213 protein-coding genes, 5 tRNA genes, 6 pseudogenes and 2 riboswitches (2 of these 226 cut by a window edge) are annotated in these 230686 nt (G+C 58.3%); of the genes and pseudogenes, 121 read left to right on the forward strand and 103 right to left on the reverse strand.

The window, feature by feature from the left end; translation table 11 throughout:
* Positions 1 to 1071, reverse strand: the 5' portion of a protein-coding gene (locus FCH38_RS00270; protein ID WP_174372512.1) for a DUF2865 domain-containing protein. Its footprint begins 33 nt before the window's first position; the window shows 1071 of its 1104 coding nt (coding positions 1–1071); the start codon lies at positions 1069 to 1071; the stop codon falls past the left edge of the window.
* Positions 1072 to 1203: 132 nt separating this feature from the next.
* Positions 1204 to 3519, reverse strand: coding sequence for an NADP-dependent malic enzyme (locus FCH38_RS00275; protein ID WP_153513825.1), 2316 nt, complete (start codon positions 3517 to 3519; stop codon positions 1204 to 1206).
* Positions 3520 to 3748: 229 nt separating this feature from the next.
* On the opposite strand from FCH38_RS00275, the gene FCH38_RS00280 reads away from it, so the two are divergent.
* Positions 3749 to 4588, forward strand: coding sequence for a UDP-2,3-diacylglucosamine diphosphatase (locus tag FCH38_RS00280; RefSeq protein ID WP_174372513.1), 840 nt, complete (start codon positions 3749 to 3751; stop codon positions 4586 to 4588).
* Between the two features lie 151 nt (positions 4589 to 4739).
* Here FCH38_RS00280 and dgcA read toward each other — a convergent pair whose 3' ends face one another.
* Entirely contained in the window at positions 4740 to 5723 is a 984-nt protein-coding gene (dgcA, locus tag FCH38_RS00285) for an N-acetyl-D-Glu racemase DgcA (protein ID WP_174372514.1), read from the reverse strand.
* Between the two features lie 143 nt (positions 5724 to 5866).
* Between dgcA and FCH38_RS00290 the strand changes: the two genes are divergently transcribed.
* From FCH38_RS00290 to FCH38_RS00310, 5 genes are all read left to right on the forward strand, one after another.
* A complete protein-coding gene (locus FCH38_RS00290) occupies positions 5867 to 7027 on the forward strand; it encodes an ABC transporter permease (protein WP_153513822.1) in 1161 nt (386 codons plus the stop codon).
* A gap of 10 nt (positions 7028 to 7037) precedes the next feature.
* On the forward strand, positions 7038 to 7874 hold the full coding sequence (locus tag FCH38_RS00295; protein WP_174372515.1) for an ABC transporter ATP-binding protein: 837 nt from the start codon (positions 7038 to 7040) through the stop codon (positions 7872 to 7874).
* A 7-nt stretch (positions 7875 to 7881) separates the two neighbouring features.
* Complete coding sequence (locus tag FCH38_RS00300; RefSeq protein ID WP_149897510.1) at positions 7882 to 9252, forward strand: MlaD family protein; 1371 nt, start codon at positions 7882 to 7884, stop codon at positions 9250 to 9252.
* A gap of 15 nt (positions 9253 to 9267) precedes the next feature.
* Positions 9268 to 9873, forward strand: coding sequence for an ABC-type transport auxiliary lipoprotein family protein (locus tag FCH38_RS00305; protein ID WP_149897511.1), 606 nt, complete (start codon positions 9268 to 9270; stop codon positions 9871 to 9873).
* A gap of 104 nt (positions 9874 to 9977) precedes the next feature.
* Positions 9978 to 10946, forward strand: coding sequence for an alpha/beta hydrolase family protein (locus tag FCH38_RS00310; RefSeq protein WP_153513821.1), 969 nt, complete (start codon positions 9978 to 9980; stop codon positions 10944 to 10946).
* A 32-nt stretch (positions 10947 to 10978) separates the two neighbouring features.
* Here the strand turns inward: FCH38_RS00310 and FCH38_RS00315 are convergent, their stop codons facing one another.
* Positions 10979 to 11413: a PACE efflux transporter gene (locus tag FCH38_RS00315; RefSeq protein ID WP_153513820.1), complete on the reverse strand. Its 435-nt coding sequence runs from the start codon at positions 11411 to 11413 to the stop codon at positions 10979 to 10981.
* A 671-nt stretch (positions 11414 to 12084) separates the two neighbouring features.
* On the opposite strand from FCH38_RS00315, the gene FCH38_RS00320 reads away from it, so the two are divergent.
* The gene (locus FCH38_RS00320; protein WP_046798386.1) at positions 12085 to 12336 is read left to right on the forward strand and encodes a hypothetical protein; all 252 of its coding nucleotides are present in this window, start codon (positions 12085 to 12087) and stop codon (positions 12334 to 12336) included.
* A 194-nt stretch (positions 12337 to 12530) separates the two neighbouring features.
* Here the strand turns inward: FCH38_RS00320 and FCH38_RS00325 are convergent, their stop codons facing one another.
* The 4 genes from FCH38_RS00325 to FCH38_RS00340 form a co-directional block, all read right to left on the reverse strand.
* Entirely contained in the window at positions 12531 to 12719 is a 189-nt protein-coding gene (locus FCH38_RS00325; protein ID WP_020012681.1) for a hypothetical protein, read from the reverse strand.
* A gap of 294 nt (positions 12720 to 13013) precedes the next feature.
* Entirely contained in the window at positions 13014 to 13244 is a 231-nt protein-coding gene (locus tag FCH38_RS00330) for a hypothetical protein (RefSeq protein ID WP_149897513.1), read from the reverse strand.
* A gap of 201 nt (positions 13245 to 13445) precedes the next feature.
* Positions 13446 to 13697, reverse strand: a complete 252-nt coding sequence (locus tag FCH38_RS00335; protein ID WP_046798389.1) for a hypothetical protein — start codon at positions 13695 to 13697, stop codon at positions 13446 to 13448.
* Positions 13698 to 13864: 167 nt separating this feature from the next.
* Positions 13865 to 14200 (reverse strand): hypothetical protein, encoded by a 336-nt coding sequence (locus tag FCH38_RS00340; protein ID WP_153513819.1) that lies wholly within the window; start codon positions 14198 to 14200, stop codon positions 13865 to 13867.
* Between the two features lie 446 nt (positions 14201 to 14646).
* Here FCH38_RS00340 and FCH38_RS00345 point away from each other — a divergent pair, with 446 nt between their 5' ends.
* Positions 14647 to 15087 (forward strand): hypothetical protein, encoded by a 441-nt coding sequence (locus FCH38_RS00345; RefSeq protein ID WP_174372516.1) that lies wholly within the window; start codon positions 14647 to 14649, stop codon positions 15085 to 15087.
* Positions 15088 to 15251: 164 nt separating this feature from the next.
* Here FCH38_RS00345 and FCH38_RS00350 read toward each other — a convergent pair.
* Both FCH38_RS00350 and FCH38_RS00355 read right to left on the reverse strand, forming a co-directional pair.
* Positions 15252 to 15327, reverse strand: a tRNA-Lys gene (locus FCH38_RS00350).
* Between the two features lie 154 nt (positions 15328 to 15481).
* A complete protein-coding gene (locus FCH38_RS00355; protein WP_149897515.1) occupies positions 15482 to 15736 on the reverse strand; it encodes a GlsB/YeaQ/YmgE family stress response membrane protein in 255 nt (84 codons plus the stop codon).
* Positions 15737 to 15883: 147 nt separating this feature from the next.
* Here FCH38_RS00355 and FCH38_RS00360 point away from each other — a divergent pair, with 147 nt between their 5' ends.
* The 5 genes from FCH38_RS00360 (at position 15884) to FCH38_RS00380 (ending at position 24118) form a co-directional block, all read left to right on the forward strand.
* The gene (locus FCH38_RS00360) at positions 15884 to 18544 is read left to right on the forward strand and encodes a mechanosensitive ion channel family protein (RefSeq protein ID WP_174372517.1); all 2661 of its coding nucleotides are present in this window, start codon (positions 15884 to 15886) and stop codon (positions 18542 to 18544) included.
* Between the two features lie 388 nt (positions 18545 to 18932).
* Positions 18933 to 20036, forward strand: coding sequence for a hypothetical protein (locus FCH38_RS00365; protein WP_236776528.1), 1104 nt, complete (start codon positions 18933 to 18935; stop codon positions 20034 to 20036).
* The gene (locus tag FCH38_RS00370; protein WP_174372518.1) at positions 20033 to 20359 is read left to right on the forward strand and encodes a hypothetical protein; all 327 of its coding nucleotides are present in this window, start codon (positions 20033 to 20035) and stop codon (positions 20357 to 20359) included. The genes FCH38_RS00365 and FCH38_RS00370 overlap by 4 nt, the downstream gene beginning before the upstream one ends.
* Positions 20360 to 20611: 252 nt before the next feature.
* A complete protein-coding gene (locus tag FCH38_RS00375) occupies positions 20612 to 23125 on the forward strand; it encodes a GcvT family protein (protein ID WP_174372519.1) in 2514 nt (837 codons plus the stop codon).
* Between the two features lie 159 nt (positions 23126 to 23284).
* Positions 23285 to 24118, forward strand: coding sequence for a response regulator (locus FCH38_RS00380; protein ID WP_153513814.1), 834 nt, complete (start codon positions 23285 to 23287; stop codon positions 24116 to 24118).
* Between the two features lie 15 nt (positions 24119 to 24133).
* On the opposite strand, the gene FCH38_RS00385 is transcribed toward FCH38_RS00380, so the two are convergent.
* On the reverse strand, positions 24134 to 25690 hold the full coding sequence (locus tag FCH38_RS00385; protein ID WP_174372520.1) for a phospholipase D-like domain-containing protein: 1557 nt from the start codon (positions 25688 to 25690) through the stop codon (positions 24134 to 24136).
* 167 nt (positions 25691 to 25857) lie between these two features.
* Here FCH38_RS00385 and FCH38_RS00390 point away from each other — a divergent pair, with 167 nt between their 5' ends.
* The 3 genes from FCH38_RS00390 to FCH38_RS00400 are packed head-to-tail and all read left to right on the forward strand — an operon-like array spanning position 25858 to position 27178.
* Positions 25858 to 26172, forward strand: a complete 315-nt coding sequence (locus FCH38_RS00390; protein ID WP_153513813.1) for an ArsR/SmtB family transcription factor — start codon at positions 25858 to 25860, stop codon at positions 26170 to 26172.
* Positions 26169 to 26528: an SRPBCC family protein gene (locus FCH38_RS00395; protein ID WP_174372521.1), complete on the forward strand. Its 360-nt coding sequence runs from the start codon at positions 26169 to 26171 to the stop codon at positions 26526 to 26528. Before FCH38_RS00390 ends, FCH38_RS00395 begins: the two co-directional genes overlap by 4 nt.
* Positions 26529 to 26566: 38 nt before the next feature.
* Positions 26567 to 27178: an ATP-dependent Clp protease proteolytic subunit gene (locus FCH38_RS00400; protein WP_174372522.1), complete on the forward strand. Its 612-nt coding sequence runs from the start codon at positions 26567 to 26569 to the stop codon at positions 27176 to 27178.
* 43 nt (positions 27179 to 27221) lie between these two features.
* Here FCH38_RS00400 and parE read toward each other — a convergent pair whose 3' ends face one another.
* Positions 27222 to 29342 (reverse strand): DNA topoisomerase IV subunit B, encoded by a 2121-nt coding sequence (gene parE, locus FCH38_RS00405; protein WP_174372523.1) that lies wholly within the window; start codon positions 29340 to 29342, stop codon positions 27222 to 27224.
* Between the two features lie 208 nt (positions 29343 to 29550).
* Here parE and FCH38_RS00410 point away from each other — a divergent pair, with 208 nt between their 5' ends.
* From FCH38_RS00410 to FCH38_RS00425, 4 genes are all read left to right on the forward strand, one after another.
* Entirely contained in the window at positions 29551 to 30432 is an 882-nt protein-coding gene (locus FCH38_RS00410) for an alpha/beta fold hydrolase (protein ID WP_174372524.1), read from the forward strand.
* A 214-nt stretch (positions 30433 to 30646) separates the two neighbouring features.
* On the forward strand, positions 30647 to 31417 hold the full coding sequence (gene tpiA / locus FCH38_RS00415; RefSeq protein WP_174372525.1) for a triose-phosphate isomerase: 771 nt from the start codon (positions 30647 to 30649) through the stop codon (positions 31415 to 31417).
* A 115-nt stretch (positions 31418 to 31532) separates the two neighbouring features.
* A complete protein-coding gene (secG, locus tag FCH38_RS00420; RefSeq protein WP_174008530.1) occupies positions 31533 to 31985 on the forward strand; it encodes a preprotein translocase subunit SecG in 453 nt (150 codons plus the stop codon).
* 150 nt (positions 31986 to 32135) lie between these two features.
* Positions 32136 to 33773: a CTP synthase gene (locus FCH38_RS00425; protein WP_336510784.1), complete on the forward strand. Its 1638-nt coding sequence runs from the start codon at positions 32136 to 32138 to the stop codon at positions 33771 to 33773.
* A gap of 224 nt (positions 33774 to 33997) precedes the next feature.
* Here FCH38_RS00425 and fumC read toward each other — a convergent pair whose 3' ends face one another.
* Positions 33998 to 35389: a class II fumarate hydratase gene (gene fumC, locus FCH38_RS00430; protein WP_174372527.1), complete on the reverse strand. Its 1392-nt coding sequence runs from the start codon at positions 35387 to 35389 to the stop codon at positions 33998 to 34000.
* A 500-nt stretch (positions 35390 to 35889) separates the two neighbouring features.
* On the opposite strand from fumC, the gene FCH38_RS00435 reads away from it, so the two are divergent.
* Positions 35890 to 37746, forward strand: coding sequence for a L,D-transpeptidase family protein (locus FCH38_RS00435; RefSeq protein WP_174373101.1), 1857 nt, complete (start codon positions 35890 to 35892; stop codon positions 37744 to 37746).
* Between the two features lie 74 nt (positions 37747 to 37820).
* Here the strand turns inward: FCH38_RS00435 and FCH38_RS00440 are convergent, their stop codons facing one another.
* Positions 37821 to 38522: an HAD-IA family hydrolase gene (locus tag FCH38_RS00440; protein WP_174372528.1), complete on the reverse strand. Its 702-nt coding sequence runs from the start codon at positions 38520 to 38522 to the stop codon at positions 37821 to 37823.
* A gap of 190 nt (positions 38523 to 38712) precedes the next feature.
* Between FCH38_RS00440 and rpiA the strand changes: the two genes are divergently transcribed.
* From rpiA to FCH38_RS00460, 4 genes are all read left to right on the forward strand, one after another.
* Positions 38713 to 39408, forward strand: a complete 696-nt coding sequence (rpiA, locus tag FCH38_RS00445; protein WP_153513781.1) for a ribose-5-phosphate isomerase RpiA — start codon at positions 38713 to 38715, stop codon at positions 39406 to 39408.
* A 16-nt stretch (positions 39409 to 39424) separates the two neighbouring features.
* The gene (locus tag FCH38_RS00450; protein WP_149897529.1) at positions 39425 to 39994 is read left to right on the forward strand and encodes a DUF2059 domain-containing protein; all 570 of its coding nucleotides are present in this window, start codon (positions 39425 to 39427) and stop codon (positions 39992 to 39994) included.
* Between the two features lie 147 nt (positions 39995 to 40141).
* Complete coding sequence (gene gor, locus FCH38_RS00455) at positions 40142 to 41530, forward strand: glutathione-disulfide reductase (RefSeq protein ID WP_153513780.1); 1389 nt, start codon at positions 40142 to 40144, stop codon at positions 41528 to 41530.
* A gap of 250 nt (positions 41531 to 41780) precedes the next feature.
* On the forward strand, positions 41781 to 43157 hold the full coding sequence (locus tag FCH38_RS00460) for a class II 3-deoxy-7-phosphoheptulonate synthase (RefSeq protein ID WP_149897531.1): 1377 nt from the start codon (positions 41781 to 41783) through the stop codon (positions 43155 to 43157).
* Between the two features lie 67 nt (positions 43158 to 43224).
* On the opposite strand, the gene FCH38_RS00465 is transcribed toward FCH38_RS00460, so the two are convergent.
* The 6 genes from FCH38_RS00465 to FCH38_RS00490 form a co-directional block, all read right to left on the reverse strand.
* The gene (locus FCH38_RS00465; protein ID WP_149897532.1) at positions 43225 to 44964 is read right to left on the reverse strand and encodes a TadG family pilus assembly protein; all 1740 of its coding nucleotides are present in this window, start codon (positions 44962 to 44964) and stop codon (positions 43225 to 43227) included.
* Position 44965: 1 nt separating this feature from the next.
* On the reverse strand, positions 44966 to 45388 hold the full coding sequence (locus tag FCH38_RS00470) for a TadE/TadG family type IV pilus assembly protein (protein ID WP_149897533.1): 423 nt from the start codon (positions 45386 to 45388) through the stop codon (positions 44966 to 44968).
* Positions 45389 to 45536: 148 nt separating this feature from the next.
* Positions 45537 to 46373: a RadC family protein gene (radC, locus tag FCH38_RS00475; RefSeq protein ID WP_174372529.1), complete on the reverse strand. Its 837-nt coding sequence runs from the start codon at positions 46371 to 46373 to the stop codon at positions 45537 to 45539.
* 13 nt (positions 46374 to 46386) lie between these two features.
* Positions 46387 to 47220 carry a type I methionyl aminopeptidase gene (map, locus tag FCH38_RS00480; protein WP_142839829.1) on the reverse strand — a complete coding sequence of 278 codons (834 nt, stop codon included), beginning with the start codon at positions 47218 to 47220 and terminating at the stop codon, positions 46387 to 46389.
* Positions 47221 to 47251: 31 nt separating this feature from the next.
* Positions 47252 to 47971, reverse strand: coding sequence for a DNA/RNA nuclease SfsA (sfsA, locus tag FCH38_RS00485; protein WP_174372530.1), 720 nt, complete (start codon positions 47969 to 47971; stop codon positions 47252 to 47254).
* 33 nt (positions 47972 to 48004) lie between these two features.
* Positions 48005 to 49864: a class I poly(R)-hydroxyalkanoic acid synthase gene (locus tag FCH38_RS00490; protein ID WP_174372531.1), complete on the reverse strand. Its 1860-nt coding sequence runs from the start codon at positions 49862 to 49864 to the stop codon at positions 48005 to 48007.
* A 139-nt stretch (positions 49865 to 50003) separates the two neighbouring features.
* Between FCH38_RS00490 and FCH38_RS00495 the strand changes: the two genes are divergently transcribed.
* Together FCH38_RS00495 and FCH38_RS00500 are read left to right on the forward strand one after the other, a co-directional pair.
* On the forward strand, positions 50004 to 50429 hold the full coding sequence (locus tag FCH38_RS00495; protein ID WP_236776530.1) for a hypothetical protein: 426 nt from the start codon (positions 50004 to 50006) through the stop codon (positions 50427 to 50429).
* Between the two features lie 81 nt (positions 50430 to 50510).
* A complete protein-coding gene (locus FCH38_RS00500; protein ID WP_174372532.1) occupies positions 50511 to 50780 on the forward strand; it encodes a hypothetical protein in 270 nt (89 codons plus the stop codon).
* Positions 50781 to 51078: 298 nt separating this feature from the next.
* Here FCH38_RS00500 and fnrN read toward each other — a convergent pair whose 3' ends face one another.
* Positions 51079 to 51804: a transcriptional regulator FnrN gene (fnrN, locus tag FCH38_RS00505; protein WP_174372533.1), complete on the reverse strand. Its 726-nt coding sequence runs from the start codon at positions 51802 to 51804 to the stop codon at positions 51079 to 51081.
* 213 nt (positions 51805 to 52017) lie between these two features.
* Between fnrN and hemN the strand changes: the two genes are divergently transcribed.
* The 8 genes from hemN to FCH38_RS00545 all read left to right on the forward strand — a co-directional run bounded on the left by hemN (position 52018) and on the right by FCH38_RS00545 (position 60196).
* Entirely contained in the window at positions 52018 to 53367 is a 1350-nt protein-coding gene (hemN, locus tag FCH38_RS00510; protein ID WP_174372534.1) for an oxygen-independent coproporphyrinogen III oxidase, read from the forward strand.
* A gap of 114 nt (positions 53368 to 53481) precedes the next feature.
* A complete protein-coding gene (locus FCH38_RS00515; RefSeq protein WP_003495848.1) occupies positions 53482 to 53766 on the forward strand; it encodes an acyl carrier protein in 285 nt (94 codons plus the stop codon).
* Between the two features lie 153 nt (positions 53767 to 53919).
* On the forward strand, positions 53920 to 54399 hold the full coding sequence (locus FCH38_RS00520) for a 3-hydroxyacyl-ACP dehydratase FabZ family protein (RefSeq protein ID WP_080790685.1): 480 nt from the start codon (positions 53920 to 53922) through the stop codon (positions 54397 to 54399).
* 209 nt (positions 54400 to 54608) lie between these two features.
* Complete coding sequence (locus tag FCH38_RS00525; protein WP_174372535.1) at positions 54609 to 55805, forward strand: beta-ketoacyl-ACP synthase; 1197 nt, start codon at positions 54609 to 54611, stop codon at positions 55803 to 55805.
* Positions 55806 to 55817: 12 nt separating this feature from the next.
* Complete coding sequence (locus FCH38_RS00530; protein WP_153513771.1) at positions 55818 to 57101, forward strand: beta-ketoacyl-ACP synthase; 1284 nt, start codon at positions 55818 to 55820, stop codon at positions 57099 to 57101.
* 152 nt (positions 57102 to 57253) lie between these two features.
* Positions 57254 to 58282, forward strand: coding sequence for a zinc-binding dehydrogenase (locus FCH38_RS00535; RefSeq protein WP_149897544.1), 1029 nt, complete (start codon positions 57254 to 57256; stop codon positions 58280 to 58282).
* Positions 58283 to 58287: 5 nt separating this feature from the next.
* Positions 58288 to 59217, forward strand: a complete 930-nt coding sequence (locus FCH38_RS00540; RefSeq protein ID WP_423753162.1) for a lipid A biosynthesis lauroyl acyltransferase — start codon at positions 58288 to 58290, stop codon at positions 59215 to 59217.
* A gap of 280 nt (positions 59218 to 59497) precedes the next feature.
* Positions 59498 to 60196 carry a hypothetical protein gene (locus tag FCH38_RS00545; RefSeq protein ID WP_149897546.1) on the forward strand — a complete coding sequence of 233 codons (699 nt, stop codon included), beginning with the start codon at positions 59498 to 59500 and terminating at the stop codon, positions 60194 to 60196.
* A gap of 56 nt (positions 60197 to 60252) precedes the next feature.
* Here FCH38_RS00545 and FCH38_RS00550 read toward each other — a convergent pair whose 3' ends face one another.
* On the reverse strand, positions 60253 to 61056 hold the full coding sequence (locus FCH38_RS00550; protein WP_174372536.1) for a TSUP family transporter: 804 nt from the start codon (positions 61054 to 61056) through the stop codon (positions 60253 to 60255).
* A gap of 184 nt (positions 61057 to 61240) precedes the next feature.
* Between FCH38_RS00550 and FCH38_RS00555 the strand changes: the two genes are divergently transcribed.
* From FCH38_RS00555 to recJ, 5 genes are all read left to right on the forward strand, one after another.
* Positions 61241 to 62200: a nucleoside hydrolase gene (locus tag FCH38_RS00555; RefSeq protein ID WP_153514209.1), complete on the forward strand. Its 960-nt coding sequence runs from the start codon at positions 61241 to 61243 to the stop codon at positions 62198 to 62200.
* A 303-nt stretch (positions 62201 to 62503) separates the two neighbouring features.
* A complete protein-coding gene (locus FCH38_RS00560) occupies positions 62504 to 63724 on the forward strand; it encodes an LL-diaminopimelate aminotransferase (RefSeq protein WP_153513768.1) in 1221 nt (406 codons plus the stop codon).
* A 61-nt stretch (positions 63725 to 63785) separates the two neighbouring features.
* Positions 63786 to 65096: a homoserine dehydrogenase gene (locus FCH38_RS00565; protein ID WP_149897549.1), complete on the forward strand. Its 1311-nt coding sequence runs from the start codon at positions 63786 to 63788 to the stop codon at positions 65094 to 65096.
* A 211-nt stretch (positions 65097 to 65307) separates the two neighbouring features.
* On the forward strand, positions 65308 to 65532 hold the full coding sequence (locus tag FCH38_RS00570; protein ID WP_174372537.1) for a hypothetical protein: 225 nt from the start codon (positions 65308 to 65310) through the stop codon (positions 65530 to 65532).
* 103 nt (positions 65533 to 65635) lie between these two features.
* On the forward strand, positions 65636 to 67444 hold the full coding sequence (gene recJ / locus FCH38_RS00575; protein ID WP_236776552.1) for a single-stranded-DNA-specific exonuclease RecJ: 1809 nt from the start codon (positions 65636 to 65638) through the stop codon (positions 67442 to 67444).
* Between the two features lie 128 nt (positions 67445 to 67572).
* On the opposite strand, the gene FCH38_RS00580 is transcribed toward recJ, so the two are convergent.
* From FCH38_RS00580 to FCH38_RS00605, 6 genes are all read right to left on the reverse strand, one after another.
* Positions 67573 to 67647: transfer RNA gene (locus FCH38_RS00580), tRNA-Glu, on the reverse strand.
* 449 nt (positions 67648 to 68096) lie between these two features.
* A tRNA-Glu gene (locus FCH38_RS00585) sits at positions 68097 to 68171 on the reverse strand.
* A gap of 328 nt (positions 68172 to 68499) precedes the next feature.
* Complete coding sequence (locus FCH38_RS00590) at positions 68500 to 69273, reverse strand: amino acid ABC transporter ATP-binding protein (RefSeq protein ID WP_046800084.1); 774 nt, start codon at positions 69271 to 69273, stop codon at positions 68500 to 68502.
* A gap of 11 nt (positions 69274 to 69284) precedes the next feature.
* Positions 69285 to 70442 carry an amino acid ABC transporter permease gene (locus FCH38_RS00595; protein ID WP_153513765.1) on the reverse strand — a complete coding sequence of 386 codons (1158 nt, stop codon included), beginning with the start codon at positions 70440 to 70442 and terminating at the stop codon, positions 69285 to 69287.
* A 3-nt stretch (positions 70443 to 70445) separates the two neighbouring features.
* Positions 70446 to 71642 (reverse strand): amino acid ABC transporter permease, encoded by a 1197-nt coding sequence (locus FCH38_RS00600; RefSeq protein WP_174372538.1) that lies wholly within the window; start codon positions 71640 to 71642, stop codon positions 70446 to 70448.
* Positions 71643 to 71750: 108 nt separating this feature from the next.
* Positions 71751 to 72773, reverse strand: coding sequence for an amino acid ABC transporter substrate-binding protein (locus tag FCH38_RS00605; protein WP_174372539.1), 1023 nt, complete (start codon positions 72771 to 72773; stop codon positions 71751 to 71753).
* Positions 72774 to 73148: 375 nt separating this feature from the next.
* Here FCH38_RS00605 and FCH38_RS00610 point away from each other — a divergent pair, with 375 nt between their 5' ends.
* Positions 73149 to 74336: a cystathionine beta-lyase gene (locus FCH38_RS00610; protein ID WP_174372540.1), complete on the forward strand. Its 1188-nt coding sequence runs from the start codon at positions 73149 to 73151 to the stop codon at positions 74334 to 74336.
* On the opposite strand, the gene FCH38_RS00615 is transcribed toward FCH38_RS00610, so the two are convergent.
* Together FCH38_RS00615 and FCH38_RS00620 are read right to left on the reverse strand one after the other, a co-directional pair.
* Complete coding sequence (locus tag FCH38_RS00615) at positions 74337 to 75518, reverse strand: FAD-dependent monooxygenase (RefSeq protein ID WP_174372541.1); 1182 nt, start codon at positions 75516 to 75518, stop codon at positions 74337 to 74339.
* A gap of 28 nt (positions 75519 to 75546) precedes the next feature.
* Positions 75547 to 75792: a zinc-finger domain-containing protein gene (locus FCH38_RS00620; RefSeq protein ID WP_045016369.1), complete on the reverse strand. Its 246-nt coding sequence runs from the start codon at positions 75790 to 75792 to the stop codon at positions 75547 to 75549.
* Between the two features lie 170 nt (positions 75793 to 75962).
* Here FCH38_RS00620 and FCH38_RS00625 point away from each other — a divergent pair, with 170 nt between their 5' ends.
* The 3 genes from FCH38_RS00625 (at position 75963) to FCH38_RS00635 (ending at position 78088) form a co-directional block, all read left to right on the forward strand.
* Complete coding sequence (locus FCH38_RS00625) at positions 75963 to 76739, forward strand: alpha/beta fold hydrolase (protein ID WP_174372542.1); 777 nt, start codon at positions 75963 to 75965, stop codon at positions 76737 to 76739.
* Between the two features lie 200 nt (positions 76740 to 76939).
* A complete protein-coding gene (cysE, locus tag FCH38_RS00630; protein WP_174372543.1) occupies positions 76940 to 77764 on the forward strand; it encodes a serine O-acetyltransferase in 825 nt (274 codons plus the stop codon).
* 120 nt (positions 77765 to 77884) lie between these two features.
* Positions 77885 to 78088 carry a DUF3126 family protein gene (locus tag FCH38_RS00635; RefSeq protein ID WP_003502851.1) on the forward strand — a complete coding sequence of 68 codons (204 nt, stop codon included), beginning with the start codon at positions 77885 to 77887 and terminating at the stop codon, positions 78086 to 78088.
* 69 nt (positions 78089 to 78157) lie between these two features.
* Here FCH38_RS00635 and FCH38_RS00640 read toward each other — a convergent pair whose 3' ends face one another.
* On the reverse strand, positions 78158 to 79531 hold the full coding sequence (locus FCH38_RS00640; RefSeq protein WP_174372544.1) for a cytochrome P450: 1374 nt from the start codon (positions 79529 to 79531) through the stop codon (positions 78158 to 78160).
* Between the two features lie 111 nt (positions 79532 to 79642).
* Here FCH38_RS00640 and FCH38_RS00645 point away from each other — a divergent pair, with 111 nt between their 5' ends.
* Positions 79643 to 80302 (forward strand): TetR/AcrR family transcriptional regulator, encoded by a 660-nt coding sequence (locus FCH38_RS00645; RefSeq protein WP_174372545.1) that lies wholly within the window; start codon positions 79643 to 79645, stop codon positions 80300 to 80302.
* 94 nt (positions 80303 to 80396) lie between these two features.
* Here the strand turns inward: FCH38_RS00645 and fdhA are convergent, their stop codons facing one another.
* Both fdhA and FCH38_RS00655 read right to left on the reverse strand, forming a co-directional pair.
* A complete protein-coding gene (fdhA, locus tag FCH38_RS00650; RefSeq protein ID WP_174372546.1) occupies positions 80397 to 81587 on the reverse strand; it encodes a formaldehyde dehydrogenase, glutathione-independent in 1191 nt (396 codons plus the stop codon).
* Between the two features lie 165 nt (positions 81588 to 81752).
* Positions 81753 to 82625, reverse strand: coding sequence for an ATP-binding protein (locus FCH38_RS00655; RefSeq protein ID WP_153513756.1), 873 nt, complete (start codon positions 82623 to 82625; stop codon positions 81753 to 81755).
* Between the two features lie 207 nt (positions 82626 to 82832).
* On the opposite strand from FCH38_RS00655, the gene yajC reads away from it, so the two are divergent.
* From yajC to FCH38_RS00680, 5 genes are all read left to right on the forward strand, one after another.
* A complete protein-coding gene (gene yajC / locus FCH38_RS00660) occupies positions 82833 to 83180 on the forward strand; it encodes a preprotein translocase subunit YajC (protein WP_149897560.1) in 348 nt (115 codons plus the stop codon).
* 83 nt (positions 83181 to 83263) lie between these two features.
* A complete protein-coding gene (secDF, locus tag FCH38_RS00665; RefSeq protein ID WP_149897561.1) occupies positions 83264 to 85828 on the forward strand; it encodes a protein translocase subunit SecDF in 2565 nt (854 codons plus the stop codon).
* Complete coding sequence (locus FCH38_RS00670) at positions 85828 to 86220, forward strand: Mth938-like domain-containing protein (protein WP_149897562.1); 393 nt, start codon at positions 85828 to 85830, stop codon at positions 86218 to 86220. The genes secDF and FCH38_RS00670 overlap by 1 nt, the downstream gene beginning before the upstream one ends.
* 23 nt (positions 86221 to 86243) lie before the next feature.
* The gene (locus FCH38_RS00675) at positions 86244 to 87089 is read left to right on the forward strand and encodes a phytoene/squalene synthase family protein (RefSeq protein ID WP_174372547.1); all 846 of its coding nucleotides are present in this window, start codon (positions 86244 to 86246) and stop codon (positions 87087 to 87089) included.
* Between the two features lie 129 nt (positions 87090 to 87218).
* The gene (locus FCH38_RS00680) at positions 87219 to 87677 is read left to right on the forward strand and encodes a hypothetical protein (RefSeq protein WP_153513753.1); all 459 of its coding nucleotides are present in this window, start codon (positions 87219 to 87221) and stop codon (positions 87675 to 87677) included.
* Between the two features lie 19 nt (positions 87678 to 87696).
* Here the strand turns inward: FCH38_RS00680 and FCH38_RS00685 are convergent, their stop codons facing one another.
* From FCH38_RS00685 to lipB, 3 genes are all read right to left on the reverse strand, one after another.
* Complete coding sequence (locus tag FCH38_RS00685) at positions 87697 to 88632, reverse strand: DMT family transporter (protein WP_174372548.1); 936 nt, start codon at positions 88630 to 88632, stop codon at positions 87697 to 87699.
* A 71-nt stretch (positions 88633 to 88703) separates the two neighbouring features.
* Positions 88704 to 89771 carry an NAD(P)-dependent alcohol dehydrogenase gene (locus FCH38_RS00690; protein WP_174372549.1) on the reverse strand — a complete coding sequence of 356 codons (1068 nt, stop codon included), beginning with the start codon at positions 89769 to 89771 and terminating at the stop codon, positions 88704 to 88706.
* 66 nt (positions 89772 to 89837) lie between these two features.
* Positions 89838 to 90569 carry a lipoyl(octanoyl) transferase LipB gene (lipB, locus tag FCH38_RS00695; RefSeq protein ID WP_174372550.1) on the reverse strand — a complete coding sequence of 244 codons (732 nt, stop codon included), beginning with the start codon at positions 90567 to 90569 and terminating at the stop codon, positions 89838 to 89840.
* A gap of 189 nt (positions 90570 to 90758) precedes the next feature.
* Here lipB and FCH38_RS00700 point away from each other — a divergent pair.
* A tRNA-Leu gene (locus FCH38_RS00700) sits at positions 90759 to 90843 on the forward strand.
* A gap of 198 nt (positions 90844 to 91041) precedes the next feature.
* Here the strand turns inward: FCH38_RS00700 and FCH38_RS00705 are convergent.
* Complete coding sequence (locus tag FCH38_RS00705; protein WP_149897567.1) at positions 91042 to 91203, reverse strand: hypothetical protein; 162 nt, start codon at positions 91201 to 91203, stop codon at positions 91042 to 91044.
* 196 nt (positions 91204 to 91399) lie between these two features.
* Between FCH38_RS00705 and FCH38_RS00710 the strand changes: the two genes are divergently transcribed.
* Positions 91400 to 91825 (forward strand): PAS domain-containing protein, encoded by a 426-nt coding sequence (locus FCH38_RS00710; RefSeq protein ID WP_149898122.1) that lies wholly within the window; start codon positions 91400 to 91402, stop codon positions 91823 to 91825.
* Between the two features lie 67 nt (positions 91826 to 91892).
* On the opposite strand, the gene FCH38_RS00715 is transcribed toward FCH38_RS00710, so the two are convergent.
* Positions 91893 to 92060 (reverse strand): Thivi_2564 family membrane protein, encoded by a 168-nt coding sequence (locus FCH38_RS00715; protein ID WP_003495928.1) that lies wholly within the window; start codon positions 92058 to 92060, stop codon positions 91893 to 91895.
* A gap of 123 nt (positions 92061 to 92183) precedes the next feature.
* Here FCH38_RS00715 and FCH38_RS00720 point away from each other — a divergent pair, with 123 nt between their 5' ends.
* Positions 92184 to 92612 (forward strand): OsmC family protein, encoded by a 429-nt coding sequence (locus tag FCH38_RS00720; RefSeq protein WP_149897568.1) that lies wholly within the window; start codon positions 92184 to 92186, stop codon positions 92610 to 92612.
* A gap of 3 nt (positions 92613 to 92615) precedes the next feature.
* Here FCH38_RS00720 and FCH38_RS00725 read toward each other — a convergent pair whose 3' ends face one another.
* The 3 genes from FCH38_RS00725 to FCH38_RS00735 are packed head-to-tail and all read right to left on the reverse strand — an operon-like array spanning position 92616 to position 95730.
* Complete coding sequence (locus FCH38_RS00725) at positions 92616 to 93110, reverse strand: peptide deformylase (protein WP_174372551.1); 495 nt, start codon at positions 93108 to 93110, stop codon at positions 92616 to 92618.
* A 17-nt stretch (positions 93111 to 93127) separates the two neighbouring features.
* On the reverse strand, positions 93128 to 93430 hold the full coding sequence (locus tag FCH38_RS00730; protein ID WP_174372552.1) for a hypothetical protein: 303 nt from the start codon (positions 93428 to 93430) through the stop codon (positions 93128 to 93130).
* Entirely contained in the window at positions 93430 to 95730 is a 2301-nt protein-coding gene (locus FCH38_RS00735) for an FdhF/YdeP family oxidoreductase (RefSeq protein WP_174372553.1), read from the reverse strand. Before FCH38_RS00735 ends, FCH38_RS00730 begins: the two co-directional genes overlap by 1 nt.
* A gap of 362 nt (positions 95731 to 96092) precedes the next feature.
* Here FCH38_RS00735 and mgtE point away from each other — a divergent pair, with 362 nt between their 5' ends.
* Positions 96093 to 97520: a magnesium transporter gene (gene mgtE / locus FCH38_RS00740; RefSeq protein ID WP_149897572.1), complete on the forward strand. Its 1428-nt coding sequence runs from the start codon at positions 96093 to 96095 to the stop codon at positions 97518 to 97520.
* Between the two features lie 74 nt (positions 97521 to 97594).
* On the forward strand, positions 97595 to 97981 hold the full coding sequence (locus FCH38_RS00745) for a MerR family transcriptional regulator (RefSeq protein WP_149897573.1): 387 nt from the start codon (positions 97595 to 97597) through the stop codon (positions 97979 to 97981).
* 236 nt (positions 97982 to 98217) lie between these two features.
* On the opposite strand, the gene FCH38_RS00750 is transcribed toward FCH38_RS00745, so the two are convergent.
* Together FCH38_RS00750 and FCH38_RS00755 are read right to left on the reverse strand one after the other, a co-directional pair.
* A complete protein-coding gene (locus FCH38_RS00750; protein ID WP_174372554.1) occupies positions 98218 to 99183 on the reverse strand; it encodes a heparan-alpha-glucosaminide N-acetyltransferase in 966 nt (321 codons plus the stop codon).
* Between the two features lie 60 nt (positions 99184 to 99243).
* Positions 99244 to 99936 (reverse strand): DUF599 domain-containing protein, encoded by a 693-nt coding sequence (locus FCH38_RS00755; RefSeq protein WP_149898123.1) that lies wholly within the window; start codon positions 99934 to 99936, stop codon positions 99244 to 99246.
* 505 nt (positions 99937 to 100441) lie between these two features.
* On the opposite strand from FCH38_RS00755, the gene cobU reads away from it, so the two are divergent.
* The 5 genes from cobU (at position 100442) to ccoP (ending at position 104600) form a co-directional block, all read left to right on the forward strand.
* Positions 100442 to 100963 (forward strand): bifunctional adenosylcobinamide kinase/adenosylcobinamide-phosphate guanylyltransferase, encoded by a 522-nt coding sequence (cobU, locus tag FCH38_RS00760; protein WP_174372555.1) that lies wholly within the window; start codon positions 100442 to 100444, stop codon positions 100961 to 100963.
* 240 nt (positions 100964 to 101203) lie between these two features.
* On the forward strand, positions 101204 to 102826 hold the full coding sequence (gene ccoN / locus FCH38_RS00765) for a cytochrome-c oxidase, cbb3-type subunit I (protein WP_153513743.1): 1623 nt from the start codon (positions 101204 to 101206) through the stop codon (positions 102824 to 102826).
* 10 nt (positions 102827 to 102836) lie between these two features.
* Positions 102837 to 103568, forward strand: coding sequence for a cytochrome-c oxidase, cbb3-type subunit II (gene ccoO / locus FCH38_RS00770; RefSeq protein WP_052818411.1), 732 nt, complete (start codon positions 102837 to 102839; stop codon positions 103566 to 103568).
* Positions 103569 to 103580: 12 nt separating this feature from the next.
* Entirely contained in the window at positions 103581 to 103733 is a 153-nt protein-coding gene (locus FCH38_RS00775) for a CcoQ/FixQ family Cbb3-type cytochrome c oxidase assembly chaperone (protein ID WP_006316283.1), read from the forward strand.
* A 3-nt stretch (positions 103734 to 103736) separates the two neighbouring features.
* Complete coding sequence (ccoP, locus tag FCH38_RS00780; RefSeq protein ID WP_174372556.1) at positions 103737 to 104600, forward strand: cytochrome-c oxidase, cbb3-type subunit III; 864 nt, start codon at positions 103737 to 103739, stop codon at positions 104598 to 104600.
* Between the two features lie 52 nt (positions 104601 to 104652).
* Here the strand turns inward: ccoP and FCH38_RS00785 are convergent, their stop codons facing one another.
* From FCH38_RS00785 to FCH38_RS00795, 3 genes are read right to left on the reverse strand one after another with little or no spacing between them, the layout of a single operon-like run.
* Positions 104653 to 105099, reverse strand: a complete 447-nt coding sequence (locus FCH38_RS00785) for a VOC family protein (RefSeq protein WP_174372557.1) — start codon at positions 105097 to 105099, stop codon at positions 104653 to 104655.
* A 16-nt stretch (positions 105100 to 105115) separates the two neighbouring features.
* Positions 105116 to 105472 (reverse strand): VOC family protein, encoded by a 357-nt coding sequence (locus tag FCH38_RS00790; protein WP_149897581.1) that lies wholly within the window; start codon positions 105470 to 105472, stop codon positions 105116 to 105118.
* Between the two features lie 11 nt (positions 105473 to 105483).
* Entirely contained in the window at positions 105484 to 105888 is a 405-nt protein-coding gene (locus FCH38_RS00795) for an SRPBCC family protein (protein WP_174372558.1), read from the reverse strand.
* A 119-nt stretch (positions 105889 to 106007) separates the two neighbouring features.
* Here FCH38_RS00795 and ccoG point away from each other — a divergent pair, with 119 nt between their 5' ends.
* From ccoG to gndA, 5 genes are all read left to right on the forward strand, one after another.
* Positions 106008 to 107591 carry a cytochrome c oxidase accessory protein CcoG gene (gene ccoG / locus FCH38_RS00800; RefSeq protein ID WP_174372559.1) on the forward strand — a complete coding sequence of 528 codons (1584 nt, stop codon included), beginning with the start codon at positions 106008 to 106010 and terminating at the stop codon, positions 107589 to 107591.
* The gene (locus FCH38_RS00805) at positions 107588 to 108088 is read left to right on the forward strand and encodes a FixH family protein (protein ID WP_153513736.1); all 501 of its coding nucleotides are present in this window, start codon (positions 107588 to 107590) and stop codon (positions 108086 to 108088) included. Before ccoG ends, FCH38_RS00805 begins: the two co-directional genes overlap by 4 nt.
* Positions 108085 to 110373, forward strand: a complete 2289-nt coding sequence (locus tag FCH38_RS00810; protein ID WP_174372560.1) for a cation-translocating P-type ATPase — start codon at positions 108085 to 108087, stop codon at positions 110371 to 110373. Before FCH38_RS00805 ends, FCH38_RS00810 begins: the two co-directional genes overlap by 4 nt.
* Positions 110370 to 110528 (forward strand): cbb3-type cytochrome oxidase assembly protein CcoS, encoded by a 159-nt coding sequence (gene ccoS, locus FCH38_RS00815; RefSeq protein ID WP_149897586.1) that lies wholly within the window; start codon positions 110370 to 110372, stop codon positions 110526 to 110528. The genes FCH38_RS00810 and ccoS overlap by 4 nt, the downstream gene beginning before the upstream one ends.
* A 164-nt stretch (positions 110529 to 110692) precedes the next feature.
* Complete coding sequence (gene gndA, locus FCH38_RS00820; RefSeq protein ID WP_174372561.1) at positions 110693 to 112123, forward strand: NADP-dependent phosphogluconate dehydrogenase; 1431 nt, start codon at positions 110693 to 110695, stop codon at positions 112121 to 112123.
* A 69-nt stretch (positions 112124 to 112192) separates the two neighbouring features.
* Here gndA and FCH38_RS00825 read toward each other — a convergent pair whose 3' ends face one another.
* The 3 genes from FCH38_RS00825 to FCH38_RS00835 form a co-directional block, all read right to left on the reverse strand.
* Positions 112193 to 112519, reverse strand: coding sequence for an RcnB family protein (locus tag FCH38_RS00825; protein WP_174372562.1), 327 nt, complete (start codon positions 112517 to 112519; stop codon positions 112193 to 112195).
* 190 nt (positions 112520 to 112709) lie between these two features.
* A complete protein-coding gene (mgrA, locus tag FCH38_RS00830; protein ID WP_174372563.1) occupies positions 112710 to 113741 on the reverse strand; it encodes an L-glyceraldehyde 3-phosphate reductase in 1032 nt (343 codons plus the stop codon).
* Positions 113742 to 113844: 103 nt separating this feature from the next.
* On the reverse strand, positions 113845 to 116343 hold the full coding sequence (locus FCH38_RS00835) for a beta-mannosidase (protein WP_174372564.1): 2499 nt from the start codon (positions 116341 to 116343) through the stop codon (positions 113845 to 113847).
* A 488-nt stretch (positions 116344 to 116831) separates the two neighbouring features.
* On the opposite strand from FCH38_RS00835, the gene FCH38_RS00840 reads away from it, so the two are divergent.
* Positions 116832 to 117884 carry a LacI family transcriptional regulator gene (locus FCH38_RS00840; protein ID WP_153513732.1) on the forward strand — a complete coding sequence of 351 codons (1053 nt, stop codon included), beginning with the start codon at positions 116832 to 116834 and terminating at the stop codon, positions 117882 to 117884.
* Between the two features lie 21 nt (positions 117885 to 117905).
* Here the strand turns inward: FCH38_RS00840 and znuA are convergent, their stop codons facing one another.
* A complete protein-coding gene (znuA, locus tag FCH38_RS00845) occupies positions 117906 to 118883 on the reverse strand; it encodes a zinc ABC transporter substrate-binding protein ZnuA (RefSeq protein ID WP_174372565.1) in 978 nt (325 codons plus the stop codon).
* 104 nt (positions 118884 to 118987) lie between these two features.
* Between znuA and znuC the strand changes: the two genes are divergently transcribed.
* Genes znuC through zur form a run of 3 tightly spaced genes read left to right on the forward strand, consistent with a single transcriptional unit; the run spans position 118988 to position 121123 of the window.
* Positions 118988 to 119902 carry a zinc ABC transporter ATP-binding protein ZnuC gene (znuC, locus tag FCH38_RS00850; protein ID WP_174372566.1) on the forward strand — a complete coding sequence of 305 codons (915 nt, stop codon included), beginning with the start codon at positions 118988 to 118990 and terminating at the stop codon, positions 119900 to 119902.
* Positions 119895 to 120713, forward strand: a complete 819-nt coding sequence (gene znuB / locus FCH38_RS00855) for a zinc ABC transporter permease subunit ZnuB (RefSeq protein WP_174372567.1) — start codon at positions 119895 to 119897, stop codon at positions 120711 to 120713. Before znuC ends, znuB begins: the two co-directional genes overlap by 8 nt.
* Positions 120710 to 121123 carry a zinc uptake transcriptional repressor Zur gene (gene zur / locus FCH38_RS00860; protein ID WP_174372568.1) on the forward strand — a complete coding sequence of 138 codons (414 nt, stop codon included), beginning with the start codon at positions 120710 to 120712 and terminating at the stop codon, positions 121121 to 121123. The genes znuB and zur overlap by 4 nt, the downstream gene beginning before the upstream one ends.
* A gap of 38 nt (positions 121124 to 121161) precedes the next feature.
* On the opposite strand, the gene FCH38_RS00865 is transcribed toward zur, so the two are convergent.
* Entirely contained in the window at positions 121162 to 121695 is a 534-nt protein-coding gene (locus FCH38_RS00865; RefSeq protein ID WP_174372569.1) for a gamma carbonic anhydrase family protein, read from the reverse strand.
* 35 nt (positions 121696 to 121730) lie between these two features.
* A complete protein-coding gene (locus tag FCH38_RS00870) occupies positions 121731 to 122420 on the reverse strand; it encodes a fumarylacetoacetate hydrolase family protein (RefSeq protein WP_174372570.1) in 690 nt (229 codons plus the stop codon).
* Between the two features lie 101 nt (positions 122421 to 122521).
* On the opposite strand from FCH38_RS00870, the pseudogene FCH38_RS23415 reads away from it, so the two are divergent.
* Positions 122522 to 122956 (forward strand): annotated as a pseudogene (locus tag FCH38_RS23415) (sensor histidine kinase); the annotation flags it as partial.
* A gap of 173 nt (positions 122957 to 123129) precedes the next feature.
* Here FCH38_RS23415 and FCH38_RS00880 read toward each other — a convergent pair.
* The 7 genes from FCH38_RS00880 to FCH38_RS00910 all read right to left on the reverse strand — a co-directional run bounded on the left by FCH38_RS00880 (position 123130) and on the right by FCH38_RS00910 (position 128849).
* Positions 123130 to 123840, reverse strand: coding sequence for an anti-sigma factor (locus FCH38_RS00880; RefSeq protein WP_153513727.1), 711 nt, complete (start codon positions 123838 to 123840; stop codon positions 123130 to 123132).
* Positions 123837 to 124379, reverse strand: a complete 543-nt coding sequence (locus FCH38_RS00885) for a sigma-70 family RNA polymerase sigma factor (RefSeq protein WP_149898502.1) — start codon at positions 124377 to 124379, stop codon at positions 123837 to 123839. Before FCH38_RS00885 ends, FCH38_RS00880 begins: the two co-directional genes overlap by 4 nt.
* A 131-nt stretch (positions 124380 to 124510) precedes the next feature.
* A complete protein-coding gene (locus FCH38_RS00890; protein ID WP_174372571.1) occupies positions 124511 to 124942 on the reverse strand; it encodes a DUF2177 family protein in 432 nt (143 codons plus the stop codon).
* Positions 124943 to 125036: 94 nt separating this feature from the next.
* Positions 125037 to 125414, reverse strand: a complete 378-nt coding sequence (locus FCH38_RS00895) for a DUF2147 domain-containing protein (protein WP_174372572.1) — start codon at positions 125412 to 125414, stop codon at positions 125037 to 125039.
* Positions 125415 to 125441: 27 nt separating this feature from the next.
* Complete coding sequence (locus FCH38_RS00900) at positions 125442 to 126674, reverse strand: class I SAM-dependent methyltransferase (protein WP_174372573.1); 1233 nt, start codon at positions 126672 to 126674, stop codon at positions 125442 to 125444.
* Positions 126661 to 127479, reverse strand: coding sequence for a DUF1365 domain-containing protein (locus FCH38_RS00905; RefSeq protein ID WP_174372574.1), 819 nt, complete (start codon positions 127477 to 127479; stop codon positions 126661 to 126663). Before FCH38_RS00905 ends, FCH38_RS00900 begins: the two co-directional genes overlap by 14 nt.
* The gene (locus tag FCH38_RS00910) at positions 127476 to 128849 is read right to left on the reverse strand and encodes an NAD(P)/FAD-dependent oxidoreductase (protein WP_174372575.1); all 1374 of its coding nucleotides are present in this window, start codon (positions 128847 to 128849) and stop codon (positions 127476 to 127478) included. Before FCH38_RS00910 ends, FCH38_RS00905 begins: the two co-directional genes overlap by 4 nt.
* A gap of 189 nt (positions 128850 to 129038) precedes the next feature.
* Between FCH38_RS00910 and FCH38_RS00915 the strand changes: the two genes are divergently transcribed.
* From FCH38_RS00915 to FCH38_RS00925, 3 genes are all read left to right on the forward strand, one after another.
* Entirely contained in the window at positions 129039 to 129827 is a 789-nt protein-coding gene (locus tag FCH38_RS00915; protein ID WP_153513722.1) for a DUF1295 domain-containing protein, read from the forward strand.
* Positions 129824 to 130849, forward strand: coding sequence for an SAM-dependent methyltransferase (locus FCH38_RS00920; protein WP_153513721.1), 1026 nt, complete (start codon positions 129824 to 129826; stop codon positions 130847 to 130849). The genes FCH38_RS00915 and FCH38_RS00920 overlap by 4 nt, the downstream gene beginning before the upstream one ends.
* Before the next feature lie 143 nt (positions 130850 to 130992).
* The gene (locus tag FCH38_RS00925) at positions 130993 to 131454 is read left to right on the forward strand and encodes a hypothetical protein (RefSeq protein WP_174372576.1); all 462 of its coding nucleotides are present in this window, start codon (positions 130993 to 130995) and stop codon (positions 131452 to 131454) included.
* 370 nt (positions 131455 to 131824) lie between these two features.
* On the opposite strand, the gene FCH38_RS23615 is transcribed toward FCH38_RS00925, so the two are convergent.
* The 4 genes and pseudogenes from FCH38_RS23615 to FCH38_RS00940 form a co-directional block, all read right to left on the reverse strand.
* Positions 131825 to 132259: a transposase gene (locus FCH38_RS23615; RefSeq protein ID WP_371418811.1), complete on the reverse strand. Its 435-nt coding sequence runs from the start codon at positions 132257 to 132259 to the stop codon at positions 131825 to 131827.
* A pseudogene (locus FCH38_RS23620) lies at positions 132168 to 132494 on the reverse strand (transposase); the annotation flags it as partial. The gene FCH38_RS23615 and the pseudogene FCH38_RS23620, both read right to left, overlap by 92 nt.
* Before the next feature lie 116 nt (positions 132495 to 132610).
* The gene (locus FCH38_RS23625) at positions 132611 to 132934 is read right to left on the reverse strand and encodes a transposase (RefSeq protein ID WP_174373105.1); all 324 of its coding nucleotides are present in this window, start codon (positions 132932 to 132934) and stop codon (positions 132611 to 132613) included.
* A gap of 643 nt (positions 132935 to 133577) precedes the next feature.
* Positions 133578 to 134623 (reverse strand): annotated as a pseudogene (locus FCH38_RS00940) (tyrosine-type recombinase/integrase).
* Between the two features lie 123 nt (positions 134624 to 134746).
* Here FCH38_RS00940 and dusA point away from each other — a divergent pair.
* A complete protein-coding gene (gene dusA / locus FCH38_RS00945; protein ID WP_153513719.1) occupies positions 134747 to 135763 on the forward strand; it encodes a tRNA dihydrouridine(20/20a) synthase DusA in 1017 nt (338 codons plus the stop codon).
* A gap of 87 nt (positions 135764 to 135850) precedes the next feature.
* Here the strand turns inward: dusA and FCH38_RS00950 are convergent, their stop codons facing one another.
* The 3 genes from FCH38_RS00950 to uvrA form a co-directional block, all read right to left on the reverse strand.
* Complete coding sequence (locus FCH38_RS00950) at positions 135851 to 136375, reverse strand: GNAT family N-acetyltransferase (protein WP_174372578.1); 525 nt, start codon at positions 136373 to 136375, stop codon at positions 135851 to 135853.
* A 190-nt stretch (positions 136376 to 136565) separates the two neighbouring features.
* On the reverse strand, positions 136566 to 137366 hold the full coding sequence (locus tag FCH38_RS00955) for a DUF72 domain-containing protein (protein ID WP_153513717.1): 801 nt from the start codon (positions 137364 to 137366) through the stop codon (positions 136566 to 136568).
* Positions 137367 to 137423: 57 nt separating this feature from the next.
* Positions 137424 to 140345, reverse strand: a complete 2922-nt coding sequence (gene uvrA, locus FCH38_RS00960; RefSeq protein ID WP_153513716.1) for an excinuclease ABC subunit UvrA — start codon at positions 140343 to 140345, stop codon at positions 137424 to 137426.
* A gap of 265 nt (positions 140346 to 140610) precedes the next feature.
* Between uvrA and FCH38_RS00965 the strand changes: the two genes are divergently transcribed.
* The 9 genes from FCH38_RS00965 to FCH38_RS01005 all read left to right on the forward strand — a co-directional run bounded on the left by FCH38_RS00965 (position 140611) and on the right by FCH38_RS01005 (position 150481).
* Positions 140611 to 141183 carry a single-stranded DNA-binding protein gene (locus FCH38_RS00965; RefSeq protein ID WP_174372579.1) on the forward strand — a complete coding sequence of 191 codons (573 nt, stop codon included), beginning with the start codon at positions 140611 to 140613 and terminating at the stop codon, positions 141181 to 141183.
* Positions 141184 to 141533: 350 nt separating this feature from the next.
* Complete coding sequence (locus tag FCH38_RS00970; RefSeq protein ID WP_174372580.1) at positions 141534 to 142763, forward strand: tyrosine-type recombinase/integrase; 1230 nt, start codon at positions 141534 to 141536, stop codon at positions 142761 to 142763.
* Positions 142760 to 144280 (forward strand): site-specific integrase, encoded by a 1521-nt coding sequence (locus tag FCH38_RS00975; RefSeq protein ID WP_174372581.1) that lies wholly within the window; start codon positions 142760 to 142762, stop codon positions 144278 to 144280. Before FCH38_RS00970 ends, FCH38_RS00975 begins: the two co-directional genes overlap by 4 nt.
* Positions 144277 to 146394, forward strand: a complete 2118-nt coding sequence (locus FCH38_RS00980) for a hypothetical protein (protein WP_174372582.1) — start codon at positions 144277 to 144279, stop codon at positions 146392 to 146394. Before FCH38_RS00975 ends, FCH38_RS00980 begins: the two co-directional genes overlap by 4 nt.
* The gene (locus tag FCH38_RS00985; protein WP_174372583.1) at positions 146394 to 146816 is read left to right on the forward strand and encodes a hypothetical protein; all 423 of its coding nucleotides are present in this window, start codon (positions 146394 to 146396) and stop codon (positions 146814 to 146816) included. The genes FCH38_RS00980 and FCH38_RS00985 overlap by 1 nt, the downstream gene beginning before the upstream one ends.
* Positions 146813 to 147199: a hypothetical protein gene (locus tag FCH38_RS00990; RefSeq protein WP_174372584.1), complete on the forward strand. Its 387-nt coding sequence runs from the start codon at positions 146813 to 146815 to the stop codon at positions 147197 to 147199. Before FCH38_RS00985 ends, FCH38_RS00990 begins: the two co-directional genes overlap by 4 nt.
* Positions 147196 to 149082, forward strand: a complete 1887-nt coding sequence (locus FCH38_RS00995; protein WP_174372585.1) for an AAA family ATPase — start codon at positions 147196 to 147198, stop codon at positions 149080 to 149082. The genes FCH38_RS00990 and FCH38_RS00995 overlap by 4 nt, the downstream gene beginning before the upstream one ends.
* Before the next feature lie 78 nt (positions 149083 to 149160).
* Entirely contained in the window at positions 149161 to 149472 is a 312-nt protein-coding gene (locus tag FCH38_RS01000) for a hypothetical protein (protein WP_174372586.1), read from the forward strand.
* 709 nt (positions 149473 to 150181) lie between these two features.
* Entirely contained in the window at positions 150182 to 150481 is a 300-nt protein-coding gene (locus tag FCH38_RS01005; protein ID WP_174372587.1) for a DUF6634 family protein, read from the forward strand.
* A gap of 479 nt (positions 150482 to 150960) precedes the next feature.
* Here FCH38_RS01005 and FCH38_RS01010 read toward each other — a convergent pair whose 3' ends face one another.
* Together FCH38_RS01010 and FCH38_RS01015 are read right to left on the reverse strand one after the other, a co-directional pair.
* Complete coding sequence (locus FCH38_RS01010) at positions 150961 to 152247, reverse strand: 5-methylcytosine restriction system specificity protein McrC (RefSeq protein ID WP_174372588.1); 1287 nt, start codon at positions 152245 to 152247, stop codon at positions 150961 to 150963.
* A 6-nt stretch (positions 152248 to 152253) separates the two neighbouring features.
* Complete coding sequence (locus FCH38_RS01015; RefSeq protein WP_174372589.1) at positions 152254 to 154050, reverse strand: McrB family protein; 1797 nt, start codon at positions 154048 to 154050, stop codon at positions 152254 to 152256.
* A gap of 54 nt (positions 154051 to 154104) precedes the next feature.
* Here FCH38_RS01015 and FCH38_RS01020 point away from each other — a divergent pair, with 54 nt between their 5' ends.
* The gene (locus FCH38_RS01020) at positions 154105 to 156333 is read left to right on the forward strand and encodes a DNA (cytosine-5-)-methyltransferase (RefSeq protein ID WP_174372590.1); all 2229 of its coding nucleotides are present in this window, start codon (positions 154105 to 154107) and stop codon (positions 156331 to 156333) included.
* A gap of 53 nt (positions 156334 to 156386) precedes the next feature.
* On the opposite strand, the gene FCH38_RS01025 is transcribed toward FCH38_RS01020, so the two are convergent.
* The 4 genes from FCH38_RS01025 to FCH38_RS01040 form a co-directional block, all read right to left on the reverse strand.
* Entirely contained in the window at positions 156387 to 156782 is a 396-nt protein-coding gene (locus tag FCH38_RS01025) for a very short patch repair endonuclease (protein WP_174373106.1), read from the reverse strand.
* Between the two features lie 87 nt (positions 156783 to 156869).
* Positions 156870 to 157253, reverse strand: a complete 384-nt coding sequence (locus FCH38_RS01030) for a hypothetical protein (protein ID WP_174372591.1) — start codon at positions 157251 to 157253, stop codon at positions 156870 to 156872.
* A gap of 232 nt (positions 157254 to 157485) precedes the next feature.
* Positions 157486 to 158634, reverse strand: a complete 1149-nt coding sequence (locus FCH38_RS01035; RefSeq protein ID WP_174372592.1) for an HPP family protein — start codon at positions 158632 to 158634, stop codon at positions 157486 to 157488.
* A 132-nt stretch (positions 158635 to 158766) separates the two neighbouring features.
* A complete protein-coding gene (locus tag FCH38_RS01040; RefSeq protein ID WP_174372593.1) occupies positions 158767 to 159396 on the reverse strand; it encodes a MarC family protein in 630 nt (209 codons plus the stop codon).
* Between the two features lie 217 nt (positions 159397 to 159613).
* On the opposite strand from FCH38_RS01040, the gene gyrA reads away from it, so the two are divergent.
* Positions 159614 to 162406: a DNA gyrase subunit A gene (gene gyrA / locus FCH38_RS01045; RefSeq protein ID WP_174372594.1), complete on the forward strand. Its 2793-nt coding sequence runs from the start codon at positions 159614 to 159616 to the stop codon at positions 162404 to 162406.
* Positions 162407 to 162500: 94 nt separating this feature from the next.
* On the opposite strand, the gene FCH38_RS01050 is transcribed toward gyrA, so the two are convergent.
* The 3 genes from FCH38_RS01050 to FCH38_RS01060 form a co-directional block, all read right to left on the reverse strand.
* A complete protein-coding gene (locus tag FCH38_RS01050) occupies positions 162501 to 162761 on the reverse strand; it encodes a hypothetical protein (RefSeq protein WP_174372595.1) in 261 nt (86 codons plus the stop codon).
* An 82-nt stretch (positions 162762 to 162843) separates the two neighbouring features.
* Positions 162844 to 164325 (reverse strand): D-alanyl-D-alanine carboxypeptidase, encoded by a 1482-nt coding sequence (locus FCH38_RS01055; protein WP_153513712.1) that lies wholly within the window; start codon positions 164323 to 164325, stop codon positions 162844 to 162846.
* A gap of 139 nt (positions 164326 to 164464) precedes the next feature.
* Positions 164465 to 165184, reverse strand: coding sequence for a hypothetical protein (locus FCH38_RS01060; protein ID WP_174372596.1), 720 nt, complete (start codon positions 165182 to 165184; stop codon positions 164465 to 164467).
* Between the two features lie 137 nt (positions 165185 to 165321).
* Here FCH38_RS01060 and FCH38_RS23425 point away from each other — a divergent pair, with 137 nt between their 5' ends.
* The 4 genes from FCH38_RS23425 (at position 165322) to FCH38_RS01080 (ending at position 166525) form a co-directional block, all read left to right on the forward strand.
* Positions 165322 to 165585: a hypothetical protein gene (locus FCH38_RS23425; RefSeq protein WP_149897607.1), complete on the forward strand. Its 264-nt coding sequence runs from the start codon at positions 165322 to 165324 to the stop codon at positions 165583 to 165585.
* A 20-nt stretch (positions 165586 to 165605) separates the two neighbouring features.
* Complete coding sequence (locus FCH38_RS01070) at positions 165606 to 165827, forward strand: hypothetical protein (RefSeq protein WP_236776532.1); 222 nt, start codon at positions 165606 to 165608, stop codon at positions 165825 to 165827.
* A gap of 355 nt (positions 165828 to 166182) precedes the next feature.
* Positions 166183 to 166335 carry a hypothetical protein gene (locus FCH38_RS01075; protein ID WP_174372599.1) on the forward strand — a complete coding sequence of 51 codons (153 nt, stop codon included), beginning with the start codon at positions 166183 to 166185 and terminating at the stop codon, positions 166333 to 166335.
* A gap of 100 nt (positions 166336 to 166435) precedes the next feature.
* Positions 166436 to 166525: transfer RNA gene (locus FCH38_RS01080), tRNA-Ser, on the forward strand.
* Positions 166526 to 166657: 132 nt separating this feature from the next.
* Here FCH38_RS01080 and FCH38_RS01085 read toward each other — a convergent pair.
* Positions 166658 to 167002: a hypothetical protein gene (locus tag FCH38_RS01085; RefSeq protein WP_174372600.1), complete on the reverse strand. Its 345-nt coding sequence runs from the start codon at positions 167000 to 167002 to the stop codon at positions 166658 to 166660.
* Between the two features lie 320 nt (positions 167003 to 167322).
* Between FCH38_RS01085 and FCH38_RS01090 the strand changes: the two genes are divergently transcribed.
* The 9 genes from FCH38_RS01090 (at position 167323) to FCH38_RS01130 (ending at position 177197) form a co-directional block, all read left to right on the forward strand.
* On the forward strand, positions 167323 to 168411 hold the full coding sequence (locus FCH38_RS01090) for a septal ring lytic transglycosylase RlpA family protein (RefSeq protein ID WP_174372601.1): 1089 nt from the start codon (positions 167323 to 167325) through the stop codon (positions 168409 to 168411).
* 67 nt (positions 168412 to 168478) lie between these two features.
* A complete protein-coding gene (locus FCH38_RS01095; RefSeq protein WP_174372602.1) occupies positions 168479 to 169645 on the forward strand; it encodes a D-alanyl-D-alanine carboxypeptidase family protein in 1167 nt (388 codons plus the stop codon).
* A gap of 137 nt (positions 169646 to 169782) precedes the next feature.
* On the forward strand, positions 169783 to 170457 hold the full coding sequence (gene tmk, locus FCH38_RS01100; RefSeq protein WP_174372603.1) for a dTMP kinase: 675 nt from the start codon (positions 169783 to 169785) through the stop codon (positions 170455 to 170457).
* Complete coding sequence (locus FCH38_RS01105) at positions 170450 to 171475, forward strand: DNA polymerase III subunit delta' (RefSeq protein ID WP_149897614.1); 1026 nt, start codon at positions 170450 to 170452, stop codon at positions 171473 to 171475. Before tmk ends, FCH38_RS01105 begins: the two co-directional genes overlap by 8 nt.
* A 103-nt stretch (positions 171476 to 171578) precedes the next feature.
* The gene (gene metG, locus FCH38_RS01110; RefSeq protein ID WP_174372604.1) at positions 171579 to 173129 is read left to right on the forward strand and encodes a methionine--tRNA ligase; all 1551 of its coding nucleotides are present in this window, start codon (positions 171579 to 171581) and stop codon (positions 173127 to 173129) included.
* Between the two features lie 11 nt (positions 173130 to 173140).
* On the forward strand, positions 173141 to 173923 hold the full coding sequence (locus tag FCH38_RS01115; RefSeq protein ID WP_174372605.1) for a TatD family hydrolase: 783 nt from the start codon (positions 173141 to 173143) through the stop codon (positions 173921 to 173923).
* A gap of 1 nt (position 173924) precedes the next feature.
* Positions 173925 to 174749, forward strand: coding sequence for an MBL fold metallo-hydrolase (locus FCH38_RS01120; protein WP_174372606.1), 825 nt, complete (start codon positions 173925 to 173927; stop codon positions 174747 to 174749).
* A 100-nt stretch (positions 174750 to 174849) separates the two neighbouring features.
* Entirely contained in the window at positions 174850 to 176631 is a 1782-nt protein-coding gene (locus FCH38_RS01125) for a chloride channel protein (protein ID WP_174372607.1), read from the forward strand.
* Between the two features lie 248 nt (positions 176632 to 176879).
* Positions 176880 to 177197: a hypothetical protein gene (locus FCH38_RS01130; protein WP_174372608.1), complete on the forward strand. Its 318-nt coding sequence runs from the start codon at positions 176880 to 176882 to the stop codon at positions 177195 to 177197.
* 136 nt (positions 177198 to 177333) lie between these two features.
* Here the strand turns inward: FCH38_RS01130 and FCH38_RS01135 are convergent, their stop codons facing one another.
* Genes FCH38_RS01135 through FCH38_RS01145 form a run of 3 tightly spaced genes read right to left on the reverse strand, consistent with a single transcriptional unit; the run spans position 177334 to position 182291 of the window.
* Positions 177334 to 180489 carry a multidrug efflux RND transporter permease subunit gene (locus tag FCH38_RS01135; RefSeq protein ID WP_174372609.1) on the reverse strand — a complete coding sequence of 1052 codons (3156 nt, stop codon included), beginning with the start codon at positions 180487 to 180489 and terminating at the stop codon, positions 177334 to 177336.
* A 4-nt stretch (positions 180490 to 180493) separates the two neighbouring features.
* Complete coding sequence (locus tag FCH38_RS01140) at positions 180494 to 181693, reverse strand: efflux RND transporter periplasmic adaptor subunit (protein ID WP_174372610.1); 1200 nt, start codon at positions 181691 to 181693, stop codon at positions 180494 to 180496.
* A gap of 43 nt (positions 181694 to 181736) precedes the next feature.
* A complete protein-coding gene (locus FCH38_RS01145) occupies positions 181737 to 182291 on the reverse strand; it encodes a TetR family transcriptional regulator (protein ID WP_174372611.1) in 555 nt (184 codons plus the stop codon).
* Positions 182292 to 182394: 103 nt separating this feature from the next.
* On the opposite strand from FCH38_RS01145, the gene FCH38_RS01150 reads away from it, so the two are divergent.
* From FCH38_RS01150 to arsH, 9 genes are all read left to right on the forward strand, one after another.
* Positions 182395 to 183888, forward strand: a complete 1494-nt coding sequence (locus FCH38_RS01150; protein WP_153513698.1) for an MFS transporter — start codon at positions 182395 to 182397, stop codon at positions 183886 to 183888.
* A 152-nt stretch (positions 183889 to 184040) separates the two neighbouring features.
* Positions 184041 to 184514 (forward strand): RNase H family protein, encoded by a 474-nt coding sequence (locus tag FCH38_RS01155; RefSeq protein WP_153513697.1) that lies wholly within the window; start codon positions 184041 to 184043, stop codon positions 184512 to 184514.
* A 707-nt stretch (positions 184515 to 185221) separates the two neighbouring features.
* Positions 185222 to 185404 (forward strand): hypothetical protein, encoded by a 183-nt coding sequence (locus FCH38_RS01160; protein WP_153513696.1) that lies wholly within the window; start codon positions 185222 to 185224, stop codon positions 185402 to 185404.
* Between the two features lie 58 nt (positions 185405 to 185462).
* On the forward strand, positions 185463 to 185816 hold the full coding sequence (locus FCH38_RS01165) for an ArsR/SmtB family transcription factor (RefSeq protein ID WP_153513695.1): 354 nt from the start codon (positions 185463 to 185465) through the stop codon (positions 185814 to 185816).
* Complete coding sequence (arsN2, locus tag FCH38_RS01170; protein WP_153513694.1) at positions 185810 to 186253, forward strand: arsenic resistance N-acetyltransferase ArsN2; 444 nt, start codon at positions 185810 to 185812, stop codon at positions 186251 to 186253. The genes FCH38_RS01165 and arsN2 overlap by 7 nt, the downstream gene beginning before the upstream one ends.
* Positions 186254 to 186268: 15 nt before the next feature.
* Positions 186269 to 186796, forward strand: coding sequence for an arsenate reductase ArsC (locus FCH38_RS01175; RefSeq protein WP_153513693.1), 528 nt, complete (start codon positions 186269 to 186271; stop codon positions 186794 to 186796).
* Positions 186796 to 187854: an ACR3 family arsenite efflux transporter gene (gene arsB, locus FCH38_RS01180; RefSeq protein ID WP_174372612.1), complete on the forward strand. Its 1059-nt coding sequence runs from the start codon at positions 186796 to 186798 to the stop codon at positions 187852 to 187854. The genes FCH38_RS01175 and arsB overlap by 1 nt, the downstream gene beginning before the upstream one ends.
* A complete protein-coding gene (arsC, locus tag FCH38_RS01185) occupies positions 187851 to 188282 on the forward strand; it encodes an arsenate reductase (glutaredoxin) (protein WP_153514199.1) in 432 nt (143 codons plus the stop codon). Before arsB ends, arsC begins: the two co-directional genes overlap by 4 nt.
* Positions 188209 to 188985, forward strand: coding sequence for an arsenical resistance protein ArsH (gene arsH, locus FCH38_RS01190; protein WP_236776533.1), 777 nt, complete (start codon positions 188209 to 188211; stop codon positions 188983 to 188985). The genes arsC and arsH overlap by 74 nt, the downstream gene beginning before the upstream one ends.
* Positions 188986 to 188989: 4 nt before the next feature.
* Here arsH and arsK read toward each other — a convergent pair whose 3' ends face one another.
* The 4 genes and pseudogenes from arsK to FCH38_RS01210 all read right to left on the reverse strand — a co-directional run.
* Entirely contained in the window at positions 188990 to 190198 is a 1209-nt protein-coding gene (gene arsK, locus FCH38_RS01195; protein WP_153513690.1) for an arsenite efflux MFS transporter ArsK, read from the reverse strand.
* A complete protein-coding gene (locus FCH38_RS01200; RefSeq protein WP_174372613.1) occupies positions 190191 to 190562 on the reverse strand; it encodes an ArsR/SmtB family transcription factor in 372 nt (123 codons plus the stop codon). The genes arsK and FCH38_RS01200 overlap by 8 nt, the downstream gene beginning before the upstream one ends.
* Before the next feature lie 769 nt (positions 190563 to 191331).
* A pseudogene (locus tag FCH38_RS23430) lies at positions 191332 to 191991 on the reverse strand (PAS domain-containing protein); the annotation flags it as partial.
* Between the two features lie 225 nt (positions 191992 to 192216).
* Positions 192217 to 192585, reverse strand: a pseudogene (locus FCH38_RS01210) (ATPase domain-containing protein); the annotation flags it as partial.
* A 374-nt stretch (positions 192586 to 192959) separates the two neighbouring features.
* Between FCH38_RS01210 and FCH38_RS01215 the strand changes: the two are divergent.
* The 4 genes from FCH38_RS01215 to ggt all read left to right on the forward strand — a co-directional run bounded on the left by FCH38_RS01215 (position 192960) and on the right by ggt (position 197665).
* Positions 192960 to 194408, forward strand: coding sequence for a metal-dependent hydrolase family protein (locus FCH38_RS01215; protein WP_236776534.1), 1449 nt, complete (start codon positions 192960 to 192962; stop codon positions 194406 to 194408).
* Between the two features lie 88 nt (positions 194409 to 194496).
* Positions 194497 to 195276 carry an opacity family porin gene (locus FCH38_RS01220; RefSeq protein WP_236776557.1) on the forward strand — a complete coding sequence of 260 codons (780 nt, stop codon included), beginning with the start codon at positions 194497 to 194499 and terminating at the stop codon, positions 195274 to 195276.
* 173 nt (positions 195277 to 195449) lie between these two features.
* Positions 195450 to 195653, forward strand: a complete 204-nt coding sequence (locus FCH38_RS01225) for a cold-shock protein (protein WP_149901364.1) — start codon at positions 195450 to 195452, stop codon at positions 195651 to 195653.
* A gap of 254 nt (positions 195654 to 195907) precedes the next feature.
* Positions 195908 to 197665: a gamma-glutamyltransferase gene (ggt, locus tag FCH38_RS01230; protein WP_174372615.1), complete on the forward strand. Its 1758-nt coding sequence runs from the start codon at positions 195908 to 195910 to the stop codon at positions 197663 to 197665.
* A gap of 26 nt (positions 197666 to 197691) precedes the next feature.
* Here the strand turns inward: ggt and FCH38_RS01235 are convergent, their stop codons facing one another.
* The 4 genes from FCH38_RS01235 to FCH38_RS01250 all read right to left on the reverse strand — a co-directional run bounded on the left by FCH38_RS01235 (position 197692) and on the right by FCH38_RS01250 (position 201165).
* Positions 197692 to 198372, reverse strand: coding sequence for a DUF2161 domain-containing phosphodiesterase (locus tag FCH38_RS01235; protein WP_174372616.1), 681 nt, complete (start codon positions 198370 to 198372; stop codon positions 197692 to 197694).
* 226 nt (positions 198373 to 198598) lie between these two features.
* Positions 198599 to 199099, reverse strand: coding sequence for a flavin reductase (locus tag FCH38_RS01240; RefSeq protein WP_174372617.1), 501 nt, complete (start codon positions 199097 to 199099; stop codon positions 198599 to 198601).
* A gap of 26 nt (positions 199100 to 199125) precedes the next feature.
* Positions 199126 to 200154: a methionine synthase gene (locus FCH38_RS01245; RefSeq protein WP_174372618.1), complete on the reverse strand. Its 1029-nt coding sequence runs from the start codon at positions 200152 to 200154 to the stop codon at positions 199126 to 199128.
* Between the two features lie 27 nt (positions 200155 to 200181).
* On the reverse strand, positions 200182 to 201165 hold the full coding sequence (locus FCH38_RS01250; RefSeq protein WP_174372619.1) for a DUF1852 domain-containing protein: 984 nt from the start codon (positions 201163 to 201165) through the stop codon (positions 200182 to 200184).
* A 354-nt stretch (positions 201166 to 201519) separates the two neighbouring features.
* Positions 201520 to 201726, forward strand: a riboswitch (cobalamin riboswitch).
* Positions 201727 to 201824: 98 nt separating this feature from the next.
* Here FCH38_RS01250 and FCH38_RS01255 point away from each other — a divergent pair.
* Both FCH38_RS01255 and FCH38_RS01260 read left to right on the forward strand, forming a co-directional pair.
* Positions 201825 to 202661 carry an acyl-CoA thioesterase gene (locus FCH38_RS01255; protein ID WP_174372620.1) on the forward strand — a complete coding sequence of 279 codons (837 nt, stop codon included), beginning with the start codon at positions 201825 to 201827 and terminating at the stop codon, positions 202659 to 202661.
* Positions 202662 to 202663: 2 nt separating this feature from the next.
* A complete protein-coding gene (locus tag FCH38_RS01260; RefSeq protein ID WP_174372621.1) occupies positions 202664 to 203545 on the forward strand; it encodes a LysR family transcriptional regulator in 882 nt (293 codons plus the stop codon).
* Positions 203546 to 203626: 81 nt separating this feature from the next.
* On the opposite strand, the gene FCH38_RS01265 is transcribed toward FCH38_RS01260, so the two are convergent.
* The 4 genes from FCH38_RS01265 to FCH38_RS01280 form a co-directional block, all read right to left on the reverse strand.
* On the reverse strand, positions 203627 to 204862 hold the full coding sequence (locus tag FCH38_RS01265; RefSeq protein WP_309574448.1) for an HlyD family type I secretion periplasmic adaptor subunit: 1236 nt from the start codon (positions 204860 to 204862) through the stop codon (positions 203627 to 203629).
* Between the two features lie 92 nt (positions 204863 to 204954).
* Positions 204955 to 207036, reverse strand: a complete 2082-nt coding sequence (locus FCH38_RS01270) for a calcium-binding protein (RefSeq protein WP_174372623.1) — start codon at positions 207034 to 207036, stop codon at positions 204955 to 204957.
* A gap of 12 nt (positions 207037 to 207048) precedes the next feature.
* Positions 207049 to 208770, reverse strand: coding sequence for a type I secretion system permease/ATPase (locus FCH38_RS01275; RefSeq protein ID WP_149901374.1), 1722 nt, complete (start codon positions 208768 to 208770; stop codon positions 207049 to 207051).
* A 70-nt stretch (positions 208771 to 208840) separates the two neighbouring features.
* Positions 208841 to 215425 carry a peroxidase family protein gene (locus FCH38_RS01280; protein ID WP_174372624.1) on the reverse strand — a complete coding sequence of 2195 codons (6585 nt, stop codon included), beginning with the start codon at positions 215423 to 215425 and terminating at the stop codon, positions 208841 to 208843.
* A 308-nt stretch (positions 215426 to 215733) separates the two neighbouring features.
* Here FCH38_RS01280 and FCH38_RS01285 point away from each other — a divergent pair, with 308 nt between their 5' ends.
* Entirely contained in the window at positions 215734 to 217167 is a 1434-nt protein-coding gene (locus FCH38_RS01285; RefSeq protein WP_236776535.1) for a sensor histidine kinase, read from the forward strand.
* 8 nt (positions 217168 to 217175) lie between these two features.
* Here the strand turns inward: FCH38_RS01285 and FCH38_RS01290 are convergent, their stop codons facing one another.
* The 3 genes and pseudogenes from FCH38_RS01290 to FCH38_RS01300 form a co-directional block, all read right to left on the reverse strand.
* On the reverse strand, positions 217176 to 217847 hold the full coding sequence (locus FCH38_RS01290; RefSeq protein WP_174372625.1) for a LuxR C-terminal-related transcriptional regulator: 672 nt from the start codon (positions 217845 to 217847) through the stop codon (positions 217176 to 217178).
* Positions 217848 to 218258: 411 nt separating this feature from the next.
* Positions 218259 to 218330 (reverse strand): annotated as a pseudogene (locus tag FCH38_RS01295) (LysE family translocator); the annotation flags it as partial.
* A gap of 46 nt (positions 218331 to 218376) precedes the next feature.
* On the reverse strand, positions 218377 to 219027 hold the full coding sequence (locus tag FCH38_RS01300; protein ID WP_174372626.1) for a glutathione S-transferase family protein: 651 nt from the start codon (positions 219025 to 219027) through the stop codon (positions 218377 to 218379).
* Between the two features lie 501 nt (positions 219028 to 219528).
* Between FCH38_RS01300 and FCH38_RS01305 the strand changes: the two genes are divergently transcribed.
* Positions 219529 to 220185, forward strand: coding sequence for a peroxiredoxin (locus tag FCH38_RS01305; protein WP_065115576.1), 657 nt, complete (start codon positions 219529 to 219531; stop codon positions 220183 to 220185).
* 77 nt (positions 220186 to 220262) lie between these two features.
* Here the strand turns inward: FCH38_RS01305 and FCH38_RS01310 are convergent, their stop codons facing one another.
* Positions 220263 to 220715, reverse strand: coding sequence for a DUF5680 domain-containing protein (locus FCH38_RS01310; protein WP_174372627.1), 453 nt, complete (start codon positions 220713 to 220715; stop codon positions 220263 to 220265).
* A gap of 165 nt (positions 220716 to 220880) precedes the next feature.
* On the opposite strand from FCH38_RS01310, the gene FCH38_RS01315 reads away from it, so the two are divergent.
* The 3 genes from FCH38_RS01315 to fghA are packed head-to-tail and all read left to right on the forward strand — an operon-like array spanning position 220881 to position 222904.
* The gene (locus tag FCH38_RS01315) at positions 220881 to 221336 is read left to right on the forward strand and encodes a YaiI/YqxD family protein (protein WP_174372628.1); all 456 of its coding nucleotides are present in this window, start codon (positions 220881 to 220883) and stop codon (positions 221334 to 221336) included.
* Positions 221337 to 221361: 25 nt separating this feature from the next.
* Positions 221362 to 222039, forward strand: a complete 678-nt coding sequence (locus FCH38_RS01320; RefSeq protein ID WP_174372629.1) for a DUF1345 domain-containing protein — start codon at positions 221362 to 221364, stop codon at positions 222037 to 222039.
* Between the two features lie 31 nt (positions 222040 to 222070).
* Positions 222071 to 222904 carry an S-formylglutathione hydrolase gene (gene fghA, locus FCH38_RS01325; protein WP_149897627.1) on the forward strand — a complete coding sequence of 278 codons (834 nt, stop codon included), beginning with the start codon at positions 222071 to 222073 and terminating at the stop codon, positions 222902 to 222904.
* A gap of 59 nt (positions 222905 to 222963) precedes the next feature.
* On the opposite strand, the gene FCH38_RS01330 is transcribed toward fghA, so the two are convergent.
* The 6 genes from FCH38_RS01330 to crcB form a co-directional block, all read right to left on the reverse strand.
* Complete coding sequence (locus FCH38_RS01330; protein WP_149897628.1) at positions 222964 to 223353, reverse strand: RidA family protein; 390 nt, start codon at positions 223351 to 223353, stop codon at positions 222964 to 222966.
* Positions 223354 to 223581: 228 nt separating this feature from the next.
* Positions 223582 to 224070 (reverse strand): hypothetical protein, encoded by a 489-nt coding sequence (locus FCH38_RS01335; protein WP_149897629.1) that lies wholly within the window; start codon positions 224068 to 224070, stop codon positions 223582 to 223584.
* A 60-nt stretch (positions 224071 to 224130) separates the two neighbouring features.
* Positions 224131 to 224925: an ATP12 family chaperone protein gene (locus tag FCH38_RS01340; RefSeq protein ID WP_153513672.1), complete on the reverse strand. Its 795-nt coding sequence runs from the start codon at positions 224923 to 224925 to the stop codon at positions 224131 to 224133.
* Positions 224926 to 224958: 33 nt separating this feature from the next.
* Complete coding sequence (locus FCH38_RS01345) at positions 224959 to 225621, reverse strand: HAD family hydrolase (RefSeq protein ID WP_174372630.1); 663 nt, start codon at positions 225619 to 225621, stop codon at positions 224959 to 224961.
* A gap of 6 nt (positions 225622 to 225627) precedes the next feature.
* Positions 225628 to 226617 (reverse strand): RluA family pseudouridine synthase, encoded by a 990-nt coding sequence (locus tag FCH38_RS01350; RefSeq protein WP_174372631.1) that lies wholly within the window; start codon positions 226615 to 226617, stop codon positions 225628 to 225630.
* Positions 226618 to 226683: 66 nt separating this feature from the next.
* Entirely contained in the window at positions 226684 to 227061 is a 378-nt protein-coding gene (crcB, locus tag FCH38_RS01355; protein ID WP_174372632.1) for a fluoride efflux transporter CrcB, read from the reverse strand.
* Positions 227062 to 227261: 200 nt separating this feature from the next.
* Between crcB and FCH38_RS01360 the strand changes: the two genes are divergently transcribed.
* On the forward strand, positions 227262 to 227546 hold the full coding sequence (locus FCH38_RS01360) for a hypothetical protein (RefSeq protein WP_174372633.1): 285 nt from the start codon (positions 227262 to 227264) through the stop codon (positions 227544 to 227546).
* A 249-nt stretch (positions 227547 to 227795) separates the two neighbouring features.
* Here FCH38_RS01360 and FCH38_RS01365 read toward each other — a convergent pair whose 3' ends face one another.
* On the reverse strand, positions 227796 to 228785 hold the full coding sequence (locus FCH38_RS01365; protein WP_153513669.1) for a copper chaperone PCu(A)C: 990 nt from the start codon (positions 228783 to 228785) through the stop codon (positions 227796 to 227798).
* Between the two features lie 91 nt (positions 228786 to 228876).
* The gene (locus FCH38_RS01370; RefSeq protein ID WP_236776536.1) at positions 228877 to 229266 is read right to left on the reverse strand and encodes a hypothetical protein; all 390 of its coding nucleotides are present in this window, start codon (positions 229264 to 229266) and stop codon (positions 228877 to 228879) included.
* A 166-nt stretch (positions 229267 to 229432) separates the two neighbouring features.
* Between FCH38_RS01370 and FCH38_RS01375 the strand changes: the two genes are divergently transcribed.
* Both FCH38_RS01375 and gcvT read left to right on the forward strand, forming a co-directional pair.
* On the forward strand, positions 229433 to 229618 hold the full coding sequence (locus FCH38_RS01375; protein WP_142839725.1) for a DUF3008 family protein: 186 nt from the start codon (positions 229433 to 229435) through the stop codon (positions 229616 to 229618).
* A gap of 124 nt (positions 229619 to 229742) precedes the next feature.
* Positions 229743 to 229830: riboswitch (glycine riboswitch) on the forward strand.
* 151 nt (positions 229831 to 229981) lie between these two features.
* Positions 229982 to 230686: the 5' portion of a glycine cleavage system aminomethyltransferase GcvT gene (gene gcvT, locus FCH38_RS01380; protein WP_174372635.1), read on the forward strand. 435 nt of this gene lie beyond the right edge of the window; 705 of the gene's 1140 nt are visible here — the first part of the coding sequence; the start codon lies at positions 229982 to 229984; its stop codon lies beyond the right edge, outside the window.

Here is a 230686-nt window from a genome sequence, read left to right on the forward strand (position 1 = left end):
GTTTTTCAGGTCGATGCGGCCTGTCTGGTCCGGCAGGAATTTCGGGCCGATGACGCGCACTTTTGCGTCGTTCGGATCGTAGTCGCGTTCGGGAACCGGTTGCTCCGGCGGCTTTGCGGCCTGTTGCTGTTCTGTGGGTTTCTGAGGCTTGTCACCCTGTGGTGATGGAATGGTGGTGATGCCGGAATAGGGCTTTTCGGGCTGCGGCCGGGCGGCCTCTTCCTGTTTTTGCATGTCTTCGTGATAGGCGGCCATGTTGCAGGCGCAGCCGGGCGCTTTCGTAGACGCGTTGCGATAGGCGAAGGCGGTCGGCAGGTCCCTGTATGGTTTGCCGGTTTCGGCCGAGACCATGTCGGAGGTCTCCTGATCCGTCATGGAGTGGAAATAGAGTTCCGTCTGCGTGCCCGGGCACATTTTCTGGCACTGCTCGGCCTGGGCGCGGAAATCAAGCGGCGAGGCATTGGAGGCGATCGGGAAAAATGAGCCGTCGCAGGTACGCACGCAAAGGGTGCGAAGTCCGCCCTCGGCGGCGGCATTGGGGTAAGGCGACAGGCCTGCCTGTCCCGGCTGATTATCCTGCTGGCGGAACGCATCGGGGTAACGGGTCACATCGGGCACTTGCGGCGATTGCGTGTCTGTTTCCGGCATTGCGCTGCAACCATTGGCGTCGAGTGCGGCGAGAATGCGCTGGCGCCTGATGCCGCCATCATCGCTGCGCTGAGCCGCCATCGCATCGTCCCGGTCACGAATGATGGCGTCACGTTCGGCCTCGGCATCCGCCAGTGCATCACCGATCTCGGCGCAGAGGCCGGCATTGGGGCTGCCGTAGACAATGACGCTGCCCGACGAACAGCCATAGCTGCGCAGATCGTTCCTGATTTTGCGCACGACGATGTTCTGGCGGGCGAGCGCGTTGGCGTAACGCCGCACCTCTGCCGTGTTGCCGATGATACGGGGTGGCTCGCGCAATTGCGCATAAAGCGTATCGCAGACCTGATCCGCGACAGCGGCGGCCGGGGCGAGGAAAACAAGGGGAAGCAGGAGGCCGATGATGCGGCTGCGCCGGGTCAATTGTGCGATCCGTTCGATGTCCCCGGCCGATGGCAGGGGTGTTATACTTCACGAAATCCGTGTTTCAGGAAGATAACATAAGCTGTCGCCGCAATGCGGCAACAGCTTGTTCAAAATTGCGTTAATGCGCCCTCACACCGAAGGATGCGACGCCTGCACCACGGCAAAGGCCGCCATGTTGACGACGCCACGCGAGGTGACGCTGGGCGACAGGATGTGGGCGGGCAGCGCCGTGCCGAGCAGGATCGGGCCGACATGCAGGCCTTCCGTCAGGGTGCGGGTGACGCCGAGCGTGATATTGGCGGCATCGAGGTTCGGGAAAACCAGAAGGTTCGCCTCGCCGGTCAAAACGCTGTTCGGCATGGCGCGCTTGCGCAGCGTTTCCGACAGTGCGGACCCGCCCTGCATTTCGCCGTCCACTTCCAGTTCGGGTGCGGCCTGCTGGATGATCTTCAGCGCGCGGCGCATCTTGCGAGCGCTTTCCGAGTCACGCGAGCCGAAATTGGAGTGGCTGGCAAGCGCGATCTTCGGCGTGATGCCGAAGCGACGAATTTCCCTGGCCGCGAGAATGGCCATTTCCGCCACTTCCTCCGACGTCGGATCGTTGTTCACAAACGTATCGGTGAGGAACAGCGCGCCCTGCTGGGTGATGAGCAGGCTGAGGCCCGCAAAGGAGCGCACGTTCTCCTGCTTGCCGATGATCTGGTTCACGTCGCGCAGATGCCTGTCGTAACGGCCTTCCAGACCGCAGATCAGCGCATCCGCTTCGCCGCGCTTGACTGACAACGCGCCGATGACCGTGGAGTTGGTGCGAACGATGGTGCGGGCTGCTTCCGGGTTGATGCCGGCGCGGCCGACCAGCGCAAAATAGTCATCGACATAATCGCGGTAACGCGGATCGTCTTCCGGATTGACCACGGCGAAATCCGTATTCGGACGGATGCGCAGGCCGAAACGCTTCAGGCGCGTTTCGATGATCTGCGGACGGCCGATGAGGATCGGGATGCCGGTGCCTTCTTCCAGCAGAACCTGGGCGGCGCGCAGCACGCGTTCATCTTCGCCTTCGGCAAAGATGATGCGCTTCTTTTCGGCGGCTTTCGCGGCGTTGAAGACCGGCTTCATGATGAAGCCGGAGCGCCAGACGAAGCGGTTCAACTGGTCGAAATAGGCTTCGAAATCGGTGATTGGCCGGGCGGCGACACCGCTTGCGGCGGCGGCGCGGGCAACGGCGGGTGCGATGCGCAGGATGAGGCGCGGATCGAACGGCGAGGGGATGAGGTAGTTCGGCCCGAAGATCGGCGTTTCGCCGCTATAGGCCCTTGCGGCCACTTCGGAAACTTCCTCACGGGCAAGCTCGGCGATGGCCTGCACGGCGGCCATCTTCATTTCTTCGTTGATGGTCGTTGCGCCGCAATCCAGCGCGCCGCGGAAGATATAGGGGAAACACAGCACGTTGTTGACCTGGTTCGGGAAATCCGAACGGCCGGTGCAGATCATCGCATCCGGGCGGGCGGCACGGGCGGCCTCCGGCATGATTTCCGGATTGGGGTTGGCAAGCGCCAGGATCAGCGGGTTTTCCGCCATGCGCTCCAGAAGTTCCGGCTTCAGCACGCCTGCGGCCGAAAGACCGAGGAAGACATCCGCACCGTCGATCGAGTCGGCCAGAACGCGCTTGTCGGTTTTCTGGGCGTAGACTTCCTTCCACTCGTCCATCAGCGTGTTACGGCCGTCATAGACGAGACCCTCGATATCGTGGACCCAGATGTTTTCCTTGTTGGCGCCCATGGCGACCAGCAGGTTGAGGCAGGCAAGGGCAGCAGCCCCGGCGCCGGAAGCGACGATCTTGACGCTCGACAGAGACTTTCCAGCCAGTTCCAGCGCATTGGTGACGGCGGCGGCGACGATGATTGCGGTGCCGTGCTGGTCGTCGTGGAAGACCGGGATGTTCATTTTTTCGCGCAGCTGGCGTTCCACCTCGAAACATTCCGGCGCCTTGATATCTTCAAGGTTGATGCCGCCGAAGGTGGGTTCAAGTGCCGCGATGGTCGAGACCATGTCATTGATGCCGGGCGCGTCGATCTCGATGTCGAAGACGTCGATGCCGGCGAATTTCTTGAAAAGGACGGCCTTGCCTTCCATGACGGGTTTGGAAGCGAGCGGGCCGATATTGCCAAGGCCCAGCACCGCCGTGCCGTTGGAGATGACGGCGACGAGATTGGCGCGGGCGGTGTATTCCGCTGCCATCTCAGGATTTTCATGGATGGCGAGGCAGGGGGCGGCAACACCCGGCGAATAGGCGAGCGCCAGATCGCGCTGGTTGCCGAGCGGCTTGGTTGCCTGGATCTCCAGCTTGCCGGGGCGCGGATAGCGGTGGAAAAAGAGCGCCTGTTCCTCGATGTCGGCCTTTGCCGTGTTGGCGGGCGTGTTGTTCTTATCGTGAGAGGTCATGTCTTCCACCGTCATATTTAATTTCGTCTGGTGGCCCTGAATACAACAAACTTCCCCGCGGTACAGCCGTTATTTGCCCCGCACTTATGCAAATGCGCGCATGGTCTATTCGCGTTTTCGTGAAGCCATCCGTCATATTCCATACAAAAACCGGCCTCTGTCATGTTGCTGCAACACGAGTCTGGTTCTGAGAGGGAAGAAAGCCGCAGGGACGCAACCGAACAGGGGGATGAAATCCGTGGCCGGTCAAATTGAAACCAGACAGTTCAGAACGCTTTTCATTTCGGACGTTCATCTTGGCTCCAAGGCGGCCAAGACGGATTATTTGCTCGACTTCCTTAGATATCACGAAGCCGAGACGATCATCATGGTCGGCGACATCGTCGACGGCTGGCGCCTGCGCCGCAGCTGGTACTGGCCGCAGGGCTGCAACGACGTGGTGCAGAAGCTTCTGCGCAAGGCCCGCAAGGGAACCCGCATCGTCTATATTCCCGGCAATCACGATGAATTCCTGCGGGAATTCCCGGGCATGCATTTCGGCGGCATCGAAGTGGCCGAGCGCATGATCCACGAGGCGGCCGACGGCAAGAAATATCTGGTCATCCATGGCGACGAGTTCGACGTGGTGGTGCGCAATGCCCGCCTGCTCGCCTATCTCGGCGACTGGGCCTATGACGCGGCGATCGCGCTCAACATCGCCATCGCCGCCGTGCGCCGCCGCATCGGCCTGCCTTACTGGTCGTTCTCGGCCTGGGCCAAGCAGCAGGTCAAACACGCCGTCAACTTCATTGGCGAGTTCCAGCGCGTGGTGGCTGAAGAGGCACGGCGCAACAATGTCGACGGCGTCATCTGTGGGCACATTCATCATGCTGTCATGGAAGACATGGACGGAATCCGCTACATCAATACCGGCGACTGGGTGGAAAGCTGCACGGCGATCGCCGAAAATGCCGATGGTACTTTCGAGTTGATCACCTGGATGCAGACAAGCGATGTCACTGCTGAACATGCGTCGGATGAAATGGAACCGGTGAATATTCCGGGGCTGATCGGCAAGCACGCGGCCTGATTGGGCGTTTGGCTTCAGTGCAAACTATCGGCGGACATTGAGATCAGTGCGATCTCATGTGGGTAGGGTGCGTGCTGCTTGTTTCTTCTCCCCGCCGGGGAGAAGAAACAAGGGGTGACGTTTCGGCTCACTGCCTTCGATATTCAGCGGCTTACCCCCACAATTCCGACCGCGCCGGATAAACCAGCGAACCTTCATAAACCAGCCCCGGATCACGATCCTGCGCCAGCAACAGCGGCCCATCGAGATCGGAAAAGGCCGTGCCTTGGGCGGCCAGCACGGCAGGGGCCATGCCGAGCGAGGTGCCGAGCATGCAGCCGACCATGATGGTGAAGCCGAGCCGTTCGGCCTCCGCCTTCATGACGAGCGCTTCCGTCAGTCCGCCGGTCTTGTCGAGCTTGATGTTGATCGCGTCGTAACGGTCGCGCAGGCCGGCGAGGTCTTTGGTGGAATGCACGCTTTCATCGGCGCAGATCAGCACCGGGTGGTCGATACGGGACAGGATGGCGTCCTTGCCGGCGGGCAGAGGCTGCTCGATCAGCGATATCTTCAATTCCGCTGCAAGTCTCAGATAATATTCGATGTTTTCATCATTCCAGCCCTCATTGGCGTCGATGATGATGCGCGCTTCGGGCGCTGCGGCGCGCACGGCGCGCAGGCGGGCTTCGTCGTCAGCGGTGCCGGTCTTGATCTTCAGCAGCGGACGGCCTGCATTCTCCGCGGTCTTCGCGGCCATTGTTTCCGGGTCGGCAAGCGAAATCGTATAAGCGGTGACGAGCGGCTTTGCCGCCCGTCCAAGAACCTGTTCGGCGGCGCTTTTGCCGCTGATCTTGGCCTCAAGGTCCCAGAGCGCGCAATCGACCGCATTGCGGGCCGCACCCGGTTTCATCACCTGCTGCAATTCCTGTCGTGTCAGGCCGGCGGCGATCTGCTCCGCCATCGCCTCGATATCGGCAACGACACCCTCGATGCTTTCGCCGTAACGCGGGTAGGGCACACATTCGCCTCTGCCGGCGAAGGAACCATCGCGGATGATGCACGTTACGACATCCGCATGCGTGCGGGTGCCGCGTGAGATCGTGAAGCTGCCGGCGACGGGGAAGCGTTCTGTTGTGGCTTGCAGGTAACGGGGCATGTTTTTTCACTTCCGATTGGGCGGCAAAAGACACATGACGCCAAATTTATCACGAATTGTCGGCTGCCACTGTGGCTTGCCGGAGACCGAAACGTTATGAAACCTTTAAGAATCTCGTGACGGCTGCACTCGCTCGGAGCATTATGCAAGAACAGGACACACGGCAACAGGCGAACCCGGCCGCAATCTCCGAAGACGGTTCCGTCTCCGGCGGCGGCTTGCGTTATGTCATGAGCGGTTCCTGGCGCAACAGCAATCTCTCTGGAATTTTTGAAAGCCTCGACAGGATCGAAAAGAGCAAATCCGGCGGCTCCGTCGAGATCGATCTTTCCGCTGTCGAAGCCATCGACACGACGGGTGCGTGGATCATCCAGCGCCTGCGCAAGGATCTCGAGGCGAACGGCGCGACTGTGACGCTCACCGGCAACGACCGGATCGAGGACGTCATCGGTCAATTGCCCGATAAGGCGGAGATGCAGGGCGAGCCCGTCGCCAAGACAGGATGGGTGGAGCGCATCTTCGCGCCGATCGGTCAGGCCGTGGTTCAGAACGGCGCGGATTTCCTGGCGGGCATGTATATTCTCGGTTCCGCCGTGCGCGGCGCGCAGATGAAGCTCGGGCGCGGCCGCGGCGTATCGCCGGCGGCGATCGTTAACCAGATCGACCATATGGGCGTACGCGCCGTGCCGATCATCATGCTGATGTCGTTCCTGATTGGCGCGATCATCGCCCAGCAGGGCGCGTTCCAGCTGCGTTATTTCGGCGCTGAGGTCTTCGTCGTCGATCTGGTCGGCATTCTGCAATTGCGTGAAATCGGCGTTCTGCTGACCGCGATCATGATCGCCGGCCGTTCCGGCAGCGCGATCACGGCGGAAATCGGCTCGATGAAGATGCGCGAGGAGATCGACGCGCTGAAAGTGATCGGCCTCAACCCCGTTGGCGTGCTGGTGTTTCCGCGTCTCGTGGCGCTGACCATCGCGCTGCCGCTTCTGACCATCCTTGCCAATTTTGCCGCCCTTTTCGGCGCGGCCATCGTCACGCTGCTTTATTCCGGCATCACTTTCGAGGTGTTCCTTTCGCGCCTGCATGGCGCGGTGGAGGAATCGACCATTGCCGCCGGCATGATCAAGGCGCCGTTCATGGCGCTGATCATCGGCATCGTTGCGGCGGTGGAGGGCATGAAGGTGGGCGGTTCGGCGGAATCGCTCGGCAAGCACGTTACCTCGTCGGTGGTGAAGTCCATCTTCGTCGTCATTCTGGTGGATGGTGTTTTCGCCATCTTCTACGCAGCCATCGATTTTTAGGGAGGGCGCGTTGGAAACTCTGGACCAGAAACCACAAGACATCAAAACCGCAAAAGACGGCCGCGAAGCGGTGCTTTCCGTCGAGGGCGTGACTGTCGGTTTCAACGGCCGGAACGTGCTCGAAAACCTCAACCTCGATGTCTATCGCGGCGAAATTCTGGGCTTCATCGGCCCCTCCGGTGCGGGTAAATCCGTGTTGATGCGGGCGATTTTGCGGCTGCTGCCACGGCAGGCGGGCGCGATCCGCATTCTCGGCACCGATTACGACAAGGCAAGCGAGGACGAGCGGATGATGCTCGACCAGCGGCTTGGCGTGCTGTTCCAGCAAGGCGCATTGTTTTCCGGCCTGACAGTGAAGGAAAACATCCAGCTGCCGATGCGGGAATATCTGGACCTGCCGAAAAAGCTGATGGATGAACTTGCCTATCTGAAGATCGAGATGGTGGGCCTGAAGCCCGATGCTGGCGACAAGTACCCGTCGGAGCTGTCAGGCGGCATGATCAAGCGCGCAGCCCTTGCCCGGGCGCTGTCGCTCGATCCCGACCTCGTTTTTCTCGATGAACCGACCTCCGGCCTCGATCCCATCGGGGCGGCGGAATTTGATATGCTGATCGCGCGCCTGCGTGATTCGCTCGGCCTGACCGTTTATATGGTGACGCACGACCTCGACAGCCTGTTCTCCGTCTGTGACCGCATTGCGGTTCTGGGCGACAAGCGGGTTCTGGTGGAAGGGACATTGCAGGACATGTTTGCCTGCGACGACCCGTGGGTGCAGTCCTATTTCCGCGGCAAACGGGCGCGTTCTGTCGTTCTTCCGGACGGCAAACATGAAAATCCGGTGGAGTAACAGAAGCATGGAAACCAAGGCGAACTACACCATAGTCGGAATTTTCACGCTGATCGTGATCGCCGCCGCATTCGGCTTCGTTTACTGGATGGCGGAATTCGGCCGTGGCGGCCCGACGGCGCAGCTCGTGGTGCGTATTCCCGGCTCCGCCAACGGTCTTTCGGTCGGCTCGCCAGTGCGTTTCAACGGTATTCCCGTCGGTACGGTGCGCGGGCTTGCCATCGACCGCGACGACCCTGCTTATTCCATCGCCTTTACCGAGGTGCAGGCGGATGCGCCGGTGTTCCCTTCCACACGCGCCGTGCTTGAAATCCAGGGCCTGACGGGGGCTGCTTATATCGAGCTTTCCGGCGGCAACAAGGCTGACGAACGCATTCTGCAGAAAGCCGTCGAAAGCGGCGTTCCTGCCGAATTGACGGCCGATCTTTCCAGCGTCACCAACCTGCTCGCCACCGCCGATAAGATCCTGAAACGCGCCGATGGCGCTATCGGCGAATTGCAGGGTTTCGTGCAGGATGCCCGTGGTCCTCTGACACAGACGGTGCGCAACGCCGAGAAGTTCTCCGATGCGCTGGCGGCCAATTCCGACGGCATCAAGAATTTCATTTCAAGCCTCAGCTCGCTTTCCACCACCGTGCAATCGGTCTCGGTGCGCCTCGACGGCACGCTGACCGCTGTTGAGGATCTGGTGAAGGCGGTGGATGCCGGCAAGATCGATTCCATCCTGTCGAATGTCGACAAGGTGACGAAGGATGTGGCGTCGGCTTCCAGCGATATTCAGGGCATCATGGAGACGGTGCAGAGTACGGCGCGTAATTTCGAGGCGGCGAGCACGGAAGTGCAGACCGTGGTGAAGCGCGCGGATGAGCTCTTGGCGTCCGTTGATCCGGCCAAGGTCAGCACCGTGGTTGGCGATGTTTCGGCGGCGACCGCCGATGCGCGTGATGCGGTGGCGAATTTCAAGCGGATTGCCGATGATGTCGGTGCCCGCCGCGCCGATATCGACCAGGCGGTTTCCGACTTCACCGACATGGGGCGAAAGCTGAACCTTGCCTCCAGCCGCGTCGATGGCATTCTCGCCAAGGTGGACGGCATGCTGGGCACCGATGACGCCAATTCGCTGTTTGCCAAGGCGCGCGAGACACTTACTTCGTTCAAGGCCGTAGCCGACAATCTCAATGCCCGCATCGGGCCGATTGCCGACAATCTGACCCGCTTCTCCAGCTCCGGCCTCAAGGATTTCCAGGCGCTGATTGGCAGCACTCGGGTGACCGTCGACAATCTCAACAATGCCATCACCAATATCGACCGCGATCCGCAGCGGTTGATTTTCGGCGGCGAAACCGTGAAACAATATGACGGCAGAACAAGGCGCTAAGAGGGGTATGGGCCAATGACACGATCGATGACCGGCCATAAACGCCGTGCCCTTATTCTGGCTCCGCTGCTTGCCGCGCTGCTGGCCGGCTGTGCCGGTGCGCCAAAGAACGACACGTTCGATCTTTCCGTGTCTTCGGCGACGGTAACGCAGGGGCCTTCGCTGAAAGGCCGGCAATTGCTGATTGCCGACCCGACCGCGCTCAAGGCGCTGGACAGCGAAAATATCGTGGTGCGTCTCTCCGGTTCGGAAGTGCAATATCTCGGCAATTCGCAATGGAGCGACCGCCTGCCGCGCATGGTGCAATCCAAGCTCGTGGAAGCTTTCGAAGACACCGGCAAGCTCGGCGGCGTCGGCCGTCCGGGGCAGGGGCTGGCGATCGACTATCAGGTCGTGACCGATATCCGCGCCTTCGAGGTGGATACGGCGAGAAACATCGCCAATATCGAAATGTCGGTGAAGCTTCTGAACGACCGTAACGGCACGGTGAAGGCGCAGGAAGTGTTCCGTGCCAGCGCCCGTGTCAGTGGTTCCGGCAACGCCAATTTCGTGAAGGCGCTGGATCAGGCGTTTGCCTCAGCCACGCGGGAGATCGTGGCCTGGACGCTGAAGTCGCTTTAAGCCTTCGCGGCGGTCATCAGCGCTATAAGAAATTGCCTTATGTTCCGGGCAGGGCTGGTTGATGACCGGTCTTGTGCGCAATGTTTCTGATCCGCGAGTTTCTGATGCGATTTCTGGTGGTTTTTTGGCTTCTTCTGCTTTCCGTTCTTTCCGGGACGGGCGTTGCCACGGCCGCTGGCCTGCGGTTGATCGAGGTTCCATCTGCTGGGAGCAAAGCGTCGATCAGGGCTGCTGTCTGGTCGCCCTGTGCGGCAACGCCGGTGGAAACACGTATCGGTCCCTTCGTACTGCCTGCGGTGCGCGATTGCCCGATCGTTGAAGGGCAATATCCGCTTATCGTCATTTCCCATGGTTTCGCAGGTACCTATTTCAGCCACCGCGATACGGCGGCGGCGCTGGCGGATGCCGGTTTCATCGTCGCGGCGCTCAATCATCCCGGCGATAATGCGCTCGATATGAAGCGGGCAGGCGAGCTTTCCGCGCTGACTGACCGGCCGGCGGATATTGTCCGCCTGCTTGATCATATGCTGACAAACTGGAAAGAGGCCGGCTTTATCGATGCCGGGCGGATCGGTGTCTTCGGATTTTCGCGCGGTGGTTATACGGCGCTGGTGCTTGCCGGCGGTGTACCGGATTTTTTAAACAGCAGATTGCCATGCCCGGACGAGCAGGCGGCGATATGCGCGCAGATGCGGGACAAAAGCGCTGTTGCGAAAGACCGGGTTCACGATAAGCGGGTGAGGGCCGTGGCTGTTGCGGACCCGCTCAATGCCTTTCCCGGCGCCGAAAATCTGAAAAATATCGGTATTCCCGTCCAGCTGTGGAGCTCGGAAGAGGGCGGTGATGGCATTGTGCCGCAGGATATAGCGAGATTGCGCGACGAACTGCCGGGCAAACCGGACTATCGGACGGTGAAGGATGCGGGGCATTTTTCGTTCATCGCGCCTTGTCCCGCCGAAATGGCAAAAGCCCTGCCGCAGATTTGCAACGATGCGCCCGGTTTTGACCGGGCAGAGTTTCATCGCAGTTTCAACGCCGATGTCGTTAGCTTTTTCAAGGCATCGCTGCGCTGAAATCTTACCCTCCCGCGCCGGGGCGCCGTCGATCAGACGGCGTCCTGCGATTGCCATTCCGGCAGCGGGAAAATCCGGTCATAGCTCCAGTTGAAGACAAAAGCATAGACCACGTAAAACAGCGCAAACGAAATATCCATCACCAGCGCATGGGCAAGGCTGATGCCGAGATACCAGGCGATGAAGGGCATCAACACAATCAGCAGGCCGAGTTCGAACAGCAGGGCGTGTGCGACGCGGATGGCGGGCGTCTTCAGCGTCGTGCCCTTCAGCCGCTGCATGGCATGGTCGAAGCCGAGATTGTATATATAGTTCCAGGCGGTGGCGAGTGTGGCGCTGACGAGGCCAACCATGCCGATATCTTCCATGGGCATGCCAAAGACGAGAGCGCCAAGTGGCACGACGAGCAAAAGGCCGATGATTTCGAAGCTGAGCGCGTGGCGAATACGATCTTGCAGGGAGCGCAATTTATTCTCCGGTATGTGACCGGGCCGTCCCGCATGCTGTCGCCATGATGGCCGAGGTCGTCCTCGCGGTGAGGCATATAGAGGTTTTTGGCGAAATTTTCAAGCGTTGGGGGGATGGATGGGATCGGGAGTGCGCCGCTTGTTTCTTCTCCCCGCCGGGGAGAAGGTCGCGGCAGCGGGATGAGGGGACGAGGGTAGAGATATACGGAGAGCTTGCCCCCTCATCCGACCCTTCGGGCCACCTTCTCCCCGGCGGGGAGAAGAAACACGTGGCGGCGTCTTGCCCTCTCTCGGCGGCAAAGAAATTGCGATGCGGAACAAGAACTGTGTTTTTTCGTTATCGCTCATGGAAGGAGGCGCGCCATGCAGCAGAATTCCTCTGATGGAAGAACGATCAAGGCCGCCAACACGGCAAAGGTTTCGACTTACACGCCCAGTCTCATTTCCCTCAAGGGGAGTTATGTGGCGATGATATTTCGCCGGCCGCTTTGCCGAAATCCGCTGGATGTGCGGAAAAAATAAGGGCGATACAATCACCATCGCTCCCATGCACATCAATGATGACGACTGCCGAAATGATCTAGTGCTTTAGATGTCTCTAAAGTGTGATTTTCAATCCGGGTCGTCTCCACCTAGACTGGAGATCGCCACGAAAGCGAAGGGAGAATGACATGAAATCAGTTCTCATTATCGCCGCTGTCTTTGGTTTTTCCGCCAGTGCAGCGCTTGCGGAATGCGCAGGTCATGAAAAGATCAACGCTTCCGTTCCTGCCGTCGACCGTGAATTTAAAACCGCAAGCATCGTTCCGCCGACGGAACCGGTGGACAAGCCCGTCGTCATCCTGAAAAAGACCGACCGCCTTCCAGCGGCAACGGTTGCGACGACCGGCGAGCCCGAAGCCGCAATGCAGCGCATGCAATAAGACAAGACGATAACCTCTTCATTCTGGAAATCCCGTGCGTGAGGTAATCCGCACGGGATTTGCTTTTGGAACAGGCGAGACAAGCGAGCCACTCGGTTGCGACTCCATGCAAGTAAGCCGTTTGCCGCCGCTTCGGTACGTCCCCGGACCATGTCTTTGCCCGTGAGCAGTGCCGTTGACGTTCGCAGATTTGATCAGCTGTCGAGCTTCAGCGAGAGCTGCTTCGGTCCCTCGTTCTTTTTCAGCACGTAAAGCGGCCGGGTGATGATGACTTCCGTTCGCCGCTGCAACTCGCGACGCCGTTCCAGCGCACGCTCGCGCATATCGCGGGAGCGGGCGACGACGGAGAGGGCATTCTCTATGGTTGCGTCTGCAGTGTTCATCGCTGACCTCCATAATGTTCACTTTATGTTCTCATTATTGGTCGCTTGTGTCAACACTATGGCGCGCTCGCTGGCCAGCAATCGATGCGCTCTGCGGAATTGGCTGACCCGGAATGCGGCTGGCGGTCTTGCGGCACTATTGGCGCGCGAGGCTGGCTTCGCCTGAGTGATTGCTTTCGCCATGCGACCTAAGGTTCCGGCAGCGTCGGTGAGGACACTCCGGGCGTAAAGGGTCGATTGTCGTGATGATATCTGGATGACGCGGGCGCTGCTTCCGCCCGGCTTCAGATGAGATCAAGAGAGGGAACGTTGATCCAACAATGCGGGGCCACCGGCAGACAATAGCTCGGTGAGATGTTCGCTGGCGAGTGCTACGATAGCAAGCGCAGCCTGCTGGCGGTTCCAGCCGGCGCTTTCCGCTTTTTCAATAAGGCCCTGGATGGAGGGTTCCAGCGCGAACTGGCACTCGGCCTGGTAGTCCATTGTGTCGATCGAAAGCGACGGGGAATTGATTGCGGCCCGCATCCTTTGGTCTCCCTGTTTTCCGTCATGCCCAGCAAACGCAAAACGCAAATCGGAACATGCACATTCAGAGGCCGGTGATATAGGGAATACCCGTCGGGTCCACATATCACTGGCAGCGAATCCCCCAGCAGGCGGAGTTAACGGTAAGTGCTGATCGCTGTCAACGAACGCGCGGTAGCGATGGCGCTGCGACGCGCTTTTTCAGAGCCGTCCATTCCGGAACGGTTTTCGTCTCCAGACGAGCAGAGCCATGACGTAAAGCGCGAAAAGTATGAACCATGCGACCGGAAGCACCATAAACAGCGCCGCATAAGCGCAATTTCCCTCAAAACAGGAGCCGAGCAGCCCGGAATCGGCAAGCGCTGCCGACAATAAAAACGCACATATTCCGCTCCCGACCGCGCCGAGGACGAACAGCAATATGTTGATGATCAATCTCATGGTGCCAATCATAAGGATGATTGAGACAGCTTTGGGGAAAGGGGCGGCGCGGCAATGCCTATAATTACCGTTGTGGCGGTTTTTCCGGAGCTTTGACGCTGTAGGAGGGCGGCCGCGTTTCAGAACCGTCTGTCGCTGCGGCCCCGCCTTTGCCGGGCAGGGCCGCCATCACAGTTATGTTATTCGGTGATGGTATATTCACCGAGCTCGCAGAGGTTCTGCGTATCCTCAAGATCCTCAAGCGCATCGCCCTGGAATTCGAAACGCATGTCATATTTGCAGACACTGCGGCCGTCGGCGATGGTGATTTCCATCTCTTCGCCGGGGCCGAGCGCCTTCTTTCCAAACACGTCGTCTTCCCAGTCATTAACGCCCACCGGTGAGGTGTAGAAGGCGTTGAGAACGGAGCCCGTGCCGTTCTTCAGCGTGAAGACCAGGTCTTCCGCCTGCGCCGCACTGGCCGCAACCGTCATCGCTGTGCCGAAAAATACTGCCGTTACCCATTTCGATGTCATGATATCCCCCTTTGCCTTGTTCTGGCAGGCCATGCATACAGCCAAACCAGCGGCTTGCAATGCAAACCGCAGCCGTTGGTTAAGACGCGAAGCCGCATTTCCGGAGGATATTTTTACGGCGGTTTGTATATTCAATAAATCTGGATTTAATAATTGGTATGATGAATGTTTATTGAGTATTTTATAGTTTTCATATAAATATATTTTCACATATATTTTATTTTTTATTTGATATTTTGAGTTATTTTATGGTGAAATTAGTCATTATCTATTCGTATTGATTGGAATGTATTTTTATATGCGTATTTATGCTGTATTTCTTAGTGGTTAAGATCCAAGCGCGTAGAGCTTTCAGGAATTTTTACTGACAAAATCGATTTTTTTTAAAAAAGTTGTGACTGGCTGGCCAGAGCGGCAGATCAGCTTCCTGATAGAGGATATTGGATTTGACCAATCGTACTTCTTTGGTGTCCCGTCGTTTCAGGCTGCCCGGTCTCGTGGTGTTGAGCATCCTGGCTGGAGGCATTCTGACGCCGGTTTCGGGCCAGTCGCGGATCTGCAAGGATCCGACGCCTGCCAGTAATCTCAACGAAATGTTCGATGCAATCTACGCCTGCTGGGTGCCGCCGGAAGACACCGAGGGACTGGTGGTGACGCTGCGGTTCATTCTGCATAAGGACGGGCAAATACGCGGCAAGGTGGTCGTCATAGCCTCGCGACCTCAAGAGGAGAGCCCGAGACGGCAGGCGTTTATCGATTCCGCCATCGATGCGGTAAAGCAGGCGGCGCCCGTTCGTTTTACGGAGGAATTTGGAAGCCGTATTGCCGGGCGACCATTGGAGCCGCGCTTCATCGGGGCAAAAAGCGCATCGGAAACGAAGTCGTAGACTTTCCGGCGAGCTATTGCGCTGACGGGGCTGTGTAGCTCGGGATCGCCGTGACAAGTACCGTTTCTTTCGCAGGCATTGCCGGAAAGGGACGATTGCACGAATTCAATCGCCTGGGCGATGCTTTAAGTAAGCATCGCAACATCTTGTCATTTAAAGAGATTTGGTGGGTGATGTAGGGCTCGAACCTACGACCCGCTGATTAAGAGTCAGCTGCTCTACCAACTGAGCTAATCACCCGACCGACACCGTGTGGCGGTGTGAGGGGGGCTATAAAGGGGAAGTTTGGGCTTGTCCAGCGCGGAAATGAAATTTCTTCGATTTTTGTGACGAAAAAATTTCAGTCGCGCTGGAAAAGGCTGAAAATCCGGGGTTTTACGGATTTTCCTTTTGCTTAGCCGCGTCTGAATGCCCGCCCGATAAGGATAAGGATACAGGCGCCGATGAAGCCGGCGATGAGATAACCGAGCCAGCCGGCCAGAACGATTCCAAAAACAGACAATATGGCGTTGGCGACGATCGCGCCGACGATTCCAAGAAGGATGTTCATGAAAACACCCATATTGCTTTTCATGAATTGTTCGGCGAGCCACCCGGCGACACCACCGATGATGATAGCTGCGATCCAGCCAATACCAGCAGATTCCATGATTTCCTCCCATGTTTGCTGCACTATCAAAGGTGATGATTCTAGTGGTGAAAAGCAAGGTAAACTCCGGAAAACCTCGCTTCATGCGGGTGGTTTTCCCCGGCGCAGGCGTTAAATAGCCTGAGACGGCGTGAAGAGACGAAAGGCATGGATGTGCGGTTGATGTTCGGCGGATTGATTGACGGTAGGCGGGTGTTCGGCGAACCGGCACCTGGTCGGGTGCGAAGCAGTGCCGTGGCCATGATAATGGTCATGATGTTTTCGCTTCTCGGCGGGTTTCTGTTGCCCGCAATGCCGGCATCCGCGCAAGGGGAGACAACGCCGCCGGCGCCTGCCGTGATCCAGGCCACCACGGTGGAGCAGGCGCGAGCGGAACTGGAAAAATGGAAAGCCGATGTTGCAACCATCACCGGACAGGTGGAGGCGGGCGGCAGCGACGATGTGCATCTGGTGGATATGAAGGGTCGCGCCGATGGCATTGCTGCCGATGCCGCGGCGGCCAACACCAAGCTGCGCACCCGGCTGGACCAGATCAAGACTCGTCTCGAGGCGCTTGGCGAGCCGCCGGCCGATGGCCAGCCGCCGGAAGCCAGCATGGTGACGGAAGAGCGCGCCCGGCTGACGGCGGAGCGTGCCGAGGTGAATGCGATTGCCGGTGAGGTGGAGAGCACCGCCACCAACGCCGCGCAGATTTCCAACAATATTACGGCGGTTCGCCGGGCGCTTTTTGCCGCCACCCTGTTCAAGCGCACGGAAGTTTCGGCCCAGACGCTGGGCGATGCGTCTTCGGCCTTCGTTACCGAGGTGACCAATCTCAGCAACGCCTTCAGCAGCTGGGCGGGTTTCGTGTGGAGCTACAAGCGGTTGCCGATGTTCGGCGCCGTGATGCTATCGATCATGGCGGGGCTGCTGTTTCTGGTCGGTGGTTACCGGTTTTTCGGCAGTCGCATGGACCGGCGGGCCTTTACCGGTGAGCCTTCCTATCTGCGGCGGCTTTCGGTGGCCTTCTGGTCGACCATGGTGCAATCGCTGTCGCTGTTCCTGTTTCTGGTCACCTCGGCGTTTTTCCTCGATAATTTCAACGTGCTGCGATCCGATATAGCGCCGATCCTGTTCGGGGCCATGGCCATCCTCGGTTTCGTTTATTTCGTATCGCGGCTGAGCTACGCGATCTTTGCGCCCACCCAGCCGGAATGGCGTTTGCTGAAAGTGTCCAATCGCGGCGCGCATACGCTGTCGTCTGCGGTGCTGCTGATGGCGCTCGTCAATGGTCTAGACTATCTGTTTGGAACGATCAGCGAGACGCTTTATTCGCCGCTGATCGTCACCGTCGCCAAGAGCTTCGTCGCCTCGATCATTATCGGCATCATCCTGCTCACCGTGTCTTTCCTGCGGCCGATGATCGGCGAGGGGCAGGATTATGAGACCGGCAACCAGCGGCTGCCCCGCTGGCTGGTTATCCTGCTGCGCGTCGGCGGTCTCATTCTCATCGGCGCGTGTCTGACGGGTTATGTCGGTCTTGCGCGCTTCCTTGCCACGCAGATCGTCGCCACAGGTGCGGTGCTGGCGACGATGTATATCGGCATTCTGTCCGGCAAGGCGATTTCCAGACAGGGTGCTTTTTCCGAATCCCTTGCCGGGCGTTATCTGGCGCGGCGTTTCGGGCTCGGTCCGGTTGCGCTCGATCAGGCCGGTCTTGCCGCCGGGCTTGGCATCTATGCCATAGCGCTTGCCTTCGGCGTGCCGCTCATCCTGTTTTCCTGGGGCTTCCAGCCGGGTGATATCGAAAGCTGGGCCTATCGCCTGCTGACCGGCATTACCGTCGGCAATGCCTCGATCTCGCTGATCGGCCTCTTCGGCGGCGTTCTTGTCTTTGCCATCGGTTATATTATCACCCGCTGGTTCCAGAAGTGGCTTGATAATAACGTCATGGCGCGGGGCCAGGTGGATGCCGGGGTGCGCAACTCGGTCAAGACCGGCATCGGTTATCTCGGCATTGCGGTTGCGGCGATCTTCGGCGTGTCTTCCGCCGGTCTTAACCTCTCCAGTCTGGCGCTCGTCGCGTCGGCTCTTTCGGTTGGTATCGGTTTTGGCCTGCAGAACATCGTCTCGAATTTCGTGTCCGGCCTCATCCTTCTGGTCGAGCGTCCCTTCAAGGTGGGCGACTGGGTGGTGACCGGCACGACGGAAGGCACCGTCAAGCGGCTTTCCGTGCGCGCCACAGAAATCGAAACCTTCCGTGGTCAGTCGATCATTGTGCCGAATTCCGAGTTCATCAACTCCTCGGTCGGCAACTGGACGCACCGCAACCGCATCATGCGTGCGGAAATTCCGGTTTCCGTTTCCTATGATTCCGATCCGCAGCAAGTCATGGATATTCTGCTGGAACTGGTGCGCGCCCAGCCGCCGGTGCTGCGCAACCCCGAGCCGCATGTGGAGTTCCTGCGGTTCGGCGATTTCTCGCTGGATTTCGAATTGCGGTTCCACCTTGCCGATCTGTCGACCGGGCTTGGCGTGAAGAATGCGCTGAGGATCGCCATCCTCCAGCGCTTCCGCGAGGAGGGCATCGCCATCCCGTTCCCGCAGCGTAACCTCAATATCCACGTGGAGGGTGACGCCAACCCGCAAATGCTGGCGGCGCTGCTTTCGGAAGAGGGCGACAAGGCGGCGGTGGCCCATACGGGTGCGGCAGCACCTGCGACACAGACGACAACGGAAAAGGATGCCGGCAAGGCCGGCGACAAGGCTGTCGATAAGACCGTTGTGGAAACGAAGCCGGCGGCAAAGATGGCTGGCAGAGATAATTGATCGGTGCGGCCATCTCCGCCGCTATGCTGCCCGTATCAGGCCTGGCGGGGCTGGGAACTGCCCTGGCGCGGCTATGCGGATCTGGCCGTGGCTTTCTGTTCACCGGGAGCGGGCATATGCCGGTTCTCGTCGTGAAAATATATTCAAAATACCCGTAGAGACTGCATTGATAAATAAACTTTAAGTTGATATATTATGGTTATTCTTTAGTTTATTTTTTCTTGTTGTCGGGGCTCACATGACGAATCCAGTCAATGGAAATGCCCAGCCTGCCCAGCCTGCCCAGCCTGCCCAGCCTCTCGGCCAGCTTCCTGTAAAAACATCTCTGCGGGAAAAACTGAGGGGATTCTGGGGGTGGGTTAAGCCCCAAGCCGCCAGAGCGTCTCTATTGACCGCAGGTATCGTTGTCGGCGCGGCGGGTTTGTTTTTCCTGATGGGCGAGGCTGACGTGACGGATGACTACCTGCCGAAACGCTGGAATGAATCTATCCGCAGGTTAGGTATCGAGCCGGTCTATCCGCCGCAGGAGGATATTTATGTGGGGGACATCATCGCCGAGGTCGTGGATTCAGGGCACAGGTTCAAGTCTCTGCCCACCGATCTCGAAAGCGAATCTTTCATCGGCCGCTACGTCAAGATTACCCAGATACCGAATTTGCGGGGATATTTGGGGGTCAAGTCGGAGGCGCCTTATTTCGGCGACAGCACCTGGCTGGAAGACAGGAAGACGCTGACGGTATCTCAGCCCCGCATGGAAGTCGCATCCGATGGGACGACATCCGGCCTGCAAGTGAAGGACGCGCTTTTTCCGGTCATCAAGATAGAACGGAAAGAGGGCATGGCGGGGGTTCTGCGCAATATTGCCTTCGGCGGCGCGCGGGCCGATGTCGAGGAGATCGAGCTTCAGAATGTCCAGACCTATTCGATCAACCCTTTTCATGCGCAAAACGCGTTGATGGCTTTTTGCGGTGATGACGACACAAAGGTCTATTGTGCCGACGAGTATCTTCGCGAAAAACTGTCCTATATTCTCAGCCGCGATATTTTGAGAACCGCGGAGACGCAGGATTGTGGTCCGCGTTATATTTACGACATCCGCCTGCTGGTCGTGCGTCAGGCGTTTCTCACTCGTGGGGTGAAGGTCACCAACGGCCGGGGCCGCTCGGCTTTCCTCGATGCGGGTGGAAACAAAGGCGACATCCAGAAGAATATCGATGGCACGGCTGCTGCCGTGACCACAGGCCTGCAGGGCCAACAGCCGGAGGCCGAAAACATGACCGGCAATGACAACAGCATTCGCAGCACGAACAGTTCCGGCCTCTTTTCAGATCGCCAGTTTGCGAGGCCGCTCGTCATAGGTTTCAACAGTGTTTCCATCGGTATGCGCAACAGCACGCCCGCCTGGCTGGACGCAGCGGCAAAGGCTGCCGCCGGCAAGGACGTGAAAGACGGCGTCAAGATTTGTGCGTCTTCGCAGGAGGTTGCGAAATGAGACGGACCGTTTTTCTCTTCGGTATGGTTTTTCCTTTTCTGGCAAATGCGCAGGAGGCGGTTGTTCCGTCCGTGACCGTTGGCGATATTGCGCAATTCAACAGTGATTGCATCTATCGCATTCCACCTTGTGGCAAGGATGGTGGTGGAGGTTTTCCGCCGCCTCCTCCTCCGCCGCCGGGCGGCGGCGGTGGGATACACAATCTGCCGGGCGGTCCCGGCTTCAATAACTCGATCATCGTGCCCGGTAATGACGTGCTCAAAGGCCTGAAACTGGATGGCCCGGATATCAGGGGGCTGCAAATGCAGCTTCAGAACAGGTAGCCGGGCTCTGGCCCGTTATGGCGGCGAAACTCGATCTGTTCCGGTTGGCGCTTCCGACATCTACGCCGCCTTCGTCTCCTCATGGGGCGATGGCGGTCTGAAGCCTGCCTGACGGCGGCATTTTCTTCCCTGTCGCAGCACCCTATGGCCATGTCGCAATCAGGCGGCTGAACGGTTGGCAAGCGCTTCATATTCCCCTCATCGATTTGGCAGCACGACAGGCAATGCCGGCGCTTTTTAGGGGTTCTGTAAATGAAGACACATGCACGGGCGGTGGTGATCGGTGGCGGCGTGGTCGGCGTCTCGACGCTTTATCACCTGACCAAAAAGGGCTGGAGCGACAGCGTCCTCATCGAGCGCAAGGAGCTGACATCCGGCTCCACCTGGCATGCGGCCGGTCTTCTGCCGCTGTTCAACATGAGCTACTCGGTTGGCCAGATCCACAAATATTCCGTGAAGTTTTATGAGGAGCTTCAGGAAGAAACCGGCATGAATGTCGGCTTTTCGAAGGTTTCGAACATTCGTCTCGCCCGTACCAAGGATCGCTGGGACGAATATATGTATTATGCCGGCATTGCCGAAACGATTGGCGTGCGCGTCAACATGCTGACGCCGGAGCAGGTGAAGGAAATCTGGCCGCTCTGTGAGACCGACGGGCTGCTCGGCGCCATCCAGCATCCTGATGACGGTTACATCCAGCCGGCAGACCTCACACAGGCGCTGGCCAAGGGTGCGCGTGACCGCGGAGCGACGATCTATCGTAACACCACCGTCACCGCCATCGAGCAGCTGGAAGACGGTCACTGGAAGGTGACGACGGACAAGGGCGAGATCATCGCCGAACATATTATTTCCTGCACCGGCTCCTTTGCCCGCAAGACCGGTGAGATGGTCGGTATCGATATTCCGGTCATTCCGGTCGAGCATCAATATATCGTCACCGAGCCGCATCCGGCCATTCTGGAGCGTCGCCGTCAGGGTCTGCCGGAAATGGGCGTTCTGCGGGAGTCGGACTCGGCCTGGTACATGCGCGAAGAAGCGGGCGGCCTGATCCTCGGCCCTTACGAAGTCGGCGCGCCGGTCTGTTATGTCGACGGTCCCTCTGACGACAGCGAATATGAGCTGTTCCAGGAAGAACTCGACCGCCTGATGCCACATATCGAAACCGCGATGGTGCGCGTTCCGGCCTTCGGCGAGGTGGGCATCAAGAAGGTTTATAACGGCGCGATCGCCTATACGCCTGACGGCAACCCGATCGTCGGCCCCGCACCGGGCCTGAAGAATTTCTGGCTGAATGAGGGCCATTCGTTCGGTATCACCGCTGCCGGCGGCGCTGGCTGGCAGCTGGCAGAATGGATCGTCGATGGCGAGCCGACGCTCGATCTAATGGGCGTCGATCCGCGCCGTTTCGGGCCTCACGCAACGGAAGGTTATCTCATTGCCAAGAATGAGGAAGCTTACGCCAACGTCTTCACCATGCATTATCCCGACGAGGAGCGTTCTGCTGCCCGTCCGCTGAAGACGACGCCGATTTACGACCGTCTGAAAAAGCTCGGCGGCGTGTTCGGCTCCGTCTACGGCTGGGAGCGCGCAAACTGGTATGCGCCGGAAGGTTATGCGCTGCGCGAAGAAGACCTCGGTGTCGGTGCTGACGTTATCACCAGCCACAACCATGCGCCGCCGCTGGACGATGGCCGTATCGTCGAGAAATGGTCGTTCCGCCGCTCGAACTATTTCGAGCATGTCGGCAACGAGGTGAAGAACGTCACCCAGAATGTTGGCGTGCTTGATATGTCGGCCTTCGCCAAGATGGAGGTTTCCGGCCCCGGTGCGCGTGCCTGGCTGGACAGCATTCTGGCTAACATTGTGCCGAAGAAGCGCGGCCGCATTGCGCTCACGCATCTTCTGACGCCGAATGGCGGCGTGAAGGTGGAGTTCACCGTTTATGAATGGGCGCCGGGCCGGTTCTATATGGTTTCGGCGGGCGGTCTTGAGGCCCACGATCATGACGTGCTGCGCCGCCTTGCGCCGACCGACGGTTCCGTGGTGCTGCAGCCGATCACCCAGAAATACGGCGTGCTGGTGCTTGCCGGCCCGAAGTCTCGCGATCTGTTGAAGAAGCTGACCCGCTCCAGCCTGGAGAACAAGGATTTCCCCTGGCTGACGGCAAAGCAGATTTCCGTCGGCGTGGCGACGGCGCATGCGCTGCGCGTCAACTTCGTCGGCGAACTCGGCTGGGAACTGCACCACCCGATCGAGATGCAGAATTACATCTTCGACCGGCTGATGGAAGCCGGTGCGGAATTCGGCATCAAGCCGTTCGGCATTCGGGCCATGGTGTCAATGTCGCTCGAAAAATCCTACCGCAACATGGGCCGCGAACTTTCGGTGGAATATAACGCCTATGAATCCGGTCTCGACCGCTTCCTGCGGCCGGAAAAATCCTTCATCGGCCGTGATGCGCTGGTGGCTTACAAGGAAGCCGGCCTGAAATCGGTGTTTTCGACGCTGACCGTGTCGGGCAATACGGATGTCGATGCACGCGGTTCGGAAGCGATTTCCGATGAAAACGGCGCTCTTGCCGGCCGTGTCACCAGCGGCGGCTTTGGCTGGCGCATTGGCAAGTCGATCGCGCTTGCCATGCTCAAGCCGGAATATGCAGCGGTTGGCACCAAGCTGAAAATCCGCATTCTCGGCACGCTTTACGATGCAGAGGTGGTGGAGGAGAGCCCGTTCGATACCGAAAATGCGCTGCTGCGCGCCTGATGCGCCTTTATGCCAACAACCCAAATACGGCCCTTCGGGGCCGTATTTTCTTTTAGGTAAGCATATGTCCCGACTGGTTTGCCGGCAAAAGTGTTATTAATTATTCTGAAAAATACCGCTGCTATTTTCCCCTGAAGGACGATGGGGGACTGGGACAGGATGAATTTTCTCGGCATTACGGGCATGCAATATTCGGGTGTGCCTTTCACCAACAACCGCATTCTGCTGGCGGAAGATAGCAATGTGTTCACCCAGATGGTGAGCAGGCGCCTGAATGAAATGTTGGGCGTTTCCGTGGAGGCCTGTCGCTCTTTCGAGGAGTTGCAGGCCTGTTACGAACATTCGTCCGAGCCGGTGACGTTGGCGATTTCCAACATCAACCTGCCGGGGGCGGAAAAGGGCGAGGCGCTGGAATATCTGATCGATCTTTCGATCCCGACCATCGTTTTCACCAGCACCTTCCATGAGGCGACGCGCGAAACGCTGATCGCCAAGGATGTGGTCGATTACATTTTGAAGGACAATATTTTCGCCGTGGACATGCTGACGGAATCGGTCTGCCGGTTCCTCACCAACCACCGCCACCATGTGCTGATCGTCGATGACAGCCCGACGGCGCGGGCGCTGCTGTCGAGCCGTCTCAAGCGATATAATTTCCGGGTCAGTCTTGCTGACAGCGGTGCGAAGGCGCTGGAAATCCTGAAAGCCAATCCAGATATCGGCCTTGTGGTAACCGACTACAACATGCCTGACATTGATGGTTTCGAACTGACGCGGCGCATCCGCACCGTGCGCGGATCGCACGAGTTGCGCATCATTGGCGTGTCTTCCTCCACCAACCGGCTGCTATCGGCGCGGTTCCTGAAGGCGGGCGGCAATGATTTCATGTTGCGACCGTTCATCGACGAGGAATTCTACTGCCGCGTTAACCAGAACCTTGACACGCTGGTGCAGATCCAGCTGGCCAAGGCCGGTGTGAGACCGGCGGCCTGACAGGGCCTCTCTTCCTCAAAGCTGCGATTCAAGCGGCAGGAAACGCATGATGCCGGCGATGATCCGGCGGCTGATGGCCGCGTCGGGTTCACGCCGGTATATGGTTGGCTGACCCTGTTCTTCGGTCATCCAGATGATGCGTTTGCTGTCGTCAATATCCAGCTCGAAGCTCATGGTGCGGCGGATTTCTTCGGTGAAGATTTCATCCATGCGGGCAACCAGCGGGGCCGAGTTGAAAACGACGCCCATTTCCGTGTTGAGCGAGGCGGAGCGCGGATCGAAATTGAGCGAGCCAATATAGCCGGTCTTGCCGTCGCGGGTGAAAGCCTTGGTGTGCAGGCTCGCCTGTCCCGAACCGCGTAGGGTGAAGCCGCCCTGATCGGCCTGCGAGCGCAATTCATGCAGATGCACCCCACCCAATAGAAGCGGCTTTCGATAACGGGCATAACCGGCGTGAACGGCGGCGACATCGGTTGCGGCCAGCGAATTGGTGAGGATGGCGAGCGACACGCCGCGTTCGGCAAGGTTCAGGAAAATATCGACGCCCTGTTTGCCGGGAATGAAATAGGGCGAGGTGATGTGCAGGCTCTCTGCCGCCGCCTGCATCAGCGGCAGCAGGCTTTCCATCAGGAAATTATGGCCCTTGCGGCGTTTTCCCGCCGCTTTCTCCGGCGGGTCGGCAAGCACATCCGCCGTGTCGACCCAATGCAGGCGGTCCGACATCAGGAAGTGATCGCGGCCATATTGGCTTTCGACGCGTTCCAGATAGGGTTTTGCCGCCTCGCTTTTCGGCAGAGCATCAAGCTCACGCCGCAATCTGGCAAGCTTGCTCGGTCGTCTGGCCAGAAGCGAGCGTACCGGCACGGAAACGGCGCTGTTCCAGTAATCATCGAAAATTTCAGTGGCGTCGGCAACGATCCTGCCGAAGCCGAGAATATCGAAATCGTGGAAATTCGCCCGTTCGGCAGCATCGAAATAGGCGTCGCCAATATTGCGGCCGCCGACGATCACTGCCCGTCCGTCGGCAATCCACGCCTTGTTGTGCATGCGCCGGTTGACGCTTCGGAAGCGTAGCACCAGCTCCAGGCCTCGATACAGGATGTTTTCCCGCGCCCTTGTGGGATTGAACAGACGCAGCTCGATATTCGGATGGCTGTCGATGGCGTGGAATATTCGGTCGGAGATGGAGACGCCGAGATCGTCGAGAAGCAGCCGCACGCGCACGCCGCGGTCGGCGGCGGCGATGACTTCGCGCATCATCAGCCGCCCGGTCAGATCGGCATTCCACATGTAATACATCAGATCGAGGCTGCGCCCCGCAGCCCGTGCCGCCGCCATGCGCACCGCAAAGGCATCAAGATTGGAATGCAGCAGGCAGAGCGCGTTTTTCTCGGTCCAGCCGTTTTTTATCGACTGCCAATGCCGGTCAAGCCCGGTTTCATCCTCCGCCACGGGCAGGGCGGTGGAAGGGCGCTTGGGAATTGCCTTTTCCCGCTGTTTGCCGATGACGACGAACAGGCCCGATCCGAGGACCAGCAGAAGAATGGCAATGAAGACCGTAAATGCAGTCACTTGGTTTGATCGCTCCCCAGCCTGAAGATTATCAGGCCGGGTGAAAACGCGCGAGGGCCTAAAGCGTTCACGGCATAAGAGAATTTTGGTTTCCCATAAAGCTGGCTGGTGGAACCGATACGCGATGGGGGCTTGTGAATCGCATAAGTGTGTGCTTATGTGTTGTCATGACAGAGAACGATATTTTCCGGGCGCTGGCCGATCCGACCCGCCGCGCCATTTTCGAAAAACTGGCGGATGGCGCCATGAACGCTTCCGCCCTGCGCGAAGGGATCGAGATCAGCCAGCCGGCCATGTCGCAGCACCTGTCGGTCCTGCGCGGCGCCGGGCTTGTGGTTGAACGGCGGCAGGGCCGTTTCGTCAATTACGAGGTCGATCCGGACGGGCTGACACGGATTGCGACCTGGCTCGGAAAATACCGCGCCTACTGGCCGCAACGCATAGAGGCTCTCAAGCTCCTGCTGAAGGATATGGATCAATGAACAGGCAAACGCCCGCAGCGCCGAAAAACGGTCTTGAGCTTGAATATGATCTGGACGAGCCGCCACAGAAGGTCTGGCGTGCGATCAGCATTCCGGCGTTTCGCGAACACTGGTTGCCGAAGGAGGCTCTGGCGGAACCCGAGGCGATCGATATCAAGCCGGGCCGGGAAGTCTGCTACAGGCTGCGGGAGGATCACCCGCCATTTCTGGAAAGCACCGTCACCTTCAGGATCGCCTCAAACGACCGGGGCGGCACCAGCCTGCGGGTCATTCATGAGTTGCCGGTCATCAAGCACAGCCGGATGACAAAGGCCGCCGCAAACCACAACGGTTCGCCGATCAAGCTCGCCGCCTGATCCATTTCCCGACATTTTCAAACGACAGGAGTTCGCCAATGCGCGAAGCGATGCAACTCGTCCCTATGGTAGTCGAACAATCCGCAAGGGGAGAACGGTCTTTCGACATCTATTCCCGCCTGTTGCGGGAAAGGATCATCTTTCTCAACGGTGAGGTCAACGATGCTGTTTCCGCGCTGGTCTGCGCGCAATTGCTGTTTCTGGAGGCGGAAAACCCGAAGAAGCCGATCCATCTCTACATCAACTCACCGGGTGGCGTCGTGACCAGCGGTCTCGCAATGTATGACACCATGCGCTACATCCGCGCGCCGGTTCATACTGTGTGCATGGGGACTGCCCGCTCGATGGGCTCGTTCCTGCTTATGGCCGGCGAACCGGGGGCGCGGGCGGCATTGCCCAACGCCAGCATCCTCATTCACCAGCCGTCCGGCGGTTTTCAGGGGCAGGCGTCGGATATGCTCATCCATGCTGAAGAAATCAGGCAGACAAAGCACCGCATGACGCGGCTTTATGCCGAGCATTGCAAGCGCAGCTACGACGAGTTTGAAGCGGCAATGGACCGCGACCGTTTCATGACGGTGGAAGAGGCACTGGAATGGGGATTGATCGACCGCATTCTGGACGTTCGCGAGGATGTTGCGGTAGCATGACGTAAAGCGTCCCGGCCTGCGCATGGCTGGCCGGGACGGATGATCAGATATCCAGATTATCCGCAAACGCCGCGCGTTCCTGAATGAAGCGGAAGCGGGCGTCCGCTTTCGTGCCCATCAGATTGTCGACAGCCTCGCGGGTGCCTTCGAAATCCACATCGTCGATCTCGACGCGCAGCAGGGTGCGCTTGCCGGGATCCATGGTGGTTTCCTTCAGCTGCGCGGCCATCATTTCGCCGAGGCCTTTGAAGCGGCCGATTTCGACCTTCTTGCCCTTGAACATGGTCTCCATCAGCTCGGCGCGGTGGGCGTCGTCGCGGGCATAGGCGCTCTTTGCACCCTGACGGATGACGTAAAGCGGCGGCACGGCCAGATAGAGGTGGTTGCCGCGAATGAGTTCCGGCATTTCCTGATAGAAGAAGGTGATGAGCAGCGAGGCGATATGCGCGCCATCGACATCGGCATCGGTCATGATGATGATGCGCTCGTAGCGCAGATCCTCTTCGCGGTATTTGGTGCGGGTGCCGCAGCCGAGCGCCTGAATGAGATCGGCGATCTGCTGGTTGGCGGAGAGTTTTTCGCGGCTGGCACTGCCGACGTTGAGGATTTTACCGCGCAGCGGCAGAATGGCCTGATTGGCGCGGTTGCGCGCCTGTTTGGCAGAGCCGCCAGCCGAATCACCCTCGACGATGAAGAGTTCGGCATTTTCGGCCGTGTTCTGGGAGCAGTCCGCCAGCTTGCCGGGCAGGCGCAGCTTGCGCACCGCCGTCTTGCGGTTGACTTCCTTTTCCTTGCGGCGGCGCAGGCGGTCCTCGGCACGCTCGATCACCCAGTCGAGCAGCTTGTCCGCTTCGCCCGGATTACCGGCGAGATAATGGTCGAAGGGATCGCGCAGCGCATTTTCAACGATGCGCTGGGCTTCGACGGTCGCCAGCTTGTCCTTGGTCTGGCCGACGAATTCCGGCTCGCGAATGAAGACCGAGAGCATGCCGGCTGCCGAAATCATCACGTCGTCGGTGGTGATTTCCTTGGCGCGCTTGTTCTGCGTCAGCTCGGCATAGTTTTTCAGGCCCTTGGTCAGCGCGATGCGGAAACCCGCCTCATGCGTGCCGCCTTCGGGGGTCGGAATGGTGTTGCAATAGGAATGGATCTGCGTATCGCCGCCATACCAGGTGACCGCCCATTCCAGCGCGCCGTGGCCGCCGGTCTTTTCCGTTCGCCCTGAGAAAATCTCGCGGGTAACGGTGAATTCCTTGCCGAGCGTGGCGGCCAGATAATCCTTCAGGCCGCCCGGAAAATGGAACACTGCCTTTTCGGGGATTTCTCCATCGGCCGGCACCATGCCGGGATCGCAGCTCCAGCGGATTTCAACGCCGCCGAACAGATAGGCCTTGGAGCGGGCCATGCGGAAGATGCGGGCCGGTTCGAATTTGGCGTGATCGCCGAAAATCTGCGGATCGGGATGGAAACGCACGCGGGTGCCGCGGCGGTTGTGCACATCGCCCAGTTCCTCAAGCCCGCCGATCGGCGCGCCGCGCGAAAAGCGCTGGCGGTAGAGCTTGCGGTTACGGGCGACTTCCACTTCCAAGAGATCGGACAGCGCATTGACCACGGACACGCCGACGCCGTGCAGGCCGCCTGACGTCTCATAGGCCTTGCCGTCGAACTTGCCGCCGGCATGCAGCTTGGTCATGATGACTTCCAGCGTCGATTTACCGGGAACCTGCGGGTGGTTTTCCACCGGGATACCACGACCGTTGTCGGTGACAGTCAGGAAGCCTTCGGCATCGAGATGGACCTCGATGAAATTGGCGTGGCCGGCGACGGCCTCGTCCATGGAGTTGTCGATGACTTCGGCAAAGAGGTGGTGCAGCGCCTTCTCGTCGGTGCCGCCGATATACATGCCGGGCCGCATGCGCACCGGCTCCAGCCCTTCGAGCACGCGGATCGACGATGCGCCATAGTCGTCACCGGAAGGAGACACGGGCGCGGGTGGAGCAGGCGGGTTGGCGGCCGCAACGGCTGCGGGTTTCGGCTGCACATTCACATTCGCAGCGGCGGTCGCCGGGGCCTTCGCGGGTTTGCCCGCGTCCTCGTTCGTTTCCGTTTCGCTGTTTTGTGCCGCCGGAAGACCGGAGAAGAGATCGTTGCTGTCGTCCATCATGTCCAAGGTTCAAAAATAGTGTCGTCAGAATTTCGCCAGGCGAATCATTTTGTATATGGGGGCGATTATAACGCCAAAGATGTAAGGCATGTGGCCGAATGCGGCGTGCCACTTGCCGAGACCATGTCAGGGTTTCGCAACAGGAGGATTGCGCCGCCGCCCTTGTGATGGCAAGTCTCGCAGCCACGAATGAACGGTTAGCCAAGTCATGTCCACAGCTCATTTCACGTTTTGTACTCTTTTCTGCCTGACTGTTGCGGTGATGCCGGGCGCTGCTTCCGCTGCCGATGGGCCGCTGCGGCCCTTCAAGGACGAGCTGTTTTCCAGCCAGACGGTGCTTTCCACCGGGGATGGTGGTGCATCCGAGGTGATCGATTATCAGGAAATGCGCGACATTAACGGCCGCGACGAGGTGCCGGAGCGGCGAGTGAAGCGACAATATGTCGATATGACGCCGAAGAAGGCGCAGGCGCTGGAAACCATGTCCGTGGAGGGCAGGGCGCTTGAGGTTGGTCGCGTCGGACCGGCAAGCGGGCAGGCCTTCACGGTGATCTTCATTCATGGTCGCGGCGGCGACCGGCGGCTGGGCATGAACGACTATACGTTCGGCGGCAATTTCAACCGGCTGAAAAATCTCGCTGTCGCCAATGGCGGCACCTATTATGTGCCGAGCGTGCGCTCCTTTGATGAAAACGGCGTTGCCGATGTCGCCGCGCTGATTGCCGATGCGGCTCAGAAATCGGGTGGAAAGCCCGTGGTGCTGGCCTGTGCCTCGATGGGCAGTTTCATCTGCTATGGCATCAGCCGCGACAAGGTGGCTGTCGCCAATCTTATGGGTATGGCGATTCTGGGTGGTGCGGTCGATCCCGATTTTCCGAAAAGCGCCTTTGCCAGAGCGAAAAAGCCGGTCTGGTTTACCCATGGCAGCGCCGACAAGGTCTATTCGGGGGATCAGCAGGCGACGATCTTCCGTGCATTACTGAAGGCCGGGGCGCCGGCGCGGTTTACGCGGTTCGAGACCGGCAGCCACGGGACGCCGGTGCGCATGACCGACTGGCGGGCGGTTTTGAACTGGATTTTGAGCCGTTGAGGCTTCCATTTGGATCAGCGACGGTAAATTTTTCGAAATTGGCGGTCGTTTTGAACCTTCGGGCCGCTTTTTTGTACCATTTGTTGCCGGGGCCGTTTAAAGGAATATCCCGGGATTTCCGGCAGTGTTTCTGTCGCGATTATGGGCCGTGAGACGGCTGAGGGAAGGGGTGTCGTCAATGCGGCCGCCTCGAGACAAAGGGAATGGGATACGCATGACGCCGAATGTTCGACCGCTTGTTGCCGGAAACTGGAAGATGAACGGCACGCGTGCCTCGCTCGATCAGATCAAGGCCATGGCAGAAGGCGTCAAGGGCGCGCTGTCGGAGAAGATGGACGCGCTGATCTGCCCACCCTCGACCCTGCTTTATGTGGCGACGGCGCTGTGCGATGACAGCCCGCTGCTGATCGGCGCGCAGGATTGCCACCAGAACGCATCCGGCGCGCATACTGGCGATATTTCCGCCGAGATGATCGCCGACTGCTTCGGCACCCATGTCATCGTCGGTCATTCCGAGCGCCGCACTGACCACGCCGAGACGGATCATCTGGTGCGCGCCAAGGCTGTTGCGGCCCATCAGGCCGATCTTATCGCCATCGTCTGCATTGGCGAGACGGCGGATGAGCGCAAGGCGGGCCAGACGCTCGACATTCTCAAGCGCCAACTGGCCGGCTCCCTGCCGGATGAGGCGACTGCTGAAAACACCGTCATCGCCTATGAGCCTGTCTGGGCGATCGGCACCGGTCTTACCCCCACCACGCAGGATGTGCGCGAGGCCCATGCCTTCATGCGCGACGAACTCGTCAAGCGCTTCGGTGATGCCGGCAAGACCATGCGTATTCTCTATGGCGGTTCGGTGAAGCCCGCCAATGCGCTGGAACTGATGGGCGTCGAGAACGTGGATGGCGCGCTGATCGGCGGCGCCAGCTTGAAAGCTTCCGACTTCCTGTCCATCTATGCGGCATATGAGCAACTGACGGCCTGAGACCAGCTTTCCTGTCACAGGGGTTGGAAAGGGGCTTGGAATAAACCTTCGCCTCATGTAAAGAGCCGCGAAACCTTCTTTGTAGTGCTCCGCGCGGGGCATGGAATGGATTGTCATGCAGACCGTTTTGATTGTTATACACCTCATGATCGTGCTGGCGCTTGTCGGCGTGGTCCTGATCCAGCGTTCCGAAGGCGGCGGCCTCGGTATCGGCGGCGGTTCGGGCTTCATGTCCGCGCGCGGAACGGCCAATGCGTTGACCCGCACCACGGGTATCCTCGCCGCACTGTTCTTCCTGACGTCGCTCGGCCTTGGTCTTATGACCCGTTACGAAGCGCGCCCGACCGATATTCTGAACCGTATTCCGGCCACGCAAGGTCAGGGCAACGGCATTCTCGACACGCTCGGCCCGGCAACGACGCCCGCAACACCGGCTCCGGCTGGAAATGGCGTTCCGACCAATAGTGGCGCAGCAGCGCCCGCCCAGACGGCTCCGGCCGCTTCCGGCGCGGCCGCCCCGGCACCGGCGCAGCCCGCCGATCCGAACGCAGTTCCGACCGGTCAATAAGCCCGGTTCTGATTTAACACTCCGGCAGGCCAAAAGCCTGCCGGTTTTCTTTTGTTCGCATTCCGCCGCGTCCCATCGTAAATTCGTCAACAGTGAATTTTCGAAAGCATGAAATTTGGGCTGGCGGAATCAGAGGTAAAAAGGTATCCGGTGAATCCCATGGCGCGATATGTATTCATCACAGGCGGCGTGGTCTCCTCTTTAGGTAAGGGCATCGCTGCAGCAGCACTCGGAGCTTTGTTGCAATCCCGTGGTTATCGGGTGCGGCTTCGCAAACTCGACCCCTATCTGAACGTCGATCCCGGCACCATGAGCCCGACACAGCACGGCGAAGTGTTCGTGACGGATGACGGTGCCGAGACGGACCTCGACCTTGGCCACTATGAGCGCTTCACAGGGCGTTCGGCCACCAAGACCGACAACATTACGACCGGTCGCATCTACAAGAACATCATCGACAAGGAACGCCGCGGCGACTATCTCGGCGCAACCGTTCAGGTCATTCCGCACGTTACCAACGAGATCAAGGATTTCGTGATCGAAGGCAATGACGATTACGATTTCGTCATCTGCGAGATCGGCGGCACGGTGGGTGACATCGAGGCGATGCCGTTCATGGAGGCGATCCGCCAGCTCGGCAACGACCTGCCGCGCGGTACCGCAATCTATCTTCACCTGACGCTGATGCCCTATATTCCGGCAGCTGGCGAACTGAAGACCAAGCCGACCCAGCATTCCGTAAAGGAACTGCAGGCGCTGGGTATTCACCCCGACATTCTTTTGGTGCGCGCCGACCGGGAAATCCCGGAAGCGGAACGCCGCAAGCTCTCGCTGTTCTGCAACGTGCGCGAATCCGCCGTCATCCAGGCGCTGGATGCGGCGAACATCTATGACGTGCCGATGGCTTACCACAAGGAAGGCCTCGATTCGGAAGTGCTGGCCGCTTTCGGCATCGAGCCTGCGCCGAAGCCACGTCTGGAACAGTGGGAAGAAGTTTGCAACCGCATCCGCACGCCGGAAGGCGAGGTCACGATTGCCATCGTCGGCAAATATACCGGCCTCAAGGATGCCTATAAGTCGCTGATCGAGGCGCTGCATCACGGCGGCATCTCCAACCGCGTCAAGGTGAAGCTGGAGTGGATCGAGTCGGAAGTCTTCGAAAAGGAAGATCCGACGCCCTATCTCGAAAAGGTCAACGGTATCCTCGTGCCGGGCGGTTTCGGCGAACGCGGTTCGGAAGGCAAGATCATGGCGGCGCAGTTCGCCCGCGAGCGCAAGGTGCCCTATTTCGGCATCTGCTTCGGCATGCAGATGGCGGTCGTGGAAGCGGCCCGTCATCTCGCCGGCATTGAAAATGCCTCGTCCACCGAGTTCGGTCCGACCGCGGAGCCGGTTGTCGGCCTGATGACGGAATGGGTAAAGGGCAACGAGCTGGAAAAGCGCTCCAACAAGGGCGATCTCGGCGGCACCATGCGTCTCGGCGCTTACAAGGCGGCGCTGAAGAAAGACACCAAGATCGCCGACATCTACGGTTCCACCGAGATTTCCGAGCGCCACCGCCACCGCTACGAGGTGAATGTGGACTACAAGGACCGGCTGGAAGAGTGCGGCCTTGTCTTTTCGGGTATGTCTCCGGATGGTGTCCTGCCGGAAACGGTGGAATATCCGGACCATCCTTGGTTCATCGGCGTGCAGTACCACCCGGAACTGAAGAGCCGCCCGCTCGACCCGCATCCGCTGTTTGCCAGCTTCGTCGAAGCGGCGGTGGAGCAGAGCCGGCTGGTTTGACGGTTTGAATTGAATGATACGAAGAGGGCCGCTTTTGCGGCCCTTTTTGTATGCGCTCTCTGTCGTCATGCTCGGGCCTGTCCCGAGCATCTGCTACGTTGCGATTGGCGATACGTTTGCAGATCCTCGGCACAAGACCGAGGATGACGTCGCGCAGCGATGTCTGTTTAAACAAAAAAACGGGCCCGAAGGCCCGTTCTGCATTCCACTAAAATCCAACCGGTTTACTTCGGCCCGATCATGTTTTCCGGGCGCACAAACTGGTCGAATTCCTCGTTGGTGAGGTATCCGCCGCCGACGGTTTCTTCGCGCAGCGTCGTGCCGTTCTTGTGGGCGGTCTTGGCGATCTTGGCGCAGATGTCGTAGCCGAGCTTGCCGTTCAGCGCTGTCACCAGCATCAGCGAGTTTTCGACGCCCTTCTTGATATTGTCTTCGCGGGCCTCGATGCCGACGACGCAATTGTCGGTGAAGGAGACGGCGGCGTCGCCCAGAAGCTGGACCGACTGCAGGAAGTTGTAGGCCATCATCGGGTTATAGACGTTGAGCTCGAAGTGGCCCTGCGAACCGGCAAAGGAGAGGGCGGCATTGTTGCCGAAGATGTGGGCGCAAACCTGCGTCAGTGCTTCCGACTGAGTGGGGTTGACCTTACCCGGCATGATCGACGAGCCGGGTTCGTTTTCCGGCAGCGACAATTCGCCAAGACCGGCGCGCGGGCCGGAACCGAGGAAGCGGATGTCGTTGGCGATCTTGAACAGGGCGGCGGCGGCGGCATTGATTGCACCATGCGAGAAGACCATGGAATCATGCGAGGCGAGCGCTTCGAACTTGTTCGGCGCGGTGACGAAGGGCAGGCCGGTGATCTTGGAAATCTCGTCGGCGACCTTTTCGGCGAAACCGATCGGGGCGTTGAGGCCGGTTCCGACAGCCGTGCCGCCCTGGGCCAGCTTGGAAATTGCCGGCAGCGTCAGTTCGATATTGGCAATCGCCGAGGCGACCTGCGCGGCGTAACCGGAGAATTCCTGGCCGAGCGTCAGCGGTGTCGCATCCTGCGTGTGGGTGCGGCCGATCTTGATGATCTTTTCGAACTGCTTGACCTTGGCTTCCAGCGCCTTGTGCAGGTGCTTGAGGGCCGGCAGCAGGTGGTGAACGATCTCTTCCACGCAGGCGATGTGCATCGCGGTGGGGTAGGTGTCGTTCGAGGACTGGCTCATATTGACGTGGTCATTAGGGTGAACGGGCTTCTTGGTGCCCATTTCGCCGCCGAGCATTTCGATTGCGCGGTTGGAAATCACCTCATTGGCATTCATGTTGGACTGGGTGCCGGAACCGGTCTGCCAGACGACCAGCGGGAAATGTTCTGTCAGCTTGCCGTCGATGACTTCCTGCGCAGCGGCAATGATGGCGTCGCCAACCTTGGGGTCGAGACCGGCCAGCGCCATGTTGGCGCGGGCGGCAGCCTGCTTGACGATGCCCAGCGCACGAACGACAGAGGCGGGCTGCTTTTCCCAGCCGATCTTGAAGTTGCCGAGCGAGCGCTGCGCCTGTGCGCCCCAATAGCGATCGGCCTGAACTTCAATGGGTCCAAATGTATCGGTTTCCGTCCGTGTGGCTGTCATCAATCTTGCCTTTTTACTCGTGTTCCTCCGCCAAAACGGCGCCTTCGCCCGCCTTGCGCGGCCGATATATAGAATCATCGCGCCGGCAATGAAAGCGCTGCAATGCGGCAGGGGCAGATATTTCCCGCCGTGTTAAAGCGATTTCGACATCAGGGCAGGGCCGGGGTGAAAAACGGACCGGCGTGGCATTTTTACTACGTCCCGAAGTGTCCGGAAAACCGGGCTTTCCGTGGCATGCGAGCGGTGCGGCAAACCACGGCAAAGTGAATGAAATAAATAGAAATTTAACCATTCTCACCAATTCTGGAAATTACGTTTTTACGGCTTTGGCTGTATCATAAGGTTCATTTCGGCACGGTTGTGAACTTTGGGCGTTTCTTTTCAACGGGCCGTCTATCGGCTAGACAGGCATGAAACTGATGCAAGCCGTTTTTCTGGCTGTGCTGGGTGCTACGAGGATCAAATTGCAAGTCACATCTGGAAAAACATCGGCAGCGCTGGTGCTGGTTCTCGGTCTTTCCGTTTCCACCGCTCTTCCCGGCAGCGCCGGTGCGGTAACGCTGATGGACCTTCTGCGCGGCGGCCCGGGCAAGGTTGCGCGTGACCGCGGTGAATTGCCGCCGGCCGGTGTCGTCACCTCGCCGTCGGTTTCAGGACCGAGCGCAGATGCTTCCGATCCCGAGCCCCTGCCGCGCGTTTCCGGTCCGCGTTATTACGACTACAAGGCGGATACCGCCCGCGCTGTGAACACGGCCAATTTCAGTGACGATCTCGCCAACCTGAAGTTCAGCGCCACGCCTGAAATCGCCAAGGCGCTGGAAGCCTATTACGGCGCCGGCGGCAAGACGCTATGGGTTTCGGAAGGCGAATTGACCGAGCGTGCCAACGCCGTCATTGCCTTCTTCGAGACCGTTGGCGAAAGCGGTCTCGATGCGGCCGATTACAGCATTTCCGCACCGGCAAAGGATGTGACCGCCAGCATCAGCAGCAATGCTTCCGGCACGACGGCAACCGGTACGCCGGTGGAAAAGGCATCGGCATCGACCTCCGACGCCTATCAGCGGGCGCAGATGCGGTTCGAACTGGCGCTGTCTGCCAAGGTTCTGGCCTATGTGCAGGATACGACCCGCGGCCGTGTCGATCCGAACCGGCTCTCCGGCTACCATGATTTCAAGCGCAAGACGGTGAACCTTACCCCCGTGCTGAAGCTTGCGGGCCTCAGCCCGGATGTCGGCGCCTATCTGCGCAGCCGCGAACCATCGAGTGCCGAATATCAGGCGCTGAAGGCTGACCTTGCCCGCCTGCGCGGTGAGGGCGATGCGGCTCACACTGTCCGCGTTCCCGCCGATCTGGTGCTGAAGCCCGGCAATAGCAGCGCTGATATGGCCAATGTGGTCAAGGCGATCGAACATCGTGCTTCGCCCGCCTTCAAGGCGCAGCATGCGGCGATCATTTCGGGCTACCAGCAGACGCAGGATTATACGCCTGATCTCGTCGATCTGGTGAAGGCGTTCCAGAGCGAAAACGGCCTTAAGCCGGATGGCGTCATCGGCCGCGCCACCGTTCGCGCCATGGTTGGCGAAAGCAACGAGGCGAAGATCGCCAAGCTGCAGGTGGCCATGGAGCAGATCCGCTGGCTGCCGGCCGATCTCGGCCAGCGTTACGTCCTCATCAATCAGCCCGCTTTCATGGCCTATTACCACAATGATGGCGTGGAACAGTTCGGCATGAAGGTGGTCGTCGGCTCCAAGGCCAACCAGACTTATTTCTTCCAGGACGAAATCCAGACCGTCGAGTTCAATCCCTATTGGGGCGTGCCGCAGTCGATCATCGTCAACGAGATGCTGCCGAAGCTGCGCCGCGATCCGTCCTATCTCGACCGGCTGGGTTACGAAGTGCAGGTGGGTGGCCGTGCGGTCTCCTCCACCAGCGTCAACTGGTACGGCTCGACCAATGCCGTTTCCGTGCGCCAGCCGCCAAGCAGTGACAATGCGCTGGGCGACCTGAAAATCCTGTTCCCCAATGCGCATGCCATCTACATGCATGACACACCGGCCAAGAGCTTCTTCAACCGCGACATGCGGGCGCTGAGCCACGGCTGTATCCGTCTGGTCGATCCGCGCCGTATGGCGGCCGCGGTTCTCGGCACCAGCGTCGACAAGGTGGGCGAGCAGATTGCTTCCGGCAAGAACCGCGCCGTGCAGGTGCCGGTGAAAATCCCGGTCTATGTCGCCTATTTCACCGCTTGGCCGGACAAGGATGGCAAGGTGCAGTTCTTCGACGACGTCTATGATCGTGACAGCTATGTGCAGAAGGCGTTTGCGGTGACGACGAAGGCGCGGGCCGCGTCTATCTGATTAGGACAATCTCGAAAAAAAGCGCCGGAAACGGCGCTTTTTTTTGTTTGATAGCGGCTGGACGGTCCGGCTTTTCAGGCCGCAGCGGCGCCCTTGGCGATGAGCTTCTTGAAGAGTGCCGGCGTCAGTGCTGCAAAATCATCGATCACGACGTCAGGTTCCAGCTCGGCCATCGGCACATCCGTGTAACCGAAGGTCACGCCGATCGACGGTACGCCGGCGTTCTTTGCGGCGAGAATATCGTTGATACTGTCACCGACCATGATGGAGCGCCTGATATCGCCGCCGGCCTTTTCGATGGTGCCGAGAATATGGCGGGCATCTGGCTTGCGGAAGGAGAAAGTGTCGCCGCAGGTGATGGCCGCGAAATAGGGCGTGAGCCCGAGTTTTTCGAGCAGCGGCAAAGCGAGGATTTCGGTCTTGTTGGTGCAGACGGCAAGCGTGATGCCGGCTTCCGAGAGCGCATCCAGCGTGTTGACGATGCCGGGATAGGGGCGGCTTTCACCCGGCATTTCGGCGCGATAATGGGTGATGAAACGCTCATAAAGCGGATCGATCTCGGCTTCCGGCAGTTCCGTCTGGCGCAATGCGAAAGCCCGCTTGATCATCACCCGCGCGCCCTGGCCGACGAGGTGGGTCAGGTCGTCATAGGTGACGGGGGCAAGGCCAGCAACGGCGATGGTGTGGTTGAGGCTCGAGACCAGGTCGGCGGCGGTATCGACGAGCGTGCCGTCGAGATCGAAAATGGCGAGCGGAGAGAGCGGGCGGGATGTCACGGGAACGGGCCTCTTGGAGAATGCGGGTGTCGAGGTGTCGGTGCTTTTATTCCTGCCAAGCCTAGGCAAACGGGCCTGTCTTTGCAACCGCGTCACAACGTTCTGTTCGTTGGCTTGAAAAAGGCTTTCGTTTGGCTTTCGACCCGTGTAAACAGCACGGCGACGACAAAGCTACCGGAGTTTCAGGCACATGGATGCCCGCCAGATGAAGATCAAGGCCGCCGAGGCCGCATTGTCCCATGTGCAGGACGGGATGAGGCTTGGTATCGGCACGGGTTCGACGGCCGAGGAATTCGTCAGGCTTCTGGCCGAGAAGGTTGCTGCCGGCCTGAAAGTCGAGGGCGTGCCGACATCCGAACGCACTGCGCGTCTGTGCGTCGAGCTTGGCGTGCCGCTGAAATCTCTCGATGAATTGCCTGAACTGGATCTGACCATCGACGGCGCGGACGAGGTGGATCATGCATTGCGGCTCGTCAAGGGCGGCGGCGGCGCGCTTCTGCGCGAAAAGATCGTCGCGGCGGCATCCGCCCGTATGATCGTCATCGCAGACCAGACGAAGGTGGTGGAGACGCTGGGTGCCTTTCCGCTTCCCATCGAAATCAACCCTTTCGGCCAGGTGGCGACGCGCATCGCCATCGAGAAACTGGCGGCGCGGTCAGGTCTTTCCGGCACGCTGACGATGCGTTCGTCCGGTGACGGCGTGTTCATGACGGATGGCGGACACCTTATTCTCGACGCATCTTTTGGCCGTATTCCTGATGCAGAAGCGCTAGCACGCGAGCTGAACGCTATTCCCGGTGTTGTCGAGCACGGACTTTTCATAAATTTGGCATCGCTTGCCATCATCGCGGGTCCTGAAGGCGCCCGCGTGATGCAGGCAGTATAACAGGAGCGAGATTTTCATGATCAAACTAGCGGGACTGGGCAAAGCTGCCGCTGCTTCGATCCTCATTTCCGGCGTTGTGTTCGGTACTGCCGCACGCGCTCAGGAAATTTCGGAAGCGCATGTTACTGCCGCACGGCAGGCAATCGCCTCTCTTGGCGTTACCGACCGTTTTGACGACATTCTGCCTGGACTGGCAGAGCGTCTGAAGGCCGAACTCATTCAGGCCTCGCCGAACGTCGAAGACGCCATCACCGAGACCGTCGATGCCAAGGCTCTCGAGCTTGCGCCGCGCCGCGCCGATCTGGAACGCGAGGCTGCACTCACCTATGCGCGCGCCTTCAGCGTTGAAGAGCTGAACGCCATTTCCGCCTTCTACAGCAGCGAAGCGGGCAAGAAGCTTCTGAAGGACGGCCCGATCGCCACGCGTGAATTGATGAAGGCCGCCGATATCTGGGCCGCCGGCATCAACCGCGATCTCAACGCGTCCAGCATGTCGGAACTGCAGAAGGTTGCCGGCGCAGATCTGAAGCCGCTTCCGGCCGATCAGAACGCCACGGGCGGCGCTCCGGCTGCTCCCAAGCCCTGATTGAATGAACAGACAGTTCAGAAATATTCAAAGCCCGGTCGCAAGACCGGGCTTTTCATTTGTGCGTCGCAGCACCTATATGTGCCGTGAAGACGCCACCGTTCGCCTTGAAGGCTGATGGCGTGGTTTTGATCAGGGGTTTTGACTATGACAGCTTATGACTACGATCTTTTCGTCATCGGTGGCGGCTCGGGCGGCGTGCGCAGCGGCCGCGTGGCGGCCTCGCTCGGCAAGCGCGTGGGGATTGCTGAAGAATACCGTTATGGCGGCACATGCGTCATTCGCGGCTGCGTGCCGAAGAAGCTGTTCGTCTACGCCTCGCAGTTCCCCGAACATTTCGAGGATGCCGAAGGTTTTGGCTGGAGCGTTGGTGAACGCCGTTTCGACTGGAAGAAGCTGATCGCGGCCAAGGACAAGGAAATTACCCGTCTCGAGGGGCTGTATCGCAAGGGGCTGGAAAACGCCAAGGCCGATATTTTCGACAGCCGCGCTGAACTGGTCGATGCCCATACCGTGAAGCTTACAAAAACCGGTGAGACCTTCACGGCCGAGCGTATCGTTATTGCCGTCGGCGGTACGCCGAACGAGCACAAAGCGTTGCCCGGTCATGAGCTGACGATCTCGTCCAACGAGGCGTTTGATCTGGAAGACCTGCCAAAATCGATCCTGATTGCCGGCGGCGGTTATATCGCCGTGGAATTCGCCAATATCTTCCACGGGCTCGGTGTCGAAACGACGCTGATCTATCGCGGCAAGGAAATCCTGTCGCGGTTCGATCACGACATGCGCAAGGGCCTGCATGAGGCGATGGTGGCCAAGGGCATCAAGATTATTCTGGAAGATGTCATCCAGGAGGTCAGCAGGGACGGTTCCGGCGGCTTTGTGGCGCGCACGTTGCAGGGCCAGTCTCTGCATGTGGGTCTCGTCATGCTGGCGCTCGGGCGCGACCCCAATACCAAGGGTCTCGGCCTTGAAAATGCGGGTGTGAAGGTGGATGCGCGCGGCGCAATCATCGTCGACGATTATTCGCGCACCAATGTGCCAAACATCTTCGCGCTGGGTGACGTCACCGATCGGGTACAGCTGACACCGGTGGCGATTCATGAGGCCATGTGCTTCATCGAAACCGAATATAAGAACAACCCGACCAAGCCGGATCACGAGTTGATCGCAACTGCGGTATTCTCGCAGCCGGAAATCGGCACCGTCGGGCTTTCGGAAGAGGAAGCGGGCAAGAAATATCCGGAACTGGAAGTCTATCGCGCCCAGTTCCGGCCGATGAAGGCAACGCTTTCCGGCCGTCAGGAAAAGACGATCATGAAGCTGATCGTCAATGCCGCTGACCGCAAGGTTGTCGGCGTGCATATTCTCGGGCACGAGGCGGGTGAGATGGCGCAGCTTTTGGGCATCACGCTGAAAGCCGGCTGCACCAAGGATGATTTCGACCGCACCATGGCGGTTCATCCGACAGCGTCCGAGGAACTGGTGACGATGTATACGCCGAGCTACCGGGTGGTGAATGGCGAGCGCGTGTAGCGCTGATACGAGCGTGATATAATCGCCGTCCAAATCTGCCAGTCGCCCTTCGAAACCGGTGTTTTTCGGATGGCGGCGGGTTTGTTAAATCGTTTGAATTGACTTTTGTGCGTCTCAAGCGCTCAAAACGGGCAGAACGAGCCTGTTGGCCGGGAGATCGGCTATGCAAAGTCGATGCTTGGAGCTATAAGCCGCTCAAATTTTGGAGGCGGCCGCGTCGCTATTGCGCGGGCGAAAAAAGGGTAAGAACATGGCACAGAATTGGACACCCGGCAGCTGGCGTCAAAAACCGATCCAGCAGGTTCCCGAATATCCTGACGCAGCAGCGCTTGCGGCAACGGAAGCCACGCTCGCGACCTATCCGCCGCTGGTTTTTGCCGGTGAGGCCCGCCGTCTGAAAAAGCAGCTTGCCAATGTCGCTGAAGGCAACGCCTTCCTGCTGCAGGGCGGCGATTGCGCCGAAAGCTTCCTTGAGCATGGCGCGGACAATATCCGCGACTTCTTCCGCGCTTTCCTGCAGATGGCTGTCGTCCTGACTTATGGCGCGCAGCTGCCTGTCGTGAAGGTTGGGCGTATTGCCGGCCAGTTCGCCAAGCCGCGCTCCTCCAACGTGGAAGTGCTCGATGGCGTGACGCTGCCGTCCTACCGCGGTGACATCATCAACGGCATCGAATTCAACGAAGGCTCGCGCATACCGAGCCCGGAGCGCCAGCTCGACGCCTATCGCCAGTCGGCGGCGACGCTGAACCTGCTGCGCGCTTTCGCGATGGGTGGTTACGCCAACCTTGAAAACGTTCACCAGTGGATGCTCGGCTTCATCAAGGACAGCCCGCAGGCGGACCGTTACCGCAAGCTGGCCGACCGGATTTCCGAAACCATGAACTTCATGCAGGCGATCGGTATCAGCGCGGAAAACAATCCGAGCCTGCGCGAAACCGATTTCTTCACCAGCCATGAGGCGCTGCTGCTCGGTTACGAAGAGGCGCTGACCCGCGTCGATTCCACCTCCGGCGACTGGTACGCTACCTCCGGTCACATGATCTGGATCGGCGACCGCACGCGTCAGCTCGACCATGCGCATGTGGAATATTTCCGCGGCATCAAGAACCCGATTGGTCTGAAGTGCGGTCCGTCGCTGACGCCTGATAATCTGATCGAGCTGATCGATGCGCTGAACCCGGCAAACGAAGCCGGCCGTCTGACGCTCATCTGCCGTTTCGGTCACGACAAGGTTGCCGACAGCCTGCCGAAGCTCATTCGTGCAGTGGAAAAGGAAGGCCGCAAGGTCGTCTGGTCGTGTGATCCGATGCATGGCAACACGATCACGCTCAACCACTACAAGACGCGTCCGTTCGAGCGCATTCTGTCGGAAGTCGAAAGCTTCTTCCAGATACACCGCGCCGAAGGCACACATCCGGGCGGCATCCATATCGAGATGACCGGCAAGGACGTGACGGAATGCACCGGTGGTGCGCGTGCCGTGACGGCGGATTCGCTGTCCGACCGTTACCACACCCATTGCGATCCGCGCCTCAACGCCGATCAGGCACTGGAGCTGGCGTTCCTTTTGTCCGAGCGCATGAAGAGCGGTCGGGACGAGAAGCGTCTGGCGATTGCTACGGCTTGATTTAAAGACTGCTCAAACAAAAGCCGCCGGGAATGTCCCGGCGGCTTTTTTGTGTCTATCTGCGGTGCTATTGCACCAGCGCCGGCTGCTGGCAGCGCACATCGGTGACGCGCACATCGGCTTCGCCGATCTTGACGCCGAGAACCAGAAGCACGTTGTAGAGCAGCTGATCGACCGGAGCGGTGACCACCGCAAGCGTGTTGGCCAGCGCTGCCTGAATGCCCGCCAGGCCTCCCAGATCGAGGTTGAGGAAGAGCAGCCTGATATCCAGATTGAGGTTCTTCAGCAGCGAGCTGACAAGAGTGGTGACGGTGTCCTTGGTGGAAACGCTCTTGATCTTGGCTTGGGTGATATCCGACTGCGTGAAGGTCAGCTTGGTCTTCGTCATGTTGGTGGCATTGATGAGGGCGCTGCCATTGATGGCGAGCAGGGCTGAATCGACGATGGCCGCCTTGGTGACACGCGGGTCCTTGCCGAAATTGGCAAAAGCTGAGGTATCGACATTGCCGAGTGCGATTTCCGCAACGCCGGGAACGACTTCCACATCGACCGTTCCCTGTCCGCCGCCCGTGCAGCGAATATCGGCAAGCCGTGCTTCGGCATGGGCGACTTCCACATAAAGCGGGATATTGACCTTGAGGCCGGCAATGGCCTGCAGCCCGTCCACCACAACACTGACGGCCAGCCGGGTCTGTGCGGTGCGGACGATGGTGCCCTGACCGCCAACGGCGAGCGACGGGGTTTCGACAGGCGGTTCACCGATGGCAAGCGTTGCCTTGACGGAGGCGAGACCGAGCACATTGGCGTTGAGATTGAGCGCCAGCTGATTGCCACCATTGCCGGCAACGGCTGCGGCATTGAGCAGATCGAAGACGCCGGCGGTGACCTTGAGGTTTTCACCACTACCGATCAGCTTGTCCGAGAACGGCCCGAGATTGAGGATCTCTTCGAGTTTAAGTTTGATGTTGCTCTTGTTGGCGGTTTTTTCCAGTGTCTTCAGAATGTTGGCGACAGCCGGCTGCAGGCCGGTGGTTTTGGTCAACGCATTGAGGAATTGGCCGTAGGTGATTTCCGTCTTCAAAACATCCTTGTAGGTGCCGGCGGTGAGCTTGAGATCGATGGCGAGCGCCTCGACGACATGCAGCGCGTTGACATCGGCGGCAACCAGCCCTTGGTAATCCATGAGTTTGAGCGAAACCGTGGTGCCGAGCAGGCCGCCGAGCAGGCTGTTCAAAATACCTTCGTCGAGACTTGCAAGTCGCGATCCCACTGAAAATGCCGCGATCCTCTGGGATGAGGCCGTTCCAACCGCGGAAATCTTGGGCGGCGTGGTGAAGGCGGCGGCGAAGAATATCTGGCCCTTTTCAACGATGTTCACTTTCACCGCATTGGTGGGCAGGGCGTTGTCGACGAACCGCTCGCCGACAGGAACGGTTGCGTCTGGTTCATAATGGCCCTTGATGACCTCGGCGTAACCCTTGCTGCCTGCAAACTCGTTTGCGGGATCGAAGGGCTGAAGACCGTTGGGAGTGAGCAGGCCCTGCGGCGTCTTGACGCCGAGATCCATGCCGTTGAGGGCGAAATATTGCTGCACCGCCCTTTCCGGATCGGCGGCATTGGCCGCCGCCGATATGGCTGCGAGATCTGCGGTCTGCTGCAACTGCCGTTTCTGCAGGGTCAGATAACCGTAGTCGACGCCAAGCGCCAGGACGCCGATGAAAAGCGGCGCGGTAAGCCCGGCCGAGATGGCGATGTTGCCCGTTCGATCTTTGAGGAAAGCGGGGAGCAGGGAATGGATAGTCCGCATGTCATGCTCCTCCGATCCGGATGGTGGAAAAACGTCGGATAACCGGCTCTGGCATGGTGTAGCTGTAGAGGCTCCAGATTGGCAGATCGCTGGCGTCATATTCGACCTTGACCGTGAACTGGTTGGCATTGGCGGGATCGGTGGCGACATCGACGGTGAAACGGGCCTTGTCCATGAAAGCGTAACTGAGATCGCTTTTGGTGACGAAATCCCGGGCAAGCTGCTGGCGCTCGGTTGTATTGAGGCCGGCAACCGCCGTTCTCGCCGCATCTGCGGCGATCTGCTGCACCGAATAGGCCGCCATCAGGTAGATGCCGTAGGCGATCATGGTCAGAAGCACGAGAAAGAAGATCGGCGCGACGATGGCAAACTCGACAGCGTTCGAGCCGGACCGATCGCGAAGGAAACGCACTGCATTACGCATAAAGCACCCCCGTTCCTCAAGGCACCAAGGTTCGATGCCTTGTTTTATTATTTTCGGAAATGCTAATTTATAGGTGTTAATTTTTTGTTGATGCCGCCCTTATGGGTTGCATGCGCGTTAAAGCCTTCGCGTCAGTACCAGTTGATTTTCAAATAAGCCGAAGCCCTTTGAAGCTGGCGTGGCCGTCCTTGCCGATGATGATGTGGTCGTGAACGGCGATGCCGAGCGGCTTGGCCGTATCGATGATGGTTTTGGTCATCTCGATATCGGCCCGCGAAGGCGTGGGATCTCCACTTGGGTGATTATGTATTAAAATCAATGCGGTAGCGGATAATTCAAGGGCGCGGCGCACCACCTCGCGCGGGTAGACCGGTGTGTGGTCCACGGTTCCCTGACCTTGCACCTCGTCGGCGATCAGGACATTGCGCTTGTCGAGGAACAGGATGCGGAACTGTTCTCGGGTTTCATGGGCCATGACGGCATGACAATAATCGATGACCGAAGACCAGGAGCCGAGAACCTGCTTGTTGCGGATTTCGCTTTTCAGCATGCGCTGGGAAACGGACGCAACGAGCTTGAGATCGAGCGCCACAGCCTCGCCTACACCCTTCACCTCCTGTAACAGCGGCAAAGGTGCGCCGAGCACGCCGCCAAGCGTTCCAAAACGGGCAATCAGCGCCTTGGCGATGGGTTTGGTATCGCGCCTCGGGATCAGCCGGAACAGCAGGAGTTCCAGCAACTCGTAATCGGCAAGTGCGGCATCGCCGCCATCGCGGTAACGCGCCCGCAGCCGCTCCCGGTGGCCATGATAGTGGGCGATTTCCGCTTCAGGCTCCACAAGGGCCGCTGCAGGATTCTTCGGCGCACTTCGCGGTTCGGCAAAAAAGCCGCGCTCATCCGCCGCATCGAACAGGTCGCCTTCGCCTGCCTCAAAGCCTGACGTCGGGGAAAGATCGGCGGGAGGCGGGGCAGGGCGTTTTGCCATAGGCGGTCTGGCCTTATGCGAGTGGCGGCAGGCCCGGGCGATCAAAGCCGCCCGGTGACAGCGTGAAGATTTCGCAGCCGGTGGCCGTGACGCCGACGGCATGTTCATATTGGGCGGAGAGAGAACGGTCACGTGTCACCGCCGTCCAGCCATCGGAGAGCACCTTCACATGCGGCTTGCCGAGATTGATCATCGGCTCGATGGTGAAGATCATGCCCTCGCGAATTTCCGGCCCTTCCTCCGGCTGGCCGTAATGCAGGATGTTGGGTGTGTCGTGGAACAGGCGTCCGACGCCATGGCCGCAGAAATCGCGCACGACGGAGCAGCGCTCGGCCTCCGCATAGGCCTGGATTGCAGCACCGATCGCACCGGTGCGCACACCGGGCTTCACCGCCGCGATGCCACGCATCAGGCATTCATAGGTCACTTCCATCAACCGCTCGGCGGCGCGCTTGATCTGGCCGACCGGGTACATGCGGCTCGAATCGCCATGCCAGCCATCCAGCACATAGGTCACGTCGATATTGACGATATCGCCGTCGCGCAGCGGCTTTTCATCCGGAATGCCATGGCAGACCACATGGTTGATCGAGGTGCAGACGGATTTCGTGTAACCGCGATAATTCAGCGTCGCCGGCAGCGCGCCGTGGTCGGCACCGAATTCGAAGACGAAGCGGTCTATGGCGTCGGTCGTCACGCCCGGCTTGACGATGGCCGCCAGTTCATCGAGGCAACGCGCCGTCAGCTGGCACGCCTTGCGCATCCCGTCAAAATCCTCAGGCGTATAAAGGCGGATGACGCCTGTGTTCTTGAGGGGGGCGGAGGCTGCGTCGATATAGGTGACCATCATAGTGCTTTCTGTGTCTTTACGTCCCTGTTCATAAAACAGCCGGACGCCATTCGTCCATCTTAACCGTTCCGCTGACCGAAATTTGTGTCGGGGAGACCGCGCATTTTACCGCATAGGCCTCGACACCACGTGCCATCGCCCGCTGAAATGCCAGCGCATAGACCGGATCGAGATCGTCGCAGATGCGCATCCGCTCGCAATCGCTGCGCTGGATGAGATAGAGCATCACCGAGCGGTAACCAGCTTCCGCCGCGTCACCCAATTCCTCCAGATGTTTCGCACCGCGTTTGGTGGCGGTATCGGGAAATTCGGCGAGCCCCTTTTCGCGCATGAAATGCACGTTCTTCACTTCCACATAGGCATCCGGCCGGCCGGGTTCCGATAGCAGGAAATCGATGCGGGAATTGCGGCCGTATTTCTGTTCGCGCCGGATCGTCGAATAGCCGCCAAGTTCAGGGATACGGCCGTTCAGGATTGCCTCTTCCGCCAGCCGGTTCGGCATACCGGTATTGATGCCGACCACGGTGCCATCGGCCGCGACCATTTCAAACATGTGCCGGTATTTGCGGGTTGGGCTGTCATGCTCGGATAGCCATATCCGGGAGCCCGGCGTCGTTAGCCCGCGCATGGAGCCGGTATTGGGGCAGGAGCCGGTAATCGCCGTGCCGTCCTCCAGAATGGCATCGAAGAGGAAACGCTTGTAGCGGGAAATCAGCGTGGCGGGAACGAGCGGGGGTGTGAAGAGCATATGGCCTGAAAGATGTTTGGTGATGGAATTGGGTCAGGAAAGGACGTAGGTTCCCGGTGCATCGCCGAGCACGGCGTGTTTGCCGTCTTCCGGGTTTCGCGCCTTCACCTTCTCGCCATTCTGGCTTTCGATCCAGTTCTGCCAGTGCACCCACCATGAGCCCTTATGGGCGGTGGCGGCAGCCTGCCAGGCATCAAAGTCTCCAGCCGGTGACGGCCCCGTCCAATATTGGTATTTTTCAAGCTGCGGCGGATTGACGACGCCGGCGATGTGGCCGGAAGCGCCGAGCACGAACTCCACCGGCCCGCCGAAGAGCGCAGCACCCGTGAAGACCGATTTCGCCGGCGCGATATGGTCGTCGCGGGTGGCGAGATCATAGACGGGGATATTGATGTCGCCGAGGTTGATCCGCTTGTCGGCAACACGCATCAGCCCGCGGGCGAGATTGTTCTCGAGGTAACAATTGCGCAGATAGAAGGAGTGGCTGGCGGCCGTCACCCGGGTCGAATCGGAATTCCAGTAGAGCAGGTCGAAGGGCAGGGGTTCCGTGCCACGCAGGTAATTATCGACCATATAGGGCCAGATGAGATCGGAAGCGCGCAGCATGTTGAAGACGGTGGCCATGATCGAGCCATCGAGATAACCGACCGCCCGCATGTGCCTGTCGAGAGCCGCCAGCTGGCCTTCATCGATGAAGACCTTGAGATCGCCCGCATGGATAAAATCTGTCTGGGCGGCGAGCAGCGTGGCGCTGCGGATACGCTCGTCGCCTTGCTGTGCATGCAGCGCCAGCGCCGAGGATAAAAGCGTGCCGCCGACGCAGTAGCCGATGGCGTTGATTTGTTTCTCGCCGGTTCTTTCCTCGATGGTGTCGAGGGCGAAATCGATGCCTTCGCGGATGTAGTCGTCCCAGCCCTTGTCGGCGAGGCGGGCATCCGGGTTGATCCAGGAGACCATGAAGACGCTGTGACCTTGCTCCAGGCACCAGCCAACGAAGGATTTTTGCGGATTGAGATCGAGAATGTAGAATTTGTTGATCCATGGCGGCACGATCAGCAGCGGCCGTTTGAAGGCCTTCTGTGTCGTCGGCGCATAATGGATGATTTCGCAGAGCGGGCTTCTCGCGACTACCTTGCCTGATGTCACCGCGATATTCTGGCCGATGACGAATTTGCTGTAATCCGTCTGGCGCAGTTTCAGGTGGCCATTGCCGGCCGCGACATCTTCCGCCAGCTGCGCCATGCCCTTGACGAGGTTGGCGCCGCTGGAAGCTACCGTCTCGCGGAAGACCTGCGGATTGGTGAAGACGAAATTGGCCGGGGAGAGCGCCTCCGTTACCTGCCGCATGTAGAACAGCGCCTTGGTGCGGGTGTGTTCATCCAGCCCTTCGGCCTCCGTCACCATCCGGTCGGCGAAGCCCACGGTCGTCTGGTAGGCTTTCAGGAGAAAATCGAAGAATGGATTGGCCTGCCAGTCGGCATCGGCAAAACGCCGGTTGCGGCGTTCCGCAGGGCCGGTCTCAGTGGGTTTTTCCGGGGCCGAATCGGCCGCGTCGGAAAATTGCGCTACCGATTTTGCCCAAAGGTCATAATAGCTGGAGAGAAGATGGGTCTGTGCTTCCAGCGAACGCTTCGGTTCGGCCATCCAGTATTCCGCGACATCGGACAGCGTCTTGACGAGGTCGGTCATGGGGTCGGCGCTGTTTTCGGGCATTTCACCGCGTTCGCGCGGCGCCAGCCATTCGGAGGCGGCCTTGCCGAGATTTTCAAGCGCGCGGGCGATGTTGACCGCGAAGGCTTCAGGGTCGCGGATCAGGTAGGCTTCGGCGGATCCGGCGTCGAAACCGGGCGTTTTGCCGCCCTTTTTCTTCTGCCCACCGTCAACACCTGCCATGCGCTGTCCTCCGCCAAATTTGTGTTTGCACATTCTGCATGAAAACGAATACAAGTTCCACCAGCAAGGGGAGGCCGCAAAGCGCCGAACCGCAGTCGAATTCGATATCTGCAGATATCCTTACAGGCGGAACATGACGATGGGCAAGCAGATGGGCACCTGGGGAACATATGCGGAAAATGCTGCGAGAATCGCGGTGCTTTCCCTGTCCGGCGTCGTGGCTGTTACCGGGCTCGTCGCCTGCAAGGCTCCCGAACCGATCGTGGCGCCGGCCCATATGCGCCGCCCGACAGCCGAAATCGTCGGCCCGCGCCCCGTTAGCGACAATGCGGTGAGCCAGAGGCGTGATACCGGCACCTATCCAACCTTTTCGGCGCCCATGACGGCGGCCGGCACCCAGATGGGCGACGATGAGGCTTCCACCATGGAATCGAGCCTCTCGCGTCTTGGCGCTGCCCGCCGCAATGGCCAGATTTCGGAAGCCGAATATAAGCGCCGGGTTGCCGAACTGCGGGCGCTTGGCGAAAACCAGAAGCCGGTTGCGACGCCTGCTGCTTCGCAGTAAATTTCAAATCAATTCATGCTGTGGTCATAGGCGTGTATTGGGTTTGGGACTATAGTTCGGCAAAAATCGGTTATGATTTGAATGCGCAATCCAAAAGTGCTTTTAGCCTTTGCAGTTTTATTGGGCGTTCTGCCTGCGACCCTGCACTCACTTAGTGTCAGCCCATCGCTATTTCTCGGTATATCGTTCTTTGCTCTGAATATTGGTCTTTGCCTGCTGGCCGCCACCACCACGCGATATCGTTTTTGGTGGCTGGGTTATGGCGTCGCTTGTGTTCTGGCTTTTGTACTGTCTGGTACGTCCAGTCCTCTTTCGCTTGTCGCAATTTTGTTTACGACGTGGAAAGCCTGATTGTTCAGCGACTTTTTCTTCGTTGAGGGCTCGGCGACATCATAACCCCTTCTTTACCCTGCCTTTGAACCATCCGCTTACCGAAGATTTTAAGCGGATGGATGCGGTTTGGCGCTTATGATGCAGCCATAACAAACAGGCCGCTGAAAAAGCGGCATACAGGGTGAAATATCATGAAATGCATCGCCGCTTTGCTGGTTCTTGCCGGTTTTGCGCTCGCCCCCGCTCAGGCGCGGGCGCCGCACATCAATATTGGAACACCCGCGCTTCAGGGTCGATGAAGAATTGCGACCGCCGGTCAGTCGTTGCCGGCGGCATCGTTCAGTGCGTCGAGATCGGGCACCGTGATATGGCGGTTGTTCTCGATGCGGATAATGCTTTCCTTGCGCAGCTTGGTCATTTGCCGGCTCACCGTTTCGATGGTGAGGCCGAGGAAGTCGGCGATGTCGGCGCGTGAGAGCGGCAGGTCGAAAGCCGATTTGTCGTCGTTTTCCGGGTCGATATGGGTGGCGATCATATAAAGGAAGCTGGCAACTTTTTCCTGCGCCGATTTACGGCCGAGCGTCAGCATCCAGTCGCGCGCCTCATCCAGTTCCTTCAATGACTGGTTATGCAGCTTGCGCTCCATATCCGGCACTTCCGAGACCATGCGGTCGACGATGCGGCGTGGGAAAAGGCAGATTTCGACATCCGTTGCGGCTTCCGCCGTCATCCTGCTTTCTGCCATGAATGGCCGGCCAAGAAAATCCGGGGCAAATTGCAGGCCGACGATCTGCTGGCGGCCGTCCGACATCATTTTCGAAAGCTTCACCACGCCGTTGAGGATGTTGCCGTAAGAGGTAACGAGTTCGCCCTGGCCCAGCAACTCATTGCCGGCCTCCAGTTTTTTGCGGCTGGAATAACGGCTGAGGTCGCAGAGCTGCTGCGGCGTCAACGCACTGCAAAGACCACCGTGACGTGCCTCGCAGGAGCGGCACACGACGGGCACTTCCGAATTGTGGATGGTCTTCTGCAGCGTGTCCATAAGCCTCTTCCAATGCTGGCTTTTTCGGGACGATTACGACCATGGGTATCAAATCCGGTCTCTTTGAAGGCTTGCGCCACGTAGCCGTCGTCCCCGCGTCTACTTTAGGAAGAACTTATGGCGCAATTTGATTGAAGTCAAAGTTGCAAACTGTCGCAGCCGTTACTGAAAGAGAGGAAATCGACATTTTCTTGATAAAAGGCAAAACCGGTGATGAATACCGAACTTCTTCGCAAATATTCGGGTGCCGTGCCACGTTACACGAGCTATCCGACCGCGCCGCATTTCCACGAGGGAATCGATAATGCGACCTATCGGCAATGGCTCGGCGAGCTGAACCATCGCAACCGGATATCGCTGTATCTGCACATTCCCTATTGCGACAGGTTGTGCTGGTTCTGTGCCTGTCACACCAAGCACACGCTGAAATACGAGCCGATTGCCGTTTATCTGGAAGCACTTAAGCAGGAAATTGAAGCGGTCGGCGCACTTGTTTCACCTGACGCGGTGGTGAGCGCGGTGCATTTCGGCGGTGGTTCTCCCACCATGCTGAAGCCTGAGGATATGGTCAGCCTGATGGACTGTCTGCGGCGCCATTTCACCTTTGGTCTTACGCCCGAAATCAGCGTGGAAATGGACCCGAACGATCTGGACGACAGCCGCTACGACGCGCTTGCCGCCGTCGGCATGTCGCGGGCGAGCCTTGGTGTGCAGGACTTCGATGACAAAGTGCAAAAAACCATCAACCGCATCCAGTCTTTCGAACAGACGAAATCGGTCGTCGATGCGGTGCGGGCGAGGGGCGTCCACTCGGTCAATTGCGACATTCTTTATGGTCTGCCGTTCCAGACCTGCGAGACGCTGAAGAAGACGGTAGATCAGATCGTCTCGCTCGATCCGGACCGGGTCGCGCTTTTCGGTTATGCTCATGTTCCGTGGATGAAGAAGCACCAGTCGCTGATCCCGGAACACGCGCTTCCGGATATTGCCGAGCGTTATCGCCAGATGACGATGGCGGGAGAGATGCTGAAGCAAGCGGGTTACAAAGCGATCGGCATCGATCATTTCGCCAAGCCGGCCGATACCTTATGCCAGGCGGCCGAAGCGGGGGAACTGCGGCGTAATTTCCAGGGCTATACCACCGATACGGCCGATGCGTTGATCGGGCTTGGCGCCTCTTCGATTGGCAGGCTGCCGCAGGGCTATGTGCAGAACATGGTGGCGACCGGGGAATATCAGCGCATAGTGGGTGAGGGCGGCCTTGCCATCGTCAAGGGAATAGAATTGTCGGAAGAGGATCATCTGCGCTCGCATGTCATCGAGCGGCTGATGTGCGATTTCGCGCTCGATTTCGCGGATCTAGACCAGCGTTTCGGCAAGGCCAGCCATTCCGTGCGGACGCAGGCACAGCATTTCGCCGCCGGCAACAATGACGGCGTGGTGCGTATGGATGCCGATATTTTTGCACTCACGGAGCTGGGCAGGCCCTTCGCCCGTAATATCGCGGCAATCTTCGACACCTATCTCGGTAATGGACGCGGCCGCCATTCGGTTGCTGTTTAGGCAACAGTTTCAGGGCAAATTTCAAAGTTACGTCACGAAACCATTGGCTTTTTTGTGCGACTTGCCTATGTGGTGCGTCAGACAGGATAATTCATACGAACGACAATAAGGATTATGGGCGTGACAGCTACATTCGACAAGGTTGCCGACATCATCGCCGAAACCAGCGAAATCGACCGCGAAACCATTACGCCGGAAAGCCACACGATCGACGATCTGGGCATCGACAGCCTCGACTTTCTGGATATCGTTTTCGCCATCGACAAGGAATTCGGCATCAAGATTCCGCTCGAGCAGTGGACGCAGGAAGTCAACGAAGGCAAGGTTTCCACCGAAGAATACTTCGTGCTGAAGAACCTCTGCGCCAAGATCGACGAATTGCGCGCAGCCAAGGGCTGAGACGACGATGCCCGCCTTGGAGCATCGGACCGAAAAGTGTATTGCGGTTTTCGGATAATCCGATGCTCGAACAAAAGACAGAGCGGGCATTTCTCTTTCTGGACCCGGCCTTTCATTGGGCGGGTCGCAACCGACCAGAGACGGGCCGGACGGATGCTGCTTGAATATTTTCAGATGATCGACAAGGTCGAGGCCGTGGATATGGCGACGCGCACGTTGAAGGCGCGGTCGGTCGTTCCCGACAAAAGCCCGGTTTTCGAAGGCCACTTCCCCGGCATGCCGCTCGTTCCGGGTGTGCTTCTGATCGAGACCATGGCGCAGGCCTCCGGCATGATGGTTCTGGCATTCAGCGATTTTGCGTCCATGCCGTTCCTGATGTCGGTCGACGGCGCCAAGATGCGGACCTTCGTGGAGCCGGGTGCCGTTCTCGACATCGAGGCCGTGCTGGAGCATGACGGTTCGGGCTTTGCGGTCACCAAGGCGAAAATTACCAGCGATGGCAAGAAGGTCTGTGACGCACAGCTGAAACTGCGCACCATGCCGTTCAGCGAAATCCCGCTCGGGCCTATCGTCAAGAAGCGGGCCGAGGAAGTCGGCCTGATGGCGGCGATTGCCGCGGATGCGCAGAAATAAGCGCTTCAGCCCGTTTCGAAAGAGGGCGTTTTTCCCGTCGGCCCGGTTTCGATGCATGAAAAACGTGGGCTGGCGACGGCTGATCGGGCCTTCACCATTGCCAATCCGCACTGCGCGCTTTATTCCGCAACGCATGGAGCGGTCGTTTGCGACCGTTGTTGGATAGCCGTGACCATTTAGATGGGGCCGGCTGCAAAGGATGACAGACGATGAAATCTGACAATGATGTGGTGATAACAGGGGTCGGCATCGTGACCTGTCACGGCGTCGGCAGCCAGGCGCATGTGGCGCTTCTTTCTGGAACCGCTGCGCCGGCGACGATTGTCGAGACCGAAAAATTCAAACCCTACCCGGTCCATCCCATGCCTGAGATCGACTGGTCCGCGCAGATCGCCAAGCGCGGCGACCAGCGCCAGATGGAAAACTGGCAGCGCCTCGGCGTGTTCGCGGCCGGCCTTGCGCTCGACGATGCCGGGCTGAAGGAAGATGCCGAGGCCTGCGCCACCATGGACATGATCGTGGCGGCCGGTGGCGGCGAGCGCGACATCAATGTCGATACGCTGATTGTCGATGAAGCGCTGAAGCGCAACGACCGTGAAAAGCTGCTGAACGAGAAACTGACGACCGAACTGCGTCCGACGCTGTTTTTGGCCCAGCTTTCCAATCTGATGGCCGGCAATATTTCCATCGTGCACAAGGTCACCGGTTCGTCGCGTACCTTCATGGGCGAAGAAGCGGCTGGTATCTCCGCTGTCGAAACCGCGTTCCACCGCATCCGTTCCGGCGAATCGAGCCACGCACTGGTGGGTGGCGCTTTCTCGGCGGAACGTCCCGATATGATTCTGCTATTCGAAGCCATCGGCGCACATGCGCAGGGCGGCTGGCAGCCGCTGTGGTCGCGTGGCGATCAGGACGGTGGCGGCATGATTTCCGGCTCGCTCGGCGCATTCCTCGTGCTGGAATCGCGCAAGCATGCCAGCGATCGCGGCGCGCGGATTTATGCCCGCATCGACGCCATCGAAGGGGATCGCGGCAATCGTGATGAAGGCCGTATGGAAAAGCGTCTGGAGCGCCTGCTCGCGCCTGCAAAGGATAGCGCTGCGACCGTCGTGTTTTCCGGCGCGAGCGGTTACGACGAGGTTACCCGGCGCGAGAAGGATATTCTCGAAAAAGCGCTGCCACAGGCCGTCATTCGTGGCTTTGGCGGTATCACCGGCCATGGACTTGAAGCGCAGTTTCCGCTTGGGCTGGCTTTGGCGGCGCTGACGCTTGAAAGCGGCGCGAAGGTTCCTACCTTCGACGCGGCTGCCGAAAAGCAGATGGGCGAGGCGGCCACCGAGGCCGTCGTCACCACCGTCGGCCATGTGCGCGGCGAAGGTGTCGCCGTTCTGTCCCGCGACGTTTGAGGAGAAAAGACCATGGCTTCCAATTTCAGGGATCATCTCGGTCGCCCGATCGTCGCTGTTACCGGCATGGGCATCATCACCTCGCTGGGGCAGGGGCTTGACGACAACTGGTCGGCCCTGACATCTGGCAAATCGGGTATCCATAATATCACCCGCTTCCCGACCGAGGGGCTTTCCACCCGCATCAGCGGTACGGTGGATTTCATCGATATCCCGGTGCCGAATTCCGTTGAGCGCTCCTATGCCTTTGCGCGCGAGACGACCATCGAAGCCTTGGCGCAGGCCGGCATCTCCGGTGATTTCGACGGCCCACTGTTTCTGGCCGCACCACCGATCGAGCCGGAATGGAGCGCCCGTTTCGAGCTTGCCGACCGTTCGCCGCCGGCTGCCCAGCCGGGCGACGCTTATCAGCGGTTCATGACGGCGTTGCGCCAGCGTCCCGATCCGGCGTTTCAGGAAGCAGCACTGTTCGGCGCGATTTCCGAGCGTCTCTCCGACCGCTTTGGCACGCGCGGCCTGCCTGTCACGCTGTCCACCGCCTGTGCATCAGGCGCGACCGCGATCCAGCTGGGCGTTGAGGCGATCCGCCAGGGCCGCACCGAGCGGGCGCTGACGGTTGCCACCGACGGTTCAGTCAGCGCCGAAGCGTTGATCCGTTTCTCGCTGCTGTCTGCGCTTTCGACCCAGAACGACCCGCCGGAAAAGGCCTCCAAGCCGTTCAGCAAGGACCGTGACGGTTTCGTGATCGCCGAAGGTGCCGCGACGCTGGTGCTGGAATCGCTGGAAGCCGCCGTCGCACGCGGGGCGAAAATTCTCGGTATCATCAAGGGTGCGGGTGAAAAGGCCGACAGCTTCCATCGCACGCGGTCTTCGCCCGATGGCGGCCCGGCGATTGCGACGATCCGCGCGGCGCTCGCAGATGCGGGTGTGGCCGAAAGCGATATCGGCTATATCAACGCCCACGGCACCTCGACGCCTGAGAACGACAAGATGGAATATGGCTCGATGCTCGCCGTCTTCGGTGAGGGCCTGAAGAATATTCCGCTGTCGTCCAACAAGTCGATGATCGGCCATACCTTGACAGCTGCGGGTGCGGTCGAAGCGGTGTTCTCGCTGCAGACGATGCTGACCGGCACGCTTCCGCCGACGATCAATTACAACAATCCCGACCCGTCCATTTCGCTCGATGTTGTGCCGAATGTGAAGCGGGACGCGCAGGTGAATGCGGTTCTGTCCAACTCCTTCGGCTTCGGTGGGCAGAATGCAAGCCTTGTCATGACGCGGGAACCGGCTTAACCGGTTCCGCCACAAACAGAAGCGTTTCCGGGCCTGAACGGAACTCCGGAAACGCTCTCGCTTCTTTGATTACGCATTCCGGCCGCAAAACCGTTACAGAGGTTTGCTGGAATAGCCTTTTAGATAACCGCCCTCGGGCGAAGGACTGAAATATGCGCGCTCTTCAACTCGTGGACGACCGGAAGCTCGAAAAAGTGGACCTGCCCGAACCGGATGCACCGGGTCCGGGCGAGGTGACGCTGCGCGTCAAGGCCGTGGCGCTCAACCACATCGATGTGTGGGGCTGGCGCGGCATGGCTTTCGCCAAGCGCAAGATGCCGCTCACCATCGGCGCCGAGGCTTCCGGCGTGGTGGAAGCCATCGGTCCGGGCGTTTCGAATGTACTGCCGGGCCAGCTCGTTGCGGTTTATGGCGCGCGCACCTGCGGTATTTGCAAGCCCTGCCGCGAAGGCCGTGACAATCTGTGCGAACATGTGCAGGGCGTGCACGGTTTCCACCTTGACGGCTTTGCGCAGGAGAAGATCAATATTCCGGCCCGCCAGCTCGTTCCCGCGCCGCATGGCATTGATGCGATCGCTGCGGCACTTGCGCCGGTGACGTTCGGCACGGTGGAGCACATGCTGTTCGACAATGCCAAGCTTGAGCCGGGCGAAACGATCCTTGTGCATGCCGGTGGTTCCGGCATCGGCACGGCGGCGATCCAGCTTGCCAAGAAGATGGGCTGCACCGTCATCACCACCGTTGGTTCCGACGACAAGATCGAACGGGCGAAGGCGCTGGGCGCCGATCACGTCATCAACTACCGGACCGACCGTTTCGAAGGCGTCGTGCGCAAGCTGACGAAAAAGAAGGGTGTGGACGTGGTGTTCGAACATGTCGGCAAGGACACCTTTGCGGCTTCGATGTTCACGCTGAAGCGCGGCGGCCGCCTTGTCACCTGCGGCTCCACGTCAGGTGTCTCCACTGACATCAACCTGATGATGCTGTTCCAGCAGCAGCTGAAACTGCTCGGCTCCTTCGGCTGCCGCATGGAAAACATGGCCAATGCCATGCAGAAGATGGCGCGCGGCATCGTTCATCCGGTCATCGACACCGAAGTCACCTTCGAGGACATCGACCGGGCGCTGGAACGCATGGAAACGCGCCAGGTGTTCGGCAAGATCGTGTTGCGGATGGACTGACCCAATTGAAACTTTTCATCACGCGGATCGTCCTGAAACTGGACCGCTTCCGGCAATGGCTGATTGCGACATTCGCCTTCGGTCTGCTCAATCTTCTGAAGATTTTTCCAGCCGATGCGGGTATCCGCGCCGCTGACCGGCTGGCGCGCTTCGTGGGGCCGAAAACCGGCCGCCACAAGCTGATGCTTTACAATCTGGCGCGCGCCTTTCCGGAAAAATCCGAGGAGGAGCGCCTCGCCATCGCCATGGACAGCTGGGGCAATATGGGGCGGCTTGCGGCGGAATATGTGTTTCTCGACCGGCTGTTCGATTTCGATCCGGAAAACAGCGAGCCCGGCCGTATTCAGGTCGAGGGCATTTCGACATTTCTTGAGCTGCGCGACAATCCGCGGCCCTTCATCGTCTTTACCGCCCATAGCGGTAATTTCGAATTGCTGCCGGTGGCCAGTTCCGCCTTCGGCCTCGATGTCACCGTGCTGTTTCGTCCGCCCAACAATCCGTATGTCGCCGACAAGGTGTTCAATTTCCGCAAGGAGCGCATGGGTAATCTCGTGCCGTCGCATGCCGGCTCGTCCTTCGCGCTGGCGCGGCAGCTGGAACGTGGCGGTGGTGTCGGTGTGCTCGTCGACCAGAAGTTCAGCAAGGGGCTGACGACGACGTTCTTCGGCCATGAGGTTCGCACCAACCCGCTGCTTGCCAAGCTGGTGCGGCAGTTCAACTGCGATGTTTACCCCGCCCGTTGCGTGCGCCTGCCGGATAATCGTTACCGGCTGGAAATCGAACCGAAGGTCGAGATTCCGCGCGATGAAAAAGGCAATGTCGACATTCAGGCGACGGCGCAGCTTTTGAACGACAAGGTGGAAAGCTGGGTGCGCGAACATCCCGGACAATGGCTGTGGTATCATGATCGCTGGGACGTGAAGCACCAGATCTGAGGCATTTGCCGCGCTGCCCGATTCCGGTCGATTTTTTACGAAAATGGGCCATGAATTTGTGAATTTCGATATTTTTCCATAGTAGTGGAACCTCATTTTTCGTTCATGGATTATCGAAATTGAAAAAATAGCGGTGCCTGTGATATTTTGGGGTACGACCCTTGCGGCGCTCCTGCGTTTCGTTACGTCATTTTTAAATGCGCAGACGCTATGATCAAGGGATAAAGGGTCTATCCTTACGGATTGGAGCGGGGTGTTTGCCCGTTCAGGGAGAGTTGGGTTGAAAGATTTAGTTGAGCTGTTCTGGCTGCGTTATACGGAACTGCAATCTGCCGTTGGTAAAAACGAGACGGACAAGATCGCGGTGCTGGAGCGTGAACTGGAGCAGCTGCTTGACCGGGTCATCGGGCGTCAGACCGGCAGTTCCGAAGACATTCGCGAGCAGTTCCGTTTCGCCATCGATCTCCTCAACCACGAGGCGGAAGATCTCGGCTGCGTGCAGCGCAATTCCGAGCTTTTGCGGACGCTTGTCGATCGTTATGTCGGCATGCCGCTCAAGGCGAAAGTCATTGGCGACGAGGATGAGGATAGTCTGGAGTGGCATCACCGCCACCTGATCCTCGATGAGGATATGCTCAACGACCTCGACGAACCCGTGATGGTGGTCTCACCCGGCTACCGGGTGTCCTTCGCGAATGGGCTGGATGCCTTTCCGCGCAACAGCCCGGATGGGCTTATGGGATGCCATATCGCCGAGCTCGTTGGGGTGCACCGTTTCCAGAACGACCTGCGGGAACGGCTCGACAATTGCTTTAAGGGCGGTACGTCGAAATATACCTATGCCGAAGATCACGACGGACAGACGATCGTGAAGTCGCTCGAAATGTCGCCCTGCTACTCGTCCAGCTACAAGCTGGTCGGTGCAATGGTGGTCATCAGGGAAATCGCCGATCGCAGGCGCGGTCGCGCCACCGGGTGAGCCAACGGATAACGTTGTCGACGTTTCCGTTTTCAACGGAATGTTTTACCTTCCCGTTATTTCGGGAAGATGGTTTCCCAGATCGTGGCGATCGACCAGGCGGATGAAGCATCGACAAGAAGCTTCGTCGCCATGGCCAGGCAGGAAACCACCAGTAGCGGGCGGATGATCTTCGCGCCGTTTTTCATCGCGAAACGCGAGCCGATCTGCGCGCCGACGAACTGGCCAAGCCCCATGGCGAACCCCAGCTTCCACAGAACCGCGCCGCCGATGGCGAAGACGATGAAGCCGCCGAAGTTCGAGCCGAGGTTCAGAAGTTTGGTATGGGCGGTTGCCTTCAACATGCCGAAGCCGGCAAGCGCCACGAAGGCCAGCATGTAAAACGAACCCGCGCCGGGACCGAAAACCCCGTCATAAAAGCCCACCAGCGGCGCGACCGTCAGGCCGAAGACGAAGGGAGTGATGCGCCGATGGCTGTCGATATCGCTGAGCTGCGGTTTAAAGGCGAAATAAAGCGCGATGGCGATCAGCAGGAACGGCATGATGGTGCGCAGCAGATCGGCCGGCACGAAAGCGGCGGTAACGGCCCCCAGCATTCCGCCGGCCATGGCCATCAACCCCATCGGTAATTGCTCTTTCAGATTGACGTGGCCGCGTCTGGCGTAAGCAAGGGTGGCCGACGCCGAGCCGAACTGTGCCTGCAGCTTGTTGGTGCCGAGCGTGTCGAGCGGCGCAATGCCCATGATCAGCATGGCCGGAATGGTGATGAGACCACCGCCACCGGCAATGGAATCGATAAATCCGGCAAAGATGGCGACGCAGAAAAGAACGACGAAAACGTTGAGGGCGATGTCTTGCACTTGGGATGTCCGGGCAGGCGGAAGGGAGAGGGCCTCTTCTTTCACTGAAAACAACGCCGCGCAATATTTTTCTCTCCGATCTGTGGCGGGCAGGGGGATTGCGGTGTTGCCGCTTATGGGTATGTTTCCGTGGCGTGTCGCCTAGAGAGGCGGACGACGCTCAGGACATACGGATGAGGACATGATGCATAAAGTGATATTCGATACGGACCCCGGTGTAGATGACGCCATGGCGCTTCTGTTTCTGCATCGGCATCCCGATATCGATCTGATCGGCGTCACCACGGTTTTCGGCAACGCGCCCATCGATATCACCACCCGCAATGCGCTTTTCCTGAAGCGGGAATGGCAGATGACAGCGCCGGTTGCGAAGGGCGCCGGCGTAACCTTCGATCCCGCCCGCAAGGAAGGCCACTGGCCGACCTTCATCCATGGCGAAAACGGCCTCGGCGATATCGATATCCCCGAGACTGTCGATTTGCCGCTTGATCCGCGCCCGGCGCATCGTTTCATCATCGAGACGGTCAAGGCCAATCCCGGCGAGGTGACGCTGATCGCTGTCGGGCGCATGACCAATCTGGCGCTGGCGCTGCGTGAGGAGCCTGACTTCGCCGCGCTGGTGAAGGAAGTCATCGTCATGGGCGGCGCTTTCGATATTAACGGCAACATTTCGCCGGCGGCCGAGGCTAATATTCACGGCGATCCGGAAGCCGCCGATCTGGTGTTTACAGCGCCCTGGCGCGTGGTCGTCGTCGGTCTCGATGTGACGACAAAAACGGTGATGACCAGCGCCTTCATGGCTGACATGGCCAAGGCCGGCGGCAAGCCGGTGCAGCTGCTTTCCGACCTGTCGCAATTCTACATCGATTTCTACAAGACCCGCACCGGCGACGGCATGGTGGTGCATGACAGCTGCGCCTGCGTCTATCTCGTTGCGCCTGACCTGTTTGAGACCCGCAGCGGCCCGGTGCGCGTCGTCTGCGGGGGCCTTGCCGATGGCCAGACCATTCAGAAGCCGGATGGCCGTGCCTTTCCGCCGGGCGACTGGGATGGGCATCCAAGCCAGCTTGTCTGCACTGATATCAAGCCGGAGCGCGTGCTTTCGGTCATCCGCGCGGCAATTGTGACGGGTGAGCGCGGCTGAACGACAGGAATGGCCGTTCTTGAGCATGGCTTGCCTTGCATTTTCCAAGAATCTGGCGTTATGCAAGTTCCTTGATCCTATTGCGCGATCCGCCTTGCCAAAGGGGCCGAAAAGGCTGTGCCCGAAGCACAGGCGGATGATTGCGATGCCGCGTGCTGCCCGAGAAAAGCCCTGTAGGTTTTCCCGTGCTTTGCGCTACAATGAATAACGTCTGCCGGATCGGTTCGTGTCGGCGGCGTCTAAAAACAAAAACGAACCTTCGTTATGGGCCGGCAGAACCGGTCCATTCCCATGAGGAAAGTGATGGAAGAGTTTCATAAGGTCCGGCGTCTGCCGCAATACGTCTTCGAACAGGTCAACCGTTTGAAAGCGAGCGCGCGAGCGGGTGGAGCCGACATTATCGACCTCGGCATGGGCAATCCGGACCTTCCGACCCCCAAGGCGATCGTCGACAAGCTTTGCGAGGTCGTCCAGGACCCTCGCACCCATCGTTATTCCTCGTCCAAGGGCATTCCCGGCCTTCGCCGCGCGCAGGCCGGCTATTATGCCCGTCGTTTCGGCGTTAAGCTGAACCCCGATACCCAGGTCGTCGCCACGCTCGGCTCCAAGGAAGGTTTTGCCAATATGGCGCAGGCCATCACCGCACCCGGTGACGTGATCCTGTGTCCGAACCCGACCTATCCGATCCACGCCTTCGGCTTCCTGATGGCGGGCGGTGTTATCCGCTCCATGAATGTCGAGCCGGACGAAAGCTTCTTCGGACCTTTGGAGCGTGCGGTGCGCCACTCCATTCCGAAGCCGCTGGCGTTGATCGTCAACTATCCGTCGAACCCGACGGCGCATGTTGCTTCGCTCGATTTCTACAAGGACGTGATCGCATTCGCGAAGAAGCACGAGATCATCGTGCTCTCCGACCTTGCCTATTCGGAAATCTATTTCGACGACAACAATCCGCCGCCGTCGGTTCTTGAAGTTCCCGGCGCCATCGATGTCGCGGTGGAATTCACCTCGATGTCGAAGACCTTCTCCATGCCCGGCTGGCGCATGGGCTTTGCCGTCGGCAACGAGCGGCTGATTGCGGCGCTGACCCGCGTGAAGTCCTATCTCGACTATGGCGCGTTCACGCCGATCCAGGTTGCGGCGACGCATGCGCTGAATGGCGACGGCTCCGACATTGCCGAAGTGCGCAACGTCTATCGCCGCCGCCGTGACGTCATGGTCGACACTTTTGGCAAGGCCGGTTTCGAGATCCCGCCGCCGGCGGCGACGATGTTCGCCTGGGCGAAAATTCCCGAAAAATTCCGCCATCTCGGCAGCCTGGAGTTTTCCAAGCTTCTGGTCGAGAAGGCAGATATCGCCGTTGCTCCCGGCATCGGCTTTGGCGAGATGGGCGATGATTACGTCCGCCTCGCGCTCGTGGAAAACGAGCATCGAATTCGTCAGGCAGCGCGCAATCTGAAGCGTTTCCTGTCGAGCGCAGACGAAACGATGCACAATGTCGTTTCGCTTAACGCCCACAGATAAGGGCAACCGAAGGCGGCCGGGCCTCGGCCGCCACCATCATCAGCAAATCAGGAACATACCCATGGCAGATTCATTGAGAATCGGCATAGCGGGGCTCGGCACTGTCGGCGCTTCGCTCGTGCGCATCCTCCAGCAGAGAAGCAACGAACTTGCGATTACCTGCGGACGTGCGATTGAGATTATTGCGGTGAGCGCGCGCGACCGTTCGCGCGACCGCGGCATCGACCTCAAGGGTATTACCTGGTTCGACACGCCGGAGCAGCTGGCGAGCGAAGCCGATATCGACGTGTTCGTCGAACTGGTCGGCGGTGCTTCCGGTCAGGCGGAAAATGCCGTGCGTGCGGCACTAGCACGCGGTCTGCATGTGGTGACAGCCAACAAGGCGCTGCTTGCAAAGCACGGCGTCGAATTGGCGACGCTTGCCGAAGACAAGGGCGCGCTCCTCAATTTTGAAGCGGCTGTAGCCGGCGGTATCCCCGTCATCAAGGCGCTGCGTGAATCGCTCACCGGCAACCATGTGTCGCGCATCTACGGCATCATGAACGGCACCTGCAATTACATCCTCACCAAGATGGAGAAGGAAGGGCTGTCCTTCGAGGCCTGTCTGAAGGAAGCGCAGCGGCTGGGTTATGCCGAGGCCGATCCGGCCTTCGATATCGAGGGCAACGACACCGCTCACAAGCTCGCCATTCTGACGACGCTTGCCTTCGGCAACAAGATTTCGGCCGATGACATCTATCTCGAAGGCATCACCAATATTTCGAGCGAGGATATTCAGGCGGCGGCCGAGCTCGGTTATCGCATCAAGCTTCTCGGCGTGGCGCAGGTGACTGAATCCGGCATCGAACAGCGGGTGCATCCAACCATGGTGCCGCTCGATTCCGTCATCGCGCAGGTCGATGGCGTCACCAATGCCGTGGCGATCGAATCCGATATTCTTGGTGAGCTGCTGATGGTCGGCCCGGGCGCCGGCGGCAACGCCACGGCGTCGGCCGTACTCGGTGACATCGCCGATATCGCCAAGAGCCGTCCCGGCGCCCAGCAGGTGCCGGTGCTTGGCCGCCCGGCGAAATCGCTGGTCGAGTATCGCCGCGCCAAGATGAAGAGCCACGAGGGCGGTTATTTCATCCGTCTGACGGTGAAGGATCAGGCGGGCGTGTTCGCCTCCATCGCCACGCGCATGGCGGATAACAATATCTCGCTGGAATCCATCGTGCAGCGTCAGCGCGTGCATGTAGAAGGCGCGCCGCAGACAATCATCCTCGTCACCCATGCGACGATGGAAGATGCGATCCGCAAGGCCGTGAAGGCGATCAAGAACGAGAAATATCTGGTCAGCGAACCGCAGGTCATCCGCATCGAGCGGACCTGAGACGCTGACGATTTTTTTGAATCTGAGGACCGCGCTTCCGCATGGAAGCGCGGTCTTTTTTCGTTAGGAAGCCTGGCTGCGATGTTCAAAAAACCGTTCCGGGATTTAACGTTTCTGCTGTCATAAAATTTAAGAAAAACAGCCGCAGAACCGCTGGAATACGACACGATTCGGTCCTATGGTTAATCCTGTTCACCAAAGCGAGGGAGGCGTGGCCGTGACATCGATCATCCTGTTCAAGGACAATAAGCGCGCAGACGTTCCGGTCGCCCATCATCGGGCGCGGCCTCACACTGCCAACGACAATATTCGCAGCATGGAATTCGATATGGCCGAATATGAGCGGAACTGGTGTTCGCTTGCCGTGTTCTCGCTGCTGCTTCTGGTTGGTGCGGTATCGATCGTCAGCCCATTTTTCTCGATTTTCTCGGTGTGAAACCCGCAAAGCGCGTTTTTGCTTGAAAAACGCGCCATCGCCATTTAGCCCGTTCTAAGTATTAAAGCGCCGATATACGCGCATGACAGGACGAATGGACAGAATGGCAATGATGGAGCCGGCCGATACCGTGGCCCGCGCATTTTTAAGCGTGGAGCGGTCGGCGACAGAGCAGCGCTGGGTGTCGCGGCTGGATCAGGCCGGACAGAACCGTGCGTTGGCCATGTCCCAGGTCCACGCCATTCCCGAACTCATCGCCCGCGTGCTCGCCGGGCGCGGAGTAGGCGTGGATGATGCGCTTGCATTTCTCGATCCCACCATCCGCTCGCTGATGCCTGATCCGCATATGCTGACCGATTGCGAGAAGGCGGCCGAGAGGCTGGTACGCGCCATCGAGACCGGTGAGAAGGTGGCGATCTTCGGCGATTACGATGTCGACGGGGCTGCTTCTTCCGCATTGATGTATAGGTTTTTCGCGCATTTCGGGCTGACGCCGGAGATCTATATTCCTGACCGGATTTTTGAAGGTTACGGGCCGAACCCGGCAGCGATGCAGCAGCTTGCCGCCAATGGCGCAACCCTGATCGTGACGGTTGATTGCGGCTCCACCAGCCATGAATCGCTGCAAGCCGCCAAGGACGCGGGCACCGACGTGGTGGTGATCGATCACCACCAAGTTGGTTCGGAATTGCCACCGGCCGTGGCGCTGGTCAATCCCAACCGGGAGGACGATCTTTCGGGGCAGGGGCATCTCTGCGCCGCCGGCGTGGTGTTTCTCGTGCTGGTCGCCACGCTGCGGCTTTTGAAAGACAGACGCAACAGGCAGGCCTTTACGCTCGATCTGCTGTCGCTGCTCGATATAGTCGCGCTCGCGACGGTATGCGATGTGGTGCCGCTGAAGGGGCTGAACCGCGCCTATGTGGTGAAGGGGTTGATTGCTGCGCGCCACATGAACAATCCCGGCCTCGCTGCGCTGTTCAAGAAGGCAGGGCTTGGCGGGCCGGTGACGCCTTATCATTTCGGGTTCCTGATCGGGCCGCGCATCAATGCCGGCGGCCGTATCGGCGACGCCGCTCTCGGCAGCCGTCTGCTGACCATCGAGGACTCTTCGCAGGCGGAAGTGATTGCGGAGCGGCTGGATGAGCTGAACCGCGAACGGCAGGCGATGGAAGCAGTGATGCTGGCGGAGGCTGAAGCGGAGGCATTGTTCGAATATGGTGACGGGTCTGGGGCCGGTGTCATCGTCACGGCTCGGGAGAACTGGCACCCAGGCATCGTCGGCTTGCTCGCTTCCCGTTTGAAGGATCGTTTCCGTCGTCCGGCCTTTGCGATTGCTTTCGATCCCTCCGGTAGGGGCACCGGTTCCGGCCGTTCGATCAATGGTTTCGATATGGGCCGGATGGTGCGTGCCGCCGTGGATGCGGGATTGCTGGTCAAGGGTGGCGGTCACGCCATGGCGGCCGGGCTGACGGTGGAGCGCGCCAATCTCGGCAAGCTCCGGACGTTCTTTGAAGAAGCGGCCGTCAAGACGGTGAGCGAATTGGTGGAAAGCAGCGTGCTGAAGATCGATGGCGCCATTGGTGCGTCGGGCGCGACATTGCAGCTTGTCGACCAGCTGGAGCAGGCCGGTCCTTACGGATCGGGCCACTCGCAGCCGATCTTTGCCGTTCCGGCCCATCGCCTGCGCGACGTGCGCCTTGTCGGCACTGCCCATGTCAAGATCACGCTGGAGGCCATGGATGGCTCACGGCTGGACGGTATCGCATTCCGCGCTGCGGAGGCTCCTCTGGGGCAGATGCTACTGAATGCGCGTGGTAGGTCCATCCATGTTGCAGGCACCGTGGGTGCCGATCTCTGGCAGGGCCAGAGGCGTGTGCAGCTGCGCGTTCTGGACGCGGCTTTCGCGCCCTGACGGGTTTGTGGATCGAGCAAAAAATTTACAGAGAAAAGTGAAGGACGAGCCGCAAACGGCAATTGTCCATAGGTTCACGTGTCACGTGAAGTTTTTTATACAAACCACTGATTTTCAAGGAGAAGCAATGGTACGCCCTAGGGGAGTCGAACCCCTCTTTTCAGAATGAAAATCTGACGTCCTAACCGATAGACGAAGGGCGCGTACACTTGCGGTGTGGCGCCCTTATAGTCAGGCTCCCGAAGGTCTGCAAGCGGAAAAATTGATTTTTTTCGCTTCGTGGCGAGTTTTTTTGAGGAAGTCCGAAGGGCTGTGGAAAACTGCGCCGCATCGGGCCAAAGCTTTGAAATATCGCCCCTATCACCGCACGTCGGCAATGCTTTTTTTCGTCGTGGGAGGTGGGAGACGTCGTTTTTATCCCTTAGCTGGCATCCTCTGCCGGCGGGATCGAACAGGCGCTGTCATCTGGCAGATGGGGAAAGGCAAGCCCGTCGATCTGCTCGCTGGCGGTTCACCCGGCTTGCCTTCCATCGGGGGGACAGCAATCTAACGTACCGAGCGGAAATCGGTTCCGACGCATCAGTCACGTGCGACGAATTCGCACACGGAAAGGATATCGATGCATTTTGAAGGAGGGGAACACGACAGCAAGTGGTACGCCCTAGGGGAGTCGAACCCCTCTTTTCAGAATGAAAATCTGACGTCCTAACCGATAGACGAAGGGCGCGTACACTTGCGGTGTGGCGCCCTTATAGTCAGGCTCCCGAAGGTCTGCAAGCGGAAAAATGCATGATTTGACAAAAAAATGACATTGATCGCCAGACTGCCTGCAAAACAAGGATTCCTGTTTCGTAACAGATGGTTAAAGAAACGGGGCGAGCGCTGTTTCAGCGTCTCCTCGGGCGGCGTTTCGTAAGAATCGCCGTATCTGTCTTGTTTCGCGGTGTCATTTTTTTGCTCCCATGCGGGATGGGTCGCCGCAGCCATGCGTCTCTACGTCATAAAAAAAACGGGGCTTTGCAGCCCCGTCTTTTATTGTCACCGATTGCTATTTCTCAGTGCAGAATCTGGCTGAGGAACAGGCGTGTGCGCTCGTGCTGCGGATTGTCGAAGAATTCGGCGGGCGAATTCTGTTCGACGATCTGGCCCTGATCCATGAAGATGACGCGGTTGGCGACTTGGCGGGCGAAGCCCATTTCGTGGGTCACGCACAGCATGGTCATGCCGTCTTCGGCAAGGCCGACCATGGTGTCGAGCACTTCCTTGACCATTTCCGGATCGAGCGCCGATGTCGGCTCGTCGAAGAGCATGATCTTCGGTTTCATGCACAGCGAGCGGGCAATCGCCACGCGCTGCTGCTGACCGCCGGAAAGCTGACCGGGGTACTTGTGTGCCTGCTCGGGGATCTTGACGCGCTTCAGATAGTGCATCGCCACTTCTTCGGCTTCCTTCTTGGGCATCTTGCGAACCCAGATCGGCGCCAGCGTGCAGTTTTCGAGAATGGTCAGATGCGGGAAGAGGTTGAAGTGCTGGAACACCATGCCAACTTCGCGACGGACTTCATCGATCTTCTTCAGGTCGTTGGTCAGTTCGATGCCATCGACCTGGATTGAGCCCGACTGGTGTTCCTCCAGCCGGTTGATGCAGCGGATCATCGTCGATTTACCCGATCCCGAAGGACCGGCGATGACGATGCGCTCGCCCTTCATGACCTTGAGATTGATATCGCGCAGCACGTGGAAATCGCCATACCACTTGTTCATGCCGGTGATTTCGATTGCCACGTCCGTTGTCGAGACGGCCAGTTTTTTTGCTTGGTTTTCTGCCATTTGAGCGTCCCTTATCGTTTATGCCCGGTGTCGAGGTGCCGTTCCATGAACAGCGAATAACGCGACATGCCGAAGCAGAATATCCAGAATACGAAGCCTGCGAAAATATATCCAGTCATGGCGGTGACGGGTGTCGCCCAGTTCGCATCCGATTGGTTGAGTGTGACAATGCCGAGCAGGTCGAACATGCCGATGATCGAAACCAGCGACGTATCCTTGAACAGCCCGATGAAGGTGTTGACGATGCCCGGAATGACGAGCTTCAGCGCCTGCGGCAGCACGATCAGCCGCGTTTTCTGCCAGTAGTTCAGGCCGAGAGAATCCGCCCCTTCATATTGTCCCTTGGGAATGGCCTGCAGGCCGCCGCGGATCACCTCCGCCATATAGGCCGAGGAGAACAGCGACACGCCGACGAGCGCACGCAGGAACTTGTCGAAGGTCCAGCCGTCGGGCAGGAACAGCGGCAGCATGATGCTGGCGAAGAACAGGACAGTGATCAGCGGAATGCCTCTGATGACTTCGATGAAGAGCACGCAGAGCATCTTGATGACCGGCAGATTCGACCGGCGACCGAGTGCCAGAAGAATGCCGAAAGGCAGGGACACCGTTATTCCGAAGAATGACAGGATGAGGGTGACCATCAGGCCGCCCCAGAGCTGCGTTTCCACCTTCGGCAGGCCGAAGACGCCGCCGATGAGCAGGAAAAACGCAATGAAGGGCAGAATGATGAAAAGCGCCAGCGCATTGAGGCGCTTGAAGGGCGCTTTCGGGATGAGCATCGGCACGAGCAGGATGGCGAACGTCACCATCACGAGGATGGGACGCCAGCGTTCGTCAAGCGGATAACGGCCAAAGATGAATTGCCCGAGTTTTGCCGAGACGAATGCCCAGCATGCCCCGGACTGACCGTCCGGAAGCGCGCCGCCCTGCGAGGCGGTGAGGCAGGCAATACGATCGCTGCCGGTCCATACGGCATCGATGAACAGCCACTTCACCACCGGCGGCAGAAGATAAGCCAGAAAGGCGAGGGCGAGAACCGTAAGGACGGTGTCCTTCGGTGTGGCGAAAAGTTTGGTGCGCAGCCAATGGCCGAAGCCGACGGCGCTCGAAGGAGCGGGTCTGGCGTCCTCGATGGTCTGTCGCACAAAAGCGTGGTTGCTTAATGTCATCGATTATCTCTCCACCAGGGCCATTTTCGCGTTGAACCAGTTCATGACCACGGCCGTGAGCAGGGACAGCGAGAGATAGATGACGAGCCAGATCGCGACGACTTCGACTGCCTGACCCGTCTGGTTCAGGATCGTGCCGCCGATGGAGACGATGTCGGCAAAACCGACCGCGACCGCAAGCGACGAGTTCTTGGTCAGGTTGAGATACTGGCTTGTCAGCGGCGGGATGATGATGCGCATCGCCTGCGGCACGATGATCAGACGCGTCGTCGTGCTGGAGCGAAGCCCCAGGGCTTCCGCAGCTTCCGTCTGGCCCTTTGCCACGGCCTTGATGCCACCGCGAACGATTTCGGCGATGAAGGAGGCGGTGTAGAAGGAAAGCGCCAGGAACAGCGACATGAATTCAGGTGCGACGACTGCGCCGCCCGACAGGTTGAACCGCCCGGCAATCGGGAAGTCGAATGTCAGCGGTGAGCCGAGCGCCAGAAATGTCGCGGCCGGAAGGCCGATGATGAGAAGTGTGGCGGTGATGCCGGTGCGGAATTGCTGACCGGTTTGTTCCTGTCTCGCCTTCGCCCACCGATAGACAAGCACGCTGATGACGACTGCGACCAGAAAGGCGAGCGGTATCAGCCAGGTGCCTTCTCCCCATAGCGGCTTGGGAAAGAAGAAGCCGCGATTGTTGAGATAGCTTCCAAGCGGCAGCTCCAGTGAATCGCGCGCCTGCGGCAGAACGGAAATGACGCCCTTGTACCAGAAGAAGATGACGAGCAGCGGCGGGATGTTGCGGAAGATTTCCACATAGGCCTGCGCGAGTTTCGAGATCAGCCAGTTGCTGGACAGCCGGGCGATGCCGACGATGAAACCGATGATCGAGGCGGCGATGATGCCAAAAAATGCAACCTGGATCGTGTTGAGAATACCAACGAGCAATGCCCGGCCATAGGTCGCATCGCTGGTGTAAGCGATCAGCGACTGGCCGATATCGAAACCGGCTCTTCCATTGAGGAAGCCGAAGCCGGATGAAATGTTTGACCGTTGAAGATTGGTGATCGTATTCGTCACGATGATCCAGACGAAGGCGGTCAGGATGACGACTGTCAGAACCTGATAGAAAATTCCGCGTATGCGTGGATCGTTGATAAGTGACGACGCGCTTTGCGCGCGCGATCGTTGCGAACTGACCGCGTTGCCTGCCATAGGCACCTTTCCCTTTTATATGCTCTTTGCGAGCTTATTTATATAATTTTAAATGGAGGCCGGGCGTTGCCCAGCCTCCTGTCATGATCTAGCCGATGATGGGGCCGATCAACGGACCGGCGGTGCGTATTGCAGGCCGCCCTTGGTCCACAGCGCGTTCTGGCCACGCTCGATCTTCAGCGGCGAACCGGCACCGACGTTGCGGTCGAAGACTTCGCCGTAGTTACCCACCAGCTTGACGATGTTGTAAGCCCAGTCGTTGGTGACGCCGAGATCGGTACCGATCTTGGTGCCTTCCTCGGTGCCAAGCAGACGCTTGATATCGGGGTTGGCGCTGGTCTTCTGCTCATCGACGTTCTTGGAAGTGATGCCCAGTTCCTCGGCATTGACCATGGCGTAGTGAACCCAGGTCACGATGTCGAACCACTGGTCGTCGCCCTGACGAACGGCCGGTCCAAGAGGCTCCTTGGAGATGACTTCCGGCAGAACGATGTTGTCTTCCGGGTTCTTCAGCTTGAGGCGGATGGCATAAAGACCGGACTGGTCGGTGGTGTAGACGTCGCAACGGCCCGAATCATAGGCGGATGTCGCGTCGGCTTCCTTTTCGAAGACGACCGGATTGTACTGCAGATTGTTGGTCTTGAAATAGTCGGCGAGATTGAGCTCGGTGGTGGTGCCGGTCTGAACGCAGACGGCGGCGCCGGAAAGCTCAAGCGCGGACTTCACGTTGAGGCCCTTCTTGGCGATGAAGCCCTGACCGTCATAATAGTTGACGGTACGGAAGTTGAAGCCGAGCGACGTGTCGCGGCTGATCGTCCAGGTGGTGTTACGGGTCAGAACGTCGACTTCGCCGGACTGGAGAGCCGGAAAGCGATCCTTGCTCGAAAGAGCAACAAACTTCGCCTTCGACGGATCACCGAAAACCGCTGTGGCAATACCACGGCAATAGTCCACGTCGATACCGGACCATTCGCCCTTGTCATCGGGATTGGAAAATCCCGGAATGCCGGCACTTACGCCGCAGGTGACGAAACCTTTCGACTTCACATCCTGAAGCGTCGCAGCCGAAGCGACCGAGGCTCCTCCCAAAACTGCTGCGCCGATAGCGGCTGACAGAATTGCCTTTTTCATTTTTCCCAACCTTTGTTTGTTATCGTCGATGGAAGAGGACCGGCATGTTTGTTTTACCCCAGCTCCCCCTTCAGCAAGACCTTTTCGATCCGCTTTTTCTATCACAATCGCAATTGGCAGCGGGGTCAAGACATGCCGGCGATAATTGTGCCTATAAAACGGAATTTTCGAAATTTTGGTCGGGAAGTGTGCAAAGGGTGAAAATATAAGCATATTTTTGCGAAAATTTGCACTTGCACGATTTTTGTATACTTCTTGTATTCTGCTTTGCGATGGATCAATCGAGCCATTCGGCGAGACTTTCCGGGGGTTGACCTTGCCTTCTGCTCTCAGCATTGTCGCACGCGTCAATATTCCTTCGAAAGCTGATCTGAAATGACCAAGACAAATGACCTGCTTTCCGCCGCAGGTGTGAATACGCGCCTGACCCATGGCGGCAACGATCCTGCGGACTGTTTCGGTTTCGTCAATCCACCCATCGTGCGCGGCTCGACCGTGCTTTTCCCCGACGCGGAAACGCTTTCGACCGAAAACCAGAAATATACCTATGGCACCCACGGCACGCCGACGACGGATGCGTTGTGCAATCTCGTCAACGAGCTGGAAGGTTCGTTCGGAACTATCCTCGTGCCGTCGGGCCTTGCGGCGATCACCGTGCCGTTCCTTGCCTATCTCGGGGCGGGCGATCATGCGCTTGTCGTCGATTCCGTCTATTTCCCTACACGCCGCTTCTGCAACACGATGCTGAAGAAGCTCGGTGTGGAGATCGAATATTACGATCCGGCGATCGGGACGGGCATCGAGGCGTTGATCCGGCCGAATACCAAGCTTGTGCATCTGGAAGCGCCGGGTTCCAATACGTTTGAGATTCAGGACGTCCGGCTGATCACGGAGATCGCCCACAGGCATGACTGTGTGGTCACGATGGACAATACCTGGGCGACACCGCTCTATTTCAAGCCGCTCGATTTCGGGGTCGATGTTTCCATTCATGCCGCCACCAAATATCCCTCCGGGCATTCCGATGTGTTGATGGGCTTCGTCTCGGCCAATGAAAAACACTGGAAGGCGCTTTATCAGGCCAATACCAATCTCGGCATCTGCGTCACGTCTGACGACGCCTATCAGATCCTGCGCGGCATGCGCACCATGGGCATCAGGCTGGAACACCACCAGAAAAGCGCGCTCGATATCGCTGGGTGGCTGGAGAGCCGTGACGACGTGGTGCGTGTTCTGCATCCTGCCTTGGCGAGCTTTGCCGGGCATGAACTCTGGAAGCGTGATTTCAAGGGCGCGAGCGGCGTCTTCTCCTTCGTCTTGAAGGCGGAAGAGGGCAAATACAAGCAGGTGGCGGCAGCGTTTCTCGATGCGCTGACCTTCTTCGGGCTTGGCTATTCCTGGGGCGGATACGAATCGCTTGCGGTTTCGGTATCGCTCATCGACAGGACCGTCGCCAAGGGGCCGTCGGGAGGTCCGGTCATCCGGCTTCAGATCGGGCTTGAAGATATAGCCGATCTGAAGAAGGACCTGGAGGTCGGCTTCGCAGCCGCGGCTGAGGTTTAATCAGCCCTTTGCGTGATAGCCGTAGAGCCAGTCGAAGTCGCTCATGAAGGCTTCCGTGGGACGTGTGGAAAATACGAAGTCTCTGGCAATACGGACCGGGCCTTTCGCATGATAGGCAAAACGATTGAGAGAGGCCCGCTTGCGGGCCTTTTCTATGCGCGGCAGGCGCAGAGCCTCAAAGGCGGCAAGGGCTTGGGGCACGGGCAGGGAGGCTCCGCCGCCGCTGCCTGCCATTGTTCCCGCAAGTTCAAACGCGTCCTCAATTGCCATGGCCGCCCCTTGTGCCGCGAACGGCATCATCGCGTGCGCCGCGTCACCGATCAGCACGGTATCGCGGCCATTGTGCCAGCGTCCGGGGCCGGCCTGATAGAGTGGCCAGAAGGTGGGTTTCTCAGCCTTTTTTAGCAGCCGTAGCAGTTCCGGGCTCCAGCCGCGAAACTGTTCGAGCAGCATGGCCTTCTGCTGCCCGCTCGATTCGGCCCGCCATGTCGCGCCGGGATCGGCACCAAGCGCAATGGCGACGATATTGAAACCGCCGACTTCCTTCAGCGGATAGGCGACGATATGGCCGCCTGAACCGAGATAGGCGGTGACGGCGCTTTTGTTGATGGCGGAAGGCACATCATTTTCAGTCACGGTGAAACGCCAGGCGATATTGCCGGAAAAGGTGGCCGTGGGCGCGGAGGGCACGGCAAAGCGGGCCGCTGACCAGACGCCGTCGGCGCCGACGATCAGGTCGTGATCGCGGAACGTGGTTGCGGCGATGACATCGACTGTCGCGTTTTCGATGCGCTTGCCGAGATGCAGGCGGCAGAGCGGATTATCCTTTACCGCATTCAGAAGTGCGCTTTGCAGCGTCGAGCGGTGCAGCACGCCATAAGGTGCGCCCCAGCGCGTGCGGGCCACCGCGCCCATCGGCAGCGACAATAACGTGGCCAGCGATTTGCCGGAGGCGAGATCGACGCTGACCGGTTCGGTCCAGCGCGCCTCGATCTCGGGCAACACGCCGAGTTGCGCGAGAATGCGGGCGGCGTTGGGGGAGAGCTGCAGGCCGGCACCGACTTCCGTCAGCTCGCCTGCCTGCTCGATGATGTCACAATCGATACCGTGCCGGGCAAAGGAAAGGGCAGCGGTGAGACCGGCGATGCCGGCACCGACAATGGCTACGGATTTTATGGGCATATCGCGCCCCGATCAGCAAAAGTGGAGGTCAGGCGGCCTTCACGTGGAAGACGCAGCCCGGAGGATTGGTCTGCTCGGCCTTCAGCGACGGATTGTAACGGAAAAGGGTGGAGCAGTAGGAACAGACCTTCTCGTTGTCGTCGCCCATATCGATGAAGATATGCGGGTGGTCGAAAGGCACGGAAGCGCCGGTGCACATGAATTCCTTGACGCCGATCTCGATTACGCTGTGTCCGCCATCGTTCTGGAAGTGGGGAATGGAATGCCCGGCCATGTTCGTCTCCAAATGCAATATCGTTATCGAGCCGCAATCCGTCGTCGCGCAGCGGCTCTTCGTTGCGGATATGTAGCCTCAAACGCATTGCATCTCCATAAAAATCGTCAGGAAAACATGTTCAATCTTGTGCTTTCCTGCCATATGGTCCGGCAAAAAGGATGTCCTTGATGAATCTCAACGTGCCGCAATTTTCCGATTTTTCCCATGACGGCCTGCGCCTCGCCTATTTCGACGAGGGCGATCCGGCGGGCGATCCGGTTTTGCTGATCCACGGCTTTGCCTCCAGTGCGAACGTCAACTGGGTGCATCCCGGCTGGCTGAAGACGCTTGGTGATGCGGGCTACCGGGTGATCGCCATCGACAATCGCGGCCATGGTGCGAGCGACAAGCCGCATGATTCTGACGCCTATTATCCGCCTGTCATGGCCGGTGACGCAGTGGCGCTGCTCAATCATCTCGGCATCGCGGAAGCGCATGTGATGGGTTATTCCATGGGCGCGCGCATTTCGGCCTTCCTCGCCATGGCCCATCCGGAGCGTGTGCGCTCGCTGGTGTTCGGCGGGCTCGGCATCGGCATGGTTGAAGGTGTGGGCGACTGGGATCCGATCGCCGAGGCGCTTCTTGCGCCATCGCTCGATGTGGTTACCCATGAGCGCGGCCGCATGTTCCGGGCCTTTGCCGACCAGACAAAAAGCGACCGGCTGGCGCTTGCCGCCTGTATCGAGACCTCACGGGTTCTCGTGACCCGCGAACAGGCGGCAAAGATCGATGTGCCGACACTGATTGCGGTCGGAACGAATGACGATATTGCCGGATCGGGCGCAGAACTTGCCGCGATCATGCCGCATGCGCGGGCGATCGACATTCCCGGCCGCGACCATATGCTGGCCGTTGGCGACCGGGTGTTCAAGGCGGCGGTGCTGGGATTTTACCGCAGCCTTTGATCTGGAGCATTTCCAAAAAAAGTGAGCCCGGTTTTCCGTCCGGAAATGCGGCAACGCTCAGGACGGCCAAGAAACGGTTTTTCATGCTGCATGAAGAAAAACTGAAGCCTTGCCGCCTTTAAAGTCGTCATTCGAATCCCATTTCTAATGCGCGTCTTTTTCTGTATAAAGAACGACCACTGCAAACGAGGAGACCATTCATGGTCGCACGTACCGAGGCCCGTCAGCCCGAACAGCTGGCGATCGTCGATCCGATCTGGGGCAGCCTGCTGCATGAAGCGCGTAGCGCCGCAGCTCAGGACCCGCTGCTTTCCGCTTTTCTTTATTCGACGATCCTCAATCACCGATCTCTCGAAGAATGTGTGATCTATCGTATCTGCGAACTCCTCGATCATCCCGACATGCAGGCCGTGCTTCTGCGCCAGACCTTTCAGGACATGCTGGATGACTGGCCGGAATGGGGCAGTGTGCTGCGTGTCGATATCCAGGCCGTTTATGATCGCGATCCCGCCTGCACGCGCTTTATGGAGCCGCTCCTCTATTTCAAGGGCTTCCATGCCATCCAGACCCATCGCCTTGCGCATTGGCTGCTTGCGAAGGGCCGCAGGGATTTTGCGTTTTACCTGCAAAGCCGCTCTTCGAGCATTTTCCAGACTGATATCAATCCGGCCGCGCGCATCGGCAAGGGTATCTTCCTCGACCATGCCACCGGGCTGGTGGTTGGTGAGACCGCCGTCATCGGTGACAATGTTTCCATCCTGCATGGGGTGACGCTCGGCGGCACCGGCAAGGAGGGGGCGGATCGCCATCCGAAGATCGGCAATGGCGTGATGATCGGGGCGGGCGCCAAGATTCTTGGCAATATCGAGATTGGCAGCTGCTCGCGCATCGCCGCCGGTTCGGTGGTGTTGAAACCGGTTCCGCCGAAGACCACCGTGGCCGGCGTGCCGGCGCGTGTGGTGGGAGAAGCAGGGTGTTCGGAACCCTCGCGTCTGATGGACCAGGTTATCGGGGCCGATATCTGACAGGTCGTGAATATTGCGCTCGTCCGTGTGGAAGACACGGATGATGCGCCGCTTTCACTTTACTTTGGCCTTTGTCCCATGCCAAAAGCGGCCCAACCCGAACCGCACAGGAGAATACTGGTGAAAGCCGACGAAATCAAAAAACTCGACGCCTATTTCAAGCGCACCTTCAACGAGAAGATGATTGTCAAGGCGCGTCCGCGCAAAGACGATTCCGCCGAAGTGTATCTTGGCGAAGAGTTTCTCGGCGTCGTCTACATCGATGACGAAGACGGCGACCGCTCGTACAACTTCTCCATGGCGATCCTCGACGTCGATCTGTGATCGTCACCTTCAGGTGACATATTCAGCAACAATAGTCGCCCGCGGTGATCACACCGCGGGCGATTTGTTTTAGCGCTGGGTGATCTTCATCATCAGCCGGTCCTGCGGCCGCAATGTCACCCGCATCAGCGGCTCCGCCGCAGTAGCGGACCTGTTCTCGAGATGGACGGTCTGCAGAAGAACCGCAAGGATTGCCACGGCCTCCATCATGGCAAAGGCATTGCCGATGCAGACGCGTGGGCCGGCGCCGAAGGGCATATAGGCATAACGGTGGCGCGCCTTGACCCTGTCGGGCTCGAAACGTGACGGGTCGAAGCGTTCGGGTTCATCCCACAATGTGGCGTGCCGGTGCACGGCATAGATTGGCACATAAAGAACCGTTCCGGCTGCAATGTCGTGCTCTCCGAGCCTGAAATCCTGCAGCGCGGTGCGCGTGATGACCGGGGCAGGCGGGTAAAGCCGCATCGCTTCCGAAAACACCTGTCTCGTATAGGTGAGATTGGCGATATGTTCGGCCGCGACAGGCCCTCCGCCGGTGACGGCCTCGATCTCCTCGATAACTTTTCTTTCCGCTTCAGGGTTCTGCGACAGAAGGTGGAAGGTCCAGGCAAGACCGAGCGCCGTCGTTTCATGGCCGGCGGTGATGAAGGTCAAAAGATTGTCGATGATTTCCTCATCGCTCATCATGCGTCCGGTTTCAGGGTCTTTGGCTTCCAGCAGCATGGAGACAAGATCGGTTCGGTCGCTGGGGTTTTGCCGCCGGCCGGCGATCACCGTTGCAAGGCTGGCGCGCAGATAATCGACGGCGGCGCGGGATTTGCGTCGGCCGGGATGGGGCAGCCATTCCGGTGCGCCGAGCATGGCGAGCGCGAAGGTCCAGCCTGTCGGCTTCAGATAATCGGTAATGCTCTGTTCGACACGCGCGATATCGATGCCGTATCCACCGGACATCATGGTTTCGACGATGATGTCGAAGGTGGTGCGCATCATTTCATGGCCGATATCGATGTCGCCAATTGAAGGGGAGCGCCAGCGCGCTTGCGTGCGCCGCGCCGTCTCGATCATGACAGGCAGCAATTCCAGCAGCTTTTCATGCCGAAAGGCGGCGGCCACGGATTGCCTTTGCCATTTCCAGTGGTCGCCATCGGCGGTCAGAAGACCCTGTCCGAGCGCGGGGCCGAGCACCCGGCGCACATCTTCACCCTTGCCAAGCACATGAGCGTTCTTCACCAGAGCCTCGTGGATCAGTACGGGATCGGCGAGGTGCACGCGCATCGTGCCGCCAAGCCGGGTGAAAACCGCCGGTTCGCTGAAAATATCCGGTGGTAAAGCCTTTAACGGATTACGGACAAGCGAGATTGCAAGACGCGCCGTGGCGAGTTTTGACAGGGGCTCTGCCCCGGTCTCATCCATGGGCGGGGTGTGAAGGCCAGTTCCGATCATCGACAGCTCCTTATTCACGTTTGAACAACGGGATTTTGCTGTTAAGGTGCATACCTTATTTTAGGTATTTAAGGTACATGCCTTAGGTTTCAATGGCGGGGCAAGATTTTGATGAAGAGCAATGAGGCAGAGCCACCACGCAGAGCGCGCACGCGGGACAGAATTCTGGAGGCCGCCCTTGAGCTGTTCAACGGGCGCGGGCCTGATCGCGTAACGACGGCCGAGATCGCCCTTGCGGTCGATATTAACGAGGGCAATCTTTATTATCATTTCCGCACCAAGGAGTCGCTGGTTCTCGCGCTGTTTGCGCGGTTCGAAGCCGATGCGATGATGCTGGTCGCAACCGTTGACGGGGCAGACGAGGGGGCGGCGGCCACCTATGCCGGTTTTCTTCGGCAATGGTTCTCGCTGGTGTGGAACTACCGCTTTCTGTTTCGCGATCTGGTCGGCCTGATCGCACTGGCACCGTCACTGGTGGAACCGGTCAGAACCATAAGTGCCGCCATGCGGCTGGCGGTTGGCGACATTGTCGGCCGCATGCAGAATGCGGGTTTGGTGACTATTCCCGAGAGCGAGCGCGACGCGGTTCTGACGAATCTGTGGATCGTCTCGACCTATTGGGCGGCCTATCTCAATCTGCAGGAAGGCGTCAGCGAATTCGGGCAGCAGCAGCTGGATTGGGGGCTGCAGCAGGTCTCCAGCCTGTTCAGGCCTTATCTTTCCGCTGAGGCGGTGGCCGAGCTTGAAGCGCTTGCCGAGAGCGGAGAGTAATATCTCCGGCCGGAGACATGCTTGGCCATGCAAAAACGCCCGCGACAGGATGTGTCGCGGGCGTTTTATCATTCTCGCCTGTTCACCGCAGGCGTCAGGCCGCTTTCAAAAGATCGCCGTGCGGGTCGAGCACGAACTTGGTTGCCGCGCCCTGATCGAAGCTTTCATAGCCCTGCACGGCATCGTCGAGTGCGATGATCTTGGCATTGACGATGTCGGCGATGGGCAGGCGGTCATGCAGGATCGCCTGCATGAGCTGACGGTTATATTTCAGCACTGGCGTCTGGCCGGTGTGGAAGGACTGCGCCTTGGCCCAGCCAAGGCCGAAACGCAGGGACAGGGCGCCCTGTTTCGCCGCATTGTCAACCGCGCCGGGATCTTCGGTGACGTATAGACCGGGGATGCCGATAGAGCCGGCGGCGCGGGTGATTTCCATCATCTGGTTGAGAACGATGGCCGGCTGTTCGCCGCCGGAATGGCCGCGTGCTTCGAAACCGACGGCGTCGATGGCGCTGTCGACTTCGTTGGTGCCGACGATCTCGGCAATCATGTCGCCCAGCCGGTCACCCTTGGACAGATCGACGGGCTCGAAACCGACGCGGGCGGCGTGGGCAAGGCGATCCTTGTTGAAATCACCAACCATGACGACGGCTGCACCGAGAATTCGGGCTGAGGCGGCAGCGGCAAGACCGACCGGGCCGGCGCCTGCGACATAAACCGTGGAGCCGACACCGACGCCAGCCTTGACCGCGCCGTGGAAACCGGTCGGCAGGATGTCAGACAGCATGGTGAGGTCGCGGATCTTCGACATCGCCCTGTCGCGATCGGGGAATTTCAGAAGGTTGAAGTCGGCATAGGGGATGGTGACATAACGGGCCTGTCCGCCGATCCAGCCGCCCATATCGACATAACCATAAGCGCCGCCGGCGCGTGACGGGTTCACCGTCAGGCAGACGCCGGTATCCTGCGACTTGCAGCAGCGGCAGCGGCCGCAGGCGACGTTGAAGGGCACCGAGACGATGTCGCCGATTTCCAGCATCTCGACATCGACGCCTTTTTCGACGACTTCGCCGGTGATTTCATGGCCGAGAACGAGGCCCGGCATCGCCGTCGTGCGGCCGCGCACCATGTGCTGGTCGGAGCCGCAGATATTCGTCGAAATTACTTTCAGAATCACGCCGTGCTCGATACGGCGGCCATCTGGCGCCTCGAGCTTCGGGTCATCGATGTCGCGGACCTCGACCTGTCCGGGCTTCAGGTAAACGACGCCTCTGTTCCTGCTCATATCCATCTCCTCCTCGGGTTGAACACAAACACCCGCCCGCTCCTCCGCGGACAGGGTGAATCCATAGATGTGCAGCAAACCATTTGGCGGGCGATGTGGCGGTCGGGAATACGACAACGCCTATAGCCGCAACGACACCGGCTCTCGCCGGAAGTCACTGTGGCGTTATCGGTCGATGGATTTTCTCAAACGCCCGGCCGCGTCCTGAATATATTGCCACGCGACGCGGCCCGAGCGGCCGCCGCGGGTGGTCGCCCATTCAAGCGCCTCGCGGTGCAGGGTTTCTCGGTCCAGCCCCAGATCGAAGTGTTCGGCATAGCTGTCGATCATCGTCAGATAGTCTTCCTGACCGCATTTGTGGAAGCCGAGCCACAGGCCGAAGCGATCGGACAGAGAGACCTTCTCTTCGACCGCTTCCGACGGGTTGATGGCGGTCGACTGCTCGTTTTCCATCATGTGGCGCGGCAGAAGGTGGCGACGGTTGGAAGTGGCGTAGAAGAGGACATTGTCCGGCCGCCCCTCAATGCCGCCGTCGAGCGCCGCCTTCAGCGACTTGTAGGCCGTGTCGTCGTGATCGAAGGATAGATCGTCGCAGAACAGGATGACGCGCTGGTCCGAGATTTTCAGGATGTCGAGCAAAGCGGGCAGGGTGTGGATATCCTCGCGATGCACCTCGACCAGTTTCAGGGGGACGCCACTTGCGGTGCGCACATCTTCGTGAACCGCCTTGACCAGCGAGGATTTGCCCATGCCGCGCGCACCCCATAGCAGCACGTTGTTGGCGGGAAAACCCTCGGCGAAACGCAGGGTGTTTTCATGCAGGATATCACGCACATGATCGACGCCGCGAATGAGTTTCAGCGCGATGCGGTTGGGGCGGGGGACCGGTTGCAGAAAGGAATTGACTGGCGTCCACACGAAACAATCGGCCGCATTCCAGTCATTTATGGCAGGCGCCGGGCCGGCCAATCGTTCCACGGCGACGTTCAGTCGACGCAGTTCAGCAAGAAGCAGGGTGGCCGTCTCTTCTCGAATCATGGGGTTTCTTCCGCTTATGTAATGTTCAAAACAATGTTTTCGACCCGGCCTAGCATGGCGTTTCCGCACCATAAAGGTTAAGAGGTCCGGAATCGGTACGGCGAGGGCCCTGCATCTGTTGCAATCCCGGCGTTCCCCACTATATTCCGGCGGCTTGAAAGCTGGGGCGGCATACGAGGTCGTGCTGTAATCGTTGAGGAGTTTTATATGTTCATTAGTCAAGCTTTTGCCCAGGACGCGACAGGCGCTGCATCGGGTTTCGGTTCCGGCCTGGAAATGCTGTTCCTGTTTGCGCCGCTTATGGTGGTCTGGTATTTTTTCCTCATCCGCCCGCAGCGCGCGCAGATGAAGAAGCGCCAGGAAACGCTGACCAGCATTCGCCGTGGCGATCAGGTCGTTCTCGGTGGCGGCATCGTCGGCAAGGTGGTCAAGGTCATCGATGACAATGAACTCGAAGTCGAAATCGCCGAAGGCGTGAAAATCCGTGCTGCTCGTGCCTACATCGCCGAAGTGCGCGTGAAGGGCGAAGTGGTCAAGACGGAAGCTGCTTCCTGATCCTGCCGGACAACCGGACGCCTGATTGCGAATTTTGACGGGTTGCGCTGTCCGCGCGACCCCCAACCCTGACCGAGATCGAAATGCTTCATTTTTCCCGTTGGAAAACAGTCTTCATCTGGCTGCTTGTGCTGGCAAGCGTCTTCATCGCCTCTCCCAACCTGTTTTCGGAAAAACAGCTGGAGAGCATGCCTGCCTGGTACAAGGACAACAAGGTAACGCTCGGTCTCGACCTTCAGGGCGGCTCGCACATCATGCTCAAGATCGAGCGTTCCGACATTGTCAAGGAACGGCTTGAAACGATCGTTGGCGATGTGCGCACACAGCTTCGCGACGCCAATATCAAATATTCGGGGCTGACCGGTAACGGCCAGCAGATTCAGGTTCGCATCAGCGATCCGGCCCAGCTGGAAGCCGCCAAGACGGCGCTTCGCGACCTGACGCAGCCGGTATCCGCCGGAACGCTGGTCGGCGGTTCCATCACCGAAGTGACGATGAGCGATGGCGGCGACAATCTGCTGCGGCTCAACCTCACGGATGAAGGCGTTGATTACCGCCTGTCTTCGGCCGTGGCGCAGTCCATCGAAGTCGTGCGTCGCCGCGTCGACGAAGTGGGCACCACCGAGCCGCTCATCCAGCGTCAGGGTTCCGACCGCATCATCGTGCAGGTGCCGGGTCTTCAGGATCCGCAGCGCCTGAAATCGCTTCTCAACCAGACGGCAAAGCTGTCCTTCCGCATGGTCGACACGACAATGCCGGTGCAGGAAGCCATGAACGGCCGTCCGCCCGCGACATCAGAAGTTCTCTATTCGCAGGACGATCCGCCGGTTCCTTATCTGGTGGAACGTCGCGCGCTCGTTTCCGGCGACAATCTCGTGGATTCGCAGGCGAGCTTCAACCAGCAGACCAACGAGCCGGTCGTTACCTTCCGCTTCGACAGCCGCGGCGCGCAGCGCTTTGCGCAGGCGACGCAGCAGAATGTCGGCAAGCCTTTCGCCATCGTGCTCGATAACCAGGTGATTTCCGCGCCTGTCATCCGCGAGCCGATCATCGGCGGTTCGGGGCAGATTTCCGGTAATTTCTCGGTACAGGGTGCAAACGATCTCGCGGTTCTGCTGCGTGCGGGTGCTTTGCCGGCGACGCTGACCGTGGTTGAAGAACGCACCGTCGGCCCGAGCCTTGGTAACGACTCCATCACCGCCGGCCTGACGGCAAGCGCCATCGGCGCTGTCGGCGTCCTCATCTTCATGTTCGTTTTCTACGGCTTCTTCGGCCTGCTGGCGAACATCGCGCTCATCGTCAACATCGTCATGCTGCTGGCGGTCCTCAGTGTGATCGGATCGACGCTGACCTTGCCCGGTATTGCCGGTATCGTCTTGACGATCGGCATGGCGGTGGATTCCAACGTTCTGATCTACGAGCGCATACGCGAAGAGGTGAAAAGTGGAAAACCGCTGATCCAGGCACTGGATAACGGTTTCACGCGCGCCTTTGCGACAATCGTCGACGCCAACCTGACGACGCTGATCGTGGCGAGCGTGCTGTTCTACATGGGCACCGGTCCGGTCAAGGGCTTTGCCGTCACGCTTGCGGTCGGCATCATCACCACCGTCTTCACGGCCTACACGCTGACGGCGTGGATGTTCGGTTATTGGGTGCGCCGCAGCCGTCCGAAGCATCTGCCGAAGGGTGTCCGCACCGCCATGTTCGATGGCCGCGACATTCCCTTCATGCGTTACCGTCGCGTCGTGTTCATGATCACCGGCGCGGTCATGCTCGCCTGCATCGGCGGCTTCGTCGGCAAGGGCCTGAACCTGGGCATCGATTTCCAGGGCGGCTCGGTCATCGAAGTGCGCGCCAAGCAGGGCGAGGCGGACCTTAGCGATATTCGCGAGCGTCTGAATCAGCTCAATCTCGGTGAAATCCAGGCGCAGAACTTCGGCACGCCGCAGGATGTTCTGATCCGCATTCAGGCGCAGGACGGCGGCGAAAATGCCGAGCAGTCGGCTATCACCCTGGTGCGCGGCGAGCTTGAGGACAAATACGACTTCCGCCGCGTCGAAGTCGTCGGTCCTGCGGTCTCGGGCGATCTGACCTTCACCTCCACGATTGGCATCCTGCTCGCCATGACGGGGATCATGATCTACATCTGGTTCCGCTTCGAGTGGCAGTTTGCGCTGGGCGCGGTCATCTCGATGGTGCATGACGTGGTCTTTACCATCGGCCTTTTCGTCTTCCTGGGGATAGAGTTCAACCTCACCAGTATCGCGGCCATCCTGACGATTATCGGTTATTCGCTGAACGATACCGTCGTCATCTACGACCGTATCCGCGAAAACCTCAGGCGGTATAAAAAGATGCCGCTGTCGATGGTCATCGACGTGTCGCTGAACCAGACGTTGTCGCGTACCATCCTCACCGGTCTGACCGTGCTTCTGGCACTGCTGGCGCTCTATCTCTTCGGTGGTGAGGTTATCAGGTCCTTCACCTTCGCCATGCTGTTCGGTGTCGGTATCGGCGTGTTCTCCTCGCTCTATATCGCGGCACCGGTGCTGATCGCCTTCAAGCTGCGTCCCGACAACAAGGACGCGGAAGACGAGAAGGATGAAAAGCCCGGCAACGCCATTGGCGGCAAGCCTGCCGTCTGATGGTCGGCGGGATAGAAATACGCCCGGCCCATTTTCCCGGCCGGGCGCCCATCGATGCCTATGGCAATGGCGGTTTCCGTTTTGCCGACATGTCGCATCGCGGCTCGCTGCTGCTTTTGCCTTCGGGCATTCACGGATGGAGCCCCGTCGATTTTAAAGAACTGACGATCGGACATTTCGATCAGGTTCTGTCGCAGGCGCAGGATATCGAGGTGCTGCTGATCGGCACCGGTGATGACATGCGTGTTTTGCCGAAGGAGTTGCGCGCGGCCTTCAAGGAAGCGGGCATTTCGGTCGATCCGATGAGCACGGGTGCTGCCGTGCGCACTTATAATATCATGCTTTCGGAATCGCGCGCCGTGGCTGCGGCGCTGATTGCCGTCGAAGGCTGACAGGACGTTTCGCGCGGGGAACCATGGCACCCACAGAAAATCTCGACGTCTGCCTCGCGACGCTGCGCGACACCGATCGCGACCGCTATCTCGCCTGTCTTCTGTCGCCTGCCGATAAACGCAATTCTCTGGCGGCGCTTTACGCTTTTAATGCCGAAATCGCCCGTATCCGCGATTCCGTGCGCGAGGCGCTGCCCGGCGAAGTGCGCATGCAATGGTGGCGCGATCTGCTTGAGGGCAATGCGCATGGCGATAGTCTGTCCCATCCCGTTGCTGCCGCTCTTTTGACCGCTATCGAGCAATACCGTCTGCCGCGCCCGGTGCTGGCCAATATGATCGAGGCGCGCATTTTCGATCTCTATGACGATCTGTTCGAGGATCGCAATGCGCTTGAAGGTTATGCCGGGGAAACCGCCTCGGCCCTGATCCAGCTGGCGAGCCTCGTGCTTTCGACGGAGGACGCCCCAGCGAGCGCGGAAGCGGCTGGACATGCGGGTGTGGCGCAGGCCATGGCCGGCATTCTGCTCCTGATGCCGCTGCATCGCCGCCGCGGGCAGGTCTATATTCCCGCTGACATGCTCTCGGCCGCCGGGCTGGATCGCGAGACCTTTCTCGAAGGCGACGACAGGCAACGTATCGGCATCGCCATCGAGCTGTTTGCCGCCCATGCGCTCGATCATCTTGAAAGGGCAAGACGCGCGAAGGTTCCCAGGGCCGTCTTTGCGGCCTATCTGCCTGTTGCCCTGTCCAGGCCGGTCATCCTTGCCGCCAGAAAGGCCGGGGTTGGCGTGTTCGAGGGCGAGTTGCAGCTGTCGCAGCTTCGCCGGCAGTGGGCTCTTGCAAAGGCGTCGTTCCTGAAACGCTTCTGATTTCCCATTCACGCCTTGTCTTCCGACAAGCCACACTTCACACAAGCCTCGATCTCTATGAAGCTGAAGCGGGTTCGCGTCGTTTCGATTCGCGAGTCGTGATGTTTCGGTGCTGAGGGAGCGTCCCCGATGAATATGGCGATCTGGATTATCGTCTTCGTGCTGCTTGCGGTCTTTGCCGTTTATGCCTGGCGCATGACGCGGGCAACGGATGAGGATAACAGCCATGATGTGGGGCAGGCGATCATGGATTTCGCCCGTGCCTTTCCCAACGAGGCAATCCGAAGCCTGCATATGACAGTTGACGGCGGGGCGGCCTTCGTGCGGCTGCACGACAACAAGGCCGGCTTCATGCGCAACATGGGCTCCCATTATGTTTGCGTGATGATCGACCCCGAGCGGATCAGGGTCGAAAGTCTGGAAAGCGGCGATGGTTTTGTCGTCACCTTTTTTGACATGCCGAAATATAGCGGCTCATACCGCTTCAAATCCGCCGGTGAAGCGGCTGAGGTTTCCCTCTGGCTGCTTGGCAGCCTTGTGGAGGCGCAGGACCATCACGATGAAGGACCGCTGCCCTCGGGCACCTGACGCGCGCCGCTTTTGACCGTCATTGCCCGTCAAGCGGCGGGGTAATGTGGGCCTGCCTGCTTTCTCGCCAGATGATGAACAGGCCGGACGCGACGATGATGAGAATGCCGAGCCATTTCGACGGCGTCGGAAAATCCGAAAACAGCGCATAACCGAGAATGGTTGCCGAGATGATCTCGAAATACTGGAACGGCGCCAGAAGCGATAACGGCGCAAGCCTGAAAGCCCTGACGATCAGCAGGTGCATGTAGCCGGATATCGATCCCAGCAGGATGAGCAGGACAAGCGCGAAGCCGGATTGCGGGAGCGACATCGTGAAATCCTTATCGCCCAGCGCATCGCCGGCCAGAAGCACCGCACCCATGAATATCGTGCCGGCAATACCGGACATGGTTTGCATGACGAGTGGACTGTCGGCATCGCCGATGGCGCGGTTGAGGAACAGGTAAAGCGTGTAGAGAAAAGCGCAGGCGACGGGCAGAAGCGATGTCCAGCCGAAAATTTCGAAACTCGGCTGAATGACGATCAGCGCGCCGCCGAAACCGACGACGATCGCCGTCCAGCGCTTCCAGCCGACTTTGTCACCGAGGAAGAGGGCCGACATCATCGTCAGCATGAAGGGCTCGACGAAATAGATCGCAAAGACATCGGCAAGCGGCATGTATTTGACGGCGGCGAAGAACATCAGGCTGGCGGAGGCGTGCAGCACACCGCGCAGGCAGTTCATCCACGGGCGCTTGGCGCTGAACAGCGCTTTCGGTGAGACGAGAATGAGCAGGGGCAGGGTGCACAGCACCTGAAAAAAGAACCGGTAAAAGGTCACCTGCGCGGGCGACATGCCGCCGCTGACCGCCATATATTTGGCGATGGCATCCATGATCGGCAGCACGAACATGCAACCCGCCATGATGGTCATACCCTTGGCGACGTCGCTGAAACCGGTCTGGCTGGTCATGGGCAGGCTGCGCTTTCGACCCGAAGGTCCAATGAGGAAAGGGGCGTCGTAAGATCGCCCCTTCCTAAAAGTCAGGCGGCCTTCTGGCGCGGCAGGCTCTTCATATCAATGACGAAACGATAACGCACATCGCTTTTTATCATGCGTTCATAAGCGTCATTGATCTGATCGATATCGATCATCTCGATTTCGGCGGCGATGCCCTTTTCGGCGCAGAAATTGAGCATTTCCTGCGTTTCAGGAATGCCGCCGATCATCGAGCCGGCAAAGGTCTTGCGGCCGGGGATGAGGCTGAAGGCGTGAACGGAGAGCGGTTTTTCCGGCGCGCCGACCTGTACCAGGGCGCCATCGCGTTTCAGCAGCGCGAGATAGGAATCGATGTCGTGGTCGGCGGCGACAGCGTCGATGATGAGATCGAGGCTGGAAGCGGCTTTCTTCATCTGGTCAGCGTCGCGCGAAACGATAACCTCGTGTGCGCCGAGTTTCTTAGCGTCTGCCGCCTTTCCGGGAGAGGTGGTGATCATCACCACTGTCGCGCCCATGGCATTGGCAATTTTGACGGCCATATGGCCAAGGCCACCGAGACCGACGACGCCGACGCGCTTGCCGGGGCCGGCATTCCAGTGGCGCAGCGGGGAATAGGTGGTTATGCCGGCGCAGAGCAGGGGTGCGGCGGCGGCCGGATCGAGCCCTTCGGGAATATTGAGCACATACCGGTCATCCACCACCACATGGGCGGAATAACCACCCAGCGTATGCGCGCCGCCGCCCATGGCCTTGTCAGGCGAATTATAGGTGCCGGTCATGCCGTTTTCGCAATATTGCTGCAGCCCTTCGGCGCAGCTTGCGCATTCGCGGCAGCTATCGACGATACAGCCAACGCCGACACGGTCGCCTGTCTTGAACTTCGTGACGTCTGAACCCACCCGTCCGACGCGGCCGATGATTTCATGGCCGGGAACGCAAGGGTAGAGAGACCCCGGCCATTCGCTGCGGGCCGTGTGGATATCCGAGTGGCAGACGCCGCAGAATTCAATCTCGATTTCGACATCGTGCGGACCGGGATCGCGACGTTTGATCGTCGCGAGCTTCATCGGCGAAGAACCGTCATCGCAGGCATAGGCGGACGTTGTGAACATGGTCGTTCCTCCTCTTGTGGTGATCGATGCTGCAAACGTCGGCCGGAGGCAAAGGTTGCGGTGAGATCAGCCGCCGGATCCGGCCTCGGGCACTGCCGGGCCGAAAACCTCCTCGAAGGCTTCGCGCAACAGAACGTCGACATCGCCGATCATAACCGGCAATCCCAGATCGACAAGGCTGGTAACGCCATAGGCGCTGATACCGCAGGGAACGATGCCGGAGAAATGCCCGAGGTCGGGGTCGACGTTGATCGACAGCCCGTGGAAGCTCACCCATTTGCGCAAGCGGATGCCAAGTGCGGCGATCTTGTCCTCAGCCATGCCGCCACCCGGCAGCAACGGTTTTTCAGGCCGCCTGACCCAGACGCCGACCCGATCCTCGCGCCGCTCGCCGCGGACATTCATCTTGTCGAGCGTGCGGATGATCACGTCTTCCAGTGCTGCAACATAGGCGCGGACATCCTGTCGGCGTCGTTTCAGGTCGAGCATGACGTAAACGACCCGCTGTCCCGGACCATGATAGGTATATTCGCCGCCGCGACCAGTGGCGAAGACAGGAAAACGATCCGGCTCGATGAGATCGGCGGCATCGGCGCTGGTGCCGGCAGTGTAGAGCGGCGGATGTTCCAGAAGCCAGACGAGTTCGTCGGCCTCGCCGCTGGCGATGGCCGCAACTTCGCGCTCCATTTCCTCGATCGCCTGTCCGTAAGGGACGAGACCTTCCGAGATTCGCCAGCGAACGGGCGGCGAACCGGCGAGAGGGAACATATTTGTCTCGATATCCGTGCGTGTGAGCATGAAAAAGTCCTTTCCACAGCCTTCTCGCAAAATGGCGACAAGGCGGCAACCCCAGCATTTCCGGGCTTCCTGCATATAGGGTGGGTCGGGGCGATTTTTAATTTCAAAAAACTGTCACGACGCTCTTGTGCACCGAAAATCCTTTTGCTACATGCACCCCCGTCGGCGCAAGTTGACATCTACCACGATGCGGTCGTGGCGGAATTGGTAGACGCGCAGCGTTGAGGTCGCTGTGGGGCAACCCGTGGAAGTTCGAGTCTTCTCGACCGCACCAAAGAAACCCGCTTCGGCGGGTTTTTTCTTTTTTAGCCAATTGGTTAGCTTCACGTCCCTGTTCAACAGGAAGGTCCGTCGGCGCACATTGCGGGCACCCCGGCCGCGTAAGATTTTTTACCCCGTCACCACAGTGCTATAATTTGGAGGCGGCAAAACATCGAATTGCCGCCGTCCGGATCGAATGAATGGGACGGTCTCAGCGCCGGTTTCGCTGTCCGTCACCGACACGGTAGGGGTCGCCATCCATGACCTGATCCATCCGCCACTCATTTCCACGATATGGGCTGTGCCACGTCTGGCAACCGGTAAGAACGACGGTCACCGTCAGCAGTCCAAAAGTAAGAGCGGTCCGCAGCATATTCACCTCCTTCGAAATATCATCGCAAGGCTATTTAGGTGCAGGCGGGGGGCTTTGCGATGTCTCTTCAGAATTTATCGCTCCTTTGAGAACGATATCTGGATTCGATCGTTATAAATTTCGGTGGATATCGATACACGCTGCAGTAGCCAGGCGGTTACCCCTACAAAACGAGGGGTGGAATATGAGAGGTCTGGTGTTAGCTTTTGTCAGAAAAAAATGTCCGGGGGTTTTCGTGCTGGGAGACAAGACGGATTCGGACAATGTGCTCGGTTATTACATGTGGAGCATTGCCGATAACAGGCTGATCATGGATGCCGTGACTGCGGAATGCCACGGGTTTTCCGAACCGGTGGCGTCGCGTGGTGTGACGATCGAACAAGTTCTTGAAAAAATTGATGTGGAAATGCGCGATCGGGTGGCTCAGGCCATTTTCGACAGCATAACCACCGGTGAGTTCTTCGATCAGCGCTACAAGGTCAATTTGCCTGATGGTTCAGTGCGCTGGATCGTGGCGAAGGGCAGGGCGATTTTTGATGCCGACAATACGCCTTTTCTCGGTATTGGCAGCGTTCGGGATATTACGCTCAAGAAACCCTACCAGTTTGAGCCTCGCCAGTAGGTCGCGATCTTCGAACAAAAAGAGGCGGCTTTCGCCGCCTTTTTTCCGTTCGCGCGTCACCGGGACATCAGAAGACCGCGAGATATTTCAGCAGCGAAATAATACCGATGATGATGACGATGATCTGCGCGATCTGTTTTGCGCCGCCGCCGACGGGCAGGCGTGCGATGAGCCACAAGACGAGCACAATCACCAGGAAGGTGATCAGAATGCTGACGAGCGTAGATGTAACCATATGTCCCAGCTCCCTGTAAAATAAAGGTTTCAACGGTCGTTCACCGTTGTGTGAGTAAAAAGCGCCAGATAGACTTTTGTTCCATGCATTCAGTTGCACGCGATTAAATCAGGATTTGTTTGAATGGCCGATGGCGCGAAAGTGAGATCGAGACCGGTTGGCGCCACCGCCAAACTCGGGCGGCTTGGTCGCCCGGTTATTTCGACGGTAACCGGCGGTGCGCTGGAGATCGTCACCGGTGTCTCTGAACCGGGATTCAACCCGATCGATCTCCTTTACTCCTCACTTGCCGCCTGTTTGGCGCTCAGCGCCCGAATCGCAGCAAGCCATATGGGGTTGCTTGATCGTTTCGAGGGTGTCGTCGTAGAGGTCTCGGGTAAAAAATCCGCCGGGGAGCCCTATCGTATCATCCGTTTCGATATCAAAATTGCGTTTGCCGGGGATTTCGACGATGCGACCCGCGATGCGCTCGCCCATGCGGCCGAGAATATCTGCACCGTTAGCAACACATTGAAGGGTGACGCTGAATTCGTGCTGTCGATTGCTGGCTGATCCTCAGGGCTTGCGGGACTTATTCCATTTTTTTACCAGCCGGTCGCGCTTCAGCTTCGAAAGGCGCTTCAGCCAGAAAATGCCGTCCAGCTGGTCGATTTCGTGCTGGATGCAGATGGCGTGAAATCCCTCGGCGGTCTGCCGGTGTTCGATCCCCGATATATCCTGAAACCTCACCTCGATCTTGGACGGCCGTTCCACCTCGTCGGTGAAACCCGGCATCGAGACGCTGCCCTCCACATGCCGCATCGTTTGCGCGGATTGGCTGAGAATCTCGGGGTTGATGTAGGTCAGGACGGTTCCCGGCGTCAGTTCCAGCACGAAAACGCGTTGTTTTACGCCGGTGTGAGCGGCGGTGATACCGACGCCGGGCGCGGCCCGCATGGTGTCGATCAGGTCCGTGACCAGATTTTGCAGTTGGGCGTCAAAAACCGTGACCGGCGCGCAGATTTCGGACAGGCCGGCATGGGGATAGGGCAGGATCGGCCTGATTGCCAAGGAATGCTCCGTTTGTTTCAAATCCGGGAGGAGGACGCGGCGAGGACCTGTCCTTCCGCCGTCGCCTCCAGAAAGCTGCGCTGGGTGCGTGCATCGCGTCTCGTCACCAGCAGGAAGCGGGGCGACAGGGCAGCGATTTCGCGCAAAACGAGGGCATGTGCAAGCCCCAGCCGGTTGGCAATGCTGCGGCTATCGGTGGCTATTTCAAGATGTATCGCCAGAAGGATCGCCGCACCCGTGGCCGTTAGAGCCTGCGAAGACGCTTGTTGCATCTGCGCCACCGTCGCCATGAAGGCGGCTGCGGATTGCTCCTCATCCATCAGGATGCATCGGCGAGCAGGCGCACGGAGACCAGCACGGATTTCGACGTGGGGGTGAAGCTTTCCTCGCCATAACTCGACAGCGGCACCAGTACGTTCAGTTCCGGATAATAACCGCCGACGCTGCCGCGCGGGATATTATAGGGAACCAGCCGGAAATTTTTCGCGATGCGTTCCACGCCGTCGCCGTATTCGCCGATGACATCGACACGTTGGCGGGAATGGGCACCGAGCGTCTCCATGTCCGCAGGGTTCATGAAGATGACGTTTCGCTCGCCATAGACGCCGCGATAGCGGTCATCCATGCCATAGATCGTCGTATTGTACTGATCGTGGCTGCGGAAGGTCTGCAACACGAAGAGGTCGTCGCGCGTCAGCGCCTGCTGGTGTTCGGTCTGTTCGGGCAGTGGGCCGCTGTAGAATGTGGCCTTTTTCGCTGGCGTGTTCCATTCCCGTTCGGATGCGGCGTTGCGCAGATGAAAACCGCGCGGCGCACGGACGCGTTCGTTGAAATTGTCGAAACCGGGAATGACCCGCTCGATCATGTCGCGGATAAGATCGTAGTCATGGGCGAGCGCTTTCCAGTTTACCTGGGTATCGCCGAGCGTCGCGTGTGCAATGCCGGCGACAATGGCGACTTCGGAACGCAATTCGTCTGACGCGGGCGGGTTGATGCCGCCGGAACCATGGACCATGCTCATGGAATCTTCGACGGTGACGATCTGCGACCGGCCTGCCGAATTGCGGTCGATTTCCGTTCGCCCGAGACAGGGCAACACGAAGGAGGTTTCGCCCGGCACCAGATGCGAATGGTTGAGCTTGGTGGCAATGTTGACGGTCAGTTTCTGCTTCTCGAACGCCTTGACGATCAGCGGGCTGTCGGGCGTCGCGCGCATGAAGTTGCCGCCGAGCGCGATGAAGGTCTGAGCCTCGCCATCCAGCATGGCAGCCACCGCCTCGACGGTGTTGTGGCCGGGCTCGCGCGGCATGGGAACGCCGATTTCCTTTTCCAGTGCATCGAGAAGGGCGGGCGGGGCTTTTTCATCGATGCCGACGGTGCGGTCACCCTGCACATTGGAATGGCCGCGCACCGGGCAAAGGCCGGCGCCGGGCCGGCCGATATTGCCGCGCAGCAGCATGAGATTGGTGATTTCGCGCACGATGATGACGGAGTGCCGGTGTTGGGTGACCCCCATGGCCCATGTGGCGATGACGGAACCGGCATTCATGTAGATGCCGGCGGCTTCCTCGATTTCCGCACGGGTGAGGCCCGACTGGTCGAGGATATTTTCCCAGCTCGTCGCTTCGACAGCGGCGCGATAGGCCTCGAATTCGACGGCATGTTCGGCGAGGAAGTCGTAGTCGATGATGGCGGGCTCGCCCGCCGCCCTTGCGGCGTCATCGGCGGCGAAGACCGCCTTGCTCATGCCGCGCACCGCCGCCATGTCGCCGCCCTGTCGCGGCTGGTAATAATTGGTGGCGATCCTGGTGCTGCTGCCGGTGATCATCTCGATCTTGTCCTGCGGATCGGCGAAGCGCTCCAGACCCTTTTCGCGGATGGGATTGAGGACGGCGATCCTTGCGCCGCGAAGGGCTGCCCGGCGCAGATCGCCCAGCATGCGGGGATGGTTGGTGCCGGGGTTCTGCCCGATGACGAAGATCGCATCCGTCTGTTCGAAATCCTCGAGCAGCACCGTTCCCTTGCCGACGCCGATCGAGGCTTTCAGGCCGACGCCGCTAGCCTCGTGGCACATGTTGGAACAGTCGGGGAAATTGTTGGTGCCGAAAATCCGGACCATTAATTGATAAATGAAGGCGGCCTCGTTTGAGGCACGGCCGGATGTGTAGAATTCCGCCCGGTTCGGACTGTCGAGGCTGTTGAGAATCCGGCCGATTTCGGCAAAGGCGTCGTCCCACGAGACCGGCAGATATTTGTCGGTCGCCCGGTCGTAACGCATCGGATGCGTCAGCCGACCCTGTTTTTCCAGCTCGTAGTCGGACCAGCCGCGCAGTTCGGCGACGGTGCGGGTGGCGAAGAAATCCGGCGGTACGCGGGCTTCCGTCGCTTCCCATGCGACCGCCTTGACGCCGTTTTCGCAGAATTCGAAGGAAGAGCCATGTTCGGGGTCGCCCCATGCGCAGCCCGGGCAATCGAAGCCATCAGGCTGGTTCGCTTTCAGCAGCGCACGCGCGCCGGAAATCGGCGCACCGGATTCCATAAGCCGCTTGCCCACGCTTTTCAGCGCGCCCCAGCCGCCTGCAGCCGAGGAGGCCTTGCCGATGAAATCCGTCTTGCTCATTGCTGTGTTTTTCCTGAAATCTACGTGCTTGGCCATGTGGTGAACAGGGCCGATCATATGTAAAAAAGCTTCTTCAGAATCGCCTTTAGGCGACATATGTCAATCTTTAACTTGCCGTTTTCTGCGGAACAGTCGGGCGTTGCGGGGCGTTGTGTCAGGTGCGACGCCGAACCGGCAGGACGCGTTAACGCGGGTGCGATATTCGTGAATTATAGTCTCACGAAAGCGCGGTTCATGACATTTTCGTCGCAGTCGCGAGGCTTGTTGTTTTCCGGCTATCCGGTTGTTGACAATATGCTTTTTAACGCCATTCTGCCTGCGCATTCGTGCACTGCGGCATTTCGAAAACAGGGGGACGCCAGATGACAGACCGTGACGACGATCTTGCCGCTCCCGAAGAGTTGAAGCCGAAAGAGGCACTTTCCGATATCTATGCCGAGGACGGCTCCGTCCGTTCGGATTTTCTGGCGATGGTGGGCGCGGCGATCGCCGACCGCGACCTGCTGTTCCTGCGAAAGAATGTAGCGCGGCTGCATGAGTCCGAACTCGGCGACGTGCTGGAATCCATCCTGCCGGAACAGCGCCACGCACTCGTGCGGCTTCTCGGTTCCGATTTCGACATGACGGCGCTGACCGAGGTGGATGAGGGGATCCGCCTCGATATCGTCGACCAGATGTCGAACGAGCAGATCGCCGCCGGTATCGGCGAACTGGATTCGGATGACGCCGTCTATATTCTCGAAGATCTCGATGACGACGACCGCGAGGACATTCTCTCGCAGCTGCCGTTTACCGAACGCGTGCGGCTTATGCGGGCGCTGGACTATCCGGAAAGCTCGGCCGGCCGGCGCATGCAGACGGAATTCGTCGCCGTGCCGCCTTTCTGGACCGTCGGCCAGACCATCGATTATCTGCGCGAGGAGGAGGAGCTACCGGAATCTTTCTCGCAGATTTTCGTCATCGATCCCACCTTCAAGCTGGTCGGCGCGCTCGATCTCGACAGGGTGCTGCGCGCCAAGCGGCAGGTGAAGATCGAAACGATCATGCACGACACCAACCACTCCATTCCGGCCGAAATGGACCAGGAAGAGGCGGCGCAGCTTTTCGAGCAATATGACCTTTTGTCCGCCGCCGTGGTCGACAATAACGGCCGGCTCGTTGGCGTGCTCACCATCGACGACGTGGTCGACGTCATTCAGGAAGAGGCTGAAGAGGATTTGCTGCGCCTCGGCGGCGTTGGTGATGAAGAACTGTCGGATAGTATCGTCAGCACCTCGCGCTCGCGCGTGCCGTGGCTTGCCGTCAACCTCCTTACCGCTTTTCTGTCCGCCTCGGTCATCAGCCTTTTCGATGCAACGATCCAGCAGATCATCGCCCTGGCGATCCTGATGCCGACCGTCGCCGGCATGGGCGGCAATGCCGGATCACAGACCATGACGGTGTCGGTGCGGGCGCTCGCCACCAAAAGCCTCGATATTCACAACGCCGCCCGCATCATCCGCCGCGAAGCGGGTGTCGGCATCCTGAACGGCATGTTGTTTGGCTGCGCCATCGGCGTCGTCGCCGGCGTGTGGTTTCAGGATGTGCATATTGGCGGCATCATCGCCACAGCCATGTGTCTCAACATGCTGGCGGCTGCACTGGCCGGTATTCTCATTCCGCTGGTTCTCGACAAGTTCGGGGCTGATCCCGCAGTCTCCTCGGCGGTCTTCGTGACGGCGGTGACCGATATTGTCGGCTTTTTCAGCTTTCTCGGCATCGCGACCTGGTGGTATGGAATTTCCGGCTAGGAGAGGGCTGTGGGCAAAATTGACTTTTACGTGAAGGTCAAATAATATCATCCGGTTATGAATCGGATAGGCCCTTGGACAAGTATTATAGCATAACCGAACTGACACGCGAATTCGGTGTTTCCACCCGCACCTTGAGATTTTACGAGGATGAGGGCCTCATTCACCCTGAGCGTCGTGGCCGTACACGGCTTTTCAGGTCTGCTGACCGACGTCTTATCCAGGAAATCCTGCGCGGCCGCCGTATCGGTTTCACGATCGCCGAAATTCGCGAGATCATTCACGTCTACAAGGAGCCGCCGGGCGAATCGGGGCAGCTTATTCTGCTGATGAAGAAGGTCGATGAAAAGCGCGCCGATCTCAGACAGAAGCGCAAGGACATCGAGGAGACGCTGGCGGAACTCGACAATGTCGAAGAGGCCTGTCTGACGCGGCTCGCCGAAATCGGCGTCGGGACTTGAGCATAGCTCGATAGCTCCCGTTTCATAAAAGATGAAACATCTGCGCTTCTGAGACAGCAAATTGCGAGGTGATATCTGGAGCGGGCGGCCGTCCGCTTGTTTCTTCTCCCCGCCGGGGAGAAGTCCGCGGCAGCGGGATGAGGGGGCTTGCTCCCGAAATCCGGCAACGTTTCCCCCTCATCCGACCCTTCGGGCCACCTTCTCCCCGGCGGGGAGAAGAAACAAGCGGCAAGCGTTTACTGCGCCTCAACCGTGCACTGCTGTGCCAATTCGCTGACCTTCGTCTGCTGATCGGCACTGAGCTTGCCTTCCATCATGATGTCAAACAGGCTTTCCGCCTGCAGTTTCTCCAGCGTGCAGCCGCAGAAACGCTGGCACAGCTCCACCCCGTTAGCCTGTTCGACGCAACTTTTCTCACAGCTTGATTTGTAGAGCTCCACCTGATCGACGGGAGGAGGCGGAGCGACGAGCGACAGGACGTAGACGAGGCCGATCAGTGCCGGCTGGTGTATGAGGTAAAAGGCAAGGCTGTGACGGCCGGCGCTGGCGACCAGGTTGCGCGGTGAGCTGGGGTTGCGAAAACGATCCAGCCAGTTGCGGGGAGTGACGAATTGCGAAACGCCAAGTCCGGCAAGGAAGGGTGCCAGCCAGGGTAGCAGCGGCACATAGTCGTTGGAGCGGGGCGGCATGGTGGCAAAGCCGATCCAGGCCAGCCATTTTGTATTGAACAGGTCGGATTGCAGATATTGCGGCAACGCGAAGGCGACGACGGCGAAAAGCAGTGTCACGACCGCGGGGGCACGCAGGAACAGCAGCCCGACGAGGCTTGCGGCGGCGATATTATGCAGGATGCCGAAGAAGATAAAGCTGTCGGGAAAGGCGAAATACGTGGCGGCGGTGATCAACAGCGCTGAGCCTGCCACCATGGCGAACCGTTTGCCGAAGGACGGCCAGTTCAGGCTTTTGCCATGGGCGAGAAACAGGCTGAAACCGGCCAGAAACAGGAATGAGGAGGCGATGCCACGCGCATAGAGTTTCCAGAGACCCGTGGTTGCCGTGCCGGGTTCGAGATAACCGAAATATTCCAGATTCCACGTGAAGTGGTAGGACGCCATGGCGATGAGCGCCAGTCCGCGCAGGGTATCGAGACCGCCTATGCGGCCCTTGCGGCTTGTTTCGGTGACGGCTGCGTTTGTGTCCATGTTTTCCGCTTTTGACGAGACCGGTATTCATTCGGGCTTGGCCCTTGAAGTGCGGCTATTTCAAGGCCTGTCGTCTTCCATGATGGCGCGACGAGCCTCGGAAAAGAACTGGCGGCGCAGCAATGCCACGATGATGATGACGGTGCTGGCGATGAAGACATAGGGGCTGATGAACCAGCCGAGATAACCGATGGACAGAAAGATCGTCCGCAGGCCGTCATTGAAGTTCTTAGCAGCGATGATGTTCATCTTTATGACGTTTTCGGCGGCACGCTCGGCCGCTTCGCGGTCGGCACCGGCATCATGGACCATGGGAATGGCGCCGAACAGGATCGTGCAATAGTTGAACAGGCGGTAGGACCAGCCGAATTTGAAGAAGGAATAACCGAACAGACAGGTCAGCCCGATGACTTTCAGCTCGAAGGCCGTGCGCCCGGAATAATGGACGAAAGGCATGTCACGAAACACCGATTCGACCTGTTCCGTCGCGCCCAGCAGAGCGAAACAGCCGCCGATGGCGAAGATGGAGGTGGAGGCGAAGAAGGCCGTGCCGTTCTGCAAACCGGCCATGATCTGCGTGTCGATCATCTTCAGGTCGCGCTTCAGCGAATTCATGATCCAGTCGCGCCGGCGCCCGGCCATGGCCTGGTTGAGGCTGGCGCGCGAAAACAGCCGCGATCCCGTCGTGATATGGGTATAGGCAGCCCACAGCACGACGAAAACGACGATCGATATGTAGTCCATGATGGTCATCACGGGCAGGCCACCTTGCTGTTTGCGAATCTTCGAAAGCATATTGATTTGAAGGCCATGGCAAGGCAATGGCGACGACCTCCGTGAGCAAATATTCTCACCGCGCGTTGCCGTGTCGCCATTTCGTTTTCTGCTAACGTTCCGGTAACCATGTGGCTTTATCAATCGCTCTCGCGGACGACAGGTCTGCCGGTTCCGGGTCAGGTTTTGCGTACCGGTTCCGCCTGATATCCCGATACCATCTCCGGCAGATTGACAGGATGGCCGTTCGCACCTAGCCTTCTTCGAAGGACCGGTGGTGCCGGCATCCGGAGTTGTCATAGCTCTGATATGTCTCGCATCGTGCGGACAGGTTTTGACGTCTCCGGTCCGGTATCAGCGGCAGTCCGGCATGAGCAACCGGGGAACGCCTTTTTCTACGAATCGTTCCCTTCATGGCCGCCTGTCTCCGGCTTGCGACAATGCAAAGACGCCGGTCCGTTTCATTTCCTCATTCAGGTTTCCGATGACAGATAAAAACCGCTCCGTTTTCATTCTTGGCGGCGCGCGCTCCGGCAAGTCCCGTTTTGCGGAAGAGCTTGCGGTAACGGCCGGCGGAAGCCTGCATTATCTGGCCACCGGCAGGCCATGGGATGAGGAGATGCGTGACCGCATCGGCCATCATCAGGCGCGGCGCGGCGACGAGTGGATCACCCATGAAGCGCCGGTCGATATTGTCGCGGTGCTGGAGCACCTCGACCGACCGGACAATGTCATCCTCATCGACTGCCTGACATTGTGGCTCACCAATCTGATGATGGAAAATGCCGATATCGAGGCCGCCTTTGACGTTTTGGTGGCGGCAACCGCATCGGTTAAAGCGAAGGTAATCCTCGTTTCCAACGAGGTCGGTCTCGGCATCGTGCCGGAAAACCGTATGGCGCGTGAGTTCCGCGACCATGCCGGGCGGCTGCACCAGCGCATCGCCGCCATTGCCGGTGAGGTTTATTTCGTCGCCGCCGGGTTACCCTTGAAGATGAAGGGCTGAGTCTGGCCCTGCAAAAGACGGTTACCGTCACTCGTTAGTCCTTTTGCGCTTACGCAATTCTTCCGGTAACGCCGCTGCCTGTTTTGTCGGGGCTGCGACAGCTTTGCTTTCTTGATCTGGATCAAGGTGGCGTTCTCCCGCCGGTGGCAATGCTGCAACCGACGCAAAGGCGCGTTTCCGCTCTCCCAGGCGCATACCCTGCCTTTCGTCGGTCGGCTTGCACGTTGGGGGAAACCAACAATGAATTACACGTTAGAAACCGCGATCGTGGCCCTCGGGGCCTTTCTCGCGTTGCTCGGGGCAGCCTTTGCCCATGACAGTCTTTTCGCCGCCCATATGTGGGTGCTGTTCTTTACCCTACTGGTCAGCACGGTGCTTCTGCTGCGCCGCGTTTCCTTCGCGCCCGCCGATCCGGCCGCGCGCGCCCGCCTCCAGTCGGAATACTTCGACGAGGTTGTGAAATACGGCGTCATCGCCACCGTTTTCTGGGGTGTCGTCGGTTTTCTGGTTGGGGTGGTGGTTGCGCTTCAGCTCGCCTTTCCCGATCTCAACATCGCTCCCTATTTCAATTTCGGCCGGATGCGGCCCTTGCACACATCGGCGGTGATCTTCGCTTTCGGCGGAAACGCGCTGATTGCGACGTCGTTCTACGTGGTGCAGAGAACCTGTCGCGCGCGCCTGTTCGGCGGTAATCTCGGCTGGTTCGTTTTCTGGGGCTACAACCTCTTCATCGTGATGGCCGCGACAGGCTATCTGCTCGGCATCACGCAGGGCCGTGAATATGCCGAGCCGGAATGGTATGTCGATATCTGGCTGACCATCGTCTGGGTCGCCTATCTCGCCACCTTCCTCGGCACGATCCTGAAGCGCAAGGAGCCGCATATCTATGTGGCGAACTGGTTCTATCTCGGCTTCATCGTCACTATCGCCATGTTGCACATCGTCAATAATCTGGCGGTTCCGGTGTCCTTCCTCGGCGTCAAGAGCTACTCGGCCTTTTCGGGCGTGCAGGATGCGTTGACGCAATGGTGGTACGGCCATAATGCCGTCGGCTTCTTCCTGACGGCCGGCTTCCTCGGCATGATGTATTATTTCATTCCCAAGCAGGTGAACCGCCCGGTCTATTCCTACCGCCTGTCGATCATCCACTTCTGGGCGTTGATCTTCATGTATATCTGGGCCGGCCCGCACCACCTGCACTATACGGCGCTGCCGGACTGGGCGCAGACGCTCGGCATGGTGTTTTCGATCATGTTGTGGATGCCGTCCTGGGGCGGGATGATCAACGGCCTGATGACGCTTTCAGGCGCATGGGACAAGATCCGCACTGACCCCGTCGTGCGCATGATGGTGATGGCGGTGGCCTTTTACGGCATGGCGACCTTCGAAGGTCCGATGATGTCGATCAAGGCCGTCAACTCGCTCAGCCACTATACCGACTGGACCATCGGCCACGTGCATTCGGGCGCGCTTGGCTGGAACGGCATGATCACCTTCGGCGCAATCTATTACCTGACGCCGAAACTCTGGGGCAGGGATCGTCTCTACAGCCTGCAACTGGTCAACTGGCACTTCTGGCTCGCCACGCTCGGCATCGTCGTTTACGCCGCCGTCATGTGGGTGGCCGGCATCCAGCAGGCGTTGATGTGGCGCGAATATGATAGCCAGGGCTTCCTCGTCTATTCCTTCGCGGAATCGGTCGCGGCCCTGTTCCCCTATTACGTCATGCGTGCATTGGGCGGTCTGATGTTCCTCAGCGGCGCGCTGATCATGGCCTACAACGTCACGATGACCATTCTCGGTCATCAACGCGAGGAGGGCGTCCGCAAGGATGCCGCACCTTCGCTGCAGCCCGCTGAATAAGGAGAGGCCGATGTCCATACTTGACAAACACGGCGTCATCGAACGCAATGCCACACTGCTTCTGGTCGGTTCCCTGCTGGTCGTCTCTATCGGCGGCATCGTGGAAATCGCACCGCTCTTCTACCTCGAAAACACCATCGAGAAGGTGGAGGGCATGCGCCCCTACACGCCGCTGGAACTGGCTGGGCGCAACATCTACATCCGCGAGGGCTGTTACGTCTGCCATAGCCAGATGATCCGGCCGTTCCGCGACGAGGTGGAACGTTACGGGCATTACAGCCTGGCGGCGGAATCCATGTACGACCATCCGTTCCAGTGGGGCTCCAAGCGCACCGGGCCGGACCTCGCGCGCGTCGGTGATCGCTATTCGAACGAATGGCATGTGCAGCATCTGGCCGATCCGCGCTCGGTGGTGCCGGAATCGATCATGCCGTCCTATGCGTTCCTGAAGACCACGTCGCTGAAGATCACCGATGTTTCGATGGAGCTGAAGGCCAACCGTGCCGTTGGCGTGCCCTATAGCGACGAGATGATTGAGAAGTCGGCCGCCGATCTTGCCGCGCAGGCCGACCCGAATGCGGATTCGTCGGAACTGCTGGCGCGCTATCCCAAGGCAAAGGTCGGCGATTTCGATGGCGATCCGGCCAAGCTCACCGAAATGGATGCGCTGGTCGCCTATCTGCAGATGCTCGGCACGCTGGTCGATTTCTCGACCTATGACGATGCCGCCGGATACCGGTGAGGAGAGAAAGCCATGGAAACCTACACGGCCATGCGCCACTTCGCCGATAGCTGGGGCCTGCTTGCCATGACCCTGTTCTTTGCCGGTGTCGTTGTTTTCACCCTTCGCCCCGGCTCCAAGAAAGCCGCGGACGATGCCGCCAGCATTCCGCTCAGGGAGGACTAGGATATGTCCGAAAAACACATTGATGACATCAGCGGCGTCGAAACCACCGGCCATGAATGGGACGGTATTCGCGAGCTGAACAACCCCATGCCTCGCTGGTGGGTCTGGACCTTCTATTTCACGATCCTCTGGGCAATCGGCTACACCATCGCCTATCCGGCTTACCCGCTGATATCGGGTGCCACGAAAGGATTGCTCGGCTGGAGCAGCCGTGGCGAAATCGCCGGCGAAATCGCGGATGCGAAACAGGCGCAGAGCGTTTATGTCGATAAAATCGCCAATTCGTCGCTTGCCGACATTCAGGCCGATCAAACCCTGATGCAATTTGCCCTTTCCGGCGGTGCAGCCGCTTTCAAGGTGAATTGCATTCAGTGTCACGGTTCTGGTGCGGAAGGCGGGCAGGGCTATCCCAACCTCAACGATGACGACTGGATGTGGGGCGGCAGCGTTGACGACATCTACACGACGGTGAAACACGGCATTCGTTTTGCCGACGATGCGGATACGCGCGCTTCGGAAATGCCGGCGTTCGGCGACATTCTGAAATCGGATGAAATCCGCGAGGTTGCCGCCTATGTCGTCAGCCTCACCGGCACCCCCTCAAACCCGGCTTTGGTGGAACCTGGCAAGCAGCTTTTTGCCGATAATTGCGCCTCTTGCCACGGCGAGGACGCCAAGGGTAACCGCGAGTTCGGCGCACCCAATCTTGCCGATGCGATCTGGCTGAAGTCTCACGGCGAAGAAGGCATCGTCTCGCAGATACGGTCGCCCAAGCACGGCGTCATGCCCGCCTGGGGTGAGCGTCTCGGGGACACGACCGTCAAGCAGCTGGCGATCTTCGTGCATTCGCTAGGTGGTGGCGAGTGAAGCGAGCAGAATTTAAGAAGGGCGCCGGGGGCGCCCTTTTTTATTGTTCAGATCAGGCGTTTTCCGCCCGTCCATCCGGATATTCGGCTGGTCCCTTCAACTCGATCTTGTTGCCGAAGGGATCACGGAAATAGAACGAATGTCCCATTCCTCTCGCGCCGCCGTGAAAGGCTTCCTGCTCTATCTTGACGTTAAATTTCGCCAGGTGCGCGCGAAGCGCATCATGGTTCAGAGGACCGGTCGCTATGCAGATGTGATCGACATTACGTCCTCCGGCGACAGGCGGAGCAGCCTTTGCGCCACCGGGGTGCGTGACATCCCAAAGCACGATCAAGGCGTTTCCGCACCAGACTTGCTCCATCCCGAGAGCAGGGTAAGAGTAACCATCCCTACACCCCAGCACGTTCCGGTAAAAATCGAGCGCCCGCGTCATGTCGTCGACGATGAAGACGATATGATCGATACCGACCAACAAAAAAGGCGGCGTTGTCAAAGTCATGGCGGGCTCCTGCCGATCAGTTTTTCGACCAGACGGCCAGTTCGTATCCATCCGGATCGGTGAAATGAAAGCGGCGTCCGCCCGGAAACTCGAATAGCGCGACGCTGATCTGTCCACCGGCCGCCTCGACGCGACGCTGCACATCCTCGATATCGATGGCGTAGAGAATGACGAGCGGTCCGCCCTTGGCCGAAACCGGCGCGGTGGTGGTGAAGCCGCCCGTCAGGCGGCCGTCGGAAAACTCGCAATATTGCGGACCGTAATCCTTGAAGGTCCAGCCGAATGCGCCGCCGTAAAATTCCTTGCTGCGTTCGATATCGGCGACGTTGAATTCGACATAGTCGATGCGTCGGTCGTTGGTATTCTCTGTCATCGTTTACTCCATCAATCCGCTTCGAGCAGAGACTTCAGCGTTTCGAGATCGGCCGTGATCGCGCGCGCGTCCTGTTCGAACTCCTCATCCGTCATGCCCTGAAGGCGAAGCAGCGTGAAGCTGACTTCCGAGCCGCCGCCGTTCGGGGTCACCCGCAAGGCGTTATAGACCTTCACGCCGTCAGGCAATGTGACGACATGGTCTATGACGCCGAATTCATTGGCGGGTGCGAAATTGACGCGCACCTCACCGAGCGGTCCGCCCTGCGCGATCCAGTCTTCACCGTCTGGTTTCAGGCCGCCGGCAAGACCAGCGGCCCAGAGCGGCATGTTCTGCGGATCGGCGGCGAAATCATAGGCATGGCTCCATGGTTTTTCGACCGACAGATGAATGATTCTCGATTGCATGACAGGCATCTCGTCCTCCCTCTGCGGCGCGGTCCCTCCCTGCGCCACTTTGTCGTCACTTGATGTAAGTCAAGGATGTTTTGCCGGTGAGGTGGGAGAAAGCAAGGAGATAAAAATGGACTCCTATCATGAACATCTATCGCGCCGGACAGGATCGCCCGCAACAGCCCGTCGAAAGGCTGGAGGCGGAAGCCGTCAATTCGGCAAAAACGCGCAAACCGCTCTACGAAGCGCGCAAGAAGATTTTTCCCAAGCGCGCCGAAGGCCGGTTCCGGCGGTTCAAATGGCTGGTGATGCTGGTCACGCTCGGCATCTATTATCTGACGCCGTTCCAGCGCTGGGACCGGGGTCCCTATGCGCCCGATCAGGCGGTGCTGATCGATATCGCCAACCGGCGCTTTTATTTCTTCTTCATCGAAATCTGGCCGCAGGAGTTCTTCTTTGTTGCCGGGCTGCTTGTCATGGCGGGGCTGGGGCTGTTTCTAGTCACATCAGCCATCGGGCGCGCATGGTGCGGTTATACCTGTCCGCAGACCGTCTGGGTCGATTTGTTTCTGGTCGTCGAACGGGCAATCGAGGGCGACAGGAACGCCCGGATGAAACTGGATGCAGCGCCCTTTACATTCGGCAAATTGCGCAAGCGCGTGCTGAAACATGCGATCTGGCTGGTGATCGGCGTCCTGACCGGCGGCGCCTGGATTTTCTACTTTGCCGATGCGCCGACGCTGGCAATGCAGTTCATGACCGGGCAGGCGCCGATGATCGCCTACTCGACCGTCGCCACGCTCACCGCCACCACCTATGTCTTTGGCGGGCTGATGCGGGAACAGGTGTGCACCTATATGTGTCCCTGGCCGCGCATTCAGGCGGCGATGCTGGATGAGAATTCGCTTGTTGTCACCTATAATGACTGGCGCGGCGAGCCGCGTTCGCGGCATGCCAAAAAGGCCGTCGCAGCCGGGGAGAGCATTGGCGATTGCGTCGATTGCAACGCCTGCGTCGCGGTCTGTCCCATGGGCATCGACATCAGGGACGGGCAGCAGCTGGAATGTATCACCTGTGCGCTCTGCATCGATGCCTGTGACGGGGTGATGGACAAGATCGGCAAGCCGCGCGGGCTGATCGCCTATGCGACGCTCTCCGAATATCAGTCCAACATGGCGCTGGCGACCGGCAACGGTGAGCACTCCATCCGCCCAGCCAATGTGCGCGAGGAGGACGGCAGCTTCAAGAGGAGCATCCGCCACTTCGACTGGCGCATCGTCTTCCGGCCGCGCACGCTGCTTTACACGGTAATCTGGGCCGCCGTCGGCATTGGCCTGCTGGTAGCGCTGGTGACGCGCGAGCGGCTGGCGCTGAATGTCCTGCATGACCGCAATCCGCAATATGTGCTGGAATCGAATGGTTCGATCCGCAACGGCTATACCGTCCGCATCCTCAACATGGTGCCGCAGCCGCGCACCATGAGCCTGACGATAGAAGGCCTTCCGAATGCGGTGATGAAGATAAACGGCATGGCGGATACGGCGGCGCGCGCCTTTGAGGTGACGGTGGAGCCGGACGAGGCGACGACGCTGAAGGTGTTCGTCACCCTGCCGGGCGAGGACGTCGCGCGGGCAGCGGAAAATTTCGAATTCATCGTCAGCGATACGGCCGGCCACGAGACGGCCCGTTACGATGCGGTCTTTAATGCTCCGGGAGTGAAAAAATGACAGTGAATAATCGCCAAGCATCCGGCTTTGTTTTCACCGGCTGGCACATGCTCGGTGTCATGGTGCTGTTCTTCGGCACCATCATCACCGTCAACATGATCATGGCCTGGAACGCGGTTACCAGCTGGAGCGGGCTTGTCGTGCCCAACACCTATGTGGCCAGCCAGCAGTTCAATGCCAAGGCCGAGGCCGCCAAGGCACGGGCTGCAACCGGCATCAAGGGTAGGCTCGTGGTAGATGAAAAGAGCGTGCGTTACGAGGTGTTTCATGCTGAGAGCGGCCCCGTCGAGACCGATACTGTGACGATGCATTTCCGCCGGCCGGTTGGCGAACATCAGAATTTCGACATGGAGCTGAAGCCGGTTTCCACCGGTGTGTTTACGGCCGCGCATGACATGCTGCCGGGCCAGTGGATCGTCGAGGTCACGGCCATCAGGGACGGCCGGATCATCGTGCATGAGGGCACGCGGATCGCCGTTATCAGGGGGCGTTTATGAGCTGCTGCGCACCGGGAACGGAGGGTTCGCTGCAACTCGGCGAGACGGTCAATCCGCCGTCGTCAGAGGAACTGATGCTGGCGAGCCGCGATCTTGGGCAGGGGTTGCGCCAGACCGATCTCAGCGTGCCGGATGTTTATTGCGGCGCCTGCATCACAACCATCGAGACAGCGCTCGCCCGTCTCCGCCAAGTGGAGCGGGCGCGGGTGAACCTGTCGTCCAAACGTGTGGCGGTTGTCTGGAAGGAAGAGATCAATGGTGTCAGGACCGATCCCGCCGACATTGCCCGTACAATCCTGTCGACGGGATACCGCACACATCTTTTCGCCAGCGGACAGGATGCCTCGGACGCGTTGCGCTCGCAGCTGATAAGGGCGGTGGCGCTGTGCGGATTTGCATCCGCCAATATCATGCTGCTGTCAGTGTCCGTCTGGTCCGGGGCCGATGCGGCGACGCGTGACATGTTCCACTGGATTTCGGCGATGATCGCCGCGCCGGCGCTGATTTATGGCGGCCGTTTCTTTTATCAATCGGCCTGGAATGCGCTGAAGCACGGCCGCACCAATATGGATGTGCCGATCGCGCTTGCCATCACGCTCTCCTATGCCGTGTCGTTGTGGGAAACCATACACCATGGCGAACACGTCTGGTTCGATGCGACCGTGTCGCTGCTGTTTTTCCTGCTGATCGGCCGCACACTGGATCACATCATGCGCGACAAGGCGCGCTCTGCCATTGCCGGGCTTGCGCGACTTTCACCGCGCGGAGCGACCGTCATCGGTGAGAACGGAACGCGTGAGTATCGCCAACTCGGTGACGTGCAGCCCGGTATGTCGATTGCGATTGCGCCAGGCGATCGGGTGGCGGTGGATGCTATGGTCATAAGTGGCAGCAGCGATCTCGACATGTCCATCGTCAATGGTGAAAGCGCGCCGCGCCGCGTTACGGCAGGCGACAGCTTGCAGGCCGGTACGCTCAACCTCACCGGTTCGCTCACCGCACGTGTGACCGCCTCGGCCAAGGATTCCTTTCTGTCGGAAGTGATCGGATTGATGGAGGCGGCCGAAGGCGGGCGGGCGCGTTACCGCCGTATCGCCGACCGGGCCGCAAGCTATTATTCACCCGTCGTGCATCTTCTTGCGCTGGTGACATTTCTTGGCTGGGGCATTTTCGGCGGCGACTGGAAACAGGCGATGCTGATCGCCATTGCGGTGCTGATCATCACCTGCCCCTGTGCGCTCGGCCTTGCCGTTCCCGTCGTGCAGGTAGTGGCGGCTGGAAGGCTCTTCCGGCACGGCATCATGGTCAAGGAAGGCTCGGCCATGGAACGACTGGCCGAAATTGATACTGTGCTGTTCGACAAGACAGGCACGCTGACCGTTGGCAAGCCGAGACTGGTCGAGACAGATGTGAAACCCGCCACCATGGCGATTGCGGCTGGGCTCGCTGCCCATTCGCGCCATCCTCTCTCGAAAGCCTTGCATGCCGCCTATAATGGTGCCTTGCCGGCCTATGAAGTGGTACGGGAAATACCGGGGTCGGGTGTTGAGGCGGAGACAGAAGCCGGAACCTACCGGCTCGGCAATCGCCGTTTCGCGTGCCCCGATGAGGTGGGGATCGACAATGGCGATGCGCGGTCGGAAGTGGTGCTGTCACTTGATGGTCGGCATCTGGCGAGCTTCGGCTTCGAGGATAATCCGCGCGCGGGTGCGGTTGCGGCTTTGCGTCATCTCTCAGTGCGGGGCCTTGTGCAGGAAATCGTCTCTGGTGACCGGGCTGCTGCCGTCAGCGCCATGGCGCAGCGGCTGGGGATCGGCAACTGGCGTGCGGACCTGTCGCCGAAGGACAAGGCGGCGCGCTGCGCCGAGCTGGCTGCTGAGGGTCGGAGGGTGCTGATGGTGGGAGACGGCATCAACGACGCGCCGGCGCTTGCCGCCGCGCATGTTTCCATGGCGCCCGCCACCGCCGCCGATATTGGCCGGCAGGCTGCCGATTTTGTGTTCATGCAGGAGGATCTTGATGCCGTGCCCTTTGCGATTGAGACATCGCGGCGGGCCGGAAAGCTTATCCGGCAGAACTTTGCCCTCGCCATAGGCTATAATCTCGTTGCCGTGCCGATCGCGATTGCCGGCTATGCCACGCCGATGATCGCGGCCATCGCCATGTCGACATCGTCGCTGATCGTCGTCGCCAATGCCTTGCGTCTTGCCAGTGCGGCTGACACTGTCCGTCCTCAAAATGAAGCGAAGGCAGGATTTGCGGGCGAGGGGGCGCAACTGGCATGAACATGCTGATCTATCTCATTCCGGTCGCATTGTTCCTCGGCGCGCTCGGGCTTTTCGCCTTTCTCTGGTCGGTTCGTTCAGGCCAATATGACGATATGGACGGGGCGGCCTGGCGGGCGATAGATGACGGCGACGATCATCCCCGGCCTTCTTAAATGGGAAGCGCAAATGTCAGCCCTGGACCGGCCTCGACCTGTCGCAAATATGCAAAGCTGACTTGCGTCATCAAAATTTAATCGTTTCAGTCGCCCCTAGCCTTGCCGTTTGCCTATTACAGTGCCACAACACGACCACCTAAAAGCAAGATGGAGGCACATCCGTGGAACAGGCAGAAATCGGTTTGATCGGTCTCGGCGTCATGGGCTCGAACCTGGCGTTGAACATCGCGGAAAAGGGCAACAAGATTGCCGTATTCAACCGAACCCCGGAAGTTACACGAAAATTCTACGCCGATGCGGGCGAACTGCAGGGCCAGATCATTCCCTGCGAAACCATCGAGGAATTCGTCGCCGCCATTCGTCCTCCGCGCCCGATCATCATCATGATCAAGGCCGGCGATCCGGTCGACCAGCAGATGGAAATCCTGAAACCCCATCTCGCCAATGGCGACATCATGATCGACGCCGGTAATGCCAATTTCCGCGATACGATCCGCCGTTTTGACAATCTGAAGGATAGCGGCCTGACCTTTATTGGCATGGGCGTTTCCGGCGGTGAAGAAGGTGCGCGTCACGGACCGTCGATCATGGTCGGCGGCACCGAGGATAGCTGGAAGCGCGTCGAGAAGGTGCTGACCTCCATTTCCGCCAAGTATAATGACGATCCGTGCGTGGCATGGCTCGGCAATGACGGCGCCGGCCACTTCGTCAAGACCATCCATAACGGCATCGAATATGCCGACATGCAGATGATCGCCGAAATCTACGGCATCCTGCGTGATGGCCTTGGCATGAGCGCTGCCGAGATCGCCGATGTGTTCGCCGAATGGAACAAGGGCCGCCTCAATTCCTACCTGATCGAAATCACCGAGAAGGTTCTGCGCGCCGCCGATCCGATCACCGGCAAGCCGATGGTCGATCTGATCCTCGACAAGGCCGGCCAGAAGGGTACTGGCAAGTGGTCGGTCATCGAGGCGCAGAACATGGGCGTTGCCGCAACCGCGATCGAGGCTGCCGTTGCTGCGCGCATCCTGTCCTCGCAGAAGGACGAGCGTGAAGCTGCCGAAAAGATCTTCGGCCTGCCGACCCTCGCAGCGACACCGGCTGACAAAAAGGCCTTCATCGCCGATCTGGAAAGCGCGCTGCTGGCCGCCAAGGTCGGCGCTTATGCGCAGGGCTTCGCTATCATGTCGGCGGCTTCCAAGGAGTTCAACTGGAACCTGCCGATGCCGACCATCGCCCGCATCTGGCGCGCCGGTTGCATCATCCGCTCGGAATTCCTCGATGAGATCACCTCGGCCTTCACGAAGGACCCGCATGTGGCCAACCTCATCGTGACGCCTGCCTTCTCCGGCATCGTCAAGGATACCGACGCACCGCTGCGCCGCGTGGTTTCCTACGCGGTCCTGTCGGGCCTGCCGGTTTCGGCGCTGGCTTCGGCACTCGGTTATTTCGATGCCTATCGCCGTGGCCGCGGCAGCGCCAACCTCATTCAGGCGCAGCGCGACTTCTTCGGCGCGCATGGTTTTGAACGCACCGATGGTGTCGACAAGCCGCACGGCCCATGGGGTAGCGGCGCCGACAGTTTCTGATCGGCTGAGACGATAAACGACAAAAGGCCCGCGCAAGCGGGCCTTTTTTATTCCATCCGGTGCCTTGGATCAGCGGGCGGCGGCGAGGCCGACGATGAGGCCGCTCACAGCGTTGATAAGCAGGAACTGGTTGTCGACGCGTACCCAGCGCTGGTCACGGCGCGGCTCGGCAAGACGGTAACGGCGATAATCACGGCGATCCACCATTTGACGGGGCTCACGGGCCGAGAGGCGCTGGCCGCGATCCCAGCGGTGCTTCTTGACGATGACTTTCTTGGTGGTGATCTGACGCTCGACGGTGACGCCGCGGTGGCGATCGTCGTGGCGGCTTTGGGCCTGAGCCATCGGAGCTGCAAGAACGGTGGCTGCCAGAAGAATGGTGACGAACTTTTTCATGGAAGTTTCCTCTCGGGTTTCGATGAGGAGAACTTACGAATAAACGAATGAACGGAAACTGAATTTAAAATTACATTTATGTAATGGTTGTTAATGGTTAGGAGCGTGAGTTAATCTTTTATTTTGAGTTTTTTGGCCCGATTTTCGGAGCGTGCAGGCCGCCCGGGGGAACCGGGCGGCCGTTTCCGTATCAGACCCGTTCGGCGGATTTTGCCCAGAGGTTGATATCCGCATCCCTGGCGTAACGATCGATTTCCGCCAGCTCCTCGGTGGAGAACTCGGCATTGTCGAGCGCCTTCACGCAATCCTCGACCTGTTCGACACGGCTTGCGCCGATCAGCGCCGAGGTGATGCGGCCGCCGCGCAGAACCCAGGCAATCGCCATCTGCGCCAGCGTCTGGCCGCGGCGTTCGGCAATGCTGTTGAGCGCGCGGATGTTTTCGACATTGCGTTCGTTGAGGAAGGCCGGGTTCAGCGACTTGCTCTGCGATGCGCGGCTGCCATCCGGCACGCCGCCCAGATATTTCGTCGTCAGCATGCCCTGCGCCAGCGGCGAGAAGACGATGGAGCCGATTCCCAGCTCTTCCAGCGTATCGACGAGACCGTCTTCCTCGATCCAGCGGTTGATCATCGAATAGCTCGGCTGATGGATGATGCAGGGCGTGCCGAGGTCCTTGAGGATGGCGGCGGCCTCACGGGTGCGCTTCGAATTATAGGAGGAAATGCCGACATAAAGCGCCTTGCCCGAGCGTACGATCTGGTCCAGCGCGCCGCAGGTTTCCTCAAGCGGTGTGTTGGGGTCGAAACGGTGGGAATAGAAAATATCGACGTAGTCCAGCCCCATGCGCTTCAGGCTCTGGTCGCAGGAGGAGATCAGATATTTGCGGCTGCCCCATTCGCCATAGGGGCCGGGCCACATGTTGTAACCGGCCTTGGAGGAGATGATCATCTCGTCGCGATAGCCGGCAAAATCGGTCCTCAGGATTTCACCGAAGGCGGTTTCGGCGCTGCCGGGCGGCGGGCCGTAATTATTGGCGAGATCGAAATGGGTGATGCCGAGATCGAAGGCACGGCGGCAGATGGCCTGTTTCGTCTGGTGCGGCGTGTCGTTGCCGAAATTGTGCCAGAGCCCCAGCGAAATCGCCGGCAGTTTCAGGCCGGTCTTGCCGCAATGATTGTATTTCATGGATGCGTATCGGTTTTCGGCCGGTTGCCAAACCATGGGTCTTCCTCCACTTGCTGATGACTGGCTGCCGGAGAACCCGGCAACCCTTTGAACCGATGAAGACAGGCGCGGGCGCACCTGTAATTCCCGAGAGGGATGGTTATGCCTTTCGCCGCATGGTTTCAATGCCGGGATTGGGCGATGATTGGCAGGTATGAAGATCGAAGATGCGGAAATGCGGCTGGGGGCCGTCCGCCTTCGGTGTGAAGATGATGCGACGCGTTTCGCCGGCGGAAAGATCGAAGAGGTTGTCGGAGTACCTTCCCGGCTGGTCTGCCTCCAGCATGACGAAGAGGGCGAGACCGGCAGCGGCGACATCGATTTCAAACTGGCCGTTTTTCAACGGGCCAACGGAAAGTTCCAACCCGGCGGGCTGAAGCTCCAGCGCCTTGTAGGTGTCGCGAACATGATGGCCTTCGCCGGTCATGCCGTTGGAGGCAATGAAGCTCCATGCGAGGATGGCGCCATCCGGCAGGCTGTCCATGTCGATTTCAGTCAGCGTCGCGGCCTTATCCGTCGCGCATGTGCCGTTGGCGGATTTCAGCGGCACGCGGTTGCCGTCCATGGTCAGCGCGACGATGTTCATGTCGATCTCGACGTCTTCCGCCGTGTCGTTGACCATGGAAAAGCTCACCTGTCGTCCATCCCTGGAGGGAATGGCCGAGACCGTGACCGGCTGGAAAAAGCGGCGAGCAGCGTAATGCAGCGCCTTCCAGCCGCCGCCATAATCGAGGCTCGACCATGAGGCGACCGGCCAGGTATCGTTGAGCTGCCAATAAAGCGTGCCCATGCAATGGGGCTTTAGCGAGCGCCAGTAGTCGACAGCCGTGCGGATGGCCAGCGCCTGCTGGACCTGGCTCAGATAGACGAAGTTCTCGAAATCCCTGGGGAAGCGGAAATAACGGAACATGGTGCCGGCGATCCGTTCATTGCCGCCGACATTCTTCTGGTGCAGCTCGATGACCGGGGAAGCGATGTTCATGTCTTTGTCTTCGGCATAGGTGCGGATGACGGGCATGGATGTATAGGACTGGAAACCGAATTCGGAGCAGAAACGCGGTTTGACCGACCGGTAATTGTCGAACGACTTGTTCTCGTGCCAGACGGACCAGTAATGCATGTCGCCGGAGCCATCCGCGTGCCAGGCATCGCCATAATCGAGATAACCCGATGCAGGGCTCGAGGGCCACCAGAGCGCTTCGGGGGCGGCTTTTTTCAGGGCTCTTTCGATCGTGCGGTTCAGGCGGTCGTAGGCGACGAGATAACGGTCGCGATTGTTGCGGGATTCATCGAACCAGGTCAGCGCCCCCACCAGCTCATTATCGCCGCACCAGAGCGCGATGGAGGCATGCGAGGACAGGCGTTTCACCTGATAATCGACCTCGTGTTCGACATTGTCCAGAAAGTCTTCGCTGCAGGGATAAAGATTGCAGGCGAACATGAAATCCTGCCAGACCAGCAGGCCAAGGCGGTCGCAGAGATCGTAGAACCAGTCTTCCTCATAAAATCCGCCGCCCCAGACGCGGATCATGTTCATGTTGGCCTCGACGGCGGAGCAGAGGAGGTCTTCGGTCTTTTCCCGGCTGGTCAGCGAATAAAGCGCATCTGATGGAATCCAGTTGGCGCCGCGGCAGAAGATTTCCCGGCCATTGATGCGGAAGGCGAAGCGGCTGCCGGCCTCATCCTTGTCCGTCAGCAGTTCGATGGTCCTGAAGCCGATCTGACGGGTGACGGTTTCGTCGGGCAATTCTACCGCGAGCGTATAGAGCGTCTGTTCGCCGCTGCCCGCTGGCCACCATAGCGCGGGGTTCTCCACGAAGAAGACGTGGCGCACCACCGTCTCGCCTGCGCCAACACCGCAATCGAGCCGCAGCCTTTCATCATTGAGGGAAAGGTAGACCGGCAGGCTTGCCGGGCCTTCGGCAAACAGCGTGACGGCCACATGCAGCTCGACGCCGCCTTCGACATGGTGCTGCGAGGTGACGACATGCTCGATGCGGGCCGTATCGAGGCGCTTCAGCAGGATTTTGCCGTAAAGGCCGAGCGGCGCAATGGCGATGTTCCAGTCCCAGCCGAAATGGCATTGCGGCTTGCGCAGCATGTTGCCATTGGCGATCGGCGAATTGCCCGGGTGATAGGGAATATAAAAGGGCTGCCGCGCCTGTCGCTCTGCGCCGGCCACGATGTTGGAATGGAAATGGATGCGGATGGTGTTCTCGCCTGGCCGCACGGCGCGCGAAATATCGGGGCGGTAACGGCGGAAACAATTGTCGGCGCTCAGGACCGGGATATCGTTGACGAAGATGATCGCGACGGTGTCGAGATAATCGATATCGAGATACCAGCTGGCATCGGCCTCATCGAGGATGAATGTGCGCTCAATGATCCAGTCCCGCTGCGCCACCCATTGCACCGCGTTTTCATTGGCGCCGTGATAGGGGTCGGGAATGATGCCGGCGTTTTTGAGCGCGGTATGAATATCGCCTGGAACGGAAAGCTCGGTGGCATGATCTCCGTCCACCGATGTGAGGCGCCAGAGCCCGGCCAGATCGATGGTGGTTTCGGGCGTGGAGGAAGAGATCATGTTCGGACCCTGCATATATGAATTCGAAGAAGACAGACCGGCATTATGGAGCAGGCTTGTGTCAGAATCTGGGGGAACTGGATGCCGGCAAAACGGCTTTTGCCGGTTCGCTCCGCTTCACAATTTCCTCCCTCCGGCAACGTTACCGTAAAACAAACGTGCCGTCATGCCTTTGATTGCCGACTTGCGAGGTTAAAAGCGTTCGTCATCAACGCTACACGGTGAGGAAGTGGTCTTGTTTTTATAATTCGATATTTTTGATTTATATATCAATTAATTATATTTGTTTTTTAATTTAAATAATTAAGTTTGGTATGTTGAAGAAACATGGGTTTCATGGCCGCGGGAGCGGTCTCATGGGCGGAAATATTTTCTGCACCTGCATCGTTATAGCTGAATCGAGGCATGATCGGATGAGACCGAACTGTGCGAAGGGACGTTTGCCTTTGCAACAGCACAAAAGCTATCTATGATTATCGTTCGGTAAAGCGTGGCGAAATGACATGAACGATACTGGTAAATCCGGCGGAGGCGACATCCCCGCGACGACGGGCGAGCGCCCGACCTTGAAGACCATCGCCTATATGACGGGTCTTGGCATCACCACCGTGTCGCGTGCATTGAAGGATGCGCCCGATATCGGCGCCGAGACCAAGGAGCGCGTGCGGCTGATCGCCCGGCAAATCGGCTACCAGCCGAACCGCGCTGGCGTGCGGCTTCGTACCGGCAAGACCAATGTCATTGCGCTGGTGCTGAGTGTCGATGAAGAGCTGATGGGTTTCACCAGCCAGATGGTGTTCGGCATCACCGAGGTCCTCTCCAGCACGCAATATCATCTCGTCGTCACGCCGCATATCCACGCCAAGGATTCCATGGTGCCGATCCGCTATATTCTCGAGACCGGCTCGGCGGATGGGGTCATTATTTCGAAAATCGAGCCGAACGATCCGCGCGTGCGTTTCATGACGGAGCGCAACATGCCCTTCGTCACCCATGGGCGTTCGGATATGGGCATCGAACATGCCTTTCACGATTTCGACAATGAGGCTTATGCCTACGAGGCAGTCGAGCGGCTGGCGCAATGCGGGCGCAAAAGGATTGCCGTGATCATGCCGCCATCGCGATTTTCCTACCACGATCACGCGCGCAAGGGGTTCAATCGGGGGATCAGGGATTTCGGCCTTGCCGAATTCCCCATCGATGTCGTCACAATCGAGACGCCGCTCGAAAAAATCCGTGATTTCGGCGAGAGGCTGATGCAATCGGATGATCGCCCCGATGGTATCGTGTCGATCAGCGGCAGCAGCACCATCGCGCTGGTGGCGGGCTTTGAAGCGGCGGGTGTCAAGATCGGTGAGGATATCGATATCGTCTCGAAACAGTCGGCCGAGTTCCTGAACTGGATCAAGCCGCAAATCCATACCGTCAACGAGGATATCAAGCTGGCGGGCAGGGAGCTTGCGAAAGCCCTTCTGGCACGCATCAACGGCGCACCGCCGGAAACCCTGCAGAGCGTCAGCGAGCCGGTCTGGTCTTCCATGGCGCCGAAGCCGTAAGGAGCCCGGCGCCGTTCCGGATCAGGACAGGCAATCCTTCAGCGAGCCGGCAATGCCGCGCATCAGCTTGAAATAGAGGTCTGGACCGGGCTCCAGCGTTGCCGCTTCCGGATCGAGCGTCGCAGACTTCGCCGCCGTGCCTTCAGTGATGACCGAGATCAGTTTCGGCTCGAATTGCGGTTCGGCGAAAACGCAGGTTGCGCCCAGTTGACGAACCTTCTCCTGCATCTGTTTGACGCGATCTGCGCCGGGCAGGGTCTCGGGGCTGACGGTGATCGACCCCGCCGTCTTCACGCCATAACGATGCTCGAAATACTGATAGGCATCGTGAAAGACGATGAACGGCTTGTCCTTGATTGGCTTGACCGTTTCAGCCAGTTCCGTGTCGAGTGCATCCAGATCGTCGATCAGCTTTTTGGTGTTTGCCTGATAGGTTGCGGCATTGCCGGCATCGGCCGCAATCAGCGCGGTTTCGATCGTCTGGGCCATCGCCTTGGCGTTGGCCGGATCGAGCCAGAGATGAGTATCATAGGCGCCGTGCTCATGGTCGTGGTCGCCGTGGTCATGGCCATGGTCGTGGGCCGCCTCGCCATCCGCATGGTCCTCGTGGCCTTCTTCGCCATGGTCGTGTGCCTCGAAGGGGCCGCCTTCACGGAAAGGCAGCTTTTCCAGACCCTTGGCATCTTCCAGCTCCACCACCGCCGCCTTGCTGGCCAGTGCCTCCAGCGGCTTTTCCAGGAAAGCTTCCAACCCCGGCCCGACCCAGAACACCAGATCGGCCTTTTCCAGCCTGCGAGCATTGGAGGGCCGCAGATTATAGGTATGCGGCGAGGCAGCACCTTCGACGATAAGCTGCGGTTCACCCACGCCGCGCATGATGGCCGCGACGAGGGAGTGGACGGGCTTGATCGAGACCACGACATCCGGCGCAGCCGTAGCACCGGAGGCGGCGGCCGTTATTGCCCCCGACGCCATGAGCGGGATCAGGATCGATTTCATGAAATGCACTCCACTTGAAGAAGTATAGTTATGTTATTACATTTATTGCGTAACTCTATAACGTATGCAATAGCGGTAGGCAACATCGCCGAACGGACAATCCCATGCTTCATTCCGCCCGTCAGGGTAACGATATACTGGTTTCCCTTGTTAATGCCGGCGTGCAGCGCAATGGCCGCTGGCTGGTGCGCGGCGTGGAGTTTTCCGTCAGCAAAGGTGAGATCGTCACGTTGATCGGCCCGAACGGTTCGGGCAAATCCACCAGCGCAAAAATGGCGATCGGCGTGGTGAAACCGAGCGAAGGGGAGGTCTCGCGCATTGCCGGCCTGCGCGTCGGTTATGTGCCACAGAAGCTTTCGGTGGACTGGACCATGCCGCTTTCGGTGCGCCGGCTGATGACGCTGACCGGGCCGCTGCCCGCGCGCGAGATCGACGCGGCGCTGAATGCGACAGGCATTGCGCATCTTGCCGATGCCGAGGTGCAGCATCTGTCCGGCGGCGAGTTCCAGCGCGCGCTTCTGGCTCGCGCCATCGCCCGCAAGCCCGATCTGCTGGTTCTCGACGAGCCCGTGCAGGGCGTGGATTTCTCCGGCGAGATCGCGCTCTATGATATGATAAAAAATATCAGAAATTCAAGTAATTGCGGAATTTTGTTAATCTCGCATGACCTGCATGTGGTGATGGCGGAAACTGATACCGTGATCTGCCTGAACGGCCATGTCTGCTGCCGGGGAACACCGCAGGCGGTGAGCCAGAGCCCGGAATACATGCGGCTGTTCGGCGGTTCTGCCGCCAAGGCGCTTGCCGTCTACAGCCACCATCATGACCACACCCATCTGCCCGATGGCCGGGTGCAGCACGCGGATGGTTCGGTGACCGATCATTGCCATCCTGAAGATGGCCACCATCACGCCCATTCTCACGATCACCATCATGATGACCATGGCGAATGCGGTTGCGGCCATGAACATGGGGACCATGCACCCTCGAGCCACGGGCAGGGAGAACGGCATGTTTGACGATTTCTTCGTTCGCGCCATGGTCGCTGGCATCGGCGTTGCTCTGACCGCCGGGCCTCTCGGCTGTTTCGTCGTCTGGCGGCGTATGGCCTATTTCGGGGATACGATGGCCCATTCGGCGCTGCTTGGCGTCGCGCTCTCGCTGCTGTTGCAGCTCAACCTCATCGTCAGCGTTTTTCTGGTGGCATCCGCCGTTTCGATCCTGCTGATTTTTCTGCAGCGGCGGCAGGCACTGTCGTCCGATGCGTTGCTTGGCATCCTGTCCCATTCGGCGCTGGCGATTGGTCTCGTCATCGTCGCCTTCATGAGCTGGGTGCGTATCGACCTCGTGTCGTTCCTGTTCGGCGATATTCTTGCTGTCACTCGCAGCGATATCGCCCTGATCTGGGGCGGTGGGCTGGTGGTCATCGTCTCCATGGTCTTCCTGTGGCGGTCGTTGCTGGCTTCCACCGTCAATACGGAGCTTGCCGAGGCCGAGGGGCTGAACCCGGAACGTGCGAAGTTCATCTTCACACTGCTGATGGCGCTGGTGATCGCCATTGCCATGAAAGTGGTTGGCATCATGCTGATCACCTCGCTGCTGATCATACCGGCGGCGACCGCCAGACGGTTTTCCGCCACGCCGGAGGTGATGGCGGTGGTGGCTTCGCTGATCGGCGCTATCGCTGTTATCGGTGGCCTGTTCGGTTCGCTGACTTACGATACGCCGTCCGGCCCCTCCATCGTGGTTGCCGCGGTGATCCTGTTCGTTATAAGCCTGTTGCCGGCGCCGGGTTTTTCCCGCTCCGCGGATGAAGGAGGCAAGTCATGAATGCGCAAACCCAGCAGAACCTTACCAAGAACCAGTCGCTGGTCATGAATGCCCTGTCAAACGCGCATCAGCCGCTCAGCGCCTATATGATCCTCGACAAGCTGCGGGATGACGGGTTCCGCGCGCCGCTGCAGGTTTACCGGGCGCTGGAAAAGCTGGTGGAATTCGGTCTCGTGCACCGGCTGGAGAGCCTCAACGCCTTCGTTGCCTGCACCCATACTCAAGCCGAATGCTGCTCGCAACACCATGGAACCGTGGCATTCGCCATCTGCGAATCCTGCGGGCAGGTGACGGAATTCCACGATCATGAGATCGACCACCGCCTCGAGCACTGGGTGAAGGACAACAAGTTCAAGGCGGAAAAGACCACCATCGAGATTCGCGGTCTCTGCGCCAATTGTGCGTCATAGGCTTTGTTTGCGGGGCGGACATCGCTGCCCGCCATTGCTCATCCTTCGATAATCGCCAGATCTTTCGAAAAACGCTTCCAGTTCTCGATATATTTTTCGGCCGAGCGACGCAGGCCGGCGACGGCTTCGTCATCCAGCGTTCGGATGGCCCGCGCCGGCGATCCGACAATCAGTGAATTGTCGGGAAATTCCTTGCCTTCCGTCACCAACGCATTGGCGCCGACGAGGCAGTTGCGGCCGATCCTCGCGCCATTCAGGATCGTCGCACCCATGCCGATGAGTGAATTGTCCCCGATGCTGCAGCCATGCACGATGGCGTGGTGGCCGATGGTGCACATTTCGCCGATGGTGGCAGCAAAGCCGGGATCACTGTGCACCATCGCCCCTTCCTGAATATTGGTGCCGCGCCCGACGCTGATCGGCTCGTTATCGCCGCGCAATGTCGCGCCGAACCAGATGCCGACATCTTCACCGAGCGTCACCGAGCCGATGACATTGGCATCGGGGGCGACCCAGTAACGATCCGCTGCTGGGGTTTGCGGCACCCGGTCGGCGAGGCGGTAAAGCGGCATTCGGTTTCTCCCTCTGGATTATGCGCCGGCAGCGATCAGGCGACTGTGACCGACAGCCTGCCAACACCATCAACGCCACACTCGATGTGATCGCCGCGCACGATCGGACCAACACCTGCCGGCGTCCCGGTCATGATCACATCGCCGGCGGCAAGCGTAAAGAGCTTGGAAAGCTCGGCAATCACTTCCGGCACCTTCCAGATCATCTGCGCAAGATCGCCGGTCTGCTTGCGTTCACCATTGACATCAAGCCAGATCGCACCGGTGGCGGGATGGCCGATCTTGTCCGCAGGCACGATGGCGGAAACCGGTGCGGAATATTCAAACGCCTTGGCGCCTTCCCAGGAACGGCCCATTTTCTTCAGCCCGTCCTGCAGGTCACGGCGGGTCATATCGATGCCGACGGCATAACCCCAGACATGGTTCAGCGTCTCGTCCGCCGGAATATCTGCGCCGCCGCTTTTCAGAACCACAACACATTCAACCTCGTAATGCACATTCGACGATAGCGACGGGTAGGGGAAATCACTGCCGGCGGGCAGTAGATTGTCCGGGTTCTTCTGGAAATAAAAGGGCGGCTCGCGCGAGGGATCGTGGCCCATCTCGATGGCATGATCGGCATAATTGCGACCAACGCAATAGACCCGCCGCACGGGGAACATGTCGTCCGTGCCCTCAACGGGCAGGAGAACGGGTTTCGGGGCGGGGATGACGGTGGCGGCCATGGGAATTTCCTGTCGTCTCTTTAAGGTGCAATTCTTGTCCCGCGATTCCGGGCCGATTTCCAGTTGAAAATGCTGTCGAGCGCAAAACTGGCATTTTGCGGTATAATACAGCCAATGTGGGTCTGTATCCCTCGGTTCGTATCTGACCTCCATCTTCAGCGATCTGTTTCAGGCCGTGCCCGGATCTTCCTCCATAACGGTCGAAACAATGTGAGGTTTACCTGAATGCGGACCATGCCGTTGCGCTTGGTGTCATCATAACCGAGCTTCTGACCAATGCGCTTAAGTATGCCTATCCCGGTCAAACGGGTACGGTCCGTGACAGTCTATCCGAACAAAATGGACAATTCTTTCTCGTTGTGGAAGACGATGGCGTCGGTTCGAAGGCAGAATCAAAACCCCGCGGCACCGGCCTTGGCACGAAGCTCATCATGGCGATGGCGCAGAATATCGGCGCTCGCGTTGAGCAAACGCGTACGCATCCGGATTTGGGGAAGGGAACCCGTTTCGCTATGACGTGGGATGAGAAGTCGTAACTCGTAGAGCCACGTATATTGGCGGTGTAGGTGCAAGGGATTGATTGACCCCTCTATTTTCCTGTTGCTAGTTGGCTGCAGGAAGCTGACTGATCTTTCAGCCTATGAGAACCCAGCATGGGATTGAGGCTGGCAGGTTCTTCTGCATCACTCCCAACTATCGATTGATAACCTCACAGGTGACGCGCGCTGCCGACGGCGATGACGGGACCGGTCGCCTGACCGGTCGGTGAGCCGCCAAAGGGCTCGACGCTGATCGCAAAGGTGGTGCCTTCGCTGATATTGCCGCGCATATCGGCGGGAATGATCAGATCGCCATTTGCGCCGGGCTGGAAGACGCCGAGCGAGCGGGTCTTGCCGCCATCCATCACGAGCCACAACTCCAGAGATTTCTCGTCGGTCTTGCCGGTTGCGACAGGAACGATGCGCATCCGTCCCGATTCCGCATCGTAGGAGGCAAGCAGGTTGACCTGACTGTCGGTTGTCGCGAGTTCGGCCACCAGCGGTGTGGTTTCCTGCCATCTCTCGGGAAATGCGGCGTAGACGACCGCCGCTACGGCAGTCGCGCTGGTGGCGACCGATATCCACCGCCAGAAGGATGCCGAACTCCACAGGCTGCCATTGGTATTGATATGCCTGGCGCCGAACAGACGCTCCTCGATGCGGGCAAGAATGGTCGCGCTCGGCACCTGTTCCTGGTAATCGGCATTGAAGTCGGAGAATTCCGCCTCCCAGCGCTGGACGAGCTGGGCGAAGGCTTTGTCGTTCTCCATGCGCCGCTCGAGTTCGCGACGCTTTTCGACCGACAGCACGCCAAGCACATATTCGCCGGCGAGGATTTCGTCGCGCGAATGCATGCCGTCGCTGTGTTCGCCCGTCGTCATCGTTGCATGCACTCTCTGAGTTTGAGAAGGCTGCGTCTCAGCCAGGTTCTGATCGTGTTGAGCGGCACCCGCAATTCCTCGGCGAGTTCGATATAGCTCAAGCCTTCCACATAGGCCCGGCGTACCGCCTGCGCGTGAACCGTTTCCAGTTCCCGCATGCAATTGTCGATCCGGCGACCCTCGTCGGCCAGCACGATCTGCTGCTCCGGATTGCGGATGCTGTCGTCGGCGATGTCATAGGCGTCGTCGATGTCGTCGTTGAGGGGCTTGCGCGCCCTGATCGTATCGATCGCATGGTTGCGGGCGATGGCGGCAAGCCATGTTGCGGGCTTGCCGGCGCTTGCGGCAAATGTGCGGGCGCGCTGCCAGACCTTGATGTAGATTTCCTGCAGCGCCTCTTCGGCTTCGGTCCTGTCACGCAGGATTTTCAGGCAGATCGCGAAAAGCTTCGGACTGGTTGCCTGATAGAGCGAGACGAATGCTGAACGATCACCCATGCCGACACGGTTGATTAGGCTTGCGATCTCTGTGCCCTGCATTCGAACCTTCCTTGCTGCGCTTCCTTTATAAGGTCGTCCTTCACACGAAGACAAGGGATGAGGAAGAGGAAGTTCATGATGTGGGGGCCACAGGAGGGCCGCACTTACGCCGTAGCCGAGAGGAAGCGTTGTCATGATATGCCCGCCGAATTTTCCAGTGGGCCGAGGAGGCGCACCGTGACGATATAACCGATGATGGCCGCAGCTGCGGAAACGAAGGCTCCCCAAAGAAGATCGGCGATGGTGAGGGTGGTTGGCCAGTTCTTCAACGTGGCCTGATTGGTCAGATCATAGGTCGCGTAGGCCATGAAGCCGACAATCGCGCCGTAAAGCAGCGCCGTCGTCCATTCACCGGAAAGCAGGGCGGGGCGCACGGCGAGAAAGGTGAGGCCGCCAGCGTAGATGAGATAGAAGACGACCGCTGGAGCGAGCCGGAAATTTTCCGCCAGAAGATCGCCGATGGCCGGGCGGTAAAGACGCGACGCCATGGTGCTCAGCCAGATGAAATCGATCACCAGAAAGGCGACGAGCGTGAAAAAATAGGCTGCGAAATAGGTCTTCATCGGTGTTTTCCTTTGCCGGGCATTGAGAAGACGGCGAGTGTTTTTTCGTTCGGAAGACAATGGAACTAATGGATGGAACGGAGCGTGACCTGCGCTAGTCGATCCGGGTCCAGCTTATGCCCTTGCACAGAAGGCCGGCGACGATACAGCCCTTCGTGGTCATGTTATTGCCGGAAAGGGTCACCGTTATCCTGTAGGATTTGTCCCGCTGAGGATCAAAGGCGGTGCCGGAATAGATGCCCGCTTCGCTCTGCTTGATGTCCATGATCAGGCGGTCGCCGGTCTTTTCCTTCGGCGTGCCGGGTTTGATCCAGGTGTTTGTGGCGCATATTTTTTCACCACACGGCGCGATCAGCACTTTTGCCTTGCCGTCGCCACGCGCCCAGTTACCGTCGATCTCCGCCGCTGTCGCGCTGGCGCCGACCAGCATCGGGGACAGGGCAGATACAATTGCCAATCTAATGATTATCATTGTCTTTCTCCACCTGTTAGCCCCGCCTCATCGATGTTCTATCGTGTACAAGCCGACATTTATGGTCCCTTCGGCAAAACCTGCTTCGCAATAGCAGAGGTAATAATCCCAGAGCCGCCGGAAGCGGTCGTCGAAACCAAGCAGGGAAATCGTCTGCCATCGGGCATGAAAACGCTGGCGCCATTCCGAAAGCGTGAGCGCATAGGACTGGCCAAAAAGTTCTGTCTCCGTGAGCTTCAGGCCGGCTTGCCCGACGGCTTTTTCGAGCGCTGAATCGGAGGGCAGGAACCCACCGGGAAAGACGTATTTCTGAATGAAATCTGCCTTGCGCCGATATGTATCGAAGCGGTTTTCCTCGATGGAGATGATTTGCAGCACCGCACGACCGCCGGGTTTCAGGCAGCGTTTCAACGTTTCGAAATAACTTGGCCAGTAGGCTTCGCCGACCGCTTCAAACATTTCAACGGAGACGATATTGTCGAATTGGCCGGTCACATCGCGGTAATCCTGCAATCTGAGATCGATCCGGCCGGCCTTGCCTTCTTTTTCCGCCGCGTTTTTCGCCCAGCTCAACTGGGAGGGCGATAGGGTGATGCCGGTCACGCTGGCATTATGCTGCGTGGCGAGGTGGATGGCGAGCGCACCCCAGCCGCAGCCGATTTCCAGGACGCTTTTGTTGTCGGTTAGTTGGAGTTTCTCCGCAATGCATTCGAGTTTCTTGCGTTGAGCGGCCTCAAGGCTGGGTGTGGTGCCGTCAAAAAACGCTGACGAATAGAGCATCGAAGGATCGAGCCATTGCCGGTAGAACTCGTTGCCGAGATCGTAATGCGCCTCGATGTTGCGGCGGCTGCCGCGTCTGGTATTGGCATTCAGCCCGTGTGCAAGCCGGTTGATGAGGCGCATGGGCAGGCTGCCGCGCATCGACCTTGCAAATGCGTCGCGATTTTGAGCGGCGAAACGGATGAGCGCCGTCAGATCAGGCGTAGACCAGTCATTCTCGATGAAGCCTTCCGCGAAGCCGATATCGCCGTTGACGAGCATCCGGCGGATTGCCCGCCAATTATGCAGCACGATAACGGCGTGACTGCCTTCCGACCCACCCGATTTTTCGATGGTTCCGCCGCCGGGAAGGACGACGCGCAGCTGGCCCCGCTCGATATTGTTCAGCAGCCGGTTGATGAGCCATATCCCCATGCCTATGCGGCCGTTGAGGCGGGTATTCTGTGCCGGCAATTGGGAGAGATTTTCAAACGGGGTCATGAATTCTGGCCTCGATTTGCGACGATGAAGGGGGAACGAAAGAGATGGGATCGACTGGTGGCAGCGGACGCTTTCTAAACCGCACGCCCTTCAGCCAGATTTGCAGGGCTTCCCAGTGAATGCCGAGAACGACTTTCAGCGTGAGGAAGGGGATGGTGACGAAGGCTTTCAGGAGCGCGCCATCGGTCAACTCGATCCTTCGGGCAAGATGCCGGGCCGTCAGGACGGCACCGTCGTCGTCGAAAGTTTCAATGACGATCTTCAGCCTGTCACTCGGTGGGATGACGCGGAAAACATAGTGGAGGTCCATGTCCATGAAGGGCGAAACATAAAAGGCCTTGTCGCATCGTTGGACGATCTCTGTCCCCGTGCCGACCTCCACCGGGATCAGATAGGAGTGTCGTTGGCCGAAGGTGTTGTCGACTTCCCAAAGGATGGCCTTGAGCGACATGTCGCGCCCATGGCAGAAGAACACGCTGAGCGGGTTGAAGGCCCAGCCAAGCAGGCGCGGCATGGTGAGCAGGTGGATGGGACCCCCATCGACGGCCATGCCTGCCGCCGCCATGGCGGTCTCTATTTGCTGGCGCAGCCCGATCGTGCTGCCGTTGCCGCGATCCTTGCGATGAAATGAAAACAGGTTGAAACGGTCTACGGAGAAAAACCGTAATTTCCGGTTGAGCGTCTCCAACTCATCGAGATCGAGAAGCAGCGAATAAATCCGGTAGTCCAGCTTGTGGGTTTTCGGCTTGAAGCGCGCATGGGTCACGTGGCCCGGGAAAAGCGCTGAGTTAAGGGGAGGGGTCATGCCGTCGCCTCCATGAGTTGTGTGCCTGTCGCAATCGTCGCCAAATCCAGGCGAATGATCCGGCCGCTGTCGTCGGCAACCTTCCAGGGGCGGGACACGCCGCCAAGATCTTCGGCGACGGCAAGGCCTGCCTGAAGACCGTCTTCATGAAAACCAGAGCCGAAATAGGCGCCGCAGAACCAGGTGTTTCGCAGGCCCTGCAAGGCCCATAGTTCCTGACGCATCTGTTCGGTGCCAGCGTCGAAAACCGGGTGGTGATAGGTTTCCTCGGCGATGATTTTTCCTTGATCCGGTTCCCGCGTCGGGTTCAGCGTTACGAAAATGTCCTGGGTTTCGCCCAGCGGCTGAAGCCTGTTCATCCAGTAGGTGATGCTCGGCTGGCCCGCTTCAATGCGCGTGTCCGCCACATAGTTCCAGCTTGACCATGCAGCGCGCCGGCGCGGCATGAAACTGCTGTCGGTGTGAAGCACAGCGCGGTTTTGGGTGTAGGTAAAAGCGCCGAGAATGCGCCGTTCGGCACGCGTTGCATCCACGAGCATATCGAGCGCCTGATCCGCATGGGTTGCGATCACCACGTCATCGAAGCGCGCGACTTCGCCGTCCACAGTGGTGATTTCGATCCCGTCCGGCAGGCGGTGGATGCGCGTCACCGGCGTCGAGAGGCGAATTCGATCCGCAAACGGCGCGGTGATGCGTTTTACATATTCGCGTGCGCCGCCGACGACCGTGCGCCAGACTGGCCGATTGCGCAGCAACAGCAGACCGTGATTGCGGCAAAATTTGATGAAATGCGCTGCCGGATAACGGCCGACCTCCATGGCTGGCGTGGACCATATGGCCGCGGCCATGGGGTAGAGATGATCGTTGCGGAACGCCGCCCCGTAATGGTTGCGCGTGAGATAGTCGTCGAGAGACACGTCTCCCATCACATGCAGGTCTCGCGGAGCGTTGCGGTAAAACCGCAGCAGGTCCGCCAGCATCGACCAGAAACGCGGTCGCAGCGCATTTCTCTTTTGTGCCAGCAGGCCAAGACCGGTTCCGCCGGAATATTCAAAGCCGCCATTGTTAAGGGAAACGGCGAAAGACATGTTGGAGGCTGCGGTCGGCACGTCCAGTGTTTGAAGAAGCGCCGTGAGATTGGGATAGGTCCATTCGTTATATACAATGAAGCCGGTATCGACATGAACGGGCCCATTATGCGTATCGAATGTTACCGTGTTGGTGTGACCGCCGATGCGATCCGCCGCCTCGAAGACCGTGACATCGTGCCGTTGCGACAATAGCCAGGCTGCCGACAGGCCGGAAATTCCCGTTCCCACGATGGCGATGCGGCGCCGGCTTTCTCTTGGTGTTGCTTCGGTGTCGGTCATCTATCCTCACTATCGCATTACAGAAATTTGCCTTGGGACAGCGCAGATACGAGGCAACCCTCTGATAAGTTTCAGCGGCCGACGGTTTTTAGATTTTTTTCCGAACCCTGAAACTCTTTTGCCGGTCCGGGCGTATTTCTCATCACGACACCCGGCCTCGATCTGTTCAAAACGGTGAGCGAAGTAGTGATGTTTTCTGTGATCCTGATGCTTGCCATTCTCATGTCGCTCCTGATGGCCGGAGCGTGGGCATTGCAGAGAGCAACCGGTTCCAGCGGCTGGATCGACACCGTCTGGTCGGCGAGCGTCGGGTTTGGCGGCGTTTTGGCTGTTTTGTTGGCGGAGGGTGACGGCGGGCGGCGCGCCATCGTATTCTTCCTTATTGCCGTCTGGTCCCTGCGGCTTGCCGGCCATATCGGACTGCGCACGCGGGGCGGCGGGGAAGATCCCCGTTATGCAAAGTTCATCGAAAAATGGGGCAGCGCGGCCTCCTTTCGGCTTTTCATCTTCCTCCAGATACAGGCCGCCGCCGCCTTCGTGCTTGTTCTGGCGGTTTATCTTGCCGCCGGCAACGGCCAGGTTTTTCCGCGTGTCATCGATCTCCTTGCCACCATGATTGCCGTCGCTGCGTTGGCAGGGGAAGCCCTCTCGGATGCTCAGCTTTCGAAATTCAGGAAAACTCCTGAAGCAAAAACCGGCGTCTGCGAAACCGGTCTTTGGCGTTATTCCCGCCACCCCAATTATTTCTTCGAATGGCTTTTCTGGTGCAGTTTGCCGCTGCTGGCCGTTCAGACGAACGCCTTGTCATGGGCCTCGCTCGCCGCACCCGTCATGATGTACTGGCTGCTCGTCCACGTCTCCGGCATTCCGCCGCTTGAAGAGCACATGCTGAACTCGCGCGGGGAAAAATTCCGTGCCTTGCAACGTCGCGTCAACGCCTTCTTTCCAGGGCCGCGCAAGAACGAGGAAACGCCATGAACATGCTCGCCTTTGCCATCAATGCCGCAGAACGTGCGCCGCTCAACGACAGCGTCACACTCGCCGGGATAGATATGCTCTGCGCCAGAACGAAACGACGGCTTGCCCGTATTCCCGCAGCGGCGGAGCTGGATTTCGCTGCCGATATGGCAAAATTTCCCGTAGCCAGCCATACCGATGAGGCGAACAGGCAGCACTATGAGGTTCCGGCAGAGTTTTTTGCGCTCGTTCTGGGCGCGCAGCGCAAGTATTCCTGCTGTTATTATCCCGATGCCACGACGACGCTCGATGAGGCGGAGACTGCCGCGCTGGCCGAGACCGTTGCCCATGCCGGATTGCAGGATGGTATGGACATTCTCGAACTCGGCTGCGGCTGGGGCTCGCTTTCCCTTTATATGGCAGGCCGCTTTCCCAATGCGCGGATCACGTCCGTTTCGAATTCCGCATCGCAACGCGAATATATCATCGGCTGCGCTCGGGCACGGGGGTTCTCGAACCTGTCGGTGGTGACCGCCGATATGAATGATTTCACCTCCGGCGCGCGTTTCGATCGCGTCGTCTCGGTGGAAATGTTCGAACACATGTCCAACTGGCGCGCATTGTTCGAGCGTGTTCATTCATGGCTGAAGCCGGGCGGCCGGTTTTTCCTGCACGTCTTCAATCATCGTAGCCGGTCTTACCGTTTTGACCACAATAATCCGGCAGACTGGATCGCGCAGCATTTCTTCACCGGCGGCATCATGCCCGCCTTCGACCTTCCGCATCGTTTCGACACGCTTTTCACCGTCGAACGGGAATGGCGCTGGTCGGGATCGCATTATCGTCGGACAGCGCTCGACTGGCTGGCGAATTTCGACCGGGAGATCGTGCTTGTACGACCGATCCTGCAGCGGGTTTATGGCGTTGATGCCCGATTGTGGGAACGGCGTTGGCGATTGTTCTTTCTGGCAACGGCGGGGCTTTTCGGGCATCAGGATGGTGAGGTTTGGGGCGTCGGGCACTACGTTCTGATGCCCAACTAAGCTTAAAACGTCAGCTGAAAACAGAGTTTACCCATTTGGACCACGTTTGAGCTGACAAAATTTGCGGAATTAGGTGGCAACTGCCACCAGACCTCCTGCCGCTGAACGCATAGGATCGCTGCGATCCTATGGAGCGGTTGAGCATGGTTCTTATCGTTGATGAACTGAAGAGAAAGCAGGGGGAGATCGGCCTTCGCATCGGTGAATTGCGGGCGCAGATCATCTTGCTGGAGCAGCAGCAGGCAGCATTCGATGTCGTCATTCGGTCCTATGATCCGGATCATGCGCCCTTGATCGAGAAGGGATCCGCCCGCCGTCGACGCAAGCTGGATGGTGTCGACAAGGGGAGCATCTCCATGCTCTTCAAAGGCTTTGATCGCCGTGGTTTCGTTTTGCGGACACTCCGAGAGGCGGGACGGCCGATCACGACAGCGGACTTCGCTGTGGCCTTCGCCCGCGAGAACGGCCTCGGCGAAGACGACGCAAGGCTTGGCCTCATCGGCAACCGTTTCTCCCAGATGCTGGATCAGCTTGCCAAGGCTGATCGGGTGCGCCGGGCGGGGAAGATCGACGGGCAGCGGCATTTATGGGAGGTTGCCGCATAGCATGGGGACAGCGTACCCGGCATTGATCCTCATGCTGACGAAGCGTAAAATGTAGATGTCGTTGCCGAGGAGAATATTAAAAGATGAGATCTGCACCCAGCAATGCAGATCAGATAGTAAAAGTTCTCCAGGGCGGCGACGCCCTGAGGCGCGTTCGGATCGTTGAACGATCTTATGGTGTGTACGTTCTCCGACCGGAAGAATGGTATCAAAACGTGTTCGAAGGGGAGATCGTCGCCGAAGGTTGGAAGCCCATACATGGCGATTTCGGACTATTCGGAAGCGCCGACTTGGCCGAGAGTGAAGCGATCGCCAGCTTTGATTGGCTACTAGATTCACCATGCCCTACGGCCTAGCGGCCCCTCTGTAGTCACCGCCACTGGCGCTCCGGGTTCTCCCCGCCCTCCCAAACAAGGTCGGGTGGGTGGTTGCCCTGCCAATATCCGCATAGGTTTCTCGACGTTGGCCTTGAGGGCGCCTTGTAGAGCATGCCCCGGAGCTGAAGGCCGTTGTCGACACGACGATTGTCCTCGCGCCAGGCGATTTCGGCCGCGTACCAGTCGAAGTAGCGTACCGAGAAGCGATGGTGGATTCCGATATAGGCACGCTGGATGCGGCTGAAGAAGCTCTCGACGTGGTTCGTGTTGACCCCCGCCTTCTGCCTGGTATTCTTTGCTGTGATTGACCCGGTGCAGTTCCTGCAGGCCTTCAAGATCGTCGTAGCTGAAGTGCTCGTCCGCGTGCAGCCGTGAACCCTTTCGAACGTGCTTCTTGACCATCTCCCACGCCTCGTCGGAGTCTTCACTCCGGATGACGCGCGATAGGGTCTGCTCGCGCCCACGGCGGAAAGGCGTCTTCTCACGCAACGTCAGGATGGTCAGGCGCTTGAAGTTCTGGTTCTCGGCACGACGCCGATCGACGCGATCCTCCTTTCGATTCTCCGGCTTAATGTGGCCGCCCGCGTACTTGCCGTCGATATGAATCTCGCCCTCCAGTATCATTCGGAAGCGCCGCGTCGAAATCGCCTCACCCATCTTCATCAGCAGCACCCATGCGGTTTTTTACTGGATGCCCAGCTCGCGGGAGAGCTGGAGAGCGCTCTTGCCTTTAACCGAATTCACCGAGAACCAGAGTCCCGCCAGAATGTCCCGGAAGCTCATCTTCCGGAACACGAAGACCGTTCCGGCGTGACCGAGAACTCGCGGCGACAAGCCTGGCACTTGAAACGGCGACGTCGGATCTCCCAGCAGTTCGAATGCGCGCAGCGGACGCAGGTCGGCCTGCCTTCGGTATCCGGCCAGCGGATGAAGCAGAAAGCCTTGTACGACCGCTCTTCGTCGAAGGTGCGAAGGTTCCTAAGCGTGAAGGTCTGGCAATAGGGTGACAGCAGGAAGTGCTGGTTGCCCCAATATTTCCACCCTCCGAAGTGCCTCCAGTTCAGAGGAGATGGAGGTCTGCGGCGAAATGGTGGCGGGCAGATTGGTCGGCATGTTCGATCCCTTGATGATTACGCGATACGACAGGGCCTCGCCGGAGGTCGGCGAGCGGAAAATCAGCGTTGTCGTATGTCTATGGGTCTGAACATGCTTCGGTTCGTACCAAGGTCCAGCAAGAGAGTCGATCGGATTCTTTTCGGGATGGATGGATCACTGGCAGCGGAGCTGCCCTAACATCACGAAAGGCGAGTCTGTCGAGGGCGTCGTAGTCCCACTCTGAAGGGCTGGTGGCAGTTGCTACCCAATTCCGAAAATTTGCCTTTTTCGCATCGGGTGCTGGTGTGTTGATTTAAGAGGGGGCGCGGTAGTTGCCTTTGAAACCTCGCTAGTTGAAATCCGGCTCACTGACTTCGTCCCTGTGTCTTCGCGTAACGCTACTCGCGCCGCTGGCTCTCGCTCCCACATCTCAAATTCGTCCTCACAAAGGTCGACCGCCAACCCGTTGATTTCGTCAAGCTTCGTGTCTATCGCTCGCTTGTCTCATTTCCTTGCGCCTGGATGGTAGGCGGCATCTTGCGAGTTAGATTCAGTGCTCCCAAGGTAAGCAGCCGCTTCTTTTCGGCCGATGAAGGGATCATATCTCCGGCCTTACCGGATGATCCCTCAAGTCTACATATACAAGCACTCTTAGTTATCCGTCACCGTTTTTAGCCACTTCCACCCGGCGAACTTATCGCCCTTCTCCCTGATATGCGTGTATCTTTTTAGACTGTTCCAATTACGATGGCCCGATACGCTGGCGGCGAGTCGGATCGTCTTACCCATCTCGAACAGGCGGGGAATCCCTTCGTGATGCAGGTCGTGGAAATGCAAGTCTTCGATCTCAAGGAAACGGCAAGCGCGGGTGAAGGCTGCGCCAACCCCGGCAGTGCCGTAGGGGAATATCCGCGGCCCAGTCTTCGGCATAGCTTTGATGATCTGCATTGCCTCTGGCGGAAGCTCGCACCACACGTCATTATCCTTTTTCTGTCCAGGATGCCTGAGGTCCCGGACGAGTATGCGGCTGTGAGGCTCATCTAGATATTCCCATTCTATCCGGACTATCTCTTCCTGCCTGCGTGTCGAGTAGATTGCGAACGCGACCACCCGATCCATGCGTGAGACATGTAGCGTCGCCAAATTTCGGGTGGTGAAGTAATTCATGATCCTGTCGAGCTGGGGGGTAGGGCGGTGCGACCGGCTCTCAGAATTGGCGATGGCGTTCAGCTTACGAAGGACCGTCTGCGCATCCCGCATGGCGACGGGATCAAGCGGCATACCCCACGCCGGCCGAGCGATCGAAAATATGGAGGACAGATGCGGCTTACGGCCTTCGGCCAGTTGGGTGGCAAATGTCACGATATCATCGCTTCGGATATCTGCGCAATCCATCGTGGCAATCTTGAAGGCTTTGATCGTTCTGAGCACCTGCTCTTGGTGGCTCCCATCATTCCTTTCTCTTTGACGTACCGATCAATGGCGTCCGCTAAGGTGAAGCGGTCCGCATTCAACCGCTCCAGCGCGCTAGGTTTGTCGATATCGGTCTCGCGAAATCGAACCCACGCCTCCGCCTCGCGCTTTCGATCGAAAGTCTTGGCCTCCCTGAAAACTATACGGCCGCCTTTTTTTCTGAGGATCTGCGCGGTATAACCAAGCGATCCGTCTTTTCGTTTTCTCGCGGTGATGGTGCTCATCGGTTCAATATTCCTCTCTCGGTACGACATCGTCATACTTGACTATAAAATTGGGTGGAACAGCGTGGAAAAAGTAGGACGAAACAAGATGAAAAACGACATCAATATAACGGGTATAAAATATTGAATTTATACGAAAAATCAATAAAATCAGGGGTTAAGATTTTTTCCGTGGCCCCCATGATCGACTGGACCGACACGAGGTGCAGGTTTCTGCACCGGCAATTGTCGAAGCGTGCGCTGCTGTTTACCGAAATGATCGTTGCCGACGCCATCATCCACGGCCAGCGCGACAGGCTGCTCGGTTACCATCCACAGGAACATCCCGTTGCGCTACAGCTTGGCGGATCCGACCCCGCCAAGCTTGCCGAGGCGGTGCGGATTGCCGGGGATTACGGCTATGATGAAATCAACCTCAATGTCGGCTGCCCTTCGGACCGGGTGCAATCCGGCACTTTCGGCGCCTGCCTGATGCGCGAGCCCGAAGTCGTGGCGCAGTGCGTTTCGGCGATGAAGGCGGTTGCGACTGTGCCGGTGACTGTCAAATGCCGCATCGGGGTGGATGATCAGGAGCCGGAATCGGTGTTGCCGGATTTTCTGGCGCGTGTTGTCGCGGCCGGCGCGGATGCCGTGTGGATCCATGCGCGCAAAGCCTGGCTGCAAGGGCTCTCGCCGAAGGAAAACCGCGAGGTGCCGCCGCTCGATTATGATCTCGTCTATCGCATGAAACGGGAAAATCCCGACGTCTTCGTCGGTATCAATGGCGGAATCGCCGATCTCGATCAGGCTTGCGATCATCTGCAGCATATGGATGGTGTCATGCTTGGCCGTGCTGCCTACCACAACACATCCATCCTCGCCGATGTGGATCACCGCATCTATGGCGAAGAGGCCCCGCAATACGACTGGATGGGGTTGCGCGACGCCATGATGGCCTATGCCGTCGATTATATTGCCGCGGGCGGGCGTCTCAACCACGTTACCCGCCACATGGTCGGTCTGTTTCAGGGCATGCCGGGCGCGCGCCGTTTCCGGCAAATTCTCTCCAGCGATGCCACCCGGCCGGGGGCAGGGCCGGAGGTGATCGAGGCGGCTTTTGCTGCGATCGATTTCAATCCGACAAAAGAACTGGCGGGCTGAAGGCTGGAAACGGCCTTCTTACGATTTTCATGCCGCTTAGCGACCGGGGTATCGCGAGAAATTCCGCAGCCGGGATCGGGTAATCTCTCAAGGGACGATCCAGACCAGCCCGTGCCATTCCCTCCCGGTATCGCCAGTCATGCAGAAATCGAGTGATGGTTTGCGGATCAGGCCGAGGCGCGACATGACGGCCCGGGAGCGGAAATTATCGGAGCTTGTATAAGCGACGATCCCAGCTATTCCTTTGAAATCGTTCGCATGCGCCAAGGCGGCTTTTGCGCTTTCGGTCGCATAACCTTTTCCCCACGCCTGCCTTATGAAACGCCAGCCGATTTCGTGGTGCGGGCCGAGCGGATGGTCTTCGGAGAGGCGTGGCATAACGCCTGCATAACCGAGAAACAGGCCATCGGGATTTTCAACCGCCCAGCGGGCGATGCCCTGTTCGCGCTGCGCCCTGCGATAACGCTCGAATTTTTTCCTGCTCCGCGCCTCGTCCGCCGGCCCGCCCTGATCGGCCATCACCTGCGGATCGGTCTGCATTGCAGCGAAGGCGTCAAAATGATCGTCCCGCCAATGGCGCAGGCGTAAACGTTCCGTCTCGATCATATCCATTCCCGCTCAACCTTCTAAAGACGACAGCCCTTTGCCGACGAAACGTCTTGGGCGATCATCGGCATTCTTGCCGGGGTGAGATGACGGGAGTGAGACGCAGGCTGTTTATTCTCCGGACATCGAATGTTTTCCAACACGACGACCTGCCGGGTGAGGCTGCAACATCCGGTGTTCAGCGGCGCCGCATCACTCAGACAGCCTTTTGCAATTCCTGCGCACCGTTGGGCGCATTGATCTTGCCGCCGGTGATGAAGAAGGCGAAAACGTCGCGCGGTGTCTTTTCCGCTTTCCGGTCGGGCGCGATCAGCGGCAGATCATCAGGTACACCGCCCGCCGCATAGGTTTTGACCCGTTTTGCCCAATGGCCAATCTCGGCCTTCGGATAGCAGGTGGCGATGTCGTCTTCGCCTTTTTGCAGGCGGCAATAAACGAAGTCGGCCGTCACATCCGGCAGCATCGGATAATCGTGGTGATCGGCGCAGACAACGGCGACCTTGTGTCTGGCGATAAGATCGATGAATTCCGGTACCTGAAATGTCGGGTTGCGCACTTCGACCACATGGCGAAGCCGGATACCATCCTGTTTCTCCGGCAGGAGCGCCAGAAAGGCGCCGAAATCCTCCACATCGAATTTTTTCGTCGGCGCAAATTGCCAGAGGATCGGGCCGAGGTGAGAGCCAAGCTCCGTCAGTCCTTGAGTCAAAAATTTCGTCATCGATTCACCCGCTTCGGCCAGAACCTTGCGGTTGGTGACAAAGCGGCTGGCCTTCAGGGAGAAGATGAAATCGTCAGGCACTTCGGAGGCCCATTTGGCGAAGGTCGCCGGTTTCTGGCTGCTGTAGTAGGTGCCGTTCACCTCGATTGCCGTCATTTGCCGGCTGGCATGTTCGAGCTGGCGCTTCTTCGGCAGTTTTTCCGGATAAAAGGTGCCTTCCCAGGGCTCGAAGGTCCAACCGCCGATACCGGTGCGGATCGTGCCTGATGTCGACATATGCTGTTCCTCCTCCGGCCTTTGGCCCATTCGACCTTTGCTGTGAAAGACTGCGGATTACTCCGCAGCCTCGCGTTTCCCGGCCGGCCGGCGTTCCAGAAGTTCCTTCAGGAAATGACCGGTGTAAGAGCGCTCGACCTTGACGATATCTTCCGGCGTGCCGGTCGCCACGATTTCGCCGCCACCCGTGCCGCCCTCGGGGCCGATGTCGATGATCCAGTCGGCTGTCTTGATGACTTCGAGGTTGTGTTCGATCACCACGACGGAATTGCCCTGGTCCACCAGTGCCTGCAGCATTTCCAGCAGTTTGTTGACGTCGTGGAAGTGCAGGCCCGTCGTTGGCTCATCGAGAATGTAGAGCGTGCGGCCTGTCGAGCGTTTCGACAGTTCCTTGGCGAGCTTGACGCGCTGGGCCTCGCCGCCGGACAGCGTGTTGGCTTGCTGGCCGACCTTGATGTAACCGAGGCCGACATCGAACAAAGCCTGCAGCTTGTCGCGCACTGCCGGCACGGCGGCGAAGAATTCCACGCCTTCTTCCACCGTCATATCCAGCACGTCGGCGATGGACTTGCTCTTGAAAGTCACGTCCAGCGTCTCGCGATTGTAACGCTTGCCGTGGCAGACGTCGCAGGTGACATAGACGTCGGGCAGGAAGTGCATCTCGATCTTGATGACGCCGTCGCCCTGGCAGGCCTCGCAGCGGCCGCCCTTGACGTTGAAGGAGAAACGGCCCGGCGCGTAGCCGCGCGCCTTGGCCTCCGGTAGACCGGCGAACCAGTCGCGTATCGGCGTAAATGCGCCGGTATAGGTGGCCGGGTTGGAGCGCGGCGTGCGGCCAATCGGCGACTGGTCGATATCGATAACCTTATCGATGAATTCGAAACCGTCGATGCGGTCGTGTTCGGCCGGGATTTCACGTGCGCCCATCACCCGGCGTGCCGCCGACTTATAAAGCGTCTCGATCAGGAAGGTGGATTTTCCACCGCCCGACACGCCGGTAACGGCGGTGAAAACGCCGAGCGGAATTGCCGCCGTGACATTCTGGAGATTGTTGCCGCGTGCGCCATAAACCTTGATCTCGCGGCCCTTCTTGGGCTTTCGGCGCTCTGCCGGTACGGCAACGCCGAGTTCGCCGGAGAGGTATTTACCGGTCAACGATTTCGGATTGGCCATCACCTCCTGCGGTGTGCCTTCGGCGATGACCTGGCCGCCGTGAATGCCTGCGGCCGGGCCGATATCGACCACATAATCCGCCGTCAGAATGGCATCCTCGTCATGTTCGACGACAATCACCGTATTGCCGATATCGCGCAGATGTTTCAGCGTCTCGAGCAGGCGGGCATTGTCACGCTGATGCAGGCCGATTGACGGCTCGTCCAGAACATAGAGAACGCCTGTCAGGCCCGAGCCGATCTGCGAGGCCAGCCGGATGCGCTGGCTTTCGCCGCCGGAAAGCGTGCCGGAATTGCGCGACAGGCTGAGATAATCCAGTCCGACATCATTCAGGAAGCGCAGGCGTTCGCGGATTTCCTTGAGGATACGGACCGCGATCTCGTTCTGCTTGGCATTGAGATTTTCGGGCAGCGTCTCGAACCAGTCGCGCGCCTTGCGGATCGACATCTGGGTGACTTCACCGATATGCAGCTTGTTGATCTTGACGGCCAGCGCTTCCGGCTTGAGGCGAAAACCGTTGCAGGCCGGGCAGGGCGCTGCCGACATGTAACGTTCGATTTCCTCGCGCGCCCAGGCGCTATCGGTCTCTTTCCAGCGGCGCTCCAGATTGGGAACGATGCCCTCGAAGTTTTTCAACGTTTTATAAGAGCGCGCGCCGTCCTGATAATTGAATTCGATTTTGTCATCGGTACCCTGAAGAATGGCGTGCTGTGCCTCCTTGGAGAGGTCCGACCACTTGCTCGACAGTTTGAAACCGAAGGCCTTGCCGAGTGCTTCCAGCGTCTGATTGTAATAGGGCGAAGACGATTTCGCCCATGGGGCAATCGCGCCGTCACGCAGCGTGCGCGCCGGCTCGGGAACAATCAGGTTCTCATCGACCTTCTGCTGCGAGCCGAGGCCATCGCAGCTGGGGCAGGCGCCGAAGGGATTGTTGAAGGAGAACAGCCGCGGTTCGATTTCCGGAATGGTGAAGCCGGAGACCGGGCAGGCGAATTTCTCTGAAAACAACACCCTTTCATGGGTTTCGTTGAGCGACTTGTTGGCGGAGCCGCCCGCGGCGGTTTCTTCCGGTGGCAGGGGTTTGTCGGCGAATTCGGCGATAGCCAGCCCATCGGCGAGCTTGAGGCAGGTCTCGAGACTGTCGGCAAGGCGCGCGGCCATGTCCGGACGCACCACCGCACGGTCAACCACCACATCGATGTCGTGTTTGTATTTCTTGTCGAGGGCAGGAACGTCAGCGATCTCGTAGAACTGGCCATCCACCTTGACGCGCTGGAAGCCCTTCTTCATCAGCTCGGCAAGTTCCTTTTTATATTCGCCTTTGCGGCCGCGCACGATCGGCGCGAGAACATAAAGACGCGTGCCTTCCTCAAAGGCGAGGATGCGGTCCACCATCTGGCTGATGGTCTGGCTCTCGATAGGCAGGCCCGTAGCGGGCGAATAGGGCACGCCGACACGCGCAAACATCAGGCGCATATAGTCGTAGATTTCGGTAACCGTGCCGACCGTGGAACGCGGGTTCTTCGAGGTGGTCTTCTGCTCGATGGAAATCGCCGGCGACAGACCCTCGATCCGGTCGACATCCGGCTTCTGCATCATTTCGAGGAACTGGCGCGCATAGGCCGAAAGGCTTTCGACATAACGGCGCTGGCCCTCGGCATAGATCGTATCGAAGGCAAGCGACGACTTGCCCGAGCCGGAAAGTCCGGTCATGACGATCAGCTTGTTGCGGGGCAGATCCAGATCGATACCCTTGAGGTTATGCTCGCGGGCACCACGGATGGAAATCGTCTTCAGTTCACTCATGGCAAGGCTCGGACAAAATTAACGGGCTTGATGGCAGCGCGTCCTTATGTAGTGACGCAGCCGGGGGTGTCGAGGTCTATTCCCTGTCGGTCGGAGCTTTTCAGCCCACTTGACTCGAATTTCGCGATTAAATAGAACAAAAAAGGAACAAATAGCAAGCACCAATATTCGCCCTTCGAAGGTCGTGATTATTCGCTGTGGATAGTTGCGCCGTTGCGGTGCCTTTTGACGGCCACGATGGTTATTGTGTGCGGGATTTTTTGAAATGCAATTGCCGGTCATGATGGTCGGCGGACAGGATGACGAGATGGCTGGTAGCGTAAACAAGGTAATTCTGATCGGAAACGTCGGCGCCGATCCCGAAATTCGCCGGACGCAGGATGGCCGCCCCATCGCCAACCTGCGCATCGCCACCTCGGAGACCTGGCGCGACCGCAACAGCGGCGAGCGCAAGGAAAAGACCGAATGGCACACCGTCGTGGTTTTCAACGAAGGCCTGTGCAAGGTCGTCGAACAATATGTCAAAAAGGGCGCCAAGCTCTATATCGAAGGCCAGTTGCAGACCCGCAAATGGCAGGACCAGACGGGTAACGACCGTTATTCGACCGAAATCGTGTTGCAGGGCTTCAATTCCACGCTGACGATGCTTGATGGTCGCGGTGAAGGCGGCGGTGGTGGCGGTCGCAGCGGCGGCGGAGACTTCGGCGGCGGCGGTGATTATGGTAGCAGCGGCGGTTACGACCAGCAGCCGGCACGTGGCGGCGGCTCTTCCCGCAGCGGCGGTGGCCAGCCTTCCGGCGGCTTCTCCAACGATATGGACGACGATATCCCGTTCTAGCAGGGAGCGTTTCTGCTTTTGTAAACTAGATCACTTATCGTATTGAGACAGCAAGAGAGTTTCGAAAGTTTACAGATCGGGGAAGCGTTGCATGCGTTGCCTGGTAGGGGAACGCTGAAAACTGTAAACTAACGCTTCGTTGCAATGGTATTGCTGAAGGTAAACCTTAAAAAACTGAACACTGTTCATGAAATAAGTTGAACAGTGTTCAGAAAATAGATATAGATTTGCTATTGTATTGCCTTGATTCGTAGGCGATGGTCCTCAGCTATATTTTGTAGCTGGGGGTTTTTTGTTTGCCTGGAAATCCATACATCGTTCGATGGTGTCGCCTTTCATCTGGCGAGCGGATGCCCTTCCTCATTTCGGCGACCAGCGGCCTTCCGCTGGAGTCTCCCGCATATTGGATCACCGCCCACCGCAGGGCGCTCGGCATGCAGCCGAATACCCTGTTCAACGAGCTCCGCTCGCTGATGCATCTCTATCTCTGGGCTGACCTCCGGGGTATCGATGTCGGCGAGCGCCTCAGGGAGGGTGTTTTCCTGTCCCTGAGTGAGATCATCGATCTGGTCGGATTCTGTGGCCGATACCTCGCTGACATACTTCCCGAACTAGAGCAACGTCGCTCGAACGTTGTCGCGCTTGTGAACCGGAGGAAGCCACCGAAAGATAACACCGTCCAGTTCGGCGAGAAGCGGAAGCGCCTGTACGTCATCCGGTCGTTCATCGAGTTCAGCAGCGCCGACCACCTGTCAACGCTCCAGCAATGGCCCTCGCGCTGGTTGGTATACGACAAGATGCGTCGGGAATGCCTCGACCGGATGGGCGAGTACATTGGAGCGATCCGGGCACCCAACCGCGACGATGTCGGCCAGCGAGAGGGGCTTGAACCGGAGGTGATCAAGAGGCTGCTGGCGGTTCTTGAGCCAGACCACCCCGAGAACCCTTTCCAGCCCAAGGTGCGTTTTCGGAACTATCTTATTGTCAGGCTGCTAGTCGAGCTTGGCATACGGCGCGGCGAGCTTCTTAGTCTCTACGTAGTCGACATGGCGCTCAGCGGCGCGCAGGGCACCGTCACCATTCACCGACGGCCAGATGACACACATGACGACCGTCGAGAAAAGCCCGCCGTCAAGACTGCCGCGCGATTGCTGCCGTTGAGCGGTCGCGCGACGGAACTGGTTCACGAATGGGTTGTCGAATACCGATCCAAATTACCGCTCGCAAAGCGAAATCCCTTCCTGATTGTCACCATCCCCGACGGCAAACCAATGTCGCTGTCGAACATCAACAAGATATTCCAGGCGATACGCAAGCGTGTTCCCGGTCTGCCCGACGAACTCGGGCCCCATCCGCTCCGGCACTCCTGGAACGACGCATTCTCGGAACAGGTCGACCGCAAGGGAAACATATCGCAGGAGGACGAGACCAAGTGGAGGAAGCGGCTCATGGGCTGGCGGAGCGACTCGACAGCACAGCATTACCTGCGCCGGACGACACGGCGGAGGTCGAACGAGTTCCTGGCGGAAATACAGGAGCGCTTGGACATCATGATAGATCACGACGGAGATAAAGAATGAGATCAACAGATGATGCTTCCAGTCTTGGAGATCTGCCCCCGCTTCCCGAGAAGGTCATGACACGCGACGGAATGATCTTCTATCCGCGCCCAGATCGATGGTCGCTGAGTGGCCTTTCACGCAAGCAGACATTCAAGTTCGAGGAGTTCGATCATCTTTCGATCGGCATCGTACTGCGGCTAAAATGGCTGTTAATAAAAGTGCTTGAAGAGAAGTCATTCGCGCACAGTTGCAACCTCTTCACTACTTTTCTCCTGTTTTATCGATCCGTTCTTTCTACCACAAACTCCTCTTGTGAACGGCTCGAACTCACTCATGTTCTCTCATTTAAGGCGACGCTCAACGCCTCGACGGAATGGAAGCTTGGCATCTTGCGGATAGTGCTTGCCGATATGAGCAGGCTTGGTTTTGGCATCGCTTCCGACGAGGTCCTCGAATACCTCGCGAGTTCGACGATCGCAGGCAACATCAAGGGCACGTCTATCCGTACGAGGGATCCCAATACGGGAGCGTTCAGCGACACCGAACTTCTGGCGATCCAGTCTTCACTCAATGACGCATACGCGTCTGGCGAGATCAACCTCCATGGCTTTGCCATTGTATGGCTGTTTCTCGCCTACGGGTGCCGCCCAATTCAGATCGCTGCGATGAAGGAAAAAGACCTCCTCGTATCGGCAACTGCTGACGTAAAGGCCTATGCGCTTCGTATCCCCCGTGCCAAGCAGAGCGGGCGCGGCCACCGCGATGTCTTCAACGCGCGCTATTGCAGCAAGCCGATCGGCGCATTGCTCGAACGTGTAATCAAAGAAAATGCGGCTCGACGGACAGAATTAGGTCTTGAAGCCGGCGATGCCCCTCTCTTCATGGCCCATAAGGTCGGGGAATTGGTCGACTTGGAATACCACCGGACTGCGCAAAGTATTGGAGTGACAGTGAATGAGGGTATCAAGCGCCTTACCGGCCTGAAGGGCAATCCTAAACGGTTCAGGATAACTCTTGGACAGCGTGCGGCGGACGATGGGAAGGACAAGTGGACCGTTGCCGAACTGCTGGACCACTCGGACACCCAGAACGTCGAAGTCTACTTCGAAGCCAGTCCGGCGATGGTGCTCCGTCTCGACCGCCACCTTGCAATGGAACTGGCGCCTCTTGCCCAGGCCTTTGCGGGTGTTGTCGTGGAGACTGAAGAGGCGGCGCGTCGCGGTAGTGATGGGACCAGCCGCATCTACGATCGGTCGCTGGTCGATAACGTCACCAACCCCCTCGGCATATGCGGGCAGATGAGCTTCTGCGGTCTTGGGGCGCCGTTCGCATGTTATACGTGCCGCCACTTCCAGCCTTGGATCGACGGACCACATGAGGAGTTCATGGCTGCGATGGTCGCTGATCGAAAGCGGATGGAGGACGACGGGATATCACCCAAGATCTTCACGATCAGAGATAGGGCGATTCTGGCGGCGGCGGAAATTATCCAGCTCTGTTCCATGGAGCGGGAAGCTCGCCGGGCGGTCACATGACCGGCACAGTTCTGAAATTCACTGGCACTGAAACGGAATACCCGTCAGACCGCGTTGCCGACTTCATCGCCTTGGCGCGTCAGGTGGAGGCGCTAATTCCCAATGACAAATGGGAGCGGGATCTATGGTCGGTTGGGGCCTCATTCCGTACAAAGGGACAGAATCGGGATAATTGTCTTCTGGCGTTCTACGATCGGTCGACGAGGCTGACCAGCCAACACGAACTGTTCGGTGGAGCCCCGCTCGCGCAACCCTTCAAGGAGTTCGCCAAGGCATACGTCCGCTACATGCATTCCACGTCCCCAGTGTCCTACGAGGTCACCACGAAGCGGCTGGATGCCCTGCAGTTAATCGAAGCCGGGTTCAGATCGCTAGACCTTGAGCCACGGATAGAAAATCTGACGGTATCAGTTCTCAACACCGCCGTTTCCATGGCAAAGGAGGGCGTCGGACCCGGTCGTCACTATCAGTTCGCGATAGGTATCCAGCAGATCCACCGCTTCTGTCTCGACCGAAAGTTTCTCTTCTCGCCGTTCCAATGGAAGCATGGCGTCAGGAAGCCGAAGGATAAAACCGAGGAGATCGGGACTACGGCCCGAAAGTGGCGCGACAAGAAGCTTCCAAGTCCGGCGGCCTTTTACGCGCTGGCCCACATCTACAGAAAGTCGAAGACCTTCCAGGATCGCCTCTATTCCGCGATGACAGCCATCTTCGTAGCGATACCCATCCGGATACATGAAGTCTTGCAGCTTCGCGACGACTGCGAAACCTATGCGAAGGTCAAAAACCCTGAAACAGGGGAAACGGTAGACGGATACGGTATTCGGGTCTTTCCGGGAAAAGACAACCCGCCGCAGGTGAAATGGGTTCCGACTCAGATGGCGTCGATCGTGCAGGAAGCCGTGGCGCGGATTCGGGAGATGTGCGCCCCCGCGCGCGCTGTTGCGGCTTGGTACGAGGCAAACCCCGGTCAACTTTACCTTCCCGAGGGTCTTGAACGGTTCCGCCACGGTAACTGGCTTCCGATCGATCTAGTCCCATTGCTTTTGAGCGGACAGGCGGTGCCTGAGGCCAAAACGTGGGTCCGGAAGAATGGCGTGGAGTGGCGCAGTACCAACGGGCGAGGCAACGAAATGGGCGAGGTGCGGCTGTCGTCGCTTGGCAAACGTCTCCTACAGGACCTTCCTCGAGGTTTTCCCCACTTCAACGGAATAGAAGATCAAAAATACTCTGAGACCCTCGCGGTGCTGTTTGTGAACCAAGTCCACGGCCTAAAAGGGGACTGCTGCACGCTTGTCGAGCAGGCCACCATTCAATCCTTCAGCCAATGGCTGGCAGGACGCGTTGATGGGAGAAAGCTAAGTGTCTTCGATGAATGGGGCTACACCGAATCTGATGGCACCCAGATAAGGTTGACCAGTCACACCTTCCGCCACTGGCTGAACACAGTCGCGCAGTTGAGCGGCATGAGCGAGATAGATATCGCGCTATGGAGTGGGCGCGAACTCAACCAGAACAAGGCCTATGATCACGTCACTCCGGAAGAGACGTTGAGCCAGATCAGGGCCGCGTTCGATGACGGGAGCGGACTGGGGCCGATGTTCGAGTCGGGCAAGATGGTCGGTATCAAGCGTCCCGTCGATCGAAAGGAGTTTGCCGAGGCACAGATCGGCGCCGCCCTCACGACCGAGCTTGGCATCTGTGTCCACGACTATTCGCTGCTTCCCTGCCAGACGCATGGGGATTGCCTCGGCTGTTCCGAGAACGTCTTCATCAAGGGAGACGCAAAGCACCGCGAGCGGATTGAGAAGCGGCTTGTCCTGAATCAGAAGCAGCTTGACGACGCACTGTGGGCGATGGCTGGCGATTCATTCGGCGCAGACAGATGGGTCCAGTCCCATGAGGCCAGCATCGCCAAGATGAAAGAGATGATCACGATACACGACAACGCGGCTATTCCCGATGGCACTGTCGTCAGCCTTCGCGGCGCTGCGCTTGACAGCGAAGTCGCGATGGCGTTGCGCGACAGGGACGCGCTCGGAAGTACCGCGGTCGTCGAAGAAACTGACGCTGACGAGGCCGAGGAAATCCTCGGCGACATATGTGAGGACTGATGATGGCCAAGGCCCGTCTCACGGACGACGAAATCGAGCGGATCATCGAGTTGCTGACCTCATGGCGGGGGACGCTGAGCTGGGAGCTATTGATGGACCGCGTCGAGAAGTTGCTTCGGCGCTCGTTCACGCGACAGGGGTTGGCGAAGCAGGTCAACATACAGACAGCATACCAGCAGGCCAAGGAACGCATCCGCGAAGGGAAACCGACACACAAGGAGGCGTTGCCGGAGATCGTTCTCATGCAGCAGACCATCGATAGTCTGCGAGCGAAGATTGCTGTGATGGAGGCTGAGCGGGGCCGTTACCAAGAAAAGTTCGCCATCTGGCTCTACAACGCGCGCATCAGAGGCCTCTCCGAGCTTGCTCTCAACAGTCAACTGCCGGAAGTGGATCGGAACGAGAGTAAGAAAAAGAGATGAGCTTCAATTCCTTCCAGCAAATCAGTGAAGAGAACTTTCTTCGGCTCGAAACCTACATCGAGAGAATGCTGGGCGCTGGGATGAAGCTGCCGAGCAGAGGCGGCAAGGTCAACAAGACCGCCGTCGCCACAGCGTGCGGGTTCAATCGGGAGACATTTACCCAGAACAAGCGCTTCGAGCAGCGGCTTGATGAGGCTGTCACCGTGTTGGGTCTCGAAGGCCCTGTCGCCATGGACCCGCCGCGCCGGGACGGGGCCGACAAGGCGCGCATCACAATGCTCGAGCAGCAGCTCGCGTCGCTGCGGGGCGAGAACTACGAACTTCGGCGAAAGCTCGCGAGGTACGAGCATGCGACGCTGACAGGGAGAAGGGTCATCCCATGACAGCAATCCCGCGTGGTCGGCATATCGTTGAATTCCTTGCTTCGCGACCGGAGTTCGTCGGTGTGGGAAAGGCGACAGCCGCACGCTTGTGGGAGCGCTTCGGATCCGATCTCTACGCCATCCTCGGCGACGGTGATGTCGAACGGCTGTCGGAACTGCTCGACCGCAATCAGGCTGCCATTGTCATCGAGGCTTGGCGGAACCAGCAGGCACTTGCGGACTGCGTGGTGTTCTTCGACGAGCATGGAATCGAGGTCGGCATCTCGCGGAAGGCGGTCGACTTCTGGGGCGATGAAGCCGTCCTGAAAATGAAAGACAATCCGTATCGCCTGCTCACTGTATGCCCATGGCCGCAGGTCGACCGGGTCGCGTTTGCAGTTGGCGTCGGGAGGGACGATCCCCGTCGGCTCATCGCTTCTGTCGAAAGCGTCCTCTATGACCGTCTTGACCGGAAGCATACCTGGTGCGGCCGATCCGTTCTTCTAAGTCTCGTGGCCAACCGTCTCGCCAACACAGAAGAGCACGCGGCTGCGGCGGTGGAACTGGCGGTCGCCGATGGCGCGGCTATCATTATAGACGGCGGCTACCAGCCCGCTGGAGCCGCCTACATGGAGCGGTTCATCGAAGCGCGGATCGACGGCCACCTCGCGGGCACGGGCGGGCGGGACCTGTACCTCGATAGCATTCGCCCCGAGGACATCGCCACCTTCCTTGCCGGGTTCGAGCGGTCGCAGTCCCTGACCGACGAGCAGCGACACGCTGTTCATATGGCGATGCAGAACACATTCTCACTTTTGATCGGCGGCGCTGGCGTCGGCAAGACCACCGCACTTCGCGCCATCAATGCGAGTGCCCGGCACTTTGGGATGAGCGTGTACCAGCTCGCCATTGCGGGGCGTGCCGCTGGGCGTATCGCTGAGGCAACGGCACAGCCTGCGCAGACCGTCGCCTCCTGGCTGAAGGGGGTGAGTGACGGCCGCATCGAACTTGGGCGGCATACTCTCGTCATCATCGACGAGGCCTCGATGCTGGATCTGCCGACGCTGTACCGGATCCTGTTCCGCCTTCCGGAGGATGCCCGCTGCCTGCTGGTCGGCGACACGGCACAGCTTCCACCGATCGGCTTCGGCCTTACCCTCCACCGTCTCGTCCCCGAAGGCCGGATACCGAAGACGGAACTCACACGGATACTGAGAGCTTCGGCGGAATCCGGCATCCCGGAAGTATCCCTCGCTATCCGTCACGGCAGTGTCCCGCGGATCCCCGTATATCACAAGGAGTGCGCCGGCTGCAGCTTCGCGGACGCTCCTGAAAACCGGATCGTCGAGACTATCGAGGAAGTACTCCATGACCTTCGGAGCGAGGAGGTGCAGGTGGTTGCGTCCGTTTATGCCGGAGCCGCCGGGATCGACAATATCAACACATATTTCCACGATCTGCGGAAGCGAGCTGGCTTTGGCACCATGCATGGGTTCGCCGAGGGCGATCCCTGCATCTGGACTGTCAATGACTACGATCGACATCTCTGGAACGGATCGATGGGAATGGTCTCAGGCTTTGATGGAGACGCCGTCGTCGCGGTGTTCGATGGGAAAAGCCACCGGATTGGGCCTGGCGAGATCCCGAAACTCAGCCTTGCCTACTGCATCAGTGTCCACAAGGCTCAGGGCAGCCAGTTCAGGAACGTGGTCATACCCGTTTTGCCGACGGCGAACATGGATCGGGCGATGATCTACACGGCGTTGACGCGGGCGATCGACCGGGTCATCCTCGTGGGTTCCGAGGTAGGGTTCAATAAGGGGGTTCGACCGCACCCCAGATCATTGGACAGGGACGTCGCTCTCGCGCTCAGATCCAAGGAAACTTCGCTTGTGTCGCTGTGAGGATGCTCGCTGAGCTGTGCTCGACAACAAACGCAGTCCAAGGCGAATTCCACACGAGCTAATCAAAGGAGAACTACCTTGCAGGAAACCACGCGCCAGATGGAAGTCTTCTCCTCCGTTATATTCGACGAGACGCTGCACTTCCTTACGCTCGCCGATGGTAAAACTGACGAGGCTTGGGGCGTCGCTGGGATCGAAGGCTTGCTAGACAAGCACTTTGACGGTGATGCAGAGCTCGCAAAGCACTTCTTCCGCCGCGTCGATCAGTTGTATCCAGGCGGCTACGAGATGACACTCACGATTAGGGACGCCGAGCTTTACGACATCAGATTATCGCAGGGTGGGGCGACCGAGGTTTATCCCAACCGTTTCGTCTTCTTTGAATCCTGACCAGTTGGGCCGACGCTAAATTGCCCATGACCTGAAACAGAAACGGACTGGCGAAAGCCAGTCCGCCATCGTTCACACGGTCATCGCCGTCCCCGGCTGTACCGTGGATCCCGAGTACCACGGAAATCGTTCACTGCAAATATCCTAGCGGGTGAATGATGCCCATCCAGGGCATCAGAGGGGCGGCAATGAGCCCCTGTCTCCTGGCTTGGTTAAAAACTATCGGGACGCCTTGTTTCGACCATTGGCAATGGCTCAGTCGCTTGAACTTTGATTGCTTGTGTTTCTTCGGTAGCCCGCGGTCAAAGATGAAGCTCGTACCCCCCAACCTTCCGATCCGTCCGGTTTGATAAAGGTGATACCGCATTGTTCGAAATGCTGCGTGAGCCTCTCCACTGCACCAAAACCCGCTTCGCCTTTTTCGATCAGGTAAACGGTCTTTTGAGTGAAGCCGGTGGCTTTCGCCAGCTCGCGCTGGGTCTGTCCGACAAGGATTCGTGCTGCAATTAGGATGCGGTCTGGGGGGCTCATACTGGATGAGTGACATCAAAATTGAATGCTTGCAAATGCTTGTTGCCAGGGTAGTCAATGACGTCATATATGACTTCCTTGACTACCAATTGAGTCCTTGCGACATACTCAGTTGGGAACGGAAGCAGCACTTTTTAGCCGTAGAATCGCCTACATACCGAATGTCAAAGGACAGATTATGAGAATAAGATTCGCACCTGCGGAAGCACTCGCGCTCCTGGTTGATGATCTGCGATTGGTGGAAGCAGGACGCTTGAATGCCATCGATCTTCGTGATGCGCCGATATTGTACAACCATCGTATCCTTCCACTTTCGGTGGGGATGCTTTCCGGAGTCGTTGAAGGACATCCAAGACTGGGGTCAGGTCGAAAGATCACGACAAGCCAAGTATTCTACATCGATACCGAGGTCGGAGTAGCTCGGACGATGAGCCGCTGGTATCGCCTGGATCTTGGCGATGGTAAGGAGCGTCACTGATGCCGTGAGGGTGCCGATCTTCATAAGGATGATCGCCGCGCGCCAAGCGAGGATTCGGCGCTGGCGCTGCCGAAACCTAGGTGTGGCCTGATGGACGAAGAACCAGCGAAGAGCCTCCTTGATGAACTCAGGGAATTCGGTTTTCGCGCATTCCGTAGAGCGCGGTTGATAATAGGGCAGGGTCGCCCCAGGGAGAAGCTCCGAAAGTATCTGGCCATCCGAGACCGTTCGCGCGAGGAGCTTCGGGATGACGAGAAATAAGCACTTTTCGACGAGGTGGCGCCGTTTTGCCGGCCTTGAGGATAGCATACGATCCAGGCTGACTGTCCGACATTCTTAGGATCGTCGAGGAAGCCATCTCGGGTACAAATGGTGAAGCAGGTCGAAGGGAAGTTGAGGCTAAGTTGCGTAGATGGAAGTGGGCGGAATGAAAACAAGCTGAGCTCTGGGGTGGGATTCTGTCGCGGTTTTAACGCAGGTCAGAGATTCCCGGCACAATCCAACAGACAATCAGAGAATTTTTTCTCCTCATCCTCGAGGTTTGTGGCATCTAAATCATAATAATATCCACTAAGCCTTATTCCGTTGACGGTACCAATAGTGCTCAGTCCATGTTGCTGATTGGGACCTCTCTGCAAAACAAGAACAGCATGATCTGTCTTGTAGGTAACTGCATATGTTATAGCTTGATTTATGTCGTCTCTGCTCGGTTTTTCTTTGTATTTTACCTCAACTATCAATTTTTTCCGCGACGATATATTCGTCACGACAATATCCGGTTGCGCTGGAGGGTTTTTCCGATCATCGAATAATGGCTTTTTACCTCCCGCATTCCCGTCCAACACCCAAAATTCGTCACGCCGATTCCGCTCTAGTGTTTTTCGCAGGTAAGATTCGAACAACTCCTCAAAATTGACAATGAAGGAACTCATATCTATGTCATTGCCATCGTCTTGTAGCGCGATCGCACTCTCGGAAAGGGCTAAGATAGCTATCGATAAGGGTCTGTAGTAGTATTCTCGGAACGAAGGAAGTCGCTTTTCGCGAATAATCTCCCGACATAATTTGATATCGTTATTATCAGAGGTCCTTATCGACTTTGGAATGCTTCGGTGGCTTTGTTCAAGCCCTAGAAACGTAGCGCGATCGATTGCGCCTTCGGAACGACCATTGTTTAGAAGCAGCTCTGCAGCTGTTTTGATGACGCGATTGATCGGAATATCGAACGTCTGCCCAAACTGCGAGGTCACCATTTCATACCTTCGGCCCGAACTCCAGCATTTTGACACCGTTGCCGCGATGTCGATCTTGCCACGTAGGCTAGCTCCCACAAGGCGATTTCGCCTGTATTCCTTGTGTAGCCCATGTACTAGGACTTGGTTGACCGCAGCGGTGAAGTCTCTGGCGATGAACTCAAAAATACTTGCGCTGCGGTTGCGTTCGGCCAGATAGGGTCGCTGTGCGACGTCCAAATTGATCAGGGAGCTTTGGGCGATGTCTACCACCCTCGCTATGTTACGCACAGGGAGCTTTGGCTTGACGTCGACCGTAATGTACGGCGTTAGCGGAATGCGGCCGACGAATGGCCCCGCCGATAAAATAGCCTTGCCGCGGCGAAACTGGACAAACAAGAGACCTTTCTGTTCCACGAAGGAATAGACTTGAGACACGCCGCCATGGAAGAGTTCGGACAATTCAAGTTCGCGCGAATTTCGGGATTCAAGTGTTATCACTGACTTGGTTTGCGCGATGCCTGGCAGTATCATTGTCGATCAGCTCTGTGCCGCCTCTTCGGGAATATCATTTTGTTCTTGCAAAGGGACCTCTGCTTGCGACAGCCGGTCAAGGCAATTCTCCCATAGACTTTCGGAATCATTCAGCGCGTCAGGATTAAATCGAAGATTCTTTTGAACAAGATACTTTAATTGCGTTTCCCACAAGCGGGTCAGTGATGCTTTATCCCGTACAGATTGGAAGAAGGCGTGCCCGACCTCAACAAAGCGTTGGATTCCGACAAAGAATTCGATCGTTGGTCCAATAAGGCCGGCATCCGCGCCGTTGTCGTTCAGAAATCCTCTTAGTCGCTCTTTATCTGGCAGCATGTTGACCTTCGCCCACCGCCTCTCCATGGCAGCGTCTAGTTCATCCACAGAGCGGTCCTCGGGGTTCATTGTAGCGAAGAATACAAGATTTCGGGGTATTGATGTCTGCCGTCCTGAGGGGAGGAAAAATGGCACTCCTCGCAGAGAACTCTCCATATAGGTCAAAGTCTCTCCAAGCGTTCGTGCGGGATCGGTGCGGCTGAACTCGTCAATAACCATTACGACGGGCGCATCGGTCGACGAAGCAAGCGAAATCATTTTCAAAAGATGCTTATCTACCAGGCCGAAGCCACCCTGGCCATCTGGGGCATACCCTTCCACGAAGTCTTCATATTGATAAGAAGGATGAAATTGCACCTCTCGGATGCGGGATGTCTCTCCATTTGTCAATTTCAACGCAATCTGACGCGCGTACCACGATTTTCCGGTTCCGGGAGGGCCGACGAACATAACTCCAGCGGCGCGATCGATGGTGAGAAGCTTTTGCACTTCGAGATAGATAGGATCATCGTCCTTCAGCTCGGAAGGCATAAACTGAACGGGTTGAGCCATATCCTGAGGCATATTGATTTCGATAGCCTCGTCCAGATAATCAAACCATGCCTTTTGGCTATCACCGAAGTCTTGCCACTGAACGAATTGTTCAAGTTCGCCTGGAATGAGAAGCGAACCCAGCGCCGTAAATTTTCGTTTGCCGCCCGACGATTCGCGGTCGATCAACAGGCCGCCGAATCCCGCTGCTGAGAACCATGGGGTTATACGGCGAGTAGCTTGTTGTGGGTCGGTATATACTGCAGGACCCAAGTGCTTTTCGGCGCTCCGAGGATTTTGTGGATCGTAGTCAGGTTCTTGCCGAGCCATTGCGATAAGATTGATAGCGTCGCTAACGTCGGCATCACGCATTGTGCGCAGCAGAACTCGATGAACTTCCTCCCAATGAAGCCACTCAAGCTTGTCGATGGCCCGCCATATTGTTCGGTAAGGCAACACGTCACAATCGGGCGGATAGTCGCGATTCTTTGTTGTTGGGTTCAAAAGCTGTTGTCGTCCTAAGACTCGGACCGCCGCCGCCGCAATCTTTAGTCTCTCACGCTCCACTGCGGCATGTGCCGCAGCATAGCTGTCCGACACTACCGCCCCAAAACGGGTTCGCTGGACTTTGCCATCTTGAATCCACAAAAGGCCGAGTTCCTGGAACAATTTCTTCCAAGTTTCAATACGGGTCTCGGCTATCTGCTCTTTAAAAAGCGGCGCTATCTCACTATAAGGACGCTGATAGGGCTGTCCTGAGCTTTCCAAAAAGCCAACCAGCTTTGAATTAATCTCTCCTACCTCAAGGCGGACATCCGCGTCTGCCAATACATCGCGTAAGGGCGTTCCCCAGTTGTCTATCGGCACGCTTGAACCCCGTTCGTTCTCATTTCTGGCTTTGCTCAGCGGCGAAGAATCGGTAATCATCCCTGCCATCGAGTCGGCTTAACACAAGGGCCGTATGCAGTTAAGTGGTATGGAGCGGCGCGAGTGAACGCAGAAGTTGACGTAATTGATTTGTTCTGCGGGTGTGGCGGACTTAGCGCAGGTTTCGGCTTAGCTAACGAAGGTAACAGTTTTCGAGTTCTTGGTGGCGTCGATGTCGATAATCATGCGGTCGCTACATATAAGGACCAGATAAAAGCGCCGGCGTTGATCGCCGACGTGAGGACCCTGTTGTCGGACGAAGCTCTTCTCGATGCCCAAAAGGTGTGGAGGCCAAGAGGCAAAGGTCCGCTCGTCGTCATTGGTGGACCTCCGTGCCAGGGTTTTTCGGCACATAGAAAGAAGGATGAGCGAAGCGATTCCCGCAATGATTTGGTCGACGTATTCTTCCAAGTCGCGCTTAAACTTTGCCCAGAATTCATTGTTATGGAGAACGTTCCTGAGGTCTTTGACGACAAGCATTGGCCAGCTATTGCTCGGTCAATCGCCAAAGTTGAAGAGGCTGGTTATCGTGTCCGAGCAAGAGTGCACAATCTCGCTGATTTTGGTGTTCCCCAGGCGCGATTCCGGGCAGTGATCGTAGCAAGACGAGCAGGTCGGCTGTTCAACTTTCCGATTGGACTTCAACAAGTTCATCAGACGGTTCGCGACGCGATTGGAGGACTCCCCCCCATCAAAGCTGGGGAACGCCACTCAGGCGACGCAATGCACGTAGCGCCCGCGCACACCAACAGGATACTAGAGCTTATAGCCTCTGTCCCGCACGACGGCGGGAGCCGTCGGGAAGCCAATCAGTCACTTCTTCCGAACTGTCATGAGGAAGTTGATGGATTCAGAGATGTCTATGGAAGGTTGGCATGGGATCGCCCTTCGATTAGCATTACTGCTAAGTCTTCGACACCGTCATGTGGACGTTTCCTGCATCCTCAGCAGGATCGGAACATTTCGGTGCGAGAAGCGGCGCTCTTGCAGGGCTTCCCAGGCGATTTCATGTTCTCTGGGCCACTCGTGCAGTTGTATCGGCAGATCGGAAATGCGGTGAGCCCAATTTTCGCAAGGCACCTTGCTGAGAAAATTGACCTGGAACTAAGGTCTCCCTCAATTGTATGTGACGAGCTCGAGCATGACGTTTCGACCGCTCAAGGGCGATCGTTCACAAGCTCCATCGCTTCGCGAAAAAAGGAGCGCAGTAATCGACGAACCCTGAGCTATCGACCAACCGCAATTGATCTTTTCTCAGGGGCAGGTGGCTTGAGCCTCGGTCTCTTGCAGGCAGGGTTTGATTTACGTTTTGCTCTCGACAATGATTCAGACGCCGTCCGGACATATCGCTACAACTTGGGTCCGCATATAGTAGAGCGTTCTGCCACGGAAATGTCATTTGAGGAAATTCTGTCACGATCGAACTTGCGATCCGGCGAATGTGACTTTCTCGTGGGCGGGCCGCCCTGCCAAGGCTTTTCGCAGCATCGGCGGGGCGATGATGACGATGACCGGAACGAGCTAGTCCATTGGTTCGGATCAGCCATTAGCTTTATTCGTCCGAAGGCGTTCATGCTTGAGAACGTGCCCTACATCGCTGCCAAAAGGGGACGGAGGATACTCGCGAACTTCGTGCAGCAAGTGCAGGATGCAGGCTACCGGGTTCAGACAGCGATCGTGGATGCGTCCAACTATGGGATAGCCCAACGCCGTCAAAGATTCATCGCAATCGGATTTTCAAACGAAGTGTCAGGCGGTTACTCATTGCCTCTGCATGCGGATGTTGCCCCCCAAACTATTCGCGATGCGATCGGTCACCTGCCATCACCCGACCTCAAGCTAGAGCACCCAGATTTTGCTAACCATGTTGGTACAGCGATCTCTGAACTCAATCGCGAGAGAATCTCCTACGTTCCGCAGGGTGGTGGATGGACAGATATTCCAGAACATCTTCGACTCAATTGTCACACCAACCACCGCGGCCATGGCCATCTCGATGTCTATGGGCGATTGAACTGGACGGGATTGGCGACAACCATAACCGCGCATTCCGACAGCTTCACGAGGGGACGATACGCTCATCCAGAAGAAAATCGACCTCTAACTGGGCGCGAATTGGCAGCGCTTCAGTCGTTCCCAGCCTGGTTTCGGTTCGTAGCTGACAAAAAGAGTGTAGCCCGCCTGATCGGCAACGCCGTTCCACCTGCTTTAGCTCGCGTCCTAGCGGTATCGGTGATGGAGGAACTGTCACGACCAGAGAATCTGCGTCTTAAAATCAGACGAGTTGCCTGATCGTTCTCTGCGCCAATTTCCGAGCAGCATATTGGGGCTCAAACGCCGTGAAGTCAGATTGGTCGATCGTAGCCGAGCGCAATTTGAATAGCAGCGAGTTCAGCAAGTAGCCTGTTGGTATCATCAATGAGCGTGCACTCCCAGACGATCCGAACCGACCATCCCGCGTTTTCAAGCGACGCCTGATTTTCCTCGTCACGCTGGGCATTCCGATCCAGTTTTTCCTCCCAAAACTGTACGTTAGACAACGGTCTCTTTTGTCCTTTTGAACAATGATGTCCGTGCCAGAAACAACCATGAACAAACACGGCCATCTTGTATCGTCGTAGAACTATATCTGGCTTTCCGGCCAATTGGGAATGGTGAAGGCGATAACGAAAGCCTGCGTGAAATAAAGCGGAACGAACGAATAATTCCGGTCGAGTGTGTCGAGACCGGACTCGCGACATCGCATACGCAAGCTGTACCGTGGTCAATCTATCGGTCTTTGTGGCAGCCAAGGGGCTTATCTCTCCATACGGCGTGACATCCCTCAATCAAGCTGATTCTACTTCGCTCTCTCTCAGTTGCAGTCGCGATCGGCAATGCGCCGCTTTTACGACGGTACGCTCACCAAGTCCCATAGTGTTTCCATGCCTAGCAATATGCTTGTCGGTTGTGGTTGCCTGCACGACCTTGTCCGCAACAGCGGCTTCGAAATCGGTTTCTATTAATTCACCTTCACTTTCGAACGATTCCCTAATGCGCGGGGCGGCGACATCGCTGTAGAAAACTGGTCGGTTAATACCCACGCCTTGGCCTCCGGGCTCGCCGCTATCCCGCGATTTCCCAACGGCTCCCGCATATTCCCGCCAACCGCAGAGATCGGTGTCAAAAAAAACGGCACAGAAATGTAAACTTACCAGGAGAAAATCCGGCATTTGGGCTTGTATGTTGACTAAATCGCGACGATGCTAGTCACACCGAGCCAACAACGGATTGAATCTTCTATGTTCTCTCTCTCAGTTTACATTCCTCGCTCCCTATTACCGTTCTGATCGCGTGACGATGGTGGGAGCGGGCTGCGCGTGTCGGCTTCCATCGTTTTTGACTGTCACAGGCTGCTAACCAAAGGGCTTGCAGCGCATATTGTGACGGTATCGCAGGCTCTTCTTATGCTGCGGCCTTGTCCGCCAGCATCGCGACCATGACATCGGATTGCGACACGATGCCCACCATCTTGCCGTTGGCGTCGATGACAGGCAGGTAGTGCAGTCCTTCTTCCGCAAAGCGGATAATTGCTTCCTCGATTGCCGTTTCTGGCTGCACGGTTCTGACCGGCGAGGTCATGATGTCCTTGACGGTATCGTTGGGGGCGCTGGCGCCGGACAGAATGAGGCGCAGCCGCTGCAGGAAGCCGATGGAGGGTCGACCGTTTCTCCAGCTCGCCTTTTCCAGAAAATCCGTCTGGGTGACGATGCCGACGATTTCGGCTTTGTCGTTGGTGACGGGCAGCGCCTTGAAATGATGGCTGTGCATCAGCGCATGGGCATGGCGCAGGCTATCGTCAGGGGCGACGCCGACCACATCCCGCGACATGACGCTGGCGCAATCGAGATGCAGCGCACGGCGACGCCAGGAGCGCAGCTCGGTCTTGCGCAGGATGGTTTCCAGCTCGTCGCGGTCGATATCCAGAACCTGGTCGTATTCCTTCAGCACTTCGTCGAGATCGGCGGAGGAGAAGCCGATTTTCTGGATGGGGGTGGGATCCGTGGTGCCGTGGCTGGCTTTTCCCAGCTTCAGACCATGCGGATAGGCGCGGCCGGTGGCATTGTTATAGACCAGCGCCAGGGCGAGCAGGATCAGCGAGTTTCCGGCGACCGGCCAGAGCAGGAAACCATAGCCGAGGCCGTGCACGGCGGGGCCGCCGAGAACGGCTGTCAGCGCCACCGCGCCGCTTGGCGGGTGCAGGCACCGCAACGCCATCATGGCGGCGATGGCAAGACTGATGGCGAGCGCGCTGGCGAAGAATATATCCGGAACAAGCAGCGCCACCGTTACGCCCACGAAAGCCGACACCAGATTGCCGCACATGATCGACCAGGGTTGCGCCAGCGGGCTGGACGGCACGGCGAATAACAGCACTGCCGATGCGCCCATCGGTGCGATCATGGCGGGCAGGGTGGGGTCGAAGCGAAAAGCGAGACTGCCCAGAAGCCCGGTCAGCAGAATGCCGACAAAGGCGCCGGTGGCTGCGCGCAGCCTTTCCCTGTTGCTGACGGGAGCGGCATCCGGGATGAGGCGGCGCAGCGTGGATCGCATGGAGAGAACTTTCTGATCCGGAAAAGATGCGCGTCTTTTAACCGAAGCGGGGGTACGGTTTAAAGGGCGGATTTTTCGCAATGTCGGTCGGGCGCTGGATTTTATTGCGTGAGCATCGCGATGGAACGACGGTCAGAAAGCGAAGGCCGATTTTATGCCGTCGACCACGAATTGCACGGAAAGGGCGGCGAGCAGAACGCCGAGCAGCCTCGTCAGGATGGCGCGGCCGGTATTGCCGAGAAAACGGTCCATTCGCTCCGAAACGATGAGGGCCGCGTAGACGAGGGCCATGGCGAAAGCGAGGATCAGGATGAGCACGACCATTTCGAGCGTCGTTTTCATCGTTCCCGCCAGAAGCACGGTGGCGGAAATCGCGCCCGGCCCGGCGATCAACGGCAGCGCCAGCGGAAAGACCGCCAGATTGTGCAGATGATCCTTGGTGATGGCGATCTCGGAGGTCTTTTCCTTGCGCTCCTGGCGTTTCTCGAAAATCATTTCGAAGGAAATCCAGAACAGCAATAGACCACCGGCAATGCGGAAGGCGCCGAGCGAGATGCCAAGCAGATTGAGGATGGCAAGGCCGAATAGGGCGAAGACGGCGAGAATGCCGAAGGCGATGATGGAGCCGCGCAGCGCTACCTGGGCACGCTGGGCGCGCGTCATGCCGACGGTAAGTGCGAGGAAAACAGGCGCCAGACCCGGCGGATCGAGCGTGACCAGAAGTGTGGTAAGCGCGTTGATGAGCGTTTCGCTGCTGGCCATTTTTTCCCCGCCTATTCTATTTTTAGGCCGGAGCCTACGCAAGTCATACACGCATTAAAAGGGAGCGGCGGCGCTTTTGCCGACCTAAACGGCGAAAAGCGGTGTATGTCTTGCAAATGACGCAAAAGACTGTTCAAAACTCGCCGGGAAATTGGCGTAACGTGGCTGTTTCCGCTATAAAAATCCATCCGATTCTTAACAGAGAATGTGATCCGTTTTGACTGACCAGAGCCCCCCCGGCGGCGGAAAACTTCCGCCAGGCATTGAACCGATTTCCATCATTGAGGAAATGCAGCGGTCCTATCTCGATTACGCCATGAGCGTTATCGTGTCCCGCGCGCTTCCTGATGTCCGTGACGGTTTGAAGCCGGTTCATCGCCGTATTCTTTACGGCATGTCCGAACTTGGTATCGACTGGAACAAGAAATACGTCAAATGCGCCCGCGTCACCGGTGACGTGATGGGTAAATTCCATCCGCACGGCAACTCGGCGATCTATGATGCATTGGCGCGAATGGCGCAGGACTGGTCGTTGCGCCTGCCGCTGATCGACGGGCAGGGCAACTTCGGCTCCATCGACGGAGATCCGCCGGCGGCCGAACGTTATACCGAATGCCGTCTGGACAAGGCCGCCCATTCGCTGCTCGACGATCTCGACAAGGAAACGGTCGATTTCCGTGACAACTATGACGGCACGCTTCAGGAGCCGGTCGTTGTTCCCGCGAAATTCCCGAACCTTCTGGTCAATGGCGCAGGCGGTATTGCTGTCGGCATGGCCACCAATATTCCGCCACACAATCTGTCTGAGGTCATCGACGGCTGTATCGCGCTGATCGAAAATCCGGCTATCGAACTGCCGGAACTGATGCAGATCATTCCCGGCCCGGATTTCCCGACCGGTGCGCTGATCATGGGCCGCTCCGGCATCCGCTCGGCTTACGAGACAGGTCGCGGATCGGTCATCATGCGCGGTCGCGCCACCATTGAGCCGATGCGCGGCGATCGCGAGCAGATCATCATCACCGAGGTTCCCTATCAGGTGAACAAGGCCTCGATGATCGAGAAGATGGCCGAACTGGTCAAGGAAAAGCGCATTGAGGGCATTTCCGACCTGCGTGACGAGTCTGACCGTCAGGGTTATCGCGTCGTCGTCGAGCTGAAGCGCGACGCCAATGCCGATGTCATCCTGAACCAGATTTATCGCTACACGCCGCTGCAGACCTCGTTTGGCTGCAACATGGTGGCGCTGAACGGCGGCAAGCCGGAACAGATGACGCTGCTGGACATGCTGCGCGCTTTCGTTTCCTTCCGCGAGGATGTGGTCAGCCGCCGCACCAAGTACCTGCTGCGCAAGGCGCGTGACCGCGCGCATGTGTTGGTGGGTCTGGCGATCGCTGTTGCCAATATTGACGAGGTCATCCGCGTCATCCGTCGCGCTCCCGATCCGGCTACGGCCCGTGAAGAGTTGATGACGCGGCGCTGGCCGGCACAGGATGTGGAAAGCCTGATCCTGCTGATCGACGATCCGCGTCACCGTATCAACGAAGACCGCACCTATAATCTTTCCGAAGAGCAGGCGCGCGCCATTCTCGAACTGCGTCTTGCCCGTCTGACAGCGCTCGGCCGCGATGAAATCGGCGACGAGCTGAACAAGATCGGCGCGGAAATCAGCGAATATCTCGATATTCTCTCGTCGCGCGTCCGCATCCAGCAGATCGTCAAGGATGAGCTTATCGCCATCCGCGACGAGTTCGGCACGCCGCGCCGGTCGGAGATCGTCGAGGGCGGTCCTGACATGGAAGATGAAGACCTCATCGCCCGCGAAGACATGGTCGTTACCGTTTCACATCTTGGCTATATCAAGCGCGTGCCGCTGACCACCTACCGGGCGCAGCGTCGCGGCGGCAAGGGTCGTTCCGGTATGGCGACGCGCGACGAGGATTTCGTCAACCGTCTCTTTGTTGCGAACACCCATACGCCGGTGCTGTTCTTCTCCTCGCGCGGCATCGTCTACAAGGAAAAGGTCTGGCGCCTGCCCATCGGCACGCCGCAGTCCAAGGGCAAGGCCCTCATCAACATGCTGCCGCTGGAACCCGGCGAACGCATCACCACCATCATGCCGTTGCCCGAGGATGAAACCACCTGGGAAACGCTTGACGTGATGTTCTCGACGACGCGCGGCACGGTTCGCCGTAACAAGCTCGGCGATTTCGTGCAGGTCAACCGCAACGGCAAGATCGCCATGAAGCTCGACGAGGAGGGTGATGAAATCCTCTCCGTCGAAACCTGTACCGACCGTGATGATGTGTTGCTGACGACGGCGCTTGGCCAGTGCATCCGCTTCCCCGTGGAGGATGTACGCGTCTTTGCCGGCCGTAACTCCGTCGGCGTGCGCGGCATCAACATGGCCGAAGGCGACCGCATCATTTCCATGACCATCGTCGGTCATGTGGAAGCCGAACCGTGGGAGCGTGCCGCTTACCTCAAGCGCTCTGCCGCCGAGCGGCGTGCGGCAGGTGTCGATGAAGACGATATCGCACTCGTCGGTGAAGAAGTGACGGAAGAGGGCGAGCTCAGCGAAGAGCGCTATCAGGAACTGAAGGCACGCGAGGAATTTGTGCTGACGGTTTCCGTGAAGGGCTACGGCAAGCGTTCCTCCTCCTACGACTTCCGCACATCAGGCCGTGGCGGCAAAGGCATCCGCGCTACCGACACCTCGAAGACGGCAGAGATCGGCGAACTCGTCGCTGCCTTCCCCGTGGACGAAGGCGACCAGATCATGCTGGTTTCCGATGGCGGCCAGCTCATCCGCGTGCCGGTCAACGGCATCCGCATCGCCAGCCGCGCCACCAAGGGCGTGACGATCTTCTCTACCGCCAAGGATGAGAAGGTTGTGTCCGTGGAGCGCATCAACGAGCCGGAAGGCGATGACGAGGCTGAAAACGGCAATGGCGAAGAGGCGGACAACAATCTGCCGGATACGCCTGAGGCACCGGAGAGCGAGGCGTAAGCCGCCTCGTTTCCTTTACCCTCAATCGACAGAAACCCCGCGGCGCTCAGGCACCGCGGGGTTTTTCTTTGGGTCTATTGGCTGGTCCGGCTCTTTACCGAATTCGGATATGGATCGGTGTCCGTCCGGAGCGGCCTGCGACGTGAAGGTGGATGCTGGCTTCCGGCTGGTTGGCGCGCCAGGCGCGGGCGCCATGCGACAGAAGCAGGCTGACCAGATCGCGCGTCTTTGCCTTGGAGCGGTTGAGACCGAGATCGGCGATACGCATCGCCGCTTCATGAATGGGATGCAGAACCGACAGACCGCTTTGCCCGTTGCCAGACGCAATGTCCGAATAATTCTCGTTAACTGCCATCTTGGAAAGCCTCGCTACACATTACACAATTCGAGGAGACAGGCGATGTTCCGACAATGAACGCCGCCTGCGGAAACGTCAGTTACTGGAGTGACGCCCAGCAGCTGACGCCTTTCTTTTTCAATGCATTGCATGCATTTACCGCGGCGTTCTGGCCATCAAAGCCGCCGAAACGGGCGCGGTAGACCTGTGAGCCGTCCCGACTAAAGGCGACTGTGAAGGGTTTTGCCGAACGAAGGGCGGAACCACCCTTTTCCTGTGCGCTCTGCAGCAGGCCGCGAGCGGAGTTTTCATCCGGCGATGCGCCGATCTGGATTACCCAGCCGCCCTGCGGAGCTTCTGATTTAGCCGCGACCGAAGGAGCAGGGGCGACCGAGGCGGTAACGATATTGTCCACCTTGGTCGAGTTGGTGATCAACTTGCGGTCCGGCGGGATGGGTGCCTGAGAAACGGGATCCTTGCCCTTCTGCCAGGTTGCTGCTTCCATCGCCTTGACGGCTGGATTGGAAGAAGAGCCTGCAAAGGCTGTAATCGGCGCCTCTTCGTAACGGGCCTGCGGTACCGGTCCGGCATTGGGCAGGCCGGCATTGGTAGCCGCAACCGCAACGGAAGGAACAGTTGCCGCCACGGCGACCGGTTCTTCAATCGGCGCGGACCGCGTCTGGGCGATCAGGTTGCTGTTGCCACCGCGCGATGCTTGCGGCAGATAGGTCGCTACAAGCTTGCGCATGGTGGCGTCACGGGCGGCGCTGGAGCGACCGCCGAGAACGACGGCGACGATGGAGCGGCCATCGTTCTGCGCCGAGGTCGCAAGATTGCTGCCGGCCGCACGGGTGTAACCGGTCTTGATGCCGTCGACGCCCTTCACGGTTCCGACGAGACGATTGTGGTTGCCAATGACCTGCTTGCCGAAATTGAAGGTGCGGGTAGAGAAATAACCGTAATATTGCGGAAAATGCTGGCGAAGGGCGATGCCGAGACGGGCCTGATCGCGCGCGGTCGTCATCTGCGCCGTGTTGGGCAGGCCGTTGGCGTTGCGATAGGTCGTGCGGGTCATGCCGAGTGCACGGGCCTTGGCGGTCATCATCCTGGCGAAACGGTCTTCCGAGCCGCCGAGATATTCACCGAGCGCTGTTGCCATGTCGTTGGCAGAACGGGTGACGAGAGCCAGAATGGCCTGCTCGACCGTGATGGCGCCGCCGGCGCGCACACCAAGCTTGGATGGCGGCTCCTTGGCGGCATTGGCCGAGACCGGCACCTTGGAATCAAGCGAGATGCGTCCGGAATTAAGCGCCTCGAACGTCAGATAAAGCGTCATCATCTTCGTCAGAGAGGCGGGATAACGCAGACCGTCCGGATCCTCGCCGTAGAGAACCTTGCCGGTCTTGGCGTCGATGACGATGCCGGCATATTTCGGATCCGCCTGTGCGGTGCCCACGGATGCTGCGGTTATGAACGCCGCAGCAAGGGTCAACGCAACAAACCTTACAAAAGACGCCGCACCCGCTTTGCGCGAATGTACCCCAGATACACTTTTCAACACTGCTGAACTCTTCAATCGCATATTTCTGTTCCGCTCGGACACGCCCCGCCCGATAGCTCCGGGGAGAAACTTTATCGGGATGGCGTTACCAAGTGGTTTATGAAAGGTGTCTGCCTTCCATAAAATGCGACTTTTCGCACGCAATCTGTGCCATGCTGTTTCACGGATTTCCGTCTTTTGCGAGGCGCTGCTCGACATAATGTTTCACATCGGTGTCGAGTTTTTGCCATTGCGGCAAAAGGCCGGCGGAGAAGCGGTAAAAAAGACTGAGATCCTGCCCGACGTGGATATCCCTTTGGCAGTCGCTGCCTGTGGCTTCCTGCGGTGTCTGCGGCAGCAGGCAGCGCACCACGTAGTCGCTTTCACCATTGCGCGCTCCGGTCAATATGACTTCCTTGCCGTAACCGGAATCGGCACGCAGGCGGTGCAGCAGCAATCCGTGTTTCAGCGGCACGGGGTCTCCTTCCGTCAGCCGGGCATAAATTGGCCCGAAACGGCCGGACATGTCCTGTGACATGGTGCTTTGCGACAGCTGTATATAAATCAGTCCCGTCGCCTTGGCGGGATCGTCGAATATGGCGCGATTCCCTTCCTCATATCCGTTGAGGCCGGGCCAGGTCAGGTAAAGATCGATCCGCTCCTGCTCACCGCCCTCACGACCCGAGGGTAAGCGTAGCGTGTTTTTCACGAGCTTCAGCCGGTCGTTGCCGATTGATATCTGCACCTCGTCGGTTGCTGTCGTATGGCCTGCCTTCAGGACCCGCTCACCGTACAATTTGACGCCGATATTAAGTGCGATGACTAAAACGAGAAGAACTCCGGCAATGATGGCGGCGCGGCGCATCAGCGACGATGAAAGCAGGGGTGTTCCGTTCTGCATGGGCTTCCAGATTCGTTCTTGTCGCGGGCGCGGGTTTCGGGCCGGAAATAGGCTGACAAAGCTTTAACCTGCGGCGATCGCCATTGAAATGCTGTTTTGCCGCTGCTACCTGATAGGGCGCAAGCAAAGGACGGCATATGGCAGCGCGCGACAGATATTCCCGGAAACTCGAATGTTCCAAATGTGGCCATCAGGGTTTTGCCGAAGTGTCGGAATCCGACGAAAAGGGTCGCGCAGATGTCGATTTTCGCGTCGATGAAATGCCGCGAGGGTTTCGCACCGAACGCGCCTCGGGTGATCCGACCGATTTCATGATCCGCTGCGGCCAGTGCGGCAACATATTTCGTTTCCTGCAAAAAACCGCCTATGCGCCCGGAGGCGAACCGCGCGTGAAGGCCTGAACGGGAGGTGCCGGATGACCATGCCGCAACAACCGAACGGCGCGCCGCCAAGGCGCAAGCCAATCTGGCCGTGGATCGTGCTTTTGGTGCTGACGCTCTGCGCCATCTACTCCTATAATCGCGCCAACGAAATCCTGGCCGACCTGTCCCACACCTTGCCGCCAGCGGTGCTGAACCTGTTCGAGGATATTCTTCGGGGTGGCGGACGACACGGTGATGGCGGGCCCAGCATCGGGGTCTGAATAGTCAAACCGACAATCGGGTACTGTCCGCAGACCGGCCTCTCGCATACAGACGTTTTTTAAAGGCGCATTAAAGAAAAAAGCCCCGCAAACGGGCGGGGCAGGTTGATCGCTCGGGGAAAGTTGGGCAATGCCCGGGAGCGATGTGACTATATAAGCGACAATATTGCTGACGCGATAGGCCACTTCCGTCCCAAACAGTACGCCGGCGCATAAATTTTGCTCAGGTGAGGAGGATTTTGAGGAGATGAACTCGCTAAATCTGTCAGGCAACTTGACAGCAAGCCGTCCTATTCTTCGCCTCGCCTCTAATTGCACATATTTGCTCCTAACATAAAGAGACATGAGCAGACGCATGGACAAATCCGGAATCTTCTTCGTGGCGCTTTTGCTGGTGCTTGTTGCAATCGTTCTCAGCCTGACGCTGTTTGATTCGGCCCAGCAAATGCCGGCGGTTCCTGCGGGCGAGGGGTCTTTATTGCCACCGGCAACAACGCCGGGACAATGATAGGCGGATCGACAGCAGATGGACGGCGACCGTTTGGCAGGGCAAGCCTCGAGCGGGATTGACGGCCTTTTTCAAACCGCTATAAAGCCTCACCACCGAAGGATGGGTGTCCGAGTGGTTTAAGGAACCGGTCTTGAAAACCGGCGTGCGTGAGAGCGTACCGTGGGTTCGAATCCCACCCCATCTGCCATTAAGCTCAAAAATGACCATTTTGAAAAGCGGAACGATTGCCGATCCGTGTCGCGTCGTTCGGCCGGAGCGGCTTTGATGTGACCAACAGTGAAGAAACCCGCCTTTCGGCGGGCTCCAAATTCACATTAAATCAGATTTCGGGGCAACCCCGTTCGTTGGCAAATGTGATGCGATCCGGCCCGCGGCGGGTGAAGCCCTGAACAACGACGCGGCCGGGGGTGACACGCACGACTTCGGGATCACGCAGGCCTGCTTCACGAGCGGCGGCGCGGGCTTCGCGTTCGCTGCAGCCGCGCATGCGGGGCGAGCCACGGCGGTCAACGTCTCTGTCCCGATCTCGATCGCGGATGACCGGGCGAACGCCATCGGGACCGATCCTCAACTCCATATCCTGTGCGCCGGCCTGGATGGGTGCAGCGATGGATACCAGGGCGATGCCAAGCGCCAGACCTGCAGCTTTTATTGACTTGATCATGGTTTCCTCCCTCAGCCGAAAAACCGGCGGAAGCTTGTTTGTTTGCGGGGAAGAAACGCGGCCGCACTCCATTTGTTCCGTTATGTCGGATGCCGGAGAGGGCGCAGATGAGCGTCGACGGTAGATTTCAGGCGCCCAAAAAAGAGATAAATCATTAACCACGTTCATTACAATTTTATCGAATTTGCAGAAGTCGTTCGCATTTTCGCCACGTTATGCACAAGATTAAGCGACTGTTAGGTGCTTCGATGGCAGGGGCAATTAATCGAGGCAAGTGAGGGTGCGGTTCTCCGAGCCAATAGCAGCGTGGGGCAGACGATTTGAATTCTACGGTCAAGAAACTCGGCATCAGCACCAGATCGGGTGCGAAGTGGCTTGCAATTTCCGTGCTTTGCGCTGCGACGGCGTCGTGTTCCACCACGACTGAAACGAAGCCGAAGCCCAAGCGCAGCAAGGAATATTTTTCCGAGTCGGAATATGGCGTGAAGGCCAGTCCGCGCGTAGCAGATGGCAAAAGCATTCCAAAAGGCGGCGGGCGAGAGCTCGTCGGCAACGCCTATACCGTAAAAGGCCGTCGTTATTTTCCGAAAGAAGAGCCGGGTTACAACAAGATCGGTCTTGCCTCCTGGTACGGTTCCGCCTTCCACGGTCGCCTGACGGCGAATGGCGAAGTGTACGATAAAGAACATCTTTCTGCCGCACATCCGACATTTCCCCTGCCGAGCTATGCGCGCATTACCAACACGGAAAATGGCGCCTCGGTTCTGGTGCGTGTCAATGATCGCGGACCTTTCCATGAAGGCCGCCTGATCGACGTTTCCAGCAAGACGGCCGATCTTCTCGACATGAAGGCGACAGGTACGGCGAATGTGCGGGTGCAATATGCCGGCCGCGCTCCGCTTGACGGTCACGACATGCCTTATTTGATGGCGTCTTATATTCCGAAGGGCTCGCGCTCGCCGGGTGTTGCGCCCGAGGGGCAGATCGCAACGGGTGTCATGGTGGCTTCGAATTCTCCGAATTTCGTTCCGGCTCCTGCCTCCAATCCGAATTATAGCGGTTCGACGCAGACGGCGCTGGTCGGTTCCAGGAAGAATGCCGCTCTGCAGGCCATGCCGCTGGTCAATGGTCCGGCGCCGGTATTCGAGCAATTTGCGATCCTGCCGGAAATCGGTCCGTTCCTGGTTGAACGGCCCGAAGGAAACTTCATGCGTGAGCCGGCGGCACCCGGCGGCAATTATCTGCGCGTGCCGACGCCATCGTCCAAATATGCAGCGGCTTATTCGCAAGAATCTGCTACGGTTTCCCGGACCGCGCGTGCCTTCGACAGCGTGCTGGTCGATCGTGGCGCGCTCAACGAGCAATCGATACTCGCCCATGTGAAGCGTCAGCAGGCGAAGTCGCGCTGACGGATTGAAGAGTAGGGCTGCATCCGTTTCGGGCGGCCCGTTGCGGCAGGCAGGACTGGGCGGTTTCATGCGCAAAGCCATTTATCGCTCCTGTTGTTCGGTCGTCGTAGCGACCGGGCTAGCGTTTTTCAGTGCAGGCACGGCGCAATCACAGACCGCGCCCTTCATCGCCAAGGCCGAACAGGCCTATATGATCGATGCCGAGACCGGCACGGTGCTTCTTTCGCAAAATGAAAATCAGTCCTTTCCGCCGGCTTCGCTTGCCAAGCTGATGACCGTGGAAGTGGTGCTGGACGCGCTCTCCAGGGGGCAGGTGATGCCGGAGACGCCCTATCCGGTCTCGGAATATGCCTGGCGCACAGGCGGCGCGCCGTCGCGAACCTCGACCATGTTCGCGGCGCTGAAATCTTCCGTCAGCATCAACGATCTCCTGACCGGCATTATCGTGCAGAACGCCAATGACGGCTGCATCATCATCGCTGAAGGCATGGCGGGATCCGACTCCGCATTTGCTAAGCGCATGACGGCGCGGGCAGGCGAACTTGGCATGAACCGCAGCACCTTTACCAATTCCACCGGGCTTCCTGATCCGGGCAACCAGACGAGCGCCAGGGATATGGTGCGTCTCGCCCAGCATCTGCATGACAATTATCCGGATCGATATGGGCTTTTCACCAAGCCGGATTTTGAGTGGAACCGGATATTCCAGCGGAACAAGAACACACTGCTTGGCAGCGGCATCGATGGTCTTGGGCTTGGCTTTGCGGAAGGCAGCGGTTTTGCCGCCGTCGTTTCGGCCGAGCGGGAGGGACGGCGGGTCTATCTGGCGCTTGCCGGCATCACCGACGACAAGACGCGGCAGGAGGAAGCCCGCCGGGTGGTGGACTGGGGGCTGACGGCTTTCGAAAAACGTCATCTTTTCGGAAAGGACGAAGCCGTCGGTTCCGTCAGTGTTTATGGCGGTGATGTCTCACATATCGATCTTTCGCCGAAGGAAGACATCAGCGTGCTGGTGCCGGTCAACAATCCTGATCGTATTTCGGGGCGGATCGTCTATCGCTGGCCTCTGAATGCGCCGCTGGACAGTGGCGCGAATGTCGGAACGCTCAAGGTCTTTTCAGGTGAGCGGCTGCTGCGCGAAGTGCCGCTTTATACCAAGGGTTCGGTCGGCAAGGGCTCGCTGACCCAGAATGCGGCGGGTGCGTTGAAGGAACTGCTGCTGTTCTGGCTCTGAAAATCCACGCTTTGCGCCACTTACCCCCTATGCTTTTGTTCAGGCACCGGATTTTCTGAAAAGCGCTTCACACTTTTTGGTTCGATGCTGTAAACAGGCATTTCAATATTTCCGGGAATTCCTCGCAGGACGTGACATTGGCCGAAAAGACTGGATTGTTCATCAGCTTCGAAGGCGGCGAGGGTGCCGGCAAGTCGACGCAGATTCGCACGCTTGCCGAAGCACTTCGTGGCCGCGGCTTCGAGGTGGTCGTGACGCGTGAGCCGGGTGGTTCGCCGGGGGCGGAGGCCGTTCGGCATGTGATTTTGTCGGGTGCGGCGGAATCCTTCGGCGTGCGCATGGAAGCAATCCTGTTTGCGGCGGCGCGAAACGACCATGTCGAGGAGGTCATTCGCCCGGCGCTCGCGCGCGGCGAGATCGTGCTTTGCGACCGATTTCTTGACTCTTCCCGTGTCTATCAGGGCACGACCGGCAATCTGGAGCCTGACTTCATCGAGACGCTGCAACGCATTGCGATCGATGGTGTCGTGCCGGAACTGACGCTGATATTCGATATCGCCGCCGAAAAGGGGCTGGCCCGCGCCAGAAAACGGGCGGATGAGGGGGCTGCGCCCGACCGGTTCGAGAAAGAGGAAATCGAAACCCACGAGAAGCGGCGGGAAGCCTATCTCGATATAGCGCTTGCCGAGCCGCGTCGCTGCCGTATCGTCAATGCCGACCAGCCGGAAGAGAAGGTGGCGGAGGACGTGATGTCCTTTGTCGAGCCCTTGCTCGAACAACTGGGACCTGCGGCGGGCGCGGCGCATGAGTGAGGTTCAGGGCGTTCTCGACGGCGCGATTGCGCCGCAGCAGAACACGAAGCTTTTCGGGCATGAAGAAGTCGAAGCGTTTCTTGCGCAATCCTATCGCTCCGGCAAGGGTCATCATGCCATTCTCATCGAAGGGCCGGAAGGGATCGGCAAGGCGACGCTGGCGTTCCGTTTTGCCAATCATGTGCTCAGCCATCCCGATCCGGCTATGGCGCCTGAAAATCTGGCTGATCCCGATCCGGAATCGCTCGTCAGCCGGCAAATCACCTCTGGTGCATCGCATAATCTCCTGCACTTGACGCGCCCCGTCGATGAAAAGACTGGTCGCGTGAAATCCGCCATCACCGTGGACGAGGTGCGACGGGCAGGACACTTCTTTTCCCAGACATCGGGCACCGGCAATTGGCGCATCGTCATTATCGACCCGGCCGACGATCTTAACCGCAATGCCGCGAATGCGATTCTGAAGATACTGGAGGAGCCGCCGAAGCGGGCGATGTTCCTTGTTCTCTCCCATGCGCCGGGCAAGTTGCTGCCGACCATCCGCTCGCGCTGCATGCCGCTTCGGCTCCTGCCGCTTTCCGATGCGGCCATGGTGCAATCGCTCGATCATCTCGGCATCGGTTCCGCCGGCGAAAAGCGTGACGCGCTGATTGCGGCCTCGAAGGGCAGCGTGGCGCAGGCGCTCAAGCTGATGAATTACGGCGGCTCCGACATTGTCGAGGCCTTTGCCGAGGTGATGTCTGCGGAAGGGCCGGGCGCACGCAAGAAGATGCACAAGTTGGCCGAAGTTCTGGCGCAGAAGGATGGCGATATCGTCCTCGGCTTCTTCATGGAGCATGTAACGGAAGAGTTGATGGAGCGGGCCAGGGCGGCGGCCATGGCGGGCGATATCGCGGCGGCGGAAAAACATGCGCGGCTATCTTCGACGCTTTCGGAACGGATCAGCGTGGCGCAGGCCTATAATCTCGACAAGAAGCAGATGGTGCTTTCCATTCTGGAAGATATTCGCGGCGTCTGAAGGCGCGGGGATCGTACAAATCGTACTCTTTGCTTTCGCTGCTGCGAACAATGGTTTAAGAGCGGTCTATCCAAAAAACAGCCTGTAAAGTCGATAGACCGTCATGACAGACAAGACACCATTCTACATCACCACCGCGATCTCCTATCCCAACGGCAAGCCGCATATCGGCCATGCCTATGAGCTGATTGCGACGGACGCCATGGCACGTTTCCAGCGCCTGGATGGGATGGATGTTTTCTTCCTGACCGGCACCGACGAACATGGCCAGAAGATGCAGCAGACGGCGCGGGCGGAGGGCATTTCGCCGGAAGAGCTGGCGCAGCGCAATTCCGACCAGTTCCGCGCAATGGGCAAGCTGCTCAACGCCTCGAATGACGATTTCATCCGCACCACGGAAGAGCGTCACCACGAGACCTCGCGCAATATCTGGAACCTGATGGCCGATAGCGGCGACATCTACAAGGATAGCTATGCCGGCTGGTATTCTGTGCGCGATGAGGCCTATTACGGCGAAGACGAGACGGAAGTGCGCGCTGATGGCGTTCGTTACGGGCCGCAGGGCACACCGGTCGAATGGGTGGAGGAGGAAAGCTACTTCTTCAAGCTCTCCGAATATCAGGACAAGCTGCTGAAGCTTTACGAAGAGAACCCTGACTTCATCGGTCCGGCCGAGCGCCGTAACGAGATCATCTCCTTCGTCAAATCAGGTCTGAAAGACCTGTCGATTTCCCGCACCACCTTTGACTGGGGCATCAAGGTTCCAAACGACCCCAAGCATGTCATGTATGTCTGGGTCGATGCCTTGACCAACTACATCACCGCCACGGGCTACATCGAAGACAAAGACGGTCCGCGCGCGAAATATTGGCCGGCCGACGTGCATATCATCGGCAAGGACATCATCCGCTTCCACGCGGTCTATTGGCCGGCTTTCCTGATGAGCGCCGGGCTGCCACTGCCCAAGCGCGTTTTCGCCCACGGCTTCCTGCTCAACAAGGGCGAGAAGATGTCGAAGTCGCTCGGCAACGTCGTCGACCCCGTCAATCTGGTTTCTCACTTCGGCCTCGATCCGATCCGTTATTTCTTCATGCGCGAAGTCTCCTTCGGTCAGGATGGCAGCTACAGCGAAGAGGGCATCGCCACCCGCATCAATGCCGATCTCGCCAATGGCATCGGCAATCTTGCCAGCCGTTCGCTGTCGATGATCGTCAAGAATTGTGACGGCCAGATCCCGACGCCTGGCGCGTTCAATGAAGAAGACAAGGCGATGTTGGCTTCGGCGGACGGGCTGCTGGCGATCTGCCGCGAGGAGATGGGCAAGCAGCTCATTCACCGTGCGCTCGCGGCCATCATCGCCGTCGTCTCGGAAACAGACCGTTATTTCGCCTCGCAGGAGCCATGGGCTCTGAAGAAGACCGATCCGGAGCGCATGGGCACCGTGCTTTACGTCACGGCGGAGGTGGTGCGCCAGATCGGCATTCTCCTTCAGCCTTTCATGCCGGAATCCTGCGACAAGTTGCTCGATCTCGTTGCTGCTGCCGCTGACAAACGCGATTTTGCGGCCCTTGGCGAGGCCGGTCGTCTGGTTCCGGGCACGCCGCTTGAAGCACCGAAGCCGGTCTTCCCGCGTTACGTCGCACCGGAAGCGTGAAGGCGAGACCGATGCTGATCGATACCCATTGCCATCTGGATTTTCCCGATTTCGAGGCGGAGCGCGACGACATCATCGCCCGTGCGCATGCTTCCGGTGTCAGCCAGATGGTGACGATCTCGACCCGGGTGCGCCGTCTGCCCGAGCTTTTGAAGATCACGGAGAAATACCCGTCGGTTTTCTGCTCGGTCGGCACACATCCCAACAGCGCAGCCGAGGAACTGGATATCTCGGCTGACGATCTGGTGCGGCTGGCGGAGAGCCACGACAAAATCGTGGCGATCGGCGAGGCGGGACTGGATTATTTCTACGATACGCAGAAGCCGGAAGACCAGAAGACCGGCTTCATTCGCCATATCGAAGCGGCAAGACGGACGAAGCTGCCGCTCGTCATCCACAGCCGCAGCGCTGACGACGACATGGCTGCTATTTTGCGTTCGGAAAGCGACAAGGGCGCCTTTCCCTTCATCCTTCACTGCTTCTCCGCTGGTCCTGAACTGGCGAAAACCGGTGTCGAGCTTGGTGGTTATGTTTCCTTTTCGGGCATTCTCACCTTCCCGAAATCGCAGGATATTCGCGATATCGCCGCCACCGTGCCGCTTGACCGGCTGCTTGTGGAAACCGATGCGCCCTATCTTGCCCCGAAGCGCTGGCGGGGAAAACGCAACGAACCTTCCTATGTGGTCAATACGGCGGAAGTTCTGGCCGAGGCGCATGGTGTTTCTTTCGAGCGCATGGCCGAAATCACCACCGAAAATGCCTTCCGCTGCTTTTCGAAGATGACAAGGGTGTAGCGTGGCAATCTACCGTCGTCGCTTCACGGTTCTCGGATGCGCGTCTTCGCCCGGTGTGCCGCGCATCAACGGCGACTGGGGTGCCTGCGACCCCGAAAATCCGAAGAACCGGCGCACGCGCACGGCCTTCATGGTGGAGCAGATCGCACCGGATGGCGGCAAGACCACCGTCGTTGTCGATACAGGTCCGGATTTTCGCGAGCAGATGATTTCCGCTAAGGTGGAGGCTGTCGATGCGGTTCTCTACACCCACGCCCATGCCGATCACCTGCATGGCATCGACGATCTGCGTATCTATTTCGCCATCCAGCAAAACCGCATTCCGATCTATGCCGATCCCATCACCATGGCGCGCATATGGGACGGTTTCGCCTATTGCCTGGAAACACCGCCGGGCAGCAGTTATCCGCCAATCGTAGAGCCACGGATCATCGCCGACATCGACGCGCCGGTGATTATCGACGGGGCAGGTGGGCCGATACCTTTCAACGTGCATATGCAGCAGCATGGCGACGTGCATTCGCTCGGCTTTCGCATCGGTGATGTTGCCTATTGCACCGACGTCAGCGATTTTCCGGCCGAAAGCGTGCCCAAGCTTGCGGGCCTTGATATTCTCGTCATCGACGCGCTGCAGCACCGCTACCACCCCAGCCATCTTTCGCTGGAACAGGCGCTTGGCTGGATCGAAAGATTTGCACCCAAACGGGCGATCTTGACCCATATGCATATTCCGCTCGATTATGAGACGGTCATGCGTGAAACGCCGGATCATGTCGAACCGGCTTACGACCAGATGCGTTTCGAAGTCGAGTTCGAAGCGCCCTGAGCAGGTCTCGCAAAATCGGTCTCCGGTTTTGGGGCAGAGACGTGCTTTGAAACACTAGTACAGGCGCATCGCGCTTTGACGTTGCCTGAGAAGGAACAGCATGTCGACCCGGCCTTTCCGTGCACCCAGTATGGCGAGCTTCTTCGACAATCTGCGCGCCAGCCGGTTGCGGGCGATGTTCCGGCGCGGCGAACTGGGGCTGGTCGCTCTTGCCGCTCTCATCGGCATTGCAGCGGGTCTTCTGGTGGCGCTGATCGGCGCGTTGAGCACGGCGCTGCATGTTCTGGTCTTCGGTACCGAGCGGCTGAGCAGCAGCGACCTCTCAGGCCCCGTCGTGCTTGCCGGACCGATCGTCGGCGGCATCTTGCTTGGCCTGATCATCTTCATTCTTTCAAAGACCCGCAAGAAACCGATGGTCGACCCGATCGAGGCCAATGCCCTGCATGGCGGCCGCCTGTCGCTGACGGACAGCATCATCGTCTGCGTGCAGAACATCGTCTCGAACGGTTTCGGTGCGTCCGTCGGGCTTGAAGCGGGTTATACGCAGATCGCCAGCGGCGTGGCATCGAAGATCGGTATCAAGCTGAAACTGCGGCGAGGGGACATGCGCATCCTCGTCGGCTGCGGTGCTGCGGGTGCGATTGCGGCGGCCTTCAATGCGCCTCTGACCGGGGCGTTTTACGCCATCGAACTCATCATCGGCACCTATACGGTCGTGACGCTTGCACCGCTCATCGTCTCCGCGCTGGTGGCCACAACCGTTATCGGGATTATTGGTGGTCATGGCCTGTCGATCGACATTGTCGATGCCAGCCGTGTGACGCCTGCGGATTATGTGCCCGCCATCTTTCTTGGTGTCGTGTGTGCGGCGATAGGCATCGTGCTGATGCAGACGGTTTCCTTCATCGAGGAGACAGCCCGCAAAAGCGCCATTCCCGGCTGGCTGCGTCCGGCCATTGGCGGTGTCGCAGTCGGCGCTCTTGCGCTGATTTCACCGCAGGTCCTGTCGAGCGGCCATGGCGCGCTGCATCTCAATATTGATGCCGAACTGACGATTTACGGGCTGGTCGGGCTCTTCCTGCTGAAAGCGGCGGCCAGCGCCATTTCCATCGGTTCCAATTTTCGTGGCGGCCTTTTTTTCGCCTCGCTGTTCATGGGTTCGCTTCTGGGTAAAGTTTTCGCGCTTTGCGCCCCCTATATCGGCTATGGCTCGACGGCGCCCATCGTTTATGCCGTCATCGGCATGAGCGCCTTTGCCGCCGCCATTATCGGTGGTCCTTTGACGATGACGTTCCTGGCGCTGGAGCTGACGGGAGATTTCCAGATCACCGCGCTGGTGCTTGCCGCCGTCATCACCACCTCGCTGGTGGTGCGCACGACCTTCGGTTATTCCTTCGCCACCTGGCGTTTTCACCTGCGCGGAGAGAGTATTCGCAGCGCCCACGATATTGGCTGGATCCGCGACCTGACGGTTGGCAAGATGATGCGCGCCGATATTCGCAAGGCCAATGTCAGCATGGGGCTTCCGGCCTTCAAGGAGAAGTTCCCACTCGGTTCGACGCAGCGGGTGATCATGACCCACGATGACGGGCGTTATGCCGGCATCGTCCTAGTACCGGAAATTTATGCCGACCCGATGGATCGTGATCCGAGCAAGATCAGCCTTGAGACCTATCTGCAATACAAGAACGACGTGCTGCTGCCGACCATGAATGCGCGACAGGCAGCGGCGGCCTTCGATGCCACGGAAAGCGAAGCGCTGGTCGTCGTTAATGACAAGATAGAGAACCGACCGGTTGGTCTACTCACCGAAAGCCATACGCTCAGGCGCTATAGCGAAGAGCTGGAATTGAGACGTCGGGAGGCGTCTGGAGAGCTGTAATATTAGATTGGAAAAATGTCTTTATGTATTGATACATATAAATAATTTTAAACTACGGCGACAATGATCGTTATCCGTGACTTCGCACAATGCGGAAGATACAAGGAAACCCTTCGGATTATCCGAAGGGTCCGGACTGGAGGGAACGAATGCGCTTCGACTTGACCGACCTCCGCCTGCTTCTGAGTCCATTCATTAATGGCGAGCCTTGACGGCCACATACTTGGGGTGTGTGAGCCGGCTACTAGGTGACCTTCAATCCCACTTTGCCGTTCGCCGGCGTGCCCGGGCGAGTCTTCGGGGCGAAAGTTCAGACCGTGCTGAAGTTCATGGCGGAAGGCGAACTCGAACCCTCAGGTACCCTTCTTACGCCAAAGGCGCCATTTGGCTCCGGTCGTGTGATCGCTGTTATCGAGCCGATCGATGACCTCTCGGCTTTCGAGCTTCCGGGTGGAGCGACAGCCGAAGTTGCGATCTACACGGATCACTGGCCGGAGTTCGCGCTCATCCGTAAGATACTGCTGCGCATCCGCGCATGGGAAAACTTCATTGTCTTCGAGCGGTGACACGGCAGGCTCGTATCCTGACCGACGATGCAAGATGGGATCTTCACTCGGTGGGAACAGTCAGCTCCACCCCCGGGGGGACAAATGAGGGTGGAGCTTCGCAGTCCGGGAGGCGCAGCCCGAACCGGTTTGGGGGTTACGGGTGCGAGCCGTGAACGATTGGTGTTGCCTGCGATCCCGCTTCGGCACCGTCCGTCTCCGGCCGCTTGGTTCTGAACAGTTTCAGCACGAAGACGAAGAAGGCCGGGACGAAGAACACGCCAAAGACTGTCGCCGCGATCATGCCGCCCAAAACAGCCGTGCCGATGGCGTTCTGGCTGGCGGCGCTGGCACCGGACGCGATTGCCAGAGGTACGACGCCGAGCGTGAAGGCGAGTGAGGTCATGATGATCGGGCGGAAGCGAAGTTTCGCAGCCTCGATCGCCGATTCCAGCAATGGCTTGCCCTCGGCATAATTATCCTTGGCGAATTCGATGATCAGGATCGCGTTCTTTGCCGACAGGCCGATGATCGCGATCAGGCCCACCTTGAAATAGATGTCGTTTGGCATTCCGGCGAGCATGACCGCAAGCACGCAACCGATGACACCGAGCGGCACCACGAGCATGACCGAGAACGGGATCGACCAGCTTTCGTAGAGACCTGCGAGAAGCAGGAAAACGAAGAGAAGGCTGATGCCGAACAGGAAAGGCGCCTGTGAACCGGACTTGATTTCCTCCAGCGACTGACCCGTCCACTCGAAGCCGATGCCCTCAGGCATTTCGCCCGCCAGACGTTCCATCTCGGCGATGGCCGCGCCCGATGAGTTGCCTGGAGCAGGTTCACCCGAGATGCGTATCGTCGGATAACCGTTGTAACCAACAATCTGCGGCGAACCTTTCTGCCACTGTGCAATTGCAAAAGACGACAGTGGAACCATGCCGCCACTGACATTGCGAACGTTCAGCTTGAGCAAATCCTCGACCTGAAGACGGCTCTGATCCTTGGCCTGCACGATGACGCGCTGCATGCGGCCGGCGTTCGGGAAGTCGTTGATATAGGACGATCCGAGGTTGGCAGTGATCGTGTTGTTGATGTCGGAGAAGGTCACACCGAACGTGTTCGCCTTTTCGCGGTCGATCACCAGCAGAACCTGCGCCGCATCCGGAAGGCCTTCCACACGCATGCCGGTCAGCACCGAACTGTGGCCCGCCTTTTGCATCAATTCGACTCCCGCAGCAGACAGGGCTGCCTGGCCAACCCCATTGCGGTCCTGAAGGCGGAATGCGAAGCCGCCCGTGGCGCCGAAACCTTCGATAGCCGGAGGAGAAAGGGCAAAACTGGTCGCATCCTTAAGGCCGAACAGGGACATGTTGACGCGGTCTGCAATGGCTTGCGCCGAGTTGTCGGCATCACGTTCACTCCAGTCCTTGAGAGTGACGAACATCAGCGCGGCGTTGGCACCGCTACCCGAAAAACTGAATCCCTGAATCGCAATGACATCCTTGACGCCGGACTCCGCTTTCAGGATTTCTTCGATCTGCCTGACCGACGCCTGTGTACGATTGGCGCTGGCTTCCGGCGGTCCCTGAATGTCGACCAGCAATGTTCCCTGGTCTTCCGCAGGCACGAATGCCGAGGGGAGGTTGATGAAGAGATAGCCAAGACCAACGACGAGGGCGAGATAGATCACCATCATCCGACCGGCGCGCTTTGCCATGCCGTTGGTCACCTTGACGTAGCGGTTCGTCAGACCGTCAAAATTGCGGTTGAACCAGCCGGCCAGCCCCTTTTTCTCGTGATGCCCCTTGGCAATCGGCTTCAGGAAAGTGGCGCAGAGCGCCGGGGTAAGCGACAGCGCCAGGAAAGCGGAGAAGCCGATCGAGACGACCATCGTCAGCGAGAACTGGCGATAGATGATGCCGGTCGAACCCGGGAAGAAAGCCATCGGGATGAAGACGCATGCGAGGACAAGGGTGATCCCGAGGATCGCGCCGGTAATCTGCCCCATCGCCTTGCGGGTTGCGGCCTTGGGTGAAAGGCCTTCCTCAGCCATGATGCGTTCGACGTTCTCCACCACGACGATGGCATCATCGACGAGAATGCCGATGGCGAGAACCATGGCGAACATGGTCAGCACGTTGATGGAGAAACCGGTCGCGAACATGATGGCGCATGTGCCTAACAGCGCAACGGGAACGACCAGGGTCGGGATGACGGTGTAACGGAAATTCTGCAGGAACACGAACATCACGACGAAGACGAGCACGACGGCTTCGATCAGCGTGCTCAGCACCTTCTCGATAGAGGCCGAGACGAATGGGCTGGTGTCGTATGGTGTGGCGTATTCAACCCCTTGGGGGAAAAACTGCGACAGCTCGTCCATCTTCGCCTTGACGGCGTTCGAAGTTGCGACCGCATTGCCCGTCGAGGAAAGCTGGATACCGACCGCAGCACTCGGTTGCCCGTTCAGGCGGCTGGTGAAGTTGTAGTTCTCCGCGCCGAGTTCGATCCGGGCGACATCCTTGAGAAGGACGGCGCTGCCATCGGGATTTGCGCGCAGGATGATCTCGCCGAACGCCCTGGGGTCGGAAAGCTGGCCCTGCACGAGAACCGTGGCGGTCAGATCCTGCGATACCGGGTTTGGGGCCGCACCGATCTGGCCGGCAGCAACCTGGGAATTCTGGGCGGTGATGGCGGCATTGATGTCTGCTGCCGTCAGATTGAGGCCGACCATCTTGTCCGGGTCTATCCAGACGCGCATGGCGCGCTGGGCCGCGAACATCTGGGCGCGACCGACGCCATCAAGACGACGGATTTCACCAAGAACATTTCGGTTCAGATAATCACCAAGCGCGACCTCGTCCATGCGACCGTCGGTGGACGTCAGCGTGATCATCATCAGGAAGCCCGATGCGGCTTCTTCGACGTTGACGCCCTGCGAGGTGACCGCGGACGGAAGGCGGGATTCAATGCGCCGGATGGCGTTCTGTACGTTGACCGATGCCTGATCGATGTTGGTGCCGGCCTCGAAGGTGGCGTTGATGCTGACGGCGCCTGATGTGTCCGACGTCGATTCGAAATACATCATGTTGGCGACGCCGTTCAGTTCCTCCTCGATCAGGCGCGTCACACCCTGATAGATTTCCTGCGGTGAAGCACCGGGATAGGAGGTGGAAATGGTGAGCTGCGGCGGCGCAACCTTGGGATATTGCGCAATCGGCAGAAAGGGCAGGGCGATGATCCCCGCTATGGAAATGAACAGGGCGAAGACCCAGGCAAGGATCGGCCTGCTGATAAAGAACTGTGCCATGATGTTACCTTGAATTTCCCGAGGTGGCGAAAACTGCGCCGCCGGATTGCTTGTGTACGTCCGCCGACCAGACCTCGGGAGCGACCGTGGTGTCCGGCTGAACCTTCTGCACACCGTCGACCACGACCTTCTCACCCTCCTTGAGGCCGTTCTCGACCACCCATTCCTGGCCAAGTGCCTGTCCAAGCTGGACATCACGGAGCTTTGCTGTGTCGTCAGCCTCGACGACGTAGACTTGCGCCTTGCCGTCCTGGGTTCTCAGCACGGAACGCTGGGGAATGGTGATCGCACCCTGACGGACGGCCTGCTCGATGCGCACGCGCACATACATGCCGGGCAAAAGATCGCCGTTGGGGTTGGGAAACTCGGCACGCAATGTCACCTGCCCGGTTGTGGAGTCGACGTTGGCGCTGGAAAACAGCAGTTTGCCTTTCCCGCCATAGACATCACCGCCATCGAAAATAAGCTCTACGCTTGCCTGTCCGGGGGCAGGGCTTACCAGCTTGCCGTCGGTAACGGCGCGGCGTAGCGCCAGAAGATCCTGCGCGGACTGGGTGAAGTCGGCATAGACAGGATTGATCTGCTGAATCAGCGCTAGGTTCGATGTACCGTCCGCGGTCACAAGCGCACCTTCGGTGACGAGAGCGCCACCGATGATGCCTGTGATCGGAGCACGAACCTCGGTATATTCGAGATTGATCTTTGCTTCCTCGATAGCCGCCTGCTGAAGCGCCACATCGGCCTCTGCCTGAGCAAGGTTGACGGCCGCGGTGTCATAGTCGATCCCGCTGGCAACGTTACGCTCACGCAGCGTCCTCTGGCGTTCCAGCTGGACCCTGGCATTGTCGCGCGTGGCTTCAGCCCGGCGGAGTGTTGCCTGGGCGCTGGCAACGCGGACTTTGAAGAGACGGGGATCGATCCGATAAAGGACGTCACCTTCTTTCACGAGTGCGCCCTGTTCGAAAACGCGCTCCTGCAAGATGCCGGACACGCGGGCGCGCACTTCGGATGTGCGGGTAGCGGCCACGCGGCCCGGAAGCTCACTGATAACCGGGATCGGATGCGTCTTGAGATCAATGACGCCAACGGCGGCGGGCGGCATCTCCCCGCCTTCCTGGGCAAAGGCGGTCGTCGCCGTCAGAGCGAGAAGCGAGGTTGCAATAAGGCACGCCTTCAGGCGCGGCAGTCGGCTGCAGCGGTACATATTTCTTCCTTGGATCGGCTGTTACTGGCCCTACGGGCGACGATTACTTCTCGGGAAAGGACGTATAGATTGTTCGCACACCTTCGAGAATTCTGGCTTGATCATCCTGGCTCCACTGGTGGAAGCCGAAGAGTTCGGTGAAATAGAAGCCCGACAGGGAGAGGTAAGCCATCAGCGCCGCCTCGGGACGGGCACCGTCGGCCATGGCCTTGAGGTCTGCCCGCGTCCAGTCACGCATCTGCTGCTGAAGCTTCTCCTCGGAAGAAACGGAGGCGCTGATCGCCATGGCGACCGCGCGTTCGGTATCATCCACAACACGTTCGGCAAGCTTGATCCGCCCGAAAAGCTCGGGGTGAGGGGTATCGGCAGCATCTTCGACGGATTTTGCCTGTCGCTCCAGTTCCTGGGAGAGACGGCGGTCGATCAGAGCCTCTAGCAACGCGCTCTTCGACTTGTGATCGTAAACGACCGTCGACTTGCTGACACCAGCTTCCTGGGCGACGGCATCGATTGAAAGCCCGGCGGCGCCGAGCTTCAACACCACGCGCTCGGCGGCATCCAAGATGTCGTCTTTCTGAATCCTGCGAATACGACCCACGTTAGTCTCCAATTTGTCACTTGATTGTTTTACGAACGATCGTGTATTAATGCAATAGTGAAACGATCGTTCTGATAAAAAATTCGTATTGCAGGTGTATCGCATGTCTTCCGCCAATCGCTGGCTTATTCTTTCGGCCGTCATGATGGCCTTTCTGCCCGTCGTGCTCGACCTCACCATTCTCCATATCGCAGTGCCTTCACTGACAATCGCTCTTGGTGCTTCCGGCACCGAAGTGCTTTGGATTATCGACATCTATGCGCTTGTCATGGCCGGTCTGCTGGTGCCGATGGGGACGCTTGCAGACCGCATGGGCTACCGGCGGATGCTTCTGACCGGACTTGTCGTGTTTGGCGTAGCATCGGCTGCGGCCGCCTTTTCGACGTCGCCGGCGATGTTGATCGGTTCCCGTGCGGTGCTTGGCGTTGGCGCTTCGATGATCATGCCATGCGTCCTTGCCATCATTCGCACGACATTCGAGGATGATGGCGAGCGGGCGAGGGCGCTCGGTCTGTGGAGTGTGGTCGGCATGGCGGGCGCCGCGATCGGTCCGCTTGTCGGAGGCATCCTGCTTGAGCACTTCTGGTGGGGATCGGTCTTCCTCGTCAATCTCCCGGTGTTGGCTGTCGTCATTACCCTTGTCTGGTTCCTTGTTCCGAAGAGGGGTGGCACAGGTCTCGGAGCCTGGAACATCGGGCAGGCGGCGTTGCTGGTCGCAGGCCTGGTTCTCACCGTTTATGGCATCAAGACCGGAATGAAAGGCGGCATCAACGGTATGGTCGCTGCATCGCTGAGTGCGGGAATAATTCTGCTCGGCTGGTTTGGCAGGCTACAGGTCTCGTCGCGCAATCCGATGCTTGACCTGTCGCTCTTCCTCAAACCAGCGATTGCTGCGGGGATGCTGATGGCGTTTGTCGCCTCCGGCGCATTGGCAGGATTTGAACTGGTGCTTGCGCAGGAACTCCAATACGTGCTCGGCATGTCGCCGCTCGATGCGGGTCTGTTCATGCTGCCGCTCGTCATCGCGGCGGCCGTGGGTGGTCCACTCGGTGGCAACCTGGCGAACCGATTCGGTCTTCGACCCATCGCAACCCTGTCGATGGCGGGGGCGGCAGCTGCACTGTTCGGTCTCGCATCCATCGATCTGATCGCTTCGCCGCCGATAACTGCGGGGCTTCTGGCGATGCTTGGCCTTTGCCTCGGCATCGGTCTTCTGGCATCGTCCATCGCCATCATGGGAAGCGCGCCCGCGGACAAGGCGGGCGCCGCAGGTGCCCTGGAAGGCACCGGCTACGAACTTGGCGGGGGCATCGGGATCACCTTTTTCGGAGTGCTTGTGAACTCGATCTATTTTTCCGCAGTTTCGCGCTCGTTTTCGCCAGCCGCAGAAGCGGGCGGATCCATCGGTGAGGCGATGACGGCGGCAGCGCGGTTGGGTGGAGATGAGGGCGAGACGATACGGATGGCGGCACGCAACGCCTTCAGTCAGGCGCACGGATCGGTTCTGATTATCACGGGCACGATGATTGCTGTACTGGCAGTGGCCGTGTTCCTCGCGCTTCGTGACATGAAGCGCGGAGGCCATGTCTCTCACTAAGGCCGGGAGCGACCGGCTCTGCTGGCGCTTTCTGCCCGGATCCAAAGAACGGGTGGTTCTACCTCGGAGAGGACGGTGGTACACGCCATCTACAGAAATGACTTAAAAGCTGTCTTTTTTTGAAGCGGCTTTGACGCGAGGAAACGAGCCCGATGACTGTTCCACTCAAAATCTACGCGGATGGTTCCTACGACCCCGTTGCAATATCGGGGAGTTGGGCATTCGTCGTGTTTGAAACCGGGCAACAACTCCATTCTGCGCGTGGGATGGAAATCGGGCCTACAAATAATTCGTTTGAAGTCATGGCAGTCATGAATGCACTTTTATGGCTGGATGCCCACGCTTCTGGCCGGACAGCCATTCTTTGGACGGACTCCGCTCATGTTGTCGAGGGTTGCCATCGCTGGTGCAAAATTTGGCGAACCAACGGCTGGAAACGCATCAACCCCAATTCGCGAGCGCGGAAGCGGCAAATGCCGGATGAAGCCCTGTGGCGGAATGTGGATCGTTTGCTCCTTGGTAATCCAAACGTGACCATAGAGTGGTGCAAGGGACATTCCGGTATAGAAGGTAACGATCTCGCGGATGCTTTGGCCCGCGCCGCAACGATCGCAGAACGCAATTAATCTGACGCCGCTTGTTTTCGTCCGAAGCCGGACGATGTGTCGACTCTATGCCTGATAGAGGTCATATGTCGCTAAACGCAGCACTTCTGATATGGCATTTAGTTCCAAAGAGTGCGGTTTCGGCTTTGAAGCTGGATGAGTGAGTGAAGTATTCCCCCTTGTTGGCAGGGGAAGCAGCGCTTTCTTCCGACAAAAGGGTGTTGCACCGCTGCTTCCGCCCCCTTTGTTGCTTTTGAAGAGCCGCGATTTCACTACACTTGGCAACGCTGTTGCGCCCGCAAGAACACCGGTCTGTTGCTTTTTGATCGTGACGTTTGAGTGACGGAATCTTCACTCGACGCTCGACGCATTGCCCGATAGGTTCCGCGAACTATAACGCCGCCCTAAGGATTCTCGATGTCCGAACCTGCCACAGTGATGATGTCCCGCAACGCTCCAGCATCTTTCGGAGGAGGGGCCTTGGCCGTGTCTCGTTCAAGGGCCCGTGGTGGCTTTTCTATCGTGCGCCGCAGAACTTCCGGATCGCCTACGATGACGACGGTCTCCACGCCAAAGAGAGTATCCTTGCCAACGGCAGTCCTGTTCGCGAATATGGGAGAGACGGACAAGCCGATCTCAATACGACATCCCATATCGAGTGCTTGGGTGCGAATGTATGCGATACTTAGGGGGTGACGCTGGTTGGCTGAGCTAAAGGATCTGTTACAATGGGTGAAACTACTAAGGACTTAATTGACGCCGACTGCAGCGCCTTTAAACTTGAACCTGTCTGCGCGGAGCAATCTTCACCACTAAGGGACATGGTGGGGAAACTACAAGATGAAGTCGCGGGTATTTTGGGACCGAACCCGGAACCCTTCGACATGAAGATGTTCACCGATGAGATATAGGGTGACTAAGGGGTAGCAGCCCTATTGACAGCATCATTATATCCATTAATCTGGATGCATGGAAAACAACATTGCGGTAACGGCCCTCGCGGCCTTGGCCCAGAACACTCGACTCGAGACGTTCCGTCTACTTGTGCGGCATGAACCTGATGGAGTTCCGGCGGGTGAACTCGCCCGACTGCTTGATGTCCCTCAGAACACCATGTCGGCACACCTTGCAACCCTCTCAAGAGCGGGACTAGTCAAGAGTGAGCGGCAGAGCCGATCTATCATTTACCGCGCTGATCTCGACGGTCTGCGCGATCTGACACTTTTCCTGCTGAAGGATTGCTGCGGCGGCTCGACAGAACTTTGCGCGCCACTCATCGCAGAACTCATGCCATGCTGCGCTCCGGAGGCGAAGCCATGTTGAATTCGATCCTGTTGACCGAAGTGCAAGGCAGCGATCCGGGTTTTCGGAGCGCGCTTGTTGCTGCGCATCTTCCGGCAGAAGACATCGAAGAAGAAGGCCGAACCTTCTTCAAGGCTATTTCGGATGAAGGCCAGACCGGCGGGTATTCCGGTATCGAACTCTGCGCCTACGATTTGCTGCTGCGGTCGGTGGTGGTGCTTCCAGAGCATCGCGGCAATGGCCTCGGCCAAGCGATTGTTGAGGCAACCTTGCAAAGCCTCGATTGCAGTGGCGACGTTTATCTTGCGACCACGACCGCGGCGCCGTTCTTCTCTAATCTCGGTTTCTCTGAAGTGGCGCGCGACAACATTCCAGAAGCAGTCCTTTCGACCCAACAGCTATCGGGGCTCTGCCCATCGTCGGCGACCATCATGAAGCTCAACAGGCCTCCGGCCTAACTACGGATCACGACCATGACTGACAAGACCTACAACGTGCTCTTCCTGTGCACGGGTAATTCCGCTCGCTCTATCCTCGCCGAATCCATTCTGAACAAGGAAGGTGCTGGACGGTTCAAGGCCTATTCAGCCGGCAGCCAGCCAAAGGGTGAGGTCAATCCTCACGCACTGAAGGAACTGAGTGCGCTTGGTTATCCGTCGACAGGTTTCTCGTCGAAGAGCTGGGATGTATTCGCCGAATCGGACGCACCGCGGATGGATTTCATCTTCACCGTCTGCGACAGCGCTGCCGGTGAAGCTTGCCCGGTCTGGATCGGTCACCCGATGACTGCCCATTGGGGTGTTGAAGATCCGGCAGCCGTTATTGGCTCCGAAGTGGAGATCCAGCGTGCCTTTGCTCAAGCGGCACGCTTCCTGAAGAATCGTATCGTGGCATTCCTTAGTCTTCCCCTGGAATCGATCGATCGCATGGCGCTCCAAACGAGGCTCCGGCAGATCGGTATGCTGGAAGGGACCACCAACCCCGAAGGAAAGACAGCCTGATGTCCACGTTTGAACGATATCTGACCGTTTGGGTCTTCCTCTGCATCGCCGTCGGCGTGGCCTTGGGTCACGTCATGCCAGGTCTGTTCCAGGTAGTCGGAGCCGCCGAGATCGCCAAAGTGAATATCCCGGTCGCGATCCTGATCTGGTTGATGATCATTCCAATGTTGCTGAAGATCGATTTTCGATCGCTGGCGAAGGTTGGGTCATACTGGCGCGGGATCGGTGTCACCCTGTTCATCAATTGGGCAGTGAAGCCGTTCTCGATGGCGTTGCTGGGCTGGCTCTTTGTCGGTTGGCTGTTTCGGCCATACCTTCCGGCAGACCAGATCGACTCCTACATCGCCGGGCTGATCATTCTCGCCGCAGCACCTTGCACGGCCATGGTGTTCGTTTGGAGCAACCTGACACGCGGCGAACCGCTGTTCACGCTCTCGCAGGTCGCACTCAACGACGCGATCATGATCCTGGCCTTCGCGCCCATCGTTGGTCTGCTGCTGGGTCTTTCGGCGATCACTGTGCCATGGGCGACACTCACCTTGTCCGTCGCTCTCTATATCGTCGTGCCAGTCATCATCGCGCAATTGGTGCGAAGCCGCCTGACTGCTGACGGAACAACCCGTGCGCTCGACGGCTTGCTTGCCAAACTTCAGCCGATGTCGCTCGTGGCTCTGCTTGCAACCCTTGTGCTGCTCTTTGCCTTCCAGGGCGAGCAGATCATTGCACAACCGACCATCATTGCGCTTCTGGCGGTTCCGATCCTCATCCAGGTCTATCTGAACTCCGGACTTGCCTACCTTCTGAACCGGATGACAGGTGAACGCCACTGCGTCGCCGGGCCTTCGGCGCTGATTGGTGCCAGCAACTTCTTCGAACTTGCGGTCGCGGCCGCCATCAGCCTGTTCGGCTTTCAGTCGGGCGCGGCACTGGCAACCGTTGTCGGCGTCCTCATCGAGGTTCCGGTCATGCTGGCGGTTGTCTGGATCGTGAACCGTTCGAAAGATTGGTACGAGGCATCGCCTGCAGTTTCCCGAACCACCATCACCGAAAGGAACTGAACGTGGACGTCACCATTTATCATAACCCGGCCTGCGGCACATCACGGAATTCGCTCGAGCTCATCCAGCACGCCGGCATAGAGCCAACCGTCATTGAATATCTGAAGAACCCACCGAGCCGCGAGCAACTCGTCCAGATGATCGCCGACGCCGGACTGACCGTCCGTCAGGCGATCCGCGAGAAGGGTACACCTTATGCCGAACTCGGTCTCGACAATCCGGACCTGACCGACGACCAGTTGCTCGACGCCATGATCGCGACGCCGATCCTGATCAACCGGCCGTTCGTTATCACTCCAATGGGAACGCGGCTGTCACGCCCCTCTGAAGTCGTTCTCGACATCCTTCCTGCGGATGCCTTCAAAGGGCCTTTCACCAAGGAGGACGGCGAACAGGTTCTCGACGAAGAAGGAAAGCGCATTGTCTGAGACATTCCCCGCCCTCAAGGGCCAGCACTTGCACGCGATTGATCTCGACGATCTCCGCCCGGCCTTCTCGACACATAAGCCCCGCATTCTGATCCTCTACGGTTCGCTTCGCGAGGTGTCCTACAGCCGTTTGTTGGCGTTCGAAGCGGGAAGGCTGCTGGAACGGCTTGGATGCGAGGTTCGGATATTCGATCCGAAAGGCCTGCCTTTGCCCGACGAAGCGCCTGTCAGTCACCCGAAGGTGCATGAATTGCGTGAACTTTCGCAATGGTCAGAGGGGCAGGTCTGGGTCAGCCCGGAGCGCCACGGCGCAATGACCGGCATCATGAAGTCGCAGATCGACTGGATTCCTCTTTCGGTTGGATCGGTCCGCCCGACACAGGGCAAGACGCTCGCCGTCATGGAGGTTTCCGGTGGCAGCCAGTCCTTCAACGCCGTGAACCAGATGCGGATCCTCGGGCGATGGATGCGGATGATCACCATTCCCAACCAGTCCTCGGTCGCCAGAGCCTATCAGGAGTTCGACGCCAATGGCCGGATGAAGTCGTCATCCTATTACGACCGGGTGGTGGATGTCTGCGAGGAACTGGTGAAGTTCACCATGCTTACCCGTAACGCGTCTGGCTACCTGACCGACCGCTATAGCGAACGCAAGGAAGAGGCGGACGAACTCGAGAAGCGTGTTTCGTTGAAGTCGATCTGAAGGTTCAGGCCATTGCTGTGGCGGTTTGCCGTGAGGAGGTCGCCACAGCAACGAATGCGGCAATGCTGATCGCCCCGAGACAGGCGTTGGCAGCGAGCGCAAAACTGATGCCGACATTCTCCATCGCTGCGGCAAAGACGAATGGCGCGGCGGCACTCACTGCCAATCGCGCGGCGGCCATCTTGCCCGTAATCGCTCCATAACCGTCGGAGCCAAACAGATAGAGCGGCAGGCTTCCCTGCGCGATACTGTTGATGCCGGAACCGAGACCAAGGCAGATCGCGAAGGCAACCGCTCCCGGCAACCAGTCACCTGTCATCATCAAGATGAACACCCCGGCGACGATGAGGATTGCGGAAAGCGCTGCAAGCGCCGGCGGCAAAAGGCTTTTACCAAACACCATGTTGATCAGTCGGCTCAGCACCTGGGCTGGGCCGAAGAGCGATCCGATCACCACCGCAGCAGCGCCAAGCCCGATCGACCCGAGCATTGGAACCATATGCGCGAGCATGGCAGAGAGAGTAAAGCCCAGCATGGCAAAGGCAAACGAAACGAGCATCATGCTGCGCCGGCGCGCATGGGCAGGAAGCGTCCCGATCACCGTCTCACGCGTTCGGATCGTGGAATCAGCGTTAACTTCTGTTTTCGCGACGCGCATGATCCAGTAATGAAGCGGCATGCACAGAAAGAGATTCAATCCCGCGAAGACGAGATAGATCTCGCGCCACGACAGATACGCAGCAAGTGCTGCCGAGATCGGCCAGAAGATGGTCGAGGCGAAACCGCCGATCAAGGTCAAATAGGTGATGCTGCGGGATGCTGATCGGGGTTCGCTTTCGACCAGCGTTGCGAATGCGGCTTGATACTGCACCATGCCGGACGATATCTCGAGCAGGATGATGGCGAACGCAAAGACAGCAACGGATGGCGACCACGCACAGATTGCCAGGGTAAATGCGGCCAGGGCCGAGCCGACCGTCATGACCGTCGCAGCGCCGATACGGTCCATCTGTTTACCGATATACATTGCGGATAAGCCGCCGATAAGCAGGGAAGCTGAGAAGATGCCAAATATCTCGGCCAGCGTAAGGCCGAGATCCTTCGCCATGCCAGATGCGAGGATACTGAAGCTGTAGTAGAGAGTGCCGTAACCGATGATCTGCGTCAGGCCAAGCGCAGAGACAATGCCCGCAGGTACTTTCGAATTATGCAATGACGTTATCCCCGTCAGTCAAGGTTTCAGCCAGATTGCAGCATCCATCGTTTCGCTCGACATTTTCCCGGATCACTGGATGTCCGGCACAGCAGTCTTCCATCAGGAATTTCACAAGATCGGCGAGAGCTTCGTAGTTGGCGCTGTAGAGGATTGAACGCGATACCCGCCGCTGAGATATGAGACCTGATCGCTCCAGTTCCTTGAGATGGAACGACACATTCGTCGCCGAGACGCCCATGCGTTCGGCGATCACGCCAGCGGCTAGCCCCTCGGGACCAGCGACAACCAGCGCTCGAACGATGGCAAGGCGCGTTTCCTGCGAGAGTGCGGCGAATGAAGAGAGGGCTTGACGTTCTTCCATTATTCAATAATCCTTGAACTATTGGATATATGGATAACCCACATGAACGCGATCGACAAGACACATTCTTCCGACATCACTCTCGGCCATCTTCTTGATGTCCTCGCGGTCGCGCCGGATGCGCCGCTGGTATACTGACAAGTCCGAGTGCGGATGGCGGTAGCGTTGCATCTCTTATATTGATGATCGGCATGGTGACTCGCGTTCTTCAATGAACGCAACCATGCCATCGGTTCGCACCGAAGCAACACTTCAAACCGCAGGGTGCCGAGTTTTCCACAGCCGTGGAAAATGCGGTTTGGGCGCAAAAAGCAACAGCAACGAAACCGCTCTGACGTTCCATAATCTATCTTATGCGATTATTGTATGTGGCGCCCATTTAGTAGTGCGACACTTGGGCCGGATAGAAATGCGACACTCTCCTCGCATGACGTCGCTGGTCAATGTCAACGTTGGGAGCAAGGATGCGACGATGTTCAGCCTGACTTCGGTCAGGAGCGGTCGGAGTCGTCATGTCCTTTATGATCACCATGTCGCAAAAAGAATTGCATCGCCTCGAACTTATCAAGAAGATCCGTGACGGACGCCTGAGCGTTGTCCAAGCTGCCGAACAGCTCGGCCTTAGCAACTGGCCAATCGCCTCCAGTTTTTGAGATTGAAGCAACTTCTGCTCGGTGTCCTGCCGCTGGGCTATCTGCGCCTTCAGCGCCTCGGTTCGTTCCTCCACCCGCCGCTCCAGCGTTTCGTTCATAGACCGTAACGCCGCCTCGGCATGTTTGCGGGATGTGATGTCCGAACCGACACCGATAAGACGCTGGGGCTTGCCACGCTGATCATGGACAAGACGGCCGCGAACTTCCGCCCAATGCATGCTGTGATCCGGCCAGATAACACGGTATTCGGCAACGTAGTCTTCGCCTGCATCGAGGCTGCGTCGAGGACCTTCTTCACGGCCTTGCCTGTCATCGGGATGCACGGATGCCGTCAGTTCATCGTAAGTCAGCTCCTTGTTTGCGCAACGGCCGAATATTTGACGAAACTCTGGCGAGGAGCCAAGCACCCAACTCGAAAGGTCGAGGCTCCATGTACCAAGATTTCCGGCGAGCAACACAGTCTTGAGGTTAAGCTCGCTTTCGCGTAGCTCGACAATGCGGTTACGAGCTTCGAGTTGCCGCCGACGGTTTTTGCCTGCGGATTCGACGACGCTGATGAAGGTTGTCGGATGGAATGGTCGTTCAAGAAAGGAGACGTTTCCAAGTGCCTGGGCAACCCTTGCGGCAGCAGGGTTCCTATCCGGTCCCGCTCCTTTGTGTGTCAGGACCATAAACGGGAGATCCGACCAGCCCGGCTGGGATGTCAACCCAGGCGTTGATAGGACCGAGATTGCTGAAGCGAAGGACCTCCTCCACAACGACGACAAAAAGGACATTTTCTCCAAGGCGCTCGGCCAAGGCCTCAAGGTTTGCCATCGGTTGGGAGGCAATCCCCCGCTCAAGCAGCATGGACGCTGCGACAATACTGTCACGACCGTTAGGGGCGTAGATGAGGGCGATACCGTCACGGTCAGGAATCGGAATCGCCTCCGATGTCGAGCATGGTTTTCTGCTCACCAACAAAATGGGGTATGCCGCGCAGAATGCCCTGGAAGCCGACGAGCTTCGAAAATCAGCTTCGTCGTCTCGCCGAGCTCAAGATCTGCCGAATAAAGAAGGCTTTGCTGATGTTCAGCGTCGAACAGGCTTTCCGGCGGCACAAGTTCGAAGACGTCGATGAGGTCGGGAATTTCCATTCCATGCGAGTCTGCCCCTTCTCGCAATTCTTTGTCGGTTTCGGACATGGTAATGTAGAGACCTCGTTCTCCGTCCGCTGCGCCATCACGTAGGAACTGCAGGGCAATCGTTGTTTTTCCCGTTCCAGGGTTGCCTTCGAGAAGGAACACGTGGCCTTTGGACAGGCCTCCTCCGAGAATATCGTCCAACCCGGAAACACCCGTTCTTGCCTTTAAAGTTCCTACCATCTCCATCCCTTCGACCGTCTGCTCCATTTGGCACTAGGCCAATCCAGCAGTTGCCCGCAATTCAATTTGACACGTATAGTTCCCTTAACGTCTTAACCCTCCCAGCGGTTTCATTCTAATCATCACTCGACTGGGTTGTCGAGGTGGCGATGACGCCTCGTGATCCAGCACCATACGGATCACACGTTCGCTAACTTCAGGTGAAAGCTTGTTCTTTGTCGCGCTCATGATCGGTCTCTCCTTCAGAAGCCGGAGCGGTTCATTATGGAAAGGATAGCCTTATCTTCCGATTGTATGTTTGCATCGACACAATATTAGGGGTTGCGCGAATTTTGCCTGCCGCCTAGTACAATCCTTGCGTGAAACGAGGAGTATGCGGATTGTTTAGCCTCGGTCGTCAATACCAGCATCTCAATCATGCTGCGGGTTGCGCGTGTCATAGTCCCGATGCACAGCAACTTTTTTCAAGGATCGGCAAAGAAATGTCGCGCCGCTCGGTTCTAAAGGGCATCGCGGCAACGCTCGCCGTCCCTGCGCTTGGTATAGCGAGCCCCGCATTCGGACAAAAAGCTGAAAAGCCGACTTTGCTCCGGAACGTCAGTGTTTTCGATGGGATAAACTCCAGGCTGATCACAGGCCGAAGTGTTCTCATCGACGGCAAATTCATTAAAGCCCTTGTAGCATCGGCCGACGACGTTACCGATGCAGACGTTATTGAGTGTGGTGGGCGGACCCTGATGCCGGGCATGATAGATGCGCATTGGCACTCGATCCTTGCAGGCATTTCGCAAATGACAGCGATGACTGCTGATATTCCCTACGTCCATCTGGTTGCCGCCCAGGAAGCCGAACGGACGGTATTGCGCGGCTTTACAACCGTCAGAGATGTCGGCGGACCCTCTTTTGCGCTCAAGCGGGCCATAGATGAGGGGCGCATCGCAGGGCCGAGAATATACCCTTCCGGCGCGATGATTTCGCAGACATCAGGGCATGGCGATTTTCGTATGCGCACCGATCTGCCGCGTACATCACAAAACACTCTTAGCGTTGCAGAGCAGGCCGGGATCTCGGCAATAGCCGATGGAGAAGCGGAAGTTCTTCGCCGCGTGCGCGAGCAATTGATGCTTGGTGCGAGCCAGATCAAGATCATGGGCGGTGGTGGTGTTGCCTCGAGTTACGATCCGGTCGATGCTCTCCAATATTCAGAGGCAGAAATGAAAGCTGCGGTATCTGCTGCGGCAGATTGGGGAACATACGTATGTATCCACGCTTACACGTCGGCAGCGATACAAAGAGCGATTTCCTGCGGCGTCAAATCGATTGAGCATGGCCAGCTCGCCGACGATAAAACGGTCAGGCTTATGGCTGACGCTGGCGCCTGGTGGAGCATCCAACCTTTTCTCGCCGATGAAGACGCGAATACCTATCCTTTGCCTGAACAGCGGGCGCAGCAGAAAAGTATTGCCGAGGGCACAGCCCGCGCGGTGGAACTCGGACGCAAGTGCGGGGTGAAAATGGCGCTCGGCACCGACATCCTGTTCAATCCAAAGGGAACCGCGACACAAGGTCGGCAACTCGCCAAATTCGCTCGCTGGTATGACAATGCCGAGGTGCTACGCATGCTGACAAGTGGAAACGCAGAGCTTGCAGGTCTCTCGGGACCGCGCAACCCCTACCCGGCAAAGCTCGGGCGCATTGAAGCCGGTGCTTATGCGGACCTTCTGCTGATCGATGGCAATCCGCTTGAAGACATCTCGTTAATCGCTGATCCCGATCGCACGATGAAACTCATCATCAAGGATGGTCGGATCCATAAAAACACGATCTAAGCCCGAGCAAGGAAAAAAATTGAAACGATTTTCTCTTTTTATTGCGTTGTCTCTATGCGGGATGCCCGTTGCACATGCCGCTGACACAATGCGCGACCTACCATCGGAACCAGTTTCGGAAGCGACCTCTCACCCGGGCTGGGCGTTTCAGGTAACGCCTTACCTTTGGGCGGCAGGTCTTGACGGCAGCCTGTCGCCTTTTAGGCGCGGTCCGACGATAGATTTGGACAAATCTTTCTCCGATGTGATGGACGATCTCAACTTCGGCGGATTTGTAAATCTGTGGGGGCGTTACGACCGTTTCGTCCTCTCAGGCGACATCATGTATGTCGACACCACTGATAGTCATGCCACCGGGCCGCTCTCCGCGTTTCAGATTCCCGGGCTGGGTGTCACGATACCGCCTGGAGCTACAATTGACGGAAAAGTTGACACAAGACAGTTCATGGCAACGTTGCAGGGTGGATACCGGGTTGTCGACACGTCGCAATTTACGCTGGACGCTCTTGCTGGAGCACGTTTCTGGCATATTTCGAATGATGTCACGGTCACCGCAAGTCATTTCGCCATCGGAAGCCGCACGGCCGCTCATGATGAGAAGTTTGGATGGGTCGACCCGGTGGTGGGCCTGCGAGCGTTCCTTCTACTAACTGAGAAACTGTCCGTTCAGGCCCAGGCCGATGTCGGTGGCTTTGGAGCAGGATCTGACATCACCTGGTCGGTACTTGCAACGGCCAACTATCTGGTGACGGATAACCTCTCGGTGTCTGCCGGCTACAAGGCGTTGAAAGTCGATTATGATCGTGATGGTCATGTCTACGACACGATGTTGAGTGGGCCTGTCCTTGGGATGACTTGGCGGTTCTGATCGGCTTTCACTGAGAGTAACCCTTAGGCGGCTATCCTCGTCGTTTCGCCCTTGAGCGGACTCGAACCCGCGATCCTGACGAGCTTGATCAGGATCGCACAGTCTGGACAACCTTGAAGTTCCCTGCAACGATCGGTAATGGGATACGGTCGCATCCAACAAACGAGGACATTATGGCAACTGGTACAGTAAAATTTTTCGCGCAGGACAAGGGCTTTGGCTTCATCACTCCGGACAACGGCGGGCCGGACGTGTTCGTTCATATCTCCGCTGTAGGCTTCGGTGGCGCTCTGACCGACGGGCAAAAAGTCAGCTACGATGTCGGACAAGACCGCAAGACTGGGAAGTCAAAAGCAGAGAATGTTACCGTTCTCTGATAGCGCGAACGGCCCCGGCGACTTGTCGGGGCCGAAACTGACCTGGACTGAAAACCCTGCACCTGTGGGTCTTGAGATGCAGTGAACAAGCAGCCCGCCATTTTCACCACGGCAGACCCAAGGCATCAAACGGTTTATGGCCCGAGACTGTGACGCTTCACCTCCCCCTGAAAAGGTTGGGGGTCGACCTGCCTGCTGGCTCAGTGGGATGCCCTTCTCAGATTAACGGTGTGCCGCTCTGGAGGATAAGGCTAATGAAAACGAGATTTCTCGGTGAGGCTTTTCTCGCCTTAGTGCTTTCCACCGCGATCGCCTCCGCCCAGCAGGCGTCTGACACGGTTGCACCCGAGAAAGCGACCGATGTTGCGGTCGCCAAACGTGTCGAGTCACGGAGCTTCATGGTGGCGGCGGCCAATCCGCTCGCGGCTGCGGCGGGGCGCGACGTGATCGCCGCGGGCGGCAACGCCATAGATGCTATGGTGGCAGTGCAGGCCGCGCTTGGCCTCGTTGAACCGCAGAGTTCTGGTCTCGGCGGCGGCGCCTTCCTCGTCTACTACAATGCGAAAAGCGGCAAGCTGACAACGTTGGACGGCCGTGAGACGGCACCGATGGAAGCCACGCCAAAGCTCTTCCTGGATGGTAACGGGCAGCCGCTAAAATTCATGGACGCAGTAGTCGGCGGTCGCTCCGTGGGCACACCGGGAACGGTGCGCCTGCTGGAAGAAGCCCACAAACGCTATGGAAAGGCGGACTGGGCAAGCCTGCTGAAGCCGGCGCAAATGCTGGCGACCGAAGGCTTTCAGGTATCACCGCGCCTTGCCTCGCTGATCGCGTCCGAGGGCGACCGGCTGAAGAAATATCCGCAGGCCCGGTCCTATTTCTTTGACACCTCCGGGGCCGCCCTGCAAACAGGCGCCCTCTTGAAGAACCCGGCCTATGCTGAGACGCTTGCTGCAATCGCCAAAGATGGTGCGGATGCCTTCTATAAGGGGAGAATTGCCGAGGCGATCGTCGAGACCGTGCGCGGGGCGGCCGACAATCCCGGCGTGCTGTCGCTGGCCGATCTTTCCAGCTATCGCGTCATCGAGCGCGAGCCGGTGTGCTTCCTCTATCGTGCTCTCGACGTTTGCGGCATGGGGCCACCATCGTCGGGCGGAATCGCCATCGGCCAGATGCTCGGCATGGCGGAGAATTTCGACCTCAAGGCCCTGGGACCGAAAAATGTCGACAGCTGGCGCATCATCGGCGATGCGCAGCGCCTCGCCTTCGCCGACCGGGAGCGTTACGTCGCCGACACCGATTTCATGCCGCTACCGATCAAGGGCCTGTGGGACAAGACTTATCTCAGCGAGAGGGCAAAATTGCTCGACGGTGACAAGGCGTTGACCAAAGACGCCGTCAAGGCCGGCGATCCGGAATGGGACCACGCGCTCCTTTTCGGCCGGGATGCCGCGCTCGAGTTGCCCTCCACAAGCCATTTTGTCATTATCGACAAAGAGGGCAACGTGGTCTCGATGACGACGACGATCGAAAACGGCTTCGGCTCGCGTCTGATGACGAACGGCTTCCTGCTCAATAACGAGTTGACGGACTTTTCCTTCAAGACCCATGATGGCGGACTGCCGATCGCCAACCGCGTCGAGCCCGGCAAACGGCCGCGCTCCTCCATGGCCCCGACAATTGTCATGAAGGATGGCAAGCCGCTGCTTGCCATTGGTTCGCCCGGCGGCAGCCAGATCATCGGCTATGTGGCGCAGGCGCTGATCGCCTATATCGACTGGGGCATGCCGGTGGAAGCGATCGTCGCCCAGCCGCATCTCATCAACCGGTTCGGCACCTACGACATCGAGGCCGGCACCAGCGCGGAAGATCTATTGGGGCCGCTCAAGGCACTGGGTTACGAGGTCAAACCGGGTGAGATGAACTCCGGTTTGCATGCCATCGAGATGACTGCCCAAGGTTTGGCCGGCAGCGCCGATCCACGACGCGAGGGAGTGGTTGTAGGCGAGTGATACGTTCCCGCACCATGGAATAAGAATCAGCCGGACACGGTGATTGTTGCTGGCAAATCCTGCTGCGGCCATCGCTGCAGTGCTTCATGCCCGGCCTGGGTCAGTCCATAAACTCCCCTATCGAGACGTTCAAACCAGCCATAGACATTCGCAAGCAAAATCTTCCCGGCATCGGGTACGCTGGATTTGATATGGCGCACGCGCATCGGTCCTGATGCCAGCACCGATGCGCAGCCGAGCGCCTGTTGACGATATGCGGTCATGATCGGCGCGCGCGTGCTCCCGCCTACTGCCGGATCGCCGCGTCGCCTCTGGTGTTCACGCATGAGCCGAGAGCGCCGTTTCGGATTGGTTCGCGGCATCGGTGATATGGAACTAACGATAATGCTGACGTCGCCGGCATCGGAAATGCCAAGCATGCCGATCCCGAGCCTGCGACAGAGATCCCGGTAGCGTTTGTCAGCCTCGCGTCCTTTGCCCTTGGCTGAGATGCGCGCCGCGATCCAGACTTCTTCTGCGATAGCGGCGCGATCGACAGCCTGCAAAATAAGTTCCAGATTGAAGCTCAGTTTTAGCTCGCAGATCACTACCACAGGCGGATCATTGTCGCTCAGGCCGACGAGATCGCAACCGCCAACTTCGCCTTTGACAGTGTAACCCGCTGTTTCAAGAAAGCCTTTAACGGGCAGATAAAGCGAAGTTTCCATGTGCCTGCAGGTTCAAGTGAAAATCCAGCCCTGAATACATCGATCCGCCTGCGCCGGACAAGCATTTTGCCGCCGATGCTGTTCAAGTTATCGGCGCTGAATATCCAGGGAGGAGGAAAAGAGCGCCCTGTTTCCCCGTTCCTTGATCGAAATTCGGGGAAAATGCCGGCCCAGAGTCACCTGATCTGTCCTTTGCCCATCGTTGGAGGAAGGCCACCTTGATTACCTAGCCGGTGAGATAGCGGCGCATGCAATAGAGCAGCGTTGCCCGTTCTTCATTCTCTCGAATGTCGATCACGCGCCCAAAGAGAATACGATGAGTGGCCTCGTCAACGGCATTGGTGAGCTCGCATTCGAAGCTAACCGACGCGTTGGCAAGGATTGGTGCACCGGTGAGCCCTTCCCTCCAGTCGCCAAGCGCAAATCGATCTTCCGTCGGCGTCTTTCCACCGAAGCGGTCTGATATGTCCTCCTGACCTGGCATCAACGTGTTGACGCAGAAATGGCGCGTGTTCTTAAAGGCGTGAAAACACGAGCTGGCGCGATTGATGCAGACGAGAAGTGTCGGCGGCGTATCACTCACACTGCAAACCGCCGAGGCGGTAAAGCCGTAGCGCTTGCCGCCGTATATGGTGGTGACGACGTTGACCGCGGAGCCGAGGCGCGACATGCCATTTCGAAACGTGGGTTTATCCACAATGTCGAAGCGGTGGTTCACCATGTTCATGTCGGCCTCCTGTCGCTGAGCCAACGCTAGGCCGACAGTTCTTTTCGTATAATTTCCGCGCCAGCGCCCAAAGCGTTCAGCTTGCCGCGCGCCACTTGACGAGACAGTGGCGCCATCCCGCAATTGGTGCAGGGATAGAGCTTGTCAGCATCTACAAACTGAAGGGCTTTTCGCAGCGTATTGGCGACTTCTTCCGGGGTCTCGATGGTATTGGACGCCACGTCGATGGCCCCCACCATAACCTTTTTGCCTCGAAGGAGTTCAATGAGATCGATCGGGACATGAGAGTTGTGGCATTCCAGCGAGATCAGACTGATGCCTGATTTTTGCAGTTTGGGGAAAGATTCCTCATATTGCCGCCACTCCGCGCCCAGGGTCTTTTTCCAGTCTGTATTGGCTTTGATACCGTAGCCGTAGCAGATATGGACGGCAGTTTCGCACTTGAGACCTTCGATTGCCTTTTCCAAGGTAGCGACGCCCCAGTCATTCACCTCGTCAAAGAAGACATTAAATGCCGGCTCGTCGAACTGGATGATGTCGATCCCGGCAGCTTCCAGTTCCCTCGCTTCTTCATTGAGGATCTTGGCGAATTCCCAGGCCAGTTTTTCACGGCTCTTATAATGGCCGTCAAAGAGCGTATCGATCATGGTCATCGGACCAGGCAAAGCCCATTTGATTGGCTGTTTGGTTTGCTGACGGAGGAACTTGGCGTCTTCCACAAAAACAGGTTTTTGGCGAGACACGGCGCCGACGACTGTCGGGACACTTGCATCATAACGATCCCGAATTCTGACGGTCTCGCGTTTTTCAAAATCAACGCCGCCAAGGTGCTCGATGAAGGTCGTGACGAAATGCTGGCGTGTTTGCTCGCCATCGCTGACGATATCGATGCCTGCCTGTTGCTGATCATCCAGGGACAAGCGCAGGGCATCCTGCTTGCCCTCGGTCAGTTCCTCACCCTGCAATTTCCAGGGCGACCAGAGTTTCTCAGGCTGTGCAAGCCACGAGGGTTTCGGCAAGCTGCCGGCGGTTGACGTGGGCAACAGTCTTTTCATGATGTGCGACCTTATGTGTTTTGGTTGTCAAAGGGCGTGATTGGCAGACCACCGCTCGAGAACGGTCCTGTAAGGTTTGATAAAGTGCTCCTCAGCAAACCGTCCCTGCTCTACAGCCAGCCGGCTGCGCTCTTCACGGTCATAGACAATCCGGGTAAGCGAATAATCCTGATGTTTCAGATTGGGCTGATAACAGGCCCCTGCTGCGGAATTGGCGTTGTAAATCTCGGGCCGGTAGATCTTCTGAAAAGTTTCCATCGTGCTGATGGTGCTGATGAGCTCCAGGTTGGTATAATCGTCGAGCAAATCGCCGAGAAAATAGAAGGCAAAAGGCGCGACGCTGTTCGGCGGCATGAAAAAGCGCACCTGCAAACCCATTTTTTGGAAGTAGTGGTCGGTCGAAGACAATTCGTTCTGCTGGTATTCGACACCCAATACGGGATGCTGATTTCCCGTCCGATGATATGTTTTGCTGCTTGAGGCACTCAGGCAAATGACTGGCGTCTTTTGAAAATGCTCTCTGTAAGCCTGTGAGTTCAGGAAACATTTGAACAGGTTTCCATGCAGGTCGCCAAAATCCTCTGGCATGCCGAATGACGGGCGATCCTTGTTGTAAGCCGGCAGCACGACGCTGAAGTCATAATCCCGGACGTAAGAGGAAAAGTTATTTCCAACGATGCCTTCGATGCGCTCGCCCGTCTTTTGATCAACAATATTCGTTTTCAGGATTTCAATCAGGGGAAAGGCATCATCATTGCCTTCAGCATCAACTCGCATCTCAACTGAAATTATCTCAAGTTCGACAGAGTAGCGATCGCCTTTCGGATTATCCCAATGCGCCAGCGCGTTGAAGCGATTGTCAATCATCTTCAGGGCGTTGCGGAGGTTTTCCTGGCGGTTCTCGCCCCTGGCCAAGTTGGCAAAATTCGTCGTGACACGCGTATTTTCTGACGGGCGATAATCCTCATCAAAAGAAATTCTCTTTATATTGAAACCGAGAGTTTTAATCATCGCGATAGGACACCCCAAATCCCGAGATACATCCTGACGTTACTGACGTAAATTTCAGGACGCACCGGATGTTATTTTCCATTGTCTCAGTGGACAATTTTTAAACTGTCCCGACCCGAGAGCGGTGCGCGTTTTGTGCCTGACAGGCCAATTGAATAAAAATGGTATTATCTCACGGAAGTATGAGCCCTGCTCATGATTTGGGTATGAGAGGCGATCCGCCAGAGAATTTGGGAGGCCTTTGCCCTCCGAACCTCGTGGTGATGGGCCGAATGCTCCATATCTCGGTCGACGCGATAACCGTCACCTCCCCAAAACCGATGACGAATGCCTTGACCCCTTCAACGACATACGACATTGGTTCGTCATCGTGGTTCTGCGGGCGAAAGTCCGCAGCTAAGAGGGAATTCGGTCGGGGCTTTACTGCCTTAATGCCGAAGCTGCCCCCGCAACTGTAAGCGGCGAGCGAAAGTCCATCCATGTCACTGAGGCAAGCCTCGGGAAGACGGACCAGAGCGACGACCCGTAAGTCAGGAGACCTGCCGCGATAGATAACGTCCACGGGCGGGGTGTCCCGGAGTGCCGCTTTCGCGATCGCATTCCCGTGCCATCGTCTCTGCGTCATGCCACTACCCTGCCGCAACCTGATGGCAGGGCCGATGACAGAAACCGCGACGATGGAAAAGCCTGCTCAGCGCGGCTCGATAACCAGTCTCATTGATATCGTTTTTCCCGGAGATACCAACCATCACGGCACCCTCTTTGGGGGAACCGGACTTACTCTGATGGATCGCGTTGCCTTCATCGCGGCGACCCGGTTCGGGCGGGTGCCGTTCGTGACCGCCTCTTGCGAGCGCATCGATTTCAGGCAGCCGGCACGCATCGGGCACATCGTCGAATTCACGGCCAGACCGGTCAAAGCCGGTCGACGTTCCCTGACGGTCGACGTCGAGATGGTGGCGGAGACCATCGTCGGCCATCAGCGGCACACCTGTACGCGAGGCACCTTCCATATGGTCGCCATTCCGGAGGGCGAGAACGCCGCGAGCTATGCCTTGCCCGCACTCGTTCCCGTGGAAGCGCCGGATCTCACGGATATCGTCGCCATGGTCGAGATCGTGTTTCCGGATCAGGCCAACAGCGTCGGACGGATGTTCGGGGGCGAAGCGATCGCCTACATGACCAAAGCCGCATTCGTTGCAGCGTCGCGTTACTCCGGCAAGCTGGTGGTGCTGGCCTCATCCGAGCGCATCGACTTCGCAAGGGCCGTCGAGATCGGTGAGATCGTCGAGGCGGAGGCACGCGTCGAGCGCGTTGGCCGCAGTTCCATGGCCATCGAGACGAAACTCTGGTCCGAAAACCTGCTGACTGGCGAGAGGCATATTACGGCCACCGGACATTTCGCCATGGTCGCAGTCGACACCGACCACCGGCCGGTTCCTGCCCACGATAGCGCCTCTACAGACGTTACTCCTCGTCACCATGGGCGGGCATAACCATGCTGGACAGGCAACATCTATCGATCCTGCGGGAAGTCGACCGCCTGGGCAGCCTGACGGCGGCGGCGGAGCGGCTGAATGTCTCCCAGTCCGCTCTCAGCCATACGATCCGCAAGCTCGAGGAGCGCTATGGCGTGGCGATGTGGGAGAAAGACGGTCGTAACCTCCGTCTCACCGAGGCCGGTCGCTATATCGTAACGCTGGCGCAGCGCGTTCTGCCGCAGATCGAAAGGGCTGAAAATGTCCTGTCGGATTATCGCCACGGCCAGCGAGGCTCGCTTAGGATCGGCATGGAATGCCATCCTTGCCATCAGTGGCTTATGGGCGTCACAAAGCCATATCTCATGGAATGGCCGGATGTGGGCCTGGAACTGAAGACATCATTCGCTTTCGGCGGCGTGGCGGCTCTCACAGGATATGAAATCGACATCCTGATCACGCCGGACCCGATCGAGACGCCTGGCATCCATTATTTGCCGGTATTCGACTACGAGTTGGTACTTGCCGTGCCGGCTGATCATCCACTGGCGCAAAAACGCCATGCAGAACCTGTGGACCTGCTGAATGAGACACTATTCACCTATCCGGTACCGCCGGAGCGGCTGGACATATTTATCCAGTTTCTAGTGCCCGCCAACTGTCGGCCGCGTCATCACCGGAATGTTGAGACGACTGAAATGATGCTTCAACTCGTCGCGGCGGGCCGCGGGGTCAGCGCCATTCCCGACTGGCTTGTACGTCGGGAAGCGGCAGCGCTCGGTGTCCGCCCCGTCCGCATTGGTCTGGACGGGGTACAGAAAAGCATCCATCTCGGATTAAGAGATGGCGACGACGATGTGGATTTCATCGCCGGGTTTGTTGAGACGTCGCACCGAAGATGAACGTCAGGATCCGGGGGTAAGTGCCGCTACATGACTCTTACCCTCGGCCGATATTCCGGCTCGATATGGCCCCCTAACGCTTCATTCCTCCCGGAAGGCCCTCATGATCTGGTCGGTCAGCGGCTTGCTGAGGTAGGAGATCACGGTTCGCTCGTCGGTCTCGATATAGACCTCAACCGGCATTCCCGGCTGCAGCTTGGCGGCTAATGTCCCCAGTGCATCGGGTGAGAAGGAAAGCGTCGTTTTATAGAATGGCAGCCCGGTCGCCTTGTCTACCGAGGTAGCGGCAGAGACGATATCGACCTTGCCTTTCACCTCAGGCGTCGTCTGCTGGTTGAAGGCAATGAAGCGCATACGCGCAGGCTGGTGAACATTGATACGGTCGATATCGGTCGGGGCAATTTTTACATCGACGCGCAAATCTCCCGCTTTCGGGACAAGCGACATGATGGCTGCTCCGGAGCCGATGACACCACCAACGGTGTGGGCCTGAAGATCATAGATATAACCGGATTCAGGCGCACGCACGGTGGTGCGGTCGAGCCGGTGGGACACCGCGATGGCCCGCTGGTTGAGTTCAGCAATCTGGGTATCAATTCGCACAATTTCTTTCTGCGCTTCGGAGCGGCTGCTTTGGTCTATAGACGTCAGCTTGATATCCAGTTCACTGATCTGACCTCTGGCTTCTGCAATCTTGGCGGTCACATCGCCGATCGTTCCCTGAAGACGAACCATTTGCCGTTTCAGGTCGCGCAGGTCGGCTGTGCGGACCAGCCCCTTGTCCACCAGTTGCTGTTGTAGTGAAACCTCGTCTCGAACCAGATCCTCTTCTGAAATGCTGGCCTTACGTTGTTGCTCCAGACCATCCACCTGGTTTTGAAGCTGATTGGCCTGCAATCGCAATTGCTGCTTTTGATTTTCACGCAACTGCTGGTTTTCCCGGAAAAGTTTTAGCTCTTCCCGCTCCAGCTGCGGCATGACCGGCATGTCGAAAAGCAGCTCCGCCGCATTGTCCCTTTCGGCGACAAGCCGCGCCCGCATGGCCGAAAGCTGGCCGATCTGGCTTTGTATGATATCGAGCTCCACACGGGCCTGCGTGTCATCCAACCTCAGGACCACATCGCCCTTACGCACGAGATCGCCGGATTTCACCGGAATTTCCACGACGGTTCCGCCGTCGACATGCTGTACCTGTTTGATTTCGCCGGAAATGGCGACCTCGCCTTGTGAGATCACCGCTCCGGCAAGTTTGGCCTGTGCCGCCCAACCGCCGACGCCTCCCACCAGGCAGGTCGCTAACAGCGCGGTGGTGATCACGCGCAAACGAATGCCGTTTCCTGCAACATTGATGTTTTTTGGCTCCGCCCTATTTGAACCTGTCATGACACTTCCTCCACCCCAACGCTTTACTAGACGGTGATTGAGCCATTATCGGCATGGGCAACCGTCACCGTTAGGATGAAGTCGCCCGAATTCAATTCTTGCTGGCTTATGACGACGAGCTCGTATTTGTCGTCGGCATCCAGATCGGAATAAATCTGCACCACCTGACGGTTCTCACCGTCATCGGTGAGTTCCTTGTAGAGCTTGATGAGTGTGCGATGGTCGCGGCCGTTCAGATCGGCCATGCCAAGATCGTCAGATCCGAAATAAAGTGCACCGAGATCCGCACTCAGTTTTGAAAAATCGATCTTGTCACCGATTTCGAAATCCCGGATTTCGTCGCGTCCGCTACCACCATTGCGAAGGCTGGAGGTTGTGGCAAAGACGAAAATATCGTTGCCCTGCCCACCGATCATCACATTGACCGTATCGCTCGCCGTTATGCGGTCGTTACCCGAACCGCCAATCGCGTTTTCTACACTGATAAGCCGGTCGGTGCCAATCTCGACACCATGGGCTGTGCCAGCCTGCAGATCGATATCGACCCCTGCCTGGGTGGCACTTGCATCGTATGTATCGCAGCCACTGCCACCATCGAACACGTCGTTTCCATCAGGCAACGGCACTGTCACCAGACAGGAAGCGTCATTTTCAAGTTCCTGCTCCAGCACGGCAAGCACACCGGCGATAAAGACGTCATCGCCCTCACCACCGAGAACGACATCGTTACCTTCACCGCCAATCAGCCGATCGTTGCCGTCCCCTCCGTCGAGAACATCATCTCCGGCATCTCCGGAAATTACATCTTTTCCGGCCTCACCAAACAGGTGATCATTACCGGCACCGCCCGAGATGACATCATGACCAGCGCCGCCATAGGCGATGTCGTTACCTTCTTCGCCATAGATGAAGTCGTTGCCTTCATCACCGAACAAAACGTCATCACCGCGTCCGCCCAATATCCGGTCATGTCCCTTGCCGCCATAAATGACGTCGTTTCCATCACCACCAACCAAGGTATCATTGCCAGCACCGCCATCGATGAGGTCGTGGCCCTCACGCCCATAGACCACGTCGTCGCCATCCAGCGCCTTGATAATGTCGTCCTTCGGGGTGCCGAGCAGCGTGTCATCGCCATCCGTGCCGACGATCTCCTTTTGCGGATGCAGCCGCAGATCAAGCCAGGCTCGTCCCGTCACACTGCTTTGCCCATCACTCAAAGTATATGTGAAGGAAACGATACCGTTCATGTCGCGGGATGGCGTAAACAGCCAGACATCTGCGCCATGAGCGCTTACAGTGCCCGAGGAAGAATTTATGTTGGAGATCGAAAGCCTGTCGCCGTCCGGGTCCAGTCCCGCGCGCGCCAGATCTGCCCAGGTCAACAACATCGACAGGTTGACGAGACCGCTTCCGAGATAAATTAAACCTGTCGCGACAGGAGCCCGGTTTTCGGAATTGCCATTGCCGGAGCCATTCCCGCCACTACTCCCCGCCCCTCCCTGTCCGGAGCCACTATTCCCCGCTCCTGCCTGTCCTGAAGCATTTCCGGGATTAGTGATGGGAGTTGGCGTCGAATGATTGCCTGGCAACGCAAAGCGAATGCTCAGGGAAGCATTTGCACCAGCGTCCGGGTAAAACTTGAACATGTTGTTATCAAGATCAAGCGCCGCCACCCGTGAAAGAACAAAGTCAGACCCGTAACTGATCCTGCCGAAATCTACAGATAGGCCATTGTATCGCACATATCGCCGCACACCGTCGGTTTCATCCAGATAGCTCTGCAGATACTCTGTCCAAAAAGATGCAAGCTGTTGTGCAAGCGCGACCGGATCTGAACCGGGTGAAGGAGCGCCGGCGTCCAACATCCCCGGTCGCCCGGCACCGTCCCCCATCGCATCATTCGGAGATGGCGCATATACATCCTGAACACGGCCGAGATAGGCGGCGAGACCGATACCGATCGTCGAAATCAACATATGGGAACGCAGAGTACGTTCCTGACGGTCCGGGCTTTCAAATCGACGCCCCGGTGCGTGCTGCTCAAGGGCGGCTTCCCGGCTCAGAGCGGAAAGTTCGTCCTGGCTGTCCTTGATGTCGATCGCCATGATATGCCTCCCTCACTCGGCCGCGTATTGCCGTTCGGCAACAACAGCCCGCTGCGGAATGATCTGGGTGTTCGCCGATGTCTTGATGAGTTCGTCCTTCGGACCAAAAGAAACCAGCTTGCCACCCTGCACGACGCCAACCATATCCACCGGCTGCAAGGCGCTTGGACGGTGTGCGACCATGATGACGATACCTCTGCGTTCCCGAACCTTGACGATTGCACGCGCCAGGGCTTCTTCCCCCTCGGCGTCCAGATTGGAATTCGGCTCGTCCAGAACGACGATAAAGGGGTCGCCGTAGAGCGCGCGTGCCAGTGCGATGCGCTGACGTTGTCCGGCAGAAAGAGCCTGGCCGCTGGGGCCGATCTGCGTCTGATAACCGCCCGGCATGCGCACGATCATGTCATGGACGCCGGCAGCCCGGGCGGCGTGAAATATCTTGCGGGAATCCGCATCCGGGTCGAAGCGGGAAATGTTTTCCGCAATCGATCCGTCCATCAGCGATACTTCCTGCGGAAGATAACCGATATTGGAGGTGAAGAACTCCGTGGGCCATTGCTTGAGATCTGCGCCATCAATGCGGACAGCACCGCGAAGAACTGGCCAGATGCCGAGAATGGAGCGAACCAGCGTGGTCTTTCCGCCGCCACTTGGGCCGATCAGAGCAAGCGCCTGCCCGGCCTTGAGGTTCAGGCTGATATCACTCAAGAGCACCGTGCCGGAAAGCGGCGCAACCGTCGTAATATTTTCAAGCGAAAGCTCCTGGGAAGGGGCCGGAAGATCGAAACGTGTGTCCGGGTTGTCCAGAGCAGCCAAAGTATCCTTGATGCGACCCCAGCTTCTGCGCGCAGCCACCACGCCTTTCCACTGGGCGATTGCCTGATCGACAGGTGCAAGTGCGCGGCCCGTGACGATGGATGAGGCAATAATCGAACCTGCTGACATTTCTCCCTTGATCGTCAGATACGCGCCGACGCCGAGAATGGCTGATTGCAACATCATGCGAAGCACCTTGGAAATGCCCGAAAAAGTGCCTGATATATCGGAGGTGGCGGTCTGCGTATCGAGATGACGGCGATTGGCACGCTCGAAAAGCTTCAGCGCACGATCCGTCATGCCCATGGAATAGAGGACATCGCCATTGCGAATGTGATTATCCGCAACGACATTGCGGTTGACAGCAGCACGGGTCATTTCCTTGGCATGGCGACGGGAAAGCAGTTCAGCGGCCAGTGTCACGCAGGCGAGGAAGACCGCACCGCCAACCGTCAGCATTCCAAGAACCGGATGAAGCAGCCAGACGAAAACGAGGTAGATCGGTATCCAGGGCAGGTCGAACAGCGCGACCGGCCCGGCACCGGAGAGAAAGGTGCGCACTGTATCGACATCCCTGCCGCGCTCGTTTGCTTCAGCTGGTGAATAACCGAAGCGCGGCATGTCGATGACGACCTTATGCACCAACGGCGAAATCTTCTGGTCAATATTGGCCGAGAAGCGCACCAGAATTTGCGAGCGCAGAATATCAAACATACCCTGAAACAGATAAAGGCCGATGGCGATGGCGGACAGCCACAGGAGTGTCGGGACACTGCCGCTGGTCAGTGCACGGTCGTAAATCTGCAGCATGTATATGGCGCCGGTGAGCGCCAGAATGTTGATGACGCCGGAAAGTCCGAAGACAAACCATAAAAGGCTGCCGATGCCACTGATCTTGTAGTTTGATTGCTTACTCATAACACGTCCCCTGATCACTGCACTGTGCGATATTCGGCCGCCGGTCGCGGCCGATGCCTCGGGTTAAAGCTCAGGAAACGCCAACGAAATCATTGGCAGTGAGGTTGTGGCGGCCATGCAGGGCGAGTTCGAAATCTGCCCCGTCATCACCCTGCGTATTGCCCCTAATGACGGTGAATTCCTCGCCATCACGTATTTCGTGGGCAATCGTCACATCGCCAAGCGCCGTCATCGTGGTGCCAGCCGTCAGGCGCAGCCCCTGCCCCATGCCGGAGAAATCAATCTTGTCCCCGGTGCTGAAGCCATAGATCGTGTCGCCATTTGCAGCGGCAGCGGAGTTGAACTTGAAGGTGTCATCCCCAAGTCCGCCATCGATGATGTTGATGGCATTGGAGGCGACAATCTTGTCGTGGCCGGATCCGCCGATAAAGTTTTCGAAGCCGAAGAACGTATCGTTGCCGGTGCTTGCACCACTGACGGAACCACGCCCCATCAGACCATTGCCGAGATCGACGGTGAGATTGGTCGTGCTGACCGAGTAGTCCAATGTATCTGTGCCGTCTTCCCCGTAATAGACGTCGTCACCATCGTTCAGCGTGGCAAGTATCGTGTCATTGCCGGCACCAGCCCAGATACGATCGTTGCCGGCACCGCCTTCGAGGATATCGTCGCCCTCGTCTCCAAACAGCAAGTCGTTACCGGCGCCGCCGAAGATGAGATCGTTGCCGGCACCACCGTGGATTTCGTCGTTACCGTCACCACCGTTTGCCACATCCTTGCCGTCACCACCCAGAATGACATCATCACCGGCCTCGCCGCGGAGAATGTCGTTGCCGGCGTCACCGACGAGAATATCCGTGCCATCGCCGCCAATCAGCGTGTCGTGACCCGCCGCACCCATGAGGGTGTCGTTGCCGGACGTACCGATCAGTGTTTTGGCAGCTATCGGCTGCGGCGTCGTGTTGCCCCCGCCATTATTGCCATTGGGGACCCCATCATCTGGCGTATTTCCGCATTCGCCACCGTTGCCTTCGCCCTCCTGATCATCATCATCGTCGTCGTCCTCATTTTCGTATTCTTTAAGCCCTGGAGTCATATCGCCGAAAAATACGATCTGATGTGTGCCGTTGGAGAGGGTGGAAAGGCCCGTTGCAGCATCATAGGTGCGACTGAAGTCCTGCGGACTGCTGCCGGCGGGCAGTTCGATAACGTCCTGCGGACGAAGCGTTCCGACAATCGTGTCGCTACCGCCATTGGAGCGGAAGACAATGCGATGTGCCGAAGTCAACGCGCTGATATCCACAGTATCATTGCCCGCACTGCCATCGATGGTGATGGTGCTGAAGTTCAGGCTCGTGGAGGTGAAGTTGCCGATAACCTGCACGGTATCGCCATTGTTGACACCGGTGTTGAGCCCACCGCCATCATTGGCTGTCACGTTAAGGGTGTTGACGACGATCTCTTCGATATTGTCGAGCTCCGCAATGACAGATTCGACACCACCCACTGTTCTGGTAATGACGATTTCAGTATTCGTCGCAAAGATCGTTCCGAGAGACGTTGCGAGATTGGCGTTCTGGCCGTTGGTAACCGCATAGATACGGAACAGTTCGGCACCTGCGACACCTGTCAGGCGATACGTGTCGACCCCGGTACCGCCGTCGATCAGATCACGCCCATCGGTGCTGGTCTGGTTGATCGTGTCGGTGCCGGCACCGGCATTGATCACGTCAAAACCAGCGCCGCCATTCAGCGTGTCGTTACCGTTCCCGCCGTTCAGCGTATCGTCACCGGTCCCGCCATTGAGGGTGTCGTTGCCGCCAAGACCGTTCAGGATATCGTTGCCGGCACCGCCGTTCAGCGTATCGTTGCCGCCAAGGATGATGAATGGATCGACACCATTGAGCGTGTCGTCGCCATTGCCGCCATTCAAGACGTTGTTGGTGAGAGCATTGCCATTCAGGGTAACGCCGCCGCGTGCCACAACCGGCAAGGTCGGAACGGAAATGACCGTCTCGGTACCGCCCAGCCCATCGGTGAAGCTGACAGAGACACGCAGTTGACGACCGATTTCATTGATATCGCCAAGCTGAAGCAGCAGCGCATTGGGCTCGGTTGGCACAAAGGTCGCAGCGGTCGCACCGGGAATATCGGTCCAGGTCGTTCCGTTCAGATATTGCCACTGGTAGGCGAAGGCGCTTTCGATGCCGTTAGCGTCGGCAATCTGCGAAACATCGACCGTCAGTGTCTGGCCTTCTTCCGGAGAAACCTGACCATTGGTCCGCGTTGCGTCGATGATGACAGGCACGCCGGTTGCTGGTTGCGGCAGTCCGGCGCTGATATCGACCGTCCGGTCGGCAAATTGCAGCCGCTCGATATTGTATAGCCGATCAGTACCGTCAGGCACGCGATTTCGCCCGGTTATCGGATCGATTGCGCCGGCCGTTGGATTGACATGCGAAATGGTAAAGCTGCCATCCTGATTGGCGGTGATATCGTAGTTTGCAAAATCATCCCAGTAGATAGCGGTATCGATATCGCCATCGCCGCCGCCATCGAGAAGTTCACGCACGATCTGCATCGAACCGGGATTGATGCGACCATCGACCATCCATGAGGTCAGCGATTTCGTGACGCCATTCAGCGTGACGGTATCTTCAAGGCTCTTGACCGTGAAGGCGATCCCATCCTTCGATTGGCCGATGATACGCACGCTCAGATAACGGTCACCATCGATGACATCATCGCCGCCGCGACCCTCGATCATATCGGAACCGCCACCTCCAAGGATGATGTTTCCACCAACAAAAACCCGTTCCGTCGTACCGGTTCTGCCATTTTCCCACGATCCGTCGGCCCAGTATTCGCCCGTGCTCATCATGTCTTGCGTGATGATCTGGTTGAGGCCGGCGATACGGTCGATACCAGCCTGATTAAGCTCGTTGTAACGGAAGCCTGTTTCGGGCGTCGGGTCGGTGACCGTGCCGCCTTCCGGTCCGGTTCCGAGGCGATCATCGCCACGCAAAACGTCATTATGATCCCAGCCTGAAAGGCCTTCTACCTGGCTGAAGCGGTCTCGCAACACTTCCAGAGGCAGTGTTGTGAAGATATCGACACGCATATCCGCATCGGCACCGTTCTTCTGGCCCTGATGGATAACCCAGTCATGGCCCCACATGCCGATGTTCTTCTGAATGCCCTCTCCGGCAAACATGATGTCATCGCCGGAGTCCGCATCGTAGTCGGTATCGCCGGAACCGCCGTTCAGCACGTCGTGCCCGATGACGGTCGAGTTGAAGAAGAGCTCACCATTGTCGCCAGCGATGTAATCGAAACCGCCGCCGCCTTCGATCCAGTCATCGCCCTCGTTGCCGAAAAGCGCATTGATACCGTCACCCCCGGAGATGAAGTCGTCGCCCTGGCCACCGCGGATTTCGCCGTCATCGGCGCCGGAAACAAGGTAGTCCTTGCCCTCACCGCCGAAAATCAGCGACATGCCCGTGCCATCGACAATCACGTCATTGCCGCTTTCACCCTTCAGCACGCTGACAGCACCTATATCCGTGCCGGCACTGGTGATGATGTCGTCACCTGCGCCGCCATTGATAGCGTCCACGCCATAACCGGCCTCGATGCGATCGTTGCCCATCCCACCCCAGACACTGTCGTCACCACCACCTGAAATAATGTGGTCGTCGTCATCCGTTCCTTGAATGAGAATGTGGTCGAGACCGTTGTAGCGGATGAAATTCGGGCCGCGTTCGACCAATTTGGAGACCGCTTCAAGAACAGGGTTTTCGTGCTGCGGGTCGGCTATTCCGGTCATCTGCGCCTGTTTGGCAGCATCGACATAGAAAATATGGTCGGGCGTCGAGAAAATGTCGGCCGGGAGGGCAAGTCCATCAGGCCCGACACTGGTGTTGCGCGCGACGATCTTGGAGAGGGAGTTGTTTTCCAGCTCCGTCAGCAGGTTGAGGCCCTGTGTGCGCGACAGATAGTAGAAGCGGTCCGAATCCTGCAGATTTTCCATCTGAAGCTGGAAAATGAAGGAGAAGGTCGAGCCCAGCATACCGCCAAACGCCATCTTCTTTTCCGCAAGACCACCGACCCACAGGTCAATATCGTTCAGACCACCCAGGCTACCGCCCGCATAGAGGCCGCGTGCGTTGAGAAAATCCTGCCGGTCCTGTTCGCTCGGGACAATGCCATCACCGTTGATGTCGACACCGAAGACAAGTTCCATAGCGGCATCACGTTTGGCTTCGATCGTCATCGCGCCAGTCACGCTTGAATGTGTGCCGTAGGCCGCAATGAAGTTGATGATGGATTCCGGGTTTCTGATATTGACGGCGAAATCTGCCCAGCTGACATAAGGCCGCAGATTGGTATCGCCATTGGCAAATTCCATGAACTGCGCGCGGGCTTGATTGAGCGTCGGCATGCCAGTGTCGCGACCGCGGGCGATGTTGAGCGCAGCAAGATCGAGCGGAATGCCGACAAGCTGGTTGCGCAGGACATCGGTGACGAATTCATCGATCTCATTGGCATGCTGGGACGACATGCCCATGGCAATCGCACCGGCCATCTGCGCCTGGGAAATGCCTGTTTCGCCAAACTCCAGCGGATTCAGGAAAGCATCGAAAAGATCGACATTGTCCCGCGTTCCATCCGCATAGATGCGGTCGACAGTCTGGTTCAGCATCGAATGGCCGAAGCGATAGACGACATTGGCAAATTCGGAAAAGATAGCCGGATTAAGTTCCACGTCCGGCTGAACGAGGAAGATATCAACATCCGGCTGGATTTTGCGGGCGAATTCCTCAAAAACCAGATGCTGATACTGCATTTCCGTGGCAAAGCGCGCCGCCTGGAAAAGACGCTCGCCATTCCAGACAAGTGTGCTCAGATCGGCAGGCAAGACGCTGATCGGTTCGGCAAGCCACTGGTTGATAAAGGTGAAGTCGCCTTCCGAAATCGTCGTTGCGATGGCGGTCTGTTTGACCGCATTTATCTGGCGATTATGTTCCGCATGGAAAACGAAATGGACCGCCGTCAGTCCGATATTTTCGTTTCCGCGACCGTCGCCGGTAATGTAATGCGCATCGAGCAGTTCGTCGTCATAATGCGTCTGGTTGCCGCGCGGACCAAAACCGCCCGAATAACCCACGGCATCGTCATTGTCGGCCATCAGCACGCCGTTGGTGATAACGGGCGCTGCGGCATGGGCGATGTCATCCAGAAAAGCGTTTGGAAGTCTGAGTGCCAGTACAGTAGTCGGATTAACCGGCATATCCGGCGTGCCGGACACCACGATATCGTCAGACGTATTGGGCACGCCATCGGCGCCGATACCAACGATCAACTGCGCAAAGCCGGTCACGGGGTCAGGAATAAAACGGCCATAGGGATCAGTGCGGATCATCGGCACTTTACCGACATCGGCATCTGTCAGCTCAATGCCCAGCATTTCGCGCGCTTGCGCCTTGATCTCACCCCATGTCGCAAGGCCGCCATTTTCGCCTTCCAGCAGCAGACCGGTCGCAACCGTCTTGCCGTTGACGGTCTCATATTCGCGCAGGAACACCTGATGTGATGCATGAGACGTATAGGTCTGGTTCTGGTCAACCCATGGTGTGGTAACGTTGCCGGCGCCGTCGCCGACCGTGGCGCGTGTCAGCACCATGAAATTGGTGTGTGGCGTTGCCGGGTTATAGAGCGGATCGTCCGGCTGCAAAGGAATATAGACGGTGCCGTTACCACCCTTGGCAACGAGATCGAGACCATGATCAAAGAACTGGCCAAACAGCGTGAACCAGGCATTGTAAGGTGCCGAAAGCCCTTCATCCGGAGAAACATTCGGCAAAAGCACGGTGTTGCCGTCCATCTGTACGCCCCATTGCTCAAGGAGGCCGTCAAGAATACCCGCCGCCTGGGCGGTTTGCGCCTGTTGAGCCTGGGCAGCGGTCAACGCTTGCTGCGCAGCGGCAAGAGCGTCGAGCACAGCGGGAAGATCAGCGGGGTCCGTGACCGCAACGACATCTGCCAATGCCTGCTGCACATTGGCTTGCGCGCCCGTCACGGCAAGGTTAGCCGCAGCGAGATTTGCCTGCGCGGCGGCGTCGCCCTCGAAGGCTTGACGGATAGCGATCACACCTTGGGCTATGTTCGCTTCGGAGTGGCCGGCAAGGCGCAAGGCCGCAGCAACAGCGGCCGGGTTTGCAAGCGTTTGATCCACAATGAGGTTTGAGATGAGACGGGGATCGGCATCCACAACCGTTCCAGGCGCAAAGCCCGGAGTGCCGGGTGCGCCCGGAGCGTAGTTGCCGTTGTTCAGCCACACTGGGTTGGCAGGCGTTCCAAACATCAATGTATCGTCGTTTTCATTGACCCAGTTCGGCTGTGTGAGCGGCTTGAAGGGTTCGCCAGAAGCGCCCCATTTTTCGCGCCCCGGTACCAGATTATTGTAGCTGCCATCCACAGTGCGCAGGCCTGATGGTAACAGCGGGCTATCGACCAAGCTCCGTAGCGCCTCCCCGATCGGGTCGCCCTCTGCAAAATCCTCAGGCGTCAAGCCTGCGATCAATGCAGTATGAGCTTCAGCAATTGCGATCTGTTTGAGAATGAATTCGAGATCGTGTTTGATGAGTGTGACCATTTGACGTTCGGGTGTCCCCGCCTCCAACGCTACTGAAAACAATCGCCGCCTCGCCCATTGCAGGCAGAAGACGACATCCCGCCTAAGAGACTGGCATAATCAGAGTTTTTTCAAATAGCGCTTGGTCTAACGATGTATTGTCGCAAGGTCCTAATCCTTCTTCCGACCATCGTCTTAATTATTATTGATATAATTAATCCAAAATGATTAGTTTTTATCGGTTTATTATAGAAAACGATCGAATATAGACTGTTCAACGTCTGCAATGCAGGACAATCATTTTTACAGTCTATCGAAGAGGGCTGGTAATGAACAAAAGTGCATCCCGCATTGCAGGTTACATAAAGCCGCAGCCAAGACGCTGGATGTTCAGAGCGATTGCCGATCTCTCCATCGCCAATCAGTTCTTGCTGACCGCCTCCATTGTCGTCTTTGGACTTATGGCTGCATTGAGCTTTTTTACCGCATCCCGGGTGGAGCGATCGGCGCTGGATGCGGCGGGCGTTGCGGGCGCTGCCCGTATGCAAACATCGATTACACCCTTCTTGCGACGCGACAGCCAGGGCAACTTCATTTTCGATGAGCAGTTCACAAGCGATATCGAATATCTCATCGGCCACGGTCCTCAGGACGAACGTATCACCAATGTGAAGATTTGGCTTTCCGATGGAACGCCAGCCTTTTCGGCCAGCGGCGAGATTGGCAGTCAGCGGGAGATGTTTCCCGAGCTCACCGGCGCATTGGCGGGCGACATAGTGGTTTCGCGCACCGATGGCGACAAACACGAATACAGCACGGGCGAGAAAGATGAGCTGCTGCTCGAGATTTATGCGCCACTCTACACGGACACCAGTGGAAAAGTCCTGCTTGCCGGTGAGATATACCAGGAGTCCTTGAAGTTACGAAAACAGATATCCAATGCGCGCACCGTGACGATGGCGGTGGTCTTCCTGCTTTCGGTGCCAATGTTGTCTCTGCTTTACCTTATCGTTCGACGTACCAGCAGGGTCATCGACGAGCAGCGAAAAACACTGCGCCAAAGCCTGCGCAATGCCATTGATCTGTCGATAGAAAACGACCGCCTGCGGGTCATTGCAGACAGCGCCCGCACGGAAGCCGGCAAGCTCAATGAACGCATTTTGGATCAAATTGGCGCGGATCTGCATGATGGTTCCGTGCAGGTGCTGACACTTGTAAAGCTTCGGATGAGCGACATGGTCGCCACGGATCCGGAAGATACAAGTCAGCGACGCACACTTCAAAAGATCCTTGATTTGGTCTCCGGCGTCCTTGAGGAACTGCGCAATATTTCCGCCGGGCTTATCCTTCCGGAACTGGAGGGCATCACGCTTCAGCAGTCGATTGAATTATCCCTGAAACGTTATTACGAGATCACCGGGTGCGAGGTGGAGATAGCCGATCGCGAACGCATCGATATCCGTCTGCACGACCTGTCCATCTGCCTGTATCGGTTTGTACTGGAAGGGTTGATGAACAGCTATCGTCACGCGCATGGAAACCGACAGATCGTCCGTTATCGCCTGCGTAACGGCCGCCTCTATGTCAGCGTTGCCGATTTTGGCGCAAGCCGGTTGATCACCTCCCAAAAAGAGGTTCAAAGGGTAAGGTTGGGACAAGTCAGCCAAAAACGCCGCATCCGCTCTTTCGGCGGACGAATGCGCTTTTTTCCAGGTAAAAACGGTTCGATTGCCGTTGCCGTTTTACCGATTAATGCCGATTGACTGCACATCTATTGTAGAGTGTTTTCCAATCTGGGATCGCGTGGAACAGCGCGGTTTTTAACAGCGATCACCAGCTCAACGCGGTTTCTCACATTGAGTTTCTGCATCATGGACGTCATGTAGTGCTTGACTGTCTTTTCACTGATCTTGAGATTTTCACCGATCTCCCGGTTCGTCATTCCCTTGAGAAGACCACCGACGATTTGCTCTTCCCGGTGATGAAGTCTCTGCTGCGTCACGCCGTTTTTCCGAACAAGCTCTGCAGTTTTCATCGACATGATGACCTTCGTCGCAAAGCCCGGCGTTACATAGGACTCGCCGCGACAGGCAGTCTTGATCGCCTCTTGAAGCTCGATGCAGGAGCTGCCCTTCAAGACGTAGCCGGAGACGCCCGCCTCCAAAAGCTCAACCGCAGGCTGGATCGCGTTGGAAGCCGTAAATACCACAATTTTTGTTTCCGGAAACTGCGCCAGCAAGTGCCCTATCGCCTTGAAAGAATCTCCCGGCATGCTCAGGTCGAGCACGATAGCGTCCGGTCGCGTCTCTTCAACAATCCTGATCGCATCAAATGCCGTATGCCCCATCGCAACGACATCAAAATCGGTCTTTTCATTATAGAGACTGACGAGCCCCTCCAGAAGAACTGGATGGTCATCGACGAACGCAATACGCACAGACATGCTACAGACCCCCATTTTTGGTAGGTACATTAGCATTTATCGTTTTATCCGCAAAGAATTGGTTTAGAACTAGTTAATACGGGATTTGCTGACGTCACGTTGTTTGACTGAAGTCACGCAGGCTATGCCGTCCGGACCGGGACGCACGACCGTCTGCGAGATGGCCATCCGCGTTTTCTCCAACCTTCGGCATCCTTGTCGACACGATCGAGGAGGATGAGGTTGTCCGGTTAACCCAGGATGACTGTCTACCGCGCCCTGGAAAGCCAAGGTTCGCCGTCAGACTCTATGTGATCACGAGTTATCTACCTGTTCTTTGAGTTGGCCAAAATCTCAACTTCGGGCCGACTGGGCCTTGTTGACGATATTCTTACCGGCTGTGGATTGCCGGGCTGAAGCCGGACGATCCTGACGACGCGCCTCCGTGGCCATGCGAATGGCGAGCCCGGCGAGAACCGTGCTCATCAGCCATCGCTGCACCACGGTCGCTTGGAATAGCATATCGCGTCAATGCTCCGGAGTGAGACGTTCAACCGTTCTGAGCAGCTTTGAAGACAGCCAACTGATCGGCGAAAGCGCGCTTATAGGCGGGACGTGCCTCGCCACGCGCCACATAGGCTGCAAGGTTCGGATATTCCTCGAGAATGCCTGAGCTTGTTATTCTTTGCAGGACCGAGATCATCAACAGATCGCCGGCGCTGAATGCACCATCGAGCCAGTCGGCATTACCGAGGCGGCGGGACAATTCGCCGAGCCGTTTGCGAATGCGTTCATCGACGATCTGCAGGCGTTCGCGATGCCAGCTTTTGTCTCTTTCGAGAAAGCCCGTGACGAAGTGCTCGACGATTGGCGGCTCCATAGTGCTGAGCGCGGCAAACATCCAGCTTATCGCCCTCGCCCGCGCATCCGCCTCCTTCGGCAGCAGGCCGGCATGGCGCTCGGCGATATGGAGGATGATGCCCCCGGATTCGAACAGGACAAGATCATCCTCTTCATAGGTCGGAATCTGCCCGAATGGCTGAAGGGCTAGATGCTCCGGTTCCTTCATCGCCTTGAAGGAGAGAAGGCGAACATCGTAAGGCTGGCCCACCTCTTCCAACGCCCAACGAACGCGCATGTCACGGGCGAGGCCCTTGCCGCCATCGGGTGAACGTTCAAAGGCGGTAATCGTGATCGTCATCGGTATTCCCCATAATATTGGGTTTGGAGATGGCGTGCGCGCAGTTTTCGCGTCAGTTTCAGAGCCGGCTGGTTATGCTACGCCAGAACAGGTACATCGACTACCAAAAATAATCCTGCCTCACACACGCGCCTTTAGGGCAATAGCGTCTGCACCATCTCCGACGGGATATCCGCCGGCAGGCGTCATTGGCATGCACCGCCCCGCCTGACGCTTTTGACGGCGTGGCCAAAGGTCGCATGATCCTGCCGCAAATTCAGCAGATTCTCTTGTCCGTATAATCCTTGTCGAAAATTGTCGGACTGGCCACAACCGAATATCTGCCAAAGAGTGTCATCAAGCTTTCGCTGGAATTTCGCAAACTTCGCCTGCTCGGCCGCGCTACCGTGGTGCGATGAAAAGGCTGGCCATTTCGCGCAGACACTCTAAGCTCCGGCGCCGGACACGGATTGCCGAAAACAACCAGGATTTCAGTTCAAATCATTAGGGAGAAACTATCAGATGAGCCTGCGTATCAACGACATAGCACCTGATTTCACCGCCGAGACCACCCATGGGCCGGTGAGCTTTCACGACTGGATCGGCGACGGCTGGGCGGTGCTGTTTTCGCATCCGAAGAATTTCACGCCGGTCTGCACCACGGAACTCGGCGCAATGGGCGGCCTGCAGCCGGAATTTGAAAAGCGCGGTGTCAAGATCATCGGCATTTCTGTCGATCCGGTGGAAAGCCATGAGAAGTGGAAAAACGACATCCGCACCGCGACAGGTTTCAATGTCGATTATCCGCTGATCGGCGACAAGGACCTGAAGGTGGCAAAGCTCTATGACATGCTGCCGGCCGGAGCTGGCGACAGTTCCGAAGGCCGCACGCCGGCCGACAACGCCACCGTGCGCTCCGTCTTCGTCATCGGCCCCGACAAGAAGATCAAGCTGGTCCTCACCTACCCGATGACCACCGGCCGCAACTTCGAGGAAATTCTTCGCGCCATCGATTCCATTCAGCTGACGTCCAGGCACCAGGTGGCGACGCCCGCCAACTGGAAACAGGGCGAAGACGTCATCATCACCGCCGCCGTTTCCAACGAAGATGCGATTGCCCGTTTCGGCTCCTACGACACGGTTCTTCCCTATCTTCGCAAGACGAAGCAGCCCGGCTGATTTGAAATCACAATGGGGGCGATGAACCTTCATCGCCTCTGTTTTTTTGCCACTCGCAGCGGCGACCTCTGTCAACCCTAGGGCTTTATCAGTCCGCCATGATAGTCGAGCCGGTAAACCTCGATATCCTCGCGATAAATCCTCTCAACCCCGGTAAAAGACCGGAATTCTCCTTCATTGGTATCCACATAGATCAGCTCCTCAAGCTGATGGGTGAAGCCACCGAGAAATCGCCCTTCCTTATAAAGCGTTGAGAGGGAGTGCTTGATCACCCTGCCCGCGATCCCGGCGTCGATCATATCCGGCCTCAGGATGCGGCCGTAATAATTCATCGCCCAGAGCGCGACGCCCTGATGCCAGACCACCTCCTGCCCGATGAAATCGGTTCCGCCGAAATAGCTGTCGATATAGTGCCAGTCGCCTTGCTGATAGGTGAGATCATGCGATCCTTTTCGGGTAGAAATCGCGGATTTATTGCTGCCGCCGACATAGGTGGCAGACTTGGCCTGAACGATGAATTTTTCCAGCATCTGACATTCCCAAACGAAAGAACATAAAGGGAACATATGGATGTTTCGCCATGATCGCAAGCGCATTCGCGCCCCTTATCAAACCGGCATTTCGGCGATGACGGGCTTGGTAATCGCTGCATTTGCCCGTAAAAGCGTCGCAAGAATTATCTGCGAAGAGTGCCCATGTCGAAAAATCCGCAAATCTATGTCGATGCCGATGCCTGCCCGGTGAAACCGGAAATCCTTAAGGTGGCCGAGCGGCATGGGTTGGAGGTGACATTCGTCGCCAATTCCGGCCTGCGCCCCTCGCGGGATCCGATGGTGAAGAACGTCATCGTGTCGGCCGGTTTCGATGCGGCTGATGACTGGATTGCCGAACATGCCGGCGAAAATGATATCGTCATCACCGCCGATGTGCCGCTGGCCGGGCGCTGTGTCGCCAAGGGGGCGCTGGTGACGGGACCGACGGGTCGTGTTTTTGATCCGGCCAATATCGGCATGGCCACCGCGATGCGTGATCTTGGCGCGCATCTGCGCGAAACCGGTGAGAGCAAGGGATATAATGCGGCGTTTTCGCCGCGCGACCGCTCCGCCTTTCTGGAGACGCTTGACCGCTTCTGCCGCCGTGTCAAAAAATGATGCTGCAAACAGAAAGGTGCCGCCCATGACCACGGCCAAACCGAAAAGCCCCGCCACTACCGGAAGCAATGCCTTTCGCCGACATCAGCCTTTCGTCTTCGCTTTTTTCGCCGGTGCTCTTGGTCTCGGTCTGGCATTGGCCTTTGCGCCGTCGCTTGCCATAGAAATCGCCGCCGTTCTGTTTTTCCTGACCTATCTGACGCTGGTTGCCTTTCGTCTGCCGGGATTGACGGCGCAGCATCTGAAGGCCCATGCCGATAGCGACGATCTGCCGGCAATCGCCATCATCGCCGTCACGCTGCTTGCGGTGGCGGTTGCCGTTGTATCGCTCTTTCAGGCGCTCAACCATACGGGCGAGACGGTCTGGACCCTGCTCATCGCCTTCGCCTCGGTGATTTTCGGCTGGTTGACGATCCACACCATGACGGCCCTGCACTATGCGCATTTATACTGGCGGCCGGCCACGGTGGATGGCAAGCGCCAGCATCGCGGCGGCATGGATTTTCCAGCGACGAAGGAACCCTGCGGTTACGACTTCCTCTATTTCGCTGTGGTGATCGGCATGACGGCGCAGACATCGGATGTGGGGGTGACCACGACCGCCATGCGCAAGGTCACGCTGCTGCACTCCATCGTTTCTTTCTTTTTCAACACGGTTCTGGTTGCGGCGGCGGTGAATGCCGCAGTCGCGCTTGCAAGTTGAACCGGAAAACTTTTCTCAAAGGAATGGATTCATGAACATCATTTCGCAAAATACGGCTTTTGACGGCATGCAGGGCGTATTTTCGCATATATCCGACACCCTGAAATCCGAGATGACCTTTGCAGTCTATGTGCCGCCGAAGGCAGTCCATGAGCCCTGCCCGGTTGTCTGGTATCTCTCCGGCCTCACCTGCACCCATGCCAATGTCATGGAGAAGGGCGAATATCGCCGCATGGCTGCCGAACTGGGCTTGATCATCGTCTGCCCGGACACCAGCCCGCGTGGCAATGATGTGCCGGATGAGCTGACCAACTGGCAGATGGGCAAGGGTGCCGGCTTTTACCTCGACGCCACCGAGGCGCCGTGGTCTGAGCACTACCATATGTACAGCTATGTAACGGAAGAGCTGCCGGCCCTCATCGGTCAGCATTTCCGCGCGGATATGAGCCGTCAGGGCATCTTCGGCCATTCGATGGGCGGCCATGGTGCAATGACCATCGCGCTCAAGAACCCCGAGCGTTTCAAGAGCTGCTCCGCCTTTGCACCGATCGTGGCGCCCTCCTCCGCTGACTGGTCCGAACCGGCGCTGGAAAAATATCTCGGTGCAGACCGTGCCGCATGGCGTCAATACGACGCCTGCTCGCTCGTTGAGGATGGCGCGCGGTTTCCCGAGTTCCTGATCGATCAGGGCAAGGCCGATAGTTTCCTTGAAAAAGGTCTGCGCCCATGGCTGTTCGAAGAGGCGATCAAGGGCACGGATATCGGCCTGAAACTGCGCCTGCACGATCGCTATGACCACTCCTATTATTTCATTTCCACCTTCATGGATGACCATCTGAAGTGGCACGCCGAGCGGCTGAAATAAGGATGAAGACGAGGCAGGCGGCGCCCTGTGAGCGCCGCCATTTCAGGCCCGGACTGACATCATGGGATGCGGGCAATGACCTTGATCTCGAAATCAAAACCGGCGAGCCAGTTGACACCGACGGCAGTCCAGTTCGGGTAAGGCGATTTGCTGAAAATCTCCTGTTTGACCGTCATGATGGTTCCGAACTGGTTTTCCGGGTCCGTGTGGAACGTCGTCACGTCGACTATGTCGTCAAAGGTGCAGCCCGCCGCCTCAAGCGTGGCTTTCAGGTTCTCGAAGGCCAGCCGGACCTGCTGTTCAAAGTTCGGTTCAGGCGTTCCGTCAGCACGGCTGCCAACCTGGCCGGAAACGAACAGAAGGTCACCGGAGCGAATAGCTGCGGAATAGCCATGCTCCTCATAAAGCGCGTGTCTGTTGGCGGGGAAAATCGCTTCGCGTTGGGTCATCCTGCATCTCTCTTTGTGGCTGAGTGGCAATGGACGGGCGAAGCATTGCATTCAAAGCTTCGAACGCCATTTCACATACGTTACGTATGCGAGATAGTGACGTCCGCAGCGCATTTCAACTAAGATACGTGACGTATGTGAAACTATGGGCGACGCGACGCACTTTGTGGGAGCAGAGCTTTCCAAAGCAAAAGAGACGAGCGGCTCGTGTGTTCACCTTTCGTCCGTTCATGGAAACAGAGCTGTCGCCAATGTCGTCGGGCCGGGGCGGCTCAGCCTGAATTCGCGGATTACCCGTTCGGCGACGCCATAAGCGAGTTCCTGCTCGATCGACTGATTGTCGAAGCTGACGACGGTGGCGGTGAATTTGGCCTCGGCGATCACCTCACCCGTCGCGACGGCTGCGGCACGGACGATCACCCTGGCTGAGGCCCGCTCGCCAAACAGGAACGGCGCGCGCGTGACGGATGCAAGACGGATGGTCAGCACGACGCGTGGTCTGGTCTCGCCACGCGCCGTCGTTCTGATCGCGTTCTGCACCTGAGCATGGATGGACTGCATCAGCGCCGGGGCGACATCCGGTCGTGCAGCAACAAATGCGCCGCGCACATCGTAAAGCATCCGGTCGGCATTGGTCGCTTCCGGTTCCAGCCTGAAAGACATGAGTGTGAAACACGCCAGCAAAACAATGCCAAGGCGTTTCAACGTGGTGTTCATGATCGGCGGCTCCCCTAACGTGAGGTAACCGCATATTCGATCATCAGGGTTAGAAAAGCGTTAAGAAGCGCTCTTCAGCGACTCCAGAACATTGAGTGCGGCGCGCATGTCAATGAGCCTGATGGCGCGTCGTTCCAGCGCTTCCTCGTCTTCACCCCATTGTTCGGCGGTCCAGTCCTCATCGAGATGGGCGAGCGCCCATGTCTCCTCAAGCGTCAGCTCGCCTTCCGCCAGTGCAAGCGCCAGAATGGCGGAGCCGGTCAGCGACGTCATGGTGTGAAGAGCGGCAAGTGCTATCGGCGTATCGTATTTCCGGAGCGTTACCGCGAAGGCAGCTATGGCTTCCCGCGGCTGGTCGCGATGCATGACGCCTTCAACGAGGATGAAGCGTGCGCCGAGCACATTGGTCGCCCAGTCGAGCACCGGGTCCCAATGGTCGGTCTGCCGCGCAACCAGCGCTTCCGGATCACCGGCGCGGTAGCACAGGAGATCGGAGGAGGAGAAACGCAGGATGTCTTCGAAAACCGCCTGGGTGTCGTTGGCGATACCATCAATGGCGGTGTTCACATGTCGCGACACCGGCATGACTACCGGGTTCACCACTTCCTTCTGTGCATCCCATTCGTCGCGAAGCAGGTCTGCGAGCGCCTTCGTCGGAACGATCAGCGGTTTCTTGGCGGGCGTGCGCAGCGGCTTGCCATCGAGATGAATGGTGAAACCGCCCTCCTCCAGATCAGCGACGGTCACATCCTTGTAGAACCGCTTCGGCAAAGGCTTCTGCATCTGGATTTGCGCACGCAGGATCGGGTCGGGGTGGCTCAGACCCTCCGTAAGGTCGTTCAGGAGATCACGCATGGCACGTCCTCATCAGTCAGGTAGAAGGGTTGTTCAAATATCGGCCGGAACATAGGCCGGGATTTCACGCGGGTGGCTGACGACGGCATCGGCGCCGGCCTTCCAGAGATCGTCGACCGAGGCGTAACCCCAGGCGACACCGATGGCTTTTGCGCCCGCCGCCTTGGCCATCTGCATGTCATAGATCGCATCGCCGATGACGACAGTGTCGGCCGGAACCATGCCGGTTTCATGGCAGCATTCCATCACCATCGCCGGATGCGGCTTGGAGGGGCAATCATCCGCCGTGCGCGAAACGATGAAGTGATCGGCAAAACCGTGGGTCTCGAGAATGTGGGTCAGCCCGCGCCGACCCTTGCCGGTGACGGCACCGATCATCACATCATCCCGTTTCGAAAGCGTGTCGATCAGCGGCGCGATGCCGTCGAAAAGCGGTTCGATCATGCCCGGGCGCGCCCGGATCGGATGATAGATTTCCCTGTAGCGCTGCGTCATCGCCAGCGCCTCGTCATCCACATGCGTCTTGCCGAGCATGCGGGCGATGGCGATATCGAGCGTCAGGCCGATGATCGCCTTGGTCTGCGAGATATCCGGACGCGGCTTTCCGAAATCGGCGAATGTATCGGCCATCACGGCATGGATGAGACCGGCGCTATCCACCAGCGTGCCGTCGCAATCGAAAAGAACGAGCTTCATCTGATATCAGCCTTCCCTGTCGCCATCGGCCACGTCGAGACCGAGCAGGTTCCAGGTCTGCACCATGTGCGGCGACAAAGGCGCGCTCACCCGAAGCCGGCCGCCATTCGGGTGCGGAATGTCGATGTGGCGTGCGTGCAGGTGCAGACGCTTCTGGACGCCGCCGGGGAAATCCCAGTTGGGATCTTCGATATAATATTTCGGATCGCCGATGATCGGGTGGCCGATATGCAGGGCATGGACGCGCAGCTGGTGGGTGCGGCCGGTATAGGGCTCCATTTCCAGCCAGGCGAGGTTCTGCGCGGCGGTATCGATGACGCGATAATAGGAAACGGCGTGATCGGCCCCCTCCTCGCCATGTTTGGCAATGCGCATTCGATCGCCGTCTGGGGTCTGCTCTTTGACGAGCCAGGTGGAAATCTTGTCCTGATGTTTGCGCGGAACGCCGCGCACCAGCGCCCAATAGGTCTTCTTCGTGTCGCGTTCTCTGAAAGCCGCTGTCAGCTTCTGCGCCGCGCCCCTTGTGCGGGCAACCACCAGCACGCCTGAAGTGTCGCGGTCCAGACGGTGCACCAGACGCGGCTTTTCGCCCTTCGGGCTGGTCCAAGCCTCCAGAAGCCCGTCAATATGACGATTGACGCCGGAACCGCCCTGCACGGCAATGCCGGCCGGCTTGTTGAACACGAAAACCTTGTCGTCCTCATGCAAGAGCATGCGCGCCAGAAGCTCGCTGTCTTCCGAATGTTTAAGGTCCCTCGATCCGATCGGGCCGCTTTTGACCTTGAGGTCGGAATCAACCGGTGGCACACGCACCAACTGTCCCGGCTGCACACGCGCGTCCGTTTTCACCCGGCCACCATCCACACGCACCTGCCCGGAGCGCAGCAGCTTCTGCAACTGCCCGAAACCCAGCCCCGGATAGTGAATCTTGAACCAGCGATCGAGGCGCATACCGGCCTCGTCGGCCTCGACCTTGATATGCTCGATACCTGCCATGAAATTTCCAGTCTTTCTGTCTTGATCGCGCGCTCTGTTCGTCGGCGCACCGTTTGGATCAAGCCTTTAGAACAAACTGCGGCCCAAGGCCAGCCCGGCAAAAACCGCAGCGATGGAAACCACAAGGCTGGCAAGCACGTAAACGGCCGAAAGGCCAAGTGCACCGCGTTCGAAAAGTGCGACCGCATCAAGCGAGAAGGACGAAAATGTCGTGAAGCCGCCCAGCACGCCGGTGACGAGAAACAGGCGCATTTCCATCGAGGCGTTCAGACGCCGCGCCACCAGTTCGACCAGAAGACCGATCAGGAACGATCCGACCACATTGACCGCCAGCGTTCCCCAAGGGAAATTCAACCCCGCCAGCCGAACGCTCCAGACGCCGACCAGATAACGAAAAACGGAACCAATTGCGCCGCCTGCGGCGACAAGAGCGATATTCACCATGGGGGATTGTCTCCGGGGAAAGTACCGGACCGGGTTGTCCGACGCATTTCTAGACCATCACGTCAGGGCGCGAAACCCCATTGCCGAGTGCTTTCGTCCGTTAAAATACGATTAAATTGCACCCCCGCGATTTAGCCTTCCAACAAGACGCGGGTGATAACCTCCAGTTTTCAAGGGTCGCGAAGATGGCCGGAGGTTGGATGACACAGGTTCTTTCCGTTTCTGCGAATACGGCAGCCTACGCGCTGGAGGCAGTGAAGCCCCCACAGCGCGTGCCGCGCAGAACCGAGGTCGAAGAAGAGATTCACGCCTTGGCACGCAAGGCCGAGAACAGCGACGACTTCCAGCTCCGAGCCCTGATGACGGCCATCAAGCCGCCGGCGCTCACGCTCTATTTCCTGACCGCTGCCAGCCAGCGCCACGAACCGCAGGCGACGCTCGAACAGGCTGTGGAAGCCTATGAGGAAAACAACGCGAAAAGCTGATAAGAAATTAGTAATTTAAATCAGACTGATACATGAATATTTTAATTTTATTTCTTAATATAGGCGGGCCTACGGCATTCAGGCTGGTGTCAGGTTGATTTTCTAAATATTTTCAACCGAATGCCGGAAAAATCACGGAGGCGATGACCATCACGCCTTTTCCGCCACGGCGCTGAAAACAAGAGATAATAATAAAAAAGCTTGCGGCTACCGGACCTGTCACGCGTTCCGGTAGCCGCTCTTTATTGGTCAATTATGCTGGTGGCCGCCACCGTTGCCTTTGGCCGAGCCAGCGGAAAGCATGATTTCGACTTTCCCGGCCTTTTCGAAGATCAACGTCACAGGCACCTTGTCGCCTTCGGCAAAGGGCTTCTTCACGTCGAAGAACATCATGTGCAGGCCGCCGGGCTTCAGTTCCACCGTCTGACCGGCGGGAATGACGATGCCGTCATCCAGCTTGCGCATCTTCATGACGTCGTTGACCATCGCCATCTCGTGGATTTCGGCACGGCCGGAAGCCGAGGATTCGACGCCGATCAACTTGTCGTCGCTGGTACCGGCATTCTTGATCGTCACGTAACCGCCGCCAACCGGCTGGCCCGGCAGCATGGCCTTGGTCGCACCGCCGGAAACCTCAAGGCTGCCTGCCTTCACGACATCCATGTCCATGCCCATATTCATGGCCGCATGATCATGGCCGCCGGCAGCATGGACCGCCTTTGCGGCAACGCGAATGGTTGGGGCGGGACTTTTCAGCGAATGCGGATCGACACCGGCGGCCGCCACCTCATCCCAGGAAACCTTGCCCTTGTCGCCGCAAAGCTGCGTCACCTTGAAGGGCAGATCCTGTCCGGCTTCGATGCCGGAGATTTTGCCCTGTACGGCGAAGGTGTCGTAAAATTCATCCGGCAGATTGCCACCCTTCCAGCGGATTTCGACCGGACCGCTTTTAATTTCCTTGCCGTGGTTCTTGTAGGCCTTCTGGTAGTCACCCTTGATGACTTCCAGCTCCCAGCCGGCCTTGGGCTGCGGCTTGGCGGAAATGAAGCCCTCCGGCAGCTTGATCTGCACTTCTGTCGTGGCAAGGCCGCCGTCGCAACCGTGCGGCACCTGCAGCGCGGCAACGACGGTGCTTTCCTGTTCGGCCGAGCCGTCAACGAAAGTGGCGTGGGCAAATGCCTGCGCGGTCGAAACCGACGCAACAAACAGCGTGCAGGTGATGATTTTGGTGGTCTTCATGTTTCTTGTCCCTTTGACTGCATCATCCCATAAGGGTCCTGGCAGTCGCTCCGTGCCGCCAGCAGGCGGCGATAATCCGGTAAACGAAAAATCAGACGGACAGGGATGGAGGCCCCCGCGCTGCGGGTTTCTGGATCGTCAGGACAGAGCGAAAGCCCCACTCTGCGGTCAGGCGATTGTCGAGCCAGGAGAATTCGCTCCTCAGCCAGCCTTCCGTATCGGGTATCGGCAGAAGAATGGACGAGGCCAGCAGGCAGGCCTCGCAAAACAGCATGGCGTCGCCGGAATGGGCCGGATCGTCCTTGCCATGGGAGACGTTGACGCCGTCGCCGTGGCCAAGGCAGATTTCAGCAAAGGTGCCGTCCGGCAGCCGGTAGCTCTCGTCCAGAGAGACCGTCGGCGCTGCGGCCAGCACGGGCTTGTGGGCAAAACCGAGTGACAACATCAAGGCTGCGCAGAAAATGCGAAGCACTCTCTCCATCCCTGTCAGTCGTCGGTTTCGATTTGCATCCATGACCTCATGCGATATCCCGCTTTCCTGCCGATTTCAAAGGGGAATTTTGCCGCATGCTTGACGTCTCGCAAGGGAACAATCGTCGCAAGGCGGCATTTCCCTGCTGGAACCATCGTTTCAAAGGGAGGCAGACATGCCAGCCAAATCGAAAGCCCAGCAGAAAGCGGCGGGTGCAGCACTCGCTGCCAAACGCGGCGACATCAAGAAATCCAGTTTACAAGGCGCTTCAAAAAGCATGGAGAAGTCCATGACAGAAAAGGAACTTGAGGATTTTGCATCAACGAAACGCAAGGGCTTGCCGGAGAAAAAATCCGATTAGTATCGTCTGACGCTCCGACCATTGACCGAATCTTGCGCTGCCGATGGCGCAGATGGAGCAAGAATCTGTTCAGATGCGTCATTTGGTCCTTGCCAACAGCGGGGCTTCGAAGATAATGAGCGTCGCATCATCGTTGGGAGAAGCCGCTTAACTGCGGTGCCGAAGGAGCAACCGCCCCGGAAACTCTCAGGCAAAAGGACCAGCGGTGACGACGGAACTCTGGAGAGAAGCCACCTTTTCAAAGGACGGCTCGCCGAAGGGATAACAATCTCAGGCGACAAGGACAGAGGGGGCTCTTGAACCGGTGCGTTTTGCGCCATGACCTGAGCCCGCGCGATATCTCGCGCAACCCTGGAGGCGTCCTTGGACGATACCGCCGAGCTTAAAACCACGCCGCTTCATTCCCTGCATGTTTCGCTCGGCGCCCGCATGGTGCCGTTTGCCGGTTACGACATGCCGGTGCAATATCCGGCCGGTGTGCTGAAGGAACATCTTCAGACCCGCACCTCCGCCGGTCTGTTCGACGTGTCCCATATGGGCCAGGTGATCCTGAAGGCAAAGTCCGGAGACAATGCCGATGCCGCACGTGCGCTTGAGACGCTGGTGCCGGTCGATATTCTCGGCCTGAAGGAAGGCCGTCAGCGTTATGGCTTCTTCACCGACGACAACGGCCACATCCTCGATGACCTGATGATCACCAATCGCGGCGACCATCTTTTCGTCGTCGTCAACGCTGCCTGCAAGGATGCCGATGTCGCCCATATGAAGGCGCATCTTTCCGACGCCTGCGAGATCACCCTTCTCGACGACCGCGCGCTGATCGCGTTGCAGGGACCACGCGCCGAAGAGGTGCTGGCGGAACTGTGGGCCGGCGTGTCCGAAATGAAGTTCATGGATGTGCAGGAAGTGCCGCTGCATGACGTGCCCTGCATCGTCTCCCGTTCCGGTTATTCCGGCGAAGACGGTTTTGAAATCTCCGTGCCGGCCGAGAAGGCGGAAGAGATCGCCAAGGCCCTGCTCGAACATCCCGATTGCGAAGCCATCGGGCTTGGCGCGCGCGACAGCCTG

The organism is Agrobacterium tumefaciens, assembly GCF_013337285.1.
Taxonomy (GTDB): domain Bacteria; phylum Pseudomonadota; class Alphaproteobacteria; order Rhizobiales; family Rhizobiaceae; genus Agrobacterium; species Agrobacterium burrii.

Coding starts and splice junctions, on each gene's coding strand:
- FCH38_RS01085 (WP_174372600.1), bottom strand. CDS start 167,002: ATGATCAAGTCAATAAAAGCTGCAGGTCTGGCGCTTGGCATCGCCCTG.
- cobU (WP_174372555.1), top strand. CDS start 100,442: ATGACAGATAAAAACCGCTCCGTTTTCATTCTTGGCGGCGCGCGCTCC.
- zur (WP_174372568.1), top strand. CDS start 120,710: ATGAATGCGCAAACCCAGCAGAACCTTACCAAGAACCAGTCGCTGGTC.
- hemN (WP_174372534.1), top strand. CDS start 52,018: ATGAATACCGAACTTCTTCGCAAATATTCGGGTGCCGTGCCACGTTAC.
- secG (WP_174008530.1), top strand. CDS start 31,533: ATGCAGACCGTTTTGATTGTTATACACCTCATGATCGTGCTGGCGCTT.
- ccoO (WP_052818411.1), top strand. CDS start 102,837: ATGTCCATACTTGACAAACACGGCGTCATCGAACGCAATGCCACACTG.
- FCH38_RS01005 (WP_174372587.1), top strand. CDS start 150,182: ATGAGAATAAGATTCGCACCTGCGGAAGCACTCGCGCTCCTGGTTGAT.
- FCH38_RS00825 (WP_174372562.1), bottom strand. CDS start 112,519: ATGAAAAAGTTCGTCACCATTCTTCTGGCAGCCACCGTTCTTGCAGCT.
- ccoN (WP_153513743.1), top strand. CDS start 101,204: ATGAATTACACGTTAGAAACCGCGATCGTGGCCCTCGGGGCCTTTCTC.
- FCH38_RS00520 (WP_080790685.1), top strand. CDS start 53,920: ATGCTGCTTGAATATTTTCAGATGATCGACAAGGTCGAGGCCGTGGAT.
- FCH38_RS00310 (WP_153513821.1), top strand. CDS start 9,978: ATGCGATTTCTGGTGGTTTTTTGGCTTCTTCTGCTTTCCGTTCTTTCC.
- FCH38_RS00305 (WP_149897511.1), top strand. CDS start 9,268: ATGACACGATCGATGACCGGCCATAAACGCCGTGCCCTTATTCTGGCT.
- FCH38_RS01050 (WP_174372595.1), bottom strand. CDS start 162,761: ATGGCAGTTAACGAGAATTATTCGGACATTGCGTCTGGCAACGGGCAA.
- FCH38_RS01270 (WP_174372623.1), bottom strand. CDS start 207,036: ATGGCGATCGACATCAAGGACAGCCAGGACGAACTTTCCGCTCTGAGC.
- FCH38_RS00465 (WP_149897532.1), bottom strand. CDS start 44,964: ATGCGGACTATCCATTCCCTGCTCCCCGCTTTCCTCAAAGATCGAACG.
- FCH38_RS01140 (WP_174372610.1), bottom strand. CDS start 181,693: ATGTACCGCTGCAGCCGACTGCCGCGCCTGAAGGCGTGCCTTATTGCA.
- fumC (WP_174372527.1), bottom strand. CDS start 35,389: ATGACAGCCACACGGACGGAAACCGATACATTTGGACCCATTGAAGTT.
- FCH38_RS01150 (WP_153513698.1), top strand. CDS start 182,395: ATGTCTTCCGCCAATCGCTGGCTTATTCTTTCGGCCGTCATGATGGCC.
- mgtE (WP_149897572.1), top strand. CDS start 96,093: ATGACAGACCGTGACGACGATCTTGCCGCTCCCGAAGAGTTGAAGCCG.
- FCH38_RS00595 (WP_153513765.1), bottom strand. CDS start 70,442: ATGACATTAAGCAACCACGCTTTTGTGCGACAGACCATCGAGGACGCC.
- tpiA (WP_174372525.1), top strand. CDS start 30,647: ATGACGCCGAATGTTCGACCGCTTGTTGCCGGAAACTGGAAGATGAAC.
- FCH38_RS00755 (WP_149898123.1), bottom strand. CDS start 99,936: ATGACCATCATGGACTACATATCGATCGTCGTTTTCGTCGTGCTGTGG.
- FCH38_RS00970 (WP_174372580.1), top strand. CDS start 141,534: ATGCCCTTCCTCATTTCGGCGACCAGCGGCCTTCCGCTGGAGTCTCCC.
- FCH38_RS00920 (WP_153513721.1), top strand. CDS start 129,824: ATGAACATGCTCGCCTTTGCCATCAATGCCGCAGAACGTGCGCCGCTC.
- FCH38_RS00990 (WP_174372584.1), top strand. CDS start 146,813: ATGAGCTTCAATTCCTTCCAGCAAATCAGTGAAGAGAACTTTCTTCGG.
- FCH38_RS00340 (WP_153513819.1), bottom strand. CDS start 14,200: ATGACATCGAAATGGGTAACGGCAGTATTTTTCGGCACAGCGATGACG.
- FCH38_RS00620 (WP_045016369.1), bottom strand. CDS start 75,792: ATGGCCGGGCATTCCATTCCCCACTTCCAGAACGATGGCGGACACAGC.
- FCH38_RS00275 (WP_153513825.1), bottom strand. CDS start 3,519: ATGACCTCTCACGATAAGAACAACACGCCCGCCAACACGGCAAAGGCC.
- FCH38_RS01365 (WP_153513669.1), bottom strand. CDS start 228,785: ATGAAGACCACCAAAATCATCACCTGCACGCTGTTTGTTGCGTCGGTT.
- FCH38_RS01155 (WP_153513697.1), top strand. CDS start 184,041: ATGACTGTTCCACTCAAAATCTACGCGGATGGTTCCTACGACCCCGTT.
- FCH38_RS01115 (WP_174372605.1), top strand. CDS start 173,141: ATGCTGATCGATACCCATTGCCATCTGGATTTTCCCGATTTCGAGGCG.
- FCH38_RS00885 (WP_149898502.1), bottom strand. CDS start 124,379: ATGCAGGGCACAGAGATCGCAAGCCTAATCAACCGTGTCGGCATGGGT.
- FCH38_RS00915 (WP_153513722.1), top strand. CDS start 129,039: ATGTTTTCTGTGATCCTGATGCTTGCCATTCTCATGTCGCTCCTGATG.
- FCH38_RS00680 (WP_153513753.1), top strand. CDS start 87,219: ATGAATATGGCGATCTGGATTATCGTCTTCGTGCTGCTTGCGGTCTTT.
- FCH38_RS01135 (WP_174372609.1), bottom strand. CDS start 180,489: ATGGCACAGTTCTTTATCAGCAGGCCGATCCTTGCCTGGGTCTTCGCC.
- fghA (WP_149897627.1), top strand. CDS start 222,071: ATGAACATCATTTCGCAAAATACGGCTTTTGACGGCATGCAGGGCGTA.
- FCH38_RS01345 (WP_174372630.1), bottom strand. CDS start 225,621: ATGAAGCTCGTTCTTTTCGATTGCGACGGCACGCTGGTGGATAGCGCC.
- FCH38_RS00525 (WP_174372535.1), top strand. CDS start 54,609: ATGAAATCTGACAATGATGTGGTGATAACAGGGGTCGGCATCGTGACC.
- FCH38_RS00985 (WP_174372583.1), top strand. CDS start 146,394: ATGATGGCCAAGGCCCGTCTCACGGACGACGAAATCGAGCGGATCATC.
- FCH38_RS00560 (WP_153513768.1), top strand. CDS start 62,504: ATGGAAGAGTTTCATAAGGTCCGGCGTCTGCCGCAATACGTCTTCGAA.
- FCH38_RS00925 (WP_174372576.1), top strand. CDS start 130,993: ATGGTTCTTATCGTTGATGAACTGAAGAGAAAGCAGGGGGAGATCGGC.
- FCH38_RS00905 (WP_174372574.1), bottom strand. CDS start 127,479: ATGACCCCTCCCCTTAACTCAGCGCTTTTCCCGGGCCACGTGACCCAT.
- FCH38_RS00395 (WP_174372521.1), top strand. CDS start 26,169: ATGAACAGGCAAACGCCCGCAGCGCCGAAAAACGGTCTTGAGCTTGAA.
- FCH38_RS00390 (WP_153513813.1), top strand. CDS start 25,858: ATGACAGAGAACGATATTTTCCGGGCGCTGGCCGATCCGACCCGCCGC.
- FCH38_RS00900 (WP_174372573.1), bottom strand. CDS start 126,674: ATGACCCCGTTTGAAAATCTCTCCCAATTGCCGGCACAGAATACCCGC.
- FCH38_RS00280 (WP_174372513.1), top strand. CDS start 3,749: ATGAAATCCGTGGCCGGTCAAATTGAAACCAGACAGTTCAGAACGCTT.
- FCH38_RS00790 (WP_149897581.1), bottom strand. CDS start 105,472: ATGACAGAGAATACCAACGACCGACGCATCGACTATGTCGAATTCAAC.
- FCH38_RS00460 (WP_149897531.1), top strand. CDS start 41,781: ATGGCACAGAATTGGACACCCGGCAGCTGGCGTCAAAAACCGATCCAG.
- FCH38_RS00685 (WP_174372548.1), bottom strand. CDS start 88,632: ATGACCAGCCAGACCGGTTTCAGCGACGTCGCCAAGGGTATGACCATC.
- FCH38_RS01225 (WP_149901364.1), top strand. CDS start 195,450: ATGGCAACTGGTACAGTAAAATTTTTCGCGCAGGACAAGGGCTTTGGC.
- FCH38_RS00290 (WP_153513822.1), top strand. CDS start 5,867: ATGCAAGAACAGGACACACGGCAACAGGCGAACCCGGCCGCAATCTCC.
- FCH38_RS01245 (WP_174372618.1), bottom strand. CDS start 200,154: ATGAAAAGACTGTTGCCCACGTCAACCGCCGGCAGCTTGCCGAAACCC.
- FCH38_RS00605 (WP_174372539.1), bottom strand. CDS start 72,773: ATGAAAAAGGCAATTCTGTCAGCCGCTATCGGCGCAGCAGTTTTGGGA.
- FCH38_RS01290 (WP_174372625.1), bottom strand. CDS start 217,847: ATGTCTGTGCGTATTGCGTTCGTCGATGACCATCCAGTTCTTCTGGAG.
- FCH38_RS00730 (WP_174372552.1), bottom strand. CDS start 93,430: ATGGATGAGGAGCAATCCGCAGCCGCCTTCATGGCGACGGTGGCGCAG.
- arsB (WP_174372612.1), top strand. CDS start 186,796: ATGTCCACGTTTGAACGATATCTGACCGTTTGGGTCTTCCTCTGCATC.
- ccoG (WP_174372559.1), top strand. CDS start 106,008: ATGAACATCTATCGCGCCGGACAGGATCGCCCGCAACAGCCCGTCGAA.
- FCH38_RS01300 (WP_174372626.1), bottom strand. CDS start 219,027: ATGACGATCACGATTACCGCCTTTGAACGTTCACCCGATGGCGGCAAG.
- FCH38_RS00655 (WP_153513756.1), bottom strand. CDS start 82,625: ATGATTCGAGAAGAGACGGCCACCCTGCTTCTTGCTGAACTGCGTCGA.
- metG (WP_174372604.1), top strand. CDS start 171,579: ATGACAGACAAGACACCATTCTACATCACCACCGCGATCTCCTATCCC.
- FCH38_RS00810 (WP_174372560.1), top strand. CDS start 108,085: ATGAGCTGCTGCGCACCGGGAACGGAGGGTTCGCTGCAACTCGGCGAG.
- FCH38_RS00360 (WP_174372517.1), top strand. CDS start 15,884: ATGGATGTGCGGTTGATGTTCGGCGGATTGATTGACGGTAGGCGGGTG.
- FCH38_RS00370 (WP_174372518.1), top strand. CDS start 20,033: ATGAGACGGACCGTTTTTCTCTTCGGTATGGTTTTTCCTTTTCTGGCA.
- FCH38_RS00615 (WP_174372541.1), bottom strand. CDS start 75,518: ATGCCCATAAAATCCGTAGCCATTGTCGGTGCCGGCATCGCCGGTCTC.
- FCH38_RS01330 (WP_149897628.1), bottom strand. CDS start 223,353: ATGACCCAACGCGAAGCGATTTTCCCCGCCAACAGACACGCGCTTTAT.
- FCH38_RS01160 (WP_153513696.1), top strand. CDS start 185,222: ATGGGTGAAACTACTAAGGACTTAATTGACGCCGACTGCAGCGCCTTT.
- FCH38_RS01315 (WP_174372628.1), top strand. CDS start 220,881: ATGTCGAAAAATCCGCAAATCTATGTCGATGCCGATGCCTGCCCGGTG.
- FCH38_RS00335 (WP_046798389.1), bottom strand. CDS start 13,697: ATGATTGGCACCATGAGATTGATCATCAACATATTGCTGTTCGTCCTC.
- FCH38_RS01360 (WP_174372633.1), top strand. CDS start 227,262: ATGACACAGGTTCTTTCCGTTTCTGCGAATACGGCAGCCTACGCGCTG.
- FCH38_RS01260 (WP_174372621.1), top strand. CDS start 202,664: ATGCTGGACAGGCAACATCTATCGATCCTGCGGGAAGTCGACCGCCTG.
- FCH38_RS00840 (WP_153513732.1), top strand. CDS start 116,832: ATGAACGATACTGGTAAATCCGGCGGAGGCGACATCCCCGCGACGACG.
- FCH38_RS23425 (WP_149897607.1), top strand. CDS start 165,322: ATGGCAGCGCGCGACAGATATTCCCGGAAACTCGAATGTTCCAAATGT.
- FCH38_RS01035 (WP_174372592.1), bottom strand. CDS start 158,634: ATGCGATCCACGCTGCGCCGCCTCATCCCGGATGCCGCTCCCGTCAGC.
- FCH38_RS00865 (WP_174372569.1), bottom strand. CDS start 121,695: ATGCCGCTTTACCGCCTCGCCGACCGGGTGCCGCAAACCCCAGCAGCG.
- dgcA (WP_174372514.1), bottom strand. CDS start 5,723: ATGCCCCGTTACCTGCAAGCCACAACAGAACGCTTCCCCGTCGCCGGC.
- FCH38_RS01010 (WP_174372588.1), bottom strand. CDS start 152,247: ATGATACTGCCAGGCATCGCGCAAACCAAGTCAGTGATAACACTTGAA.
- FCH38_RS00950 (WP_174372578.1), bottom strand. CDS start 136,375: ATGGATATGATCGAGACGGAACGTTTACGCCTGCGCCATTGGCGGGAC.
- mgrA (WP_174372563.1), bottom strand. CDS start 113,741: ATGGTTTGGCAACCGGCCGAAAACCGATACGCATCCATGAAATACAAT.
- FCH38_RS01320 (WP_174372629.1), top strand. CDS start 221,362: ATGACCACGGCCAAACCGAAAAGCCCCGCCACTACCGGAAGCAATGCC.
- znuA (WP_174372565.1), bottom strand. CDS start 118,883: ATGAAATCGATCCTGATCCCGCTCATGGCGTCGGGGGCAATAACGGCC.
- FCH38_RS00775 (WP_006316283.1), top strand. CDS start 103,581: ATGGAAACCTACACGGCCATGCGCCACTTCGCCGATAGCTGGGGCCTG.
- cysE (WP_174372543.1), top strand. CDS start 76,940: ATGGTCGCACGTACCGAGGCCCGTCAGCCCGAACAGCTGGCGATCGTC.
- FCH38_RS01250 (WP_174372619.1), bottom strand. CDS start 201,165: ATGATTAAAACTCTCGGTTTCAATATAAAGAGAATTTCTTTTGATGAG.
- FCH38_RS00300 (WP_149897510.1), top strand. CDS start 7,882: ATGGAAACCAAGGCGAACTACACCATAGTCGGAATTTTCACGCTGATC.
- ggt (WP_174372615.1), top strand. CDS start 195,908: ATGAAAACGAGATTTCTCGGTGAGGCTTTTCTCGCCTTAGTGCTTTCC.
- FCH38_RS00600 (WP_174372538.1), bottom strand. CDS start 71,642: ATGGCAGGCAACGCGGTCAGTTCGCAACGATCGCGCGCGCAAAGCGCG.
- FCH38_RS00640 (WP_174372544.1), bottom strand. CDS start 79,531: ATGATCGGAACTGGCCTTCACACCCCGCCCATGGATGAGACCGGGGCA.
- FCH38_RS00500 (WP_174372532.1), top strand. CDS start 50,511: ATGCGCAATCCAAAAGTGCTTTTAGCCTTTGCAGTTTTATTGGGCGTT.
- FCH38_RS01040 (WP_174372593.1), bottom strand. CDS start 159,396: ATGGCCAGCAGCGAAACGCTCATCAACGCGCTTACCACACTTCTGGTC.
- FCH38_RS00835 (WP_174372564.1), bottom strand. CDS start 116,343: ATGCAGGGTCCGAACATGATCTCTTCCTCCACGCCCGAAACCACCATC.
- FCH38_RS01340 (WP_153513672.1), bottom strand. CDS start 224,925: ATGCGTGATCTCCTGAACGACCTTACGGAGGGTCTGAGCCACCCCGAC.
- FCH38_RS01240 (WP_174372617.1), bottom strand. CDS start 199,099: ATGAACATGGTGAACCACCGCTTCGACATTGTGGATAAACCCACGTTT.
- FCH38_RS00375 (WP_174372519.1), top strand. CDS start 20,612: ATGAAGACACATGCACGGGCGGTGGTGATCGGTGGCGGCGTGGTCGGC.
- FCH38_RS01095 (WP_174372602.1), top strand. CDS start 168,479: ATGCGCAAAGCCATTTATCGCTCCTGTTGTTCGGTCGTCGTAGCGACC.
- FCH38_RS01075 (WP_174372599.1), top strand. CDS start 166,183: ATGGACAAATCCGGAATCTTCTTCGTGGCGCTTTTGCTGGTGCTTGTT.
- FCH38_RS01375 (WP_142839725.1), top strand. CDS start 229,433: ATGCCAGCCAAATCGAAAGCCCAGCAGAAAGCGGCGGGTGCAGCACTC.
- FCH38_RS00805 (WP_153513736.1), top strand. CDS start 107,588: ATGACAGTGAATAATCGCCAAGCATCCGGCTTTGTTTTCACCGGCTGG.
- FCH38_RS00975 (WP_174372581.1), top strand. CDS start 142,760: ATGAGATCAACAGATGATGCTTCCAGTCTTGGAGATCTGCCCCCGCTT.
- FCH38_RS01370 (WP_236776536.1), bottom strand. CDS start 229,266: ATGGAGAGAGTGCTTCGCATTTTCTGCGCAGCCTTGATGTTGTCACTC.
- yajC (WP_149897560.1), top strand. CDS start 82,833: ATGTTCATTAGTCAAGCTTTTGCCCAGGACGCGACAGGCGCTGCATCG.
- FCH38_RS00670 (WP_149897562.1), top strand. CDS start 85,828: ATGGTCGGCGGGATAGAAATACGCCCGGCCCATTTTCCCGGCCGGGCG.
- sfsA (WP_174372530.1), bottom strand. CDS start 47,971: ATGCTCTTCACACCCCCGCTCGTTCCCGCCACGCTGATTTCCCGCTAC.
- FCH38_RS00610 (WP_174372540.1), top strand. CDS start 73,149: ATGACCAAGACAAATGACCTGCTTTCCGCCGCAGGTGTGAATACGCGC.
- FCH38_RS00795 (WP_174372558.1), bottom strand. CDS start 105,888: ATGCCTGTCATGCAATCGAGAATCATTCATCTGTCGGTCGAAAAACCA.
- FCH38_RS00380 (WP_153513814.1), top strand. CDS start 23,285: ATGAATTTTCTCGGCATTACGGGCATGCAATATTCGGGTGTGCCTTTC.
- FCH38_RS01310 (WP_174372627.1), bottom strand. CDS start 220,715: ATGCTGGAAAAATTCATCGTTCAGGCCAAGTCTGCCACCTATGTCGGC.
- FCH38_RS00675 (WP_174372547.1), top strand. CDS start 86,244: ATGGCACCCACAGAAAATCTCGACGTCTGCCTCGCGACGCTGCGCGAC.
- FCH38_RS00565 (WP_149897549.1), top strand. CDS start 63,786: ATGGCAGATTCATTGAGAATCGGCATAGCGGGGCTCGGCACTGTCGGC.
- FCH38_RS00890 (WP_174372571.1), bottom strand. CDS start 124,942: ATGAAGACCTATTTCGCAGCCTATTTTTTCACGCTCGTCGCCTTTCTG.
- secDF (WP_149897561.1), top strand. CDS start 83,264: ATGCTTCATTTTTCCCGTTGGAAAACAGTCTTCATCTGGCTGCTTGTG.
- FCH38_RS01165 (WP_153513695.1), top strand. CDS start 185,463: ATGGAAAACAACATTGCGGTAACGGCCCTCGCGGCCTTGGCCCAGAAC.
- FCH38_RS00400 (WP_174372522.1), top strand. CDS start 26,567: ATGCGCGAAGCGATGCAACTCGTCCCTATGGTAGTCGAACAATCCGCA.
- FCH38_RS01200 (WP_174372613.1), bottom strand. CDS start 190,562: ATGGAAGAACGTCAAGCCCTCTCTTCATTCGCCGCACTCTCGCAGGAA.
- FCH38_RS01235 (WP_174372616.1), bottom strand. CDS start 198,372: ATGGAAACTTCGCTTTATCTGCCCGTTAAAGGCTTTCTTGAAACAGCG.
- FCH38_RS01055 (WP_153513712.1), bottom strand. CDS start 164,325: ATGCGATTGAAGAGTTCAGCAGTGTTGAAAAGTGTATCTGGGGTACAT.
- FCH38_RS00880 (WP_153513727.1), bottom strand. CDS start 123,840: ATGACGACGGGCGAACACAGCGACGGCATGCATTCGCGCGACGAAATC.
- FCH38_RS00450 (WP_149897529.1), top strand. CDS start 39,425: ATGATCAAACTAGCGGGACTGGGCAAAGCTGCCGCTGCTTCGATCCTC.
- map (WP_142839829.1), bottom strand. CDS start 47,220: ATGGTCACCTATATCGACGCAGCCTCCGCCCCCCTCAAGAACACAGGC.
- FCH38_RS00690 (WP_174372549.1), bottom strand. CDS start 89,771: ATGTTCACAACGTCCGCCTATGCCTGCGATGACGGTTCTTCGCCGATG.
- FCH38_RS01350 (WP_174372631.1), bottom strand. CDS start 226,617: ATGGCAGGTATCGAGCATATCAAGGTCGAGGCCGACGAGGCCGGTATG.
- FCH38_RS01220 (WP_236776557.1), top strand. CDS start 194,497: ATGCGCGACCTACCATCGGAACCAGTTTCGGAAGCGACCTCTCACCCG.
- FCH38_RS01025 (WP_174373106.1), bottom strand. CDS start 156,782: ATGTCGCGAGTCCGGTCTCGACACACTCGACCGGAATTATTCGTTCGT.
- FCH38_RS00325 (WP_020012681.1), bottom strand. CDS start 12,719: ATGAACACTGCAGACGCAACCATAGAGAATGCCCTCTCCGTCGTCGCC.
- FCH38_RS00785 (WP_174372557.1), bottom strand. CDS start 105,099: ATGACTTTGACAACGCCGCCTTTTTTGTTGGTCGGTATCGATCATATC.
- FCH38_RS01015 (WP_174372589.1), bottom strand. CDS start 154,050: ATGGCAGGGATGATTACCGATTCTTCGCCGCTGAGCAAAGCCAGAAAT.
- FCH38_RS01255 (WP_174372620.1), top strand. CDS start 201,825: ATGACAGAAACCGCGACGATGGAAAAGCCTGCTCAGCGCGGCTCGATA.
- FCH38_RS00910 (WP_174372575.1), bottom strand. CDS start 128,849: ATGACCGACACCGAAGCAACACCAAGAGAAAGCCGGCGCCGCATCGCC.
- FCH38_RS01105 (WP_149897614.1), top strand. CDS start 170,450: ATGAGTGAGGTTCAGGGCGTTCTCGACGGCGCGATTGCGCCGCAGCAG.
- FCH38_RS00410 (WP_174372524.1), top strand. CDS start 29,551: ATGTCCACAGCTCATTTCACGTTTTGTACTCTTTTCTGCCTGACTGTT.
- FCH38_RS00490 (WP_174372531.1), bottom strand. CDS start 49,864: ATGGCAGGTGTTGACGGTGGGCAGAAGAAAAAGGGCGGCAAAACGCCC.
- arsH (WP_236776533.1), top strand. CDS start 188,209: ATGCCTTCAAAGGGCCTTTCACCAAGGAGGACGGCGAACAGGTTCTCG.
- ccoS (WP_149897586.1), top strand. CDS start 110,370: ATGAACATGCTGATCTATCTCATTCCGGTCGCATTGTTCCTCGGCGCG.
- FCH38_RS01070 (WP_236776532.1), top strand. CDS start 165,606: ATGCCGCAACAACCGAACGGCGCGCCGCCAAGGCGCAAGCCAATCTGG.
- FCH38_RS00705 (WP_149897567.1), bottom strand. CDS start 91,203: ATGCTGCGGACCGCTCTTACTTTTGGACTGCTGACGGTGACCGTCGTT.
- lipB (WP_174372550.1), bottom strand. CDS start 90,569: ATGCTCACACGCACGGATATCGAGACAAATATGTTCCCTCTCGCCGGT.
- FCH38_RS01125 (WP_174372607.1), top strand. CDS start 174,850: ATGTCGACCCGGCCTTTCCGTGCACCCAGTATGGCGAGCTTCTTCGAC.
- FCH38_RS00590 (WP_046800084.1), bottom strand. CDS start 69,273: ATGGCAGAAAACCAAGCAAAAAAACTGGCCGTCTCGACAACGGACGTG.
- FCH38_RS00555 (WP_153514209.1), top strand. CDS start 61,241: ATGCATAAAGTGATATTCGATACGGACCCCGGTGTAGATGACGCCATG.
- FCH38_RS00995 (WP_174372585.1), top strand. CDS start 147,196: ATGACAGCAATCCCGCGTGGTCGGCATATCGTTGAATTCCTTGCTTCG.
- FCH38_RS00470 (WP_149897533.1), bottom strand. CDS start 45,388: ATGCGTAATGCAGTGCGTTTCCTTCGCGATCGGTCCGGCTCGAACGCT.
- FCH38_RS01275 (WP_149901374.1), bottom strand. CDS start 208,770: ATGAGTAAGCAATCAAACTACAAGATCAGTGGCATCGGCAGCCTTTTA.
- FCH38_RS01175 (WP_153513693.1), top strand. CDS start 186,269: ATGACTGACAAGACCTACAACGTGCTCTTCCTGTGCACGGGTAATTCC.
- FCH38_RS00530 (WP_153513771.1), top strand. CDS start 55,818: ATGGCTTCCAATTTCAGGGATCATCTCGGTCGCCCGATCGTCGCTGTT.
- fdhA (WP_174372546.1), bottom strand. CDS start 81,587: ATGAGCAGGAACAGAGGCGTCGTTTACCTGAAGCCCGGACAGGTCGAG.
- FCH38_RS00715 (WP_003495928.1), bottom strand. CDS start 92,060: ATGGTTACATCTACGCTCGTCAGCATTCTGATCACCTTCCTGGTGATT.
- gor (WP_153513780.1), top strand. CDS start 40,142: ATGACAGCTTATGACTACGATCTTTTCGTCATCGGTGGCGGCTCGGGC.
- FCH38_RS00750 (WP_174372554.1), bottom strand. CDS start 99,183: ATGGACACAAACGCAGCCGTCACCGAAACAAGCCGCAAGGGCCGCATA.
- FCH38_RS00495 (WP_236776530.1), top strand. CDS start 50,004: ATGGGCAAGCAGATGGGCACCTGGGGAACATATGCGGAAAATGCTGCG.
- FCH38_RS00870 (WP_174372570.1), bottom strand. CDS start 122,420: ATGGCCGCCACCGTCATCCCCGCCCCGAAACCCGTTCTCCTGCCCGTT.
- FCH38_RS00330 (WP_149897513.1), bottom strand. CDS start 13,244: ATGCGGGCCGCAATCAATTCCCCGTCGCTTTCGATCGACACAATGGAC.
- FCH38_RS00515 (WP_003495848.1), top strand. CDS start 53,482: ATGGGCGTGACAGCTACATTCGACAAGGTTGCCGACATCATCGCCGAA.
- FCH38_RS00735 (WP_174372553.1), bottom strand. CDS start 95,730: ATGAGCAAGACGGATTTCATCGGCAAGGCCTCCTCGGCTGCAGGCGGC.
- znuB (WP_174372567.1), top strand. CDS start 119,895: ATGTTTGACGATTTCTTCGTTCGCGCCATGGTCGCTGGCATCGGCGTT.
- FCH38_RS01285 (WP_236776535.1), top strand. CDS start 215,734: ATGAACAAAAGTGCATCCCGCATTGCAGGTTACATAAAGCCGCAGCCA.
- ccoP (WP_174372556.1), top strand. CDS start 103,737: ATGTCCGAAAAACACATTGATGACATCAGCGGCGTCGAAACCACCGGC.
- FCH38_RS00535 (WP_149897544.1), top strand. CDS start 57,254: ATGCGCGCTCTTCAACTCGTGGACGACCGGAAGCTCGAAAAAGTGGAC.
- fnrN (WP_174372533.1), bottom strand. CDS start 51,804: ATGGACACGCTGCAGAAGACCATCCACAATTCGGAAGTGCCCGTCGTG.
- arsN2 (WP_153513694.1), top strand. CDS start 185,810: ATGTTGAATTCGATCCTGTTGACCGAAGTGCAAGGCAGCGATCCGGGT.
- FCH38_RS00625 (WP_174372542.1), top strand. CDS start 75,963: ATGAATCTCAACGTGCCGCAATTTTCCGATTTTTCCCATGACGGCCTG.
- znuC (WP_174372566.1), top strand. CDS start 118,988: ATGCTTCATTCCGCCCGTCAGGGTAACGATATACTGGTTTCCCTTGTT.
- recJ (WP_236776552.1), top strand. CDS start 65,636: ATGGCAATGATGGAGCCGGCCGATACCGTGGCCCGCGCATTTTTAAGC.
- FCH38_RS00720 (WP_149897568.1), top strand. CDS start 92,184: ATGGCCGATGGCGCGAAAGTGAGATCGAGACCGGTTGGCGCCACCGCC.
- FCH38_RS01335 (WP_149897629.1), bottom strand. CDS start 224,070: ATGAACACCACGTTGAAACGCCTTGGCATTGTTTTGCTGGCGTGTTTC.
- FCH38_RS00355 (WP_149897515.1), bottom strand. CDS start 15,736: ATGGAATCTGCTGGTATTGGCTGGATCGCAGCTATCATCATCGGTGGT.
- FCH38_RS01030 (WP_174372591.1), bottom strand. CDS start 157,253: ATGCCGGATTTTCTCCTGGTAAGTTTACATTTCTGTGCCGTTTTTTTT.
- FCH38_RS00645 (WP_174372545.1), top strand. CDS start 79,643: ATGAAGAGCAATGAGGCAGAGCCACCACGCAGAGCGCGCACGCGGGAC.
- FCH38_RS00955 (WP_153513717.1), bottom strand. CDS start 137,366: ATGTCGACATCAGGCACGATCCGCACCGGTATCGGCGGTTGGACCTTC.
- FCH38_RS00320 (WP_046798386.1), top strand. CDS start 12,085: ATGAAATCAGTTCTCATTATCGCCGCTGTCTTTGGTTTTTCCGCCAGT.
- FCH38_RS00895 (WP_174372572.1), bottom strand. CDS start 125,414: ATGATAATCATTAGATTGGCAATTGTATCTGCCCTGTCCCCGATGCTG.
- rpiA (WP_153513781.1), top strand. CDS start 38,713: ATGGATGCCCGCCAGATGAAGATCAAGGCCGCCGAGGCCGCATTGTCC.
- crcB (WP_174372632.1), bottom strand. CDS start 227,061: ATGGTGAATATCGCTCTTGTCGCCGCAGGCGGCGCAATTGGTTCCGTT.
- FCH38_RS01305 (WP_065115576.1), top strand. CDS start 219,529: ATGAGCCTGCGTATCAACGACATAGCACCTGATTTCACCGCCGAGACC.
- FCH38_RS01060 (WP_174372596.1), bottom strand. CDS start 165,184: ATGCAGAACGGAACACCCCTGCTTTCATCGTCGCTGATGCGCCGCGCC.
- FCH38_RS00965 (WP_174372579.1), top strand. CDS start 140,611: ATGCAATTGCCGGTCATGATGGTCGGCGGACAGGATGACGAGATGGCT.
- FCH38_RS01280 (WP_174372624.1), bottom strand. CDS start 215,425: ATGGTCACACTCATCAAACACGATCTCGAATTCATTCTCAAACAGATC.
- uvrA (WP_153513716.1), bottom strand. CDS start 140,345: ATGAGTGAACTGAAGACGATTTCCATCCGTGGTGCCCGCGAGCATAAC.
- parE (WP_174372523.1), bottom strand. CDS start 29,342: ATGATGGACGACAGCAACGATCTCTTCTCCGGTCTTCCGGCGGCACAA.
- radC (WP_174372529.1), bottom strand. CDS start 46,373: ATGGCAAAACGCCCTGCCCCGCCTCCCGCCGATCTTTCCCCGACGTCA.
- FCH38_RS00980 (WP_174372582.1), top strand. CDS start 144,277: ATGACCGGCACAGTTCTGAAATTCACTGGCACTGAAACGGAATACCCG.